Genomic DNA, 215,746 nt, shown 5'->3' on the forward strand with positions numbered 1-215,746 from the left:
TCCGTCGAGCTGGACGACGGCGGCAGCGACGCCTCACCGGCGCGCGTGCAGCAGCACCGGATCTGGTCCGACGGCGGCTTGGTCGACGCGGACGTCTACGACCGGTCGCTCCTCAAGGCGGGCAACGTCGTCACCGGGCCAGCCGTGATCACCGAGATGGACTCCACGACCCTCGTGCTGCGCGACCACGCGGCGACGGTCCATCCGAGCGGCAGCCTCCTCATCCGACCCGTCGACCAGAGCCAGGAGGGCTGAGCCATGGCACGCCTGATCGAGACCAACACCGCCCCGATGCAGCAGGTCGAGGTCGACCTGGTGACCCTCGACCTCGTCGAGAACGCGCTGCGCAACGCCCGCTACGAGATGGACGAGGTGCTGTTCCGCACGGCCCTCTCCCCCGGCATCCGGGAGCAGCACGACGAGTTCCCACTGATCGCCAACCGCGACGGGAAGATGATGGTCGGCCAGTTCGGCCTGTCCATCCCCGACTTCCTCGACAACTTCGACGGCACGATCGAGGAGGGCGACGTCCTGCTGACGTCGGACCCCTACTCGTGCGGCGCCGCGATCAGCCACGCCAACGACTGGCTGGTGGTGATGCCGATCTTCTTCGACGGCCGCCTCGTCGGCTGGTCGTCGATGTTCGGGCACATGTCGGACGTCGGCGGCAAGACGCCCGCGTCGATGCCGACCGACGCGCGCACGATCTTCGAGGAGGGCGTCGTCATCCCGCCCTTCCGGCTCTACAAGAAGGGCGTCCTCGACGACGACGCGCTGCGGATCATCCTCAACCAGGTCCGCAAGCCCGACTGGAACCGCGCCGACCTCAACGGGATCGTGGCCGCCTGCCGGACCGCCGCCCGCCGGGTGCAGGAGCTGTGCGCCCGCTTCGGCGTCGACACCTACAACTCGGCGCTGGAGGCGCTCCTCGACCGCAACTACCGGGCCATGAAGACGCTCCTGGCCATGGTGTTCGAGGAGGGCCGGACGCTGTCCTTCACCGACTACATCTGCGACGACGGCCTCGGCTACGGGCCGTACGAGCTGAAGCTGAGCCTCACCCGCACCGGCGACAAGGTGCTGCTCGACTTCACCGGCAGCAGCCCACAGGCCCAGGGACCGATCAACTACTACATCAACGAGAACCTCGTCCGGATGTTCTTCGGGATCTACATGATCACCGTGGCCGACCCGCAGATCCTCTGGAACGACGGCTTCTACCCCCTCGTCGACGTGGAGATCCCGGACGACTCGTTCTGGAAGCCGCAGTACCCGGCGGCGCTGAACGCGCGCAACCACGGCATCGGTCGCGTGTTCGACCTCTTCGGCGGCCTGCTGGGCCAGACCAACCCGGACCTGCTGAACGCCGCCGGCTTCTCCTCGTCCCCGCACTTCATGTACTCCGGCACCTACTGCGAGGGCGACCGCAAGAACGAGTGGTTCCAGCTCTACTCCATCGGCTTCGGCGGCATCCCCGGCCGCCCGATCGGCGACGGGCCGGACGGCCACTCCCTGTGGCCCTCGTTCGTCAACATCCCGTGCGAGTACCTCGAGTCCTACTACCCACTGCGCATCGAGCGCTGGGAGACCGTGGCCGACACGGGAGGTGCGGGGCTGCACCGCGGCGGCAACGGGGTCGACGTGGCCTACCGCTTCCTCGAGGCCGGCACCATCGCCATCCACGACGACCGGTGGCTCACCTACCCCTGGGGCGTCAACGGCGGCGAGCCCGGCGCGCGCGGCCGCAAGTGGCTCGAGCGTGCCGACGGCACCACGGAGGTCCTGGGCAGCAAGGTCCATGACGTGCCCGTGGAGCGGGGCGACCTGCTGCACTTCGTCACCTGGGGCGGGGGCGGGTGGGGCGACCCGCTCGCACGCGAGCCCGACCTGGTCGGGCTCGAGGTCCGACGCGGCCTGGTGACCGCCGACGGCGCGCGCCGCTACGGCGTGGTGTGCGACGAGTCCGGCGCGGTCGACGTGTCCGCGACGGAGACGCTGCGGAGCACGCTGGACGCCGACCGGCCCCACCCGCTGCCGACCTTCGACATGGGCCCGCCGCTGGAGACGATCCTGGAGCGCGCCCTCGAGGAGACCGGCCTGCCCGCCCCGCGACCCCCGGTCCCCCGGTGACCCGGCGTGGCTGACGAACCCTTCGGTGGCTCGCTGCGACCGGGCCACTCACCCGCGGTCCTGGCCGTCGACATGATGCGGGCCTACTTCGATCCCGCCAGCGCGCTGTGCCTGCCCGCCGACGACTGCCTGCACTCCGCGGCGCGGGTGTTGGCGGCCGCCCGGCAGCACGGCGTGCCCGTGGTGCACAGCCGCGTGCGCTACAGCGCCGGCGGCGCCGACGGCGGGGTGTTCTTCCGCAAGGTCCCGGCACTGCAGGCGCTGGTCGGCGACGGACCCATGGGCGAGCTGATGCCCCCGGTCGCGCCGACGGACGACGAGCTGGTGGTCGTCAAGCAGTACGCCAGCGCCTTCTTCGGCACCTCGCTCGCCTCCACCCTGCACGCGAGCGGCGTCGACACGGTCGTCGTCGTCGGGGTCAGCACCAGCGGGTGCATCCGGGCCACCGCGGTCGACGCGATCCAGCACGGGTTCGTCCCGCTGGTCGTCGCGGACGCGGTCGGTGACCGGGCACCCGAGCCGCACGAGTCCAACCTCCGCGACCTGGGGGCCAAGTACGCCGAGGTGGTGGACGAGGCGACCGCCTTGGCCTACCTCGCCACCGCCTCCCGAGGTGGCGACCGGTGACGCCGAACGACGCGGTGAGCATCGTCGAGATGGCCCCCCGCGACGGGCTGCAGAACGAGAGCGCCCTGCTGTCGACCGCCGACAAGGTCGAGCTCGTGGAGCGTGCGGTGCGGGCCGGCGCCCGGCGCATCGAGGTGACCAGCTTCGTCAACCCCGCCCGCGTGCCACAGATGGCCGACGCCGACGAGGTGATGGCCGCGCTCCCACGGCCCGACGGGGTCAGCTATGCCGGCCTCGTGATGAACGACCGCGGCCTCGACCGCGCCCTGGCGGCCGGGGTGCACGAGGTCGACGTCGTGGTCGTCGCGACCGACACATTCTGCCTGCGCAACCAGGGCGTCACCACCGAGGAGGCCTGCCGGCAGGCGGCCTCGCTCGTCGAGCGGGCCCGCGCGGCCGGCGTGCTCACGACGGTCACCGTCGGCGCGGCGTTCGGCTGCCCGTTCGAGGGCGAGGTCCCCGACGAGCGGCTGCGAGACGTCCTCGGCCGCGTCGCCGACGCCGGACCCGACGAGCTGGCGCTCGCCGACACCATCGGCGTGGCGGTGCCGAGCCAGGTCTCGTCCCGGCTGGCCCTGGCCGCCGAGGTCGCCGGCACCGACGTGCCGCTCCGCCTGCACCTCCACGACACCCGGCACACCGGTGTGGCCAACGCCGTGGCGGCCCACGCCGCTGGCGTCCGCACCCTCGACGCCAGCATCGGCGGCACCGGCGGCTGCCCGTTCGCCCCCAACGCCACCGGCAACGTCGCCACCGAGGACCTCGTCTACCTCTTCGACCGGATGGGCGTCAGCACCGGCCTGGACCTCGCGACCACCACGGCCACGACCGCCTGGCTGGAGGAGCGGCTGGCCAAGCGCCTTCCCGGAGCGCTGCTCCGGGCGGGCGACTTCCCGGCTCCGGCCCGGTAGCACCGGCCCGCCGGCGGCCCTAGGGTGACGGCCATGAGCTGGGACGACCTGGCCGCCGCGTTGCTGGCCCGGCAGTTCCCCGACGACCCGGGCACGGTGGCGGAGCGGGTGCGCGCGATCGGCGACCTGCAGACCCAGACCGCGCGGTCGGCGTTCATCGGTCTGGGTGCACGCTTCCCCGGCGTGACCCACGCCGAGATCACGGCGGCCTACGACGCCGGCGAGATCGTGCGCGGCAGCACGATCCGCGGCACCGTCCACACCGCGACCCCCGAGGCCTACACCGTGCTCGCCGAGGCCACGCGCGTCGGGCAGCACCAGCGGTGGGCCCGGGTGCTGGGCATCAGCGACGCGCAGATCGCCGACCTGTGGGTCTCCATCGAGGCCTACGCCCGCGAGTGGCGCACCCCCGACGAGCTCCGCGCCCACGTCGACGAGTGGCTCGCCCGCCACGCCCCCACCTCCCTCGACGCAGCGGCCGCCGGCCCGGGCCGCTACCTCGGCTTCGCCCACGGCGCCACGGTCCGCCGGCCGGCCTCGGGCGACCGCTGGGAGGGTCAGGGCAAGCCGGTCTACGGGACGTTCGACCGCACCGGACCGGTCACGCTGGCCGACGTCGTACGCCTCCACCTGCGCGCCCACGGGCCCTCGTCGCGGCAGGACGTCGCATGGTGGGCCGGGATCCCGCTCAAGGCCGTCGAGGAGGGGCTGGCGGGCCTGGACGTCGTCGAGCACGACGGACCGGACGGCAGGGCGTACGTCGACCTACCGGACGCCCCGCCCCCGCGGGACCTGCCGGGCGTGCGCCTGCTGCCCGAGTTCGACGCCCTGCTGTGCGGCTACGACTCCAAGGCCCGCGACCGGTTCGCGACGTCCGAGCACCACCGGCGGCTGTGGAACGAGTCCAACGGGATGCTGCTCCCGCCGCTGCTCGTGGACGGGCGGATCACCGGCTTCTGGCGGGCCGCCGGCACCGCGAGGCGACGACCGCTCGAGGTCACGTGGTTCGCGCGGACGAGGCGGCCGCGCAAGGCCGAGCTCGACGAACCCGTCGCCGCCCTCGAGTCCGCGCTCGGCATCACCGTCACCGAGGTGACGCTCAGCCGCGAGGCGACCTGACGGGTCGGTCCCTGGGCTGGTCCTTGAGGTACTCCCCCGGCGTCATCCCGGTGACCGTGCGGAAGTCGTGGGTGAAGTGGGCCTGGTCGGCATAGCCCAGGTCCGCGGCCACCTCGGCGAGGCTGCCGCGGCCGGCCTTCAGCGCCTCGACCGCGTCGTGCAGGCGGCGTCGCTGCAGGAGCCACTTCGGGCTCAGCCCGATGCGCTGCTCCACCAGCCGCTGGAGGCTGCGCTCGGACAGCCCCGCCTCGCGCGCCAGGTCGTCGACCCGGGTGACCTCCGGGTGATCGCCCAGCCACCCGACCAGACGGTTGACGAGGAGCCCGGACTCGTCGACCGGCAGGTGGGTCGCCAGCCACGACTCGACGTGGGCGACCGCCGCGAGGTGGGCGGCGGGGTCGTGCGGGTCGTGCTCCATCGCAGCGCGCACGCCCTCGACGACGGTCGGGTCGGGGACGAGGTCGTCCAGCTCGACCCACGTGTCGGTGACCTCGGCGACCGACCGTCCGAGGACCAGGCGGCCCGCGGCCGGGCTGAGCATCGTGCCGACCGCCCAGCCGTCGCCCTCCAGCGTGACGCTCGAGCGGCCCCGGCTGACGCCGTAGAACCGGGCGTAGGTGTTGCTGACGACCACCAGGCAGACCGGGTGCTGGAGCGTGGACTGGGTCGACGGCTCGGCCAGCGACCACACGGGGATCCAGTAGCGCTCGACCAGGTCGACCAGGTGCTCGCTGGGGCCGTAGCGGTGGATCGGCGGGGAGGGTCGGCTCACGCCCGTCAGGTGGGCCCGGTCGATCGGGTCCACCGGGTGCGGGCCGTCTGCCCCGGTCCGGCTGGTCATGTGTCGGATTATCACAATCGCCTCCGACACCGCAGCGACGAGAGTGGTTGCATGACGCAGACGACGACCCCCGGCACCGACCACCACCTCTCCCTCTTCCAGCAGCGCGCCGACCGCTTCACCCAGGTGGTGGACGCGGTCGACGTCTCGGGCGACGACTGGGACGCACCCTCCCCGTGCGACGGCTGGAGCGCCCGCGACGTCGTCGGCCACGTGCTCCGGACCCAGCGTGACTTCCTCGGCACGCAGGGCCTCGACGTGGGCCCGCAGCCGGACCTCGCCGACCCGGCGGCCGCGTGGCGGGCCCAGCGCGCGCAGGTCACGTCGGTGCTGGAGTCCGACGGCGTGGCCGCGCGGGAGTACGACGGCTACTTCGGCCGTACGACGATCGCCGCGACCGTCGCCGACTTCTACGGCTGGGACCTCGTGGTGCACGGGTCCGACGTCGCCCGGGCCACCGGTCAGGAGTGGTCGGTCAGCGACGCCGAGGCCGCCGACCTGCACGCCACCGCGGACGGCTGGGGCGTGGCCCTGCACTCGGAGGGCGTGTGCGCCGACGCCGTCGAGGTCGGCGACGACGCCTCGGTGACCGACCGGTTGCTCGCCCGGCTCGGGCGCGACCCCGGGTGGCGACCGTCGGTCGGCTGAGGCGCCCGAGCGTCATGACCGCGACGCTGCAGCGACCGGCGTGAGCTGCACCTCGATCGTCGGCACCTCGCCCTCCGTCGGGCGGCACCCGCCCGGGCTGACCCGCGGACGCCCCTGCGCCACGACCCGCACCGAGCTCGCGGCCAGGTCGGTGACACGGAGCTGCCAGGTCCCCCTCGTCCCCGCCAGCGCGCAGGGCAGGCGGCAGGTCAGGCGGCCGCCGACGAGGACGAGACCCTCGGACTCCACCGCTGACACGAGTGCCTTCCGGTCCACGGGTCGGTTGTCGAAGCGGAGGCGGGACAGCTCCACCGAGTCCACCGGCTTCCCGTCGCCTCCGACCGCGGAGCCCAGCACGAGCGACGGCCCCAGCTCCCGCCAGACGTCGGGCCCGTTCTCGCACTCCGAGCCCCCGCCGCAGCCGGTGAGGAGCGATGCCGCGACCAGCACGCCCACAGCCCGCATCCGGGTGACCACCATGCGCGTGGGACGGACCGACCTGGGCGACCGTTCCGCCCGGTGGTCGGGTCAGGAGCGCTCCAGGGTGACCACTGCGACCGTGCAGCGACCCGCGACCTCACCGGGTCCGACCACGAGCGTGCCCGTCGCGAGCCCGTCGCGGCCGCCCGAGACGACGTACGCCGCCTGGTCCGCGGCCACCGGGAGGGTCGAGGACCGCCCCAGCTCCAGGACGGTGACGAAGGGGTGGACGAGGGTCGGGTCGACGACCACGTTGAGCGCCCGCACGGGACCCTCCGGCACCGACCCCACGGCGGCCGCGTCTCCGGAGAAAAGGAACGGGCGCTGCGGCTCGACGACGTGCGCGTCGCCGTCCACCTCCAGGTCGAGCACCGGTCCCTCGACGAGGGTCAGCAGGCGCTGCCGGCCGGGGAACGTCGAGAACGGCCCGTCGCGGTCGATGTCGGCCAGGCTGATCCGCCACGCGCCGTCGTCGGCGACCGCCAGCTCGCGCGTCGTACCACCGCCGTTGGCCCAGGCCTGCGGCGTGACCTCGTCGCTGCGGACGACCCGGCTCACTTCTTGCCGGTCTTCTCCGTGGGCTGCGTGGTGGCGAGCGCGGCGACGAAGGCCTCCGGCGGCACCTCGACGGAGCCGATGTTCTTCATCCGCTTCTTGCCGGCCTTCTGCTTCTCGAGCAGCTTGCGCTTGCGGCTGATGTCGCCGCCGTAGCACTTGGCCAGCACGTCCTTGCGGATGGCGCGGATGGTCTCGCGGGCGATGACGCGCGCGCCGATGGCGGCCTGGATCGGCACCTCGAACTGCTGGCGCGGGATCAGGTCCTTGAGCTTGCCGGCCATCATCACGCCGTAGGAGTAGGCCGCGTCGCGGTGCACGATCGCGCTGAACGCATCGACCGGCTCACCCTGGAGCAGGATGTCGACCTTGACCAGGTCGGCGGCCTGCTCGCCGGAACGCTCGTAGTCGAGCGAGGCGTAGCCCTTGGTGCGCGACTTCAGCTGGTCGAAGAAGTCGAAGACGATCTCGCCCATCGGCAGCGTGTAGCGCATCTCGACGCGGTCCTCCGACAGGTAGTCCATCCCCTGCAGGTTGCCGCGCTTGAGCTGGCACAGCTCCATGATCGTGCCGATGTAGTCGGACGGCGCGAGGATCGTCGCCTTCACGACGGGCTCGCGGACCTCGGACACCTTGCCGTCGGGGTACTCGCTCGGGTTGGTCACCTCGACCTCGGTGCCGTCGTCGAGGAGGACCTCGTAGACCACGTTGGGCGCGGTCGAGATGAGGTCGAGGGTGAACTCGCGCTCGAGCCGGTCGCGGGTGATCTCCATGTGGAGCAGGCCGAGGAAGCCGCAGCGGAAGCCGAAGCCGAGCGCGCCGGAGGTCTCCGGCTCGTAGGTCAGCGCCGCGTCGTTGAGCTGCAGCTTCTCGAGCGCGTCGCGCAGCGTCGGGTAGTCGTCGCCGTCGATCGGGTAGAGCCCGGCGTAGACCATCGGGTTCGGGTGCTTGTAGCCCCCGAGCGACTCCGTGGCGCCGTGGTGCTGCGAGGTGACCGTGTCACCCACGCGCGACTGGCGCACGTCCTTCACGCCGGTGATCAGGTAGCCGACCTCGCCGACGCCGATCTCCCCGGCCTTGACGGGCTCGGGGCTGATCACGCCGACCTCGAGCATCTCGTGCACGGCGTTGGTCGACATCATCTTGATCCGGTCGCGGTGGCTGAGCTTGCCGTCGACCACGCGGACGTAGGTCACCACGCCGCGGTAGGTGTCGTAGACCGAGTCGAAGATCAGCGCGCGGGCCGGGGCGTCCGCGTCGCCCACCGGCGGCGGGGTCTGCTTCACGATCTCGTTGAGGAGCGCCTCGACGCCCACGCCGGTCTTGGCGCTGGTGAGGAGAACCTCCTCCGGCTCGCAGCCGACCAGGCCGGCGAGCTCGGCGGCGTACTTCTCGACGTTGGCGCTCGGGAGGTCGATCTTGTTGAGCACCGGGATGATGTGGAGGTCGGCGCCCATCGCGAGGTAGAGGTTCGCGAGGGTCTGCGCCTCGATGCCCTGGGCAGCGTCGACCAGCAGGACCGCCGCCTCGCACGCCTCGAGCGAGCGGGACACCTCGTAGGTGAAGTCGACGTGGCCGGGGGTGTCGATCATGTTGAGGATGTAGGTGCCGGGCTCCGCGTCCTCGGCGTTGCCGGCCGGGACGGTCCACGGCATCCGCACGGCCTGCGACTTGATCGTGATGCCGCGCTCGCGCTCGATGTCCATCCGGTCGAGGTACTGCGCACGCGACGCCCGCTCGTCGACGACCCCGGTGAGCTGGAGCATCCGGTCGGCGAGCGTCGACTTGCCGTGGTCGATGTGCGCGATGATGCAGAAGTTGCGGATGATAGAGGGGTCGGTCGAGCCTGGCTTCGGTGCGTTGGTGAGGCTCACGGACTGCTTTCAGGAGAACGACGGCGGGGTCGGGTCATTCTTCCACGCGGGACCTGCCGCACCGAACCGGCGCCGACGACCCCGGACGAGCTCCACCACGGCCGCGATCGCGAAGACCGTCCAGAAGCCGACCAGCACCGGTCCGGCGTACACGACGAGCAGCGCGGCGATCTGCAGGTCGGCGCCCTGCCACGCCATCCACTCGATCAGCACGGCACCCACCACGAGCGGCAGGGCGGGCACGGCCATCGCGAGGGCGTGCCAGCCGCGCGGGGTGTCGTCGCGGGCGGCCGTCACGCCGGCCGCCGCCGCCAGCACGACCAGGCCCGGGAGCGAGAGCAGGGTGCCGGGCAGGACGACCCCCATGGCGAGGAGCACCAGGCCGGCCAGCCAGGCACGTCGGAGGGCGCGCGGCACCGACCGCCTGACCGGTTCCGGTGCCTCCATGTCCGGACGCTAGCGTGCAGCGGTGACCTCGCGGAACGGATCGAGCCTCCCGCTCGTGCCGGCAGCGGCGTTCGTGCTGATCTGGTCGTCCGGCTACATCTCCGGCCCGGCGGCGGTCCACGCGGCGGCGCCGTTCACGGTGCTCGGCTGGCGCTTCGTCCTCGCCGCCCTCCTCGCCGCCGGCCTGGCCCTCGCGCTGAGGCGGCCGACCCGGATGGACCGCGGCACGCTGGGCCGGGTCGCGGCCGTCGGCTTCGTGATGAACGCCGTCCAGTTCGGCCTGATGTACGTCGCGTTCGACCTGGGCCTCGGCGCCACCCTGGCCTCGCTCCTCCACGCGCTCAGCCCGGTCCTGACCGCCCTGCTGGCGGCAGTGCTCCTCGGGGAGCGGGTCTCGGCACTCCAGGTCGCGGGTTTCGCCGCCGGGGTCGTGGGGGTGCTGCTCGTCCTCGGCGCCGACCTGGGCCATGCCGGCGGGCCGGTCGCCGTGCTGGTCGGCTGTCTGAGCATGCTCACCCTCAGCCTCGGCACCCTCGGCCAGCGCTGGATCGGGGCGCAGCCCGACCTGCTGTGGTCGGCTGCGGCGCAGTTCGCCGTGTCCGCTCCCCCGCTGCTCGTGCTGGGCTGGACCACCGAGGGCGCCTGGCCGGTGACGGACACCTCGCGGGCCGTCGTGTCCGTGCTGTTCCTGGCGGTCGTCAACTCGATCGTCGGCCTGGTCCTGCTGGCCCTGCTCGTACTGCGCGGCGGTTCGGGCGCGGCGGCCAGCCTGTTCTTCCTCAGCCCCCCGGTCACGGCCGTGCTCGCGTGGCTGGTGCTCGACGAGACGCTGTCGCCCACCCAGCTCGTCGGCCTCGTGGTCGCGGTGGTCGGCGTCGGCGCAGCGACAAGGAGTCGGAGTACGCCGGTGCCCGTCCAGGACCCCGAGCAGGACCCTCAGGACGCGGTCGGCACCCAGTAGCGCCGCTTCACCCCGCGGACGTCCTCCAGGACCCCGCCGGCGGCCTCGATCACGCGGATCGAGCCGACGTTGTCGTCGTCGCAGGTGACCAGGGCAGGGTCGATCCCGAGCCCCAGCGCCCACGCCAGGGCGTGCTGCAGCATCGCGGTCGCGTGGCCCTCGCGCCGCCGGGTCGGGCGCACGTCGTACCCGATGTGCCCGCCCACGTCGAGGAGGAAGTCGTTGAGCTCGTGGCGGATGGCGATGCGGCCGAGGTAGTCCTCGCCCTCGACCCACCACAGCGTCGTGCACGGCACGTGCCACTCCAGCCGCGGCGTCTCGGGGAGCGCGTCCGCCCTGACCGCCTCCACGAAGGCCCTGAAGGCGCCGGGCTCCTTCCACCCGGGCGCGTTGTGGTCGATCCACGCGGCCGTCTGGCTGTGCTCGACGCCCTCGGAGACGAACTCGTCCATCGCCTCCAGGAACGACTCGCGGACGGTGGTGGTCGGCAGGACGAGCTCAGGCATGGCGCCAGTCTCCCGGGTCGGTCGCTCCCGCCTCCACCCGATATCCGGTCGTGACCGCCGGCGGCGTGGTGGAGGATGCGCCCATGGCCCGTTCCACCTCGATCGCCCCCTACCCCGCTCCGCACGACCGCACCGCGCGCCGGCTCGAGTGGGCCTTCCTGCCGCCCCACCTGCGGGCGTGGATCGAGCGCAGGTGCGGCTCCCCCGTCGTCTCGGCGATCTCCCAGACGAGCGGGTTCACCCCCGGCTTCGCCTCCGTGCTGGTCTGCGAGGACGGCTCGCGCCACTTCGTGAAGGCGGCCTCGACCAAGGCCCAGCGGACGTTCGCCGACTCCTACCGCGAGGAGGCGCGCAAGCTCGCCGCGCTGCCGGCGGGCGTGCCGGCCCCGAGGCTGYTGTGGCACCTCGACGACGACTGGGTGGTGCTCGGCATCGAGTACGTCGCCGCCCGCACGCCGCACCGGCCGTGGCGTATCGAGGACCTCGACGCGCTCCTCGACTCCCTCGAGGTCGTGGCCGACGTGGTGACCCCGCCCCCGCCGGGGCTGGACCTCGACACGGCGGCCGACGACTTCGCCCCGCTCCTCGAGGGCTGGCCGGCCCTGCGCGAGCGGCGTACGGACCTCGGCGCGGACCGGCTGGCCGAGGCCGAGGCGCTGGCACGGCGCTACGCCGAGGTGGTGGGTGGCGACACCCTCGTCCACACCGACATCCGCTCCGACAACGCGATCATCGATGCGGACGGTCGTGCGCTGATCTGCGACTGGAACTGGCCGGTGGTCGGTGCCGCGTGGTTCGACTCCTTCGCCGCCCTCATCGGGCCACGCGGCGAGGGCATCGACGTCGACGCCGTCATCGCCGAGCGCCGGCTGCTGCGCGACGTCGACCCGGAGGCGCTCGACATCAACCTCGCCCTCTACGTCGGCTACTTCTTCACCCAGTGCGAGCTGCCCGTGCCGCCGACGTCGCCGCACATCCGCGACCACCAGCGCTGGCAGGGCGAGGTGTGCTGGGACTGGCTGGCGGAGCGGCGGCGCTGGTCATGACCGGCCCGCGCGCGGTCGGCGTACGCCTCACCTACGACGCCGTCCCCGCCGCGGTCCGCTCCTGGGTCGAGGACCGGCTCGGCTCCCCCGTCGTCCGGACGGCCGAGCAGGTCGGCGGGATGTCGCCGGGATGCGCCACGCGCCTGACCTGCGCCGACGGCACCCGCGCCTTCGTCAAGGCCGTGGGGGCCGAGCTGAACCCGGACACCCCCGGACTGTTCCGCCGCGAGATCGCCGTGCTCGACCACCTCGGCCAGCACGAGCTCTGGGCCCGACTGCTGGCGTCGTACGACGACGGGGCATGGGTCGCGCTGCTCATCGAGGACGTCGACGGGCGTCACCCCGACTTCGGCGATGCCGCGGAGGTCGGCGCGGTCCTCCGTGCGGTCGACCGCCTGGGTGTCGTGCTGCAGGAGCGGGACGTCGCGTCGACGGTGGACCTCGTCGACGTCGCCCAGGTCTTCGGGAAGTGGGCCGACAGCCTCGCCACCCTGGCGGATGCCTCCGCCGAGACACCGGTGCCGGAGTGGCTGCGCAGCGATCCGCACGACTGGGCGGCCGTCCTGCGCGAGCACGCCGGCCGACCCGTGTCGCAGGTCGTGCACTGGGACATCCGCGTCGACAACCTGCTGCGCCGCCCGGGGGGTGAGGTGGTGGTCGTCGACTGGGGCGTGGCCGCACGCGGACCGACCTGGGTCGACCCGTTGCTCGCCCGGCTGGAGTGCGTCGAGGACCCGTGGTTCGACACCTCTGTGGCGTCCTCCCCATCGCTCGCCGACGTCGGCGACGACGCGGTCACGGCCTTCCTCGCCGGGTTCGGGGCGCACCTCGCGGTGCGCTCGGTGGTCGCGGTCGACGTCAACCTGCCCACGCTCAACGATTTCCGCGTCCGGGAGTCGAGGAGGATGCTGGAGGCGGTGGCCCGACGCACCGGGCGCTGAGCGCTGGTCGACGTACGTCGGACGGCCCCCCGGCATCGCGGCAGGCGATTTGGGCCCCCGCGACGCGTGGCGGTACTGTTTCTCACTGCATGTCCGGCACCCGACCCTCCCCGTGCTGATCGTGGAGGGATTGCCAGGCAGCCGACAAGCACCAGACTTCCATTCCAGACCAGTTCTAGCTCCGAGGATTCACACGTGGCGAACATCAAGTCCCAGATCAAGCGCAACAAGCAGAACGAGAACGCGCGCCAGCGCAACCAGGCCGTGAAGTCGCGCCTGAAGACCGCTGTGCGCAAGTTCCGCGAGCTGTCCGAGGCCGGCGACAAGGACGCCGCCGTCGCCGCCAGCCGCGACGCGATGCGGGCGCTCGACAAGGCCGCCTCGAAGGGCGTCATCCACGGCAACCAGGCCGCGAACCGCAAGTCCTCGATCGCCAAGAAGGCCGCCTCGCTCTGACGCGAGCCTTCACCTGCGACACCCGCCCTCGTGGCGGGTGTTCTGCATTTCGGGCCCGGCTCAGCGCCCGTCGCGCAGACCGGCGACGGTGAGCACGAGCCGCTCGAGGGTGTAGGACGCGTCGTGCGCCTGGCCCTTGATGTCGGCATCCGCGTGGGCCACCGCCCGGACCGCCGCGGCGATGCCCTCGGAGGTCCACGAGCGTGACTGGTCGCGCACGGTGCGCACCTTCCACGGGGGTACGCCGAGGTCGCGGGCGAGGTCGGCGTCACGGGCGCCCCGCGGGGACCCGAGGTAGCGCGCGAGGCTACGCGCAGACGCGGCCATCGCCGAGGTGACCAGCACCGGCGAGGTCCCGGAGTCGAGCGCCCAGCGCAGCTCCTCGAGGGCCGCGGCGCGACGCCCGGCGAACGCGGCGTCGGCGACGGTGAACGACTTCGCCTCGGCGCGGCCACCGAAATAGCGCTGGACCTTGTCGATCGTGAGCTGCTCGCCGTGGAAGTCGTTGGTCAGCTGGTCGGCCGCCGCGGCGAGTGACCGCAGGTCGGTGCCGACGGCCTGCACGAGGAAGGCGGCGGCGTCGGAGTCGATCCGCGCGCCGTGCGAGGCGACCTCGGAGGTCAGGAAGCCGGTCATCTCGCTCGGCTTGACCTCCTCCGACTTCACCTCGGTCACCGGCGAGAGCTTGCGCAGCTTGGTGAGCACGCCGCTCCCCTTCTGCCCGCCCGAGTGCACCAGCACGAGCGCGACGTCGTCGGCGGGGGCCGCGCAGTAGTCGAGCAGGCCGTCGACGGACTCGTCGGGCAGGTCCTCCAACCCGCGCACGACGACGCACCGGATGGAGGAGAAGAGCGACGGCGCCGACATCTCGCCGAGCGAGGCCAGGGTCAGGTCGGAGGCCGTCGACTCGGCGAGCTCCGCCTCCGCGTCATGGGCCCGGACGGCCTCGCGCACCGACGCAACAGTCCGGGCGGAGAGGTACTCCTCCTTGCCCGTCACGAGGACGACGTGGCCGAGGACCTGTGCGGCGGAGGGGGTGCGAGCCATGGTGCGGCCCACCCTATCCACGAGCGACGACACCGAGCTCGCCGTCCCGGACCACCACGACCACGTCGCCGGAGACGTCGGTGCGCCACACGCTCGCGCCGGCAGCATCGAGGGCGGCCACGAGGTCGGGGGCGGGGTGCCCGTAGTCGTTGTCCTCCCCCACCGACACCAGCGCCAGACGCGCGCCGAGCGAGGTGAGCCAGTCGAGGTCCTGGTGGCGGCTGCCGTGGTGCGGCACCTTGAGCACGTCCACGTGCAGGCCCGCCAGGTCGCGGGCCAGCGTGGCCTGCGCCGACGGCTCGACGTCCCCGGTCAGCAGGACCCGCACCCCGCCCACCTCGGCGACGAGGACGACGCTGGCGTTGTTGGGCGCGCTCTCCGCGGGGTCGCCCGGGCGGGCACCGGGACGGGGCCACACCGTCTGCAGCGTCACCTCGCCGACCCGACGTGTGAGGCCGTACGCCGCCGGGGCCGGGTCGCGGCCTACCGCGCGCGCCGCGGCGCCGGCTCCCTCCGGCGGGTCGAGCAGCGCCGTGCCCTCGACCTCCCCCACCTCGCGACCCTCCAGCACACCCACCACCCCGCCGACGTGGTCGGCGTGGAAGTGCGTGAGCACGAGGAGCGGCACGGCGGTGACCTCGAGGCGGTCGAGGCAGGCGTCGGTCGGTGCGGGCTCGGGTCCGGCGTCGACGACCACCGCCGACCCGGGACCGGCGCGCAGGACGAGTGCGTCGCCCTGGCCGACGTCGCACATCGCCAGCACCCAGCCGCGCGGCGGCCAGCCGGGGGTCGGGGGCCGGACCAGCATCACCACGACGAGGAGGCAGGTGCAGGCCAGCGTCGTGGCCGGACGGCCGAGCAGCCGCGGGGCGAGGGGCACCGCGAGCAGGCACAGTCCCGTGAGCAGCACGAGCGGCACCGGTCCGGTGCCCCAGTCGACCGCTGCCGTCGGGACGTCCGCGCCCCAGCGGGCGACGGCGATGATCCATCCTGCCGACCACGCCGCCGGGGCCGCAACCGCAACTCCGAGCGGGCTCCACAGCAGGCCCAGCAGCCCGCCTGAGAGCCCGAGCACGGTCGCCGGCGCGACGGCCGGTGCGGCGAGCAGGTTGGCACCCACCGCGACGAGGCTGACCTGGCCAGAGATCGCCGCCACCACGGGCGTGCAGGCAACCTGCGCGGCCAGCGGCACCGACACCGCCTCGGCGACCCACCGCGGGGTCCACCTCATCAACGCGTCGCGCCAGACCGGCGCCAGCAGGAGGATCCCGGCGGTCGCGAGCGCGGACAGCGCGAACCCCGCCGTCACGGCGAGCCGCGGCCAGACCAGCAGCAGGCCGAGCACCGCCACCCCCAGGCCCCGGACTCCGCGGGACCGTCCGTTGCGCCCCATCCCGACCAGCGCCACGGCACCCATCGCGGCCGCACGTACGACGCTTGGCTCCGCCCGCGCGGTCAGCACGAAGCCGCAGATGCCGAGCACACCCAGCGCGTAGAGCCAGGGACCGCGCACCCCGGCCCACCGGCCGAGCACGAGCAGGAACCCCACCACCAGCGTCAGGTTGGTCCCGCTCACCGCCAGCAGGTGGGTCAGCCCGGTGGTCCGGAAGTCGTCGGCGAGGTCGGGATCGAGCCCACCGTCGTCCCCGACCACCAGCGCCGGGACCAGCTCACGCGCGTCGGCGTCCCGTCCCGCGACCGCGGCGCGCACGGAGCGTCGTACGCCTGCCGCGGCGTCCCACCACACGTCGGGCTCGGCCACGACGCGCGGCTCGCCGGTCGGGCGCACCAGCGCGGCGGCGTCGCCGTCGCCGGGGACGAGCCGGGCCGCTGTCTCCAGCCGGGTGCCCAACGGCAGCCGCGGCCAGTCGGCACCGGCCATCACCACGACGGGCGCGTCGAGCGTCCACGCACTCCCCCGCCCCTCGAGGCGGGCGACCACGGCCCGGACGACCTGGAGGTCGCCGTACTGCCCCGCCACCACCCGCACGTCCGACGTCAGCTCGAGCTCGACCCGCACGACGGCACCCTCGTCGGCCAGCGCGGCGAGGGGCGACGTCGTCAGCAGGACGTGCTGCAGGCCGGCGACCCCGGCGACCGCCACGAAGGCCGCGAGCGGACCGAGCCACCCGAGGGACCACCACCGGCGCACCACACCGGTCCCGACGACGGCCACCACCAGCGCGACCGCTGCGAGGGCCGGCCACCCCGGCGCGACGAGCACCAGGAGCGCGCCCGCCCACGCGCCCACGCCGAGGGCGACCGCACGCAGGTCGGGCACGGTCGGTCAGAGGGTGACGAGCGGCGCGAGGTCGGCGAGGGTGGCCTCCCCGATGCCGTCGACCTCCAGCAGCTCGTCGACGGACGTGAAGCCGCCGTTGCTGTCGCGCCACGCGAGGATCGCGTCGGCCGTCACCGGCCCGACGCCGGGCAGGGTGTCGAGGGCCGCCTGGTCGGCGGTGTTGAGGTTGACGAGCGCCTCACCGCCGGGGACCGGGGAGTCGAGCGTGCCGGCCACGCCCGCGGCCGGGGCGACGCCCACGAGGATCTGCTCGCCGTCGACGACGGGTCGGGCGAGGTTGAGCGCGGTGAGGTCGACGCCTCGCCGCGCACCTCCCGCCGCCTCCAGGGCGTCCACGACGCGAGCCCCTGCGGGCAGCACTGCGATCCCGGGGCGACGTACCTTGCCCGCGACGTCGACCACCAGCTCCTCGCCCGGGTCGGTGGGGGCGGACGCGCCGCCCGCGCCGTCGGCCGGCACGACCGGCGCGAGCGGCGTCGCCGACCCGGCGGGACCGGACGCAGCCGGTGCGACCGGCACGGCGCGGGCCTGGTCGCGCACCGCCCACCACGCCGCGAGCCCGACGGCGAGCGCCGCGACCACGGCGACGACGGCGAGGTGCACCGGGCCGAGCTGCAGCCCGCCGACCCGCAGCCGGCGCGACGCGTGGCGGCCGGGGACCGACGGCACGACCGGCGCGGGACCAGGTGCCGAGACAGGAGCGGGGAACGGGTCCGGGCGCTCGCGGACGCGCGTGTGCCCGTGGGCCGGGTCGGCCACGTCGTCCGGCTCACCGCGCACCGCGGCGAGCTCCGCGCTCAGCGTCGCCAGCCGCCGCGACACCGCCTCGGCGTGCTCGGAGGACGACTGGGATCGGCGCATGCCGTCCACGCTAGGAACGCGCGAGCCCCCTCGACAGGGGCGATCGGCAATCTGTGGACAGGCGGGTGTCAGGGACGCGGGGACACGCAGACCGCGACCATGCCGGGCCCGACGTGGGCGCCGAGCACGGCCCCGAGCTCGCCGCACATCACCTCGCGCCCGTCCAGCCCGTCGGCGAGCCGCTCGGCCAGCGCGGCGGCGAGCTCCTCGGCGCGACCGGCGTTGGCCAGGTGGGACACGCACACGTCGACCGCCTCGTCCCCGGCCGCCTCGACGGCGAGCTCGGCGAGCCGGGCCAGCGCCCGTGATGCCGTGCGCACGCGCTCGCGCGGCGCGACGCGGCCCTCGGCGATCTCGAGGAGGGGCTTCACCGACAGCGCGCTGCCGAGGATCGCGGCGGCGGCGCCGATGCGCCCGCCGCGGCGGAGGTACTCCAGCGTGTCGACGTAGAACAGCGAGGTGGCCGCCTGGCCCCGGGCGAGCGCCGCCAGCGCCGCCTCCTCCCCCGTCCCGCCGGCGTCCAGCACGTCGGCCGCGGTGAGGGCGGCGTAGCCGGTCGCGATGCCGACCTGCCCCGAGTCCACGACGTGCACCGGCAGCTCGACCTCGAGCGCGGCCATCTGTGCGGACTCGAAGGTGCCGCTCATCTCGCCGGACAGGTGCACCGACACGATCTCCTCGACCCCGTCGGCCTCGAGCGAGCGGTAGAGGTCGGTGAACAGGGCCGGCGCGGGACGCGAGGTGCTGACCGGCACGAAGTCGCGCAGCGCCTCGGCGACCACGTCGGGGGTGGCGCCGTCGGGTCCCTCGTCGAGCACCCGGGCGCCGATCACCACCTGGAGCGGCACGACCCGGATGTCACGTGCCTGCGCCAGCTCGGCGGGCAGGCTTGCGGTCGAGTCGGTGACCACCACCACGCGAGGCATAGCGCGACCCTACTGGTCAGTCGTGTCGGGGCAGGACGTCAGACGACGATGTTGACCAGCTTGGGGGCGCGCACGATCACCTTGCGCACGGTCGCGCCGTCGATCGCCCGCTGCACGCCGTCGTCGGCCATGGCCGCGGCCTCCAGGTCGGCCTCGGAGATGTCCGGGGCCACCTCCAGGCGCGCCTTGACCTTGCCCTTGACCTGCACGACCGCGACGACCGTGTCCTCGACCAGCAGCGCCTCGTCGACGGCCGGCCACCCGGCGTGGACGACCGTGACCGCGTGGTCGGGGTTGTTGCCCATCCGCTCCCACATCTCCTCGGCCGTGTAGGGCGCGACCAGGGACAGCAGGATCGCCACCGCCTCCGTCGCCTCGCGCACCGCGGGGTCGGCGGGGCCGCAGCCGGAGTCGATGGCCTTGCGGGTCGCGTTGACCAGCTCCATCACCCGGGCGACCATCACGTTGAAGCGGTAGCCCTCGACCAGCTCGGCGGCGTCGTGCACCGTCCGCGCCGTCGTACGCCGCAGCGCCAGGTCGCCGCCCGACACGTCCACCCCGGGCTCCGAGGTGACGTCGCCCGACAGCCGCCAGGCCCGCTGCAGGAACCGCAGCGAACCGTCCGGCGACATGTTGGCCCAGTCGATGTCGTCCTCGGGCGGGCCCGCGAAGACCAGCGTCAGGCGCACCGCGTCCACGCCGAAGGCACCGAGCTGGTCCCCCAGGTCGACGCCGTTGCCCAGCGACTTGCTCATCTTCTTGCCCTGGTTGATCACGAAGCCCTGGTTCAGCTGCGCCGACCACGGCTCGCGGAAGTCGACCAGGCCCATGTCGTTCAGGACCTTGGTGAAGAAGCGGCCGTACAGCAGGTGCAGCACCGCGTGCTCGACACCACCGACGTACAGGTTCGCCGGCATCCACGCGTTGACCTTGGCGCTGTCGAACGCCCGGTCGGTCTCGTGGGGCGAGCAGTAGCGGAACATGTACCAGGACGAGTCCACGAAGGTGTCCATGGTGTCGGTGTCCCGCATCGCCGGGCCGCCGCACGTCGGGCAGGCCACGTTGACCCACTCGGTCGCGCCGCCCAGCGGCGAGGTGCCCTTGGGCTTCAGGTCGGCGCCCTTCAGCATCGGCAGGGTCACCGGCAGCTGGTCCTCCGGGACCGGGACCTCGCCGTCCACCGGGCAGTGGATGATCGGGATCGGCGGTCCCCAGTAGCGCTGCCGGCTGATCAGCCAGTCGCGCAGGCGGAAGTTGACCGCCCCGGAGCCGCGCCCGTCGGCCTCCAGCCGCTCGACGATCGTGCGGATGCCGGATGCCTTGTCGCCCAGCCCGTCCAGGTCGCCGGAGTTGACGTACGCCCCGTCGCCGGACGTCGCGACGCCGCTCTCCTCGGGGTTGTCCTCACCGGGCACGTCGATGACGCGGCGCACCGGCAGCCCCATCGCCCGCGCGAAGTCCAGGTCGCGCTGGTCGTGGGCGGGCACGGCCATGATCGCGCCGGTGCCGTAGTCGGCCAGCACGTAGTCGCTCGCCCAGACCGGGATCTCCTCGCCCGAGACCGGGTTGGTGGCCGTGATGCCCAGGTCGACGCCCGTCTTGGGCCGGTCGGTCGCCAGCCGGTCGATGTCGGAGGCCTTGCGGACCTCGACCAGGTAGTCCTCCAGCGCCTGCGCGCGGTCGGGGTGCACGATCTCCGCCGCCAGCGCCGCGTCGGCCGCCACCACCATGAACGTCGCGCCGTACAGCGTGTCGGGACGGGTGGTGTAGACCTCGATGTCGCGCTCACCTGCGGCGGTGTGCAGCGCGAACGTGACGTGCGCGCCCTCCGAGCGGCCGATCCAGTTGCGCTGCGCCGTGACCACGCGGTCGGGCCAGGTGTCCGCCAGCTCGTCCAGGCCGTCCAGCAGCTCCTGGGCGTAGTCGGTGATCTTGAAGTACCACTGGGTCAGGTTCTTCTTGGTCACCTCGGCGCCACAGCGGTCGCAGACGCCGCCGACGACCTGCTCGTTGGCCAGCACGGTCTGGTCGTTGGGGCACCAGTTGACCGGGCTGTTCTTGCGGTAGGCCAGGCCCCGCTTGAACAGCTCCAGGAACAGCCACTGCGTCCAGCGGTAGTACTCCGGGTCGCTGGTGTTGAACGTGCGCGACCAGTCGAAGGACGCGGCGTACCGGCGGCACGACTCGATCGACTTGGCGATGTTGGCCCGGGTGTAGGTGTCCGGGTGCTCGTCGTGGCGGATTGCGGCGTTCTCCGCCGGCAGGCCGAAGGAGTCGAAGCCCATCGGGTTCAGCACCTCGTAGCCGCGCTGCCACCAGTAGCGCGCCACCACGTCGTGCAGCGCGAACACCTCGGCGTGGCCCATGTGCAGGTCACCGCTCGGGTAGGGGAACATCGTCAACGCGTAGCGCTTCTCCCGCGGGCTGTCGTCGTCGGCCCGGAACGGGTCGAGCTCCCCCCAGACACGCTGCCACTTCGTCTCCGTGGCGGCGATGTCGTACGTCGCGCGCTCAGCGTCGTGGGCTGCGGTGTCTGCCGTTTCCGGGCTGCTCATGGCGTGTCCTCTGCAGGTGCGGGTGGTGCTGGGGTCGGGGCATGAAAAAACCCCTCGCATGGAGGGGTGGCCGCGTGGTCGGTCCGGTGGGTGTGGGACGCGATCAGCGCGGCTGTCGAAGGAGGAGCTGCTTCTGCATGGGGACATCATACTCGCTCCCATGGCCGCTGACCTGCGCCACCTGCGCACCGACCTGCCTGCCGGGATGGCGGACCGGGTGGGAGCAGTGCCGCCCGGGCCGGACCTGGCGGTCCGGACCCGGGCAGCGTTCGCGCGGCAGGACGAGGTCCTGCGCGAGCTCAGGTGAGCGTCACCTGACGAACTGAGGCGTCATCGGCGGGTTCCACCACTCGCCGTTGTAGGCCTTCACCGCGCCGATCACGTGCAGGATGCCGGCGACGACCAGCGGCACGAGGAAGACCGGCAGGAAGACGACGAAGCCGATGCCCAGCGTGACGATGCCCAGGACCACGTAGAGGACCGTGGCGACGACGAGCCAGATGAACATCGAGATCTGGACGTTGATCGAGTTCGCGGCGTGCGAGCGGACGAACGGGCCGCGGTCCTTGTGGACGACGTAGACCGCGATGGAGGCCAGGAACCCGAGGAAGCCGGCCGAGCAGATCATTGCGACCACGGCACCGGCGTGGCTGATCGCGCCCCAGGTGCGCTCCTCCTGGGCCGACATGGTGGCGGGCGTGGCGCGGTAGGTGGGCTGCGGCTGATGGCCGTAGCCGCCCTGCTGCTGGCCGCCCGGACCGGACTGGTCGTACGGGCTGGGGTACTGGTCGGACATCTCACTCACTCCTCGGCGGGCCGGGTGCCCGTTCCTTGTCGATGACAAGCCAAGCACGCCGACGGGCCGGAATCATCCCGTTCCGGGGTCGAGTCAGGGTGAGGTCAGGGTCGATCGCGGGTGGTCTCGCGCACCCCACCGTCCAAGAAGTGTTTGACAGTCGTCACCGGCGTCGGGCACGCTACTCCCCAAGAACTCTTGGAGGGTGGCATGGACGAGACGGACCACGACGCGGTGGCGCGGCTGCGGGCGACGGCGCACCCGGTGCGGCTGCGCATCCTGTCGCTGCTGACCGCCGAGGCGATGAGCGCGGCCGAGGTGGCCCGCACCCTGGAGATCACCCACGCCAACGCGTCGTACCACCTGCGCCTGCTCCACGACGCCGGCGAGCTCGTGGTGGAGAGCGAGGAGAAGATCCGCGGCGGTGTGGCCAAGCGCTACCGGTACGACGCCACGCGCGAGGTCGCCGACCGCTCCAGCCCCGTCGGCGACCGGATCGCCTACGCCCGGGCCACCGCGCTCGAGGTGGAGCGACGGCTGCTCGACGCGGGCCCCGGGTCGGGATCGTCGAGCGACCTCGAGGCATGGGTGCCGGTCGAGGTGTGGCGCCGTGCCCTGGACCTGATGCACGAGGCCTCCCACCTCCTCCACGCCGAGGCCCGGCCCGCCGGCACCGCGGAGACCGTGCACGTCAGCGCCACCACCAACGCCTTCACGATGACCGGTGGGCTCGAGGGCGACGCCGCCCGCTGGGTGCCCGCCACCGAGGAGCGCCGATGAGGCGCGAGGGCTCGCTCGCGCCCCTCGGCGAGCGCAACTTCGCGTGGTACTTCTCCTCGCGCCTGGTCAACACCCTCGGCGCGATGATGGCCAACATCGCGCTCACCTTCGCCGTGCTCGACATCGACGGCCGGGCGATCGCCATCGGCATGGTCCTGGCAGCGCACACGATCCCGATGATCGTGCTGCTGCTCTGGGGCGGGGTGCTCTCCGACCGCTTCCCCCGGGCCGTGGTCCTGCAGGTCTCCAACGTCGCGTCCGCGCTCTCCCAGGGCGCGATCGCCTGTCTCGTTCTGACCGGGCGTGCCGAGCTCTGGATGATCATCGCGCTGACCGCCTTGCACGGAGCAGTGTCGGCGATGTCGATGCCCGCGATGGCGGGCATGGTCCCGCAGCTGGTGCCCCGCGAGTCGCTGCAGCAGGCCAACGCGCTTCTGTCCCTGACCCGCAACGGCCTCACGGTGCTGGGCCCGTCGCTCGGCGCGTTCCTCGTCGTCACAGTGGGTCCCGGCTGGGCACTCGCCGTCGACGCCGTCACCTGGGCCCTGGCCGCGCTCCTGCTGATCCCGGTGAAGATCCCCCCGCGCGCACCGCGGGCCGAGGCGACGTCGACGCTGCAGGACCTCCGTGAGGGCTGGACGTTCTTCCGCAGCGTCACCTGGCTGTGGGTCGTCGTCCTGGGGTTCGGAGGCCTCAACATGATCCACAACGGAGCGCTCTTCACCCTCGGGCCGGTCGTCGCTGAGGACACGATCGGGCGCCAGGCCTGGGGCTTCGTGCTCTCGGCCGAGGCCGCCGGGCTCCTCGTCATGGCGTTCGTGCTCCTGCGCTACCGGCTCGAACGACCACTCATGTGGGGCATGCTCGCGATCACCCTCAACGCCGCGCCGATGATCATGCTGGGGGTCGACCCGGTTGTCGTCGCCCTCGTCATCGCCGCGTTCGTCGGCGGCATGGGCATCGAGGTGTTCTCGATGGGCTGGGCGCTCGCCATGCAGGAGAACATCGACGATGACATGCTCAGCCGCGCGTACTCCTACGACATGCTCGGCTCGTTCGTCGCGATGCCGATCGGCCAGCTGGCCTGGGGTCCGCTCGGCGTGGCCTTCGGCAACGAGCGGGTCCTCGTCGCCTCTGGCATCGCGTACGTCGCCATCTGCGGGCTCGTGCTCTGCTCGCGGTCCGTGCGCGACCTGCCGCGCGCACCGGCGGCGACCCCCGTGGCCGAGGTGACGACCGGCACGTCCTAGGGTCAGCGAGCATGAGCGTCATGGATCTCTTCCGCCTCGACGACAAGGTCGTCATCGTCACCGGCGCCTCGAGCGGGCTGGGCGTCGCGTTCGCCCACTGCTTCGCCGAGGCCGGCGCCGACGTGGTGCTGGGTGCGCGTCGCGTGGACAAGCTCGAGCGGGTCGCCGACTCCGTGCGCTCCACCGGCCGCCGCGTCCACACCGTCGCGACCGACGTGGCCGACCCCGAGCAGTGCCAGCAGCTCGTGGACGAGGCGGTCGCCAAGTTCGGCCGCGTCGACGTGCTGGTCAACAACGCCGGCATCGGCACCGCCGTCCCCGCCACGCGCGAGACGCCCGAGCAGTTCCGCTCGGTCATCGACGTCAACCTCAACGGCTGCTACTGGATGGCCCAGGCGTGCGGCCGGGTGATGCAGCCCGGATCGAGCATCATCAACATCTCCTCGATCCTCGGCCTCACCACCGGCGGCCTGCCGCAGGCGGCGTACTCCGCCTCCAAGGCAGGCCTGGGCGGTCTCACCCGAGACCTCGCCCAGCAGTGGATGGGTCGCAAGGGGATCCGCGTGAACGCGCTCGCACCGGGCTTCTTCTCCTCGGAGATGACCGCCACCTACCCCGACGGCTACCTCGACCAGGTGATGACGCGGGTGCCGGCCGGCCGCAAGGGCGACCCCCGCGAGCTGGCGGCGACCGCCGTCTGGCTGGCCTCCGACGCCGCCGGCTACGTCACCGGGCAGATGATCCCGGTCGACGGCGGACTCACCATCGCCTGATGTCCCACGGGGACTACAAGGCGTTCTTCGCCGCGGCCTGCGCGGGGGACGTCGAGCTGGTCCGGCACCACCTCGATGCAGGGGTCGACGTCGACTTCGTGCACCCGGAGCTGCAGTCCACCGCCCTGGTCGCCGCCATCGAGGAGGGTCGTGAGGACGTGGCGCTCCTCCTGCTCGACCGCGGTGCGTCCCCGATGCTCCACTCCCCGCTCGAGGGCGCCACTCCCCTGCAGGCAGCGCGCGCGGCCAGCCTCGACCGGGTCGTCGCCCGGCTCAGCTGAGCCAGGGCTCGCCCGCGACGACCCCCTTCGTACGCCGTCCCGCTGCGGCCTCGTCCAGCCAGCGCTCGGCGTCGGACACGCCGCTGCTCGAGCAGCCGTCGAGCGTCCGCCGCACGACGCGCTCGCCCTCGCGCACGACGTAGACGCCGCCGTCGAGGGCCAGGATGAATGCGCTGTCGACGGTCTCGAGCAGGTCGGCCGATCCGGTGTCGCAGGCGTCGCAGCCGCAGTCGGGCTGGCTCTCCAGCACCTCGGCCGGGTGCCCCACGCCCACCTGGAGGAACGCCTCGTCGGCGCTCTGGGACGGCGCCCAGCCCACGCTGACGGGATGCGTCCCGGCCCGCCCCCGCAGCACGGTCACGCGGTTGAACCGGCCGTGGATGTTCCCCACCCAGTCGACCTCGTCGGGGTCCACCACCTCGGCCGACGCCGTCCCCCGCGTGGTCAGCACCTCGATCCAGGCGTCGGCGCGTGCGCCGAGCAGCCGGTAGCGCTCGGGATCGGTCACGCGGGAGTACTCCTCCGTCGCGGCCGGACGCCCGTCCGGGCGCGGATCCGGCCAGTCGCCGAGGTCGCCGCGCAGCCGCGAGAACGCCGCGTCCACCGCAGGGAGCAGAACCGTCGCGGGGAACCGGCGCCGGTCCGGGCGGGTCGTGACCTCCACCTGGTCGAGGACGAGCATGGCCGACGTGTCGTGGGGCGTCGACAGGACGATCGAGGCCGGTTGCAGCTCGTCATCGGTCTCGAAGAACGTCCACGTCGCCTCGTCGGCGTGCTCGGGCTCCCCAAGCGGCAGCAGCGTGATCGACACCCCGTCACGCTCGCGGAAGGCGCGGCGCGGGAAGTGGCGGTCGCCGGTGAAGCCGAGCGCCAGCAGCAGGGCCGCGACCCGGTCGGGGTCGGGCGGCACGAGCGAGATCCACTCGAGGACCGGGCCGTCAGCGGGGCCGGGCGCCATCGGCGTCGTCCATTCGATCAGGAACGGCAGCGAGCCGTCGTACGGCCCCGGGCCAACGTCGCAGACCCGCCACTCGAGCAGCTCGCCGTCGGGGGTGCGGCGCGACCCGGGCACAGGCGGGTCGGGCTCGAACCCGGCCGCCTCCAACGCGGTACGCGCCTCGTCGAGGTCTTCGACCGCCACGGCCCACGAGATCGGACCGCGCGCCGACCGGATGCGGTCGAGCCACGGGTTGGACTCCTCCGACCCGGCCGCGATCAGCTCGACGTAGGCGGGTGCAGGTCCGCGCACGAGCACGTTCTCGGTGCCGACGGGGTGCGCTCCCCCGCGCTCGGCGGGGATGCCGGCGGCACGCCACCGCGCCGCCGCCTCGTCGAGGTCCTCGACGGCAACGACGAGGTGGTCGAAGCGTGCTCCCATGCCTGACAGGCTAGGAGCCCCGTCCAGCGGGTTTCGCGGCTCAGGCGCCGGTGAGGATCTCCGTCACGGCGGCGACCAGGCCGGCGATGTCCTCGTCGCTGGCAACCAGCGGCGGGGCGAAGCGGACGGTGGAGCCGTGGGTGTCCTTGGCGAGGATGCCGCGCGCCATCAGCGCCTCCGACATCTGACGGCCCGACATGAGGGTCGGGTCGATGTCGATGCCGGCCCACGCGCCGCGGACGCGGACGTCGGAGAGGCCCTTGCCGATGAGCTGGCCGAAGCCGGCCTCGAGCTGGGCGCCGATCTCGGCCGAGCGGGCCTGGAAGGTGCCCTCCTCCAGCATCGTGACGACCTCGGTGCCGATGGCGGCGGCGAGCGGGTTGCCGCCGAAGGTCGAGCCGTGCGAGCCGGGCGTGATGACGTCCATGACCTCGCGGTCGGCCGCGATCGCGGAGACCGGGTAGATGCCGCCGCCGAGCGCCTTGCCCATGATGTAGATGTCGGGGACGACGTCCTCGTGGTCGCAGGCGAACGTCTTGCCGGAGCGGGCGAGCCCGGACTGGATCTCGTCGGCGACCATCAGCACGTTGCGCTCGGTGCAGAGCTCGCGGAGGTCGCGCAGGAAGCCCTCGGGAGGCATGACCACGCCGCCCTCGCCCTGGATCGGCTCGAACAGGACGGCAACAGTGGTCTCGTCGATGGCCGACGCGATCGCCTCGATGTCGCCGTACTTCACGCCGCGGAAGCCGGTGGTGAACGGCGCGTAGCCCGAGGTGGCGACCTCGTCGTCGGAGAAGCTCACGATGGTCGTGGTGCGGCCGTGGAAGTTGCCCTCCATCGTGATGATGGTGGCCTGGCCGGCCGGGACGCCCTTGACCTCGTAGCCCCACTTGCGGCTGACCTTGATGGCGGTCTCGACGGCCTCGGCGCCGGAGTTCATCGGCAGGATCATGTCCTTGCCGGTCAGCCGGCACAGGGCCTCGGCGAAGCCGCTGAGCTTGTCGTTGAAGAACGCGCGGCTGGTCAGCGTCAGCTTGCCCAGCTGCTCGCGCGCGACCGCGACGAGACGCTCGTTGGAGTGACCGAAGTTGAGCGCCGAGTAGCCCGCGAGGCAGTCGAGGTAGCGGTTGCCGTCGACGTCGATGACCCAGGCGCCGTCGCCCTCGGCGAGCACCACGGGCAGCGGGTGGTAGTTGTGTGCGGCGTAGCGCTCGGTGGCCTCGATGTGGGCGGCCGTGGCGGTGCTGGTGGTGAGGTGCGTCGCGGTCATGAGCACATGGTGCCACCGGGTTCGCCCGAACGCCGATTCGCACCGAACCCGCGGATCCGCCGGAACATCCACGTCCACAGCGCCGGAAGGCGGGCGAATCTCCGCCCGCGCGAACGAGAGATCGGCGGACCGGAGCCGATGGGGAACCTCGGCTCGCCCAGGGCAGGGCCACCGCTCCCCGATTCCGGCGGAATGGAAAAGGCCGGACCCTGACGGATCCGGCCTTCTGAGTTGGTGGAGCTGAGGGGACTCGAACCCCTGACCCTCTGCATGCCATGCAGATGCGCTACCAGCTGCGCCACAGCCCCAACATCGTCCTTCCGTGGAGCCGGAAGGACAACGCGGAGAACATTAGCCGACACCCGACCGGCAGGTGAAATCGGGGTCCGGGATCAGGTCAACCATCGCCAGAGGAGCCACATGCCGAGCGCCGCGACGACCAGCCCGGCGAGCACCGGGACGACCATCAGCGCCACCGCGCCGACGACGTACGCCCTGCTCGGCGGCTCGCGGAGAGGCTGGCGCTCGACCTCGCGGAGGAGCAGGCGGAGGTTCTTGCGGTTGGCCCGGTGGGCGACGTCGAGGACGTCGCCGACCCCCGGGACCAGCCCCAGCAGCGCGTCGACGACCAGGTTGAGCCCCATCCACGCCAGCACCGTCATCGGCACCCGCGCCCGGATCGCGTCGCGGACGATGACGCTGGACAGGGCGCTGCCGACCGCGTCGCCGATGCCGGGCACGAGGCCGATCACCGCGTCGAGGCCGAGCCCGATGCGCGTGCCGGGCACGGTGACGGCGTCGTCCATCACCCTCGCGAGCTGGCGGCTGAGCGCCACGTCGACCTCGCGGGCGCGCTCGGTCACACGACGCGGTTCCAGGCCGCGAGCCGCCACCGTTCCACCCCTCCGGTCCACGCGGACGCCGCGTGCTCGAGCACGACCCAGCCGCAGTTGCTCAGCACCCCGAGGGACTCGCTGACCTCTCCCCGCCACTCGAGGAAGGCGGGGACCACCACGCGCAGGGCGGCGCCGTGCGACACGACGACGCCGGTGTCGCCCTCCCCCAGCCCGTCGGCGTACGACGTCAGGGCGGGCAGGAAGCGCGCCACCACGTCGTCGGGTGTCTCGCGCCCCGGGATGGCCGCGACGTCACCGGCCACGAGGGCTGCGTGCTCCCCGGGATGGGCGGCGGCGTACTGCTCGTCGGTGAGCCCCATGCGGTGCGGCCCGATGTCGAACTCGCGCAGGCGTGGGTCGAGGACCGGCTCGAGACCGGTCTCCGCTGCGAGCGCGGCGGCCGTGCCGGCGGCGCGGGCGAGGTCCGAGGACCACACCGCCACCGGTGACAGCGCGGCGAGGACGGGGGCGACCGCCTTGGCCTGCGCCTCACCGGTCTCGTCGAGGGGTACGTCGGCGTGGCCCTGCGCGCGCCCGGTGTCGTTCCACTCCGTGCGGCCGTGCCGGAGCAGGACGAGGCGCCTCACGTGAGGGTCAGCGGGATGAGCGGGCAGTCGCTCCAGAGACGCTCGAGGGCGTAGAAGGACCGCTCCTCCTCGTGCTGCACGTGGATCACGATCTCGCCGTAGTCGAGGAGCACCCAGCGCCCCTCCTTGTGGCCCTCGCGGCGGATCGGCTTGGCGCCCACCTCGCGGAGCTTCTCCTCCACCTCGTCGACGATCGCGCCGACGGCACGCTCGTTGTTGGAGCTGGCCAGCACGAAGGCGTCGGTGATGGCGAGCTGGTCGCTGACGTCGAAGGCCAGCACCTGGTCGGCCTTCTTGTCGTGCGCGGCCTGGGCCGCGACGGCGACGAGCTCGAGGGCGTGGTCGGTGGCAGTCATGCGGAGTCCTTGCTTGTGCTGGAGCTGGTGCGGTGGGTGGTGCTGGTCGGGTGGCCGGCGGTGGCGCCGGCGGCCGTGTAGAGGTCGTGCTTCGCGATGTACTGCACGACACCGTCGGGCACGAGGTACCAGACGGGCTCCCCACGACGCTTGCGCTCGCGACAGTCGGTGGAGGAGATCGCGAGGGCCGGGATCTCGACCATCGTCACGCGGTCGGAGGGGATCTTGGCGAGCGCCGCCGGGTCCATCTCGTAGCCCGGCCGGGTGACGCCGACGAAGTTGGCGAGCTCGAACAGCTCGTCGGCGTCACGCCAGGTGAAGATGTCGGCGAGCGCGTCGGCGCCGGTGATGAAGAACAGCTCGGCGTCGGGCATCTCGGCCTTGAGGTCGCGCAGCGTGTCGATCGTGTAGGTCTTTCCCTCGCGGTCGATGTCGACCCGGGAGACGTTGAAGCGCGGGTTGGCGGCGGTGGCGACCACGGTCATCAGGTAGCGGTGCTCGGCCGTCGTGACGTGGCGGTCGCTCTTCTGCCACGGATCGCCGGTGGGCACGAAGATGACCTCGTCGAGGTCGAACCAGGCCTGCACCTCGGACGCGGCCACGAGGTGGCCGTGGTGGATGGGGTCGAAGGTGCCACCCATCACCCCGACGCGACGCTGCCCCACAGGACCGGTCACCGGATCAGCTGTGCTCGCGCCCGCCACCGAAGGAGACCACGGCCAGCAGGAGGACGAGCAGCAGCCCCAGCGCGATGGCGCCCACGACGTAGGGGTGGACGGCAGGCTCGCTCTCGGCCTCGGCGGCCAGCGTGATGACGGTGCTCAGCATGGCGCTCACCCTACCGGCACCGCTGCACGGTCACCTGACGTGGCCCTCGCCGACGACGACGTACTTGCTCGACGTCATCTCCGGCAGCCCCATCGGGCCGCGCGCGTGGAGCTTCTGGGTGGAGATGCCGATCTCGGCGCCGAAGCCGAACTCGCCGCCGTCGGTGAAGCGGGTCGACGCGTTGACCATCACCGCCGCGGAGTCCACGGCGGCGACGAAGCGCCGGATGGTCGCCTGGTCGCGGGCCAGGATCGCCTCGGTGTGCCCGGACGACCAGCGGCGGATGTGGGCGATCGCGCCCTCGACGTCGGCGACGACGGCGGCGGAGATCTCCAGGCCGAGGAACTCGGCGGCGTGGTCCTCGTCGGTCACGGGCACCACGTCGTCGTACTCAGCGAACGCGCTGTCGCCGTGGATGAGCACCCCGGACGCCTGCAGCGCCTCGACCACGGTGGGGAGGAACTCGTCGGCGACGTCCTCGTGCACGAGGAGCGACTCGGCGGCGTTGCAGACGCTGGTGCGGTGGGTCTTGGAGTTGAGCACGATCGCGAGCGCCTGCTCGAGGTCGGCCGAGGCGTCGACGTAGACGTGGCAGTTGCCGACGCCGGTCTCGATGACCGGCACGGTCGACTCCTCGACCACGCTGCGGATCAGCCCCGCTCCCCCGCGCGGGATGAGCACGTCGACGAGGCCACGGGCCCGCATCAGCGCCTTGACGCTGTCGTGGGTGTCCCCCGGCACGAGCTGTACGACGTCCTCCGGCAGGCCGCTGCGCGCCACCGCCCCGCGCATCGCCTCCACGATCGCGGCGTTGCTCGACCGGGCGCTGGAGGAGCCGCGCAGCAGGACGGCGTTCCCGGACTTCAGGCAGATCCCGGCGGCGTCCGCGGTGACGTTGGGGCGCGCCTCGTAGATCATCCCGACCACGCCGAACGGCACCCGCACCTGCCGCAGCTCGAGCCCGTTGGCCAGCGTGCTGCCGCGCAGCACCTCCCCGACGGGGTCGGGCAGGCCGGCGACGTCGCGCAGGCCCTGCGCCATCGCCTCGAGGCGGGACCCGTCGAGCCGCAGGCGGTCGACGATGTTGGCAGGCGTGCCTGCGGCTTCAGCCCGGGCGACGTCCTCGGCGTTGGCCGCCAGGATCTCCGTCGACGAGGCGACCAGCGCGTCGGCCATGGCCCGCAGCGCGGCGTCCTTGGCCGCCCGCGTGGCCGTGGCCAGCTCGTGGCTGGCCGTCCGGGCGCGACCGGCGACGTCGCGCACTGCCTCCTCGCTGCTCATGCTGTCCAGCGTAGGGCGGGCGAGCCTAGGGTGACGTCATGTCTCGCATCACGGGGGTGATCGTCGCACTGGCGACGACAGCGGCAGTCCTGACCGGCTCGACCTCGGGCGCCGCACCGCCACCGGCGCCGGCGTCCGCGCCGGGCGCACCCGGGGTCGCGGACCTGCCGAGGGCGATCGAGGGCGGCGTGGAGCTCACGCTGGCCGACGGCGACCTCCTGCGCCTGTGGGCGGCGGCGGACTACCGGACGGTGTGGTCCCGGCGTCGCGACGCCACCACCGGCGCCTGGGGTTCCCGCCTGGAGGTGCTGCACCGCAAGAACCTGTTCTGCGGCGACGTGGACGCCCGCACGTCGGGCGGCGCGGTCGCCGCGATGGTGCAGTGCGACTTCTACGGCTACGCCGAGGACCAGGCGCCGGTCGGTTCGCAGGCGCTCTGGTCGCCCGACGCGGTCACCTGGTCGTCGTACGCGCTGGAGGGCGAGGCGTACGACGAGCCCGGCATCTCCCCCAGCGGCGCCAACGCCGTGTGGCTGCAGTCCGGTGGCTACGTCACCCGCACCGCGGCCGGGTTCGCGGCCCACGACCTGGACACGCCCGGCCGGGAGTACACCGCCACCGCCACCATCACCGACGACGCCCAGGTCTCGTACCTCTACGGCGCCACCGTGACCCGCCGGCGGTGTGGGATGGTCGTCCTGACCCGCACGGGTGACGCCGCGCCGACGCGCCAGGACGTCGAGATCGACGACGCCTGCCAGGACCGCAACTTCGCCAACGTCGACGCGAACAACGCCGTCTTCGGGGAGTTCGACTCCCCCGCCTCCGTCGCCGTCATCTCCCGTCCCGACGCCTCGTCCCCGTGGGCCGTCACCCGGGTCGCTCCCTCCTCCGCCCCCGGCCTCGTCGTCCACGAGGGGCGCCTGTACACCCAGTACTTCACGGCCCCCGGCGCCCCGCTCGTCGCCCTCGGCTCCCGCCGGGGCCGGCAGGTGCGCGCCCAGGTGTACGACCCGGTCGCCCAGGTGTGGAGTCCTCCGACCACGGTGCTCACGTCGCGCAGCCGTTGTCGCTGGGGCAGCAACGGGACCGACCAGCCCCTCGCGGTCCTCGTCGCGGTCGTGAGGTGCGGGGGCAGCAACGTCGCGCTCACCACCCGCGACGGTCTCGCCTGGCAGGCGCTGCGGATGGGTCCGCGCGTGCTCGGGCAGTCCCGGGACGGCCGGTACGTCGCCGTGCCGGGCCCCGCCAGCACCCACGTCATCTCTGCCGACCGGGGCGTCGTCACCCTGCCGCATGGCACCACCGGGCGGTGCGACGTCGCCGTGCCGGCCGGCCCGGACGAGGCCGTCCTGCTCGTCGCGGGACAGCACTCACGGAGGTGGCCGGTGCGCTTGAGTCACCTCTCGGCGGACGGGACCGATCGGCTCGCGCGGTCCAGGGCGCCGACCCCCGGCCGGTGCACGTCGGTCGAGCAGTCCTGGGACCGGCCCACCCGCTTCGAGATGGGCAGCACGCGTATGGACCACGGCCAGACCGTCGAGGTGGTGCGTCGCCGCAGCGGGTGGACGGTGCGGCTCCGCCGCTGGTGACCTGACGACGGACGCACGAACGCCCCCGGCCGGTGGGCCGGGGGCGTTCGTCGTACGACGTGCGGGTCAGCCCTTGCGAGCGGTGATCTGCTCGGTGGCGGCGGGGAGCACGGAGTGCAGGTCACCGACCACGCCGAAGTCGACGAGCTCGAAGATCGGGGCCTCGGGGTCCTTGTTGACCGCGACGATCGTCTTCGAGGTCTGCATTCCGGCGCGGTGCTGGATCGCACCGGAGATGCCGTTGGCGACGTAGAGCTGCGGCGAGACCGTCTTGCCGGTCTGGCCGACCTGGAACGCGTGCGGCATCCAGCCCGAGTCGACCGCGGCACGCGAGGCACCCACGGCCGCGCCGAGCGAGTCGGCGAAGCCCTCGACGGGCTCGAAGTTGCCGCCGGTGCCACGACCACCGGAGACCACGATCGCGGCCTCGGTGAGCTCGGGGCGACCGGTCGACTGGCGCGGCTGGGTGGCCACGACCTGCGCGGTCTTCGCGACGTCGGAGATCGTCGCGGCGAACGCCTCCACCGCACCGGCGCCGTCGGCCTCCTCGGGAGCAGCCGAGTTGGGCTTGACCGTGATGATCGGCGTGCCCTGGGTGACCTTCGCCTGGACGGTGTAGTTGCCGGCGAACACGCTCTGCGTGGTCACCGCCGCCCCGCCATCTCCAGCTGAGACGTCGACCGCGTCGGTGATCAGGCCCGAGCCCAGCTTGATCGCCAGGCGACCGGCGACCTCCTTGTTCTCGAACGTCGAGGGCAGCAGGATCGCGGCCAGCCCATCTCCCCCAGAGCTCTTCTCGGCCAGCTGCTGCAGCGCCTCGGCCTTCGGCGCGACGAGGTAGCCCTTGATCTGGGCGTCGTCGACGACGTAGACCTTCGCGGCGCCGTACTTCTTGACCTTCTCGGCCACGGCATCGCCCTGCTCGGGCGAGCCGAAGAACACCGCGGACGGCTCGCCGAGACGGCGGGCGATCGTGAGCAGCTCGTAGGTGGGCTTCTTGACCTCGCCGTCGGCGTGGTCGACTACAACAAGAACCTCAGACATGTCGACAAGCTCCTCAGATGAACTTCTTGGACGCGAGGAACTCGACCAGCGCACCGGCGCCCGAGCCGTCCTCGTCGGTGACGATCTCGCCGGCGGTGCGCGGCGGGCGGGCGGTGGTGTCCTCGACCTGCGAGTAGGCCACCGACAGGCCGACCTGGTCGGCGTCGAGGCCCAGGTCGCTCAGCGACCACGTCTCGAGCGGCTTCTTCTTCGCCGCCATGATGCCCTTGAACGACGGGTAGCGGGCCTCGCCCGACTGGTCGGTCACCGACAGCACGATCGGCAGGGTCGCGCCGATGACCTCGGTCGAGCCCTCGTTGTCACGCTTGATGCGGACCTGGTCGCCCTGCGACTCCACGACCGAAGCCAGCGTCACCTGCGGCATGCCGAGCCGCTCGGCCAGCATCGCCGGCACGACCGAGCCCGACGCGTCGGTGGACGCCATCCCGCAGATCACCAGGTCGGCGCCGGCGTCGGCCTTGATCTTCTCGATCGCCTTGGCGAGCACCAGGGAGGTGCCGAGGTAGTCGGAGCCGGCGATGGCGTCGTCGACGACGTGGACACCGGAGTCGGCACCCATCTGCAGCGACTTGCGCACCGCGTCGACCGCCTTCTCCGGACCCACGGTCAGCGCGGTGACGGTGATCTCCTCACCCTCACGCTTCTCACGGAACTGGAGCGCCTGCTCCACGGCGTACTCATCGAGCTCGGACAGCAGGCCGTCGACGCCAACGCGGTCGACGGTGAAGTCGTCCTCGAACTTGCGGTCGGCCGTCGCGTCCGGCACGTACTTCACACAGACAACAATGTTCATGGTGGTGTGGCCTCGCGGCCCCTCCTGTGCACTCGGATGTGGCTATGAGGTTACTGGTCGGTCAGGGCCGACCGGAATGGCGTCCCGGGTGCGGTCGCTCACAGTGACGCTGTCACGGTCAGCGGGCGCCCGGCCCGGCGTCAGGGCTTGATGACGCGGTAGAGCACGCGACCGACCACCAGCCAGGCGATGGCGGCGAGACCCCAGTTGAAGAGTGCGTTCTTGACCTCGGCGCCCTCGCCGCGGAACTGCTTGATCCCGTCCCGGCGGGAGAACACGTCGAGGTCCGCCCACRAAGCGGCCGTGAGGACCGCGTCGACGAGCTCGTTGGACCTGTTGGCGTCCAGCGCGATCAGCAGCGCCCCCGCTGCGAGCACCAGCGCCGCGAGCGCGCACGCCAGCCACACCAGCTGGGCGAGCGTCGCCCGGATCTTCGTTGCCACGTGGTGGTCTTCCTCTCGGTCCGGGGCCGCTCAGCGGCCCACGAAGGTTGCCTTGCCCGGTCCGTTCTCAACGAACGAGGTGATGCCGCGGGTACGGTCCTCGGTCGCAAAGACTCCGGCGAACTGCTGGCGCTCGATCTCCAGGCCGGTGTCGAGGTCGACCTCGCTGCCCCGGTCGATGCACTCCTTGGCGGCCCGGACGGCCAGCGCGGCGGCGCCGCTGAACTGGGCGGCGTACGCCACCGACTCCTCGAGCACCTTGTCCGCCGGGACCACCCGGTCGACCATCCCGATCCGCAGCGCCTCGTCGGCCTTGACGAAGCGGCCGGTGAAGATGATGTCCTTGGCCCGCGACGTGCCGACCAGCCGGGCCAGGCGCTGCGTGCCGCCGGCCCCGGGGATGATGCCGAGCAGCACCTCGGGCTGGCCGAGGACGGCGTCCTCGGCGGCGAAGCGCAGGTCGGCGGCGAGGGCGAGCTCGCAGCCGCCGCCCAGGGCGTAGCCGTTGACCGCGGCGACGACCGGCTTGGGGATCCGCGCGATCGCGGTCGTGGCCGAGCTCACCGAGGCAGAGACCTTGACCATGTCGGAGTAGCTCAGGTCGGCCATCTCCTTCACGTCGTTGCCTGCGGCGAAGACGCGCTCGCCGCCCCAGATCACCACGGAACGCACGTCGTCGCGGTCGGTCAGCTCGGCGGCGGCCTCCCGCAGGTCGGCCTGGACCTGGACGCTGATCGCGTTCATCTTCGGCCGGTCCAGCCGCAGGACCGCGACCCCGTCGGTCACGTCGATCGAGACGAACTCCATGGTGGCTCCTTGTCGCGGTGGGACGGCGTCGTGGGTGGCGTCGTGGTGGGGCGCGGTGCGAGGCGCATTGTGCCGTGCCGGGACTGTGCCACCACAATGGCTCGCGTGACACCGCCCCCCGAGACGAGCACTGTCTGGAACCACGACGGCGAGACCATGGCGGTCTGGCCGGGTCGCAACCACCCCTTGGGCGCGACGTGGTCCCGGGAGTCGACCAACTTCGCGGTGTACGCCCCCGAGGCACGTGCGATGTGGGTGTGCCTGTTCGACGAGGACGGCGTCGAGACGCGCCACCGGCTGACCGAGCTCTCGCTGGGTGTGTGGCACGGAGCGCTGCCGGGCGTGGCGCGTGGCGCGCGCTACGGCTATCGCGCCGACGGGCCGTGGGACCCCGGGGCCGGACTGCGGTTCAACCCCGCCAAGCTCCTGCTCGACCCCTACGGCCGGGCCGTGTCCGGCGACCTCGTCGTCGACAAGGCCATCTTCGGCTACGTGAAGGACGACCCCAAGACCCGCAGCGACCTCGACTCGGCGCCCTACGTCCCCCGCAGCGTCGTCGTCCACGACGACTTCCAGTGGGGCCCGGACACCTCGCCGCACCGCCGGTGGCGCGACACCGTGATCTACGAGATGCACGTCAAGGGCATGACCGCGCTGCACGACCGGGTGCCCGAGGAGCTCCGGGGGACGTACGCCGGACTGGCAGCGCCGGCCGTGACCGACTACCTCAAGGACCTCGGCGTGACGGCGGTGGAGCTGCTGCCCGTGCACCAGTTCTTCTCCGAGCCTGCCCTGGCCGAGCGGGGCCTGGTCAACTACTGGGGCTACAACTCGCTGTGCTACTTCGCCCCGCACAACGCGTACTCCGCCGCCGGCGACCGCGGCCAGCAGGTCACCGAGTTCAAGCAGATGGTCAAGGACTTCCACCTCGCCGGGCTCGAGGTCATCCTCGACGTGGTCTACAACCACACCGCCGAGTCGGGCCCCCGCGGGCCGACGCTCAGCTTCCGCGGCCTCGACGACCGGGGCTACTACCAGCGCGTGGTGCCGCCGACGGCGAAGCCCGGCCAGGATCCCGAGCCGGTGCGCTACTGGGACGTCACCGGTTGCGGCAACACCGTCGACGCCACCCACACGCAGAGCCTGCGGATGATCCTCGACTCGCTGCGCTACTGGGTCACCGAGATGCACGTCGACGGCTTCCGCTTCGACCTGATGAGCGCGCTGACCCGCACCGAGCAGGTCGTCGACATGGGCTCGCACCTGCTCACCGCGATCGGGCAGGATCCCGTGCTCCGGCACGTGAAGCTGGTCGCCGAGCCGTGGGACGCGTCGATGGACGGCTACCGGGTCGGGGAGTTCCCACCGCCGTGGGTCGAGTGGAACGACCAGTTCCGCGACACGGTCCGCGACTTCTGGCGCGGCCACTCGGGCGGCGTACGGACCGTCGCGACCCGGCTGTCCGGGTCGAGCGACCTCTACGCCGACGACGGCCGCTCGCCCTACGCCTCGATCAACTTCGTCACCGCCCACGACGGCTTCACGCTGCGCGACCTCGTGTCCTACAACGTCAAGCACAACGACGCCAACGGCGAGGACAACCGCGACGGCACCGACAACAACCGGTCGTGGAACTGCGGTATCGAGGGCGAGACCGACGACCCGGAGATCATCGCGCTGCGTCGTCGCCAGGCGGCCAACCTGATGGCGACGCTGTGCTTCTCCAGCGGCGTCCCGATGCTCACGGCGGGCGACGAGCGCGGGCGCACGCAGGGCGGCAACAACAACGCCTACGGCCAGGACAACGAGACCTCGTGGATCGACTGGCGCCCCGACGACGCGTGGCTCGACCTCTACGAGATCACCAAGACCGCGCTGCGGCTGCGTCGCGAGCACCCGGTGCTGCGGCAGCGGCACTGGTTCGCCGGGCGGCCGACGATCAAGGGCGGCATCAAGGACCTCGTCTGGGTGCACCCGGGCGGCCACGAGATGACCGTCGACGACTGGAACGACGACAGCATCCGCACCATCGGGATGTTCCTCAACGGCGCTCCCCTGCGCTCCCCCGGCCCGCACGGCGAGCAGGTGCGCGACCGGTCGTTCATGATCTGGCTCAACTCCGGCGTCGACGACGTCGAGCTGGTGCTGCCGGCCAACCAGTGGGTCCACCACGGCGAGGTCGTCCTGTCGACCAACGCCGACCTCGCCGTCGGCACCCCGGTGGTCGCGGGAGGGACGATGGAGCTGCAGGCGCGCTCGGTGCTGGTGCTGCGTCAGACCTGATCGCGCCCGGGCTCAGGCCGGGGCGCCCACCCACTCCATCGGGTCACCGGCGTCGAGGTCGGTGATGCCGAGGGTCTCGAAGGCACCCAGCACGACGAGGCGTCGTACGGCGGCGAAGGTGAGCACGTGCGCCACCATCCCGCCGTAGGTGAAGACCCGCGGCGACTCGCAGGTGACGTCGACGAAGGTGTCGTCGAGGCGGCCCTCCTCGATCGTCGTACGCACCTGCTCGAGGAAGGCAGGGCCCTCCTCGGCGAGCTCGCGCCGCAGCGTGCTGAGCGACTTGCCGCGCTCCTGGTCCCAGTCGTAGGACCGCTGGTCGACGGCGGCGTTCCACTGGGCCAGCTGCCCGACGAGCCGGCCGAGCACGGAGCGGATGGTCATGTCGTCGTCGATGGTGCCGATCGGCACCTCGATCGGGGCGTCGAGCTGCTCGTCGGTGAGCCGGGTCGCCCGGTCGATCATCTCGCCGGTCAGCCAGACGTGGTGCTCGATCATGCGCGTCATGAGGTCCATCGGGGTCACCTTTCGGGAGGTCGGCAGCCGCAGGCTGCCGGGCGGGTGGAAGTGCACGCCGCTCGGACCCTCGATCTGGGTGCGGGTGGGGTGCTGACGCCAGCGGCTCGGCGCGGTGCCGTACTCCCGCGCGAACGCCCGGGTGAACGCCTCGTGCGAGCCGTAGCCGGCCTCGAACGCGAGGTCGACCACCTGCTCGTCGCACGTCAGCAGGCGGTACGCCGCGCGCTCCAGCAGCAGCCTCCGGCGCATCCGCTCCGGCGGCTCACCGCCCGCCGCCGACACGACGCGGGCGAGGTGGAAGCGGGAGAGGTGGAGCCGACGGGCACGTTCGTCGCCGCCCAGGTCGAGGGTCTCGGCCAGGGTGGCGAGGAACTCGGCGAAGGTGTCGGCCGCTGTCGTCATGGCCACCACCCTCGTCCGCGGCCGGGCCGCGCACTTGATCGCACGTGCGCAGTCTGCACCCGCTCAGGCGGGCCGTGCCTCCGTTCGTGCCTCCGTTCGTGCCTCCGTTCGTGCCTCCGTGGTCGACTCCGTCGCCGCCTTCGCCGCACCGATGACCTCGGTGAGGCGGTCGCGGAGGTCCAGCAGCTCGTCGAGCTCCAGGCCCAGCCGCTGGAGGATCGTGCCGGGCACCTCGAGGGCCTGCGTCCGCAGGTCGCGGCCCCGGTCGGTCAGGGCCACCGCGAGGCTGCGCTCGTCCACGGGGTTGCGGTCCCGCCGCACCAGGCCGGCCGCCTCGAGCCGCCGGAGCAGCCGCGAGAGCGTGGCCGGGTCGAGCTCGAGCCGCCGGCTGAGGTCGGTCACGGACAACGGCTCCCCGCCCCACAGCGCCAGCATCACGAGGTACTGCGGGTGGGTGAGCCCCATCGGCTCGAGCACCGGCCGGTAGACCGAGATGACCGTGCGGGACGCCACCGCGAGGGCGAAGCAGACCTGTCGCTCGAGGGCGAGGGGATCGTCGTGGTCGTCGATTCGGCGGGGCGCGGACATTCCGTTAGCCTAGCAATCGTTGTCACAGCAAACGATTCGTGAGAGAGGCTCGCATGGCCGGCAGCGTTCCCGCTCGACGTACGGAGAAGGGTCGCGGTCACCTGCTCGACCTCGACGCCCCGCGCCGGATCGTCCAGGACCCCGAGAAGGACGCCCGTGACCTCGCCCGCGTGCAGCGATGGGTGATGTCGACCCTGGCCGTCACCACGATCCTGCACCTCGTCGTCGGCCTCGTCGTCGCAGCCGTGATGCTGGACGACTCCCCCACGTCGTCCAAGATCGGCCTCAACGTCATCGCCGGCATCTTCGGTGCCTTCGCCGTCGCCGTCGGCCGCGCGATCCACGGCAAGCGCATCGTCTCCCCCTGGCTGCTGCTCGCCGTCGTCCCGACCGCCGTCGGGCTCTGGCTGACCTTCGGCTGACGTGTCCGATCCGGCGCTAGAGTCGTCGTATGGGAGCACCTGACAGCTCGCGCGACACGCGCTTCACGACCCTCCCCGCCGGCGTACACGCCGAGGACCTGGTCGCCGGGGTCGACACCGGTCACCCGCCCGAGCCGGACGACGTGCGCAACGTCGACCAGCACGCCGCGACGCGCGACGACTGAGCCCCGGCCTGCCGCTCGACGTCCCGACCACGCTCAGCCGCCCTCTTCGTCCTGGTCTCGGTCTGCTTTCTCCGGTCAGAGCCCGAGCACCTGCACGGCCACGAGATACGTCCCGCGCACGCCGTCGGGGTCGTGGAGGGCCGGGTCGTCCTCGGCCACCGCGGCCGCGCGGGCACGCACGGCTGCGCCCGGGTCGACGGCCGTGAGGTCGGCGGCGAGGGCAGCAACGACCTGCGGCAGGTCGTGCTCGTCGAGGTGGTCCAGGGCGAGGCTGTCGTGCAGCATGCCCGCCGCCTCCGCCATCAGCTCGCGGGCGGTCTCCGCGTCCACGTCGGGTCGCGACGAGGCGGCGGCGTCCGCAGCCGCGAGGAAGGGCTCGAGGATGCCGGGCGGAGCGGTCGAGGGCATGGAGCGATCGTCCTCGCGACCGCCGCACCCGGCAACGCCTTTACCGGTGGCCCGCCGCCGACGTACGTAATAACCCGGATGCGAAGTGGGCACGGGGAGGCGCACGCTGGAGGGAGACACGACCCGACCAGCACCGAAAGGAGACTCACCATGTGGGACACCGTCCAGACCAGCAGGACCCACCTCAGCCACGACCTGCCGTGCCCGGGGTGCGGCCACGCCGCGCACACCTACCTGCCGTGCAGCGACTCCTGTCGGTGCCGGCGACCGAACCCGCTCGCGACGAGCTCGGCCGCCTGACGGTCAGGCCGGCTCGGCCACCAGACCGAGCTCGGCGACGGAGGCGAGCGACTCGTTGCGCGGGACGACGCGGACCGTGTAGCCGAACGGGCCGGAGACCGCGAGCGGCACGGCGGCGTCGAAGCGGTGGCGGTTGCCGTCGTAGGACTCCCCCACCAGCATCGGCGTCGCCGAGGTCGCGGTGAGGACGTCGTCGGAGCCGATCCGCCCGTGGACGACCTGCACCTCGACGTCGTCGGCCGACAGCGAGCCGAGCGCCACCCAGGCGCGGACGGCGAGCGTCGCGCCCACGACGGCCTGGTCGCCCACGCCCTCGGAGTCGACGTGCTCGACGCGGACGCCCGGCCACGCGGCGCGGACGTCGTGCTTCCAACCCGACAGGGTGCGGGCGCCGACGTAGTCGGAGTTGAGCGTGCGCGCCGTGTGCGCGGCCGGGGCGTACAGCTCCCGGACGTAGTCGCGGACCTGGCGGGTGGCGAGCACCTTGGGGCCGAGCGACTTCAGCGTGTGGCGGACCATCTCCAGCCAGCGCGGGGGCACGCCCTCGTCGTTGGTCTCGTAGAAGCGCGGCACGACCTCGCCCTCGAGCAGGTCGTAGAGCGCGTTGGCCTCGAGGTCKTCACGCCGGTCGGGGTCGTCGATGCCGTCGGCCGACGGGATGGCCCAGCCGTTGTTGCCGTCGTACCACTCGTCCCACCAGCCGTCGAGGATCGAGAGGTTCAGGCCGCCGTTGAGCGCCGCCTTCATGCCGGAGGTGCCGCACGCCTCGTAGGGGCGCAACGGGTTGTTGAGCCAGACGTCGCAGCCGGGGTAGAGCGGCTGCGCCATCGCGATGTCGTAGTTGGGCAGGAACGCGATGCGGTGCCGGACCTCCGGGTCGTCGGCGAAGCGCACCATCTCCTGGATGAGCCGCTTGCCGGTCTCGTCAGCCGGGTGGGCCTTGCCGGCGATGACCAGCTGGATGGGCCGCTCCGGGTCGAGCAGCAGCTTCTTGAGGCGGGCGGGGTCGCGCAGCATCAGCGTGAGGCGCTTGTACGTCGGCACGCGCCGCGCGAAGCCGATGGTCAGCACGTTGGGGTCGAGCGCGTTGTCGATCCACGTCGTCTCGGCAGCGGCGTAGCCCCGCTTGGTCGCCGAGCGGCGCATCCGGTCGCGCGCGTCGTCGACGAAGCGGGTGCGCAGCGTGCGCTTGAGGTCCCAGATCTCGCGGTCGCTGAACTGGTCGACGAGCGGCCACAGGGCGTCGGTGTCGTCGCCGTCGATGTCGCCGCCGCGGCTCGCGGCGAGCTCGATGACCTCGCGCGCGATCCAGGTCGGGCCGTGGACGCCGTTGGTGATCGACGTGATCGGCACCTCCGCCTCGTCGAACGCCGGCCACAGGCCGTTGAACATGCCGCGCGACACGTGGCCGTGCAGCTCGGAGACGCCGTTGGCGCGCTGGGCGAGGCGGAAGCCCATCACCGCCATGTTGAACACGCCGGCCTCGCCGCCGTCGTAGTCCTCGGCACCGAGCGCGAGGATCCGGTCGACCGGGACGCCCGGCGTCGGCGAGTTGCCGCCGAAGTACTGGGAGACGAGCTCGCGGGGGAACCGGTCGATGCCCGCGGGCACCGGCGTGTGCGTGGTGAACACCGTGCCGGCGCGGGTGACCTCGAGCGCGGTGTCGAAGTCCACGTGCGGCCCGGCCTCGTCGACGGTGAGCTCACGGATGCGCTCGATGCCGAGGAAGCCGGCGTGGCCCTCGTTGGCGTGGAAGACCTCCGGCGCCGGGGCGCCGGTGATGCGCGACCACACCCGCAGGGCACGTACGCCGCCCACGCCGAGGAGCAGCTCCTGGCGCAGCCGGTGCTCGGAGTTGCCGCCGTAGAGCCGRTCGGTCACGTCGCGGTAGTGGGCGCTGTTCTCCTCGACGTCGGTGTCGAGGAGCAGCAGCGGCACCCGACCGACGTGGGCGACGAGGATCCGGGCCACCAGGTCGGGGCCGTCGGGCAGGGCGATGGAGACCGTCGCTCGGCTGCCGTCGGTCTCGCGGAGCACGGTCAGCGGCAGCTCGTCGGGGTCGAGGACGGGGTAGCTCTCCTGCTGCCAGCCGTCCCGGTCGAGCGCCTGCTTGAAGTAGCCGTGGCGGTAGAACAGGCCCACGCCCACCAGCGGGATGCCGAGGTCGGAGGACGCCTTGAGGTGGTCGCCGGCCAGGATGCCGAGGCCGCCGGAGTACTGCGGCAGCACCGAGGTGATGCCGAACTCGGACGAGAAGTACGCGATGGCGCGCGGGGCGTCGTCGCCGGCCTTGCGGGCGTACCACCGGTCCTCGGTGAGGTAGCGCTGCAGGTCGGCGTGCGCGGCGCCGAGGCGCGCGCGGAAGTCGCCGTCCTCGACCAGCTCGTCGAGCCGTTCGCGGCCCACGGCACCGAGGAAGCGCACCGGGTCGCCCTTGACCTGGCGCCAGAGCTCGGCGTCGATCGAGGAGAACACGTCCTGGGTGGGTGGGTGCCAGGACCAGCGCAGGTTGCCGGCCAGGGCAGCCAGCGCCCCCAGGGGCTCGGGGAGGACAGGACGGACGGTGAATCGTCTGAACGCTCGCACGGACCAGCACGCTAGGCCATTTCTTGGAACGATCCAAGAGCGCCCCCCACCCCTGCGCGTCACAGCGGCGCATAACCCGAGGACCCACCACGCCGTTGTTGCGGCATGACCATCCCCCGACCGCGCCTCGGTCGCGCCTCCCTCGCCGTCGCGACGCTGCTCGCGATCTCCACGCTCAGCACCATCCCCCCGGTCGCGTCCTCGGCCACCGCCGGGACCGGGACGAGCACCCCGGGCCCCACTCCGCCGGACGTCCGCACCCTCGGCGACCCCGTCGCCGGCCCCCGGGACGTGGACACCCGCGGCTCGGCCGTCCCGACCCCGCTCCAGCGCCAGGCCGTCGCGGCGCTCGGCGACGTGACCACGCGCTGGGGCTCCCTCGGTACCCCCGCGTCGATCCTCCCGGCGGACGGCAGCCTCGGCGCCGCGGACGGCACGCCCGTGGTGGCCGCGCGCGACTGGCTGCGCGACCACGCGGCCGCGTTCGGCCTGTCGCCCGCCGGCGTCGACGACCTGGCGCTCGTCAGCTCCCAGCAGCTCGCGGGCTCGGCCGCCCGCGCCGTGCTCCTCCGCCAGGACTTCGACGGGACCGCCCCCGCGCTGGGCGGGCTGGTGACGGTCGGTGTGGCGGACGGCCAGGTGGCCTACGTCTCGTCCTCGCTCGCGCGCCCGACGGCCGCGATGCCGGCCGCCGCCCTCACCCCGCTCCAGGGCTGGCTGAGGGCGGCTGAGGACCTGTCTGTCGGCATCCCGGCCGACACGGTCGGCGACGTCGTCCGCTCCGTGAGTGGTGGATGGACCCGGCTCAACGTTCCCGGCTTCGCCCAGGAGCAGCAGGTGCGACTCCGCGCCCTGCCGATGGCCGACGGCACCGTCCGCCCGGTCCTCGAGGCCAACGTCGTGGACGTGGCCGGCGGCTCCACCCTGGCCTTCACCTCACTGGTCGACGGCATCACGGGCAAGGTCCTCGTGCGCCACAACAAGTCCGACAACTTCGCCTACAACGACGTGTTCACGGGCGCCGTCACCCCGACGGCGTGCGGACCCAAGCACCCCTTCGACCTCGAGGACGACCTGACCCGCTCGATCACCGCGGTCGCCACGGGTCTGCCCACCGACGACTTCGTCGTGAAGATCTTCCGCGGTGACGAGGTCCTCGTATCGGGCGACCTGGCGACCAACCCCGAGGTGGCGACGTACTCCGCCGCCGCCATCCCCGCCGGCACCTACGCCGCACAGGTCTGCCCGTTCGACGCCGCGTCCGTGGTCGCCGGCCAGTACGCCCTCGCGGTCAGCGCCAGCGACACCGCCCCGCCCGGCGCCGGCGACCTCGCCGCCAACCCGCGCTGGCGCTGGTTCACCGCCAACCCGACCCTCGACTCCCCCACCGAGACGCCGGACAACTCGATCGTCGGGTGCTGGAACGCCGAGGCCGGCTGCACCGCCCCGCCGACCCCGCTGCGCAACGTCGCCGCCTTCGGGCCGTGGGACACCGTCAGCGCCCTGCCCACCTTCACGACCGTCGGCAACAACGCCAACACCCACGAGGCGTGGGCCAGCCCGCTCACCCCCGGCGGGCTGCTCCAGGCGCCCGTCTCCGCTGATCGCCACTACACCGCGGACTTCGAGGACCGCTGGAACAACAGCCGCTGCGACGTCGGCCAGCTCGTGCCCGGAGACAACGACATCGACGCGTCGGTGGGCAACCTCTTCGCCGCCCACAACCGCATGCACGACTACTCCTACTACCTCGGCTTCACCGAGGAGAACTACAACCTGCAGCTCGACAACGGCAGCCGGGGCGGGGTCGCCGGCGACCAGGAGGTGGGCAACGCCCAGGCCGGCGCCATCACCGGCGGCAGCCCGAGCTTCCTCGGCCGCGACAACGCCAACCAGGTCACGCTGCAGGACGGCACACCGGGCATCACCAACCAGTACCTGTTCGAGCCGATCGCCGGCGCGTTCTACGCACCCTGCACCGACGGTGGCCTCGACATGGGCATCGTCGGCCACGAGTACACCCACGCCATCAGCAACCGCATGGTCGGCGGACCCGACGAGGGCCTGACGTCGGAGCACGGTGGCGCGATGGGCGAGTCGTGGGGCGACCTGGTCGCCGGCGAGTACCAGTTCTCGCACGGCTACAGCAACGGCGGGAACGTGTGGGCCGTCGGCGCCTACGCCACCGGCAACACCGAGACCGCGATCCGCGACTACGCCATCGACCGCAACCCGCTCAACTTCTCCGACTACGGCTTCGACTCCACCGGTCCGGAGGTCCACGCCGACGGCGAGATCTGGAACGGGACCATGTGGGAGGTCCGCCAGGCCCTCGTGGAGAAGTACGACGCCCGGTTCCCGTACGACGACGCGCAGCTGCAGCTCGCGTGCGCGCAGGCGACGCCGACCGCCACGCCGCGCCCCGTCGAGACCTGCCCGGGCAACCGGCGCTGGGTGCAGCTGATGTTCGACGCGTTCCTGCTCCAGCAGGGCGCGACCTCGATGCTGGACGCCCGCGACGCCATGACCGCCGCCGACCAGATGCGGTTCGGCGGCGCGGACACGGACGTCATGTGGGCGGCCTTCGCCCGCCGCGGCATGGGGGCGGGCGCCGCCGTGGCCGACGCCGACGACAGCGAGCCGACGCCGAGCTTCGCGACCCCGACCGGCCCGACCTCGACGGTCACGTTCGCCACCACCGGCAAGGCGAAGATCTACGTCGGTGACTACGAGGCGCGGGTGACCCCGGTCGCCGACACCGACCCCGGGACGGCTCTGGGTGCCAGCGCCGCCTTCACACCCGGCACCTACGACATGGTGGCCGTCTCGCCCGACCGCGGTTTCACGCGCTGGACGATGACGGTCCTGCCTGACGGTGGGCCACGCACCGAGACCGTGGGCGACGTGGTCAACCTCGCCTCCTCGGCCGCGGGCGCCACCGTCATCGGCTCCACCGAGGGCTCGCTCAACCCGGACGCGCTCATCGACGGCACCGAGGCGACCACCTGGGGCGGGGTGACCGAGGCCCAGGTCGACGAGTCGCACCCGTCGGTGTCGGTCGACCTCGCTGGTGAGGTCAGCACGGTGAAGCGGGTGCAGGTGAGCGCCCACCTCACCCCGGCACCGGCCTCGCCGACGGACATCCCGCTGGCGCAGGATGACCCGGACTCCGGCTCGCGCTTCACCGCGCTGCGACAGTTCGCCCTCGAGGCCTGCACCGCGAGCTGTGCCTCGCCCGACGCCACGTGGACGCGGTTCTACACCTCGCCGGCGGACGCCTTCCCGAGCGGCCTGCCCCGGCCGGTCGCACCGACGCTCAACCTTCGTGGGTTCGACGTGCCCGACACCCCAGCTGCCGCCGTACGCCTGGTCACGCTGGAGAACCAGTGCACCGGCCAGGAGGCCTACGCCGGCGACCAGACCGCGGCCTCCGAACAGGCGGTCAACCCGCTGGAGACCGACTGCAAGACGGGCTCGGACCGCGGCACGATCGTGCACGCCTCGGAGCTCCAGGTCTTCGCGGAGGACGCCGGGCTGCCCGAGCAGCCGGCGGGCACGACGACCGGCTCCACGCCCGGCACAACGACCGGCACCACGACGACGACCCCCGACTCCACCGGGACGGGAGCTGGGACGACCGGCGGAGCCGCTGTCGTGACCCGTACCCGGATGGTCGTCAAGCGAGCCTTCCAGACCCGACACAAGCCCGCTCCGGTGCTGTTCCTGACCGTGCGTTCGACCGGCGACCGCGAGGCCGGCCGGTTCGTGGTCCGGCTCGCCGGCCGGACGTGGAAGGTCGTCGCCACCGACGACGGGACCGCGCGTGTGGGGGTGCCGAAGAAGGCACTGCGCCCCGGTCGCACCACCGTGCGGGCGAGGTTCGTGCCGGCAGACGCCACGGCGTTCGCCCCGTCGCGCAGCAGGCTGCGCACCATCAGGGTGGCCATGGTGCGCTGACCGGCCGCGGCCCGCGCGGGTCGACCGCGGTCGGGACGTCCCAAGGGGTGGCCTCGGCCGTGGTCGGCTTGCGTGCGAGGTTCGGGTTCGCAAGTGTGGGGCCATGGTTGGACGGATACCCGTGATGGATGTCTCTCCCGTGGTCGACCTGGGTCGCCAGTCGGCCAAGGCCACCGTCGGGGAGCCGCTGCCCGTACGCGCTTCGGTCTTCCGCGAGGGCCACGACCAGCTCGCCGCGGAGGTGGTCGCCACGGATCCGCAGGGACGTACCCGCGAGCCCGTGCGGATGCGACCCGACGGCGAGGCGCCCAACCGCTACGTCGCCCACGTGACGCCCGACGTCGAGGGCGAGTGGACCTTCGAGATCCACTCGTGGTCCGACCCGGTCGCGACCTGGGAGCACGACGCGGGCATCAAGGTCCCCGCCGGGGTCGACGTGGAGCTCATGTTCACCGAGGCGCGGCTCCTGCTGGAGCGCGTGGCCGCAGGGACGGGCAAGGACGCGCTCGACAAGCCGTCCGCCGCCGTCGTCTCGGGCGCGATCGCGGCAGCGACCGACACCGAGCGTCCCGCCGGCGCGCGCCTCGCCGCCCTCCAGGACCCCGGGCTCGAGGCCGTCCTCCTCGCGCACCCGCTGCGCGAGCTGCTCACCGTCACGGGGCCGTTCCGGTTTCGCGCCGACCGCACCCGCGCGCTCTTCGGCAGCTGGTACGAGTTCTTCCCACGCTCGGAGGGCGCGACGCGCGACGCGAAGACCGGCAAGATCACCAGCGGCAACTTCCGCACGGCGACCAAGCGCCTCGACCGGGTCGCGGAGATGGGCTTCGACGTCCTCTACCTCCCGCCGATCCACCCGATCGGCGAGGTCAACCGCAAGGGCCCCAACAACACCCTGACCCCGGGCCCCGAGGACACCGGATCGCCGTGGGCGATCGGCAGCAAGGACGGCGGCCACGACGCGATCCACCCCGAGCTCGGGACGTTCGAGGACTTCGACGCCTTCGTGGCGCGTGCTCGTGAGCTCGACATCGAGGTGGCCCTCGACCTCGCGCTCCAGGCGGCGCCCGACCACCCGTGGGTGACCACGCACCCGCAGTTCTTCACGACGCGGGCGGACGGGACGATCGCGTACGCCGAGAACCCGCCGAAGAAGTACCAGGACATCTACCCGATGAACTTCGACAACGACCCGGCCGGCATCTGCCGCGAGGTGCTGCGGGTCGTGAAGCTCTGGATGTCTCACGGCGTGCGGATCTTCCGCGTCGACAACCCGCACACCAAGCCGCTGGCCTTCTGGGAGTGGCTGCTGGCGGAGGTACGTCGTACGGACCCCGACGTGCTCTTCCTGTCCGAGGCGTTCACCCGGCCGGCGATGATGCACGGCCTCGGCGCGGTCGGCTACCACCAGAGCTACACCTACTTCACCTGGCGCACCGGCAAGCGCGAGATCGAGGACTACCTCCTCGAGGTCTCGAGCGAGTCCGACCACCTGATGCGACCGAACTTCTTCGTCAACACCCCCGACATCCTCCACGCCTACCTGCAGTACGGCGGACCGGCGGCGTTCAAGGTGCGCGCGACCCTCGCCGCCACCGGGTCGCCCAGCTGGGGCGTCTACGCCGGCTACGAGCTGTTCGAGCACGTCGCGGTCAAGCCCGGGTCGGAGGAGTACCTCGACTCGGAGAAGTTCCAGATCCGCATCCGCGACTGGGAGAAGCGCGACGCCGAGGGCACCACGCTCGCTCCCTACCTGACGCGGCTCAACGAGATCCGTCGCCAGCACCCGGCCCTCCAGCTGCTGCGCAACGTGACGATCCACTCCAGCGACGACGACCACGTGCTGGTCTTCTCGAAGAAGCACGGCGACGACGTGGTCATCAGCGTCATCAACCTCGACCCGCACGGCACGCGCGAGACGATGATCCACCTCGAGATGCCGGCCCTCGGCCTGGAGTGGCACGACTCCTTCGTCGCCCACGACGAGATCACCGGAGAGGACTGGAGCTGGACCGCGCACAACTACGTCCGGCTCGACCCCGGCTACGAACCTGCCCACGTGATCGCCGTCAGGAGGACCCGTTGACCGACCACCCCACCTCGTCCCAGATGCCGACGGACGCGACCCGCGCGACCGCCGTGCTCAACGCGGAGCCCGACTGGTTCCGCACGGCGGTCTTCTACGAGGTGCTGGTGCGGTCGTTCCGCGACTCCAACGGCGACGGCACCGGCGACTTCAAGGGCCTGATCGAGAAGCTCGACTACCTCGAGTGGCTGGGCGTGGACTGCCTGTGGGTCCCGCCGTTCTTCACCTCGCCCCTGCGCGACGGCGGCTACGACGTCGCCGACTACAACAACATCCTCCCCGAGTGCGGCACGGTCGAGGACTTCCACGAGTTCCTCGACGCCTGCCACCAGCGCGGCATCCGCGTGATCATCGACTTCGTCATGAACCACACGAGCGACGCCCACCCGTGGTTCCAGGCCAGCCGCAGCGACCCCGAGGGGCCTTACGGCGACTTCTACGTCTGGTCCGACACCGACGAGCTCTACCAGGACGCCCGCGTCATCTTCGTCGACACCGAGCCGTCCAACTGGACGTGGGACCCGGTGCGGCAGCAGTACTTCTGGCACCGGTTCTTCCACCACCAGCCGGACCTCAACTTCGACAACCCCAAGGTCCACGACGCGATGCTGGAGGCGATGGCCTTCTGGCTCGACATGGGCCTCGACGGGTTCCGGCTCGACGCGGTGCCGTACCTCTACGAGCGCCCCGGCACCAACGGCGAGAACCTCCCCGAGACGCACGACTTCCTGAAGAAGTGCCGTCGCTTCGTCGACGAGAACTACCCCGGGCGCGTGCTGCTCTGCGAGGCCAACCAGTGGCCGGCCGACGTCGTGGAGTACTTCGGTCCCGAGGAGACCGAGGACGGCCGGTGGATCGGCACCGAGTGCCACATGGCCTTCCACTTCCCCGTCATGCCACGCATCTTCATGGCGGTGCGCCGCGAGTCGCGCTTCCCGATCTCGGAGATCCTCGAGCAGACCCCGTCGATCCCCGACGGCTGCCAGTGGGGCATCTTCCTGCGCAACCACGACGAGCTCACCCTCGAGATGGTGACCGACGAGGACCGCGACTACATGTGGTCGGAGTACGCCCACGATCCGCGGATGAAGGCCAACATCGGCATCCGCCGCCGGCTCGCCCCGCTCCTCGACAACGACGTCAACCGGATGGAGCTCTTCACCGCGCTCCTGCTGTCGCTGCCCGGCTCGCCCGTCCTCTACTACGGCGACGAGATCGGGATGGGCGACAACATCTGGCTCGGTGACCGCGACGGCGTGCGTACGCCGATGCAGTGGACGCCCGACCGCAACGCGGGGTTCTCCGCCGCCACGCCCGGCAAGCTCCACCTGCCGGCGATCCAGGACCCGGTCTACGGCTACCAGTCGGTCAACGTCGAGGCGCAGCTGGAGAACACCTCCTCGCTGCTGCACTGGACGCGTCGCCTGGTCCACGCGCGGCGCCGCCACCCGGCCTTCGGGCTCGGCGACTTCGTCGACCTCGGCGGCTCGAACCCGAGCGTCCTGTCCTACATCCGTGAGCACCGCGGGGACGACGACCGCGACGTGATCCTCTGCGTCAACAACCTGTCCCGCTTCCCGCAGCCGGTCGAGCTCGATCTGCGGCAGTGGGAGGGCATGGTCCCCGTCGAGCTGCTGGGCGGCGTGCCGTTCCCGGCCGTCGGCGAGCTGCCCTACCTGCTCACCCTGGGTGGCTACGGCTTCCTCTGGCTGAGGCTGACCGAACCGACGAGCGCGGGGGTGGAGGGATCGTGAACGACGACCTGACCAGCTGGATCAGCGAGGCCCGGTGGTTCGGCGGCAAGGGGCGCGACTGGACGCTGACGGCCGTGCGCCGCGTCGGTGAGCTCCCCGACGCCCCCGAGGGCCTGCGGGTCGCGATCCAGCTAGCCGAGGTGACGTACGACGACGGGTCCACCGACCTCTACCAGCTGCCGCTGGCGTTCTACGCCGAGCCGCAGGAGCGGATCTCGCACGCGCTCATCGGCGAGTGGGACGACGACCAGCTCGGGCGCGCGCACGTCTATGACGCCCTGCACGACCGCCAGGCGATGGCGCTGTGGCTGGCGGCGTTCGCCCGGCACGGCGTCGAGCCGAGGCCGCCGTCAGACGTGCGCGGCGACCTCATGTTCCACCGGCTGCCGGGCCACGACCTCGACATCGAGGCCCACTCGACGCTCTTCTCCGGCGAGCAGTCCAACTCGTCGGTCGCGTTCGGCGAGGACGCGCTGATGAAGGTCTTCCGCAAGGTGACCCCGGGGGTCAACCCCGACATCGCGATCCACCAGGTCCTCACCGAGGCCGGTTCGACGCACGTCGCCGCGCTCTACGGGTGGCTCGACCTCGTCGACGACGACACCAACACGACCATCCAGCTCGCGATGCTCCAGCAGTTCCTCCGCACCGCGAGCGACGGCTGGGACCTGGCGCTGGCCAGCGTGCGCAACCTGTTCGCCGAGGCCGACCTGCACGCCGACGAGGTCGGCGGCGACTTCGCCGGCGAGGCCGCGCGGCTCGGGATCGCGCTGGCCGAGGTGCACGGCGACCTGGCCGAGCACTTCCCGGTCGAGCGGCGCGAGGCCGACGCCCTGGGCGAGCTGGCCGGGGCGATGGAGGGCCGGCTCGTCGCCGCGCTCGACGTCGTACCCGACCTGGCAGCCCACGAGAGCAGGCTGCGCGGGACCTTCGCCCGGTTGCGCGAGCTCGACGCCGTGGAGGTGCAGCAGGTCCACGGCGACCTGCACCTGGGCCAGACCCTGCGCACCGTCAAGGGCTGGAAGATCGTCGACTTCGAGGGTGAGCCGGCCAAGCCGCTCGCCGAGCGGCTCAGGCCCGACTCGGTGTGGCGCGACGTGGCGGGCATGCTCCGCTCCTTCGACTACGCCCCGCGCGTGGTCGCCATGACCGGTGGCGCCGACGCCGGCGGCGAGGCCGAGCAGCGGGACTACCGGGCGTCCGAGTGGGCCGCGCGCAACCGCGCCGCGTTCCTCGCCGCCTACACCGAGAAGCGCGGCGAGGAGATCGACGGCGCAAACGGGGTACTGCTCGATGCCTACCTCGCGGACAAGGTCGTCTACGAGGCGGTCTACGAAGCACGCAACCGTCCGGGATGGCTCGCCATCCCTCTCGCCGCGCTGGAGGAGACATCATGACCGACCCCACGAGCAAGCCCACGACCAAGCCCACGAGCACCCCCGAGGCAACACCCGCGGCGGCGCCGCGGGACACCCACGCTCCTGGCGAGCTCGACCTGCACCTGATCGGGGAGGGCCGGCACGAGGAGCTCTGGCGGGTGCTCGGCGCGCAGGCCGGCGAGGACGGCACGTCGTTCCGCGTCTGGGCCCCGAACGCCATGGAGGTCCAGGTCGCCGGCGAGTGGGCCGGTTGGGACGGCTCGGCGCACCCGATGACGCGCCTCGACGGGTCCGGCGTCTGGCACGTCCACGTCGAGGACGCCGGCGTCGGGTCGCAGTACAAGTTCCGCATCCGCGGCGCCGACGGCCAGTGGGTCGACCGCGCCGACCCCCTGGCCCAGTACGCCGAGAAGCCGCCGAGCTCCGCCTCGAAGGTGTGGCAGTCGCAGCACCAGTGGAACGACGAGGCGTGGCTGGAGAAGCGCCGCACGAGCCAGCCCGTCGACGAGGCGATGTCGACCTACGAGGTGCACCTCGCCTCGTGGCGCAGGCACTACTCGGGCGAGCTCTACTCGTGGGACGAGATCGCCGACGCACTGGTCCCCTACGTCTCCGACCTCGGCTTCACCCACGTCGAGCTCATGCCCGTGATGCAGCACCCGTTCGGCGGCTCGTGGGGCTACCACGTCACCTCCTACTTCGCCCCCGACTCGCGCTTCGGCGACCCCGACGGGCTCAAGCGCCTCATCGACCGGCTCCACCAGGCCGGCGTCGGCGTGATCCTCGACTGGGTCCCCGGGCACTTCGCCACCGACGAGTGGGCCCTGGCCCGCTTCGACGGCACCCCGCTCTACGAGGACCCCAACCCCCAGCGCGGCTGGCACAAGGAGTGGGGCTCCCACATCTTCAACTTCGGCCGCAACGAGGTACGCAACTTCCTCTATGCCAACGCGGTCTACTGGCTCGAGGAGTACCACGCCGACGGCCTGCGCGTGGACGGCGTCGCCTCGATGCTCTACCTCGACTACGCCCGCGAGCACGGCGAGTGGTCGCCCAACAAGGACGGTGGCCGGGAGAACCTCGAGGCGGTGCAGTTCCTCCAGGAGATGAACGCCACCGTCTACAAGCGAGTGCCCGGCATCGTGACGATCGCCGAGGAGTCGACCGCCTGGCCGGGCGTCACCGGGCCCACGAGCGACGGTGGCCTCGGCTTCGGGTTCAAGTGGAACATGGGCTGGATGCACGACTCGCTCAACTACGTCTCCAAGGACCCGCTCTACCGCAGCCACCACCACGGCCAGATGACCTTCTCGCTCGTCTACGCCTTCGCGGAGAACTACGTCCTGCCGATCAGCCACGACGAGGTCGTGCACGGCAAGGGCTCGCTGCTGCGCAAGATGCCCGGTGACCGCTGGCAACAGCTGGCCAACCTGCGCGCCTACCTCGCCTACATGTGGGCCCACCCCGGCAAGCAGCTGCTCTTCATGGGCTGCGAGTTCGGCCAGGAGTCCGAGTGGGCTGAGAGCCGCGAGCTGGACTGGTGGCTCCTCGAGCACCCCGAGCACGCCGGTGTCCACGCGATGGTGCGCGACATGAACCGCGCGTACGCCGAGAGCGGCGCGCTGTGGGGCCGCGACAACGAGCCGTCGGGCTTCCAGTGGGTCGACGCCAACGACGCGGGCGCCAACACGTTCTCGTTCGTACGCCGCTCCCCCGGCGCGGCCGACCTCGTGTGCGTGGCCAACTTCGCGGGCACCCCGCACGAGGGCTACCGCCTCGGCCTGCCGTCGGCGGGACGGTGGACGGAGATCCTCAACACGGACGCGGAGTCCTACCACGGCTCGGGCGTCGGCAACCTCGGCACCATCACCGCCACCGAGGGCGAGCACCACGGCCAGCCTGCGCACGCTGACATCGTGGTGCCGCCCCTGGCGACGGTGTGGTTCCGCAAGGAGGACGGCGCCACCTGATCAGGTCAGGTGGATCATCCTCAGCATCCCCATCAGGGCGTGCGGCATGCCGCCCATCTTGGGGTCGGGGAAGAAGCACATGACGACGTACTGGCCTGCGGGCAGGTCGTAGTCCACCGTCATGCTGCGGCCGGGGCTCAGCGTCCCGGTCTCCATGCCGGCCGGCAGGATCCACGAGGGCTCGGGCCCCTCCTCGTTCTGCAGGGCCTCCAGCACCTGGTCGGTCGTGGTGCCCTCGGCGACCTGCTGCAGCGCCACGAAGTGCGGCTGGTCCGCCTTGTTCTTGAACTGGAACCGACCCTTCATGGGCAGCTGGGAAGCCCCTCCCCACGACGGCCCGTTCTTCGCGATGATGGAGCCGTCGGTGCTCGGCGTCTTGGAGGAGCGCTTGGGGCCGTGGACGACGAGCGTCTTGCCGGTCACCACGCCGCGCTCACCGAGCGAGAACGGCGTGTAGGCCGCCGGCTTGGGGAACACGATGGTGCCGGTGCCGCCGCCGGACAGGCCACCGACGATGGTGGAGTTCTTGAGCGCACGCTTGAGCGCCTTGATGTCGTTCTTGGCGCCGAACTTGTTGACGTCCGCGGTGAAGTCGGCGATGTCGTAGCCCTTCTTGAAGGTCACGAACTCGACGATCCCGCGGCCACGGACCTCGAGGTGCGCACGTCCGGCCCTCAGGTCGTCGGCCCCTCTCACGATGATCGTCTTCTTGGTCAGCAGCGCGGTGAGGTGCGGCGTGGCCGCTCGCGCGCTGGTGGTGGCAGCGCCGGAGGCACCGGCGGTCGTGGGTGCAAGGAGGACGGGCGAGCTCGCGAGCGCTGTGGCGCACACGACGGCTACCACCCTCCGCAGTCCGGTGGGCACGTGCATGGTGGTCCTACCCTTCTGGAAAGTGTGAGCGGTGCCGTCGGCACCACCTTCCAGTAGTGGCACGGACCAGCGGGCCCGTCATCCCCGATTTTCGGGACTTCCGGGCGAGGTCCAGACCACCGCGGACGAGGGGTGCCGACCCTCCGTCGCTCCTGCACACTCGGGACGATGACGGGGATCCTGCGTCGCAGGCAGACGGCCTGGCTGGTCGTCGCCGTGGCGTGCGCCCTCGCTCTCGTGGCCATCGACGCCGGGCCGGGGCCGGATGGGCGCAGGGCCTCGGCCGAGCCGGTGCGCAACGCCACGATCGTCATCGAGGAGGGCGGCGCCCGGACCGGCTTCGCCACGCCCGACGTGATCGTCGGTGGCGGCGGCACCGTCACCGTGGTCAACCTCGACTCCATGGACCACACCGTCACGTCGGTTGCCCGCGCCGCCGACGGGACGCCCCTGTTCGACGTACGCGTCCCCGCGGGCACGTCCGCGACCGTCCCCGGGGTCGAGTCGCTGTCGGCCGGCGCGTGGGCCTTCTACTGCAAGTTCCACCCCAACATGCGCGGCGTCATCAACGTCGAGGGGGTCGCCGGCGGTGTCGAGCCCGTCGACACGCGTTTCGAGCAGCCGCTCGTGGTCCCCCGCACCCGCCATGGCGCCCACATCAGGCTGGTCATGCGCCGCGCGGAGGTGCGGACCCTCCCCCACGGGCCGCGCACGTCGATGTGGACCTACGACGGCAGCTATCCCGGGCCCACCATCAGGCGGAGGGGCGGGCGCGGCACCGAGGTGACCGTCGTCAACCAGCTCCCCCGCGGCGCCGGGTCCATGTCGACGCACCTGCACGGCGACCACCACGCCTCGGCGGACGACGGCCAGCCGACGACGAACCTGATCGCGCGCGGCAGCGAGCGGACCTACGACTACCCGCTGGTGGTCGACGGCCGTCCCGAGCCCGGCTCGTTCTTCTGGTACCACGACCACCGGATGGACCGCACCGCCCGCAACAACTGGCGCGGCCTGCAGGGCATGTTCATCGTCACCGACCCGCCCCGGCGCGGCCTGAGCCTGCCGACGGGCAACCGCGACGTGCCGCTGATGGTCTCGGAGCGCTCGTTCACCAGCGGCAACCAGCTGACCGACCCGTTCGCCGACGGCCCGAAGATGGTGGGCCACCACGGCGACATGTCGTGGACGGGTGCCAACGCGCCGCCGGACGACGCGACGATCGGCGACAAGGTCCTGGTCAACGGCCGCTACGCGCCGTACCTCGACGTGTCGGCGACCCGCTACCGCCTGCGGCTGCTGAACTCCTCGCCCTTCTCGAGCTACAACTTCACGCTGTCCGACGGCCGGCCGTTCCTGCAGATCGGAACCGGCAGCGGCCTGCTCCCCAAGGCCGTCGTCCGGTCCGGCGTGCTGCTGGGGCCGGCGCAGCGCGCGGACGTCATCGTCGACTTCAGCGGCGCCACGGGCCAGCGCCTCGTGCTGGCGTCGGTGCCGGCCGCGAGCGGGACCTCAGGGGACGACGCGCGCGAGACCGCCGTCATGGAGTTCCGGGTGGGCGCGCCGGCCCGGGACGCCTCGCGGCTGCCGTCACGCCTGCCGTCGCCGAAGCTGGTCTCGCCCGTCCCGGCGAAGGTGTCGCAGACGTGGACGTTCGGGCTCGAGGAGTCCTCGCACCACGGCAGCGCCTGGACGATCAACGGCCGCGCGTTCGACCCGCGCCGGGTCGACCACCGCGCCCGCCTCGACACCGTCGAGCGGTGGCGCTTCCGCAACACCAGCGACGTCACGCACTACGTCCACATCCACGCCGAGCAGTGGCGCACCCTGCGTCGCGACGGCAAGCGCCCGCCCCCGTGGGAGCGGGGCCTGGAGGACACCTGGCGGCTCGAGCCCGGCGAGGAGGTCGAGGTCGCTGCCCGCTTCTCCGACTACACCGGCCCCTTCATGATCCACTGCCACATGCTCGACCACGAGGACCACGGGATGATGGCCCGCTTCGACGTCGTCCGTTGATGTGACACAGCGCCAGCCAGCTCTCGTCACGGATCTGTCCCGGTTGTGACACACGGCGTGCGCCTCGCCATCGCGGCGCCCACGACGGCGTCCCTGCCTTCCCACGTCGCGGCCGACCTCGACGACGAGGACAGCGGTCCGCTGCACCACCGGTTCGCGATCGCCAACTATGGCTACGTGCCCCCGGACGTAGGTGCTCCACGCGCTCGTGGACGGACTCGGCGTGGCGGTGAGCCTGGGGCGCCTGCGCCCGGACGAGGCGGGGGCCCTGGCGCGGGCCCACGTCGCGACGTTGGGCTGGCTGCCCCTCGCTAGGGTGAGCGGGTGTCCTCCTCCATCCGCGTGATCACGGTGACCGACGGCGTGGCGAGGATCGACTGGGACGATCGAGCGACCACCGATGACTTGAGGCGCGAGGTGGCGTCCGCGCTCGTCGAGCACGTGCGCGTGGAGGCATTGGTCGGGCTCGAGGACCGCGAAGCGCAACGCTCAGCCACGTGGGCCGGCCTCCTCAAGGAAGGTGTCAGCCGCGGGCTGACCCTCGACGGCGAGGTGACCGACCGGGTCGTGTACGCCCGGGTGCGCGACGACCGGCCGGTCGACCACCCCGAGGGCTTCCGGTCCCTCCTCAACTCCTTCCTCCCCCGCAAGCGGGCGATCTCGCAGATGCTCGTGCGCGACCCCGAGGGACGCGTGTTGCTGTGCCAGCTGACCTACAAGCGCGACTGGGACCTCCCCGGCGGCGTGGTCGAGGTCGGCGAGTCGCCGCGGCTGGCGGTGCGGCGCGAGGTCGAGGAGGAGCTCGGCCTCGACATCGAGCCAGGCGACCTGGTGCTCACCGACTGGCTGCCCGCGTGGGGTGGCTGGGACGACGCGGTGTGCCTGGTCTTCGACGGGGGCACCCACGACCCCGAGGTGCTCGCGCGCGTGGTCATGCAGGAGCGCGAGATCCGCGACGTGCGCTTCTGCACGCTGGAGGAGGTCGACGAGCTGGCCGCCGACTTCACCTCCCGGAGGGTGCGGGCCGCGGTCGCGGGCGACCAGCCGTATACGGAGTCCGGTCGCTGAGGCAGGATGCCTTCATGACCTGGGTGTACGACTTCGCAGAGGGAAGCAAGGACAAGAAGGACCTCCTGGGCGGCAAGGGCGCCAACCTGGCCGAGATGACCAACCTCGGCCTGCCGGTCCCACCTGGCTTCACGATCTCCACCGAGACCTGCCGCGCCTACCTCGCCGAGGGAGGCGAGCCCGAGGGGCTGGCCGAGGAGGTCACCGAGCACCTCGCGGCGCTCGAGGAGGCGATGGGCAAGAAGCTCGGCGACGCCGACGACCCGCTCCTGGTGTCGGTGCGCTCGGGTGCGAAGTTCTCCATGCCGGGGATGATGGAGACGGTCCTCAACGTCGGGCTGAACGACACCTCGGTCGGCGGCCTGGCGGCCCGCAGCGAGTCCGAGCGCTTCGCGCAGGACTCCTACCGCCGGCTGCTCCAGATGTTCGGCGGCACGGTGCTGCACGTCGACTCCGAGCTCTTCTCCGAGGCGCTCGACGAGGTGAAGAAGGCGAAGGGCACGGAGAACGACCTCGACCTCGACGCCGACGACCTGCGCGGGGTCGTGGAGACCTTCAAGGACATCATCAAGGCCGAGACCGGCCACGACTTCCCGCAGGACCCGCGCGAGCAGATGGACCTCGCGATCCGCGCCGTCTTCGACTCGTGGAACACCGACCGCGCGCGGCTCTACCGCCGCCAGGAGCGGATCCCCGAGGACCTCGGCACCGCGGTCAACGTGCAGGCCATGGTCTTCGGCAACTTCGGCATGGACTCAGGCTCCGGCGTCGCCTTCACCCGTGACCCCGCCAGCGGCGCGCAGGGCGAGTACGGCGACTACCTCCAGAACGCCCAGGGCGAGGACGTCGTCGCCGGCATCCGCAACACCGTGTCCCTGGCCGACATGGCCGAGATCGACCGAGCGTCCCACGACGACCTGATGCAGATCATGACGCGGCTCGAGCGCCACTACCGCGACATGTGCGACATCGAGTTCACCGTCGAGCGCGGCAAGCTGTGGATGCTGCAGACGCGCGTCGGCAAGCGGACCCCCGAGGCGGCGTTCCGCATCGCGGTCCACATGGTCGACGAGGGCATGATCCAGATGGACGAGGCCGTGCTCCGCGTGACCGGCGACCAGCTGGCCCAGCTGATGTTCCCGCGCTTCGACGAGTCCGCTGACCGCACGCTCCTCGCGAAGGGCATGAACGCCTCCCCCGGCGCCGCCGTCGGCAAGGCCGTCTTCGACTCCGACACCGCCGTGGAGTGGGCCGATYGCGGCGAGGACGTCATCCTCGTCCGCAAGGAGACCAACCCCGACGACCTGCGCGGCATGGTGGCCGCCCGAGGCATCCTCACCAGCCGCGGCGGCAAGACCTCGCACGCAGCGGTCGTGGCGCGCGGCATGGGTCGTACGTGCGTGTGCGGCGCCGAGTCGCTCGACGTCGACACCAAGGCCGGCGAGTTCCGCGTCCGCGACGGCGAGACGATCCGCGAGGGCGACGTCATCTCCATCGACGGCACGACCGGCGAGGTGTTCGCCGGCGCCGTGCCGGTCGCCGACTCGGTGGTCGTGCGCCACTTCGAGGGCGAGAAGCTGGACGACGACCTCGCCCAGGCGGTCGCCCGGATCATGGCCCACGCCGACGGCGCCCGCCGGCTGCGGGTCCGCAGCAACGCCGACACCCCGGACGACGCCGCCCGGGCCCGCCGCTTCGGCGCCCAGGGCATCGGGCTGTGCCGCACCGAGCACATGTTCCTCGGGGAGCGTCGCGAGCTGGTGGAGAAGCTCATCGTCGCCGAGGACGAGTCAGGCGTGGAGGCCGCGCTCGACGAGCTCCTCCCGCTGCAGCGGCAGGACTTCACCGAGATCCTCGAGGCCATGGACGGCCTGCCCGTGACGATCCGGCTGCTCGACCCACCGCTGCACGAGTTCCTGCCCGACCTCACCGAGCTCAGCGTCGAGGTCGCCCTCGCCGAGGAGCGCGGAGAGGTCGACGAACGCGCGAAGCAGCTGCTCACGCACGTCCGCCGGCTCCACGAGCAGAACCCGATGCTGGGGCTCCGCGGCGTGCGCCTGGGCATCCAGATCCCCGGCCTGTTCCGCATGCAGGCTCGCTCGATCGCCGAGGCGGCCGCGGACCGGATGGCCGCCCACGGCACGCCGCGGCCGGAGATCATGGTGCCGCTGGTGGCGAGCGTGCGCGAGCTCGAGATCGTCCGGGCCGAGATCGACCAGCAGATCGCCGAGGTCGAGGAGGAGCGCGGGGTCAAGCTCGACATCGCCATCGGCACGATGATCGAGCTGCCGCGCGCTGCCTTCCTGGCCAACCGCATCGCCAAGTCCGCCGACTTCTTCTCCTTCGGCACCAACGACCTGACCCAGATGGCGTGGGGCTTCTCCCGCGACGACGTCGAGGCGTCGTTCTTCTCGCGCTACTTCGAGCACGGGATCTTCGACGTCTCGCCGTTCGAGTCGCTCGACCAGCTCGGCGTCGGCGGCATGGTCGAGATGGGGACGAAGAAGGGTCGCAAGACCAAGCCCGACCTCAAGGTCGGCGTGTGCGGCGAGCACGGCGGCGACCCGCTGTCGGTCCACTTCTTCGACCAGGTGGGCCTCAACTACGTCTCGTGCTCGCCCTTCCGCGTGCCGGTCGCCCGGCTCGAGGCCGGGCGCTCGGTCCTCGGGAAGCGGGACTCAGAAGAGCGCTGAGGCCAGGTTGCGACGGCCCGCCAGCACGCGCGGGTCGTCGTTGCCGACTGCCGCGAAGAGGCCGAGGAGGTGGTCGCGCGCCTTCTCCCGGTCCTTGTCGGAGGTGCGGGCGACCAGGTTGACCAGTCGGGTGAAGGCGTCCTCGACGTGCCCGCCGAGCATGTCGAGGTCGGCGACCAGGGTCTGCGCGTCGACGTCGTCGGGGCTGTCAGCCGCCGCGGCCCGGGCGGCGTTGAGGTCGACCCCCTGGGTGCGCTGCATGACCTTCGCGATCGCGAGACCGCCGGCGGCCTCCACGTCGGCCGGGTTGGCGTCCAGCAGCTTCTGGTACTCCGCGACCGCGGCGTCGATGTCGCCGGCGGCGAGCGCGTCCTCGGCCGGCGCGTAGCGCGGGTCGACGACCTCCTCCTCACCCTCGGTCGCGGGTGCGCCACCGGATCGGGGCTGGTGCCGGCCGGTGATGCCCTGGGCGGTGAGCTGCTGCCCGAGCTGGCTGAACAGCGTGGAGATCTCCTCGGGCGACAGCGCCCCGGGGATCGGCTGGCTGACCGGGCGGCCGTCGAGGACCACCATCGTCAGCGGCACCTGAGGGATCTGCATGGCCTGGGCGATCTCGGGGTGGGCGTCGACGTCCACCAGCGCGGCCAGCAGGCGGCCCTCCAGCCGCTCGGCCTCGGCGGCCACGTCGGCGGCGTACTGCTCGCTGCCCGGCGCCTGGGCCGCGGAGTGGAAGACGATGACGACGGGCGCCGTCGTCGACTCCTGCAGCACCTGCTGGAAGTTCTCCTGCGTGATCGCGACGGAGTACGCCCCTCCGGCGGACCCGGCCCCGGACCCGGCGCCGGCGGTCGGGGCCGCCTGCTGCGGCGCCGGCGGCTGGCCGAGCCCGGAGAGGTCGATGGCACCTGGGCGGCTGAAGGGCTGCTGCGTCATGGGCCAATCCTAGGGAGGTGGGCCTCGAACGGGCGCGGGGGTCGGTAGCCTCGGCGTATGGGATCCCGGGGAGCCGCGCTGATGACGCGGCACCGGCGCAACGTCGGCCTCCTCGTCCGGTTCGGCGTCGTGGGCGCCTCGGGCGTGCTGGTCAACCTGCTGACCCTGGTGGTGCTGCGCCGCTACGGCCCGCACTTCGACGACGCGGTCCTCGCCCTCGGCTCGTCCGGGTTCAACCTGCGCTGGTACCACGTCTACTCGACGATCGCCTTCCTGGTCGCCAACCTCACGAACTTCCAGCTCAACCGCACGTGGACGTTCAAGAGCAACCTCGCCGCACCCTGGTGGCGCGAGTACTGGCCCTTCCTCGCGGTGGGCCTGGTGGGTCAGGTCATCGGACTGGCCCTGCTCACGCTGCTCATGCACCCCGACTCCGTCATCAGCCTGCCGCGCGACGTCTTCGACGACTCCTCCGGGCTCCGCAACCGGCTCTACTGGTCGCAGCTCATCGTGATCACGGTGGTGACCCCCTTGTCGTTCGTGCTCAACAAGCTGTGGACGTTCGCCGCCGTCCGCACCGCGCGGCTGGACCTGCTCGAGGAGCACCGGGACGACGACGTACGCGTCGAGTGAGCCCCGTCCAGCCCTGTCGCCCGACAGCTACTGCGTGGTAGAACATGCCGGGGTCTCTAGGGGAGGGCACGTCTCGATGACGACAGCGGGGTCGTACGACTTCAACGGCTACCAGGTGCTGGTGGTCGGCGGCACACGCGGCGAAGGACACCGCATCGCCTCGGCCTTCTCGGCCTCCGGCGCGTCGGTGACGGTCACGGGCACGATGATGCTGCGCTCGCTCTACGACAACGACCTCTCGGCCTTCGACTACGAGTCGGTCAACCTCGCGCGGCAGGACTCGATCGACCACCTCGCCGGCACGATCGGCCACATCGACGTGCTGGTGCTGGCGGCGTCCTGCAACCTGCCCTACGGCCTGCCGCCCGACGAGCAGGCCTTCATCACCGAGGCCGCTCGCTCCGGGCTGCTCGGTCCCACGTTCCTGACGACCCGGCTCCGGCTCAAGCTCAGCCAGAGCCCCGCCCTCGGCGGCGGCTGCGTCGTCAACACCGGCGCCGTGACCAGCTGGCTGCAGCTGGCCAGCACCCCCGAGGCGGCCCAGCGCGAGCTGGCCGAGTCGACCGCGCGCGCCGGCCGCAACTGGGCCGGTCTGGGCGTGCGGGTGAACTCCGTGCTCCAGGAGGGACGCACCGTGCTCCCCCGCCAGTACGCGCCCAGCGTCGCGCCGGTGGGCGGCAGCCGGGTCGCCGGCGGCACCATGGTCCGCAGCCAGCCCCGGGTCGGCGACGCCGTCACCGACGCCGCACTGTTCCTCGCGAGCAGCGCCGCCGCCCGCATCACCGGGCAGACCCTCCGCATCAGCTGACGGCGGACCGCTCGGGCACCCGCGCTCGGGGCAACATCTCCGAATCGCCTCGCGGAGCCGTGCGCCGCGGTTACATTTCACCCACACGGAAGCCACACGGGACCAACAGGACCCGTCGCCGTCTCGGGTCGGCCGCTCCCCCGTTCCCTCGGAAGGACGTCCCTTGACCGCAGAACTGGTCACCCCGCACCCGCTCGCGCGGGCCGGCTCCTGGACCGGACGTGCCTCCCGGCGGGGCCATGAGCCGCTCCTCGAGCAGTCGCCGGGGCCGGACACCCCCGTCGGAGCCCTGTGGGCCTCCCTCGTCGAGGTGCTGGGGGCCATCGACGGTCCGTCGTCCGCGCTGCTCGCGACGGCGAACGGCGACACCGTGGCGGTCCACGGCCTGGCGCAGACGGACGTCGCCCGCGTGGCGCGTCAGAGCAGGGCGGCCTTCGCGGCCCGCCCCCCGGGCGGTCCGGACCCGGACCGGGCCGTCGACACGGCGGAGCTCACGCTCGGACTGCGCCACACGGTGATCGCGTCGGTGCCCTCGCCCGCGAGCGAGCGCCACCTCCTCACCGTGACTGCCCAGGGCGTCAGCGTGCAGGTGCTGGAGGCATGGACCCGCCAGCTCGCCGACGACATCCACCAGGCGTTGTCGACGACGGCCTAGCCGGACGTCCGTCCGTCGGCCAGGAGCTCGTCGGCCGCGGCGTAGGGGTCCACCGCGCCCGCCACCACGCGCTGGGCGAGCGCGTCGAGGTCGGCGCCCGCGTCGGCACGCCCCCACCGCTCGCGCAGCGCCGCGAGGGCGATCGCCTCCACCTCGCGACGCGCCCGGACCGTACGACGCCGGGCGAGCTCGCCCGACTCCCGCAGCCACGCCGCGTGCCGGTCGACCTCGGCGAGCAGCTCGTCGATGCCCTGTCCCGTGCTGGCGACCGTCTGGAGCACCGGCGGACGCCAGGCTCCGTCGCGGCGCTCGGCCATCGTGAGCATGGTGCGGAGCTCGCGCCGCGTGCGGTCGGCGCCCTCCCGGTCGGCCTTGTTGACGGCATACACGTCGCCGATCTCCAGGATCCCCGCCTTCGCGGCCTGGATGCCGTCCCCCATGCCGGGTGCGAGCAGCACGAGGGTGGTGTCGGCGAGGCCCGCCACCTCGACCTCGCTCTGACCGACTCCGACGGTCTCCACGACCACCACGTCGCAGCCGGCGGCGTCGAGGACACGGACCGCCTGCGGCGTCGACCACGCCAGGCCGCCGAGGTGGCCGCGAGCACCCATCGAGCGGATGTAGACGTCGCGGTCGAGCGCATGGTCGCCCATCCGCACCCGGTCACCCAGGAGCGCACCGCCCGAGAAGGGCGAGGAGGGGTCGATGGCCAGCACGCCGACCCGCTTGCCGGCGCGCCGCATCCCGGCGACGAGGGCGTTGGTGGAGGTGGACTTGCCGACGCCCGGGGCGCCGGTGATGCCCAGGACGTGTGCCCGACCGGCATCGGGACCGAGGGCGGACATCACCTCGCGCAGGAGCGGCGAGGCGTCCTCCACCAGCGTGATGAGCCGCGCGACCGCGGCCGGGTCACCCTCGCGGGCACGCGCGACGAGGTCGGGGACCGCGAGGGCGCCCCGGCGGGTCACGCCTGCGGGACCCGGATGATCAGCGCGTCGCCCTGGCCACCGCCACCGCACAGGGCGGCGGCACCGACGCCGCCACCGCGGCGCTGGAGCTCGAGGGCGAGGTGCAGGACGATGCGGGCACCGGACATGCCGACCGGGTGCCCGAGCGCGATCGCGCCGCCGTTGACGTTGACCCGGTCCTGGTCGGCGCCGAGCTGGCGGGCCGACTCGATGCCGACCGCGGCGAAGGCCTCGTTGAGCTCGAAGAGGTCGATGTCGGAGATCGCGATGCCCTCCTTCTCCGCCGCCTTGGTGATCGCGTTGGCGGGCTGGAGCTGGAGCGAGGAGTCGGGGCCGGCGACCTGGCCGGAGGCGCCGATCTCGGCGAGCCAGGTCAGGCCGAGCTCCTCGGCCTTGGCCTTGCTCATCACGACCACGGCGCAGGCGCCGTCGGAGATCTGCGAGGCGGAGCCGGCGGTGATGCTGCCGTCCTTGGCCACCGGGCGCAGGCCGGAGAGGGAGTCGACCGTGGTGTCGCCGCGGATGCCCTCGTCCTCGGCCACGGTGATGTCGCCCTTGCGGGAGGGGATCGTCACCGGGACGACCTCGTCGTCGAAGACGCCGTTCTTCCAGGCCAAGGCCGCACGCTGGTGGGACTGGGCAGCGAAGGCGTCCTGCTCCTCACGGGTGAGGTTGGCGCCGGCGGCGTTGCAGCCGTCGGTCAGGTTGATCATTGCCTGGTGGGTGAACTGGTCGTAGAGGGCGTCGTAGGCCATCGAGTCGACGAGCGCGGTGTCGCCGTACTTGAAGCCCTCGCGGCTCTTGGGCAGCAGGTGCGGGGCCTGGGTCATCGACTCCATGCCGCCGGCGACGACGATCTCGTGCTCGCCGGCGCGGATCAGCTGGTCGGCCATCGCGATCGCGTTGATGCCCGAGAGGCACACCTTGTTGATGGTGATCGAGGGGACGTTCATCGGGATGCCGCCCTTGACCGCTGCTTGTCGGGCGGTGATCTGGCCGGTGCCGGCCTGGATGACCTGGCCCATGATCACGTAGTCGACCTGGTCGCCGCTGACGCCGGCCTTCTCCAGGGCGCCCTTGATCGCGACGCCGCCGAGGTCGGCAGCCGACTGGTCCTTGAGCCCGCCGAGCAGGCGGCCGATCGGGGTGCGAGCCCCGGCAACGATGACGGATCCAGACATGACGGGTGCCTCCAGCGATCGGGTCGAGGTTCGGGGGTCGTTCTCCTTCGGACACTACCCACCGCGGCACGCCCGCCGGGAGGGTGTCCCCGCCGCCCGGAGTGAGGCGCTCGTCACAGCACGCACCGGGCCCGACGCCCCGTCACCAATTTGTGGGAGGCCGTAGGTTCCCTCACCCCTGGGGGTGTGCGGACGTGTTGGGCTTGCTCCGCCAGCGGTACTCGGGACTCGCACCCACCCCATCACGAGGAGTGCCCGATGAACCGGTTCCACCGAAGCCTCACCTCCGTCGTCGCCCTGGCCACGACCGCCACCATCGCCGTGGCGCTCGCCGCCCCGCCGGCGAGCGCCCGGACCGGAGGCGTCGGGGGGCTCTGGCTCCTCGATGAGGGGTCCGGCCAGGTCGCCAACGACCTCTCCTTCAACGGCAACCGCGGCATGCTGGGGACGACCGCGGGCGTCGATGCCAACGACCCCACGTGGGTCTCCCTGCCGAAGCTGCTCCTCCTCAAGCGCGCCGCCCTGCGGTTCTCGGGCGCGCAGAGCGTGCGAATGCCGGACGCCCCGTCGCTGGAGCCGGACGGCGTGACCGTCCTGGCTCGCGTGCGCAGCACCGGCGCCGGCGCCTTCCGCTACGTGATGTCCAAGGGTGCCTTCCAGTGCGAGAACGCGTCGTACGGCCTCTTCACCGACGCCGACGGCGGTCTGGTGTTCTACGTCTCCGACGGCACGGACGTCTACCGCTCCGCCGATGCAGGTGCCGGCTTGTGGGACGGCGAGTGGCACACGGTGATGGGTGCCTTCGACGGCACGACGATCCGCCTCTACGTCGACGGCCGCCAGATCGGCACTCCCGTCCCCGCGGCGGTGAGCGTCTACTACGGGATGCCGACCGGCGACGACTTCTACGTCGGCGACTACGGCGGCCCGTGCGCCAGCCCGCTCGGCTTCGTCGGGGACATCGACGCGGCGGCCGTGCTCGGCCGCTACGACAGGACCGCCACGCTCGGATAGGCCATGGAGTGCTGCTCGGCCCCGGGAGTGGCGACGGTCACACCCCCTCGCCCCCGGGCCCGGCGTCGTACAGCATGACCCCATGACCCCCGAGCTGAGCGACGTCCGGCACCTCTTCACCGCCATCGACCACGTCGGCATCGCCGTGCCCGACCTCGACGAGGCCATGGCCTTCTACCGGGAGGCCTACGGCATGGAGGTCCTCCACGAGGAGGTCAACGAGGAGCAGGGCGTCCGCGAGGCGATGGTGGGGGTGGGCGACTCCGGCTCGTGCATCCAGCTGCTGGCGCCGCTCTCCCCCGATTCGACGATCGCCAAGTTCCTCGAGCGCAACGGCCAGGGGATCCAGCAGCTCGCCTTCCGGGTCGATGACGTGGAGCACGTGGCCGACGTGCTGCGCGGACGCGGCCTGCGCCTGCTGTACGACGCCCCCCGGCGCGGCACCTCCGACAGCCGCGTCAACTTCATCCACCCCAAGGACGCCGGCGGCGTGCTGGTCGAGCTCGTCGAGCCCGCCGCCCGCCCGCACTGACGCCTGCGCCCGAGCGACGTACGTCACACCTCCGACCGCTCGAGGTTACTCGCCGGTATCTTGACCGCCATTCGTGCCCCCCGATGCCTCACCCGATGCCTCACCAGGAGACACCCGTGCAGAACATCCTCGACGCCATCCAGTCCGGCAACGCCACAGCGGAGGACTTCGCGAGCCTCGAGCTCCCGGAGTCCTACCGCGCCGCCTTCGTCAAGAAGGAGGAGGTGGACATGTTCGAGGGCCTCACCGCCAAGGAGAAGGACCCCCGCAAGTCCCTCCACGTCGAGGACGTGCCGCTGCCCGAGCTCGGGCCCGGTGAGGCGTTCGTGGCGGTGATGGCGAGCGCCATCAACTACAACACCGTGTGGACCTCGATCTTCGAGCCGGTCTCGACCTTCGGCTTCCTCGAGCGCTACGGCCGCAACAGCGAGCTGACCAAGCGCCACGACCTGCCGTACCACGTGGTCGGATCCGACCTGGCCGGCGTCGTGCTCAAGACCGGGCCGGGCGTCACGAAGTGGAAGCCCGGCGACCGCGTCGTGGCGCACTGCCTGTCCGTCGAGCTCGAGGGCCCTGACGGCCACAACGACACGATGCTCGACACCGAGCAGCGGATCTGGGGCTTCGAGACCAACTTCGGCGGCCTCGCGGACGTGGCGATGGTCAAGGCCAACCAGCTCATGCCCAAGCCCGAGCACCTGACCTGGGAGGAGGCCGCCTCCCCCGGCCTCGTCAACTGCACGGCCTACCGCCAGCTCGTGAGCAAGAACGGCGGCGACATGAAGCAGGGCGACAACGTCCTCGTCTGGGGCGCCTCCGGCGGCCTCGGCGGCTTCGCCACGCAGTACGCCCTCAACGGCGGCGCGACGCCCGTGTGCGTGGTCTCCAACGAGGAGAAGGCGAAGATCGCCCGCAGCATGGGAGCGGAGCTGATCATCAACCGCTCCGAGGAGGGCTACAAGTTCTGGAACGACGAGGGCACCCAGCAGGACCCGCGGGAGTGGAAGCGCTTCGGTGCCCGGATCCGCGAGCTCACCGGCGGCGAGGACATCGACATCGTCTTCGAGCACCCCGGCCGCGAGACCTTCGGCGCCTCCGTCTTCGTCACCCGCAAGGGCGGCACCATCACGACGTGCGCCTCGACGTCGGGCTACATGCACGAGTACGACAACCGCTACCTGTGGATGAACCTCAAGCGCATCATCTCCAGCCACTTCGCGAACTACCGCGAGTCGTGGGAGGCCAACCGCCTCATCGCCAAGGGCAAGATCCACCCGACCCTCTCGAGGACCTACACCCTCGACGAGGTCGGCCAGGCCTCTCTCGACGTCCACCAGAACGCCCACCAGGGCAAGGTCGGCGTCCTCTGCCTCGCCCCTGAGGAGGGGCTGGGCGTGCTCGACCAGGAGATGCGGGCCGAGCACGAGACCGCGATCAACAGGTTCCGCGGCGTCTGATCCCCGCCTGAGGTCTCGGAACTGAGATCGGGCCTGAGACCTTTCACACCCCGGTTCGCGCGACTCGCACGAAGTCGCCCGCGAGCCGGGGTGTGTCTTTTGGAGGGCATCGGAGAGACTGGCTCCGACGCAGTCCGTACGACGTGAGAGAGGGTGCCTCACCATGGCTTCCGACCAGGGCCTGTCCATCTTCGACGAGCCGGAGTCCGCCGACGACAAGGCCGCTCCGGGCGGCTCGACCGCGCGTGAGACCGCCGGCGAGGAGACCCAGGTGCTGCCGGTCACCCCGAAGGACGAACCGCCGGCAGCGGCCAAGAACTCTGCCGCGAAGAAGGCTTCCGAGCCGAGCGCGGCGGCCGAGCCGACCCCTCCGCCGACTCCTCAGCCGGCTGCCCAGCCGTCTGCCCGGACGACGCCCCCGCCCGCCGCTTCAGCGGCCGAGGCGACCCGGCGCTCACCGGTGGTCCCCCCGGCCGCACCGCGCCCCGCGGTGCCCGCCCAGGCGAGCACTCCCCTCCCCGTGGTGCGCCGCGGCGGCTACGACAAGGCAGCGGTCGACCAGCGCGTCCACCAGCTCCACAGCGAGAAGTCCGGGCTGGCGACCAGCCTCGCCAGCAGCGAGGAACGAGTCATCGAGCTCGAGTCCGAGCTCGAGCGGCTGCGCCAGGAGGTCTCTGAGAACACCAACCCGACCTACGCCGGCCTCGGCGGTCGCGCCACCTCCATGCTCAAGATGGCCGAGGACGAGGCGGCCGACGTGCGCACCGCCGCCCGCCGCGAGGCCGACGAGATCCGCACCCTGGCCGAGCGCGACGCCCACAGCATCCGTGCCGACGCCGCTCGCGAGGCCGACGACATGCGCATGGTCCAGCTCAAGGAGCTCGACGAGATGCGCTCGCGGCTGACCGCCGACGCCGAGACCGAGCGCAGCCTCGCCAAGGCCGAGGCCGAGGACCTGCTCGCCTCCGCGCGCCGCGAGTCCGACCAGGTCCGGCTCGCCGCGCAGCAGGAGACCAACGAGATGCGTGTGACCGCCACCCGTGAGGCGGAGCAGGCGCGCGCCGCAGCGGACCGCGAGGTCCAGGAGGCCCGCCGCACGCTGGCCGTCGAGAAGGAGCGGCTCGCCCGCGAGGCGACCGAGCACCACAGCAACGCCACCTCCGAGACCCAGCGGCTGGTGGCCGAGGCCGAGGCACGGGCCAACGCTGCCGAGCAGCGCGCGCGTGAGGCCACGTCCCAGGCCAACACCCACCGCCAGCAGGCCCAGTCCGAGTCCGAGGGTCTGCTCACGCGGGCCCGGCGCGAGGCCGAGCAGATCGTCGCCTCGGCCCGCACGCAGGCCGACTCGATCGGGGCGACCCGGGTCGCCGAGGCGGAGCGCGAGCTGGCCAACATCCAGGCCGAGGTCGACCGCGCCGCGAAGCGCCGTGACGCCATCACCGCCCAGCTGGGTGCCCTGCGCGACGTCGTCGCGGGCTTCGGCGAGGACGAGTCCTGAGCTGGCGCGTCCGGCTCCGGGAGCTCGTCACCTCCGGCCCCGGCAGCACCGAGGAGCGACCCTCCGAGTCGAGCGCCGCCGTCGCGCTGCGCGACGCCGCTGGCGACCCGGCCGAGCTCCCCGAAGTGCTCGGGGAGGTCGCCGACCAGGTGTCCGACGACGCCGACCGGGCCGAGGCCGCCGCCGAGTCGGCCCAGGAGTCGGCCCAGGCGTCGGCCCTCGGGGCCGCCGCCATCGCCGAGCACATCGACGACGCGACCGACCTCGTGGTCGACGAGGACGCCCCGGCTCCCTACGTCCCGGCCGAGCCCTCACCCACGCCGCTGCTGCTGCGCCACTCCCCGTTCAAGATCGGCTTCTTCGGCGCGCTCGGGGCCGTGGCCGCGATCTTCCTGACCGAGCAGCTGCTCAGCATCTCCTCGGTGCTGATCCTGCTCGTCATGTCGATGTTCCTCGCGATCGGGCTCAACCCGGTCGTGGAGTTCTTCATGCGCCGCGGGATCCGGCGCGGCCTGTCGGTGCTGCTCGTGCTCGTCGCGGTCATCGCCGTGCTGGCGCTGTTCGTCGTCGCCGTGGCCCCCGTGATCAGCGACCAGATCGCACTGATCACCCGCAACGCCCCTGACTGGCTCGACGAGCTGCAGGCCAACCGCCAGGTGCAGAAGCTCGACGACCAGTTCGACGTCATCGCCAAGGCCCAGGAGTACATCCAGAACGGTGACTTCGGGCAGAAGGTCTTCGGCGGAGCACTGGGCGTCGGCCTGCGGGTGCTCTCCGCGGTGACCAACAGCCTCATCGTCATCGTGCTGATGATCTACTTCCTCGCCTCGCTGCCGAGCATCAAGCACGCCGCCTACTCGCTGGCCCCCGCCTCGCGCCGTCCCCGTGTCAGCGAGCTCGGCGACCGGATCATCCGGTCGACGGGCGCCTACGTCGCCGGCGCGTTCGTCGTCGCCATCTGCGCCGGCATCAGCACGCTGATCTTCTCGTTCGTCGTCGGCCTCAGCGAGTACGCCTTCGCGCTGGCGTTCGTCGTCGGGCTCTTCTCGCTGATCCCGGTCGTCGGCGCCTTCGTGTCAGGGGCGCTCATGACGCTCCTCGCGCTGACCCTCTCCCCGACCGYCGCGCTGGTGACGCTCATCTACTACATCGCCTACCAGCAGTTCGAGTCCTACGTGATCTACYCGCGCATCATGAGGAAGTCGGTCGACCTGCCGGGCTCCGTGACGGTCGTCGCCGCCCTCGTCGGCGGCTCGCTCATGGGCATCATCGGGGCCCTGCTCGCGGTCCCGGTCGCCGCGGCACTGCTCCTGCTGCACCGCGAGGTGTTCCTCAGGCGGCAGGACGCCCACTGAGGTCGGGCTCCGGGTCGCGCTCGGGGTCGTGCCCCGACTCCGGCAGGGGCTCGACCAGGAGCGGGGCCCGTGACTCGCCCAGCTTGACCACGACGACACCGGCCAGCACCAGCAGGCCGCCGGCCAGCTGGACGGGGCGGGGCAGCTCGCCGAGCAGCAGCCACGCCCAGATGACGGCGGCGAGGACCTCGCCGAGAGCCACGAAGGACGCCAACCGGCTGCCGAGCCGACGTCCGGCCGCGATCCCGGTCACGTAGGAGAAGGCCGCGGTCACCAGACCGAGCGCGACCACCGGGATCCACCACGCGACGGCCCGCCCGTCGTAGACCGCGTCGGCGGTCGAGGCGTGGAACGGCAGCACGCCGCTGAGGCCCGCGACGAGCAGCACGGCACCGCCGACCACGAGGCCGCCGGCCGCGAGCGTGATGCCCGGGAGCCCGTTGTCCTCGTCGGCGGAGATGATGAAGTAGGTCGCGGCACCCACCATGGCGCCGAGGGCCCACAGCACGCCGACGACGCTGAGCTCCGCGCCCGAGACGACGTCGAGCACGAGCACCAGACCGCCTGCGGCGATGGCGGCGCCCAGCAGCGTGGTGCCCGAGGGACGGTGCCCGTGGCGGAGCCACAGCCACACGACGACGGCGACCGGGGCGGTGTACTCCAGCAGCAGCGCGACGCTGACCTGCATGTAGGTGACGGCGTAGAAGTAGCAGAGCTGGGCGCCGGCGACGGCTGCGATGCCGTAGACCGTGATCAGCCCGGCATTGGTGCGCAGCAGGTGCCAGCGCCCGCGCACCGCGAGGATCCCCGGGACGACCAGCACGGCGGCCGCGATCGCGATGCGCAGCGCCACCGTCGCCCCGGCGCTCCAGCCGGTGTCGAGCAGGCCGCGGGCCAGCACGCCGGACAGCCCGAAGGACGCGGCCGACGCGACCGCCAGGGCCAGGCCGGTCGTGGTCCGCGACCGGGTGGTGTCATGAGTCAAAGCCGTCACGGTCATGACGTTAGGCGCGCCTCCTGTAATGTGTCAACATGCTTTTCACGGATGACACGGACGCGTCGCTGCAGGCAGCCGTCGCGCTGGTCAACTCCACCGACGAGCCGGGGGCGCCCCTCGGATCGGTCGACGACCTCTCGGCGTTCCTCGCCTCGTGGCCCTACACGGGTCGGCACGACGCGACCGCCGGCGAGCTGGAGTCCGTACGCCGGTTGCGTCCCGCCCTGAGGTCCCTGCTGCTGGCCGATCGCGACGAGGCAGCGGGCATCGTCAACGACATGCTCGCGCGCGCCAAGGCACTCCCCCAGCTCCAGCGCCACGACCACTGGGACTGGCACCTCCACGCCGTCGATCCCGACCGGCCGCTCGACGAGCGGGTCGTGGTGGAGACGGCGATGGCGATGGTCGACGTCATCCGCGCCGACGAGATGTCGCGCCTCGACACGTGCGCGGCCGACGACTGCGACGACGTCGTGCTCGACCTGTCGCGCAACCGCTCCCGGCGCTACTGCTCCACCACGTGCGGCAACCGGGAGGCCGTTGCGGCCTACCGGGCACGCCAGCGGACCTGAGGACCCGCCCTCAGGGCAGGAAGCGCCTGAGCACCTCGAGGAACACGTCCGGCTGCTCGGAGTGGACCCAGTGGCCCGCCTCTTTTACGAGCACTCGGCGGTTGCGCGGGAACCGGCGGTCCATCTCACCGGCGTGGTCGTCGGAGATGTAGTCGGAGCGGGCGCCTCCGACCCACAGCACCGGGCCGTCGTACGAGGCGTCACCGAGCCGCTCGCCGGGCCAGCCGACCAGCTCAGCCATGTGCTCGCCGAGCAGGTCGAGGTTCATCTGCCAGTGCCAGCCGTCGTCGGTGCGCCTGAGGTTCTGCAGCAGGAAGCTGCGCACCACGCGGTTGGGCACCGCGTCCTCCAGGGCCGCCTCCGCCTGGCCGCGGCTCTCCAGGGCCTCGAGGTCCAGGGCCCGCATCGTCTCGATGTAGCCGACGAACTCCCGCCCGCTGTCGTACGCCACGGGGGCGATGTCGACCACGGCCAGCCGCTCGACCAGCTCCGGGTGCCGCAGGGCGAGGCACATCGCGATCTTGCCGCCCATGGAGTGCCCGACGAGGGCGACCGGCTCGTCGCCGATCTCGGCGGCGACCAGGTCGGCCAGCTCGAGGAAGTCGAAGGTCTCGGTCCAGGGCGAGCGGCCGTGGTTGGGCATGTCGAGCAGCAGCACCCGGTGGTCGGTGCTGAGGGCCTTGGCGGCCTGCGTCCAGTTCTTGCCCTGGCCGAAGAGTCCGTGGCAGAAGACGACGCGGGGACCGGAGTCGCCGAGCTCGGTGCGGTGCAGGCTCACCCGGCCATCCTCCCGCAGCCGGGTCAGGTGGCGGCCACCGACCCGGTCAGAAGTCGAAGCCGTCGAACCCGTCGAACATGCCGCCGATGCCGTCGCCGATGCCGCCGAACATGTCGCCGATGCCCTCGCCGATCGCACCGATGCCCTCACCGAGACCGTCGAAGCCGCCACCGAAGAGCATGCCCATGAACATCCAGTCCATCGGCGAGAAGGCACCGAAGTAGCCCTGCGCGTAGGGCTGGTAGGCCCGGCCGCCCTGCCAGTAGGGCACGCGGCGCGAGCCGACCATGACCTTGCGGATGTCGGGCTCGGCGCCGGCACGCACGCGCTCGACGTCGAGCGCGCACGCCGGGACCTCGCGTTGCGCGCCGCCCGGCGGGGTCCACGGGACGTCGGCGACGGACATGCCGTGGCGCGGGTCGAAGAAGCACGGGGGGCGGCGCTGCGGCAGCGGCTCCCCCGCCACCCGGGCGCGCACGCACGCCATCGCGTAGCGGCCGTCCTCGAGGATCTCGGTGACGTGCTTGACCTCCGCGGGCTTGGTGAGCGCCGCAGCGGCCACCTTGGCCGACTCGTAGGAGTCGAGGGCGCGCTGGTAGTCGGCGTTCGCGCCTGCGTCGAGCGGGTGGCCGGCCAGCTCGATGTCGAGGTCCTGCAGCTCCACACCGAGGGCGGTCACGTCCTCCTCGGCGAGCTTCTTCACCGGGGCGACCTCGGACTCGGCGCGCACCAGCTCACGCCTCTTGCCCGTCTTGCCGGCCGTGACGGCGACCGCCACGAGCCCGCCGATGACGACCAGCAGGAGCACGAGTTCCATGGGCCCAGAGTACGCATCGGCGGAAAGGTCCGGCCGGCTCGGGACCTGCAAGAGCAGGCCGCCCATCGACCCCCGACGATGTGCGACCTGCTCCGACAAGCGGCCGGTGGGCAGCGGGGCCATCCCCTCGCGCGGCCTCGATGCCYTCGGCGTACGAGAAGACTCCCGCGAACCCTCCTGTCCCGGCATCCGTAGTCCTACGTAACTCAGGTGCGTAGGAGCGATAGGTTCGTGTCGTGCTGTCCCCCTGTCTCGGTCGTGAGGACGTGCAGCGAGCGCTGCACGAGGCGCTGGAGGAGTCGAGGTGGGTCACCGTCGTGGGCCCGCCCGGCAGCGGCAAGACGCTGCTCGTGCGCCACGTCGCCGCAGCCGCCACCACGGCCGCCTCGTGGGTCGACGCCCGCAGCCTGCGCACGATCGACGACGTGCTCGTCGCGGCCCTGGAGAGCCTCGAGTCGGAGACGGCGCCGGGCGACTCGCTGACGGGTGCCCTCGGCCGCGCGGTCGACGGGCGTGAGTGCCTGCTCGTCCTCGACGGCCTCGACCTCGACACGACGGAGGCCGGTCCGGTCCTCCAGTCGGTGCTCGAGGCGACCACCGACGCCCGCGTGGTGGTGACGGCGCTGACGACCGCCGGCCAGCCGGCCGAGTCCGTCGTCCGCGTCGGACCGCTGCCGGTGCCGGCCCAGCGCGCCCCTCTGGAGGGTCCCGCCGTCGAGCTGTTCCTCCGCCGCATCCGCGCGGCCGGTGGACAGCAGGTCGACCTGGCCGAGCAGGCGCACGAGGTACGCCGCCTGCTGCGCGCCACCGGTGGACTGCCGCTGCTGATCGAGCAGGTCGCCGTGCAGTCGGCGCTCGTCGGGCTCAGCAACGCGATGTCCGCGGTGAGCCTCGACCAGGCGGTGGACTCGGCCCACGACCTCCTCGACGAGGCCAGCGCCGCTGCCCTGCGCCGCATCGGGCTGCTCGACTTCCACGTCGGCCTCGGGGTGCTGGCGCACGTGCTGGACGCGTCCGTCCCGGAGACCGCCGAGCTCGCCGGCAACCTGGTGCGCCGCAGCCTGCTCGAGGTCGACGCCCAGGGCCACTTCGACATGTTGTCGCCGATCCGCGGCCGGGCGCGCGCCCTGGCCCGCCCCGACGACGTGGCCGCGGTCCGTGCCGGGCTGCTCGCCTGGGCCGAGACGCACGCGCCGGCCCACGACAACTACGGCGCGGCCGACGCCGAGTGGCTCGGCGACCTGCCCGCCATGCGCCACGCGGTCCTGACGGCCTGCGCGGAGCCGGAGACGCGCGCGGACGGCTACTCGGTGGCCAACCGCATCTTCTCCTCCCTCTACACCTCCATGCGCGCGAGAGAGGCTGTCGAGATCCTCGAGGGCGCCCTCGCCAGTGGGGACGGACCGCCCGCCATGGGCGCCCAGATCGCCCGACGGGCCGGCATCGCCGCCTCCGAGATGCGCGGGACCTACGAGGGGCTCTGGCTCCTCGCGCGCTCCGACGAGCACGCATCCTCCGCGCCCATCCCCGAGGAGCAGCTCTCCAAGACCGCGTCCATCCGGGCCGAGATGCACCTCGACGCCGGCGACCTGGCCAGCGCCGAGTCGGAGGCCCGGCGTGCGATCGAGCTCGACCCGGACGGCTCGATCACCCGCCAGGCCACCCGCACGCTGGCCGACCTCTACGCCTCGCAGGGTCGTTTCGCCGAGGCCACGGAGGCCGCCGTCGCCGCGATGCCCGCCCGCATCACCGGGGACGAGCGCTGGATCGACCTGTCGCTGCGCACCGTGCTGGCCCGGATCGCCCTCGAGCAGGGCCGCATCGCCGAGGCCGTCGCCGGTACCCGGGCCGTCGTCGTCGAGGCCCGTGAGCTCGCGGAGGACCGGGTCGGGCTGCTCGCCGAGACGCTCCTGCGCAACCTCGACCCGACCTGGGTGCCCACCGACGTCGTACGGGAGACGCTGCCGTGGGCCGTCCGCCTCCCCGTGCTCGCGCAGGACGGGCGCGACCTGCTGGCCAGGGGCGACGCGAAGCGCGCAGCAGGACTGGCCGCCGACGTGGTGGCCCTGGCTGACTCCGCGCGCCTGGGCCGCGACGGGGTCGATGCGCGCCTGCTCCTCGGCCGCGCGCTGGTGGACCTCGGCGACCTCGACCAGGCCACGACGACCTACCTCACCGCACTCGACCACTGCCGCACCATGCGCCTGCCGCTGCGCGCCGCCGACGTGCTCGACGGGCTCGCCGGGGTCGCGCGGGTCCGCGACCTCTCCGAGGCGCGGTCGCTGGCCGCGGCTGCCTTCGCGCTCCGCACGCCGCGCAAGGCGGCGCGCTGGGGCTACTCGGCCGACTACGACGTGGTGCCGGCCGCGCGGGCACCCGAGGAGTGGCTCGACGGTGACGACCTGTCCGCCGAGTCGGTCGCGCTCGTCACGGCCATCTTCAACCGGACCGCATCCGCACGACCGTCGGTGCTCGACGCGCTCACGGCCGCCGAGCGCCAGGTCGCCGAGCGGGTGGCGCACGGGCTGACCAGCCGCCAGATCGCCGAGGAGCTCTACGTCTCCCCGCGCACCGTCGACGCGCACCTCACCCACATCTACCGCAAGCTCGACATCAACACGCGCGCCCGCCTCGCGGCGCTCGTCGTCGACAACCGCTGACCGCTCACCGTCCGGAGGCGCTGCCGGACGGGGCGTGTCCGGCTCGCAGCGATGGCCGATGTCGGTGGCGCGCGGCAGGATGACCGGCATGAGCCGGACCATCCAGGTGACCTTCGACGCCCACGACCCCGAGTCACTCTCCCGCTTCTGGGCCGACGCGATGGGCTACGTCAACCCACCGCCACCGGGGCGAGAGCTCGCGCCGGGCCAGGACCCCTTCGACGCGTGGCACGACTTCCTCCGCGAGGTCGGCGTGCCGGAGTCGCAGTGGAACTCTGCGTCCGCGGCTCAGGACCCCGACGGCGACGGGCCCCGGCTGTTCTTCCAGCAGGTGCCCGAGGGCAAGACGGCGAAGAACCGCGTCCACCTCGACCTCAGGGCGGCGCCCGGGCTCGACGGTGACGAGCGGATGGCGGCGCTGGAGGCCGAGAGCGACCGCCTCGTCGCCCTCGGAGCGACCCGGGTCGAGCGGCACGAGCCCGCCCCGCCGATGACCGCGGGCCACATCGTCATGACCGACCCGGAGGGCAACGAGTTCTGCTTGGACTAGCGCGCGCTGTAGTCGCGGAAGCCGCGACCGGTCTTGCGGCCGAGATAGCCGGCCGTGACGAGGTGCTCGAGCAGCGGGGCGGGCGCGAAGCCCGGCTCGCGGAACTCGAGGTAGAGCTCGCGCTGGATCGCCAGCGAGACGTCGTTGCCCACCACGTCGAGCAGCTCGAAGGGCCCCATCGGGAGCGCACAACCCTGCTTCATGGCCGTGTCGATGTCGTCGGCGGTCGCGTAGTGCGCCTCGAGCATCCTCACCGCGTCGTTGAGGTAGGGGAAGAGCAGCGCGTTGACGATGAAGCCCGAACGGTCGCCGCACCGCACCGCCACCTTGCCGACCTCCTCGCACAGCGCGAGGACGGTCTCGGTGACCGCCTCGTCGGTGGCGACGGTGGACACGACCTCGACGAGCTTCATGACCGCGGCGGGGTTGAAGAAGTGCATGCCGATGACGTCCTGCGGACGCTTGGTCACCCTCGCCATCGAGATGATCGGCAGCGAGGACGTGGTCGTCGCCAGGATGGCGCCGGGCTTGCAGATCTCGTCGAGGTTCTCGAAGAGCGTCGTCTTGACGGCGAGGTCCTCGGCGATCGCCTCGACGACGAGGTCGACGTCCTTGAGGTCGTCGAGCGACGTGGTGCCGCGCACCCGGCCGAGCACCTCGGTCTTCTGCTCCTCGGTGGCGCGGCCGCGCTGGATCTGCTTGTCGAAGTTCTTCGTGATGGCGGCGACGACGCCGGCGACCTTGTCCTGGCCGCGACCGGTGAAGAGCACGTCGTAACCGGCCTTGGCGAAGACCTCGACGATGCCGCAGGCCATCGTGCCGGTGCCGACGACACCGACGAGCCGGACGTCGTGGCGCAGCTGCGGCTTGTCGTCGGCGCTGGGGGTGTGCGCGTCGTCGACCACCACCGGGCTGTCCGGCGCCTCGTAGGTGTAGAAGCCGCGTCCCGACTTGCGGCCGAGCAGGCCCGCGGTGACGTACTGCTTGAGGATCGGCGCCGGCGCGTGCAGCCGGTCGCGGCCCTGCTTGTACATCGTGTCGAGGATCTCGTAGGCCGTGTCGAGGCCGATCAGGTCGAGCAGCGCCAGCGGTCCCATCGGGTAGCCGCAGCCGAAGCGCATGGCGGCGTCGATGTCCTCGCGCGAGGCGTACTTGCCCTCGTACATCGCGACGGCGTGGTTGAGGTAGCCGAAGAGGAGCGTGTTGGCGATGAAGCCGGCCTTGTCGCCGCAGACGACCGGGTTCTTGCCCAGGTCGCGCAGCAGCGTCACCACGTCGGCGAGGACGTCGGGCTCGGTCACGACCGTGCGGATGACCTCGACGAGGTTCTGCACGGGCGCCGGGTTGAAGAAGTGGACGCCCACCACCCGGCCGGGGCTCGAGTTGGCGGTGGAGATCTCGGTGACGCTGAGCGAGGACGTGTTGGTCGCCAGGACGGCGTCCGGGCGGACGATGCCGTCCAGCATCCGGAAGATCGACTTCTTGACCTCGAGCGACTCGACGACGGCCTCGACCACGAGGTCGGCGTCGGCGAGGTCCTGCATCTCGGTCGTCAGCGTGATGCGGCCGAGCAGCTCGTCGGCCGCCTCCTGCGTCATCTTCTCGCGCTTGACCGCCCGTCCCGTGGAGTGCTCGAGGTGCTCGCGCCCGCGCTGGACGGCCGCGTCGCTGACCTCGACCCCGATGACCGAGTAGCCGTTGCGCGCGAACACCTCGGCGATGCCGGCGCCCATGGTGCCGAGGCCGATGACGCCGACGGAGGTGAACGTAGCGGTAGCCGTGTCAGTCATGGACGCATGCTCCCACGCCGTTCAGCCGAGCCGAGTGTGGCAACCGTCACTCCCCCGGTCGGTCCAKACGTACGACGCGCACCTCGTCGCCCGGTCGGACCGGGCCCGGGCGCACCACCTTGGCGCACAGCCCGCGCAGCCGGCGCGGCTTGCCCTCGGGCCCGTTGACGAAGGCCAGCGCGTCCTTGCCGAAGCGGGCGATGAACTTGCCGCACCCGGTGTGCGGCTGGTCGGTGACGACGATGACCGCGCCGTCGGGCCCGCCGATGTGGAGCTCGCTCCAGGCGGGGAGGTTGTCGTGGGACAGGTCGAGGTCGACGAACATCTGGTCGCCGGCGAGCTGCTCGCGCTCGGGGTCCTGGGCGAGGAGCTCGACGAGGCGGTGGTTCATCAGGTTGAGCTGCATGTCGGGGTGGGGCGAGCCGTCCGGCATGCGACGACTCCCCCGCTCGATCCACGTGTCGCCGACGAGGCCCTCGGTGACGTCGAGGTGGCCGACGTCCAGCACCTCGCGCTGCCCGGGACCCGGCCGGCGTACGACGGAGCGGAGCGTCCCGACGTCGCGCGGGCTCGCGTCGATCATCGGCAGGAAGTCGGCGATCTCCTCGGTGGTCCGGTGGGCACGGAGGACCCGCCGCATCCAGATCCTCCGGCCATGGCGCTCCAGCCCGAGCCGCTCCTCGTTGCTCGAGATCGCGAGCTGGGTCGCCGTCCGCGGCTCGTCGTCGCCGACCTCGACGAAGCCGTGACGGGCGTAGAACGGTGCGTTCCACGCGATGTCGGCGTACGTCGTCAACGTCAGCGACCCGTGCCCCTTGACCGTCGCGCGCTCTGCCGCCGCCTCCAGCAGCGCGGCGCCCACCCCGCGGCGGGCGTGCTCGGGGTGCACCGAGATCTGGTCGAGGTGCGCGTGCGACTCCAGGTCGCGCACGTGGGCGAACCCGATGGCCGGGTCCCCCGCCACCAGGATGAAGCCCGGCTCGGCCGCCCGGTCGTGCCCGCTGACGGCCGGAGAGGCCAGCGCGTCGCCGGCGAGGTCCCCGAGCACCTCCTCGAACATCGCGAGCCCGGAGTCCTCCAGAGCCGCGAGCTGCGCGAGGTCGCGTTGCCGCGCGGGGCGCACTGCGTGGTCGGTCACGGGGTCACTGTAGATTCGCCCGTCGTGAGGATCGTCGTCGCACGCTGCCAGGTGGACTACGCCGGACGTCTCTCGGCCCACCTCCCGCTCGCCACCCGCGTCCTGATGCTCAAGTCGGACGGGTCGGTGCTGATCCACTCCGACGGCGGCTCCTACAAGCCGCTCAACTGGATGTCGCCCCCGTGCACCGTCCGCGAGGGCGTCTCCGAGGACGGCCAGGCCGAGTGGCTGGTGACCGCGACCAAGTCCGACGACACCCTGCGGATCCTGATCGACGAGGTGCTGCACGACTCCTCGCACGACCTCGGCGTCGACCCGGGCCTGCAGAAGGACGGCGTCGAGAAGCACCTCCAGGAGCTGCTCGCCGAGCACCCCGCCACCCTCGCCGACGGCCTCACCCTGGTCCGCCGCGAGTTCATGACGGCCATCGGCCCGGTCGACCTCATGTGCCGCGACGCCGACGGCCTGTCCGTCGCGGTCGAGATCAAGCGGCGTGGCGAGATCGACGGCGTCGAGCAGCTCACCCGCTACCTCGAGCTCCTCAACCGCGACCCGATGCTCACCAGCAAGGGACCCGTGCGCGGCATCTACGCCGCCCAGGAGATCAAGCCCCAGGCCCGCGTGCTCGCCACCGACCGCGGCATCGCCTGCGCCCTCGTCGACTACGACGCGCTCCGCGGCATGGACGACGCCGAGCACCGGCTGTTCTAGCCCGCGCGCCGGGCCGGTCACGTCGCTACCCTCGCACGGTGACACCGAGTCCGCCTGAGCGCATCTTCCACATCGCCACCGCCGCGGACTGGCGGCGGACGCTGGAGAGCGGGACCTACACCACCTCGACCATCGGGCGCAGCCTCGAGGAGGAGGGGTTCATCCACGCCAGTCGGCGTGACCAGGTGCAGGGCGTGTTCGACCGCTACTACCGCGGCGCCGGCGAGCACCTCGTGCTGCTCACCATCGACCCGTCGCGGCTGACGGACGCGGAGGTGCGGGTCGAGCCGGTCGGCGACGACACCTATCCCCACGTGTACGGGCCGATCGACCGCGGAGCGGTCGTCGAGGTGACGCCGCTCGACCGTCGTGGCCGCAGCGAGACGCTCATGTCGCTGTGGACGAAGGGGATGGCCGTACGCATGGGGCTGGCGCTGGTCGCGATGATCGCCCTGGCCGTCCTGCTGTGGGCCGTCGGCGTGACGCGCTGAGCGCCACCACGGCCTTCGGTCAGGTGAGCGGCCGGCCAGCCCAGGAGCGGGCCACCCAGCCGTCGGCGTCGGCCTCGAGCGCAACCACGCCGCAGTTGGGCAGCGGGATGTCGCGCGTGTGGTCGGGCGCAAGGTTGTCGGCCAGCAGCGGAAGCACCATGGACATCACGCCGCCGTGGCTGACCACCAGCACCGACTCGCCCCGGTGCGCGTCGGCGACCTCCTCGAGGACGGCCTCGTAGCGGGCCACCACCTCGAGCCCGCTCTCGCCCCCCGGGATCCGGGCGGACAGGTCGCCGCCGAGCCAGGCGGCGAACGTCGCTGCGAAGGGGTCGGGATCACCCGTCGTCCCGGCGGCGTCGCCGACGCCGAACTCGCGCAGGCCGGTGCGGACGGTGACGTCGACGCCGGTCCTGGCGGCGACGATCTCCCCGGTCTGCACGGCACGCGAGAGGTCGCTGGTCCACACCCGCGAGATCCGCTCACCCTCGACCTGGCTGGCCAGCTCGCGCGACTGCTGACGGCCGAGCGGGCTCAACCAGCCGCCCGCGTCGCTGAGGAGCTCGCTCTCGTAGTCGGCCGCACCGTGACGCGCGACGAAGATCCGCGCGGCGCACTGGAGGTCACCCATCGATCAGGCCCACCACGTCGTCGGCACAGCCCCAGCTCACGGTCACACCGCAGCCGCCGTGGCCGTAGCAGTGGACGACGTCGCCGACCCGCTCGAGGCGCACCGAGGGACGGCTGGGCCGCAGCCCGACCTTGTGACGCAGCACGCGGGCGCCGGCCAGGCGCGGCTCGATCCGCGCTGCCCGCTCGAGGATCGAGGCGGCCACCGCCGGCTCCGGGGTCCGACTCCACTCCCCCTCGATCGCCGTCCCGCCGAGCACGACGTCGTGGGCACGTGGCACCACGTACGACGGAGTCTCGGCGTCGATCCACCAGTGGTCGATCCCCACCTGCTCCACGAGCACGACCTGGCCACGCACGGGCGACACCGTGCGATCGCCGCCCAGCAGGCGCGCTCCGATGCCGCTGGCGTTGACGACCAGGGCGTCGCCGGTGGGCAGCGCGGACAGGTTCATCCGGGTGACGGTGCCGCCGAGCTCATCGACCCGGGCCGCGAGCCAGCGGAGGTAGACCGGCATCTCGACCACCGGTGTACGCATCGTCAGGCCGGACGCATACCCCGCGGGCAGGCTGGTCTCGCGGTCGGGCCCGGCGCCGGGCGGCAGGGCGTCGCGCCACCACACGTCGCCGGACGGCTCGCGGAAGAGCTCGGTGCCGGTGCGCATGACCACGCCGGCCGACTCGTCGTCGCACAGCTCCGCAAAGGCGTCGTACGCCGCCCGCGCCCACCTGACGACGTGCTCCTGCGGTCTGGAGTAGGGCGACCAGACAGCCGCCGCGACCGACGACGTCGTCTCCAACGGCAGGTCGCGCCCGACCACGTCGACGCGGTGTCCCGCCTCGAGCAGCCGCACCGCGCAGGACAGGCCGATCACGCCGGCCCCCACCACGATCACGCGTCGCATGGCGGCAGTCTGTCAGCCTCCGGCGCCGGCCTGGCGCGGCGCGGTCGGGTCCTCGCCCTCGCCGCCGTGCTCACGGGCGACGTACTCCTCGATGTCCTCGATGTCGTCGCGGTTGCGGGTCGCGACCGCCAGCAGGTCGCTCATGGTCGCGACCTCCTCGACCTGCTCCTTGATGAACCACTGCATGAACTGCTCGGAGGCGAAGTCACTCTCCTCGCGCGCGATGCGCAGCAGGCCGTTGACCTGGTCGGTGACCGTGCGCTCCTGGGCGAGGGCCAGCTCGACCGGGGCGACGAGGTCGGCGAAGGTCGAGGTCGGCGCGTCGACGGCCGGGATGACGACCTCGGAGTCGGTGTCGACGAGGTACTGGACCATCATCATGGCGTGCCCGCGCTCCTCGAGCGCCTGCTCGTAGAAGAACGCCGCCATGCGGGGCATGGTCAGCGCGTCGTAGTAGATGGCGCAGGCGAGGTACTGGTTGTGGGCGGCGAGCTCGTTGCCGATCTGGGCGTTGAGCTGCGCGACGAAGCGGGTGGCGGGCACGGGGGCTCCTCTGTCGGGGGGACGGGTCAGGCTCGGGTCAGGCTGCCTTGGCAAGCTTCTTCTTGGTGACCTTCTTGCCGTCGAGCCGCACCAGCTTGCGCTTGTGGACGGTGTAGCCGACGGGCAGGGTGCCCTCCTTGAGCATGCGCAGGGGGCACCGCTGGCAGCGCTTCTTCGACACGCAGCACTCGGTCTTGGGGAGCTTGCGCATCGTCAGCTGGACCGAGGTGTCGACCTTGGCCCGTGCCTTCTTGTCCTTCTTGTCCTGCTTGCCCACGCGGGGAGGGTAGCAGAGGGTAAGGGCAGCCTTACCTATCGTCGTCCAACCCGTGGGCCGCGCGGATCACGTCCACGAAGCCACCCATGATCCCGGTCAACCCGAAGTCCTTGGGGGTGTAGACCGCGGCCACCCCGCGCTCGATCAGTGCCCGGGCGTCGGAGGCCGGGATGATGCCGCCCACGATCACCGGGAGGTCGCCGAGCCCCGCGGCCGCGAGCCCGTCGAGCACGTCGGGCACCAGCTCCATGTGCGAGCCGGAGAGGATCGAGAGCCCGACGAGGTGCACGTCCTCGGCCACGGCCGCCGCGACGATCTGGTCGGGCGTGAGCCGGATGCCCTGGTAGATCACCTCGAAGCCCGCGTCGCGCGCACGTACGGCGACCTGCTCGGCGCCGTTGGAGTGACCGTCGAGCCCCGGCTTGCCGACCAGCACCCGCAGCCGGCCGCCCAGCTCCTCGGCGGTCGCCCGCACCCGGTCACGTACGGCGGTGAGGTCGGCCCCGGCCTCTGCGACACCCACGGCACCGCTGACGCCGGTGGGAGCCCGGAACTCGCCGAACACCTCGCGCAGCGTGCCGGCCCACTCCCCCGTCGTCGCGCCCGCCCGGGCCGCGACGAGGGTCGGCTTCATCAGGTTGGCGTCGGTCTTGGCGGCCTCGGCCAGCGCCGACAGCGCCGCGGCGACCTCGGCCTCGTCGCGCTGTGCCTTCCAGGCCGCGACGGAGTCGAGGGCTGCCTGCTCGGCAGCGGGATCGGCGGCCATGATGGCGCCGTCGAGGTCGGCGGTCAGAGGCGAGGGCTCGGTGGTCTCGAACCTGTTGACGCCGACGATGACCTCGTCGCCGGACTCGATGCGGGCCCGGCGGGCGGCGTGCGCGGACACGAGGTTCTGCTTCATGTAGCCCGACTCCACCGCAGCGATCGCCCCGCCCATCGCCTGCACGCGGTCGATCTCGGCCTTGGCGCCCTTGACCAGCTCGGCGACCTTGGCCTCGATCACGTGGCTGCCGGCGAAGATGTCGTCGTACTCGAGCAGGTCGGACTCGAAGGCGAGCACCTGCTGGAAGCGCAGCGACCACTGCTGGTCCCACGGCCTCGGCAGGCCGAGCGCCTCGTTCCAGGCGGGCAGCTGAACGGCCCGGGCGCGGGCGTCCTTGGACAGCGTCACGCCGAGCATCTCCAGCACGATCCGCTGGACGTTGTTCTCCGGCTGGGCCTCGGTGAGGCCGAGCGAGTTGACCTGCACTCCGTAGCGGAAGCGGCGCATCTTGGGGTCGGTCACGCCGTAGCGCTCCCGGGTGATCTCGTCCCACAGCTGCACGAAGGCCCGCATCTTGCAGGTCTCCTCGACGAACCGGACGCCGGCGTTGACGAAGAACGAGATCCGGCCGACGACCTTCTCGAAGTCGTCGTCGGAGACCTGGCCGGCCCCCTTCACCTGGTCGAGCACCGCGATCGCGGTGCACATGGCGTACGCGAGCTCCTGCACGGGCGTCGCGCCGGCCTCCTGCAGGTGGTAGCTGCAGATGTTGATGGGGTTCCACGTCGGGATCTCGTGGACCGTGTAGGCGATCATGTCGCCGATCAGGCGCAGGGAGGCTTCGGGCCCGAAGACGTACGTCCCCCGGGAGAGGTACTCCTTGATGATGTCGTTCTGGGTCGTGCCGGCGAGCTGGTGGGCCACCTCGTCGGGCGAGAGGTCGGGGTTCTGCTCCTCCGCCACGACCTGGTACATCGCGAGCAGCCACATGGCCGTCGCGTTGATGGTCATCGAGGTGTTCATCCCGGTCAGCGGGATGTCGTGGAAGAGCTTGCGCATCTCGCCCAGGTGCGGGACCGGTACGCCGACCTTGCCGACCTCGCCGCGGCTCAGCGGGCTGTCCGGGTCGTAGCCGGTCTGCGTCGGCAGGTCGAAGGCGACGCTGAGACCGGTCTGGCCCTTGGCGAGGTTGGTGCGGTAGAGCGCGTTGGACGCCTCGGCCGTGGAGTGGCCGGCGTAGGTGCGCATCACCCAGGGCCGGTCCTTGACGGGGCGGTCCGGCTCACCAGTCTCGGTCATGCTCGACAGGGTAGGACGACGGTTACCCGCCAGTCACCGGGTCGGACGTGTGACGGATGCCTCAGCCCGTGGTGCCCTGCAGCGACGCTCAGGCGGTCGCGGCGACCCGCTCGACCTCGATGGCGTGGGCGAGCCTGGTCAGGTGCGCCATCCGGCGCACAGCCGGGCCGGGGTTGCGGACGGTCAGGTGGTGGCCGGCGAGCCAGGCGTGGCGGGTGGCGACCGCGAGCAGGCGCAGGGCGGTCGCGTCGATCGCGGAGACGTCGGTCATGTCGATGACGACGTCGTCGTCGTGGACGTCGATGCACTCGTAGATGGCGTTGCGGACCTCCCACGTGCTGCGCACGTCGAAGTCCCCGTGCAGCGCGATCACGTGCCCGTTCGCGACGATGTCCGAGACGATGTCCATCCGGTGTGCTCCTCACCGGCGTCCCCCGACGCCCGACTGTGACTGCTGTCACTGTTCCTGACGCAGTTGTACCCCGTTCGGTTGCTTCGATGCCTCACCTTTTCGGCGAGTCCACGCGACTAGGCTCGCTGCATGGTCAACCTGACGCGTATCTACACCCGCACCGGCGACGCCGGCCGCACCCGGCTCGGCGACATGAGCGAGACCACGAAGACCGACCTGCGCCTCGAGGCCTACGCCTGCGTCGACGAGGGCAACGCCCACATCGGTGTCGCCCTCGCCCAGGGCGGTCTCGAGGACGACGTCGTCGCGGTGCTCACCCGCGTGCAGAACGACCTCTTCGACGTCGGCGCCGACTTCTGCACCCCGGTCGTCGCGGACCCGGAGTACCCGCCGCTGCGGATCGAGCAGGACTACGTCGACCGGCTCGAGGCCTGGTGCGACCACTACAACGAGGCCCTGCCGGCCCTGCGGTCGTTCATCCTCAACGGCGGGACGACCGCGGCCGCCCACCTCCACGTCGCGCGCACCGTCGTACGCCGTGCCGAGCGGGCCGGGTGGGCTGCGTGGGCCGAGCACGAGGACACCATGAACGTCCTCGCGATCACCTACCTCAACCGCCTCTCGGACCTGCTCTTCATCCTCGCCCGCCACGCCAACCGCGAGAACGGCGACGTCCTGTGGGTGCCCGGCGGCGAACGCTGACGTTTCCGTCGCATCGCCTGCGCGGTCGGCCCGTTGCGGTGACAATGACTCCGGACCTTCCGCCGACACGTTCGAGGAGACGCGTGCCCACGCAGAGCCCTGTCCTTGCGCCACCGCCGGCGCTCGCCACGATGACCAGCTTCGAGGACGCCTCTCGGCTGGTCCTCGACTACCTGCAGGCCCAGGTGCCGATGGAGTTCTGGACCGTGTCGCGCGTGATCGACGGCCGGCAGGTCTACCTCGAGGTCACGCCCGACAACGACTTCGGGCTGGGCGTCGGTGACGGCCCCGCCTGGGAGGACTCCCTCTGCCACGAGATGTGGGTCAACGGGGCTCCGGGCGTCGCCCCGGACATCTCCCGGGTCCCGGCCTACGCCTCCAACCGCGCGGCGCGTGCCCTGGCGGTCACCAGCTACGTCGGCATCCCGGTCTACAACCAGGACGAGACGCTCTTCGGCACCATCTGCGGCATCGACCCCGAGGCCCGCCCCGACTCCTTCACCGAGCTCGGCCCGCAGCTGCAGCTGCTCGGCCACCTGCTCAGCGTGGTCCGCAACCTCGACGGCCGCGCCGTGTCCCTGGCCCGTCGCCTCGAGCTGACCCTCCTGGAGTCGGAGACCGACGCGCTCACCGGGCTGCGCAACCGGCGTTCGTGGCAGCGTGCCTGCGAGACCGAGCAGACGCGCCACCACCGCCTGGGCGACCACGCGAGCATCGTGATGATCGACCTCGACGGCCTCAAGCAGGTCAACGACCGGGACGGTCACGCCGCCGGTGACGCCATGCTCCGCCGGGCCGCCGGGATCGTGCGCGGGTCGTCCCGGCAGACCGACGTGGTGGCGAGGCTCGGCGGGGACGAGTTCGGGATCCTGTGTCCCCAGACCACGGCGTCGCAGGTCGCCGTCTACGCCGACCGGATCCGCACCGAGCTGGCCGGGGCCGGGCTGTCTGCCGGCATCGGCGCTGCCACGCTGGAGCGCGTGGGGACCATCGTCGAGACCGAGGCCGCCGCAGACGCCGCGATGTACGTCGACAAGCGTCGGCGACAGGCCGGTCGGGCCTAGCCGACCGGCTGGCCGGACCGGACGCCGCGCTGCTCGCGGGCCGCCGGCACGACCAGCGCCGCGGGCATCAGGAGCACGGCGACGACCAGCAGCGCCTTCAGCGTCCCGACCTCGTCGCCGACGAAGCCGAGAAGTGGCGGGCCGGCGAGGAACGCCGCGTAGCCGATGGTCGACACCACGCTGACCCTCGACGCGGCCCGGACCGGGTCGTCGGCGGCGGCGCTCATGCCGACCGGGAAGCCGAGCGAGGCGCCCACTCCCCACAGCACGATGCCGACCACGACGAGAGCCGGCTGCTCGGTGAGCACGATCAGCAGGACGCCGGCGCCGGCGAGCGCCATCGTGCCCCACAGCACCGCCACGCGGCCGAACCGGTCGATGAGGCCGGTCCCGGCGAAGCGGCCCGCAGTCATCGCCAGCACGAAGACGGCGAACCCGGCCACGCCCACGGCGTGGGAGACGTCGTGACCGTCGACCAGCGCGACGGCCAGCCAGTCGTTGGCCGTGCCCTCGGTCATCGCCAGGGCCAGCACCATGACGCCGATCAGGAGCGTCCGCGGCTCGAGCCAGGCGCGCGCCGCCGAGGGGGCGCTCTCCTCGTGGCGCTCCACCACGGGCAGGAACGACGGGGACGTGCGCCACACCAGCACGATGGCCAGCAGGACGATCCCCACGAGGTGCACCAGGGCCGGCACCCCGAGCTCGATCAGCAGCACCCCGAGCAGGGCGCCGACCACCGTGCCCCCGCTGAAGCCGGCGTGGAAGCGCGGCATGATCGTGCGCTGCAGGCCGCGCTCGACCTCGGCACCCTCGACGTTCATCGCCACGTCCCAGACGCCGATGCCGAGCCCGTAGACGAAGAGCCCGGCAACCGTCAGCGGCAGCAGGTCGCCCAGGCCGATCGCGGCAGCCACCATCCCGAGGGTCGCTGCACCTGCACCGATGCGGACGATGCGCACCGTGCCCATGGCGTTGATGGCGGCGCCGGTCGTCGGCAGCGCCAGCACCGAGCCCAGCGCGATCGCGAGCAGCACGAGGCCGAGCTGCCCGTTGGTGAGGTCGAAGCTCGAGCGCACCTCGGGGATGCGGGAGACCCAGCTGGCGAAGACCAGCCCGTTGAGGAAGAACGTCAGCCCCACGGCATTGCGGGCGGCGGTCAAAGTGGGCACGGCGCTGCTCCTCGGGTACATGGGCGAAACGTTTCGATCGAATCGTTTCGATGCTATCGTCCGGAACGTGTCCGGTCCAACCCGAACCCCCACCATGGTCGACGTCGCGGCTGCCGCGGGCGTGTCGCTCTCCACCGCCTCCCTGGCCTTCTCCGGCAACAAGCCGGTCTCCGCGGAGACGCGCGACCGGGTGCTGGCCGCTGCCGGAGCGCTGGGCTACGCCGGTCCCAATCCCCTGGCCCGCAACCTGCGCCGCGGTCGCAGCGGCGTCGTGGGCGTCGCCGTGGGTCGGCTCAGCACCGCCTTCCGCGACCCGGCCGCGCTGCCGATGCTCGACGCCGTCTCCGAGGTCCTCGACGCCGCGGGGCTCGGCCTGCTCCTCATGCCGGACGGCGACGAGCACGCCGGACTCCCCCTCGACGCCGTCATCTACGACATCTGCGGGTGCGAGACCTGGGGCCCGTACGACGACCTGGTGGCCCGCGGCGTGCCCCTGGTCGTCGTCGAGGGCCCGGCCTGGCCCGGAGCGACGTACGTCGACGTGGAGCACCGTCGCGGCGCCGCGGACGTCGCCCGGCACCTGCACGACCTGGGGCACCGCCGGGTCGCGACGCTCACCCTCGACCCGTCGCACCCCCAGCGCGAGCGCGAGGCCGGGCTGCGGGACGTCTACCCGGACGCGGAGGTGATCGGCCCGTGCGCCAGCGACCTCGATGCGGCGCAGCGCGCCGTCGGCGCGTGGTGGGACGGCGGCGGCGAGGCGACGGCCGTGGTCTGCCAGAGCGACGTCCAGGCCGCGGGGGTGGTGCTCGAGGCGCGACGACGCGGGATGGCGGTCCCCCGCGACGTCAGCGTCGCCGGCTTCGACGGGGTCGCGACGCCGTGGCTCGACCTCGAGCTGACGACCGTCGTGCAGCCGCTGGCCGAGAAGGGACGGGCGACCGCGCGCGCCGTGCTGTCGCGCATCGCCGGCGAGGTCGTCGACGACGTGCTGCTGCCGGTCCGGATGCGGGTGGGCGGCTCGACGGGGCCGGTGCCGCCGCCGGTGTGACTAGCGGCGGTTCCAGTCGGTGCCGGGCGGGCCGGCTTCGAGCCAGGACTGGAAGCCGGTGAGCGAGGCCTCGCTCATCGCGATCTCCAGGGGATCGTCGTCGTAGCGGCAGGCCGCCACGACGTGGCCGTCGTAGAGCGACATCTCCTCCGCGCCCGCCGGCGAGCGGCGATTGACGTACTCCAGCAGGTCGCGGGCCCACACCCGCTTGGGACGCGGTGACAGCGAGAAGATCCGGAACCACTCCAGCGACTGGCCGGAGTAACGGCCGATGCCCAGCAGCCAGCCGCGGCCCGGGTGCTCGGATCGTGCGCGGTAGCTCAGCTCGAAGGTGCCGCCGTGCCGCGCCAGGAGACGGCGCCGGACGATGAGGGCGATGCCGTAGAGCAGGGCGAGGAGAAGGCACAGCCCGACGATGTCGAGCGCCCATTCCCAGACCGGCATCCACACCCTCCGAACGCAGTGAGCGCACGAACCCAGCGGTTCGTGCGCTCACCCTAGCGGTCGAGTTTCGGGCCTCGTCAGGAGGCCCGCTCCACGGCGCGGATGCGTGCTTCGGCGCGACGCAGCTTCTCCTGCGCCTCGTCGTCGTTCTCACCGGCCGCCTTGCAGCGCTCGAGCTCCTCGCGCGCCTTCTCCAGGTCGATCTCGTGCGACATCTCGGCCCGCTCGGCCAGGATCGAGACGCGGTTGTCGGCCACCGACAGGAAGCCGGCGTCGACGGCCGCGATCCAGGTCTCGCCCTCGGCGGTCTGCACGTCCACGACGCCCTCGATGATCGACGACAGCAGCGGAGCGTGGTTGGGCAGGATGCCGACGTCGCCCTCGGTCGTGCGGGCGATGACCATGGTGGCCTGGCCCGACCAGACGAGCCGGTCGGCAGCGACCAGCTCGACCTGGAGGACCTTGTCGGACGACCCGGCCATCAGAGGCTCTTCTGGATCTCGGCCCACTTCTGCTCGACGTCGTCCAGACCGCCGCACATGAAGAAGGCCTGCTCGGCCACGTGGTCGTACTCGCCGTCAGCGATCTTGTTGAACGCCTCGATGGTGTCGGCCACCGGGACGGTCGAACCCTCGATGCCGGTGAACTGCTTGGCGACATAGGTGTTCTGCGACAGGAAGCGCTGGATGCGACGGGCGCGGGACACGATGATCTTGTCCTCCTCGGAGAGCTCGTCGACACCGAGGATCGCGATGATGTCCTGGAGCTCCTTGTTGCGCTGCAGGATCTGCTTGACCCGCACCGCGCAGCGGTAGTGGTCGTCGCCGATGTACTGCGGGTCGAGGATGCGCGACGTCGACGTCAGCGGGTCCACGGCCGGGTAGATGCCGAGCGAGGCGATCTCGCGTGACAGCTCGGTCGTGGCGTCCAGGTGGGCGAACGTCGTGGCAGGGGCCGGGTCGGTGTAGTCGTCGGCGGGGACGTAGATCGCCTGGAGCGACGTGATCGAGTGACCACGCGTCGAGGTGATGCGCTCCTGCAGCTGACCCATCTCGTCGGCCAGGTTGGGCTGGTAGCCCACGGCGGACGGCATGCGGCCGAGCAGCGTGGAGACCTCGGAACCGGCCTGCGTGAAGCGGAAGATGTTGTCGATGAAGAGCAGCACGTCCTGCTTCTGCACGTCGCGGAAGTACTCCGCCATCGTCAGGGCGGACAGGGCGACCCGCAGGCGCGTGCCCGGCGGCTCGTCCATCTGGCCGAAGACGAGGGCGGTCTGGCCGAGGACGCCGGCCTCCTCCATCTCGACGATGAGGTCGTTGCCCTCACGGGTGCGCTCGCCGACACCGGCGAACACCGACACACCACCGTGGTCCTTCGCGACGCGGGCGATCATCTCCTGGATGAGCACGGTCTTGCCGACACCGGCACCACCGAACAGGCCGATCTTGCCGCCCTGGACGTAGGGGGTGAGCAGGTCGATGACCTTGATGCCGGTCTCGAACATCTGGGTCTTCGACTCCAGCTGGTCGAACGCCGGCGCCTTGCGGTGGATGCCCCAGCGCTCGGCGGGCTCGAAGGTCTCGCCCTCCTCGAGGTTGAGCACGTCACCGGTGGTGTTGAACACCTTGCCGAGCGTCGCGTCGCCGACGGGGACCGTGATCGGGCCGCCCGTGTCGGTGATCTGGCCGCCGCGGACCAGGCCGTCGGTCGGCTTCATCGAGATGGCGCGGACCATGCCGTCACCGATGTGCTGGGCGACCTCGAGGATGATCGACTTGGTCTCGCCGCTCAGCTCGAACTCGCAGGTCAGGGCGTTGTAGATGGCGGGCATCGAGTCGGTCGGGAACTCGATGTCCACGACGGGGCCGATGACCCGGGCGATGCGGCCGACGGCGCCGCCCTTGCTCTCGGTGGTCGTCTCTTCAACAGTGGCAGTCATGTTCACTCACTCCCGGCTTGTGCGTCGGCAAGGGCGTTGACGCCACCGACGATCTCGCTGATCTCTTGGGTAATGCCAGCCTGGCGGGCCTGGTTGGCGATGCGCTTGTACTTCTTGATGAGCTCGTCGGCGTTGTCCGTGGCGGACTTCATCGCCTTCTGGCGAGCGGCCAGCTCGGACGCGGCCGCCTGCAGCAGGGCGAAGAAGATCCGGCTCTGGACGTAGCGCGGCAGCAGTGAGTCGAGCACCTCCGAGGGAGACGGCTCGAACTCGTAGAGCGGCAGCAGGTCGGCCTTGTCGGGGGCCTCGGTGCCCTCGACGACCTCCAGCGGCAGCAGGCGTACGGCGGTCGGCTCCTGGCTGAGCATCGAGCGGAACCGCGTGTAGACCACGTGGACCTCGTCGACGGCCTCGACGTCGGACTCGCTGTCCTCCGCGTCGGCGAGGAAGGCCGCGATCAGCGCGGCGCCGATCTCGGCCGCGACGTCGTAGGTCGGCTGGTCGGAGAAGCCGGTCCATGCCTGCATGATCGAGCGCTGGCGGAACTTGAAGTAGGCCTCGCCCTTGCGTCCGGAGACGTAGAGGTCGACCTCCTTGCCCTCGCCCTTGAGCTTCTCGATGAGCCGCTCGGCCTCCTTGAGCACGCTCGAGGAGTAGGCACCGGCGAGACCACGGTCGGAGGTGACGATGAGGATCGCCGCCTTCTTCGGGTCCTCCGGCTCGAGGGTGAGGGCGTGGTCGACGTTGGAGTACGTCGCCACGGCCGACACCGCTCGGGTCAGCTCACGGGCGTAGGGAGCCGCGGCCTGGGCCCGCTGCTGCGCCTTGATGATCCGGGACGCGGCGATGAGCTCCATGGCACGCGTGATCTTCTTCATCGACTCCGTCGACTTGATCCGCGCGCGGTACTCGCGTACCGAGAGAGCCATTGCGTCAGCCCCGCTTCTGCTTGACGATCTGCTCCTGCTCGACGTCCTCGTCCTCGAGAGCGACGTGCTCTTCCTTGCCGGCCTTGATGTTCTGACCGTCGGAAGTCTCGAACTGGTCGAGGAAGGAGTCGTAGGCCGAAGCGAGCTGGTCCTCGGTCGAGTCCTCGAACTTCAGGCTCTCGCGGATGCCGGCGAGGATGCCCTCGTGGCTGCGACGCAGGTAGTCGAGGAACTCGTTCTCGAAGCGCAGCACGTCGTCGGTCGGCACGTTGTCGAGCCGACCCGAGGTGCCCGTCCACAGCGAGACCGTCATCTCCTCGACCGGGTACGGCGAGTACTGCGGCTGCTTGAGCAGCGCCATCAGGCGCTGGCCGCGGTCCAGCTGCTGGCGCGAGGCGGCGTCGAGGTCGGAGGCGAACATCGCGAAGGCCTCCATGGCGCGGAACTGCGCCAGGTCGACCTTGAGCGAGCCGGTGACGGACTTCATCGCCTTCGTCATCGCCGAGCCACCCACTCGCGAGACCGAGACACCCACGTCGATGGCGGGGCGCTGGTTGGCCGCGAACAGGTCGGACTGCAGGAAGATCTGGCCGTCGGTGATCGAGATGACGTTGGTCGGGATGAACGCCGAGACGTCGTTGGCCTTGGTCTCGATGATCGGCAGACCCGTCATCGAGCCCTTGCCCATGTCGTCGGAGAGCTTCGCGCAGCGCTCGAGGAGCCGGCTGTGCAGGTAGAACACGTCGCCGGGGTAGGCCTCACGGCCCGGCGGACGACGCAGCAGCAGCGACACGGCGCGGTAGGCCTCGGCCTGCTTGGTCAGGTCGTCGAACACGATGAGGACGTGCTTGCCCTCGTACATCCAGTGCTGGCCGATGGCCGAGCCGGTGTAGGGGGCGAGGTACTTGAACCCGGCGGAGTCGGACGCGGGCGAGGCCACGATGGTGGTGTACTCGAGCGCGCCGGCCTCCTCGAGGGCGCCACGCACGGCGGCGATGGTCGAGCCCTTCTGACCGATCGCGACGTAGATGCAGCGCACCTGCTTGTCCGGGTCGCCGGACTCCCAGTTCTGCTTCTGGTTGATGATCGTGTCGATGGCGATCGTGGTCTTGCCGGTCGAGCGGTCACCGATGATCAGCTGGCGCTGGCCGCGGCCGATGGGCGTCAGGGCGTCGATCGCCTTGATGCCGGTGGCGAGGGGCTCGTGCACCGACTTGCGCACCATGACGCCGGGAGCCTGGAGCTCCAGCGCGCGGCGGCCCTCGAGCGGGGTGATCTCGCCCAGACCGTCGATCGCGGTGCCGAGCGGGTCGACCACGCGGCCGAGGTAGCCGTCACCGACGGGGACCGAGAGGATCTCGCCCGTGCGACGCACGACCTGGCCCTCCTCGATCTTGTCGAAGTCGCCCAGGACCACGACGCCGACCTCGCGGGTGTCGAGGTTCAGTGCGAGGCCGAGCGTGCCGTCCTCGAACTCGAGCAGCTCGTTGGCCATCACCGAGGGAAGGCCGCTGACACGGGCGATGCCGTCCGCGGCCTCGGCCACGGTCCCGACCTCTTCCTTGCTGGCCGACTCGGGCTTGTAGTCCGACACGAAGCGCTGAAGAGCGTCGCGGATCTCGTCCGGACGGATGGACAGCTCCGTCATTTCATCTCACCTGTTCTCTGGGTCTGCTCGAAAAGTTCTTGGATGTCGGTCACGGTCAGCCGGCGAGCTTGCGCCCGGCCTCGTCGAGGCGGGTGGAGACGGTGCCGTCGATGGCGTCGTCGCCGATCTCGACACGGATGCCGCCGATGACGTCGGGGTCCACGATGACGTTGAGGTGCACCTCGCGACCATAGGTGCGTGCGAGGGCCGCGGCCAGCCGGTCGCGCTCGTCCTGGGCGAGCGGCTGCGCGACGCGCACCGTCGCCACGCCCTGCCCACGGACCTCGGCGGCCACCTTCTGGTAGCTGGCGAGGGCCACGGTGACCGTGCGGTGGCTGCCCGAGAGCGACTGCTGCACGAGGGCGATGGTCGCGGGAAGGACCTTGTCGCCCAGCAGGCCGCTGATGAGGGCCGACTTGTCGTCGCGGCTGCGAGCAGGGTCGGCGAGCGCGTCGCGCAGCTCCGGGTTGGCCTGCACGAGCCGTCCCACCGCGAAGATCTCGTCCTCGAGGCGGGTGACGTCGCTGCCGGTCGAGCGGACCGCTGCCACGACGCCCAGCTCCTCCAGGGCGTCGGGCAGGTCGCGCCCGGCGCTCCAGCGCTGCGAGACCGCCGCGCTCACCACGTCGAGGGCCTCGGTCGAGACCTTCCCCGTGAGCACGCCGCGGAGCAGCTCCGCCTTGGCCTCACCGGGCACCGACGCGTCCGTGGCGACGCGCCGCAGGCCCGGCTCGGAACGGACCAGGTCCGCGACTCCGAACAGGTCCTGAGCCACCTTGCCGAGGTCGCCGGAGCCCGGAAGGGCCTCGGCGGCTGCGGCGTAGGCGTCGGCAGACGCTCCTCGCATCATCAGTTGACACTCCCCGAGGTGGTGCCGTTCTGTGCCTCGAGCTCGGAGAGGAACCGGTCGACGACACGGCTCTGGCGAGCCTCGTCGTCGAGGCTCTCGCCCACGATGCGACCGGCCAGGCCGGTCGCGAGGGCGCCGACCTCGGCACGCAACGAGGTGACCGCCTGCTGGCGCTCGGCCTCGATCTGGGTCTTGCCGTGCTCGACGATGCGGGTGGACTCGGCCTGGGCCTGCTCCCGCATCTCGGCGATGATCGCGGCACCCTGCTCACGCGCTTCCTCACGGATGCGCGCGGCCTCGTGCCGGGCGTCGGCGAGCTGCTTCTCGAGCTCGGCGAGCTTGGCGTCGGCCTCGGCCTGCTTGGTCTCGGCCGCGCTGAGCCCACCCTCGATGGCCGCCGTGCGCTCGGCGAACGTCTTCTCGAACATCGGGACGACGAACTTCGTGACGAGCACATAGAGGATCGCGAAGACGATGAAGGCGAGGATGACCTCTGACCAGACCGGCATTACCGGGCTGTGGGTCTCTCCCTCCGCCGCCGCCAGGACGATGTGGTCCATGAGTCGAACTCCTACGGTCTAGAGCTGGGTGCGGCGGTCGTCAGAGAGGCAGGACGAACGCGAGCGCGACGGTGATGATGAAGAGCGCCTCGGCAAGAACGAAGCCAAGGATGGCGATCGACTGCAGACGGCTCTGGGCCTCGGGCTGGCGGGCGACACCGGAGATGAACGCGGCGAAGATCAGGCCGATGCCTACGCCGGGACCGATGGCGGACAGGCCGAGACCGACCAGGTTGATGGAGCCTTCCACGGCTTTTCCTTTCGTCGGCGACGCGTCTCTCGCGCCGCTGTTTGGCGAAACTTGTGGGGTGGTGCGGATCAGTGCTCGTCGGCGAGCGCTTCACCGATGTACATGGAGGTCAGGAGGGTGAAGACGTAGGCCTGCAGGAACATGACCAGCATCTCGAGGAAGCTGACGCCGATGCCGAGGCCGAAGGAGAGGATGCCGACCGCGCCGTAGAGGAGGTTGCCGCTGGACAGCAGCGCCCATCCACCCGTGGCGAACAGGATCAGCAGCAGGTGGCCGGCGAACATGTTGCCGAAGAGTCGCAGCGTCAGCGTGACGGGTCGGATGATGATGTTGGAGAAGAACTCCAGCGGCACCAGCAGCAGCAGGATCGGGCCCTTGACGCCGGACGGCATCGTGGCGTGCTTGAGGTAGCCGAGCGGGCCGTGCTTCCAGACCCCGGCGCCGACGTAGACCAGCCACGTGAGCAGGGCCATCGGGACGATGAAGCCGATGCGCGAGAAGCTCGGGAACTGCAGGAACGGGACCAGGCCGTAGTAGTTGTTCACCAGGATGAAGGAGAACAACGTGAAGAGGTAGGGCACGAACTTCATGTAGTGCTCGGACCCGATGTTGTCGCGGGCCACGTTGTTGCGCACGAAGCCGTAGACCATCTCGCCTGCGAACTGGAGCCGACCCGGCACCAGCGAGGCGTTGCGCGCGGCGAGGTAGAAGAAGCCGAAGATCAGCACGGCCGACAGGGTGAGCAGCACCATCGGCTTGGTGACGTCACCGAAGATCGGAGGCAGCTCGAAGCTCCCGGGGCCCGGGGGGTGGAAGCCCGAACCGCCCTCTGCCGCCACAGGCTGGGTGATGCTCACTCCGACTCCTCGCTGCTCGTCTTGTCGCTCGTCGTGGTGCTGGCGTGCGTCTCCTGCGCGGCGGTCTGCCGCTTGAGCTGCACGATCATCATGTACGTGCCAAGTGCTCCGCCGAGCAGGACCCCCGCCGCCACCAGGAAGCGGGTGCCCAGCCACTGGTCCAGGAGCCAACCGACCGCTCCGTAGAACAGCACCCCGGCCACCAGGTAGCTGGGAGCACTGCTGCGTGACGGTTGGGAGGAAGTGGCACCGGACTCGGCCATTGCGCTGCGGACATTATCAGTCGCGGTGCTCATGACTCACCCCCGGGCGGGAGGTCGAAGTAGGGCGCTCGCTCGCGTGCGGTGAGCACGAGGTGCGCAGCCGTCCACACGAGCGTGGCGAGCACCATCGCTGCGGCCAGCCAGCCGCGCGCCTGGTCGCTCGAGAACGCGTCGCCACGGGTGATGGCGAGGAAGACCAGCAGCACGATCGCCAGCTGGGTCACGTAGGTGACCAGCGCGACGAGGAGGGACGCCGTGGGCATCGCGCTCGCGACGACGTGCAGCGACAGCGTTCCGAAGGACACCACGAGGATCACCAGGCCGGCGCCGACGGCGGCGGCAGCGGCCGCCTCTCCCCCGTGCACCACGGCGGCGACGACCACCAGGACGACCCCCGTGAGCGCGGTCAGGGCGGCTGCTCGAGCGACGACCCGGACGCCCGGAACGAGGCTGCTGCGGCGGGTGCTCGCGCTGCTCTCGGTCGTCATGTCGGCGGCCTGTCTGGTCTCTACGGTCGGTGCGTCCCTGCTCGTGAAAACTATCACAAAGTCCTCGGCGCGCTGAAATCAGGGGCCGGGGACGGGCTCGTCCGCGTGCCCCTCGACCCGTCCTTCCACCGAGGCGTTCTCGGGCAGCCCGGTGTCACCGAGGCCGGTCTTGCGGGGGCGGTGCAGCTTCGGCAGCACGAAGGTGAGGGCCACTGTCAGGACGATCATCGTGCCGAGGCTCCACCAGACCAACGGGTCGTCGAACAGGCTCACCAGCACCGCGCCGGTGGCGATCGTGAAGGCCCACATCCACATGATCAGCACCGCGCGCCGCTGCGAGTGGCCGATCTCCAGGAGGCGGTGGTGCAGGTGCTGCTTGTCGGCACTCATCGGCGAGCGACCCGCACGCGTGCGTCGTACGACGGCCAGGACCAGGTCGACGATCGGCACCATCAGCAGCGAGATCGGCAGCAGCACCGGCAGCACGGTCACGAACAGGCTGTTGCCGGTCGTCTCCGGCATGCCGACGAACTGCCCGGTCAGGGTCAGCGCGCTCGCCGACAGCACGAGCCCGATCAGCATCGAGCCCGAGTCGCCCATGAAGAGTCGGGCCGGATGGAAGTTGTGGGGCAGGAAGCCCGCGCACGCCCCCGCGAGGGCGGCGCTCAGCAGGGCGCCGGTCGTGGCCAGGGTGAGGTTGGCCTGCGCGGAGGCGAAGTAGCAGTAGAGGAAGAACGCCGCAGCGCCGATGCCCACCACGCCCGCCGCCAGCCCGTCGAGGCCGTCGACGAAGTTGACCGCGTTCATCGTGCCGATGACCACGAGGAGGGTGAGCACGGCGCCCTGCACGTCGTCGAGGGAGAACTGCGTGCCGTCGGCGCCCGGGAAGTAGTAGAACCGCACGCCCTGCGTGACCAGCAGGCCGGCGGCGAGCACCTGCCCGCCGAGCTTGGTGAGCGCGTCGAGCTCGAAGATGTCGTCGATCACCCCGACAGCGCAGACGAGCGCACCTGCGAGGAGCACCGCCCCTGCGTCGGGGAAGACGAACTCCTCGCTGGTGGACAGGAACGGCAGGTGTCGGGCGACGAGGTAGGCCGCGTAGAGCCCCCCGAGCATGGCCAGCCCGCCCAGGTAGGGGATCGGCTCGGCGTGGACGTCGCGGTCACGGACCGCCGCGACGGCTCCCGTGCGCAGCGCGATCTCCCGCGCGACGACCGTGAGCAGGTAGGTCACCGACAGGGCGACCAGGAAGACGAGGAGGTACTCCCGCATCCGGCCTAGCCCTGGTCTTCGAGCACGACCCCGTGCTCCTCGATCGCCGCGTTGAGCTGCTCCAGCGACAGCGCGCCGAGACGCAGCACCCGGCCCTCGGGCACGGTGACGTCGATGATCGTGGAGGCCTCGCCGCCCGGGGACGCGCCGGCGTCGACGATCACCGACACGACGTCGCCGAGCATCTCCTCGGCCTGGTCGGCGTCGGTGGCGGCGGGGCGGCCGGTGAGGTTGGCCGAGCTGACCGCCAGCGGACCGGTGCGCTCGAGGACGGCAAGGGCCACCTCGTCGTCGGGCATCCGCACCGCGACCGTGCCGCGGGTCTCCCCGAGGTCCCACATGAGCGAGCCCTGCTGGCGGCAGACGAGGGTGAGCGGGCCCGGCCAGAACTCCTCGACCAGCGTGCGCGCCCACGGCGGCACGGTCTCGGCGAGCGCGTCGAGGGTGGTCGCGGCGGACACCAGCACCGGCGGCGGCATCTCGCGGCCGCGGCCCTTGGCCTGCAGGAGGCGTCGTACGGCCTCGTGGGAGAACGCGTCGGCGGCGATGCCGTAGACGGTGTCGGTGGGGATGACCACGAGGTCTCCACGTCGTACGGCGCCGGCGGCGGCGGTCACTGCCGCCTCCCGCTCCTCCTCGGTCGAGGTCGCAAGCCTGTCCACGCCGCTCATCGTGCCAGTCGCGCGGTCGTGTAGCGCGGTCGACCCGCGAGGTCGAGGTGGTCGCGCACGTCGAGCCACCGCCCGGTCGCGGTGAAGACGGCCGGCGCCGAGGCGCCCTGGACGTCGGCGTGCTCGGCCCCCACCACTCCCCCTGGGCGGAGGAGGGCGGCCGCCCGGCGCTCGAGGAGCCGCATGGCGTCGAGCCCGTCCTGCCCCGAGAAGAGCGCGAGGTGGGGGTCGTGGTCGCGTGCCTCGACGGCGACGGACTCCCAGGCCTCCAGCGGGATGTAGGGCGGGTTGCACACGACGACGTCGACGGTGCCGGCGAGGTCGTCGAAGGCCTCGAAGGCGTCGCCGAGCCGGAGGTCGACCCCGGAGAAGGGGGCGAGGTTGGTCTCCGCGTAGCGGAACGCGTCGGGGCTCATCTCGACCGCGTGCACGTCGGCGTGCGGCACCTCGTCCTTGACGGCCGCGGCGATCGCGCCCGACCCGGTGCACAGGTCGACCACCACCGGCGCCCCGGTGAGGGACTGCGCCTGCTCGATCGCCCACCCGGCGAGCAGCTCGGTCTCGGGGCGCGGCACGAACACCCCGGGCCCCACGGCCAGCTCGACGTGGCGGAACGCCGCGGTGCCGGTGAGGTGCTGCAGCGGCTCGCGGGCCGCGCGGCGCTGCAGCAGGGCGTCGTACTGCTCCTGCTCCCCCACCCCGAGGTCGTCGAGCAACGGCAACCGGCCGAGCGGCACGTCGAGCACGTGGGCGAGGAGGAGGTCGGCGTCACGCTCGGGCGAGGCGACGCCGGCGTCCCGGAGCCGGGCGGCCGCCTCGCGACGCGCCTGGCTGGGCCGCACCTCAGCTCTCCAGCGCCGCGAGACGCGCAGCCATGTCGGTCTCCACGCAGGAGTCGAGGACCGGCTGGAGGTCGCCGTCGAGCACATGGTCGAGGTTGTAGGACTTGTAGCCGGTGCGGTGGTCGGAGATCCGGTTCTCCGGGTAGTTGTAGGTGCGGATCCGCTCGGAGCGGTCGACCGTGCGCACCTGCGAGCGGCGTGCGTCGCTGGCCTCGGCGTCGGCGGCGTCCTGGGCGGCCTGCAGCAGGCGACCCCGGAGGATGCGCATGGCCGACTCCTTGTTCTGGAGCTGGCTCTTCTCGTTCTGGCAGCTCGCCACGATGCCGGTGGGCAGGTGGGTGATGCGGACGGCGGAGTCGGTGGTGTTCACGCTCTGCCCACCGGGGCCGCTGGAGCGGTAGACGTCGATGCGCAGGTCGTTGTCGTTGATCTCGACGTCGACCTGCTCGGCCTCGGGCATCACCAGCACGCCCGCGGCGGAGGTGTGCACCCGACCCTGCGACTCCGTGACCGGCACGCGCTGGACGCGGTGCACGCCGCCCTCGAACTTCAGCAGGGCGTACGGCGCCTGGCCGGGCTCGACGGTGCCCCGGGCCTTGACTGCCGCGGTGACGGACTTGTAGCCGCCCAGGTCGGACTCGGTGGCGTCGAGCACCTCGACGCTCCAGCCGCGGGTCTCGGCGTAGCGGGAGTACATCCGCAGGAGGTCGCCGGCGAAGAGCGCGGACTCCTCACCGCCCTCCCCCGACTTGATCTCCAGCAGCGCGTCCTTGCCGTCGGTCGGGTCGCGGGGCACCAGCAGCCGGCGCAACCGCTCACCCGCGGCGTCGCGCCGCTTGGTGAGGTCGTCGGCCTCCTGGGCGAAGGCGGGGTCGTCGGAGGCCAGCTCGCGGGCCGCCTCGATGTCGTCGCCGAGGCGGAGCCACTCCTGCCAGGTCGTCACGACGGCCGTCAGCTCGGCGTAGCGCTGGTTGAGCTGCTTGGCGAGGCGCTGGTCGGCGTGGGTCTCGGGGAGCGAGAGGCGTCGCTCGAGGTCGGCGTGCTCCTCGCGCATGCCCTCGACGGCTTCGAACAACGCTGCTCCTCGAGTCGATGGGGAGATGGGGGGTACGTGCAGACGACCTGCAGACGGCCTGCAGACGACAAGGCGCCGGCCACCCGCGGTGAGCGGGAGACCGGCGCCTGACGTGGCCTACTTGGTCTCGGCCGGAGCCTTCTTGGCGTAGCGGGCCTCGAAGCGGGCGACGCGGCCGCCGGTGTCGAGGATCTTCTGCTTGCCGGTGTAGAACGGGTGGCACTGCGAGCAGACGTCGGCGTGGATCGAGCCGGAGGTCGCGGTGCTGCGGGTCGTGAACGACGCGCCGCAGGTGCAGGTCACCTGGGTCTCGACGTACTCGGGGTGGGTGTCCTTCTTCATGGTGTTCCTCTCGAATTGCTCCGGGTCGCCCGCGTGGATGCGTAGTGACGTGAACCGGAGCCGGCGCACAAGTGTGCCACCGGTATGAACAACGGCGCCAATCCGGGGATTCCCGCTCGGGAACCCGCGGTTCAGCGGGCGCCGACGACCTTGGTGACGGCCTGCGGGGAGTCGGCGGCGGCGAGCTGCTTGCGCAGGTCGCCGACGACGGCACCCTCGGCCGGGGCGAGCAGCTTCTCCTCGTGCCGGGTGCCCGACGCCGCGACGTCGACCGCGGGGACGATGCCCTTCGCGGCGCGCTCGGCGCTGAGCACCAGCTCGAGGTTGGCGGCGCCTGCGAGCTCCTCCAGGAAGAACTCGTCGGTGGCCGAGCCGGTGCCGACGGCCACGGTCGCCAGGATGGTCAGCGAGCCGCCGTCCTCGACCGCGCGGGCGGCGCCGAAGAACTCCTTCGTCGGGTGGACGGCGGAGGCGTCGACGAGGCCGGCCAGGACGCGGCCGTTGGCCGGTGCGGCGAGGTTGTAGGCCCGCCCGAGGCGCGTGAGCGAGTCCAGCAGGACGACGACGTCGTGGCCGAGCTCGACGAGGCGCTTGGCGCGCTCGATGGCCAGCTCGGCGACCAGGGTGTGGTCGGCCGGCTGCCGGTCGAAGGTCGAGGCGACGACCTCGCCCTTGACGGCGCGCTGGTAGTCGGTGACCTCCTCCGGGCGGGTGTCGACCAGCACCACCATCACGTGGCACTCGGGGTTGTTGGCCGTCACCGACTGGGCGATCGACTGGAAGAGCGTGGTGGCGCCGGTGCGCGGCGGGGCGAGGACCAGTCCCCGCTGGCCCTTGCCGACCGGGGCGGCGACGTCGACGACGCGACCGATCAGGTCGGCGTCCGAGGCCAGGCGCAACCGCTGGTGCGGGTGGACCGGGACCGCGTCGGCGAACTCCGGGCGCTCCTTGGCGCCCTCGGCCTCGGTGCCGTTGACGCTGTCGATGCGGACCATCGGGTTGAACTTCTCCCGACGCTCACCCTCGCGCGGCTGGCGCACCTGACCGACCACGGCGTCACCGCGGCGGAGGTGGTACTTGCGGACCATCGACAGCGACAGGTAGACGTCCTCCGGGCCGGGCAGGTAGCCCGAGGTGCGCACGAACGCGCAGTTGTCGAGCACGTCGAGGATGCCGGCAGCCGGCACCAGGACGTCGTCCTCGAGGATCGTGGTGTCGGGCTCGTTGCGGCTGCCGCCCTGGCGGGGCAGCGTCCGGTCGCGTCCGCGGCGGCGGCGGTTGCGACGGCTGCCGCCCTCGCCGTCCTCGTCGTCGTCGGACTGGTGCTGGGCCTGCTGGTCCTGCCGGTTCTGGTCCTGGCGGGCCTGCTGGTCCTGCCGGTTCTGGTCCTGGCGGGCCTGCTGGTCCTGGCGGCTCTGCTCCTGGCGGTTCTGGTCGCGGTCCTGCTTGTTCTGCTGGTCCTGCTTGTTCTGCTGGTTCTGCTGGTTCTGCTTGCCCTGCTTCTGGCCCTGGTCCTGCTTCTGGCCCTGCTGCCGGTCCGACTTCTTCTGGTCCAGCTTGTCGGACCGGTCGGGCTTCTGCTCGGAGCGCTGCTCGGAGCCCTGGTCGGCGCGCTGCTCGGACGTCTGCTCGGACTTCTGCTCGGACCGGTCCTCGGGCTGCTGCTCCGACCGCTCGGCCTGCTGCTCGGCCTGGCGCTGCTTGCGGGTGCGGGTGCGCACCGTCGTCTGCGGCGCCGGCTCGGCGGCCGCGGCGGGCTCCGCGGACTTCTGCTGCGGCTGCTCCTGCTGCTGGACCGGCTGCTCGGGCTGGGTCTGCTTCGCCGGCTGGGCGGGGGCGCCACCGGACTGGTTCGCCCGGATGGCGTCGACGAGCTGCGCCTTCTTCATCGAGCCCGCTCCGGCGATGCCGAGGCCCGCGGCCATCGACTTCAGGTCGGCCAGGAGCATGGAGCTGAGCCCGCCCGACTTCTTGGCGGGCTTGGTGGCGGCGTTCTCCGCAGGAGCAGAGGGGGTCTCGGTCACGTGGATCCTTCGCACGTTGCGTCGCCTCCCGGACCGGTCGAACGGCCGGCGAGGCGGATGGTGGGTCCCGTCCACGCGGACCTCGAGACATCGCGAGGACGGGGACGGGGAGGTACGCCGATCGGCGCGCGGTCAGGTTAGCAGGCGCCCCGCGTGCCGGGAGCCGGTCGGTGCGGAAGAGCGGCACCAGCCGCTCCACGGCGCACGAGCGGTCAGGTGAGGCGCGCGCCGTCGACGTCGATCGAGAGCTGGTGCGGGGTCCACCCGCTCGGGCACCGCGACAGCAGGTCGGAGATGTCGGAGGAGCCGAAGGCCAGCACCGTCGGGCCGGCTCCGGAGACGACGGCGGGCACGCCCTCGGCGCGCAGGCGTCGTACGAGCGCCAGCGTCTCGGGCATCGCGGGCTCGCGCTGGTCCTGGTGGAGCCAGTCGCGGGTCGCGGCGAGCAGGTGCTCGGGCTGCCCGTTGAGCGCGGCGACCAGCAGGGCGGCGCGACCGGAGTTGGCGGCGGCGTCGGCGTGGGGCACGACGTCGGGCAGCAGCCCGCGCGCGACCTTCGTCTCGACCCCCGTGGGCGGGACGAACACCACGGCGGTGACCCGGGGGTCGACCCCGGCGCGGACGGCGTACCAGTGCCCGTCCTCGCGGCCGGAGATCACGAACCCGCCGTAGAACGCCGGGGCGACGTTGTCGGGATGGCCCTCGAGGTCGGCGGCGAGGTCGAAGAGCGCCTCGTCGGAGGCGAGCAGCTGGCCGCCCGCGACGAGCGCCCGCGCCAGGACGACGCCCGCGACGATCGCGGCGGACGACGACCCGAGGCCGCGGGCGTGCGGGACGACGTTGCGGCACGTCAGGCGCAGGCCGGGCGGCTGCTCCCCCATCAGCTCGAAGGCCGCGCGCATGGAGCGGACCACCAGGTGCGACTCGTCGCGCGGCACGCCATCGGCACCCGCACCCTCGACCTCGACCAGCAGGCCCTCGGTCAGCACCTCCGCCTCGAGCTCGTCGCGCAGCGACAGCGCGAGGCCGAGGCTGTCGAAGCCCGGGCCGAGGTTGGCCGAGGTCGCCGGGACGGAGACCCGCACGGGCCCGTCGACGAACTGGGTCATCAGGAGAGGCCGGCTGCGGCGGCCGCCGCGTCCACGTCGGCGTCGACGACCGTGTCGACCAGGTCGCCGCACGACTCCAGCGCGGTGGCGGTGTCCTTGAGGCCGTGGCCGGTGACGGTGATCGCCACCGTCGCGCCGGTGAACACCTGGCCGGACTCCAGCGCGACGAGCAGACCGGCGACGCCCGCGGCCGAGGCCGGCTCGACGAAGACGCCGTCGTTGCGGGCGAGCTCGATCTGCGCAGCGAGGATCTGTGCGTCGGAGAGGGCCGCGAAGCCGCCCTCGGACTCCTTGGCCGCCTGCTCGGCGAGGTGCCACGACGCCGGGTTGCCCACCCGGATCGCGGTCGCCTTGGTCTCCGGGTCGGGGAACGGCTCACCGGTCACGAGCGGTGCCGCACCCTCGGCCTGGAAGCCGAGCATCCTCGGGCGCTTGGTGGCCCGGCCGAGGTCGGCGTACTGCTGGTAGCCGAGCCAGTAGGCGGAGATGTTGCCCGCGTTGCCGACCGGCAGCAGGTGGACGTCGGGGGCGTCGCCGAGGAAGTCGACGATCTCGAACGACGCGGTCTTCTGCCCCTGCAGGCGGACCGGGTTGACCGAGTTGACGAGCTCGACCGAGTAGCTCTTCGAGAGGCCGATGGCCATCGACAGGCAGTCGTCGAAGTTGCCCCGGACCATGATCACCTGGGCGCCGTGCACGACCGCCTGGGCGAGCTTGCCCGCAGCGATCTTGCCCTCGGGGATGAGCACCAGCGGCTTGAGACGTGCCTTCGCGGCGTACGCCGCCATGGACGCCGACGTGTTGCCCGTCGAGGCGCACACGACCGCCTCGGCGCCGAGGTGCCGGGCGTGGGAGATCGCGGCCGTCATGCCGCGGTCCTTGAACGAGCCGGTCGGGTTGTCGCCCTCGACCTTGAGCCACACCTCTCCCCCGGTGAGCCCGGAGAGCCACTCGGAGTGGACGAGGGGCGTCCCGCCCTCGCGGAGCGTCACGGCGGGCATCCCCTCGGGGAGGTCGAGGAGGTCGCGGTACTCCTCGATCACGCCGCGCCACTGGTGGGTGCCGGTGGCGCTGGCCATGCCGCCGCCGTTCACTCCTCGCCTCCCTCGACGCGCATCACCGAGGTGACCTCGCGGACGATGTCCATGCTGCGGAGCTGGTCGACCGTCGCGCTGAGCGCCGCGTCAGGGGCGGCGTGCGAGACGACCACGAGCTGGGCGTCGGCGCCGCGACCCTCCTGGCGCACGGTCTGGATCGACACGTCGTGGTCGGCGAAGGCGTTGGCCACCGCCGCGAGCACGCCGGCGCGGTCGTCGACGTCGATCGCCACGTGGTAGCGGGTCCGGGTCTCCCCCATCGGCAGGACCGCGCGGTCGGCGTAGGCCGACTCACCGGCACCCCGCGTCTCGGCGAGGCGGTTGCGGGCGACCGTGACGAGGTCGCCCAGCACGGCGCTCGCCGTGGGCGCGCCGCCGGCACCGGGTCCGTAGAACATGAGCTGCCCGGCGGCCTCCGACTCGACGAAGACCGCGTTGTAGGCCTCGCGGACGCTCGCCAGCGGGTGCGAGCGCGGGATCATCGCCGGGTGGACCCGCGCCGCGACCTGCTCCTGGCCGTCGGGGCCGGGGCGGAGCTCGCAGATGGCGAGCAGCTTGACGACCGAGTCCATGTCGCGGGCGCTGGCGACGTCGGCGGCGGTGACCTCGGAGATCCCCTCGCGGTAGACGTCGGCGGCGGTCACGCGGGAGTGGAAGGCGAGGCTGGCGAGGATCGCCGCCTTGGCCGCGGCGTCGAAGCCCTCGACGTCGGCCGTCGGGTCGGCCTCGGCGTAGCCGAGCTCCTGGGCCTCCTCGAGCGCCTCGGAGAAGCCGGCGCCGGAGGTGTCCATCTTGTCGAGGATGAAGTTGGTGGTGCCGTTGACGATGCCGAGCACCCGGGTGACGCGGTCGCCGGCGAGCGACTCCCGCAGCGGCCGCAGGATCGGGATCGCACCGGCGACGGCCGCCTCGTAGTAGAGGTCGCGCTCGGCCTTGGCGGCCGCCTCGAAGAGGGTCGGGCCGTCCTCGGCGAGCAGCGCCTTGTTGGCCGTGACCACGCTCGCGCCGTTGTCGAGCGCGGAGAGGATGAGCGACCGCGCGGGCTCGATGCCGCCGATCACCTCGACGACGAGGTCGACGTCGTCGCGGGCGACCAGGCCCTGGGCGTCGGTCGTCAGCAGGCCGTCGGGCACCTCGACGTCGCGAGCGGCGTCGAGGCGTCGTACGGCGACTCCCACCAGCTCGACGGGCGCGCCGACCCGCGCGGCCAGGTCGTCGTGCTGCTCGCTGAGCAGCCGCACCACCTGCGACCCGACCGCTCCGCAGCCGAGCACCGCCACCTTCAAGGTGCGCTTGTCACCGATACTCATGCACGTACTCGCTTCGCTCACTCATGAGAGAACACCCACATCGGTCGCCAACAGGTCCGCCACAGTCTCTCGTCGCAGCACGGTGAAAGTCTTCCCGTCCCGAACTCCGATCACCGGAGGACGCAGCGCGTGGTTGTAGTTGGACGCCATGGATCTGCAGTAGGCGCCCGTCCCGGGAACGGCGACGAGGTCGCCGGGGCGCACGTCGGCGGGCAGGAACTCGTCCTTGACCACGATGTCGCCGGCCTCGCAGTGCTTGCCCACGACGCGCGACAGCGTGGGCGGGCCGCCGGAGGGGCGGGAGGCGATCGTGGCGGAGTAGTCGGCGTCGTAGAGGGCGGTGCGGATGTTGTCGCTCATCCCGCCGTCGACGGAGACGTAGGTGCGCACAAGCCCGCCGTCGAGGGCGACCATTTTGACCGTGCCGACCTCGTAGACCGTGCACATCGACGGGCCGACGATCGCGCGCCCGGGCTCGATCGACAGGCGCGGGAGCGCGATGTCGAGGGCACGGCACTCGTGCTCGACGATCTTCGCGATCTCGGTGGCCAGCTGCGCGGGGTCGGCCGGGTCGTCCTGGGTCGTGTAGGCGATGCCGAAGCCGCCACCGAGGTCCATCTCGGGCATCTCGACGCCCACCTCCTCGATCACCCGGGCGTGCAGCGCGAGCACGCGACGGGCGGCCACCTCGAAGCCCGAGGTGTCGAAGATCTGGCTGCCGATGTGGGAGTGGAGGCCGAGGAGCCGCAGGCTCGGGGCGTCGTGCACGCGTCGTACGGCCTCGAGCGCGTCGCCGCTGGCGATCGAGAAGCCGAACTTCTGGTCCTCGTGGGCGGTCGCGATGTACTCGTGCGTGTGGGCCTCGACGCCGGCGGTGACCCGCACCATCACGCCCACCGTCCGGCCGAGCTCGGTCGCGACGTCGGCGAGCCGCCCGATCTCGTGGAAGGAGTCCACGATGACCCGACCCACGCCGAGCTCGACGGCGCGCTCGAGCTCGCCGAGGGTCTTGTTGTTGCCGTGGAAGCCCACGCGCGCCATCGGGAACCCGGCCCGCTCCGCGACGGCCAGCTCGCCGCCCGAGCAGACGTCGAGCGACAGCCCCTCCTCCGCGAGCCACCGGGCGACGGTGGTGCAGAGGAACGCCTTTCCCGCGTAGTAGACGTCGAACTGCACCGATCCCTGGCGAGCGAAGGCGTCACGGAAGGCACCGGCGCGGCTGCGGAAGTCGGCCTCGTCGAGGACGTACGCCGGTGAGCCGTGCTCGCGCACCAGCTCGGGCAGCGGCACGCCGCCGACGCTCAGGACGCCGTCGGACTTCGTCGCCGTCCGCGACCAGAGGAGCGGGACGAGCGCGTCGGGGTCGCTCGGCTCACGCAGCCAGTGCGGGCCGCGCAGCGCGCCGTCCGCGTGGGCCCAACCGGACGGGTGTGCGGTGGGCACGCCCGATCACATCCTCTCGGGGGCCGAGACGCCGAGCAGGTCGAGGCCGTTGGCGAGCACGGTGCGGACGGACTGCACGAGCACGAGGCGCGCCTCGTTGGTCGGCGTGACGGGCTCGTCGCCCATCGGCAGCATCCGGCACTCCTTGGTGTCGTACCACCGGTTGAACACCGCAGCGGTGTCCTCGAGGTAGCGAGCGACACGGTGCGGCTCGCGGAGCTCGGCAGCGCTGGCGACGACCCGAGGGAACTCGGCCAACGCGCGCAGCAGGCGGCCGTCGAGCTCGTGGGTGAGGAGCGAGGGGTCGAAGTCCGCGCCCGGCGACACCATGCCGATGGCGGCGGCGTTCTCCATCATCCGGCAGGAGCGCGCGTGCGCGTACTGGACGTAGTAGACGGGGTTCTCGCTCGAGGCCTTGGTGATCTCGGCGACGTCCAGCGTCAGCGGGCTGTCGGCGGGATAGCGGGCCAGGGAGTAGCGCAGCGCGTCGACGCCGATCTCGTCCACCAGCTCGTTGAGCGTCACGATCGTCCCCGCGCGCTTCGACAGGCGCATCTCCTGGCCGTCGCGCATGATCTTGACCATCTGGCCGATCAGCACGTCCAGCGTCTGCGCCGGGTCGTCACCGACGCACGCGGCCATCGCCCGGAGCCGGCCGACGTAGCCGTGGTGGTCGGCGCCGAGCAGGTAGATGCAGTGGTCGAAGCCGCGAGCGCGCTTGTTGAGGTAGTAGGCGGTGTCCGAGGCGAAGTACGTGAGCTCGCCGTTGGTCCGGATGAGCACCCGGTCCTTGTCGTCGCCGAAGTCCGTGGTGCGCATCCACAGGGCGCCGTCGGCCTCGAAGAGGTGACCGTTGTCCTTGAGGCTGCGCAGGGTGTCGGCCACCGATCCGTGCGACTCGTCGGCGTGGAGGTCGCGCTCGGAGAACCACACGTCGAAGTGGGTGTTGAAGCCGTCCAGCTGGTCCTGCTGCTCCTGCAGCTGCAACGCGTAGCCCGCCTCGCGGAAGGCGGCGAGCCGCTCGCCCTCGGGCAGGTGGACGATGTCCGGCTGCCGGCGGACGATCTGCGCCGCCAGGTCGGCGATGTAGGCCCCCTGGTAGCCGTCCTCCGGGATCGGGTTGCCGAGCGCGGAGGCCTCGAGGGAGGCGCCGAAGAGGTTCATCTGGTTGCCGCGGTCGTTGATGTAGAACTCGCGCGCCACCGACGCGCCCGCCGCCTCGAGCACGCGACCGATGGCGTCGCCGAGCACGGCCCACCGGGTGTGACCGAGGTGCAGCGGGCCGGTCGGGTTGGCCGAGATGAACTCGATGTTGATCGACTGGCCGGCCAGGGTCTCCGAGCGGCCGTAGGCCGAGCCTGCCGCGACGATGTCGGCGGCGACCTGGCCCTGCGCCCCGGCCTCGACCGTCACGTTGAGGAAGCCCGGGCCCGCGACCTCGACCTCCGCGACACCGTCGGCTGCGCGCAGCCGCTCGGCGACCAGGTCGGCGAAGGCGCGGGGGTTGGTCCCGGCCTTCTTGGCGAGCTGGAGCGCCACGTTGGTGGCGTAGTCGCCGTGCCCCTGCTGCCGGGGTCGCTCCACCGTGACCTGGGTCGGTACGCCGTCGGGCAGCGTGATCGCGCCGTCGGCCACGAGGGCCTCCAGCGCGTCGACGATGGTCTCGGAGAGCTGATCGGGATTCACCGGGCAAGCCTATCGGCGGGTCCCGCTGCGGGCCGAACCGGTTTCACGCCGTGGCCCAACGACACCTCGAGGGTCCTGCCCTAGGGTTCGGGGCGTGACGACCCACCCCACCTACGACCAGCTGATCGACCTCCCGGCCTACGTCGAGCAACCCGTGCCGATGCCGTTCGAGGACATCAACGGCCACCTCAACGTCCGCCACTACATCGGCATCGCCAGCGAGGGGCTCGACGAGTCGCTCGTCGAGGTGGGCATCCCGCAGATGTGGCCACTCAGCCACGGACACGCGTGCTTCACCGCCGAGCACCACGTCACCTACCTCAACGAGCTGCGCACCGGCGACACGATGTCGGCGCGGGTGCGCCTGCTCGGGCGGTCCGAGCGGGCCGCCCACGTGCTCGTCTACGTGCTCGACGAGACGCACCAGCAGGTGGCGTGCGTGGTCGAGGAGATCTTCCTGCACATCGACCTCGAGACCCGCCGCACCGCGCCCTGGCCCGACGACGTCGCCGCCAAGCTGGACGCCCGCGTCGCCGAGCACGACAGCCTGCCCTTCCCGGCCGACACGTCCGGGTCGCTCGCCCTGCGCTGAGGCGGTTTCACCACGACGCCGGGCGACCGGTAGTCTTCAGCGCGCACCAGCCCCGGAGCGATCCGGGCGGTGCGGGCCTCCGTAGCTCAGGGGATAGAGCACTGGTTTCCGGTACCAGGTGCCGCAGGTTCGAATCCTGCCGGAGGCGCCCACTGCAAGGCCCGGACCCTCGAGGGTCCGGGCCTTCGTCGTCCCCCACCCGGGCACACCGTCCCCCCGCTCCTGGTGACAGGCGTCACCAATCGGGCTCCGCGTCGTTGAGCGGACGAGGGAGCTACTGGCCGGTCACAAGGGACGTGCCACGTGTCGCTCCCGCGGACCCTGGGAGGGGACATGAAGACAACCCAGCGACGGCTCGCGGCCGCCGTCAGCCTCGGCCTGAGCGCGGCGCTCGCGCTGTCGACCGCTGCCGCGCCGGCGCAGGCCGGCGGCTCGGCCGACGCCCGTGCCGCGGCGTCAGACCAGCTCACCGCCTTCGGCTACCGCGGCGACGTGTACGGCGTGAAGCTGGTGACCGACAGCGTCGAGGCGCTCAACCTCAAGGACGCCCACGCGCAGCAGCTGTGCACCCGCTCGGCCGGCAAGGTCGTCCAGCAGCAGAGCGTCGTGTCGGTCCCGGACAACCCGCTCATCCGTGTCTCGGCCAGCACGAGCCGCACCGAGACGTACGCCGACGGCGAGACGCACGGCGTCCGCGGCACCAACACCATCGGCGACATCAGCGTCGGCGGCACGGTCGGTCCGCTGACCACGCCCCGCCTGGTCATCAAGGGCCTGCAGACGACCGCGCACGCCTTCCACACCCCGCGTGGCTACGGCCACGACGAGGGCTTCACGTTCGCCAGCATCACGCTCGACCTGCTCGACGACACCGTGGTGCAGCAGCTGCCGCCGGAGCTCCAGCAGCTGCTCGACCCGCTCGACCAGGTCAGCGACACCGTCTTCACCGGGACCCAGCAGGTCGCCCAGCAGGTCTTCCAGGTGCTGAGCGACGTCACCAAGCCGATCGTCATCCCCGGTCTCGGCACGATCGCGCTCGGCTACGAGAACGGCCGCGCCAACAGCCACAACGCCCAGTCGCAGGCCTCCGCCCTGCGGATCGAGGTCACCGCCGGCGACCGCCGCCAGCTCGTCGAGCTCGGCACCGCCCGCGTCCGGATGGGCGGCCCGGCGCCCGTCGGCGTCTTCCGCTCCGGCGGCACGGCGATGGACTACCAGGCGCTCCAGGGTGCGCTGAAGTTCGGCAACGTCGAGCACAAGGCGCTCCCCTGCCAGGGCACCCGCGGCCGGACGCAGACCTACCAGGTCCCCCACGCCACCCAGCTCGTTCCGGTGCCGGTGCTGCTCGAGGGCGTCACCTACCAGGTCAACGGCGACCAGTTCCGCGCCAAGGCCGGCACGAAGCGGGGCAAGGTCGCCAAGGGCTGGTCGCGCACCGCGATCGGGTCGGTCTCCATCCCCACCGCCCAGCTCGTCATCACCGACGTCAGCTCGCGCGCGGCGATGCGTCAGAAGGCCGGCAAGCGGGTGGGGTCGAAGGTCTCGACCGGCGTCGGGTCCATCACCGTCGCCGGGCAGCAGGTGCCGGTCCCCGCGCCCGGCGAGGTCGTCGAGCTGCCGGGCGGCGCCGGTGAGATCCAGCGCCAGCTCGTCGACACCGGCTACCGCGGGTCGCAGGTGATCGGCCTGCGGATCAAGCTCTACTCCGAGGCCGTCGTCATCGACCTCGCCCGCACCGCGGGACGGATCTACGGCTCCTGACCCTCAGCAGCCGCGCAGGGCGGCGTCCTGCCGGGCCTCGCGCCCCAGGCGCCGCGCCTGCGCGACGTCGGGGAAGACCACGCTGGCGGCACCGACGAAGCCGACCCGGCCACGGACCACGCACGTGGAGATCCTGCGCGGGTCCACCTGGGCGACGGCCTGGGCGATCTCGAAGAGCTCCGCGGGCGAGGCGTTGGTGTCGGTGTGGGCCATCACCGTCATCACGCCGCGCTCGATGAAACCGGGCCGGGCGGCCTGCGAGCGGATCCGGGCGTGGATGCCGCGCAGCGTGCGCTGCTGGTTGGCCGAGCGGTCGAAGTCCCCTCCGACCAGGCCCTTGCGGATCCGGGAGAAGGCCATCGCGTTGTAGCCGTCGAGGTGGATGCGGCCCTGCTTGAACCCCTCCTTCTTCAGGTAGGGGTCCTGGAAGCGGCGTGGGTTGGTGACGGTGATGCCGCCGATGTCGTCGACCATGTCCTCGAAGAACGGGAACCGGGTGACCATGACGTAGTCGGGCTCGATCCCGATCAGGTTGCGCATCGCGCCGGCCATCCCCCGCGGGCCGGCGAAGTAGAGCGCGGAGTTGATCTTCTCCCGGCCGTGACCGGGGATCGCGACCCACGAGTCGCGCGGAACGCCGATGGCGGTGGCCGACCCCGTGCGGGTGTTGATGCCGACCATCTGAAGGGCGTCGCCCCGAGACCGCGTCATCGCCTCACCCGGCCTGGCGTCCGAGCCGACCGCCAGGATCCAGATGACGTCCTGGCCGCCCACGGCGACGCCCTCGGCGTGGCGGATCTTCACCAGGCTGACGTCGGTCGGCTGCACCCCCGACGTGGGTACGACGAACGCGGTGACGGCCAGCACCGCCACGAGGGCGACCGTGCGCACGAGCTTCATGGTCCGCCCCATCACCGGGCTCCCTTCGCGACGTCGTACCCGAAGACGCGCCAGGCGCCCCGCTTGCGGGTGAGGAAGAGCCGCCCCCGCACGGTGGTGGTGCCGGTCTTCTGACCGGTGGTGTCGAACTTCAGGACGAACTGCGCGGTCACGGCCCTCGCCTGCCGGTCGGTGGCGAGGATGTCGAGGGTGACCTTGCGCTGCCGCGCGGTCACCGAGTCGATGCGCGGGCCGGCGGTCTGGTTGGTCAGCAGGGCCTTGTCGGCCCGGGCGCGCTGCTCGGCGGCCGCGGTGAAGCCGGGGAACGCCGCGGGGAAGCTGCTGCGGGGGTAGGTGCCGCCCAGGTAGGCCGCCTCCCACCACCGGTCGACGACGTCGCCGACCTGCCGGCGCACGACCTTGCGCCGGGCGACCGGGAGCCGGCCGTGGACCCGGTGGATCCCGACCTTCGTGGGCGCCGGGTTCGAGGCCAGTGTCGCCTGCGCGTCGGACCGGCTGAGCCGCTCCGGAGCGGCAGACGGCTCGGCGGACGACTGGCAGGCGGAGGTGAGCGGGACGAGCAGCACGAGCGCGAGTCCCACGAGGCGGCGGGCCCGGTGGGCGTGGCCTGGTGAGGGGCGGGGCATGGGAGCTCCAGGCAGGTTTCGAGCGGACGACGGGGGTGAAACCCGAGAATGGCTACTGGGTGACTACGGGTGTGGTCGACACCATGCCTCACCAGGCGAACCCGGCCCTGCATTTGCGTGCGTGTGCGACTAGCCTTGTCGACGACTTGGTCCATACCTCGCGCGATCACATCTGGAAGAGGCGAAACAAGCGTGGCGCAGTCCCCGAACGGGCAGTCCGGCAACCAGTCCTCGGTTGCACCGTCATCTGACCTGGGAGCCAACGAGTGGCTCGTCGAGGAGATGAAGGAGCAGTACGACAAGGATCCCGGGAGCGTGGGTCCGGAGTGGGCGTCCTACTTCGGCAACGGCAGCGCCGCCCCGGTCCAGGCGGCCCCGTCCGCCCCCTCCACGCCCTCCGCGCAGAGCAGCCAGACGCAGACCCGGACCACCACCCAGGCCAGCACCCAGGCGAAGGCGCCGGCGACGTCCCAGGCACCTGCCAAGGCACCCGCGAAGGCCCCCGCCCAGGCCCAGAAGGCTCCTGAGAAGGCTCCTGAGAAGGCCTCTGACAAGGCCCCGGCCAAGCCCGCCACGTCGACGCCGCGCCCGAAGGCCGCGGCCGACGAGCCGGCGAAGGGCTCCAGCACCCCGGTCGCCAAGGACCCCAAGCCCGCCGCGCCCTCCCCCGCCGACGACGAGCCGACCTACACCGTGCTCCGTGGCGCCCCGGCCCGCACCGCCGCCAACATGGACGCGTCGCTGTCGGTCCCGACCGCCACCTCTGTGCGCTCGGTCCCAGTGAAGCTCCTGTGGGACAACCGCACGGTCATCAACAATCACCTCGCCCGCGCTCGCGGCGGCAAGGTGTCGTTCACCCACATCATCGGCTACGCCCTCGTGAAGGCGCTGCGCTCGATGCCGGAGATGAACGTCGGCTTCGAGGTCCGTGACGGCAAGCCCAACCTGATCACGCCGGCCCACATCAACCTCGGCCTCGCGATCGACATGCAGAAGCCCGACGGCACCCGCCAGCTGCTCGTGCCCAACATCAAGGGCGCCGAGGCGATGGACTTCGCGGCCTTCTGGACGGCCTACGAGGAGATGGTGCGCAAGGCCCGCGACGGCAAGCTGACCGTCGCCGACTTCCAGGGCACCACGATGTCCCTGACCAACCCCGGCGGCATCGGCACCGTCCACTCGGTGCCGCGGCTGATGGCCGGTCAGGGCGCGATCATCGGCGTCGGCGCGATGGAGTACCCGCCGGAGTGGCAGGGCGCCTCCGAGGAGGCGATCAACCGCAACGCCATCAGCAAGGCGATGACGCTGACCTCGACCTACGACCACCGCGTCATCCAGGGCGCGCAGTCGGGTGAGTTCCTCAAGCGCGTGCACGGCCTGCTGCTCGGCGAGAACGACTTCTTCGACGAGATCTTCCGCTCGCTGCGGATCCCCTACGAGCCGATCCGCTGGGCCCGCGACGTGGTCGCCAGCCACGACGACGACATCGTCAAGCAGGCGCGGATCCTCGAGCTGATCCACGCCTACCGGGTCCGCGGCCACCTCATGGCCGACACCGACCCGCTGGAGTACCGCCAGCGCAGCCACCCCGACCTCGAGGTGGAGTCGCACGGCCTCACCCTGTGGGACCTCGACCGCGAGTTCGCGACCGGGTCCTTCGGCGGCGAGGGCCGGCGGTTCATGAAGCTGCGCAACATCCTCGGGATCCTGCGCGACTCCTACTGCCGCACCACCGGCATCGAGTACATGCACATCATGGATCCCGACCAGCGCAAGTGGATCCAGGAGCGCGTCGAGCAGCCGCACGTGAAGCCGCCCCGCGAGGAGCAGCTGCGCATCCTGCTCAAGCTCAACCAGGCCGAGGCGTTCGAGACCTTCCTGCAGACCAAGTTCGTCGGGCAGAAGCGCTTCAGCCTCGAGGGCGGCGAGACCACCATCCCGCTGGTCGACGAGATCTGCGAGGCGGCCGCCGAGACCGGGCTCGACGAGGTCTGCATCGGCATGGCCCACCGCGGCCGGCTCAACATGCTCGCCAACATCGTGGGCAAGAAGTACAGCCAGATCTTCCGCGAGTTCGAGGGCAACATCGACCCGCGCACGGTCCAGGGCTCCGGTGACGTGAAATACCACCTCGGCGCCGAGGGCGAGTTCGTCGCCGGCTCCGGCGACAAGATCAAGGTGTCCGTCGCGGCGAACCCCTCGCACCTCGAGGCGGTCAACCCGGTCCTGGAGGGCATCGCCCGCGCCAAGCAGGACCTCCTCGACCAGGGCGAGAAGTTCCCGGTCCTCCCCCTGCTGGTCCACGGCGACGCCGCGTTCGCCGGCCAGGGCGTCGTGGCCGAGACGCTCAACCTGTCGCAGCTGCGCGGCTACCGCACCGGCGGCACCGTCCACGTGGTGATCAACAACCAGGTCGGGTTCACCACCGCGCCCGGCTCCTCGCGCTCCTCGCTCTACGCCACCGACGTGGCGCGGATGGTGCAGGCGCCGATCTTCCACGTCAACGGCGACGACCCGGAGGCGTGCATCCGCGTCGCCCGGCTCGCCTTCGACTACCGCCAGGCGTTCAACAAGGACGTCGTCATCGACCTCGTCTGCTACCGCCGTCGCGGCCACAACGAGGGCGACGACCCGTCCTACACGCAGCCGCTGATGTACGACCTCATCGAGCAGAAGCGGTCGGTGCGCAAGCTCTACACCGAGTCGCTCATCGGTCGTGGCGACATCACGATCGAGGAGGCCGAGCAGGTCCTCAAGGACTACCAGCAGCAGCTGGAGCGGGTCTTCACCGAGGTGCGCGAGGCGAGCTCCGAGGCGCCCACCGAGTGGACGACCGTCCCGGACTACCCGGACAAGCCGGCCGGCGACTTCTCCACGGCCGTCACGCCCGAGGTGCTCAAGCGGATCGCCGACAGCTACGTCACCCCGCCGGAGAACTTCACCGTGCACCCCAAGGTGATGCCGCAGCTGCAGCGCCGCTCGGCAGCGATCACCGACGGACCGATCGACTGGGGCACCGGCGAGATCCTCGCCTTCGGCTCCCTGCTGATGGACGGTCGCCCGGTGCGGCTTGCCGGCCAGGACTCGCGCCGCGGCACGTTCGTCTCGCGGTTCGCCACGATCATCGACCGGGTCAACGCCGACGAGTGGACGCCGCTGACCAACCTCACCGAGGACCAGGCGAAGTTCCACGTCTACGACTCGCTGCTGTCGGAGTACGCCGCCCTCGGCTTCGAGTACGGCTACTCCGTGGCGCGGCCCGAGGCGCTGGTCCTGTGGGAGGCGCAGTTCGGCGACTTCGTCAACGGCGCGCAGACCGTCATCGACGAGTTCATCTCCGCCGGTGAGACCAAGTGGCGCCAGCAGTCGGGCGTGGTCCTGCTGCTCCCCCACGGCTACGAGGGACAGGGTCCCGACCACTCGTCGGCGCGCATCGAGCGCTTCCTGACGATGTCGGCCGAGGACGCGATGGTCGTCGCCCAGCCCTCGACGCCCGCGTCGTACTTCCACCTCCTCCGCCGGCACTCGCTCGGAGAGGAGCACCGCCCCCTGATCGTCTTCACCCCGAAGTCGATGCTCAAGCGCAAGGAGGCGGCGTCGCAGCCCGCCGACTTCACCGGGGACACCACCTTCCGCGCGTTCATCGGCGACGACAACGCTGACCGCGACAAGGTCGAGACGCTCATCCTGTGCTCGGGCCGGGTGACGTGGGACCTCATGGTCGACCGCGGCAAGCGCGACAACGGCGACGCGTTCGCCATCGCTCGCTTGGAGCGGCTCTACCCGAACCCCGTCGAGGAGATCAAGGCCGAGGTGGCGAAGTACCCCAACCTCAAGGCGATCCGGTGGGTGCAGGACGAGCCGCGCAACATGGGCCCGTGGCCGCACTACCAGCTCAACGTGTGGCCCCAGCTCGACATGACCGTCGAGCCCGTCACCCGCCCGTCGTCCGCGTCGCCGTCCGTCGGCACGGTCAAGCGCCACGTCGAGGAGCAGAAGACGCTGCTCGACGCGGCCTTCGAGTCGCCGCGCGCGGCCGGCCACGACTACTGAGCCGGAGCCTGGGGAACAGCGGTGTACTTCACCGATCGCGGGATCGAGGAGCTCGAGAGGCGCCGGGGTGATGAAGAGGTCACCCTGGCGTGGCTCGCCGAGCAGCTGCAGGCGTTCGTCGACGCGCACCCCGACTTCGAGGTGCCGATCGAGCGGCTGGCCACCTGGCTGGCCCGGCTCGACGACCCCGAGGACTAGGCCCCGCGTGTCCTAGGCTCGCGTCATGACGTCCGAGCCCGAGCTCCTGTCCGGCGAGCAGCCGTCCAGGGGCGCGGGAGAGACCCGGGCCGAGCGCAAGGAACGCACCCGGCGGGCCATCCTCGACGCGGGACTCACCCTCTCGGCCGACTCCAACCTGTCGGCCATCTCGCTCCGGCAGGTGGCCAAGCAGGTCGGGGTGGTCCCCACGGCGTTCTACCGTCACTTCGACTCGCTGGAGCTGCTCGGGCTCGCGCTGGTCGACGAGAGCTTCCGCTCCCTCCGGTCGATGCTGACGGACGTGTGGCGCCACGCCCCGGAGTTCCGCGACTTCATCGACGGGTCACTGCCGATCGTCGCCGAGCACGTCCGGGAGAACCGGGCGCACTACGCCTTCATCGCCCGGGAGCGGGTCGCCGGTCCGCCGCGGGTGCGGGAGGCGATCGGCCGCGAGATCGAGCTGATCACCCGCGAGCTCGCCTCCGACATCGCCCGCAGCGGCGCCGCCGAGCACTACTCCAGCGCCGACATCGGGCTGCTGGCCGACCTGATCGTGTCCTTCGTGGTCACGATGGCCGAGCGGCTGGTCGACGACCCCGACTCCGAGGAACGCACCCTCGCCCAGGCCCGCACCCAGCTGCGGATGCTGCTCGTGGGCGCGCTCGGCTGGCGCTCGCGAGAGGGCACCTGAGGTGGGCCGCGACCTGGCCGCCGACCTCGGCTACTCGCACGCCACGGGCAACCCGCTGCACCGGGCGGTGCGCTGGGGCGCCGGCACCCGTGCCGGCGGCTGGGTGTTCTCCCACGTCCTGCGCCACCTCGACGATGCCGTCGGTCGGCTCACCAGGGGACGACGCAGCGCACCGGGCCTGCTGGCCGGCCTGGAGGTCCTCGACGTGACGACGACCGGGCGCAGGTCGGGACAGCGCCGCACCAGCCACCTCATCGCGGCGCCGTACGACGGCACGCTCGCGCTCCTCGGCACCAACTTCGGCCAGGCCGCGACGCCTGCGTGGGCGCTCAACCTCGAGGCCGAGCCGCGAGCGACGCTCACCTACCGCGGCGTCACGCGCGAGGTGGTCGCCCGGGCCGCGACGCCCGCCGAGGCCGAGGAGGTCTACGCGCTGGCGGCACGCTTCTACCCGGGCTACGCCCGTTATCGACAGCGCGTCGGTGAGCGCCGGCGGATCCGGGTCTTCGTCCTGCAGCCGGCCTGACCCCGATCGGATCAGGCACGCGGCACGACCGGGCGGACCGTCACGTCGGGGATCGTGGCGTCGGCCGGCAGGTCGACGACGTGGAGGATCGTGTCGACGACCGTCTCGGGGCTGATCCAGCGCGAGGCGTCGTAGGTGCGCCCCTCCTGCTCGTGGACCTTCTCCTGCATCGGCGTGGCGGTGCGGCTCGGGTAGACGGTGCTGACGCGCACCCCGTTCTCGACCTCCTCGGCCCGCAGCGCGTCGGCGAACGCGCGCAGGCCGAACTTCGAGGCGGCGTACGCCGACCACTCGGGGCCGGCCGCCAGCCCTGCGGAGGAGTTGACGAAGACGAACGTGCCGCGGGCGGCGCGCACGTGCGGCAGCAGCTCACGGGTCAGGACCGCCGGCGCCGTGAGGTTCACCGTCACCTGCTCCTCCCACTCGGCGAGCCGCAGCCGCTCCACCGGCGCCAGGTCGACCACGCCGGCGACGTGCAGGACGGAGTCGACGGGCCCGTCGACCTGCCGCCCCACGCCGTTGAGGGTGCCCGGGTCGGCCAGGTCGGCGACCAGGAGCTGGGCGTGCGGGAACGTCCGGGCGAGCTCCGCCGCGCGGGCGTCGCTGCGGGCGAGCAGGACGAGGCGGTCACCCCGCTCGGCCAGGCGGCGGGCCAGCGCGAGCCCGATGCCCGACCCGGCCCCGGTGAGGACGTGCGTGCGGGTCATCGGGTGAAGACGACCTTGCCGAAGACGTCGCCCTCCGCCATCGCGGCGAAGCCGTCACGGGCCTCCTCCATCGGGATGGCCCGGTCGACGAGCGGCCGGGCGCCGGTGGCGTCGAGGAACTTCACCAGCAGGTCGAGCTCGCCGCGGGTGCCCATGGTGGAGCCGATGATCGAGAGCTGCTTGAAGAACACGTGCGTCAGGCCGGGGTCGCCGACGTCGGGGCCAGAGGTGGTGCCGCTGATGACGATCCGGCCGCCCGGGCGCAGCGAGCGGATGGAGTGGATCCAGGTGGCCTTGCCGACCGTCTCCATGACCGCGTCGACCTTCACGGGGAGCCGCTCGCCGGACTCGAACACCTCGTGGGCGCCGAGCTCACGGGCCCTCGCACGCTTGGCCTCGTCGCGGCTGGTGGCGAGGATCGTCAGGCCCGCCGCGCGCCCCAGGGTGATGAGCGCGGTGGCGACGCCACCGCCGGCGCCCTGGACGAGCACCGTCTCGCCGGGCTTGCAGCCGCCCTGCACGAAGAGCATCCGGTAGGCCGTCAGCCACGCGGTGGGCAGGCAGGCCGCCTCCTCGAAGGAGAGCGAGCCGGGCTTGGGGACGAGGTTGCGCCGCGGCACGACGACCTGGTCGGCGAAGGTGCCCTGGTGGCGCTCGGAGAGCAGCGACCGGCCCGGGTCGTCGGCTTCGTCACCCGTCCACCGGGGGTCACCGATGACGCCGTGGACGACGACCTCGTTGCCGTCCTCGTCGACGCCCGCGGCGTCGCAGCCGAGGATCATCGGCAGCGACTCCTCGCGCAGGCCCACCCCGCGCAGCGACCACAGGTCGTGGTGGTTGAGGCTGGCGGCCTTCACCGTCACCGTCGCCCACCCGTCGGGGGCCTCGGGAACCGGTCGCTCCCCCACCACCAGGCCGCTCAGCGGGTCGTCGGGAGAGAAGGACTCGGCGTAGACGGCGAACATTCCTCGACCCTAGCGAGTGGCTCGCCTTATCCGGTTGCGGGTCCTCGCGCCGACAGGTTGGGTTGAGACGGTGAGCATCGACGTACGTCCCTCGGAGGACCCCGCGAAGTACCTGGCCACCGACCAGCTCGTCTGGTTCGGCGAGGTCACCGACGACGACGCCGACCACCTGCGGCTCGGACTCCCGGATGACCAGCGGTTCGTCGTCGACCTGCCCGACGGTCCCGGCGACCTGCACAGCGGCATCTACGGCGTGCGCCCGATGGAGATGTCGTTGCCCGGCGGCGACGTCGTACCGATCGCGGGCCTGACCTGGGTCGGCGTCCACCCCGACGCCCGCCGCCGTGGCGTGCTGGCAGCGATGATGACCGACCACCTCGCTCGCACCCGCGACGCCGGCACCGCCGTCTCGGCGCTCCATGCGAGCGAGGCCGCGATCTACGGCCGCTTCGGCTACGGCAACGCGGTGATCACGCACCAGGTCTCGCTGGGACGCGGGACGACGTTCACCGCCCCGCACCTCGAGGACGAGGTCGCCGGGATCACCACCCACCTCCTCGACATGGCGGCACCGGGCGTGACCGAGCGGATGCGCGCCTGCCAGCTCGACGCAGCGCCCGACTTCCCCGGCACGATCATCGGCCTGCCCGACTTCTTCAGGCTCATGGCCCACGAGACGCCCGACCAGCTGCGCGACAAGGAGCGCCGCCGCATCATCTTCGCCCGTCGCGACGGCCAGGACATCGGCTTCACCGGCCTGCGGCGCGAGCACAAGTGGAACGACGCCCGCCCGTCCGGCACCGTCGTGGTCGGCACGTTCTGCGGTGGCCCCGCCGCCCGGCTCGCGCTCGCGCGCCGCGTCGTGGACCTCGACCTGATGGGCACGACCAAGCTGGAGAACGTCGGCGTTGACGACCCGGTCCTCGGCTGGGTCGGCGGACCCCGCGGCACCGGCGACCTCAAGACCTGGGACAGCACCTGGGTCCGCCTCGTCGACGTCGAGGCGGCCTGGCCGCTGCGGTCCTACGAGTCCGACTGCGACGTGGTCGTCGAGGTGCAGGACCGCCACGCACCCTGGAACGCCGGGCGCTGGCGCCTCACCGCCTCCTCGGGCTCGGGTGCGGCCTCGCGCACCGACTCCCCCGCCGACGTCACCCTCGACGTGGCCGCCCTCGGTGCCGGCTTCCTCGGCCACGGCATCGGCGGGCTGCTCCGTGCGGGTCTCGTGCAGGAGCACCGCCTCGACGCGTACGCCGAGCTGGCGCGCGCGATGCGCACTGCCGTCGCGCCGGAGCCGTCGATCGGTTTCTGACCTCCGCCGGTCCAGCACTGGCGGCCAGGGGTCCACCGTTGACGGCAGGTCCGCCGCTGGTCAGGCTGACCCGCATGACCTGGACCAACTGGGTGGGCAACCAGTCCTTCGCACCCGCGGCGACCGCCGCTCCGCGCGACGAGGACGAGGTCGCCGCCCTCGTGCGGCAGGCCGCCGAGCGCGGCCAGCGTGTCCGCGTCTCGGGCGCCGGGCACTCCTTCACGCCGGTGGTCCGGACCGACGGCCTGCTGCTCGACCTCTCGGCACTGCGCGGCGTCGTCGGCACCGACGTAGCGGCGAAGCGCGCGACAGCGCTCCCCGGCACGTTGATCCGCGACTTCTACGAACCGCTGTGGGACGTCGGGCTGGCGCTGCGCAACCAGGGCGACATCGACACCCAGCAGATCGCCGGTGCGGTGGCGACCGGGACGCACGGCTCCGGCACGCGCTACACCAGCCTGTCCGGCGTCGTGCGCGGCGTACGCCTCGTGACGGCGACCGGTGACGTGCGCGAGATCGGCGAGGCGGACCTCGACCTGCTGCACGCGGCCCAGGTCTCCGTCGGCATGCTCGGGGTCGTGACCCAGCTCGAGCTCGAGGTCACCGACGCCTACCGGTTGCGTGAGCACGTCAGCCTCCGGACCTGGGACGACGTGATGGAGCACTGGGACCAGCTGGTCGACGAGCACCGCCACTTCGGGATGTTCTGGCTGCCGACCGAGGAGTCGGGCGCGCTCTACAACCTCGACGGCCACGGCGAGCCCCTGGCCGACCAGTGCTACGTCAAGGTCTACGACGAGGTCGGCCCCGACGTGCCGGACGACGACACCGTGGGCCGCCGCGTCGACCGGTGCTACCGGATCTTCCCGATGGTCTACGACCCCAACTTCCACGAGCTGGAGTACTTCGTCGCCCTCGACCGCGCTCCCGAGGCGCTCCACGCGATGCGCGAGCTGATGCAGCGCAGCCTCCCCGACTCCGTCTACCCGCTCGAGGTGCGCACGGTCGGGGCGGACGAGGCCTTCCTGTCCCCGCAGTTCCGGACGCCCACGGTCGTCATCTCCGTCTCCGGCACGCCGGGCACCGACTACTGGGCCTACCTGCGCTCGGTCGACGCCCTCCTCGCCGGGTTCGGCGCCCGCGTCCACTGGGGCAAGCTGCACTTCATGACGCCCGAGCGGCTCCGCGAGCTCTACCCGCGGGCCGACGACTTCGTCGCGCTCCGCCGCGAGCTCGACCCGCAGGGCATGTTCCTCAACGACCACCTGCGGCCGTTGTTCGAGTAGGCCGCAGCCGTCAGAGTCGTACGTGGAGGGTGGCCGCCCAGGACGCCGCGTCGGGGTCGTCGACGTCGGTGACGGCGTACAACGTCGCCGCTGTCTCGTCGGCGTCCAGCACCATGAGCCCCTCGACCTTGAGCACCCGGCCCGCGTGGTCAGGCAGGGGCACGACCTCGACGACTTCGTTGCCGCGGATGCGCGCGAGAGCCGTCGCCGTCACCGTCCCGTCGTCGCGCGGGTTGGGGCTGTCCTCCGCCGCGGCGCACGCGAGGAGGTCGCCGCCCGGGAGCGCGACGACGTCGGTGATCGCCAGACCGACGCCGTCCGCGGACCCGAGGTCATAGGTCGTCGGCGCGTCGACCTGCAACGTCGATGCCTGACGGCCTGCGGCGGCCGCCACAGCTGCGTCGAGGTCGAGGTCGACGCTCCCGCTCGGCAGGCCGGACGAGGGCAGGCCACGGTGGAACCACCGCAGGCTGCGGCCGACGACGCAGGCGCCCTCCAGGTTGAGGTCGTCCGGGTCGAGGTCGAGCGCCCTGGCGACGTCGGCGTACAGCTCAGGCATGCCGGTGTGCGTGACGTCAGGCACGCCGTCCACCACACGAAGCAGGCACCACGTCATCCGCCTCGGCGACGAGCCCGAGCCCATCAGCAGCACGGCCTCCTCGCCGTCGACCTCGACGCGGCAGGCCGTCTCGAGGTCGGGCTTGAGGACCTTGGTGCCCGACTCCTCGTCGAACACCTCGTGCCCCTCGACGGGCGGGAGGAGTCGCATGCGGGTGGGCTCCGCGTCCGGGCGGAACCACGCCGCGTGCGTCGCGTCGTCCGACACCACGAGGCGTCCGTCGCCGAAGCGGACGACCGCGGACGCTGCCCGCACGGGACTCCCGTCACCGAACCGGAGCAGCTCCGCCCCGGACACCTCGACGTGCATGACGCGATGCTGCCAGACCCGGCGCGCCGTTGGCGATCAGCGGCGGGCGACCCCGTCGCGCCGGGCAGCGTCGGCGACGGCCTCCCGCACCGCGCCCGGGACCCGAGGGTCGAAGGGCGACGGGATGACCAGGTCCTCGCGCAGGTCGTCACCGACGAGCTCGGCGAGGGCGGTGGCCGCAGCGACCTTCATCCCCTCCGTGATCGCGGTGGCGTGCACGTCGAAGGCCCCGCGGAAGATGCCGGGGAAGGCGAGGACGTTGTTGATCTGGTTGGGGAAGTCCGAGCGGCCGGTGGCGACGACCCGGGCGTACTTGTGCGCCAGGTCCGGGTGCACCTCGGGCGTCGGGTTGGCCAGGCCGAAGATGATCGCGTCGTCGGCCATCGAGGCCACGATCTCCTCGGGCACCTGGCCGCCGGAGACGCCGATGTAGACATCGGCGCCGGCCATCACGTCGGCCAGCGTGCCGCGGCGGCCGAAGTGGTCGGCGGTGTCACGGGCCAGCGCGGCCTTGACCTCGGTCAGGTCCGACCGCGACGAGCTGAGCACGCCCTGCCGGTCGAGGACCGCGATGTCCTTGACGCCCGCCTCGAGCAGGATGCGCGCCACGGCGACGCCGGCAGCACCGGCGCCCTGCACCACCACACGGACCGTCGCGGCGTCACGGCCGGTGAGCCGGAGCGCGTTGGTCAGGGCGGCGAGGGCGACGACGGCGGTGCCGTGCTGGTCGTCGTGGAAGACCGGGATGTCGAGCCGCTCCTTGAGCCGCGCCTCGATCTCGAAGCAGCGCGGCGCGGAGATGTCCTCGAGGTTGATCCCGCCGAAGCTCGGCGCCAGCCGGACGACGGTCTCGATGATCTCCTCGACGTCGGTGGTGTCGAGGCAGATCGGCACGGCGTCGACGCCACCGAACTGCTTGAACAGCACCGCCTTGCCCTCCATCACCGGCATCGCGGCCGCCGGGCCGATGTCACCGAGGCCCAGGACCGCTGTGCCGTCGGTGACGACGGCGACCGTGTTGGGCACCCACGTGTAGTGCTGGGTCAGCGACGGGTCGGCGGCGATGGCCTCGCACACCCGCGCCACACCGGGGGTGTAGGCGAGGGACAGCTCGTCGGGGCCGGTCAGGGCGACCGTCGAGTGGATCTCCATCTTGCCGCCGACGTGCAGGTCGAACACCGGGTCGCCGGCGTGCGGGTGCGAAACCATGCCGGCGATACTCGCACAGCTCAGCGGCCCCGGAGCCTGCGTCCCACACGTGGGGAAGGCCACACCCGCAGGCGGACGACGGCCAGCACGTCGGCCTCTGGGACGGGTCCGCGGTGACGCGAGTCGACCCCCTCGTCGGGGTTGTCGCTCAGCAACCACCAGCCGGCTGCGCCGGAGCGCGTACGACGTTCCTCGACCGCGCGCTTGACGGCCACCGTGCCGTCGGCGAAGCGGGCGACGACGAGGTCACCCGGCCGGGGCGGGGCGCCGTAGCGGACGAGCAGCAGGTCGCCCTCTCGCAGCGTCGGGAGCATCGACCGGCCCCGGACCAGGGCCGTCCCGAACGGCGGCCCGGAGCGCCCACCCCGGGGGGCGGGACCCCGCTGCCGACGCCGCTTCACGCGGAGTAGTGTCGCAGCAGATGCACATCTTCCCGATCGAGAGGAACCCGATGCTCCGCCAGCTGCTCGCCCCCACCGTCGAGGTCTCCGCCCACTGCGACCTGCCGTGTGGCGTCTACGACCCCGCCCAGGCCCGCATCGAGGCCGAGTCGATCAAGGCGATCATCGCCAAGGTCGCGGACAACGACGACCCCGACTTCCGCACGCGCGCCATCCTGATCAAGGAGCAGCGCTCGGAGCTCGTCAAGCACCACCTGTGGGTGCTGTGGACCGACTACTTCAAGCCCCCGCACTTCGAGAAGTACCCGCAGCTGCACACCCTGGTCAACGAGGCCACCAAGCTGGCCGGCGCCTCCGGCACCAAGGGTGAGCTCGACGCCGGCAAGGCCGACGAGCTGCTCGCCAAGATCGACGAGATCGCGGAGATCTTCTGGGAGACGAAGAAGGCCTGAGCGAAGCGAAGGCCTTCGAGTCATGAAGCGCGACCGAGCCTGCGAGGTCGCGACCGCTAAGAAGGCCTGACACTCCCGGACGCCGCACCGACCCTCCGGGTCGGTGCGGCGTTCGTGCGTCCCGCTCCCCCGCGCTGGCTAGGCTCCGGGCCAGCGGACGGGAGGGCCGATGATCGAGCAGGTCACGCTGCGTGACGGCACGGACGCCTTCGTCGTGCCCCTGGAGCGCACCGACCGGGCAGCGCTCGTGGCGGAGTTCGAGACCCTCTCCCCCGAGTCCCAGCGCCGACGCTTCCTCGCGCCGGTCAGGCACCTCAGCGACGCGATGCTGGACCACCTCGTCGACGACGTCGACGGCGTCGACCACATCGCCCTCGTGCTGTGCGCCGAGACGAGCGCCGACGTCTACGACCCCGTCGCCCTGGCCCGGATGGTGCGCTACGCAGATGTCACCGATGCCGCCGACCTCGCCGTCACCGTCAAGGACGAGTGGCAGGGCCGCGGGGTGGCCACCGTCCTGCTCGAGGTGCTGATGCGCCGGCGACCTGCGGGCGTGGACCGCATCGTCACCGAGGTGCTGCAGGACAACCCCGCGTCCCTGGGGATGCTCCGCCGCCTGGGCGCGGTGTCCCTCGAGGACGAGGGCAACGGGGTGTACGGCGTCGTGGTCGAGCTCGAGCACCTCGTCCCGGCCGCGACGCCGGACGTGACGCGGGCCGCCGCCCCGTCGCCGGTGCCCGCGGGACGGGGCGACAGCAGGCCGAGGCCGCTGCTGCACGACCCGCGCCACCGCCACGACCTGCACACACGCGACCAGCTGTGTCCGTGGTTCAGCTGATCGAGACCGTTAGTGTGTGCGGAGCATCGGCCTCGAGGACGGGACATTGACCCAGATGGCAGACAACACGGGGGCATCTCGCGCCGACGTCGAGCTCCGGCTCCCAGCCGAGGGGGCCTACGCGACGATCGTCCGCACCACGGCCGCCGGGCTCGCGGCCCGGCTCGACTTCACGATCGACGACATCGAGGACCTCCGCATCGCCATCGGCGAGGCGAGCGCGCTCGTGATCCCCGAGGCCGACCCGGGCGTCGACCTCGTGGCGAGCTTCTGGTTCGGCCGCGGCTCGATGACCGTCGAGCTGCAGGCCGAGGCGATCGACGACCCCCCGCTCGACACCGAGAGCTTCGCCTGGCAGGTGCTCGACACGATGGCGCAGGACGCGTCGGCAGGATCCGATGACGGGCGCTTCCACGTCCGCTTCACGGTGACGTCGGCGGTCGCTGCGGGAATGACAGGTGCCGAGCTCTGACATGAGCGCAGTCACGGGGGACACGGGGGACGACACGGCAGCCGACGCTGCCCTCGACCGTGGGATCGACGACGACGTCGTGCCCAGCGGTCTCGAGCACGTCCGCGCGCGCAGCGCAGAGCTGTTCAGCGTGCTGCGCGACGACGAGGCGAGCAGCGCCGTGCGCTCGGTGGCGCGCGACGACCTGGTGCACCTCCACCTGTCGCTGGTGGAGCACTGCGCCCGACGCTTCCGCAACCGCGGGGAGCCGTTCGAGGACCTCGTGCAGGTCGGCACGATCGGCCTGATCAAGGCGGTCGACCGGTTCGAGACCGATCGCGGCGTGGAGTTCTCCACCTATGCAACGCCGACGGTGATCGGCGAGATCAAGCGTCACTTCCGCGACAAGGGCTGGGCGATCCGGGTGCCGCGCCGCCTCCAGGAGCTGCGGATGCAGATCGGGAGCGCCACCGGCGAGCTCACCCAGAAGCTCGGCCGCTCCCCCACGCCGCGCGAGCTGGCCGAGGTCATCGGCTGCACCGTGGAGGAGATCGTGGAGGGCATCGAGTCCTCCCACGCCTACGCGACGCTCTCCCTCGACGCCACCGACGACAACGACGACGGCCCGCCTGCCATGCTCGCCACGCTCGGCGTCGAGGACGCCAACATCGAGCACGTCGAGGTCCGCGAGTCGATCAAGCCGCTGCTCGAGGGGCTCGGTGAGCGCGAGAAGCGGATCCTGCTGCTGCGCTTCTTCAAGAACATGACGCAGTCGCAGATCGCCGAGGAGATCGGCGTCTCGCAGATGCACGTCTCGCGCCTCCTGACGCGCACCCTCGCCCAGCTGCGTACGTCGCTCGAGGCCGACTAGCCGCACCTAGGCCGCGTCCTCCTCCAGCACCTGGGTGGTCGCCGGGTGCAGCAGCCCGGCGATCACCACCACGCCCGCCACCGCCAGCCCGATCGCCAGCAGCGTGGTCGGGGCGTCGCGGAAGTTCCACGCCAGTCCCAGCTGGATCAGCTGGGCCATCACGACCGGCCCGCGGGCCCATCGACGGGTCTTCCACAGCGACCAGGCGCACCACGCCAGCCCGGCCGCGGCGGCGAGGAAGAACACCGTCGTCGTGACGCCCATGGTGAGCCGGACCGAGCGGAGGTTCGCCAGCTCGAGGACGGCGAGCACGACGAGCACCAACGCCTCGAGGGCCACGAGAGCGGCGGCCACCTGGAGCGGGGGTGGGGCGACAGGGTCGGGACCAGGGGTATCAGCCTTCGGCGTAACGGGCACTGCACAACAGTAGTTGTGACGGACACGACCAGCGTTGGGGGTTGTGTGAACGTTCAAAGATTGCAAGTCTGGTCGCTGCGCTTTCTGGCGCCCGGGCCCAGCTGAACGTCCGTAAACAGCAACCCGACGTGATGTGAAAGAGGGAATCCCCCACCCATGGATTGGCGCAGCCGCTCCGCATGCCTCGACGAGGACCCTGAGCTGTTCTTCCCGATCGGCAACACCGGTCCCGCGATCCTCCAGATCGAGGAGGCCAAGCAGGTCTGCCGTCGCTGTGAGGTACGTGAGCAGTGTCTTGCCTGGGCCCTTGAGGCCGGCCAGGACCACGGAGTGTGGGGCGGCCTCAGCGAGGACGAGCGCCGCGCGCTCAAGCGCCGCAACGCCCGCGCGCGCATCCGCACCGCCTGACCTCAGTCGGCCGGCAGGTCCGCCTGCACCCGCGTGCCACGGCTCCCGGGGCCGATCTCCAGCACGCCGCCCAGCTCGGACTCCACCAGCGTGCGCACGATCGACAGCCCCAGCTGGGTCGACGAGTCGAGGTCGAAGTCGTCGGGCAGGCCTCGACCGTCGTCCTCCACCACGACGTGCAGCCGACCCACGATGCGGCGAGCGGTGATCACCACGCGGCCCGAGCGCTCCATCGTCGCGACCTCCTGGTCGGAGTAGCCGTGCTCGACGGCGTTCTGCAGCAGCTCGGTCAGCACCATCGCGAGCGGCGTGGCCGCCTCCGAGGGCAGCTTGCCGAAGGAGCCCTCCCGCACGACGCGCACCGGCACCTCCACCCCGCTGACGTCCACGACCATGGAGCCGAGCCGGTCGGCGATCTCGTCGAAGTCGACGGTCTCCTCCACCGCGTGGCTCAGCGTCTCGTGCACGATCGCGATCGAGCCCACCCGGCGCACGGCCTCCTCGAGGGCCGCCTTGGCGTCCTCGGCGTCCGTACGACGCGCCTGCAGGCGCAGCAGCGCCGCGACGGTCTGCAGGTTGTTCTTCACCCGGTGGTGGATCTCGCGGATGGTCACGTCCTTGGTGACCAGCTCGCGGTCACGGCTGCGCAGCTCGGTGACGTCACGCACGAGCAGCAACGCCCCGCTGCGCTCCCCCTGCGGACGCAGCGGGATGCTGCGCACGATGAGGGTGACCTCGTCGGTGCCGACCTCGGTCGCGCGCCCGTCGCGGCCGCCCAGCACGGCGCTCAGCGTCTCCTCGTCGGGTCGCCTGCGAGCCGGCACCAGCTCACGCGTCAGGTCGGTGAGGACCAGGCCGGCGAGGTCCCCCTGCAGCCCGAGCCGGCGGTAGGCCGACAGGCCGTTGGGACTGGCGTAGACGACCCGGCCGGCGGGGTCGAGACGGACGAACCCGTCCCCCACCCGTGGTGAGTCGGCGTGGTCGCTGCGCTGGTCGCTGAGCGGGAAGTGCCCCGCGGCGATCATCTGCGTCAGGTCGGCGGCCGTCTGGAGGTAGCTGAGCTCGAGCCGGCTGGGCGTGCGTACGCCGAGCAGGTTGGTGTTGCGACCGATCGTGGCGATCACCCGGCCGGCCCGGCGCACGGGGATGACCTCCACCCGCACCGGCACGTCGTCCCGCCACTCCGGGTCGCCCTCGCGGACCAGGCGCCCCGTCGTGAAGGCCTCGTCGAGCATCCGGCGGCGACCGGTCGGGATGAAGGTCCCCAGGACGTCGTCCACCAGCGCCGTCGGGCCGGTCGTGGGGCGCATCTGGCCGCCCGCCCAGTAGCCCCTGCCCTCCCGGTCCGGGAGCCACAGCACGAGGTCGGCGAAGGACAGGTCGGCGAGGATCTGCCAGTCCGCCATGAGCAGCTGGAGCCAGGCGACGTCGTCCTCGACGAGGTCGGTGTGGGCTCGCACGAGCTCGTGGAGTGAGGGCACCCGGCCAGCCTAGGGCCACCCCGAGGCCGGACTGGGACGACGTCCGAGGGGGCTGGCAGGATGGGGCGCATGTCGATCGGCTACTGGGAACGGGTGCAGAAGGCCGGGTTCGAGGTCCCCTCGGACCGCCCTCTCGACGAGCTGACGGCCGAGCTCACCGCGATGCTCGGATCCACCCGGCCAGAGGTCCGCGACGGCACCGCCTTCCCCGCCCTCGCCACCTGGATCGCCAACGGCGTCTACGACGACCTGCTCGCCGGGCTCGGTGACGGCATGGTCGCCGGGCTCTCGGTCGGAGTCGGCGAGGACGGGACCGACAGCGTCTTCCGGCGCAGCTTCAGCGCCCTGATCCTGGGCGCGTGCATCGAGCGTGACAACCAGCGACACCTGCTGCCGGGCGCGAAGATCCTCGAGTGGGGCGACCGGGCGATGACCTGGTTCCTCACCGAGCGCGACACCCGCGGCTACGTCCCGGAGAAGGGGTGGGCGCACACGGTCGCCCACGGCGCCGACACCCTGGGCGCGCTCGCGGAGTCGCCCCACCTCGCGGGGCCGGAGCACACGGTGCTCCTCGACATCGTGGCCGAGCGCCTCCTCGACCAGCCTGCCGACGCTCCCCTGGCCTCCGGGGAGCCGGACCGCCTCGCCGCTGCGGTGATGCAGGTCCTGCGGCGCAACACGCTCGGCGTCGACGCCCTCGAGCCGTGGGTGCACCGCATCGGGGCCGCGGCCAACCCCTACCGCGGGCCGGTCGACCACGACCCCTACGCCCTGACCGCGGCGCCGCAGGCGTTCCTCCGCGCGCTCTTCCTGCACCTCTCGCTGGGTCACCAGCCGCCCGCCGTGCGGCCCGACCTGCTCCTCGTCGTGATCGAGGCGCTGCGGATGACCAACGCCCCCTACCTGCGAGTAGACACCCGCTAACCTGCGGGACATGAGCGAGATCACAGGACACAGCGGCGAGCTGGCCGTGCACGTCGCCCGCGCCCACGGCGTGGACACGATGTTCACCCTCTCCGGAGCCCACGTCTTCCCGATGTACGACGGCGCCGTACGGATCAACGGGGATGGCAACGACCCGCAGATGCGGCTGCTCGACGTGCGCCACGAGCAGACCGCCGCCTTCGCCGCCGAGGCGACCGGCAAGCTCACCCGCGTCCCCGGCCTCGCCGTCCTCACCGCCGGTCCCGGCGTCACCAACGGCATCAGCGCGATCGCGCAGGCCCAGTTCGCCGGCTCCCCGATGGTCGTGGTCGGCGGCCGCGCCCCGCAGAACCGCTGGGGCACCGGCTCGCTGCAGGAGCTCGACCAGCCGCCGATCATCGCTCCGGTCGCGAAGGCGGCGCGGACCATCATGACCGCGGGCGACGTCGCGGCCGGCGTCGACGAGGCCTTCACCCTGGCCCGCTCGAGCCACCGCGGTCCGGTCTTCGTCGACGTGCCGATGGATGAGTTCTTCAACTCCGCGTCCGGCACGGTCGGTTCGGGCGAGGGCACGCGCATCGAGCCCGACGGCGATGCCATCGCCACCATCGCCGGCCTGCTCGCGCGGGCGCAGCGTCCCGTCCTGATCCTCGGCACCGACGTGTGGGCCGACCACGCGGAGGCGGCCGCGCTGCGCTTCGTCGAGGACCTCGGCATCCCGACACTCACCAACGGCATGGGCCGCGGCGTCATCCCCGGCGGGCACCGCTCGCTGGTCACCAAGGCCCGCGGTGCGGCCCTGTCCGGGGCGGACCTGGTGGTCGTCGTCGGCACCCCCCTCGACTTCCGCCTCGGCTACGGCGCCTTCGGCGGCCCGGACAAGAATCCGACGGGCGAGTTCGCCCGGGTCGTCCACATCGCCGACTCCCCCGGCCAGGTCTCCGGCCACGCCGAGCTCGCCGCGTCCGTCGCGGGCGACCTCACCACGGTCCTCGACGGCCTGCAGAAGGCGATCGAGGGCGGCGACAAGCCCGACTGGCAGGCGTGGGCCGACCAGCTGCGCGACCAGGTGAGGGCCGCCGCGGAGCGGGATGCGCAGCTCCTCACCGCCGAGGCCGACCCGATCCACCCCGCCCGCATCTACGGCGAGCTGGTCCCCCGCCTCGAGGACGACTCGGTCGTGATCGGCGACGGCGGCGACTTCGTCTCGTTCGCCGGCAAGTACGTCGAGCCGAAGCGGCCCGGCGGCTGGCTCGACCCCGGCCCCTACGGCTGCCTCGGCGCCGGCCTCGGCGCGGCGATCGCGGCCCGCATCGCGCGGCCGAGCGCCCAGGTCACGCTCCTCCTCGGCGACGGCGCCGCCGGCTTCTCGCTGATGGACGTCGACACGCTGGTGCGCCACGACCTGCCGGTGGTCATGGTGATGGGCAACAACTCCGCCTGGGGCCTGGAGAAGGGCCCGATGCAGATGCTCTACGGCTACGACGTCGTCGCCGACCTCGCCCAGCGCACGCCGTACGACGACGTGGTCAAGGCGCTCGGCGGCGCGGGCGAGACCGTGACCGACCCGAAGCAGATCGGGCCCGCCCTCGACCGGGCCTACGCCTCCGGCGTGCCCTACCTCGTCAACGTGATCACCGACGTCGAGGCGGCCTACCCGCGCACCACCTTCGGCATCTGAGGTCCTCGGTCGTGGAGATCCGTCGGATCCGGCCCGGGGAGCACGACGCCGCCGGCGACGTGTGCGTGGCGGCGTACGACCCGCTCCTGACCGGCGCGGAGGACGACTACCGCGAGCGGCTGCACGACGTCGCGACCCGTGACGCGCAGGCCGAGGTGTGGGTGGCCGTGGTCGACGACCGGGTCGTCGGCGTCGTCACCTACTGCCCGCCCGGCTCACCGTGGCGCGAGATCGGACGGGACGACGAGGGCGAGTTCCGGATGCTCGCGGTCGACCCGGCGGCCCAGGGCTCGGGTGCGGGCACCGCCCTCGCCCGGCTGTGCGAGGAGCGGGCCCGGGAGCACGGGGCCACCGGGATGGCGCTGTCGTCGCTCGCCACGATGGCCGCCGCGCACATGGTCTACGGACGCCTCGGCTACACCCGTGACCCCGGCCGCGACTGGTCGCCGGTGCCCGGGGTCGACCTGCTCGCCTTCGCCAAGTCCTTCAGCAGCGCCTGAGGCTCGCGGGGTCGGTGACGTCGTCGAAGCAGACGGTGCCCGTCGGCAGCGCGGCGATGTCGGTCTGCCTGTCGCGCACCCACTGCCACGACTCCCAGGAGCCGTCGCCGCCCGCCACCATCGTCACGACGGACCCGTTCTCGGTGAGCCACGTGCGGTAGTCGCGACCGTCGGCGTCGGTGCCGGTGCCGAGAGGGACCTCGCCCACTGCCCGCAGGCCGACCAGACCCGCCTGGTCGGCGGTCTGGGCGACGATCTCGACCACACCGGGATCCGTCGCCGAGGTGACGTACGCCGACGCAGCATCGAAGCCGACCAGGGAGGCCGGGCTCACCACGTGCACCCGGGGCTCGGGCGCGTTGAGCGCGTAGCTCGAGCCGTCGGCCCCCGGACCGTCGATCACCAGGTTCGGACCGCCGTCGTCCTCGACCCGCGCGCGGTAGCCGAGCCCGCCGTCCTCGAGCGCGACCTGCTCCCCGACGCCGATGGTGTCCGTGGACTCGGTCGCCACGTACGGCAGGTCGTCGGCGCTGTCGGCGTCGCATGGCCTGGTGCCCTCCGGCACCTGCACGAGGCAGCCCTGCTCCCCCGCCCGCAGGACACCCTGGTCGTCGAGCGTCCACTCGTAGGTGTCCATCACGTAGGTCTCGGGCACGAGCATGGTCATGCTGCCGGCGGAACGGGCGAACGCGTTCACCGACCGGGTCGACACGAGCGTCGCGCCCTCGACCCGGAACGTCTGGACGTGCACCCGGTCGTAATGCTGCGTCTCGGATCCGGGGACCACGACGTCGCCGCTCGCGAGCAGCTCCGGGTCCTCGGGCACGGCCCGGACCAGCAGCCCGTCGCGCAGGTCGAGGACGACCGGCTCGAAGGGTGCGCCCGGCCCGCCGTCGACATCGGTGGTGTAGAGCACCAGCTCCTGGTCGCCGTCGCTGTCCGCGTCGATCGGGTCGAGCGCACCCACGCCGATGGTCGTGCCGAGCTCGACCAGGCCGAAAGCCTCCTCCCCCGTGCTGCTGAGCGTCGTCTGCACGCGGGTGCGGCCGTCGTGCTCCTCGGCCGGCTCGGCGAGGAACTCGACCCTCTCCTTCGTGCCGTCGCCGTCGAGGTCGAGACGAGCGGGCTTCGAGAGGTCGTCGGGGTCCCAGTCGCGGCCGATGTCGGCCGGCAGGTCGATCGTCGGGGCGTCGGGCTGGGGAGCGATCCGGTCGGACCTCGGGTTGCCACCCATGCCCTGGAAGACCACGCCGATCACCAGCAGCACCGCGGCCGCCGTCGCGAGCAGCACCCAGGGCGACTGCCAGCGCGGTCGCAGGGGCACGACGGTCGCGAGCTGCGCCAGGTCCTCGGGCTGCACCTGCTCGGCGCGAGCGGTGAGCGCGGTGCGGAGCCGCGCCTCGATGTCCGCCAGCTCGGGCGGCATGTCCGTGGTGCTCATCGCTCCTCCTTCCCCGAGCTCGTCTGCGGGTTCTTCGCCATTGCCTTCTCGAGAGCGACCAGCCCACGGCTGGCCGTCGACTTCACGGTCCCCTGGCTGATGTCCAGCGTCCGGGCGATCTCGGCCTCGCTCAGGTTCGACCAGTAGCGGAGCACCAGTACCTCGCGCTGCCTCGGCGCGAGCTGGTGCAGCGCCTCGATGACCTCCCGGTGCTCCTCCGCCAGCACCGCGGTGTCCTCGGGCGAGGGTGGCGACAGGTCGTGGGGTGGCGAGTACGCCCGGGCTGTACGCCGCCGGCGCAGGGCCGAGCGGGCGGTGTTGACGACCGAGACGCGCAGGTAGGCCAGGGCCTTGGTGGGATCCTTGACCGCGTCAGGTCGGCGGGCGAGAGCCGCGAACGCGTCCTGCACCACGTCCTCGGCGGATGCGAAGTCGTCCACGAGGAGGATCGCCAGCCGGACGAGCGACAGGCGGTGGGCGGCGTACAGCTCAGTGATGTCCACCACCGGCTCTGTGCCAGCCATCCCGATCGACCTCGTGCTCATGTCTGGTAGACGTGTCCTCGACCCTCAGGTTGCCCCATCGACGCAGGAAAACTCCGGAAGGCCCACCCATGCCGCAGCTCGAGCCCGCCACGCTGGCCTACACCGTCACCGACGACGACACCGCCGCGGCCGTGGGCAGCGGCTCCCTACCGGTGCTCGGCACGCCCCGCCTCCTCGCCTGGCTCGAGGCCGCCACCTGCGCCAGCCTCGAACCGACACTGCCCGAGGGCTCGACCAGCGTTGGTACCCGGGTGCAGGTCGAACACCTCGCCGCCAGCCCGGTGGGCGCCGAAGTCGAGGTCAGCGCGTCCAGCGCCTACGAGGACGGCCGCCTCCACCGGTTCACCGTCAGCGCCCGTGACACCACCAGCGGCAAGGTCCTCGCCGCCGGCGAGATCACGCGGGTCGTCGTCGATGCCGAGCGGTTCATGTCGCGGCTCTGACCGCCCGCACCCATTGGGCGTGTCCCACCTCGCCGCTATCGTGCGCCGGCGCCCCGGTCACTATTCCGCGTACCGTCCCGGTCTACGCAGGGCGTGCCGTTTGCGGTGCGTAGCCTTCATCACCAGGTAATGGGCTATCGCGCCAGCCGGGGTACGCAGCCGATGAGCCTGCTCAAATCGAGGCGGTGCGACAGCGGTGGATGCTTACTCAGGGGGCTCCGACCACCGCTTGGCAGGTCGACGCCTGACCGTCCGGGCTCGCCCCGGTCATCGCCCTGTTCTCCCGTCGTGCGTGGCGAGTGCCTTTCGCTCCTCCCGCCGCTGTCGTGATTCAGCCTGAATCACCCACCGGGATCCGACTGCGATGGGTTGTGAGGTGGCTGCGGTCGGTACTTCTCTGGCGGGAGCGCCAAAGAGGTGGCCGTTGATCGTCGCTGTGATGCGCCTCATGGGACTGCTGACGGACGCTCGGAACTTCTCCACGCGAAACAGCGGCTGCAGCGCAGGTGAGACCTCGTGAAGGCTGGTCCCTTCCTGGATCTTCCAGCCGTGCTCCTCCCAAAGCCCGACGAGACGATTGAGGTAGTGCTCGATCGAAGCCAGCCCGTCGGCGACCGCGGCACGGTCCTCACCCAGGAGGTCGGCCTGCCTGAACTGCCGCTTCTTCGCCTCATAGCCGAGTTGGAGCTCGTTCAACTTACGCATCTGTTCCCGGAAGCCGTCGGCCTGCTCCCGAGTGAGCTCAATGGCCATGCCCACTGCCTTTAGCTCCTCAGCGCCATCGTCGGCGGAGAAGTAGTTGTTGGCCTTGTCCTTGTAGGTATCCCTGTCGATATGGAGCTTCGCATCGAGACCCAGGCTGCGCAGCGCGCGACGTACCGACTTGACGCCGTTATAGAGATCGATGAGCTCCGCGAACTCGGTACGAATCTTGTCCTTCTTGGCCGCTTCGGTTTCGCGAACCTTCTCCAGGACGGCAGCTTCGGCCTCCTGACGCTTTTCCGCCTGTTCCGCTTCGGCCTCGCGGCGCGCTTTGATGGCGTCCCAAACGGCGGTGAGAGCACCTACAGCTACGCCGACTAACGCGATCTGGACGCCAGCCTTGGCCACCTCCGACCACATGCCTGCCCAAGCGGTCGAGGTGTGCGAGGCCGCAACCGTGCCTCCGACGGCGACGATGGCGCCGAGGAGGGCGATGATGACGACCCACGACCACAAAGGCACACGCGTAAGCCTGTCCTGCGGAGCCGCGCGAGTGCCCATTTGACGACCGTACTGCTCAGCCATCGGGCACGACCACCCCTAGGCGAGCCACGCGGTAGAGGCCAAAAGGATCGTCACTCCGCCGCGTGGGCACCACGGCGGGCCTCGTGATGTTCCTAGGTCGGCCCTCGGACGCCGACGCCTCGAGACAAAGTGACCCGAGGAAATGACCCCGGGAACAACCGCAGTTGACAGGCCCGCGCCCACTCGGGTCGCACCTGGTCTTGACGTTGAAACTCAGGAGGGTTGTAGTGGGCATCCGGAGCGGAATCGAGCGAGTCGAGATCGGTGCCGCAGACGTTCCGCAGGAGTTGCAGTATGAAGACAAAGAGTCTCGCGTTTGTGGCGGCTTTGCTGATGGCTGCTGGACTCGGGTCGCCTCCGGCCTACGCAGGTGTGACGGGCTCGTTCACCGCGACTACTGAAGGTGTGCTCTACAACGACTGCCGCGACGTCGCGGTCGGCACCTACGCCGTCGCGGTCACGCCGGACGTAGACCATTGGAGACTGTCGGTCGACATAACGGCGCCGGACGGGACAATCGAAGGAGGCGCCTTCTTCGCTTCGAGCTTTGACCCAACGTCGGGCACCATCGCGTCCTTCTTCTGCGGCTCGGAGATGCCGGGCACGTACACGATCACCGGGTCAGGAGAGTGGTCCGATTACGAGACCAACCAAACCGACGTGCCATTCACCCTTCCTCGGGTCACCTTCGAGATGCGTCAGGCTAAGTCCAAGACCACGGCGACCGGCAAGCGAGGGACAAGTAGCTACACAGTCAAGGTCACGGTGAAAGACGAGCGTCCGAACGGCTACTACCCAACTGAGTTCACCACCGTCAGGCTCCAGAAACGTGTGCGGGGAAGCTGGGCGAACCTCACCGGGGCCAAGAACCTCACGGACCGACAGGGACGGGCGTCGTTCAAGGTCAGCACGTCGGGACCTTCGTACAAGGTGCGTGCGGTCAAGCCGAAGTCAGACAGCCTCGCGAAGTCCGTCTCGAAGCCCTTGGTTGTACCCTGACACGTAGTGATCCCCGCTCCTGTGTCCCAGAGTCTCGTGCCTCGACCCAATTGCAGTGAGATGACGGAAGGTGCTCAGGCCGACCACCGTTGTGCTTGATACTCAAGCACGTATGTCATGGCGCCGCGTTGCCCGTCGCCCACGGGTCGATGACTGCTGCTGCGGACGTCGATCCGGCTTTGAGCGGCGCGCACAGCCTCAGTCGGAGCGGGCGACACGTCGAATTCCGTCGGATAACGCGAGGACGCCATCGCGCAACCGCGTGTCCTCAATACTCAGGCCTGCCAGGATCTCGTCTAGCCCGACACCGGTCTGGACGAGCCGGTCGATGCCGTCGCTACCGGCTGACTGGTGAGTCAGAAAGACCTTGGCGTAGTCGGGGGCAGGCAGCGGGTCGGGCGCGCGTTGGTTCTCCACGACCGCCGTCGGACCGAACTCGAGGAAAATTGTGCGCTGCGAGTCCGTCCGCTGGAACTCCACGCACCACTCCCATTGCCCGACGAACCGCGTCCGCGCCGAAGCGATGTGCCCGTTCTGGAGGGCGCCATTGACCTGGCCGATCAGCACGTGGTCTGCGTACCGCCTAAGCGTCCTCTTGACCTCGGCAAGCGTCTCACGGCCCTCTTCGAACTGACGCCTGGCATGCTGCGCCATCAGGTCTGCGAACTCCTGCGCCGACACCGCCTGCGGCCGGTGCCCATAGCGCGCCGATTCTCCGGTCTCGCACATGGTCTTGATGAACTCCAGTCGATCCGCAGTGCTCATGGCCGGAGGACCCTCCAAGAAGTGGTGGAACAGTTCGTTGACGAAGTAGTTCTGCTGCGGGTGCGCCCGCCGCCAAGCCGCGTCGCCATCGACGTGCGCCTTGAGGCGCCTCAGCAACTCGGGGTAAGTCACAACGACGGCCGCCTCCCATCCCTTGGTCTGGCGGTGGCTCTCACGCCTCGCACAGAGCAGCACGACCACGCTCTGCTTGCCGCCCGTGGCGCCGTAGGCGAGGTAGCCGTTGTAGTCGTGGCCATGACCGTCTGACGACTCGAAGTTCTCCACTACGACACTCGCTCCAGGGCTGGTGAGCACGATGTCGGCGATGTCTCTGCCGAGCGCTTCGTGTCCCGAGGTATCGACCTCTTGGACGACCCCGTACCCGGATGTCGGAAGCTGCGACTCGGCAGATAGACCCAAGTTCACTTGGGCGACGAACAGCCGCTGGAACGCTTCGCCCAGCTCGTGGGTGGCATCCGCCCGCAGGAGCCAGGCGAAAACGTTAGACAGCTGCTTCTCGTGCGTGCCGTGGTGCATTACCCGGAACACGTTGAACTGGCCGGACAAGCTCCTCGAGAGCGAAGGCACCAACTCCGACACCATCTGGTTGTGCGCGCTTGAAGCCAACGGCATGCACCGAGCGTACGTACTCGCTGCCTGAGTCTGCGGCACGAATCGATGACCGTTGGCCTTAGCCAATACCGCCGCGTTCGGTTCAAGGTGGGGTCGACAGCGCCGATGCGGGCGCAATTAGTGGACGCGGGCGCACGGGCAAGGGTGGCAACGCGCTAGTCAGCGGTCCGAGCGAGGGCGGCAAGCTCTGTGGCGTCGATGCGTTGGGCCAAGCTCGCGCGACCCCCAGTCATTTCTACGCCCTCGTCAATCAGCGTCTGGGCTGGGTCACGGGGATCAGCCGGATCGGACCACGTGAATCCGGCTGAAACGACACCCTTTTCGGACAGCACACGATGAGCGTGTCGGCACTCCAAGCATCTCGTGATGTGTTGGCCGAGGGGCTGCGCCGCGGTGCCAACGAGTTGGGCCAGGACGCCGTACGTTGTCCAGCGGCCTTCGGGTATCGATGCCATGTAAGCGTGAAGCCGGGACCAGTCGAATGCTGCCGCCGAACTCGGCGGTGCTGCATCAGCCGTGACGCCGATCTCTTCAAACACGCGGGCCATGGCTGCGGATATCCGATCCACTGCATCGGGGTGGGAGAACAGAGGCTCGGCAGCGACGGACGGCCGCTTCCTCCACTGGACCTCTCGCCCGGCGGCAAAGGCTTCTGCGAGACCAGGGAGGTCGCCAAGCTCGGAAGCAAGCGATTCCATGAAGTCCGCTGAGAGCACACGTCCTTGCTTGTGGATCCAGTCAAGGTTGAGGGTCCACACCACGCCAAGGTGCGTGAACACGCTCCAAGGCTGGGCCCGAACGGGACCGGTAGCCATGGTGGCTGTGACCGACGGAGAACGGGCAGTGCCGTAGTAGAACCCCGCGCCCGGCCCCAGGGCCTCGTGCGCAGTTAGCAACGCGGCGATCGCGTCGGCAACCTGAGGCGTCGTCTCCGCCCGAACCGCCGGCATGAGGTCGGACGACGACCACGTGGCGCCAGACTGCTGGACTGCCTTCGTGCGGACTTGCTTGCCCCAATCGTTGGGCTGCACGGCAAGGGAGAGCAGTGGCGCGTAGGGGGAGTCCCCGATGCGCACAGCCTTCACCTCGACAGCGAAGAAGCGAGTTGTTGCGTCGGTCCGCTCGTTGAGCCACTCCAAAGCACGACGGTGCTCTGGCCGGAAGGACGGTGCGACCCAGACGATATGAGCCGCGTCTGTGCCACCGGCGTAGGTCATGATCTGGCCAAGATGGGTGTGATCGCTTTGCTCAAGTTGGTTCTCAACGATCACGAGGTCGCCAGAGATGCGGTCGCGCCCGATGAGGTCGAGACTGAAATCGCCCACCGCGTGCTCGGCGGTGTCGAGTTCCAGGTCGAGTCCGATCACCTCTGACAGGACATCGGCGTTGTCCAGCAGCCACGGAGTGAAGTCGAGGGCCTCGTGACGCCACACTTCCCGAGCTGGCACGGACCTGAGGCGCCCGATGACAATCTCCTCGTCCATGCACCGAGGGTAGTTGGCAGTGTGCTCGAGCGTGTGCGTTCGGGCAGGACTCTCTGGGGCGCGAGACGTGTCCACTACTCATCCCGCCGCGAAGACGACTGAGGCCGTGGGTCCTAACGCTTGAGATCGACGACCAGGGGAGCGTGATCGCTCAAACCCTGGCGCCAGTCCCAAACTTTCGGGACCGATGCTGTCGAGACCAGCCCGGGCGTCGCGAAGACGTAGTCATCTTGATACGCGACCTCGCGATCATCCTTGCGATAGGTCCATGTGTGTCGACATCGGTCACCGTACTCGCACGGGCAGCCATCAAGGCGGCCCCTGGCCAGATCAAGACCCCCGGCAAGTACGTCCTCAAGTCCGTACGCCGTCAGCAACGCCAGAACGGCTTCCTCGCGCTGCGCGTACTTCCGGTCGGGGCCGGACCACCAGGTTCCGATGTTCCAGTCGCCGGCCAGGATCACAGATGACCCGAGCAAGGGATCGTCCAAGAGAGGTTCTAAGTCGGCCAGCACACGCAGGATCGTGCCTGACGCGTACCCGAACTCCATGAGTCCATAGGCACTGATCGCGGTGAAGCTCTGCTCCGCCGTTTCCACAAGGCCGATGGCGACGTGTCCGCGTGAGACCGAGTCGATCGGGGCCAAGCCGAGGCGCCGTCCACGCCAATGTCCTTCCGCGAGGCCCACGGGTGTCACACGAACATTCTCCGACAGTGCTACGACGGCCGATCCCCAGGGACGTTCTTTCCCGTCTCGGCCTGCAATGCCGCTGGCACGCCAACTGCCCGACACTGCGGACGGCACAACCGCCTCTTGGACGAGCGCCACGTCGGCTTCAAGAGTGGCTCGCAGGAACTCCCACTTCGTAGATGTGCCGGGTGGGCGGTCGCACATATTCCAGCTGACCAGTCGGACCACTGCAGCATCGTCGCACGCGTCTATGCCCGCTCCGCTGACGAACACCGGAGCTAAGCACGACGGACTCCGCCCAGGCGCACCTGTCGACGTGCGGCATTTCGCCGCGAATCCGCCATGCGGCGTGTGCGCGTAACTCGCACGTAGACGAGCAGCGCTACCTCCAGCCTCTGCGGCTTGCTGGGAAGCTCGCGCGGATGTGCAAGCTAGTCGCGCCAGAACGCTGTGACTGACCGCCAAGGTCAAAGCCGACCTTTTTCAGCTCAACTCCAAGATCGCCATCGATAGCGTGGGTGCGATTGCTTCGAATGTTGATGACCACTTCAGTAGCACCGTTTTCCAGAACACTGCTCACTGCGGCGGCGAATCCGGGCTCGTCCGGCCAGCGTAAGGGCCGTGGATCACGCGGCGCGCTGCCTGCGCCACTGTGCCGGAAGTCGAACCCGCTGTTCTCGATGCGCTGCTGCGTCAGTTCGCCGCCACGACCCATTACTCTCGCGCGGGCTGAGCGCCGAACGGTGACCTCGCCATATGTCTCACAAGTGATCTCGGAGGCGCCGAGGGTGTTCATGATCCGAATGGCCTCGTTGTATCGGTCACGGAGAGACCATTCGTCGTACTCTCCAAAGGGAACGAGGAACGGACCAGCCTCGCTCGCAACCTCGACGTAAACGAGCGATGTTCGGATCGCACCTTCGACGGAACGCGAGCCCGCAGCCGCCGCCACGGGCGACTGCAGCATCTCAACTTGTCCCTTGAGCAGAACAGGACTCTCGTCGTAGTACGCGACAAGCTGACTCAACCTCGACCCCCTAGGTCCACATGTCCGCCCGAGATTACGGGCTCAAGCAGTGCCCGACAGCCAAAGGCCAAAGACAACCGCATCACTCCGCCGCGATACCCCTTAGACCAAGCTCGTCAGCGCCGAGCACGCTCATGGCCACGAAGCCGAGGACCCGCAGCTCACGAGACCTCAGCAGCGGCGCAGCGGATCGGCGTACCGAGAACCGGCCCACACACCGACCAAGCGTCAGCCGACGGTCTTCTCGAGCTTCGTGATTGCCTGCTTCGCGAGCTTCTCAAGCTGGGCACCGTCGGCACCAGCGAGTCCGCCGTTGACCATTGACACGACGTTGTGGCCGACGACCACGTAGGCCACGTTCACCGAGACCGTGAACATCGAGGATTCGAGGGTCATTGCGAAGGCGAGCGTCTGGTCACCGAGGTTGCCGAAGGACATTGGGGAGACCGTCACCTTGCTGACCTCTCCGTCCGAGTCTGTGCTGCTGAAATTCGGGCAGTCGGAGAACGCGTCCGCGATCTCCTGGACCCTGCTGGAGTCAACGGTTTCGTCGTAGCTGGAGATGGTCTGGGACAAGATCGTGCCGAAGGGGCCACCCTTGTTGAAGTTCGCCTCGCCCTCGGCGGCGGCGTCCGTCGACGTGTCGTCGAGCGCATCGAGCACGTCCTTGCACTTGGGCGGGGACACCGTGTCCTCGGTCTCCTCGTCGTCCTCCCCGGGGGTGGCGGTCCAGCCTGCGGGAAGGTCCGACACGCTCAAGAGGGCTTTCCCGATCTGGGCCTTGCTCAACTGGTCGCCCGCAGAGTCCTCGGGGGCTTCAGGGCTCTCGGCCTCCTGGGTGAGGTCAGCGGTGCTGCTCTTCTGGGGGTCGACCGTGATGGCTCTCTCCTGACGATCACCGCCACACCCGGCGACCGCTATGGAGAGGACGGCCATCGTCACGGCAACGCCAGTGAGTCGTTGGATCGAACGGGACACGGAGGCTCCTTGCAGCTGTGACAGGTCGGCGGTCACCGTATGACGCCACACTTGGTGTTGTACGGCGATCGACGGTTTGGCTCAAGTTGCCTTATAGCTCGACCACGTTCTTCCACCGCTACCGGTCGCAGGTCGGAGCGTCCAGCCGAGATCCCCTACGCATTCCGACAAAGCACCGCGGGCAGGAGTAGGTACGCCTACGGTCAATGCATGAACTTTTCGCGTCTGTCGACCCCTCAGCGCATCTCGACAGTCTCCATCCTCGTCGTAGCGTTAGCAGCCTTCCTGCCTTGGGTGTCCATCTTTGGAATGGGTGTGAGCGGGATCGAGGGTGACGGAGTCATCACGCTTGTTCTCGCGATCGCTGGGGGCGTCGTGCTTGCGTTGACGACGGGCTTTATCGGGGAGCAGAAAGTTGCAGGGAAGAAGTCTCAAATCGCACTTCTTGTCCTCGCCGCGGTGGTTGCATTGATCGGCCTGATGGATATGAACGGTGCAGCAGCCATCGGCCTCTACCTCACCCTGTTCGGCGGAGTGGCGTGGGTCGTGGGCGCTGCCTGGCAGCTCAGCGCGACCAAGAACGATGCGACAAAGGCCGAGGAGTCGTCCGCGCCGCGCTGACGATTTGGTCCTGCGCGTCGCGTCTTCTCGGGTGCCTCGGACGCGTCAAACCGCCGCGTTCACCCTTTCGCATGGTGCCGGTTCTCAGGGTTGAGTGACTGCCGGGAGCTCCTGAACGCCAGGGGTGGCGGCGTCCTCAGCGGGGACCCGCTCGAACTCCTTCTTGGCTGTGCTGCGTCGGTTCTCGGCGAGATACAACTTAACCCGTCCCATCAGGGTGAGTGGCGGATGCTGTGTCGCGGGAATCGGACCTGAGTACCTCTTCGAACGCCCGATGCGACGCGGTGAGGTAACCGAGCTCTCGCAGAGCCACACCGCGGGAGGCCAAGAGCAGAGCCGTTAGGTCGTCCTTGTTCCGCGGGCCGTTCGTGAGGTCCACTACCGCGTCATGCCGACCCTGAGCTCAGTACCCTCACACAACGACACGGCCGCGATCGTGGAATTGTCGAGCTGTTCCACCAAAGCCACCGCAGCCTCCAGGTAGGACACTGAGCAACGCCATCAAGTCGTTTCGTGGGTGAGGGTCGTCGGGGGAGCATCGACTGCCGGGGTCACAGCCGACTGGACAGCGAGCGGACGCGCTGGCCCAACGCACCCATAACCTCTGGAAGGAATTGCCGTTCTCCGCACTACCGTCGCCATCGTGTGTTGATGTATGCGCGTGACTACGCCTCCGCAGCCTCCGCAGCCTCCGCCGGTCAGTCCGGACGGGCAGTTCTGGTGGGACGGGCAGCAATGGGTTCCATTCCAGCAACCCAAGCCTCCGCCGGCAGCGCCAGGCCATGTGGACTCACCGGCCGTTAGCGCACCCGGTTCCACGCACCCACTTCAAGACGTGCCGACCTACGTGCAGCCGACGGAGCCCAAGCAGGGCAGCAAGCTCTGGGGGTGGATCGCCGGTGGTGCCGCGGTTCTGGGCGTGCTCGTCCTAGGGGCGTTCGAGCCAGATCCTGCGGACTCGTTCCCCGACGACCAGGCGAAGTTCGTCGAGGCGGTGCAGGTAGCCAAGGATGGCGCCGAAGGCGCCAACGAGATGCGCGTCGTGGAGCTACGCGAAACCCGCAACAACGCCATCTGCAGCATGTTGCCTAAAGGCCTGAACGTGCGGGGGTGGTACGGCACCGTCAGCGATGTCGACACCACCTTGGGCGGAGACTCCGGCACCCTCGAGGTAGAACTCGACGACCGCATCGCAGTCGGGACATGGAACAACGGGTTCTCCGACGCCCTGGACGGCGCGTCGTCCCTCATCACCCGCGACTCACCGATCTACAACCAGGTCGCATCGCTGGAGAACGGCGACCTCGTCAAGTTCAGCGGCACGTTCGTTCCGGACGACCAGGACTGCGTCGGAGAGATGTCACTCACCGACGTCGGTGGCGTCGAGTCGCCCACGTTCGTGTTCGCGTTCTCCGATGTCACCAAGCCCGAGTAGCCCTCGGGAGTTGGTCACGGCCTCAAGGTGTGACTCGAACCGGAGCGCTGACGTCCAATTTCTCGGCTAGCACCCGCGTCTGCTGCACGCATGGATGTCAGCCCGACATAGCCCATTGCGCCGCTCATGCAGGAAGTGACCAAATCAGGCGAGGTTGCGCAATTCGAGGACGGGCACCGATTGTCAATGTGATCCTGACAGCCTCAGCGTGCGGGTGGGTCCGCACCTCCAAGTCAGCATCCCGGGGGACGTCACCATGTCTACGAACACACCTGCACCTGGATGGTTCCAGGACCAGACGAACAACGCACAGCTGCGGTGGTGGGACGGCCAGAGCTGGACCGACCAAACCATGCCGATGCCGTTCGCCGGGTCCGCCTCCGGTCCATCCGCGGCGCAGTTCGGTGCCCCAAACGGTGGAGACGCAGGGAAGACGAAGAAGCCTTGGTACTTCCGTTGGTGGGCAATCGCCGCCGCCGTGGTGGTCGCCCTCGCGGTCCTCGGAAGCTTCGCCCCGGACGAGGAGCCGGCGGATGCCGCCAAGAAGCCCGCGGCAGCTGCCTCGTCCTCACCCACGACGTCGGCCGACACCGAGTCCGAGGTCGAGCCCGCGACCGAGACCGAGCCGGTGGACACCGACGGCGACGGCGTGACGGACGACGAGGACTTCGCGCCGGCGGACAAGAAGGTCCAGACCGAGGACGACGTCGACACCGACAAGGACGGCGTCCCCGACTACAAGGACGCCTTCCCGAAGAACGCTGAGTACAGCAAGGATGCCGACCGCGACGGCGTCGCCGACGCCATCGATGACTTCCCGAGCGACGAGCGCTACAGCAAGGACTCCGACGGTGACAAGGTCGCCAATTCCGAGGACGTTTTCCCTGCCGACCCGACCCGCTCGAAGATCACCCCCGCCATGTCCAACGCCCTCGACACCGCAGCGGATTACCTCGACTACACCGCGTTCTCGCGCACCGGCCTGATCGACCAGCTGGAGTTCGAGGGGTACGCCACCGCCGACGCGACGTTTGCCGTCGATTACCTGAAGGTCAACTGGAACGAGCAGGCAGCGGCGTCCGCGAAGGACTACCTCGACTACTCGAGCTTCTCACTGTCAGGTCTGATCGATCAGCTGGTGTTTGAGGGGTTCACGTACGAGCAGGCCTCCTACGGCGCGAACAAGGCGTACTGACGTCTCGACTGATGAAGCGTCTGAAGAGAACGTTCGCCGGGTTAGTGTTCTGCACCCGTGTCGTCAGCTCCTACATCGCGTGGTCGGGCTTCACCGGCCGCGAGCCGGTACCCATCCCGCGAGTGCTTAGCGGTGGACCGAGCAGCGTCACGGGGACGGACTCCGGCTTCGACGACCTGGAGGTGTCCACGACGGACGACGGGCGGTTCGACGAGACCATCAGCGTGGAGAACCCGACGGACGCGTTTCAGGACGTGATGGTGACGGTCGACCTGTTCGACGGTGATCAGAACGTCGGGGAGCTCGTCGGCTCGGTGACGATCAAGCCGGGTACGGCGTCATCGATGAAGCTGATCTCGCCTACGCCGTACGTCGAGTGGAGCGACGCCCACGTCGACCTGCTGCGCTTGCCTTAAGGGCATGGAGGTCGGATTGGGCATCGATTGGAGGTCGGCTTTTGTGGCCTGGTCGCACCTCACGTGGCGACAACGGTGGGCCTGCATGTAGCAGCATTCTGCCGCTCATGCCTCACCGTCAGGAAGTCTCTCCAAACGGTTGCCGCAACTCATTGTCGATCGAATACGTGTTCGATAGAATGAGCCATGCCCAACTCCCTCCTCCCCCACCAGCCGCCACAGGCGGCCGATGAGGCATCGGCGAGGGAGCTGCTGGAGCTGGCTGCCGGGGCGCTCCGGTCTCGCCGCCTGGCGGAGGTGGAGGAGATCCGGCTCGCGATCCAGTGGGCCGTCGTCAGCGGTCACCCGCGCGATGTCCGCGATCCCATGGTGACGCCCGGCGGTGACGGCACTCCCCCGGTCCGCGAGCACGCCATCCCTGAGCTGGCCATGTCGCGCGAGACCCACCCCGCCACGGCCCGCGCCCTCATCGCCGACGGGCTCGACCTGGCCCACCGCCTGCCGCTCACCTGGGCGATCGTCGAGGCTGGCGACTGCGAGCCGTGGGTGGCGCGCAAGGTGGCCGTCATCTCCCGTGCGCTGCTGTCCGAGCATGTCGACCGCGTGGACCGCGCCGTGGCGAAGGCGATCGGCGGCCACGCCCCGTCGACGGTCCTCGAGATCGCTCGGTCCAAGGTCATCGAGGCCGATCCCGAGACCCACCGCGCCGAGCGCGAGCGGTCCCGCCACGAGCGCTACGTCCGCCTCTCCCGCACCGACGAGTTCGGCTACCGCCACATCATCGCCCGCGTCACCGCCGGCGACGCCGCCTGGATCGACGCCATGGTCGAGCGCGTGGCCGAGATCCTCGCCGAGACGATGGGTCACGACCACAACCACGACGAGCTCCGCTCCCTCGCGATGGGCTGGCTCGCCCGGCCGGTCGACCTCCTCAAGCTGCTCCTCGAGCACACCAACGATGGTGCAGGCACGGACTCCGGTGAGCCTGAGCAGCCCGCGTGGGCACCCGACCACCTGGCCGACACCGTGGACCGGCTCTGTTCACTCCCCGCCCGCAAGCTGGCGAGGCTCCGCGGCCGCGGACGACTCTTCGTCCACCTCACCGACGACGCCCTCCACACCGGGCAGGGGGTCGCCCGGGTCGAAGGTGTCGGCCCCATCGACGTACGACAGCTCCACGAGGTCCTCGGCAATGCCGACGTCACCCTCACCCCGGTCCTCGACCTGCGGATGCGTCGTCGCGTCGACGCCTACAAGCACCCCGAGGTGGTCAAGGACCACGCCTGGGTGCAGACAGGCGGCGACTGCTTCCCCTACACCCCACGCTCGGCCACCCGCGACGGCGTCGACTACGACCACGCCATCCCCTACGACGACACCGGCCCACCCGGCCAGACCGGCCCCCACAACTCCGGCCCCCTACGCCGGCGCCACCACCGCACCAAGACCCACGGCGGGTTCACCACCCGCGTCGTCGGGCCCGGGCGGCACCTCTGGCGCACACCCCACGGCCAGGCGTTCCTCGTCGACCACACCGGCACGACCAGGCTGACCGAGCAACAGGGCACAGCGATGGCCGAGGCGATCGAGGACGGCGTCGAGCTCTACTTCGCCTAGGTCGACCCCGGACATGCAAAAGTCCCCGCCGTGGCGGGGACGGCCCAGGCTCGGGTGAGCCGGACGCCGGACCGGGGTCAGGGTCAGAGCTCGCGGAGCACCCGGGCCGGGGACCCGACGGCGACGACCCCGGCCGGCAGGTCACGGGTGACGACCGACCCCGCACCCACGACGGTGTCGGCACCGATGGTGACGCCGGGGCAGACGATGACACCGCCACCGAGCCACACGTTGTCGCCGATCGTGATGGGCTCGGCGGCCTCCCACTTGTCGCGCCTCGGCTGGGGCTCGAGCGGGTGGGTCGCCGTGAGCAGCTGCACGTTCGGGCCGATCTGGACGTCGTCACCGATCGTGATCGCGGCGACGTCGAGGAAGGTCACGCCCCAGTTGACGAAGGTGCGGGCGCCGATCGTCGTCTGGTAGCCGTAGTCGCACTGGAGGGGCGGCCGGACCTCGCTGTGCTCGCCGAAGCCGCCCAGCAGCTCCTCGAGCAGCGCGCGCCGACCGCTCGCGTCGTTGGGGTCCATGGTGTTGATCCGGTGAGCGAGCCCCTGGGCGCGCTGCGACTCCTGGGCCAGGACCGGGTCGTCCGAGATGTAGGGCTCCCCCGCCAGCATCCGCTCCCGCATGCTCTTCTCGCTCATCGGGTCAACGTACAAGGCGGCAGGTGGGGGGCCCGGACATGCAAAAGTCCCCGCCGTGGCGGGGACTTCTACGAGATGACGGCGCGGGTGCGCGTCAGGCGTTGGGGCGCTTGCCGTGGTTCGCGCCCTTCTTCTTGCGAGCGCGGCGCTTGCGTCCGGTCTTGCCCATGGTGGTCCTCCTGGAGTCGGTGCTCGGAGCAGTGTCTCAAATCCGCCCGGAGGCGGCCAATCGGGTCGAGCCGAGGCTCAGGCGTTGCCCTCGGTGATCTGCACCCGCACCTCGCGGAGCTGCAGGCGTACGCGGTCGCGCAGGGACTCCGGCGCCGACTCGGAGCAGGAGCGGGCGACGAGCTGCTTGACGGCCTTCTGGAGGTCGTGGCGCTCGAGGCACGGACCGCACTCGCGCAGGTGCATCTCGACGACGGCGCAGTCGGCCTGGTCGAGCTCGTTGTCGATGAAGTAGACGATGCGCTCGATGTAGTCGACGCAGTCTTCCTTGCCGTCCTCCATGCCGTGCTCGTGGCTGCTCACGACTCGTTCCCCTCTCCCTGGCCGGGCACGGTGGACGCCGGCAGCAGGTCGTTGGCCCGCACGTAGTCGGCGAGCATGTCGCGAAGCTGGCGGCGGCCGCGGTGCAGGCGCGACATCACGGTGCCGATCGGGGTGTCCATGATCTCGGCGATCTCCTTGTAGGGGAACCCCTCGACGTCGGCGAGGTAGACCGCGAGGCGGAACTCCTCGGGCAGGCGCTGCAGCGCGTCCTTCACCTCGGAGTCGGGCAGGTGCTCGAGCGCCTCCATCTCCGCGGACCGGAGACCGGTCGAGGAATGCGACTCCGCGCGGGCGAGCTGCCAGTCCTCGACGTCCTCGGACATCGACTGCTGCGGCTGGCGCTGCTTCTTGCGGTAGGAGTTGATGTAGGTGTTCGTCAGGATCCGGTAGAGCCAGGCCTTGAGGTTGGTGCCGGGCTTGAACTGGTGGAAGGCGCTGTAGGCCTTCGCGAACGTCTCCTGCACGAGGTCCTCGGCGTCGGCGGGGTTGCGGGTCATCCGCATCGCCGCGCCGTAGAGCTGGTCGAGGAAGGGAAGCGCGTCACGCTCGAAGCGCGCGGAGCGCTGGTCGGAGGTCTCGTCCTCGACGGCGAGCTCTGCAGGTGGGGACATCTCGTCCCGGAGCGATTCAGTCATCGCCTCCCACAGTACCGCCGTGGGTCGATCGAGGGTCAGTGCAGTCACACTGGCCTCAACACCTCACCCCCGCCGGGGATTCCCGACGACCTCGCGGACCAGCCATTCCAGCGTCGACTCGACGACGATCCCCATCGCCTCGTCCTGGCTCACCTCGCCCCGCGCGGGCACCTTGAGGCCGTGGTCGCCGCCCGGGATCACCACCACGTCGAGCCCGTCGAGGTCGCCGGGGAACTCCTCGGGGCGCCCCATCGGGTCGCGCTCCCCCTGCACCACGAGCGTCGGCAGACCGACGCCCTGCAGCTCCGGCATCCTGGTCGGCTCGGTCTTGCCCGGCGCGTGCAGCGGGAAGGACAGGGCCAGGCATCCCGAGGCGCCCAGCGTGCGCGCCGTACGAGCCGCGGAGCGGGCGCCCGCGGACCGGCCGCCCACGACGAGGGGCGTACGCACGCGCATCACGTCGGCCGCGCACCGGAGGGCGGCGTCGAGGGTCGGCGGGGCGGTCGCGATCTTGCGGCCCGCGACCCGCCACGGCTGCTCGAAGAGGACGACCGAGACGCCCTGGGCGGGCAGGGCGTCGGCCAGTGCCCACAGGTCCCGGGCGTCCACGCCCCCGCCGGCGCCGTGGCTCAGCAGCATCGTCGCCATCGGGCTCGTGGCACGACGCGTGTGCAGCCGGCCCTCACCGTGGGGCGTGGCGACCGTACGGACAGAAGCCTTCTTCACTCGACGTCCTCCAGGGGCAGCGGCTCGACCAGCTCGGGTCCGTTGTTGCGCACGTTGCTGACCAGCGTGGGCACGGCGTAGGCCTCGAGGCGACCCGGGGCCGCGGGCACGAGGAGCGAGGTGTCACCGGGCGTGGTCGGGTCGAGCCACTCGTGCCAGCGCTCGCGCTCGACCATCAGCGGCATCCGGTCGTGGATGTGGCCGAGCGAGTCCTCGGCCTGCGTCGTGAGCACCGTGCAGGTCCAGCGGAACCGGGCGGGGTCGTCCTCGGCTCTCGTCGGGTCGCGCCAGATCTCGTAGAGCCCGGCCATCGCGAGCACGCCGCCGTCCTTGGGGCGGATGAAGAACGGCTGCTTGACCGGCTTTCCCTTGGCGTTGGTGCGCGACGTCGGGTACCACTCGAAGTAGCCGTCGGCCGGCAGCAGCGCCCGCCGCGTGGCGAAGGCCTTGCGGTAGGCGGGCTTCTCCGCGACGGTCTCCATCCGGGCGTTGATCATCCGGTTGCCGATCGAGGGATCCTTGGCCCACGACGGCACGAGCCCCCAGGTCAGGACGCGGAGCTGGCGCTGCGGGGGCTCGGTCGCGTCCCGCCCCGACTCCCGCGACGGCGGGCGCTCGACGACGGCGTAGACCTCCTTGGTCGGCGCGACGTTGTAGTCGGCCGCCAGTGGCCCAGCGATCCGGGTGTCGACGACCTCGAACTCCTCGACGAGGTCGTCCGCGTTCCGGGACGAGGCATAGCGACCGCACACAGGACCCACCCTAGGGGAGCCCGGCGCCGGGGTCGGCTCAGCCGCGGGCCAGCTCGTCGAGCAGCATGCCGGCCACCGCGTCCGTGGACGGGAGCCCCTCGATCCACACCCGCACCAGGCCGTGCGGCTCGGTGCCGTCGAGCAGGGTGCGCAGCACCCGGACCCGCCGTCCGAGGTGGTCGTCGCGCCGGGTCAGGATCCCCACCCGGTGCATGCCGAGGCGCGCGACCGTCTCGTCGCGGGCGAACGCCGTGCGCGCCAGCTCGCCGGACCGCGCGACGCGCATCGCGCGGGTGAAGTGGTCGCCGGGCTCGTCGGACGGGTCGCCCGACGGCATCTCGAAGACCACGAGCGCGTAGCCGCCGATGCCGCTGTCCGTCCCGGCACCCCCGAGGCGGTAGAGCTCGGAGAGCCGGCTGCGCAGGTGGGCCTGGCTGGACAGCCCGGTGAGCGGGTCCTCGCAGGAGAGCTGGTTGAGGTAGCCCAGCGTGGTCTCGCTCCACGCCGTGAGCAGCGCCGTGACGACGTCGTACGACGGATCGCCGCCGGTCACCCCCCGCCACGTGGCACGCAGCCCGGCGAGCGTCTCCTCGACGGACGCCCCGTCGCGTGCCAGCTCCTGGCCCGCGACGGAACAGACGTCGATGACGTCCGATCCTGAGGTGAGCGCTTCTCCGACAGCCTCGAACCGGTGCGGCAACCCCGACCGCTCGACGGTGGGCTCCGGCTCGCTCACCCCAGGATCGGCAGCCGCGAGTCGACGCCCCAGCGTGGCGAAGATCTTCACGGCATACCCCCTCCCGGGTCCCCCAGGTCATGCTCTGGCCAAGTTCCAGCCATGCTCTATGGATGTGACGGGGCTCATGACGACCCATGACGCGGACCTGACCGACGTTTCCGTTTCTTCACTTTCCGGGGCCGTCGACGCCCCGGCGGGGATACAGTCGGATGGACCGACGACCGTCGGGTGGGGTTCCCGGAAGCGTCCAACATGAGCGTCCAACCATGAGCGTGACCACCAGCGTCGAGGCGCCCAGCGACGCCGAGCTGATCTCGGCGGTGCGCGGCGGGGACCTCGATGCCTACGGCACGCTCTTCGAGCGCCACGTCGACGCGGCCCGTCGCCTCGCGCGCCAGCTCGTCCCCGGGGGGGACGCCGAGGACCTCGTGTCCGAGGCGTTCGTCAAGGTGCTGGGGGTGCTCCAGCGCGGCGGCGGCCCCGACCTCGCCTTCCGCGCCTACCTGCTGACCGCGGTGCGGCGGCTCCAGGTCGACCGCTTCCGGGCCGGGTCCCGGCTGCACACGACCGACGACATGGAGGCCTTCGACCCGGGCGTGCCGTTCCGCGACACGGCCGTCGAGGGCTTCGAGAGCGCCGCAGCCGCAGCTGCGTTCGCGAGCCTCCCCGAGCGCTGGCAGCTCGTGCTGTGGCACACCGAGGTGGAGGGGGACAAGCCCGCGGACATCGCGCCGATGCTCGGGATGAGCGCCAACTCGGTCTCCGCGCTCGCCTACCGCGCCCGCGAGGGACTCCGCCAGGCCTTCCTGACCCAGCACGCCGCGGAGCTCGACGAGGACTCCTGCCGGTGGACCCACGGCCAGCTCGGGGCCTACGTCCGTGGTGCGTCGTCACGTCGCGACGCGACGAAGGTCGAGCACCACCTCGAGGAGTGTCGCTCGTGCATGGCGATCTACCTCGAGCTCACCGAGGTCAACTCCAACCTCGGCGCCCTTCTCGCCCCGCTGCTCCTCGGTGGCGTCGCGACCGCCTACCTCGGCGCCACCGCCGTGACCGCCGCTGCGCCGGTCGGCATCGGAGTGGTGCTGGGCCGCGTCCGCGACCTCCTGACCGGCAACGCCGGTGTCGCCGCGGTCGCGGGGGTGGCGGTGAGCACCGTCGTCGTCGCCGGCGGGATCGCCCTCGGGCTGCGAGGCCCCACCACCCCCACCGCCGCACCGACACGTGCTGCGACCTCGGACAGCTCCACGACGAGCGCCGGCGGAGACGCCTCCTCGACCAACGGCGACCGGTCGCCGAGGAGCCTGCGGCTCCGAAACGGCCCGCCGGCGCGCGTCCTCCCGCCGGGTGACGTCGACGTCACCCCSGGCTCCGACCCCGCCACCCACAACCCCACGTCCAACCCGACCTCCAACCCGACCTCGCACCCGACGTCCAACCCGACCTCCAACCCGACCTCGCACCCGACGTCCAACCCGACGTCGAACCCGACGTCGAACCCGACCTCGAACCCGACCTCGAACCCGACCTCGAACCCGACGTCCAACCCGACGTCCAACCCGACGACCAACCCCACCCAGGACCCGAGCCCGACGCCTCCGCCCGCCGACGCGTCGGTGTCCGGGACGGTCGGCGGGGCACGTCCGACGTACGTCGTCGTGGTGCGGGTGGCGGGCCTCGGCGGGACGACCGCCCAGCTGCGGATCGAGGGCATCGACGCCCAGGTCGTCCGCACCGCCGACGGTCGGTGCACCGCCGTCAGGACGGTCGCCACCTGCCAGGTCTCCGGCGACGCGTCCGTCACCGTCGAGGTGGTCGTCCCCCAGGGCGGCGCCGTGGTGGCGACGCTGTCCCCGCCCGGGAGCGACGCCGACAGCGGCAACAACACCTGGCGCGCGGCCCTCGGCTGACCGCCCGGCGGTCCCGACCCGGGGCAGCACCCCTGTGGACGGAGCGCCCTCCCCGCACATCGTGTAGACAAGGACGCATGACGATCACCCGGTTGCTCGCACGTCCCATGCTGGCCACGATCTTCGTCGCGGGCGGCATCAACGCCCTCCGCAACACGGAGGGTCACGCGGCGAAGGCGAAGAAGCTGACCGACAAGGTCGTGCCGGTCGCCCAGCAGGCCGTGCCCAGGGCCCCGATCCCCACCGATCCGGCCACGCTGGTCCGGATCAACGCCGGCGCCCAGATCCTGGCCGCCGCCGCGCTGGCCACGGGCCGCGCTCCGCGTCTCAGCGCGACCGTGCTGGCGGCCTCCCTCGTGCCGACGACCCTCGCCGGACACGCCTTCTGGAACGAGACCGACCCCCAGGCCAAGAACGCCCAGCGCCTGCAGTTCTACAAGAACACCTCCGTCCTCGGCGGCCTGCTCCTCGCCGCGGTCGACACCGAGGGCAAGCCCGGCCTGGCGTGGCGGGCCCGCCGCGCCGCCACCGACGTGCGCCGCGAGGCCAAGCAGGTCGCCAAGACCGCCCGCCGCGAGGCCAAGCTCGCCAAGGCCCAGCTGACCTGACCTCGATAGGGTGCGCGGGTGAGTGACCTCTGGCCGGCCCCGCGCCCCACCGACGCCGTCGACCGGGTCGTCTCGCTGCCCGGCAGCAAGTCCCTGACCAACCGCGCCCTCGTGCTGGCCGCGATCTCCGACGGCCCGAGCGTCCTACGACGTCCCCTGCGCTCGCGCGACACGCTGCTCATGGCCGCCGCCCTCACCTCGCTCGGCACGGGCATCGACGACACCGGCTCCGGGGACTGGGCGGTCACGCCCGCCGCCTGGGACCGCGACGCCGACGTCGACTGCGGACTCGCCGGCACAGTGATGCGCTTCGTCCCGCCGGTCGTCGGGCTGGCGGACGGCACGGTCCGCTTCGACGGCGACCCCCACATGCGGCTGCGCCCGGTCGGCCAGATGCTGACCGCTCTGGGCGCGCTCGGCGTCCGGGTCGACGACGGCGGCCGGGGCGCGCTCCCCTTCGCCGTGCACGGCACGGGCTCCGTGCCCGGAGGCACTGTCACCATCGACGCCAGCGCCTCATCGCAGTTCGTCTCGGCGCTGCTGCTCGCGGGCGCCCGCTACGACCACGGCGTCGACGTGCGCCACGTCGGCAAGCCGGTGCCGTCGCTCCCCCACATCGAGATGACGGTGCAGATGCTCCGCCAGCACGGGGTCGATGTCGACGACAGCGACGCCAACCGCTGGTCGGTCGCGCCCGGCCCGGTGCGGGCCGTCGACCACGACATCGAGCCCGACCTGTCCAACGCGGCCCCGTTCCTCGCACTAGCGGCCGCCACCGGCGGTCGGGTCACCGTCACCGACTGGCCCGCCGCCACCACGCAGCCCGGCGACGAGCTGCGCGAGATCCTCACCCTCATGGGCTGCGAGGTGAGCCTGGCCGACGGGAGCCTCACCGTGGTGGGACCGCCGCGGCTGTCCGGGATCGACCTCGACCTGCACGACGTGGGCGAGCTGACCCCGGGGGTCGCCGCACTCTGCGCCCTGGCCGACTCCCCCTCCCACCTCCGGGGGGTCGCGCACATCCGCGGCCACGAGACCGACCGCATCACCGCGCTGGCCACCGAGCTCGGCCGGCTGGGGGCCGACGTCATCGAGCGCGAGGACGGGCTCACGATCCGGCCGGCGACCCTGCACGGCGGCTCGTTCCGCACCTACGCCGACCACCGCATGGCCCACGCTGGCGTCATCCTCGGGCTCGCCGTCGACGACGTGCTCGTCGAGGACATCGGCACCACGGCCAAGACCTTCCCCGACTTCGCGAGCGCGTGGAGCCGGGCCGTGCACGGGACACCGAGCGGTGTCGGGGCGTCGACGGGGACGACCCCGTGACGACCGGGCGCTACTCGGACCACGACCACGAGCACTACGAGCGCCCACGCCGCCGCACCCGCCCCCGCACCAAGGACCGCCCGACCTACGACGACGCCGTCGCGGGTCGCGTCGTCACCGTCGACCGCGGCCGCTTCACCCTGCTCGTCGACGGCCACCGGGTGATGGCGATGAAGTCGCGTCCCCTGGGCCGCAAGGGAGTCGTGGTCGGCGACCACGTCCGCGTGGTCGGTGACACCAGCGGCGACGACGGGTCGCTCGCCCGGATCGTCGAGGTGGTCCCCCGCACCACCACGCTGCGCCGCACGGCCGACGACGACGACCCGGTCGAGCGGGTGATCGTCTCCAACGCCGACCAGCTGGTCGTGGTGACCGCGCTGGCCGATCCCGAGCCGCGCCCGCGCCTGATCGACCGCGCGCTCGTGGCGGCGTACGACGCCGGGATGGCGCCGCTGCTGTGCCTCACCAAGGCCGACCTCGCCGACCCCGAGACATTGCTGTCGACCTACCGCTCGCTGGGGGTGCCCTGGGTCGTCACCCAGCTCAAGGGCGAGGGCGCCGGCGACCTGGCCGAGCTGCGCGAGCGGCTGCACGGGCGCACCAGCGTCCTCGTCGGCCACAGCGGCGTCGGGAAGTCCACCCTCGTCAACGCGCTCGTGCCCGACGCCCACCGCGAGGTCGGGATCGTCAACGCCGTCACCGGACGCGGTCGCCACACTTCGACGAGCGCCTACCTCCTCGAGCTGCCCGAGGCAGCCGGCTGGATCATCGACACTCCGGGCATCAGGTCGTTCGGGCTCGCCCACGTGCGGCCGGAGAACCTCATCGAGGCGTTCCCCGACCTCGACGAGATGACCGAGACGTGCCCCCGCGGCTGCACCCACGGCAGCGACGAGCCGGAGTGCGGGCTCGACGAGGCGATCGAGGCAGGCGAGGCCGACCCCGACCGGGTCGAGTCGTTCCGCCGCCTGCTCGCCGCCCGCTCGGCCACCGACTGGTGACCGGGCCGGCCGGGGTCAGCCCCAGACGGCCCTCGCGCCGGAGTCGCCGGCGAGGTAGGCGGTGACGAGGAGCGCGACCGCGCCGACCGCCAGCAGCACGGCGACCGGGATGCCGAAGCGCGTCTCGCGAGCACCCTTCCCGGACGCCAGCGCGGAGACGCCGCCCAGCGCCCAGGCCGCGAGCGCGGACACCACCGCGAAGCCGAGCGCCGCGTTGCGCATCAGCTCACCCGACTCCTCGTGCTCCTCCACGATCGGGGCAAGCTCGGGCCGCGACTCGAGCAGCGCCTCCCCGGACTGGGTGGCCAGCACGGACGCGCCTGCAGCCACGACGGCGAGCACGACCAGCGGCCACCGCAGCAGCCAGCGCCACTTCGGCACCGCCGCGTAGACCAGGCCGGTCAGGGCTGCCAACGGCCCGAGGACGACGACCGCGTGCACGACGAGGGGGTGAAGCGGCACACCGTTGAGCTCCATGCGTGCAGGTTAGGGGCCGATGCTGGGAATAGCCTGTGGACATGCCCATCACCGGCTCCACCGACTACACCGACGACCTGCGGCTGGCCCACGTCCTGGCCGACGACGCGGACTCGCTGACCCAGGCCCGCTTCAAGGCGCTCGACCTGCACGTCATGAGCAAGCCCGACCTGACGCCGGTCACCGACGCCGACAAGGCCGTCGAGGAGGGCATCCGCCGCACGCTGTCGCGCGTCCGGTCCCGCGACGCGGTCATCGGCGAGGAGCAGGGCACGACCGGGCACAGCCAGCGCAGGTGGATCGTCGACCCGATCGACGGCACCAAGAACTACGTGCGCGGGGTGCCGGTCTGGGCGACCCTCATCGCGCTCGCCGTCGACGACGAGGTCGTGCTGGGCGTGGTCTCCGCACCGCAGCTGCAGCGCCGGTGGTGGGCCTCGGTGGGCAACGGCGCCTGGACGGGCCGCTCGCTGCTCAAGGCCACCAAGTGCGAGGTGAGCGACGTACGCCGTCTCGAGGACGCGTCGCTGAGCTACTCGTCCCTGTCCGGGTGGGACGAGCGCGACCGGCTCGACGACTTCGTCTCGCTGTCGCGCCGGTGCTGGCGCACCCGCGCCTACGGGGACTTCTGGTCCTACATGCTGCTCGCCGAGGGCGCCGTCGACATCGCCGCCGAGCCAGAGCTCCAGGTCTACGACATGGCCGCCCTCGACGTCATCGTGCGCGAGGCCGGAGGGCGGTTCACCTCCCTCGACGGCACCGACGGTCCGTGGGGCGGCAACGCGCTCGCCTCCAACGGACACCTGCACGACGCCGCACTGTCCTTCCTCGGCGCGATGGACGACGACGGCACCGATCCCGACGTGCCGCGCCGCGGGCCGGGCTCGGTCAGCAGCCTGCGGGCCCGGCAGGCCCCGCCGGTGCTCGACTGAGGCGGGTCGTTCGCCCCTGTCCCTCACAGTCCGGCTTGGCTACGGTGACTTCTCACCAGTTCTGCGGGACGAGAGGCGGCACCATGAAGATCAAGGACGTCATCCACCACAAGGGCAACCAGACGGTCGTGACCATCGGTCCGGAGGCCACCGTGCGCGAGCTGGTCGCACTGCTCGCCGAGCACAACGTCGGCGCCCTGGTGGTGAGCGAGGACGGCGAGCGGGTCGCCGGGATCGTGAGCGAGCGCGACGTCGTACGCCGCCTGCACCAGGACGCCACGGTGCTCGACCACGCCGTCAGCTCCATCATGACCGCCGAGGTGCGGACCTGCGCGGGCGACGACGGCCTCACCGAGCTGATGCAGACCATGACCGAGCACCGCATCAGGCACGTCCCGGTGGTGGCCGACGGACGGCTGACCGGCATCATCAGCATCGGTGACGTGGTCAAGAGCCGGATCGGCGAGCTCGAGTTCGAGCGCGACCAGCTCGACCACTACGTGCACCAGACCTGACACACCAACGAATTGGAGACACTTGTGAGCGAGAAGCCCGACGTCGACCCGCACATGGGCGACGTGCCCGCCGACCTCGAGGTCACCGACCTCGTCGAGGGAGACGGTGTCGAGGCCACGTCCGGCTCCACCGTCTCGGTCCACTACGTCGGCGTCGCCCACTCCTCGGGCGAAGAGTTCGACGCGTCCTACAACCGCGGCACGCCGCTGCAGTTCCGCCTCGGCATCGGCCAGGTCATCTCCGGCTGGGACACCGGCGTGCAGGGCATGAAGGTCGGCGGCCGCCGGCGGCTGGTCATCCCGCCGCACCTCGGCTACGGCGACCGCGGCGCCGGCGGCGTCATCAAGCCGGGCGAGACGCTGATCTTCGTGGTCGACCTGCTCGAGGTCCGCTGAGGCGCCTGCTGAAGGATCACTACGCCTGGGCGTCGTGGACCAGGATCGCGACCTGCACCCGGTTCTCGACGCCCAGCTTGGTGAACAGCCGCCCCACGTGGGTCTTCACGGTCGGCACGCCCATGTAGAGCTCGGCCGCGATGTCGGCGTTGCTCAGGCCGCGCGCGACCGCGTCGGCCACGTCGCGCTCACGTTCGGTGAGGTTGTCGAGGGCGTCGCGCGCCGACCGCGTCCGGTCCTGCTCCTCGGCCGCCCGGTCGGTGCGGTTGACGGCGGCGATCAGCTGGGCCGTGACGCTGGGCGACAGCATCGGCTGGCCCGACGCCACCGTGCGGATCGCCTCGACGAGCCGGGCCGGTGGGGTGTCCTTCAGCAGGAAGCCCGCCGCACCGATCCGCAGGGCGCGCAGCACCATGTCGTCGGTGTCGAAGGTCGTCAGCACGATCACCTTGAGCCCCGGGTCGGCCGCCAGCAGCTCCTCCGTGGCGCTGAGCCCGTCGCGCACCGGCATCCGGATGTCCATCAGCACCACGTCGGCGGCCGAGGCCGGCACGACGCGCAGGGCCTCCTCGCCGTCACCCGCCTCCGCCACGACGTCCAGGCCCGAGTCGCCGCCGAGCATCATGCGCAGGGCCGCCCGCACCATGGGGTCGTCGTCGACGACGGCGAGCCGCACCACTGCCATGCTGCTCGCCCCCATCACGTGTCCCACGGTATCCACGCCCGCACCGCGTAGCCGCCGCCCGGGTCGGTGCCGTGGCTGATCCGGCCGCCCGCCAGGGCAGCCCGCTCGGCCAGGCCCAGCAGGCCGAGGCCGGACGCGGGGAGCGCCGGGACCGCGGCCCGACCGACCGGCGCCGCGTTGCGCACGCCGATGACGAGGCCGTCGGCGGTCGACCCGGCCACGTCCACCGTGACGGCGGTGCCCGGTGCGTGCTTGCGCACGTTGGTCAGCGCCTCCTGCACGATCCGGTACGCCGTCCGGCCAGTGGCGGCGGGCACGTCGTCCTCGACCCGGTCGGACAGGCGTACGCGCATCCCGCCTGCCTGCTCCTCCGCCACCAGCGCCGCGATGTCGTCGAGCCCGGGCTGGGGTCGCTCGGGAGCGAGGTCGGCGGGCTGCGTCGGGTCGCGGAGCACACCGAGCACGGCCCGGAGGTCCGAGAGGGCACGGTGCGCGTTGTCCTCGATCGACTTCGCGGCGCTCCCCCGCTCCTCCTCGCTCAGGTCGGAGCGGTAGCCGAGGGCACCGGCGTGCATCGCCACCAGGGAGATGCGGTGGGCGAGCACGTCGTGCATCTCGCGCGCGATGCGGGTGCGCTCGGCGGCCCGGGCCTGCGCCACGCGCGCCTGCTGCTCACGCTCGGCGGTCAGCGCACGCTCCCGGTAGGAGTCGACGAGCTGGCGCTGGGCACCCATCGCGTAGCCGGTGGCCGTCAGGATGCCCACGACGAGGCAGCCGAAGGCGGTGGAGACCCACAGGGGCAGGGCGTCCTCGGTGACTCCCACCCGCTCCTGCACGATCCCGGCGAGCACGTTGAAGGGCGCGACGACCGCCAGCAGCCGCCAGCGGCGGTGGGAGGCGAGGGAGCCGATGATCCACGACGCCGGCCCGGCGCTGGACGCGGAGACGAAGGAGAAGGCCATCAGCAGGCCGGCGACGAGCGCCGGCCGGCGGTGCCGCCAACGGATGAGCACGAACGACAGCAGCCCGAGGAGCGGGTCGCCGATCAGCCACCACAGGACGATGGGCTCGGCCGTGCGGTCCGCGGCACTGACCAGCGGGACGCCCCACGTGACCAGGCTGATGAAGGCCGCGAGTGCGTAGCGCCAGGTCGCTGCGAGCCGACCCGTCCTCACCATGGCACCGACCCTAGGCGCACGGCCGGCACGCCCGCGTCAGACCCAGGTGTCGTCCCCGGGGTGCAGGCCGATACCGAGGTCGGACCCTGGCGAGCCCTGCGCCCGATGCCCCGGCACCCCGGCGGGACGAGGCTGGACCCATGATCACAGTCGAGAACCTCACCAAGCGCTACGGCGGGTTCACCGCCGTCGACGACATCTCCTTCGAGGTCCGCCCGGGGAGCGTCGTCGGCTTCCTCGGACCCAACGGTGCCGGCAAGTCGACCGCCATGCGGATGATGACCGGGCTGACGCCACCCACCTCGGGCCGTGCGACCCTCCTGGGCCAGCCCTACCGCGACCTGCACAACCCCGGCCGCCAGGTCGGCGTCATGCTCGACGCGTCCGCCCAGCACCCCGGCCGCACCGGCCGTGAGGTGCTCCGGGTCGCCGCCATCTCGATCGGGGTCTCCAAGACCCGCGTCGAGGAGGCGCTCGCGCTCGTCGGCCTCAACGACGAGGAGGCCGGGCGCCGCGTCCGCAACTACTCCCTCGGGATGCGCCAGCGTCTCGGCATCGCCGCGGCGCTCCTCGGCGAGCCGCAGGTCCTCGTCCTCGACGAGCCCGCCAACGGCCTCGACCCGCAGGGCATCCACTGGATGCGCGGCCTGTTGCGACGCTTCGCCGACGGCGGCGGGACCGTGCTCCTGTCGAGCCACCTGCTGCACGAGGTGCAGATCGTCGCCGACGACCTGGTCATGATCGGCCGGGGGAAGATCGTCGCGATGGGCTCCAAGGAGGAGCTGCTCAGCCGCGGCGGCACCTCGGTGTCCTCCACGGACGACGCGCGGCTCGCCCAGCTGCTCCAGGCCGCCGACGTGTCCGTCACCCGCACCGGTTCGGGCCTCGTCGTCGAGGCCGAGCCCCGCGTGGTCGGCGAGATCGCCGCCCGCGAGTCCCTCGTCCTGCTCGAGCTGCGCTCCGGCGGCTCGGAGGGCCTGGAGGAGATGTTCCTCGGCCTCACGGCCGCCACTTCCCGTGAAGGAGACGCRGCATGAGCACCGAGACGAGCACCGAGACCGAGACCGGCACCGCACCCGTCGTCGGCGGCGGCACGGCCGGCACCGCCTCCGCGCTGGAGGGGCGCCCGGGAGTTCCGTTCGGGCGCACCCTGCAGGCCGAGGTGCGCAAGATGGTCGACACCCGCGCGGGCCGCTGGATGGTCATCGTCATGGCCGCCCTGGTCGTCTTCATCCTGGCCGCGTTCGTCCTCTGGGGCCCCGCCGAGGACGCGACCTTCGACAACCTGCTGCAGATCGCCACGCTGCCGCTCGCGATGCTGCTGCCGGTCATCGGCATCATGGCGGCGACCGCGGAGTGGACCCAGCGCACCGGGCTGGTCACCTTCACCCTCGAGCCGCGGCGCGGCCGCGTCGTGCTCGCCAAGGCGCTGGGCGCCCTCGCACTGGGCCTGGTCGTCACGGCGGTCGCCTTCGCGGCCGCAGCCCTCGCCAACCTGGCCGGCACCGGGACGTGGGACCTCGACGCCGCGGCCGGTGCCGGTCTGGTGCTGGCGCTGCTCATCTACGTCCTGCAGGGCGTCGCGTTCGGGCTGCTGTTCCTCAACACCCCGGTCGCCATCGTCACGGTCCTGGTCCTGCCCACGGCCTGGACCATCGCCACGCAGGTCTTCAGCTCGCTCGCCGACGTCGGCCGCTGGATCGACCTGGACTCGGTCACCCGTCCGCTGTTCGCCGGGGAGATGGCGGGCCAGGACTGGGCCCAGCTCGGCACCGGCGTCGGCGTGTGGGTGCTGCTGCCCCTGGCGGTCGGCACCTGGCGGGTCCTCACACGTGAGGTGAAGTAGCCGGGGGGCCTTCACCTCACCCCCGTCGCCACCCTCACCACGGGACGTCGATCTCGATCTCCCCGGTGGCGACACGGGCCGCCAGCCCGCCCAGCGTGACCACGTCACCGGGGACGAGCTGGCGGCCCCGTCGCGTCTCGACCTCGTCGTTGACCTGCACCGCGCCGTCCGCGATCACCGGCTTGGCCTCGGCGCCGCTCTCGACGAGGTTGGCGAGCTTGAGGAACTGGCCCAGCCGGATCGACTCGTCGCGGATCGGGACGTCGACGGGCTCGCTGGTCGGTGACATGTCTCTAGGGTAGGTGTCCGTGCGCATCCGAAGCCTCCTCCTCGCCGCGGCGTCGCTCTGCCTCGCGACGCCCCTGCTGGCCGTCACCACCCCCGGCGCCCCGGCCAGCGCACGTCCCGCCGAGACGGCGGGCAAGGTGGCGGGCAAGAGCGGGTGCCAGGGGCAGGCCGGGGTCGAGGTGTGCTTCACCTCCCCGCCCACGGTCACGTCCGACCCGACCGTGCTCGACCGCCCGAGCCGGCTCTTCGACACGGCCGGTCCCGGCGACACGATCCGGATCGCGATGTTCCGCTGGGACATCCAGCCGCCCACCGACGCGATCCTCGCTGCCCAGCGCCGCGGCGCCACGGTGCTCCTGGTCGGCGACGACGACCTCCGTCTCAACAAGCAGGGACGCCGGCTGATCACCACGCTGGAGGAGCAGGACCCGGCGCGACGCAACGTCACCATCTGCGACGGCGCCTGCCTGCCGTGGCGCGCACCCGGCCCCTACCCCGACAGCCAGGACGTGCAGCACCTGAAGTTCTACGTCACCGACATCGGCGGCGTGAAGTCGTTCATGACCTCGTCGGCCAACCTCGAGGACCGGCAGTACCGCCAGTACAACTCGTTCATCAAGATCGACGACCCGGCCCTCCACGACTTCGGGGTGGAGTACTTCTCCCGGATGGAGGCACAGAGCCTGACGGTCGGCGGCGAGCGGTGGGACGATCGCCGCAAGGTGTGGACGAGCGGGTCGGTCACGGCGGCCGTCTACCCCAACCGCAACGACCTGCTGCTCTCGACGCTGAAGGACATCACCTGCACGCGCGGTGCCCGGGACGTCTCGGCGATGTTCGCGGTGATCCAGCGCGCCGACGTGCGCGCCCAGCTGGCGCGGCTCTCCGACCGGGGGTGCCGGGTGCGGATCGTCACCTCACGCGACACGGTGGAGAACTGGGTGCAGCGCGAGCTGCCCAGCGGCGACATCCCGGACCGGCAGGTCCGCACCGTGCTGACCCACGACAAGATGCTGGTGGCCCACGCCAGGTTCCGCGGCAAGGCGACGCACGTCGTGGTCACCGGCACCTCCAACACCACGTGCGGCGGCCTGCTCTACAACGACGAGGTGATGCTCCGCGTGGTGGACAACCCCTGGCTGCACGACCAGTACCTCGCGCACTTCGACGACGCGTACTCCCGCGCGCACCAGAGCCGGTCGCGGGTCATGCCCGTGATGAAGCCCTGTCGCCGCTGACTCGACGCGTGCGCGTCAGCCCACCAGGACGCTGACCGCGTGGATCAGCACGCCGACCAGGCCGCCGACGATCGTGCCGTTGATCCGGATGAACTGCAGGTCGCGACCGACGTGCAGCTCGATGCGACGTGCCGCCTCCTTGCCGTCCCAGCGCTCGATCGTCGAGGTGATGACCGTGGTCACCTCGGCGCCGTAGCGCTCGACCGCGAAGACGGTGAGGTCGGCGGCCATCCGGTCGAGGCGCTCGCGCAGCGCGGCGTCGTCGCGCAGCTGCTCCGCGAACGCGCTCAGCTCGGACAGGAGCCGCTGGCGCACGGCCCCCTCGGGGTCGCGGATCGAGCCGAGGAGCGCCGAGCGCATCGCCTTCCACAGCGAGATCGCGGTGGTCACGACCTGGGGGTGCTCCAGCAGGCGCTCCTTGAGCGCCTCGGTGCGGCGGACCGTCTCCTCGTCGTTGAGCAGGTCGTGGGCCAGTTGCCCCAGCATCGAGTCCAACGCCTCGCGGGCGCGGTGGTGCGGGTCGTCGCGGATGTCCTCGAGCCACGCGAGGGCCTGCACGTGCAGCCGTGAGGTGACGGCGTCGTTGAGCTTGGGCGGCGCCCACCACGGCGCCCGCTCCTCCAGCACCCGGGTGAACGTCTCGGGGTTGTCGACCAGCCAGCTGTGCAGCTCGTCGACCGCGAGGTCGACCAGGCCGTGGTGGAGGTCGTCGCGCAGCACTTCCATCAGCGTCGTCCCCAGAAGCGGCGAGATCGGCTCCTCGCGGAACCGCGGCACGAGGGCGTGCGTGACGAGGTCGGCGACGTGGTCGTCGCGGACCTTGCCGAGCGCGATCACAGCCACCTCGGCCACCTCGTCGACCACGCGCCGGGCGTGGGCCGGCTCGGCCAGCCAGGTTCCGACCCTGGCGGAGATCGTCGCGGCGGCCACCCGCTCGCGGATGATGTCCTCCTGGAGGAAGTTCTCGCCCACGAACTCCTCGAGCCCCTTGCCCAGCTCGTCCTTGCGCTTGGGCACGAGCGCGGTGTGCGGGATCGGCAGGCCGAGCGGGTGCTTGAACAGCGCCGTCACCGCGAACCAGTCGGCGATCGCACCGACCATCGACGCCTCGGCGCCCGCGTTGACGAACCCCCAGAACCCGTCGCGGCCCAGCGTGGCGGCGTACACGCAGGCAGCGAGGAGCAGCAGGCCCACGGCCACCGTCCGCATCTGACGCAGCCCGCGGCGACGGGCCTCGTCCATCTCGGGATCGGGCGTGATCAGGGAGATCGGAGGCGGGCTCGACGGGGAGCCCGACGACGAGCGAGCGGAGGAGGTGGCGGAGGTGGCGGCCATGCCAGCCATCCTCCCCGACCGTGCCAGAATGCCGCGCATGCCTCGCACCGTGATCACCTTCGGCACGTTCGACGTCTTCCACGTCGGGCACCTGCGCGTCCTCGAGCGCGCCGCCGCACTGGGCGACCGGCTGGTCGTGGGTGTGTCCGCGGACGCCCTCAACGAGCGCAAGAAGGGCCGCGCGCCCATCTTCAGCGAGCGCGAGCGTCTGGCGATCGTCGGCGCGCTCAAGGTCGTCGACGCCGTCTTCGTCGAGGAGAGCCTGGAGCAGAAGCGCGACTACGTCGTCGAGCACGGCGCGGACGTCCTCGTGATGGGTGACGACTGGGCCGGCAAGTTCGACGAGCTCGGGGACGTCTGCGAGGTCGTCTACCTCGCCCGCACCCCGGCGATCTCCACCACCGCGATCATCGAGCACATCGCGGATCTGTGACCCGCCCCCGGCAGGGTCGCCGGGTTAGGGTCGTCCCGGACATGACCGACACGAGGGGAACCATGCGCAGAATCGTCACCACCGCTGTGGCCATCGCACTGGTGGGTGGGGCGCTCGGCGCCCCGGCCGTCGCTGCCGACGCCGACCGCCCGGGCACGCCCGGGTCCTTCCCTGGATCGGCCGGGGTCCTCGACCCCTCCGACCTGCTCGAGCTCACGCCCGAGCCGGCCCTGCCGGTCCTCGAGTCGCAGATCGAGCCGACGGCCTCCGAGACCCTCGCGACCGCGCGCCGTGTCCTCGCGGGCGACGCCCGCCCGAGCGACCCGTCCGCGACGCTCGTGCTGCGGGACCTCTGGATGAAGCGGTCCAGGCTGACCGGGGCGGAGCGCCGCACGGCGGACGCCATGCTGGCCCGCCCGACCGACGGCGTGACCGACCCGCAGGGCTTCGGCTACACCACCGCCGAGGCTCCGCCGCTGTGCAACACCCGCCTGTGCGTCCACTACGTGCCGACCGGGGCCGACGCCCCGCCGTCGCCCGACTGGCCCGCCCAGAACCTCGCGGTGATGGACTCCGTGTGGACCACCATCGTCGACCAGATGGGCTACCGCGCGCCGGTGCGCGACGGGGCGCAGGGCGGCAGCCCGGTCTTCGACGTCTACCTCAAGGACCTCGGCGGCGACCTCTACGGCTTCTGCGCCGGTGAGGACAAGGCCAAGAAGCGCACCGCGTCGGGCTACTGCGTGCTCGACAACGACTTCGCCGCCGCCCAGTTCCCCAACGGCACGCCCCTCGACAACCTGGTCGTGACCGCTGGACACGAGTTCTTCCACGCCGTCCAGTACGCCTACGACTACGCCGAGGACCCGTGGATGATGGAGTCCACGGCGACCTGGATGGAGGAGCGGATCGCGACCGCGGTCAACGACAACCGCCAGTACCTCCCCGTCAGCCAGATCTACGCGCCCAACATCCCGCTCGACGCCTTCAGCCGCACCAACGGCTTCCAGTACGGCAACTGGGTGTTCTGGGAGTACCTCACCGCGCGCTACGGCAACGGGCTGGTGCTCAAGACCTGGAAGCAGGCCGGCAGCCTCAAGAAGGACGGCGGCAAGAACAGCCTCCCGGCGCTGCAGAAGGTGCTCAAGCGCAAGGGCGGCTTCACCAAGAACTACGCCCAGTTCGCCGCCGGCAACCTGACCCCGGCCGCCAACTTCCCCGAGGGCGCCGAGTACCCCGGCCCCAAGGTCCGCGGCGCCAAGCTGCTGAGCAAGCGCAAGCGCGCCAAGCGCTTCGGCACCAAGGTCAACCACCTGGCCTCCGCGTCCTACGTCTACGGCCCCGGCAAGGGCCTGGACGGCAAGAAGTGGAAGCTGAGCCTGCGGATCTCCGGTCCCGCCAAGCGCACCTCGCCGGCCGCGGTGGTGGTCGTCCACCAGCTCGACGGCAAGCGCAAGGTCAAGAGGGTCAAGCTCAACGGTGGTGGCGACGGGCGCATCAAGGTGCCCTTCGACAACCGCAAGGTCGGCGCCGTCACGGTGACGCTGGTCAACGCCTCGACCCGCTACCAGTGCGGCCGCGGCACCCTGCTGGCCTGCAAGGGCAAGCCTCTCGACGACAAGCTGCGGTTCGCCGTCAAGGGGCGCGTCACCAAGTGACGAGCCACCTGATCACGAGCTGATCCGCAGCAGGGCGTGGAGCGCGGCGACGCACTCCTCGACCAGCTGCGACAACGGGACCGGGCGTTCGCCGGTCGGCACTGCCGACCAGGTGAGCGCCCGGTCCTCTGTGTAGGCCCACCACGCGCGTACGACGTCGCGGCGGGCCTCCGGCACGTCGAGCGCGGTCATGACGCGCTCGGTGCTGCCGTCGCGGACCGAGTCCATGACCTCGCTGACGCGCGGGTCGGCGACGCCGTGGCCGTGGACGAGCGCGAGGTAGAACCCGCGCCGCCGCTCGATCTGCTCGATCATCAGCCGGGTCACGGTCTCCACCTGCTCCTCCCCCGTCGCGCCCTCGTCGGGTGCGGTGGTGCGCAGCATCCGGCGACCGGCGGCCGCGATGCAGGCCAGGTAGAAGTCGGTCTTCGTGGGGAAGTAGTGGAACAGCAGGCCGCGCGAGATGCCCGCCTCAGTGGCGATGTCGTCCATCGACAGGTCCTGGATCGGCGTCTCGACGATCTTGGCGAGCCCGATGGCGACGAGCTGGCGCCGTCGCTCGTCCGCGCTCAGCCGGCGGCGTACGACCGGGGCTCCTGCGGACACGGTCTGCTCGGCGTCGGACATGCTGTTGAGCATTGCTCAACAGTGTGCGAAGGTCAACGACATGGACTTCTCCCTCTCCCCGCGCGCCGCCGACCTCCGCGACCGCGTGCGTGCGTTCGTCGCCGACGAGATCGAGCCGCTCGAGGCCGAGGCGCACCGGCGCATCACCCGGCTGCGGGAGTCGGGCCGCGACAGCTGGACCCCCGACCCGGTCATCGGCGAGCTGCAGGCCAAGGCGCGCGCCCAGGGCCTGTGGAACCTCTTCCTCCCGGCCGTCCACGCCGGCCGCTACGCCTCCGACTTCGGCACCGACGGCGGCGAGGGCCTCACCAACGTCGACTACGCACCGGTCGCCGAGGCGATGGGACGCTCGTTCCTCGCTCCCCTCGTCTTCAACTCCAACGCGCCCGACACGGGCAACATGGAGGTGCTGCTCAAGTACGGCACCGACGAGCAGCGCGAGCAGTGGCTCGAGCCCCTGCTGCGCGGGGAGATCCGCAGCGCCTTCTGCATGACCGAGCCCGCGGTCGCCTCCTCCGACGCGACCAACATGGCCGCCACCGCGGAGGTCGACGGCGACGAGATCGTCATCAACGGCCGCAAGTGGTGGTCCACCGGCGTCGGCAACCCCGACTGCAAGGTGCTCGTCTTCATGGGTCTCTCCGACCCCGAGGCCGACCGGCACTCGCGCCACACGATGGTCCTGGTGCCGCGCGACGCGACGGGCGTGAAGGTCGAGCGGATGCTCACCACGATGGGCTACTACGACGAGCCGCTGGGCCACGGCGAGGTCTCCTTCGACAACGTGCGCGTGCCCGCGTCCAACGTCCTGCTCGGCCCGGGTCGCGCCTTCGAGATCGCCCAGGGGCGGCTCGGCCCCGGTCGGGTCCACCACTGCATGCGCGCCATCGGCCTCGCCGAGCGCGCGCTCGAGCTGGGGTGTGCGCGCGCGGTGTCGCGCACCGCGTTCGGCAAGCCGATCGCCAACCTCGGCGGCAACCGCGAGCGGATCGCCGACGCCCGCATCGCGATCAACCGCTCGCGCCTGCTGGTCATGCACGCCGCCTGGCTCCTCGACCAGGGGATGAGCCGCGAGGCCTACTCAGCGGTCAGCGAGATCAAGGTGGAGGTGCCCAACATGGCCCTCGACGTCATCGACATGGCCATCCAGCTGCACGGCGGTGGCGGCCTGTCGGACGACTTCCCGCTCGCCAACGCGTGGGTGGGCGCCCGGTCGCTGCGGCTCGCCGACGGACCCGACGAGGTGCACCGCAACGTGATCGCGAAGATCGAGCTCGGGAAGTACACCGCATGAGCAGAGTGCTGGTCACGGGTGCCGCCTCCGGGCTGGGCGCCGCCCTCGTCTCCGCCTTCCGCGCCCGGGGTGACGAGGTGCTCGCCACGGACCGTGTCGGCGCTGACGGCATCGACCTGGTCCTCGACATCACCTCCGACGACGACTGGGCCGCGGCCCTCGAGGCCGTGCGCCAGCGCTGGGGCGGGCTCGACGTCCTGGTCAACAACGCCGGGGTCGCCGGTGGCGGCCGGGTCGACCGCTGCACGCTCGAGGAGTGGCAGTGGATCACCGACATCAACCTCTTCGGGCTGGTGCGCGGCACGCGGACCTTCGTGCCGATGCTCAAGGAGCAGGGCTCCGGCCACCTGGTCAACGTCGCCTCGCTCGCCGGCCTCGTGCACCCGGGCGGGATGGGCTCCTACAACGCGGTGAAGGCCGCGGTCGTGGCGTTCACCGAGACCTGCGGCCACGAGCTGGCGTCGTACGGCATCCGGGCGAGCGTGGTGTGCCCGTCCTACTTCCGCACCAACCTGATGGACTCGATGCAGGGCAGCGACGAGCTCGTCGGCCAGGTGATCGGCGGGCTGGTCGAGCGCTCCCGGATCACCGCCGACGACATCGCCGCCGCCGTGCTGGCCGGGATCGACGCCGGTGACGACGTGATCGTGCCCGACGAGGCGGCGCGACAGGCCTACTTCCTCAAGTGGGCCGACCGACCCGCGTACGACGCCGTGATGCGCGACCAGGCGGCCAAGCTCCAGGCGGCCGGCTCGTGACCGCTGTCCCCGGCGCGCGGGAGGTGCGCGAGGAGGACGCGTTCGACGTGGCGCGGGTCGCGGCGTGGCTCCGCGCCCGTGCCGCTACCCCCGACGGGCTCGACGGCGAGCCGGAGGTCCGGCAGTTCACCGGCGGCGCCTCGAACCTCACCTACCTGCTGCGCTACCCCTCCGGCCGCGACCTCATCGTGCGGCGGGCGCCGGCCGGCACGAAGGCGCGGGGTGCGCACGACATGCACCGGGAGTACGTCATCCAGTCGGCGCTCGCGCCGGTCTTCGACCACGTCGCGTCGATGGTCGCCTTCTGCGACGACGCCGACGTCATCGGCGGCGACTTCTACGCCATGGACCGCATCCCCGGCGTGATCCCCCGCAGCGAGTGGCCCGCCGACGTGCCGCTGTCCGCCGAGCAGGCGCGCGAGCTGTGCCTGCACGCGGTCGACGTGCTGGCCGAGCTGCACGGCATCGACCCGGCGGCCGCCGGGCTCGCCGACCTCGGCAAGGGGCACGGCTACGTCCGGCGCCAGGTCGACGGGTGGTCGACCCGCTACCGCAACGCCCGCACCGACGACGTGCCCGACCTCGAGTCGGTGATGGCGTGGCTCGACGCGCACCAGCCCGACGACGTGGCCACCTGCGTGATCCACAACGACTTCAAGCTCGACAACCTCGTCGTCGCCGAGGACGACGTGACCCGGGTCGTCGGGGTGCTCGACTGGGAGATGGCCACTCTCGGCGACCCGCTGATGGACCTCGCCGGCTCGATGGCCTACTGGGTGCAGGCCGACGACACCGAGGAGTTCCAGATGATGCGGCGGGTGCCGACGCACCTGCCAGGCATGCTGACCCGCGACGAGTTCGTGGCGGCGTACGCCGAGCGCACCGGTCGGTCGGTCACGCCCCAGCAATGGCGGTTCTACGAGGTCTTCGGGCTGTTCCGGATGGCCGTCATCGCCCAGCAGATCTACTACCGGTACTTCCACGGGCAGACGACCAACGAGATGTACGCCCTCTTCGGCCCGGCCGTGCAGATCATCGGCCGCCGCATCGACGGGCTCATCGAAGCGCCCGGGGCGCCGTGAGCCGCATCCTCCTGGTGCGGCACGGACAGGCCTCGTTCGGCGCCGCCGACTACGACGACCTCTCCCCCACCGGCCACGAGCAGTCGCGGGTGCTCGGCGCCGCGCTCGCTGCCCGCGGGGTCGTGCCCGACCTGCTGGTCGCCGGCGAGATGCGACGGCACGGCCAGACGGCGGCCGGGGTCCTCGACGGTGCCGGTTGGACGGCGGACGTCGAGGTCGACGCCGGCTGGAACGAGTTCGACCACCTGCAGGTGCTCGCCGTCCACGACCAGCCCACGACCGCGGAGGGCGAGTCGGAGAAGGCCGCCTTCCAGCGGTGGTTCGAGGAGGCGACGCAGCGCTGGACGGCGGGCGAGCACGACGAGTCGTACGACGAGTCCTTCTCCGCCTTCACGACACGCGTCGGCGCCGCGCTCGCGCGGTTCGCGGACGCGCTTCCCCGCAGCGGCACGGCGGTGGTGCTCACCAGCGGTGGGCCCGTGGCCTGGGCCGCCGCATCGCTGCTCGCCGACACCGACCGTGCCCGCACCGACCTGTGGCTCCGGCTCAACCCGGTGTCGATCAACACGGGCACCTCGACGATCGTGCGCGGTTCCCGCGGCACCACCCTCGTCACCTTCAACGCGGCCGACCACCTCTCCCCCGACCTGATCACCTACCGCTAGGACTCCCATGTCGACGACCCTCATCACCGGTGCCAGCAGCGGGCTCGGGGCCGAGATGGCCCGCCAGTTCGCCGCGCGGGGCCACGACCTCGCCCTCTGCGCGCGTCGTACGGACCGCCTCGCCGAGCTCGCCACCGAGATCACCACCGCCCACCCCGACCGCCGCGTCGTCGTCAAGGCGCTCGACGTCACCGACCACGACGCCGTCTTCCGGGTGTTCGACGAGTTCCGTGACGAGCTCGGCGGCCTCGACCGCGTCGTCGTCAACGCCGGCCTCGGCAAGGGCCAGCCGCTCGGCACGGGGCGCTTCGACGCCAACAGGCAGACGGCCGAGACCAACTTCATCGGCGCGCTCGCCCAGACCGAGGCGGCCACCGCGATCTTCCGCGCCCAGGGCTCGGGGCACCTCGTGATGGTGTCGTCGTTCTCGGCGCTCCGCGGGATGCCGGGGAACATCACGACGTACGCCGCGACCAAGGCCGCGGTGGCCCACCTCGCCGAGGGGTTCCGCGCCGACGTGCACGGCACGCCGATCAAGGTGACCGTGCTCTACCCCGGCTACATCGTCTCGGAGATGTCCGGGACGTCGGCGAGGACGCCCCTCATGACGTCGACCGAGAAGGGCGTGCGCGCCATGGTCGAGGCCATCGAGAAGGGGAAGAAGTCGGCCGTCGTCCCCGCCTGGCCCTGGGTGCCCCTCGGGTTCGTGGTCAAGCGGGTGCCGGTCGGGCTGCTGCGCCGGATGGCATAGCCGCCGCACGTCGCGGCGCAGCCCGGTCACCGGCCGTGCGTAGGGTGCAGAGCATGGCCGACAACGTGTTGTGGATCATCACGGACGACCAGATGCGCTCGACGCTGAGGTCGATGGACCGGACGTGGCGCCGGCTCGTCCGCAAGGGCGTGCACTTCCCTCGGGGCTACAGCGCGATGCCGCTGTGCGGCCCGGCGCGCGCCTCGATCCTCACCAGTCGTTACCCCCACAACCACGGGTGCAGCAGCAACATGACCCACCCGCCGTTCGTGGCCCAGGGGCACGACCGGGACACCGTGGCGACACGGCTCCACGCGGCCGGCTACGACACCGGCTACTTCGGCAAGTACATGAACGGGCTCGCCCAGCAGCCGTCGTACGTCGCCCCGGGCTGGGACCGCTGGGTCGCGCTGCTCGACGGCATGATCGACGACCCGCGGGTCAACGTCGACGGAGCCATCCGGCAGGTCCCCTCGCAGCGCGCGTTCGACCGTTTCGCAGCGTCGCGGCTGCGCCGCTTCATCCGCCGCCACCAGGACTCCGGGCCGTGGTTCGCGGTGTTTGCGCCGACAGCACCGCACGGCCCCTACACGCCGAGCCCGGAGCACGCCGACGACTTCGACGGGGTGGCCTGGAACCCACCGGCGTCCAACGAGTCCGACATGAGCGACAAGCCGACGTGGTTGCAGGACCTTCCCCCGCAGGACCGTGAACGGATGCGGAAGATCTACGAGGGAAAGCTCGAGGAGCTGCAGGACGTCGACGACCAGATCGCGAGCGTGCTGGACGTCCTGAAGCGCAGCGGCCAGCTCAGGCGGACCTGGATCTTCTTCGTCTCCGACAACGGCTACCTGCTCGGCGAGCACCGGCTGCTCCACAAGTCGCAGCCCTACGAGGAGGCGGCGGGCATCCCGTTCGCCGCCCGCGGCCCCGGCGCGGAGCCGAGCACCGTGGACGCGCTGGTCTCACAGGTCGACCTGATGCCCACCGCCCTCGACGTGGCCGGCCTCGACCCCGACGCCGGACGCGACCTCGACGGCCGCTCGATGCTCGGGCCGCTCAGGTCCGGCGACTGGTCCGGCTGGCGACGACGGCTGCTGGTCGAGAACACGAACCTGGACTGGTCGATGCTCCGGGAGGGCTCGACCGCCTACATCGAGCACCACGACTCGGCGGAGTGGGAGCTCTACGACCTCGATCGCGACCCCCACCAGCTCACCAGCCTGCGTGACGCCGACGTCGCCGAGCTGGCGCGGACGACGGGGCAGCTCTTCGGCTCGCAGGGCCGAGCCCTGAGGGTGCTCGAGCAGTAGTCGGCTGCAGGGGCGGCAGATCGGCCAGGGTCTGGAGCAGGGGCCGTCCCGTGCGGCATGATCGACCTGTGGTCGTACTGGTACCGCGACAGCTCCGGATGACCGGGATGACCGGCAGCGTGCCCTACTACGGGGGCCGCCTCACCCCGGCGCAGGCGTATGCCGCGGCGCACCCGCCACGTCAGCAGGCCACGCCTCCAGCCGTGCAGCCGCCGGCCCGGGCCTCCCGGGCCTCCCGGGCCTCCCGGGCCTCCCGGGCCTCCCAGCCCTCCCAGGACCCGGTCGAGGCCCTGCAGCACCTGCTCGACACCGGCGTCCTGACGCAGGAGGAGTTCGACGAGCTGCGGGAGCGGGTCGAGCGGTGACCGGGCCGGTCCAGGTCCTGGTGATCGGGTTCGAGGCGCCGTCGTTCTCGGGTGAGGTGCTGGCCGAGCTCGCCGGGCTCCGCGAGCGCGGCGTCGTGCGGCTCGTCGACGTCCTGCTGGTCGAGCGTGGCGACGACGGGACCTTCGAGGTCCTGGACCCGCCCCCCGGCAGCGATCCGGACCTGGGGCGGATCGCAGCAGAGGTCCTCGGCGGAGGTGGGGAGTCCGACGGCGACGTCTCGCTCGACGAGACCTGGTCGCTGGCAGACGCGGTCCCACCGGGCGGTGTCGCCGCCGTCGCGCTCCTCGAGCACCTGTGGGCCGAGCCTCTGGTCGCGGCGATCGGGCGAGCCGGCGGCCGTCCGCTCGGTGAGCTGTGGCTCCCGGCAGGTGAGGTGCCCGACTCGACGGTCGGCTGACAGGATGCCCGGATGCGCGCCATGGTCATCCACGAGGTCCGGGGCCGACCCGAGGTCCACGAGGTCGCCGATCCGGCGTGCCCGGTCGGCGGTGTGGTGGTCCGCGTGCTGGCCACCGGGTTGTGCCGGAGCGACTGGCACGCGTGGGCGGGCCACGACGACATCGCGTTCCCGCACGTGCCGGGTCACGAGCTGGCCGGCGTGGTCGTGGAGGTCGGTGCGGGTGTCGACCGGTGGGCGGTCGGCGACCGCGTGACCGTCCCGTTCGTCTGCGGGTGCGGTCGCTGCGAGTGGTGCCTGTCCGGGAACGCGCAGGTGTGCCCCGACCAGCAACAGCCGGGCTTCACCCACTGGGGATCCTTCGCCGAGCTCGTCGCCCTGCACGCCGCCGACACCAACCTGATCGGCCTTCCCGAGTCGATCGACTTCGCCACCGCAGCCGGCCTCGGCTGCCGGTTCGCCACGGCGTACCGCGCCCTCGTCGGACGCGCACGCGTCAGCGAAGGCGAGTGGGTGACCGTCGTCGGCGCCGGCGGCGTGGGACTCAGCACGGTGATGATCGCGCGCGCCCTGGGAAGTCGGGTGGTCGCGGTGGACCGCAACCCCGAGGCGCTCGCCCTGGCCGCCGACCTCGGCGCGGACCACGTGCTGCTCGCCGACGGCTCGGACGTCCCGGCCGCCGTCGCCGACCTCACGGGAGGCGGCAGCCACGTCGCGGTGGACGCCGTGGGCAGCGAGCAGACCTGCGCCGACGCGATCCTCAGCCTCCGCCGCCGCGGTCGCCACGTGCAGGTGGGACTGCTCCCGCCGGTCGATGGTCACCCGCGCGTGCCGATGGATCGGGTGATCGGCTGGGAGCTCGACCTGCTGGGCAGCCACGGGATGGCCGCGGTGGACTACCCGGACATGCTCGCCCTGGTCGAGCAAGGCCTGCTCCGGCCCGACCAGCTGGTCCAGCGCACCATCGGGCTCGAGGAGGCCGCCACGCTCCTGCCCTCCTTCGACAGGTCGACCGCGGCCGGCATCACGCTCATCGACCCCGCTCGCTGAGCAGCAGGTCGACCTGATGCCGGGAGACGCGACTCACCGGTCTGGCTCCTAGCGAACCTCGCAGTCGACGCCACCCGCGCAGTCGCGCAGGGAGTGGTCATCGACCACTGAGCCGCGGGAGTCGTAGGTGACCACGCGGGCCAGGGCCCCGGGCACGCTCGCCCACAGGATGCTCGACCCCGGTGCCATCGTGTGGTCGACCGTCCCCTCGACGATCGTGCCGGCCGTGTTGACGAACTCGACCCGGGTGACCGAGTCGTCGGGTAGACCGGCCACGGCCAGGGACGGCGCGTCCTCGGACCCGGCGTCGCCGGCGAAGACCTCCAGACCCGTGCCCGGATCGAGGAAGTCGTCGGTGCCGAACCCCCACTCGTAGTGCCGCCGGCCGTCCTCGTTGCGGATCACCGCCGGCACGCAAGCTGCGCCCTGGAAGGACACGCAGGCGAGCTCGAGCGTGCCGTTGACGACTGCGATCCCCATGTCCGTGGAGCCGACCGGTTGTCCGTCCTCGTCACCGGCGGCCGTCTCGATCGCGAGGACTCCGTCGTACAGCCAGCCGGGGAAGGCCGCGCGGTCGTACATCGTCACCCCGGTGTAGCTGGGGACACCGGTGGGGAACGCGTCGCCCTGCACCTCGAACTCATCGCCCGGGATCTCCATCCCGTCGACGGCTCCGAGCGGTTCGGGGACGGCGACCTGCCAGGGCGAGATCCGCTCCGCCCCCGGCACGTCGCGGAGCACCCGCTCCTGCAGCTTGCTGAGGCCGGTGGGACGAGTGGCGACGTCGCGCGCCACAGTGTCGCGTCCACTGCCGCGGCCATCGAGTCCTGGCACGAGCAAGGTTGCGGCCCCGCCCACCGCGATCGTCGCCGCCACCACGACGAGCGCCGCGCGCGTGCGCCGGCGTCGGGCTCCGCGACTCTTCGCCTCAGCCAGACGCCGAGGATCCAGGCGCTCCGCAGCATCGCCCTTCAGGTCTTCGGCGAAGCGCTCCAGCGTGGTCTGCTTCATCGGTACATCTCCTCTTCGACGGGCGCATCCCCGAGGACGCGCAGCTTGGCGAGGGCGCGCGCCAGGGTGCTCTTCACAGTGCCGGGAGCGATGCCGAGCTCGCGCGCGACGTTCGCCTCCGAAAGGTCGTAGTAGTGGCGAAGCACGACCACGCGGCGTTCCCGCTCCGTCAGCTGCGCCAGCAGCCGGACGATCTGGTCACGGTCGTCAGGCCCGGGGTCGGCCGCTCCGGGGTCGGCATGGGCCAGGGCCCCGCCCCCGACCTCGAAGAACCGGCGGCGTCGGATGCGATCCACGTTGAGGTTGACCAGGACCCGTCGGCAGTACGCCAGGGCATCGCCGCTCCGGACCGTGCGCCACTTGGCGTACGTGCGCTCCAGCGCCGTCTGGGCGAGGTCCTCGGCGAGGTGGTGGTCGCCGGTGAGCAGGTACGCCGAACGGTGGAGCTTCGGCCAGGCTGCGTGCGCGAAGTCATCGAACTCCCGGTCTCGCCCGGCCATCAGCGCCCCCTTCCGTACCTGTGATCAGTCTTGCCCGTACATACGCACCCTGGACCGGATCGGTTCTGCCGCGGACGAACAGCATCCCCGGAAGGTGACATGGTGAGGGCTCGACGGGCCCGGGACGAGGGAGACGAGATGGGCTTCCTGATCACACAAGCGTGGGGACTGGACCAGGTTCGGCCGACCGCTGCGGAGGTCGACTCACCGATGCCCGGGGACGTGCTGATCCCGCGTCCCGACGCAGTCATGGACCGAGCGTTCACTCTCCGCGCGCCGCCGGAGGACGTGTGGCCGTGGTTGGTGCAGCTCGGCAAAGGTCGGGCCGGCTGGTACATGACGCACCGCGTCGAGCGACTCGTGCCCCGAGCACGGCGCGCGTCGCGGCACGTCGATCAGCGCTGGCAGCACCTCGTCGTGGGGTCGGTGATCCCCGACTACGGCGGCCGGGACGAGACCTTCACCGTGGCTGAGATCGACCCGCCACACGCGCTCGTCCACACCTCCCGTCGGGGCCGGATGGAGGTCACGTGGGCGATCGCGGTCGCGCCCCTGGACCCACGGTCGTCGCGGGTCCGCCTGCGACTACGGATGGGACCCGTCCGGAGGAAGTGGCTGGTCGCCGTCGCTGGCGAGGCGATCGATCTCGTCACGATCTCGTGGCTGGCCGGAGGCCTCCGCGAGCGGGTGGAACCTGGGTGATCCCGGCGCCAGCCGGGACCGGCGCACCTCGGCGTACCGGCCGAAAGACCGAGAGAGCGCGCCGATCGGCTGGGCGAGCTCCGGCCTCCGAGCCGAGGCGCCCGCCGCCGGGCACCGCGATCGTGGACCTACCGATCCTCACCACAACGACGGAGCCCACGATGACAACACGTCCACCCACCACCACCGCCACACTGGACGACCAGCCGATCCCGGTGCGGGCCAAGCTCGCCGCAGCGTGGACGAGCTTCATGTTCCTGTACGCCTACGTGGACATCCTCGGCTTCTACACGCCCGGCGTCGTCGACGACATCCTCGACGGCAAGGTCTACGAGTTCGACCTCTCCCAGACCTTCTCGGCCACGGTCCTGACCGTCCTGGCCATCCCGATGTTCATGATCGTGCTGTCGACCACGCTGCCGGCCAGGGCGAACCGCATCACGAACCTCGTCGCCGCCGCGCTCTTCGTCCCCTTCACGGTCTTCAACGTGGCAGGCGGGTTCTACCTGTACTTCTACGGACTCGGGGTCGCACTCGAGCTGGTCGTCCTCGCGCTCATCGTGCGGTTCGCCTGGACCTGGCCCCGCACCGCACCGTCGGCGACCGTCGCGAGCATGGCGACCAGCCCGGACCGCGAACCCCTTCGCGCGCACCAGCGATAGGAGCGCGAGGGGGAACGAGGTGATCCACGGGCGCTCGCGTCGCAGCAGGTCGCTCCTTGTCACGCCGGGACAGTCCGCGRCACAGACCGTGAGTGTCCGGCACGGTGTTGCTCCGTTCTGCTCCGGCGCCCGGATCCGTGCTTCTAGGGTGGCCCGATGCAACGGGGGTCCACTTGTCCGAGCCCGCACGACGCGCGAGTGCGCGCGCCGGACACCTTGGCTCAAGAGCCTCGGGACTGCGTGTGAAGGTGTTCGGGGGCGGTGGTGACACGTCCGTCCTCGACTGGACCCAGCCGGTGCTTCCGCCGCTGCCCGATGGAGAGGTCCAACAAATCCAGGGTTGGGAGGTCTACGGGGCGAAGGCCAAGCACCGACCCCAGACGGCGCCCGGCTACCTGGCCGCGCAGCGGCTCGGCCTGCTGCCAACCCCTGCACCCGCGAGCCCGCCACAGCGGTTGCCCGGACTGTCCGCGCAGGCGATGCTGCTCACCGGCATCGGCATGTTCTTCGGCACCATCCTGTTGGTGATAGTGCTCCCGGACACCACGCCGGGACCTTTGTACGCGGCCACGGTGGCGGTCGGTGGCGGTGGCGCGTTCTGGATGATGGGGCGCTTGGGGGCCCGCGAGCGTGAGGAGTTCGTGGCCGGGTACACCTCACGTTCCGCGTTCCCGGGTCTGTGGCGGCTGGGGCGTGGCGGCGCCGTGCTGCGCGAGCCCGACCGAGACGTCCCACCGCCCGGGTTCTACCCCTCGCCGTACAAACCCGGGTTGCTCCAGCATTGGGACGGCCCCGGCTGGCACCCGTTCACGCAGAAGTGGCGACGCAAGCCGGACGACTACTTCCGCTGGCCCGAGCGCCCCTACCTCGACGGCGTGCCGAACCATCCGGTTGGCGGCAAGGCTTAGGCAACGTCATGGTGTGCGGCTGTTGAGACGACCAGAGCCCATGACGTTCCGGCCCGACGTCATGGGGCCGGTCGCGGCCGTTGTCGCCCAGCTCTGAGCTGTTGCTGAGCTCGGACCCGACCCGTCGAGAGGGTCAGGACGTCGCCTACTGACGCGACAGCGCCACGCGCAGGCGTTCCGAGGGATCGATGAAGTGGTCGTGGTCGTCGTCGCCGAGGTCGATCTGGACCCAGCTGATCCGACCCGTGAAGCGACTGGTGGCCGGCGTGTAGTCAGGTGTGACGCAGGTGCCGGTCTCGTGGCCGATGTCGGTGGTCTCGTCGGCGGAGAAGATGATCGCCTGGGTGGCCTCGACCCGGCCGGTGCCGACGGCAGTGCCGTCGCAGTAGAGCGTGACGTCGCCGCCCTTGGCGAGTCCTCCCCCGTCGTACGCGAACTCCACGCGCAGCTGGTGCCTGCCCGCCGGGACCGGGGAGTCCGCCGTGGTCGCGAACTCGTGGATCCCGAGGACGTTGTAGACGAACTTCAACCGGCCGTCCTTGACGTAGAACGCCCAGCCGCCGAAGCGTCCCCCCTGAGCGATCAGCACGCCCTCGGCGCCGCGGTCGCCGACCTCGACGTCCGCGGTGACCGAGAACGACTTGTTCTTGATGCTGACGACGCTGTTCTCCGACAGCCGGCCCATCCCGGGGAAGAACAGCTGCGAGCTGCCCCGGATCAGGGTCGGGCGCCCCGCCGTCTCGGAGTCGAGGCGTTCGGCACCGCGGTCGTCGAGAGGCAGTACGTCGTACTTCGCGGCCTCGATCAGCCACAGCCGCTGGAGCTTCGCCAGCATCTCGGGGTCGTCCGCAGCGAGGTCACGGGCCTGGCTGAAGTCGTGGTTGCCGTCGTAGAGCTCCCAGACGTCGTCGTCGAAGGCCGGCATTTCGCCACCGACCATGATCCACGGGGTCTTGTGCTTCGTGACCGCGCTCCAGCCCCGGTGGTAGATGCCACGGTTGCCGAACATCTCGAAGTACTGCAGGTCGTGACGCTCCGGGGTCTCGGGCTCGTTGAAGCTGTAGAGCATGCTGGTGCCCTCGATCGGCGCCTGCAGCACACCGTTGACCATGGTCGGCTCGGGCAGCCCGGCCGCCTCCAGGATGGTGGGGGCGACGTCGATGACGTGGGCGAACTGCGAGCGCAGACCACCTCGCTCCTCGATGCCGCGGGGCCAGTGCACGATGGTCCCGTTGCGGGTGCCACCCCAGTGCGACGCGACCTGCTTGGTCCACTGGAGGGGCGTGTTCATCGCCCACGCCCACCCGACCGAGTAGTGGTTGTAGGACTCCGGCAGGCCGAGCGCGTCGATCTTCGAGAGCAGGAACTCCGGCGTCTCGAGCGCGGCCATCCCGTTGAAGTTGGCCATCTCGTTGAAGGCACCGTTCATCGTTCCTTCGGCAGAAGCACCGTTGTCGCCGATGATGTAGTAGACGATCGTTTCGTCGAGGACCTCGAGKTCTTCCAGGGCGTCGATCAACCGTCCGACCTGGTCGTCGGTGTGCTCGAGGAACCCGGCGTACACCTCCATCTGCCGAGCCAGCACCGGCTTGAGCTCGTCGGGCATGTCGTCCCACGCCGTGATCTCGTCGTGGCGGGCGGTGAGCTCGGTGTCAGCCGGGACCACGCCGAGCTCCTGCTGCCGCGCGAAGGTGCGCTCACGTTGGACGTCCCACCCGTCGTCGAACTGCCCGGCGTACCTGTCCGCCCACTCCTTCGGCACGTGGTGCGGCGCGTGGGTGGCACCGGGCGCGTAGTAGACGAAGAACGGCTTGTCGGGCATCAGCGCCTTCTGCTGCCGCATCCAGCTCACGGCATGGTCGGTGAGGTCCTCGGTGAGGTGGTAGCCCTCCTCGGCGGTCGCCGGCGGCTCGACGGGAGTCGTCCCGTCGTACAGAGCCGGGTCGTACTGGTTGTTCTCGCCACCGATGAAGCCGTAGAAGGTCTCGAAGCCACCACCGCCCGACGGCCAGGCGTCGAACGGTCCCATCGGCGAGGTCTGCCAGACCGGCACCTCGTGGCACTTGCCGAACTGGGCGGTGGAGTAGCCGTTGAGCTTCAGCGTCAGTGCCAGGGGCGCCTTGGTGTTCGGGCGCAACGAGCTCTGGCCGGGTGCCGACGTCGCCGTCTCGGTGATGCTCCCCATACCGACCGAGTGGTGGTTGCGCCCGGTCAGCAGGGCCTGCCGCGTCGGCGCGCACAGGGCGGTCGTGTGGAACCGGTTGTAGGTCAGCCCGCCCGAGGCCAGGCGCTCAGCCGTCGGCGTCCGGCACGGCCCACCGAACGCGCTCGAAGCACCGAAGCCGACGTCGTCGAGCAGGATGACCAGCACGTTCGGAGCCCCGGCCGGCGGGTGCAGCGGCTCGATCGGCGGGTACGACGTGTCCGGGTCCTTGGCGTCGTACGTCGTCAGGCCGGGGGCGGGACGGTCCGGGATCGGAAGCATCGTGCGCGCGTGGCTGTCCGGGGTCATGGCTTCCTTCCACAGGGCGCGCCCAGTCCGACGCCCTCGGAACCTAGGTCGGTGCGCCGTGGTGCGGCCTCCCCCGGCACGGGTGAGCAGGTGACGCAGCGGGTCGTCGAGGATCGCGACGTGACTGCGATCCACGTGAACGTCGACAACTTCGCCCGGGCCGAGACGCACCGCATGATGGCCGACCTCCAGCGTGACGCGGGCGGCATCAACCGGTTCGCGCACAACCGCGCACCCGCGTCGGTCGACAAGCAGACCGTCATCCGGATGAACCGCGACACGCTCTACAGCTTCGCGGTGGTCGACGTCGCCGCTGGAGCGACGCTCACGGTCCCGGACGCCGGGGCTCGGTACCTGTCGGTGATGGCGGTCAACGAGGACCACCACATCAACCAGGTCCTCCACGACGCCGGCACCTACGAGCTCACGGCCGAGGACCTCGGCAGCGCCCACGTGGTGCTCGCCGCCCGCACGTTGGTCGACCCGCAGGACCCGGACGACCTGGCAGCGGTGGCCTCCCTGCAGGACCAGCTCCTCCTCGACGTCGCAGCCGGCCGGACCTTCGTTCCGCCGGACTACGACACCGCGAGCCTGGACCGCACCCGCCGGGCCCTCCTGGCCCTGGCCGCCGACATGACGAGCTTCGAGTCGAGCTTCGGGAGGCGACCGGACGTCGACCCGGTGCACCACCTGATCGGGTCTGCCGCCGGCTGGGGTGGACTCCCCGACGCGGAGGCCACCTACGTCGGGGTCTCGCCCGGCCTGCCTGTCGACGAGTACGAGCTCACCGTCGGTGCCGACGTGCCGGTCGACGGGTTCTGGTCGATCTCGGTCTACAACGCCGAGGGCTACTTCGAGCCCAACGAGCGCGACGCGTACAGCATCAACAGCATCACCGCCGCTCGCAACGACGACGGCAGCGTCACGGTCCGCTTCGGGGGCGACGGCGACCCCGCACGCAACTCGCTGCCGATCACCGACGGCTGGAACTACCTGGTCCGCCTGTACCGCCCGCGACCGGAGATCCTCACCGGAGCGTGGAGCTTCCCCGCACTCGCCACGTGACGACGAGGTGCCGCGGCACAGCACGGGCCCGATTCACAGCCAGCGGCGCACCCGGCGGGCGTAGGCGTCGTACTCCTCGCCGAAGCGCTCGCGGAGGAACCGCTCCTCCGGGCAGCAGCCCCGTCTCGTGGCGGGCGAAGAGCCACAGCGACCAGCCGTTCCAGACGGCGAAGGCCGCCAGCAGCGCCCAGCCCAGCGGCACCCGCCAGCTGCCGAGCCCGACCGGGTCACCCCACCTCGCCGTGGCGAGGAGCCCGACGAGGAGGGGTACGCCGATCGCGACCGGCGGCCAGAGCCGGAAGGAGACGGTGTCGCCGCTCAGAAGTCGTCGTCCTCCGGCGGCTCCGGCTCGCGGGTGATGTGCATGGCCGCCTCCTCGGCGGAGGCGCCGGCACCGTCGATGCCCACGTCGTGGGCGAGCTCCTGCTTGTCGACGTCCTCCCCCAGCCCGGAGTCGGGCGCGACCAGGCGGCCGGTGCGCTCGTCGGCCTCGTCGAGGCCGAGCTGCTCGTCGAGGGCGTTCTCGTCCTCGCGGTCGTCGTCCCGGTCGTCCTCCGCATAGGGATCGACGTCGGGCTCCTCCTCGGCCAGCCGCTCGTCGAGCGACTCGCCCTGGCGCGTCTCCGCCTCGGTCGGGTAGTCCTCGTAGCCCTTCGGGGGGCGGTCGGGCGGCGAGTAGCCCCGGTCGAGAACGTCTTCCAGGTCGCCGTCGTCCAGCGTGTCACTGGGCTGGAGCTGGTCCTCGTCGTCGATGGACATGTCGAGATACGTCTCGCGGTCCTCACTCATGACTCAAGACCTACCGGAGCCGACCCGCTCGGACAAGGGCCGTTGTCCCTGATCAGCCGAGCTCGCGCTCCAGCGCGTCGGTGAGCAGGGCGACCAGGGCCTCGATCTGGATGTTGGCCGAGGACCCGACCTCCTCGTCCGAGCCGTCGAGCGCGCGGGCGGCGAGGCCGGCCTTGGAGTCGATCAGCTCGGCGATGCGGGTGTCGATGGTCTGCGCGGCGATGATGCGCCACGCGGTCACCGGGTCACTCTGGCCGATGCGGTGCACGCGGTCGATCGCCTGGGTCTGCTCGGCGTCGGTCCACGACAGCTCCGAGAGCACGACGTTGGACGCCACCTGCAGGTTGACGCCGACGCCGGCGGCGGCCAGCGAGCAGACGATGACCTGGACGTCGGGGTCGTTGACGAACGACTCGATCGCGCGCTCGCGGGCGCGCGGGGTCTGGTCGCCGCGGATCGAGGTGTGCTTGAGGCCGCGGCGGGTGAAGGTGTCCTCGGCGATGTCCATGACGTCGACGTGGCGGGCGAAGAAGACCACCTTGCCGACGTTGCGCGCGAGCTGGGCGGCGTAGTCGGCGGAGAGACCGGCCTTGGCCCGGCCGATGCGGCGGAACATGGAGAAGACGTTCTCGCCGCCCGTGCCCTGGTCCATCTCCTCGCGCTCCCACGTCGCGACGCGGCGCACGAGCTCGTGGTCGACGCCGTCGACGACGGAGCCCGTACGACGGGTTTCCAGCGCGGCCTTGTAGCGCTGGACCAGGCGCCGGGCGAGGTCCTCCTCGGCCGCCCGGATCGAGCGGGTGTCCTCGTCGTCGAGCTCGACCGGGATGTCGGCGATGCGGCGGGCCGGGATGTCCTCGGCGACGTCGACCTTGCGACGCCGCACGATGCCCATGTCGATGACCGCCTTGCGCGCCGCGGGGTAGAACGCGTGGTCCGCGGGGGTCAGGTCGGTCTCCTCCAGCGACTCCATCAGCCGCGCGAGCGGCTTGTTGTCGTCGACCCAGCCGAGGAACTGCCAGATCGCGCGGAAGTCCTCGATGTCGTTGATCAGCGGGGTTCCGGTCAGCGCCATCAGCAGCGGGCGGGCGGTCCGGGCGCGGAGCTGCTCGGAGAGCTCGAGCACGTGGCGCGAGCGCTGCGACGTCTTGTTCTTGATGAAGTGGGCCTCGTCGACCACCATGCTGCGGAAGCCGAACGAGCCGAGCCAGCCGGCGTGCCGGTCGAGGATCTCGTAGTTGACGATGATGACGTCGGCGAAGGCGTCGACCTGGCCGCCGTCACCGTGGATCACGGTGGCGCGGCGGCGGGGCGTCCAGCGCTCGGTCTCGCGGGCCCAGTTGGTCTTGACGACGTTGGGGCACACGACGAGCAGCGGGTAGGCGTCGGCGGCCTGCGCGGCGAGCAGCGCCTGTGCGGTCTTGCCGAGGCCGGGCTCGTCGGCCAGGAGGAAGGTGCGGTGCCCCTCGGCCGCGGCGGCGATCATGCGCGCCTGGTGCGGCATCAGCTCGAGCTTGCCGGGGGCGTTGAGCGAGGTGGCCTCCGGCAGGTCCATGCACGAGGAGGAGCCGCCGAGCTCGAAGGAGCGGAACAGGGGGCCGAGCAGCTCCCACGACGACAGCCGTCCGTGGACGCTGCGGCGCTCGCGGCCGATGCCGAAGTCGGGGACGAGGAAGGGGTTGGCCAGCTGGTGCTGGAGGACGGACTGCGGCACGACGCGGCGCTCGCCGAGCCCCGGGCCGGCCTCGTCGTCGGGCTTCGGCTCGTCGGGGGCGACCTCGACGCCCGCCTTGCGCAGCATCTCCAGGCGCAGGTCGCGGGCGGAGTCGGTGACGACGGACTCCTCGGAGAGCAGGCCGAAGAGGGAGGGGTCGCGGGTCGCGGTCTTGGCGAGGATCGTCGCGATGCCGTCGAGGCGCTTGAGCTCGTCGGCCTTCTGGGCGTCGGTCAGCTCGGTCGAGGCGCGGACGTCGGTGCGGTGCTCGCGCACCAGCAGCGCGACCACCTGGAAGCGCACCCGCTGCCCGGGGGCGAGCGGGCCACGCTGGACGGCCGACTCGAGCTCACGCACGGCGCGGGCCAGGACGGGGACGATGCCCTCGTTGTCCTTGTGACGGGCGTGCGCAGGGGTGCGGCGACTGCCGCGTTGACGCTGGCGCTGGGCCAAGGTGGTCCTCCCGGACTGGGGTACGCGTCGTGGAGCAGGCGAGCCCGTGCGGCTCTGCCTGCACGCCACGGCGTGGAGGTGTGGAGCGGGCGCCAGGTGCGCGGTGTCCGGCGGATCGGGGGTGATCACAGCGGCACGGCGTCTGAAACGCTGCGACCACTGTAGCCCCCGCCGGCCCGTTGCCGGTAAATATCCCCGGTCAGCGCGCCGCGCGGTGGTCGACGATCCGCCGCATCTTGCCGACCGAGCGCTCGATCGAGGCCACGTCGACGACGTCGACCCCGACGCTGACTCCGATGGACGCCTTGATCCGCTGCGCCAGCTCGGTCTGCGCGGCGGCTGCCTCCGCGTCGGTCGTGGCGTCGCGTCGCTCGACGCGGACCGTCAGCGTGTCGAGGTTGCCGCTGCGGTCGAGGTGGCACTGGAAGTGCGGGGACAGGGTCGGGATCCCGAGCACGATCTCCTCGATCTGCGTCGGGAAGAGGTTGACCCCGCGCAGGATGATCACGTCGTCGGTGCGACCGGTGATCTTCTCCATCCGGCGCATGCTGCGCGCGGTGCCGGGCAACAGCCGGGTCAGGTCGCGGGTGCGGTAGCGGATCACCGGCATCGCCTGCTTGGTGAGGGTGGTGAAGACCAGCTCGCCCTCCTCGCCGTCGGGCAGCACCTCGCCGGTCACGGGGTCGATGACCTCGGGGTAGAAGTGGTCCTCCCACACGTGCAGGCCGTCCTTGGTCTCGACGCACTCGCTCGCCACGCCGGGGCCGATCACCTCGGACAGGCCGTAGATGTCGACCGCATGCATGTCGGTGCGCTGCTCCATCTCGCGGCGCATGTCGTTGGTCCACGGCTCGGCGCCGAAGATGCCGACCTTGAGCGAGGTCGAGCGCGGGTCGACGCCCTGCGCCTCGAGCTCGTCGAGGATCGAGAGCATGTAGGACGGCGTCACCATGATGATGTCGGGCTCGAAGTCCCGGATCAGCTGCACCTGGCGCTGCGTCATGCCGCCGGAGACCGGCACGACCGTGCACCCGAGCCGCTCGGCCCCCGCGTGCGCGCCCAGCCCGCCGGTGAAGAGCCCGTAGCCGTAGGCGTTGTGCAGCACCATCCCGCGCCGCCCGCCCGCCGCCCGGATCGACCTCGCCACCACGTCGGCCCACATCGCGAGGTCGTCGCGCGTGTAGCCGACGACGGTCGGCTTGCCGGTCGTCCCGCTGGAGGCGTGCAGGCGTACGACGTCCTCGCGCGGGACCGCGAACATGCCGAAGGGGTAGTTGTCGCGCAGCGTGGCCTTGGTGGTGAACGGCAGCCTCGCCAGGTCCTCCAGCGACCGCACGTCGTCGGGTGAGACGCCGGCCTCGTCGAAGGCGCGGCGGTAGTGCGTGACGTGGTCGTAGGCGTGCCGCACCGACCACTGGAGCCGCTCGAGCTGCAGCGCGCGCAGCTCCTCGACCGGGGCGGTCTCGATCGGGTCCAGGTCGCCGGGCTGGGGAGTCAGGTCGATCACGGTGTGGTCCTCCGGTCGCGCGTGGTGGGTCGTGAGAACGTTCATCCATGTCAGAGCCCGTACGACGGGGCCGGCCCGGCCACGACCAGCAGACGGTGCTGCGCGTCGCGATCGAGCTCTTCAACCGGCAAGGCTACGACGCCGCGAGCATGGGCGACCTGGCTCGCGAGCTCGGGCTGACGAAGTCGGCGATCTACCACCACGTGCCGAGCAAGGAGCACCTGCTCGAGCGGGCGCTGGACGAGGCGCTCGACGAGCTGACGACCGCGCTCGACACCGTGCACGCCGACACGTCCCACACGCCCGAGGAGCGGCTGCGCGCCGCCGTGCGCAGCAGCGTCGTCGTGCTGGCGGAGCACCTGCCCGCCGTCACCCTGCTGCTGCGCGTCCGCGGCAACACCCCCGCGGAGCAGAACGCCCTCGCCCGCCGCCGCGACATCGACCACCGGCTCGCCGAGATGGTGCGCGAGGCCGCCGACACCGGCGCCATCCGCGCCGACATCGACCCGCTGCTCGCCAGCCGGCTGCTGTTCGGGATGGTCAACTCGATGACGGAGTGGCTCCGCGACGGCAGCGACGTCGACGCGCTCGCCGACACCATCACCACGCTCGCCTTCGACGGCCTGGTCCGACACCGCGCCTGACGGCCCTGTCGACTCAGGGCTCGAGGCAGGCGGGGGTCGAGTCGCCCGGCCCGTCGGGGTCGAGCGTGCTCCCGGCCGCGTCGCGCAGCACGACGCGGTCGACGGTCGGCAGCTGCTCGAGGGTCGGCAGCACCTCGCCGGCGATGCTCACCGTGGCGCCGCCGCTGCGGCAGCGGCCCGTGAGCCGCAGGTCGGCCGTGCCGCCGGCGACCGTGAGGTCGTCGTACCCGGTGGCGCCGGAGCGCAGCAGCCGCAGGCCGCGCGACCGCTCCCCCGCCAGCGGGCCGGCGAAGAGGCGGTCCATCAGCCCCGTGGCGGGTGCGCCGGGGACCACCGGGCGACGGACGGCGACGAAGAACGGCTCCTGGTCCTCGACGAACCGGTCCCGGTCGAGGAACCACACCTTGCGCTGCACGGTGGCGAACCCGGCGCCCACCTCGACGACCACTCGCGGAGGCGCCGGCAACGTCGTGACGCGGACGGGCGTGCGCCTCGCCAGCCCGAGGCCGTACGTCGTGACCGCCTCGAAGTCGCCCGCCCGGACGGCGGTCATCACGTTGGGCAGGGCGTACGCGACGCGGCGGGGCGCCGCGGTCGGCGAGCCGTCGTCGGTGTGCGCCTGGGCGCGCTCGAAGCGCACCCGGAGCAGCGCCTGGCCGGCGACGCGGACGCGGCGGCCGGAGCCGTCGGCGAACAGCCGGTCGACGTAGTCGACCTCACGCTTCGCGGGCAGGCCGCCCCTGAACTCGAAGACGACCCGGTCGACGCCGTCGCGATGGGCCGCCCGCACGGCGACGAGCACCGGTGTCGTGGGTGCGGACGACGCTCGCTCGGCGCCGGAGGACGCAGGACCCAGCGCCAGGACGAGCGGCACGGCGAGCACGAGTGCCACCAGCGACGACAGCAACCACCGGACCTTCATGACCGACCTCCCGGCACGCACGGACCCGTCCCACGGTAGAGCTGAACGACGAGCGCGGGAAGTGCCCCGCGGCGCGGTCCGGTCAGGTGCGGGGAGCCAACGAGCGGCTGCGGCCGCGGAACTCGGCCACGACCGTGTCCTCGACCCGCACGGTGACGTCGTACAGGCCGCTGCGGCCGCGCAGCGCCACCTCGCGCGCGTGGGCGTCGAGCACCTGGCCCAGGCGGGCGGGCTCGAGGAAGTCGACCTCGAAGCCGGCGGCAACGGTCACGGGTCCGCGGGAGTTGCAGGCCAGCGCGAACGCCGAGTCGGCGAGGCTCGCGATGAGGCCGCCGTGGCACAGGTCGTGGCCGTTGACCATGTCGGCCCGCACGACCATCGACACCCGCGCCTCCCCCGGGCCGAGCTCGACGAGCCGCATCCCGAGCGCGGCGCTGGCGGCATCGGCGGCCCACATCGCGCGGGCCTGCTCCGACGTCGCGTCGGGCGGTGCGGCGTCAGGCATCGAAGTCGACGGTGACGGCGTCGCTGACCGGGAAGGTCTGGCAGGTCAGCACGAACTGCTGCTCGACCTCCTCGGGCTCGAGGGCGTAGTTGCGCACCATCTCGACCTCGCCGTCGACGACCTTCGCCCGGCAGGTGCCGCAGACGCCGCCCTTGCAGGCGAACGGCAGGTCGCTGCGCACGGCCTGGGCCGAGTCGAGCACGGTCGCGTCGCGCGGCATCGACGTGGTCGTCGTACGTCCGTCGAGCACGACCGTCACGTCGCTGGTCACGCCCTCGACCACCCGGTCGGCGTGACGCAGCTCCGGCGGCGGCTCGTCGACGTAGAACAGCTCGAAGTGCACCTTCTCCTTCGGCACGCCGAGCTCGGCGAGGACGGTGCGTGCGTCCTCGATGAGGCCGTGCGGCCCGCACAGCCAGACGTGGTCCACAGAGGCGAGGTGCACCTTCAGCGGCAGCAGCCGCCGGAGCCGGTCGGCGTCGAGGCGGCCGGAGAACAGCTCGACGTCGCGGGGCTCGCGGGACAGCACGTGGACGAGGTCGAAGCGCGGCCCGTGGAGGTTCTTCAGGTCGCTGAGCTCCTCGGCGAACATCACCGAGGTCGTCTCGCGGTTGCCGTAGAGCAGCGTGACGGTGCTGGCCGGGTTGGCGAGGACGGAGGCCGCGATCGAGACCATCGGCGTGATGCCGGAGCCGGCGGCGATGCACAGGTGGCGGCCCGGGCTCGCCGGGTCGGCGCGGAAGCTGCCGGTGGGCGGGGCCACCTCGACGGGCTCGCCCGGGCCGACCTCGCGGATGAGCCACGACGAGAACATCCCGCCGGGGATCTCGCGGACACCGATGCGCGGCGCACCGCCGGCGGGCGCGCAGATGGAGTAGGAGCGGCGGTGCTCGACGCCGTCGACGATGCGACGCAGCGTCAGCGACTCCCCCGGCTCGAAGGCGAACAGCTCGCGCAGGTCGTCGGGCACGTCGAAGGTGACGGCGGCGGAGTCGTCGGTCAGGGGCTCGACGTCGCGCACCGTCAGGTGGTGGAAGGTCTGGCTGGGACTGGGCGCCACGGCTCAGATCTCCTTCACGTGGTCAAAGGGCTCGAGGCAGGAGGTGCAGCGGTACTGCGCCTTGCAGGCCGTCGAGCCGAACTCCGAGACCAGCTCGGTTGCGGGCGAGTCGCACTGCGGGCAGCGGACCTGGCGCGCGGTCGGCTGGAGCGTCAACGGGATCGGGCCGGACGTCGAGGGCGCCGGGCCGGGAGGGGAGATGCCGGCTGCCGCGAGCGCGGCGCGACCCTGCGGGGTGATCCAGTCGGTCGTCCAGGCCGGGTCGAGGCTCACGCGCACCTCGACGCGGTCGAAGCCGGCCCCCTGCAGCTCGCGCACCAGGTCGTCGCGCATCGTCGCCATCGCCGGGCAGCCCGAGTAGGTCGGCGTGATGTCGACGACCACGTGGGAGTCGCCGACCACGTCGACGTCGCGAAGCACGCCGAGGTCGACCAGGGTGAGCATGGGCAGCTCGGGGTCGGTGACCCGCTCAGCGACGCGACGAGCGCGCTCCGTCGTACGACTCATCAGCCTCACTCCACTCACCACTGACCCATCGGGTGGGCACGGGCCACGGACTGCATCTCGGCGAGCATCCGCCCGAGCGCCTCGCCGTGCATCCCGTCGCGGCCGGTGCGGCCCAGCACCCCGGCACGTCGGGGCGCCTCGGGGCGGGGCACGCCTGCTGCTCCGAGCACCTGGTCGAGCACGTCCTCGGCGGCCTCGCGGACCGCGGCGGGGTCGACGCCGACGCCGGACCTCGCAGCGGCCGACTCGACCGGGTGGGTGTCGAACAGCTCGGGCCACAGCGGCCAGAGTGCGTCGAGCGCGACCAGCAGCCGGCGGCGGGACTCGTCGGTGCCCTGGGCGAGGGTGACGAACCACCGCGCCGAGTAGTCGCGGTGGTAGGCCAGCTCCTTGACGCCCTTGGTGGCGACCGCAGCCAGCACGTGGTCGCGGCTGGCGCGGAGGCGCTCGAAGGTCGCGAGCCGCCAGACCGAGAACAGCAGCACCCGCACGACCGCGTCGGCGAAGTCGCCGTTGACGAGCTCGGCGAGCCGGACGTTGCGGAACTGGTGGGCCTCACGGAAGTACGCGATCGCGTCCTCCGGCGGCGCCGGGGAGCCCTCGGGCAGCACCGGCACGACCGACTCGTCCGCCTTCGCGGCACGGGCGAGCAGCAGCCGCGCCTGGCCGAGCAGGTCGAGCGCGATGTTGGACAGCGCGATGTCGTCCTCGAGGTCGGGCGCGTTGCTCGTCCACTCCGAGATCCGGTGCGACATCACGAGCGCGTCGTCGCCCAGCATCAGGGCGTACGCCGCCAGGGTCGGCGCGTCGACGCCGTCGGGGGTCGTCGTGTCGACGCCGGCGAGCGGGTCCTCGAAGTCGGTGCCGAAGGCCCAGTGGGCGTCGTTGACGAGCAGGCCGGCGTAGGCGTTGTCGTGCTCGTCCTCTGCTGGTGTCGCGATGTGGGAGTCCATCAGTTCCTCGTGGGGTGATCTACATGTGAGGGACGTTGTCGGGGATGTCGTAGAAGGTCGGGTGGCGGTAGACCTTGTCGCCGCTCGGGGCGAACATCGGGTCCTTCTCGTCCGGGCTCGAGGCGGTGATCGCGTCGGCGCGCACCACCCAGATGCTCACGCCCTCGTTGCGACGGGTGTAGACGTCGCGTGCGTGGAGCAGGGCCATCCGGTCGTCGGCGGCGTGGAGCGACCCGACATGGACGTGGTTGAGCCCGCGCTTGCCACGGACGAAGACCTCGTAGAGCGGCCACTCGGGCTCGGGCGGCGTGACGCCCTCCCCCGTCGGCACGTCCTTCAGGGGTACGGCGCCGTGGCCGCCCTCGGCGCTGAGCTCGCTCATGCCGACACCTGCTTGGCGGCGTAGGCCGTCGCGGCCGCGCGCACCCAGGCGCCGTCCTCGTGGGCGCGGCGGCGGTGGGTCATCCGCTGGGCGTTGCAGGGACCGTTGCCCTTCACGCCCTCCATGAACTCGTCCCAGTCGGGCTGGCCGAAGTCGTGGTGGCCACGCTCCTCGTTCCAGCGCAGCTCCGGGTCGGGGAGGGTGACGCCGAGGGCCTCGGCCTGCGGCACGGACATGTCGACGAACTTCTGCCGCAGCTCGTCGTTGGTGTGGCGCTTGATGCCCCACGCCATCGACTGGGCGGTGTTGGGCGACGCGTCGTCCGGCGGGCCGAACATCATCAGCGCCGGCCACCAGAACCGGTCGACCGACTCCTGCACCATCGCGCGCTGCTCCTCGGTGCCGCGCATCATCGTGGCGAGCAGCTCGTAGCCCTGGCGCTGGTGGAAGGACTCCTCCTTGCAGACGCGGATCATCGCGCGGCCGTAGGGCCCGTAGGAGGTGCGGCACAGCGGCACCTGGTTGCAGATGGCGGCGCCGTCGACGAGCCAGCCGATCGTGCCGACGTCGGCGTAGGACAGCGTCGGGTAGTTGAAGATCGAGGAGTACTTCTGCCTGCCCGCGATCAGCAGCTCGGTGAGCTCGAGGCGGGAGACGCCGAGGGTCTCGGCGGCCGAGTAGAGGTAGAGCCCGTGGCCGGCCTCGTCCTGCACCTTGGCCAGCAGGATGGCCTTGCGCCGCAGGCTCGGCGCGCGGCCGATCCAGTTGCCCTCGGGCTGCATGCCGATGATCTCGCTGTGGGCGTGCTGGGCGATCTGGCGCACGAGGGTCTTGCGATAGCCCTCCGGCATCCAGTCGCGCGGCTCGATCCGCTCGTTGCGCGCGACCGTGGCCTCGAACCCGGCCTCGAGGTCACGCTCGGTGGGCGTCTCGGTGAGTGTCATCCGTCCTCCGGCACAGGGGCGACGTGGGGGCTCCGACCGCATTTACTGACCGATCGGTCTGCTATTAGTGTGTCACCAGTCACTCCGGCGCGCAAACACCGGCTGCTCTGACGAACCGCACCCGATCCGAGGGAGACCCCCGTGACCCGACTGCTCGAGAGCTACGCCGCCGGACGGTGGTACGCCGCCTCCACCGAGGGCCACCCGCTCCTGGACGCGGCCACCGGCGAGGAGGTCGCGCGGATCTCCAGCGCCGGCCTCGACCTCGGCGCGATGGCGCACCACGCGCGCACGGTCGGCGGACCGGCGATCCGCGAGCTGACGTTCCACGAGCGCGCGCTGCTCCTCAAGGAGCTGGCCACGCACCTGACCGGGCTCAAGGACGAGTTCTACGAGCTGTCGCTGGCCACCGGCGCGACCCGACGCGACTCGATGATCGACATCGACGGCGGCTTCGGCACGGTGTTCAGCTATTCCTCCAAGGGCCGCCGCGAGCTGCCCAACGCCCACGTGGCGTGCGACGGCGACCTCGAGCAGCTCGGCCGCACCGGCGTCTTCCTCGGCCAGCACGTCTACACCTCGCGACCCGGCGTCGCCGTGCAGATCAACGCCTTCAACTTCCCCGTCTGGGGCATGCTCGAGAAGCTCGCGCCGGCCTTCATCGCCGGCCTCCCGACGATCGTGAAGCCCGCCAGCCAGACGGCCTACCTCACCGAGCTCGTCGTGCGCCGCATCGTCGAGTCGGGAATCCTGCCGGAGGGCTCGCTCCAGCTGCTCGCCGGATCGGCGGGCGACCTGCTCGACCACCTCGGCGTCCAGGACTCGGTGGCCTTCACCGGCTCCGCGCACACCGCGGGGATCCTGCGCCAGCACCCGTCGGTGCTCCACGGCGGCGTCCAGCTCCAGGTCGAGGCCGACTCGCTCAACTGCTCGGTGCTCGGGCCCGACGTCACGTCGAGCGACCCGGAGTGGGACCTGTTCGTCAAGGGCGTCGTCACCGAGATGACCGCCAAGGCGGGACAGAAGTGCACGGCCATCCGTCGCGTCATCGTGCCGTCGGCGGTGGCCGACGAGATGACCGACGCGATCGGAGCGAAGCTCGCGACGATCACGGTCGGCAACCCAGGCGACGAGTCCGTGCGGATGGGCCCGCTCGCCTCGCTCGGGCAGCGCGAGGAGGTCCGCAAGGCCGTCGAGGCCCTGCGCTCCTCGGCCGAGGTCGTCCTCGGCGACCCGGCCGCGACCACGGGGTTCGCCGGTGACGGCGAGCGCGGCGCGTTCATGTCGCCCGTCCTGCTCAAGGCCCGCGCCGGTGCTGTCGAGCCCCACGACGTGGAGCCCTTCGGACCGGTGTCGACCGTGATGTCGTACGACAGCCTCGACGAGGCGGTCACGCTCGCCGCGCGCGGCAAGGGCTCACTGGTCGGCTCGGTCGTCACCCACGACCCGGACGTCGCCCGCACCCTGGTGCTCGGCCTCGCGCCGTGGCACGGCCGGATCCTCGTGCTCGACCGCGACGACGCCCCCGAGTCGACGGGCCACGGCTCTCCCCTGCCGATGCTGGTCCACGGCGGCCCCGGTCGCGCCGGCGGCGGAGAGGAGCTCGGCGGCGTGCGCGGCGTGCTCCACCACATGCAGCGCTCCGCCATCCAGGCCTCCCCCGACATGCTCACCGCGATCACCGGCCGCTGGACGCGCGGCTCGCACCGCAACGAGACGCCCGAGCACCCCTTCCGCCACTCGCTCGCGACGCTGGAGGTCGGCGACACGATCGCCTCGGAGTCGCGGGTGATCTCGCGAGCGGACATCGACCACTTCTCCGACTTCACCGGCGACACCTTCTATGCCCACACCGACCCCGAGGCGGCCGCACAGAACCCGCTCTTCGGCGGGATCGTCGCCCACGGCTACCTCATCGTGTCGATGGCGGCCGGGCTGTTCGTCGACCCCGCTCCTGGCCCGGTGCTCGCCAACTTCGGCGTCGACCACCTCCGCTTCCTGACCCCGGTCAAGGCCGGTGACTCGATCCGCGTGACGCTGACGGTCAAGCAGATCACCCCGCGCTCCTCGGCCGACTACGGCGAGGTCCGCTGGGACGCGCTGGTGACCAACCAGGACGACGAGCCGGTCGCGACGTACGACGTGCTGACGCTGGTCGCCAAGGAGGCCTGAGCACGCCGTGACCAGAGCCGCCCAGCGCGTCGTCGGGATCGTCGTCCTGCTCGTCCTCGGCATCCTCAGCCTGCCGGCGGCGGCGTCCGTCCTCGACGGCCAGGGCACGGAGAACTGGATCGTCCCCGTGCAGCTCGTGGCAATGGCGGCGATCGGCGCCGCGGTGACGATCGCGCTTCCAGGGCTGGCCCGCGAGGACGCGACCACCGGGCGCCGGGCGATGACCGGTGCGTGGTGGGGGCTGCTGGCCGCGGCCGTGGGGGTGGTCGTCTTCTGGCTGCTGCTCAGCGGCTTCGGTGGTGCGTGAGGGGTCCGGTGCCCTCCCGGTAGGTTGCGGTCATGGCACAGAAGAAGTCCTGGGGCGACATGACGCCCACGCAGAAGAAGATCGTCGCCGTGGCCGGGATCGTCGAGGTCGCCGTCACGGCCTGGTGCGCCAAGGACCTCAAGCAGCGCCCCGCCGAGCTCGTGCGCGGACCCAAGCTGCTGTGGGCGCCGGCGCTGTCGGTGCAGCCGGTCGGCCCGCTCGCCTACCTGCTGGTGGGCCGCAAGCGCTGACGCACCCGTGACCCTCGGCCCCCACCTCCGGGACCTCGTGCCCTGACGTACGCCGGTCGCGCGGGCGCACGCTGGTGTCGAGGAGGCGAGCGACATGAGGCGCACGATCGTCGCGGCCGTGGTCGCGGCCGCTCTGGTGGGCGCAGGGGCGAGCGCCGCGGTCACGGCGCACGACGACGACGGCTGGTCGCACCCGATGATGTCCGACGGCCAGCTCGCCGGACACCTGGGCGGCCAGCGAGGCGGGCCCAGCCACATGACCGGCTTCGCGGCCGGGCACCACGTCGCCGCTGCGAGCGAGCAGGAGTACCTCGCCGAGATGGTGGCCCACCACCACGAGGCGATCGTCGCGGCGCGCGAGCTGCGACGGTCGGACTGCGCAGTCATGCGCCGCTTCGGCGAGAGGATCGTCGCGGCGCAGTCGGTCCAGGTCGCGCAGATGGAGTCCTGGCTGGCGCAGTGGTACCCCGACGACTCGACGGACGTGGACTACGAGCCGATGATGCGCGACCTGACCGGCCTCTCCGGGGATCGCCTCGACCGGACGTTCCTGGAGGACATGGTCGGTCACCACATGGCGGCGGTGATGATGTCGCAGCGCGGGCTGGCGTCGCGGCTGTTCGACCACGACGAGGTCGCCGCCCTGGCCGCGGACATCCGCGACGCCCAGCACGCCGAGATCCTCCGGATGCGCGCCTGGTTGCGCGCCTGGTTCGGCGTCCGCTGGATGCACTGACCGGCACTGGTCTGGATCACGGGGCAGGAGGACCGTCGCCAGCCCTACGCTGATCCATGGACCGACCCCGCCTCAGGTTCTGGCTGACGCTGGGACTCGGTCTGCTGTACGTCGCTGCGGGCATCGCGGAGTCCGTCCGCGCCGTGACGTCCGGTGACGGAGGGCTGTGGTTCTGGTTGGGCTCGCTGGTCGCCGGCGGCGCGCTGGTGCTCTCGGGCATGGCCGTCTCCTCCCGTCACCCCAACGTCGGGCGCACCCTCATCTGCGTGGGCAGCATGATGGGGGTCCTGGCGACGGGGTGGACCCTGGTGGTGCCGCTGATCGCGGTCGCCGTCGTCGTGCTCAACCTCCAGAAGCCGATGTCGGACTGAGCCGGTCAGCCGCTGTAGGGCACCTCGCTGCGCCAGTCGGCGTCGTCGGTCGCGACCGCGTCCCAGATCGCGTCGGCGACCCGGTCGGGGGTGAACGCACCCTCGCGCGCCAGCGCCCCGCGCACGGTGACGGAGACGGCCCGGATCCCCTCGCCGGCCAGCGTCTGGTCGATGCTGTGGACGAGGTTGCGCACGCCCGCCTTCTGCACCCCCAGCGACGCGGCGCGTTCCGACGGCTCGTCGGCCGCCATGCTGCCGGTGACGCTGATCCGCCCGCCGGCGGACATGAAGGGCCGCGCTGCCTGCACGGCGGTCAGCAGGGCGCCCACCCCGAGCGCGACGTCCTCGACCAGCTCGGCGACCGTGAGGGTCAGCGGGTCCTTCTCGCGGTAGGCGCTCGGGTTGAAGTGCAGGACGTCGATGCGCCCGGTGTGCTCACCGAAGCGGCGTACGGCGTCGCGCGCCGCCTGCTCGTCGGTGACGTCGACGCACGCGTGGCCGACGGTCGCACCGCGGGCGCCGAGATCGGTCACCAGCTGGTCGAGCACCTGCTGGTCCTGGCCGAGGAGCCCCACGTCGTAGCCCTCGTCGGCGAAGCGGCGCGCGACCGACCCGCTCACGCCCGGCCCGGCACCCACGACGACAATCACTGGTCTCATGTCGTCGTTTCTACCGGAGCCGGGCGAATGCGGTCAGGTGGAGCGCGGCAGGACGGTCAGCACCCGCTCGGTGTGGGTGCGGAACTCCTGCATGAACTCGGTGAGGACCTGGCGCAGCGACTCGTCGTTGACCGTGCCGTCGTCGGAGATCGTGCCCTCCTCGAGCCGGATGTAGGCCTCCGGCGCGGTCATCTGGCGTGCGTTGCAGAAGCTGAGCACGGCCCGGAGGCTCTGCTGTGCGACCGCGGTGCCGATCGAGCCGATGGACGCGCCGATCACCGCCGCCGGCATGTGGTCGAAGGAGTTCTGGCCCCACGGCCGCGACGCCCAGTCGATCGCGTTCTTCAGGGCACCCGGGATCGAGCGGTTGTACTCCGGCGTCACGAACAGCACCGCCTGCGAGGCGCCGATGGCGTCCTTGAGTGCTCGCGCTTCCGGCGGGTAGTCGGCATCGAAGTCCGGGCTGTAGAGCGGGAGGTCGCCGATCGGGATCTCGGTGAACTCCATGTCGTCGGGGGCCAGCGCGATGAGGGCCTGGCTCAGCCGACGATTGATCGAGGTCGACGAGAGGCTGCCGACGAAGTATCCGACCTGGTAGGTCATCGTGGTCCTCCTCGCGCCTCAGGGCTTGTGGGGGTGCTCGCCGGTGGGGTCGTCCGGGACTGCATTGGGGCCTTGGGCCCCCTCGTCGACCTCGCCGGGATGCGGGTCCGGCTGGCCGGCGACCGAGTCGCCCGAGCTGATCGGCTCGGGGGCGTCCGGCACCATCTCCGAGACCTGCCCGTCCTGCTGGTCCTTGCTCTTCTCGTCCGTGCCGTCCGTGCCGCTCATGAGCAACCTCCTGCGTCGTCGGGGACCTTCCACACAAGCAGTGCACCCCAAGGGCCACCTCACCTCGCCGGGTGGTGGGCGCGCCCATCCGGCTGGCTACGGTCGAGTGATGACGCGCTTCGGATACACCCTGATGACCGAGCAGAGCGGCCCGCGGGAGCTGGTGTCGTACGCCGTCGCCGCCGAGCGGGCCGGCTTCGACTTCGAGGTGATGAGCGACCACTTCTCGCCGTGGCTCACCGAGCAGGGGCACGCGCCGTACGCCTGGACGACGCTGGGTGCCGTGGCGCAGGCGACCGAGCGCGTGGGCCTGATGACCTACGTGACGTGCCCGACGCTGCGCTACCACCCGGCCGTGGTCGCGCAGAAGGCCGCGACGCTGCAGATCCTCGCCGAGGGTCGGTTCACCCTCGGCCTCGGCAGCGGCGAGAACCTCAACGAGCACGTCGTGGGCGAGGGTTGGCCCGCGATCGCCGAGCGGCAGGACATGCTCGCCGAGGCGATCGAGGTCATCCGGGCGCTGCACACCGGTGAGCTCGTCGACCATCGCGGCGACTTCTTCCAGGTCGACTCCGCCCGCATCTGGGACCTGCCCGAGGAGGGCGTCGACATCGGGGTCGCCGTCGGCGGCAAGCGCGCGATCGAGCGGTTCGCCCCACTGGCCGACCACCTCGTGGCCACCGAGCCCGAGGCCGACATCATCGAGACCTGGAACGGCGTCGACGGCGCCCCGCGCATCGGCCGGGACGCGCGCGCAGTCGGCCAGATCCCGATCTGCTGGGACCCCGACGAGGACGTCGCGGTCGCGCGGGCGCACGAGCAGTTCCGCTGGTTCGGTGGCGGCTGGTCGGTCAACGCCGACCTGCCCACCCCCGCCGGCTTCTCCGGCGCGACGACGTACGTCCGGCCCGAGGACGTCGCCGAGTCGATCCCGTGCGGACCCGACCTCGACAAGGTCGTCGAGGCGGTCTCGGCCTACTGGGAGGTCGGGTTCACCGACGTCGCCCTCGTGCAGGTCGGCGACGAGGGCCAGGACCGGTTCATCAGCGAGGCGGCCGGCCCGCTGCTCGAGAAGCTGCGGGCGGCCGCCCCCTGAGTCCTGCCTGGCTCTGCGTCAGCTGATCGCGGTGAACCGGCTCCGGTGATGCGTCGGCGTCTCGATCTCGTCGAGGATCGCCAGCGCGAGGTCGTCGGCCGAGATCGTCGACGCACCATCGGCGTCGCGCAGCAGCACGTCGCCGCCGAGGACGTAGGCACCCTTCGACTCCGTGCCGAGCCACGACCCGAAGTCCGCAGGCGGGCTGACGTAGAACCAGTCGAGCGACTCAGGGCTCTCCTGGCACAACGCGAACGTGTCGAGACCGGTCTGCACCTCGGGCTTCACGTCGTCGGGGACGTGGTCCTTGGTGACGTCCCACAGGCGCGGTCCGCCCTCCTCGGCGAGCAGCGACGACGCGCCGCCGACGTAGCCGAAGCGCGTCGACGTGCCGGCCAGGCGTGCGATGAGCTGCTCGACGACGCCCTCGACCTTGCCGGCCATGTCGCCGCGCGGTGACAGCGCGACGAGGACGACGTCACGGCCGGCGGTGGTGCGCTCGAGGACGTCGGCGTCGAGCACCGAGCCCTCGACGTAGTCGGCGCCGGCGACCGGCGAGGACGGTGCCGTACGGCTCACTGCCGTCACGTCGTGCCCGCGCTTGCGCGCCTCCGCGACGACCGCCGCGCCTACGTATCCGTTGCCGCCGAGGACGGTGATGCGTGCCATGGGCTCAGTTCCTTCGTGTGAGGGGGGTGGGGGGTCAGCGCCAGCCGAGGGCGGGCGCCACGTCGGTGAGCACGGTCTCGAGGATGTGGGCGTTGTAGTCCACGCCGAGCTGGTTGGGCACGGTGAGGAGCAGGGTGTCGGCCGTGGCGACGGCCTCGTCCTCCGCGAGCTCCTTGACCAGCACGTCGGGCTCGGCGGCGTACGTCTTGCCGAAGACCGCGCGCAGGTTGGCCTCGATCTGGCCGAACTGGTCGGAGCTGGTGCCCTCGTGCCCGAAGTACATCCGGTCGAGGTCGGTGGTGATCGGCATGATCGAGCGGCTCACCGACACGCGGGGCTCGGCCTCGTGCCCGGCCTCGCGCCACGCCTCGCGGAAGACCTCGATCTGCTTGCGCTGCTGGACGTGGAACGGCTCGCCCGTCTCGTCGGCCTTGAGCGTCGAGCTCATCAGGTGCATGCCCTTCTCGGCGGCCCAGCGGGCAGTGGCGTCGGAGGCGGCACCCCACCAGATCCGGTCGCGCAGGCCCTCGGAGTGCGGCTCGATGCGCAGCAGGCCCGGCGGGTTGGGGAACATCGGGCGCGGGTTGGGCTGGGCGAACCCCTCCCCCTCCAGCACCTGCAGCAGCACCTCGGTGTGGCGTCGGGCCATGTCGGCCTGGTCCTCACCCTCGGCGGGGGCGTAGCCGAAGTAGCGCCAGCCCTCGATCACCTGCTCCGGTGATCCCCGGCTGATGCCGAGCTGCAGCCGGCCGCCGGCGATGAGGTCGGCCGACCCGGCGTCCTCGGCCATGTAGAGCGGGTTCTCGTAGCGCATGTCGATCACGCCGGTGCCGATCTCGATCCGGCTGGTGCGCGCGCCGACGGCGGCGAGCAGCGGGAACGGCGAGGCGAGCTGCCGGGCGAAGTGGTGCACCCGGAAGTACGCGCCGTCGGCACCGAGCTCCTCGGCGGCGACGGCGAGGTCGATGGACTGCAGGAGCGTGTCGGACGCCGTCCGCACCGCGGACTGCGGCGAGTCGGTCCAGTGGCCGAAGTTCAGGAACCCGATCTTCTTCATGACTGGTTCAACGCTCAACCATCGGCGTTGTTCCCGTAGACGTGGCCGACGCTCGGCGGGCGCCCCGGCGCGGCCAGCGAGAGGACGGCCCGCGCGATCTCGGGCCGCTCCTCGAGGTGGTCCTCGAGGCGTTGCAGCTCCTCGGCGGCCGCGCTCTCCACGTCGTCGCCGACGAGGTCGACCGACCCGACGAGGAAGAGCCGCTCCGGGCCGACGTACTCGAGGTGCAGCGTGTTGACCGTCTGCACCTCGGGCCGCTCGCGCAGCCAGCCGAGCACCGTGTCGTAGATGCGCGGGTCGGCGACCTGGCCGACGAGGAAGGCCATGTTGCGGCGCAGGAGGTAGATCGCCACCCAGCCGAGCAGCAGGCCGACGAGGATCGACCCGATGGCGTCCCAGACCGGCTGGTGGGTGGCCTGGTGCAGGGCGAGGCCGGTGACCGCGATCGCGATGCCGACCAGGGCCGCCGCGTCCTCGAAGTAGACCGCACGCAGCGTGGGGTTGGACGTCTTGTCGAGGAACGTCACTCGGCTCACGTCGGCCTTGCGCGCGCCCCGTCGTACCTCCCGTCGGGCCTGGAAGAACGAGATGCTCTCCAGGACGAAGGCCGCGCCGAGGACGAGGTAGGCCCACAGGTAGTCGGCTTCCGCCTCCTCCGCCGTCAGCGACTGGATGCCGTGCCACACCGACACCGCGGCGCCCACACCGAAGAGACCGAAGGCCGCGATCATGGACCAGACGTACGCCTCCCGGCCGTAGCCCAGCGGGTGTCCGTCGTCGGCCGGCTTCTCGGACCGTCGCTCCGCCACCACGAGGAAGACCTCGTTGCCGGCGTCGGCCCAGGAGTGGGCCGCCTCGGCCACCATCGACGCCGAGCCGGTGGCGACGGCGACGATGCTCTTGAGGATCGCCAGGATCGTGTTGGCGGTCAGCGCGACGATGACAGTGAGCACCCGCCCACCCTGCCCGACCCGGGTGGGCCCAACCAGCCCCGGCCGGGTAGTCCAGTCGCAGACGGCTGTCCGAGCGCGTTACCGACGGCCACCTGCCACTGGACTACCACTTGACGTGACGACTGCCGCGATGTGCAATATATTGCATGCCGGTCCCCGACTCCCCCGCCCCGCTCCGCACGGCGCTGCTGCGCGACTCGGTGCACGACCGGCTGCGCGACGCGATCGTCGACGGCACCCTCGCGCCGGGCGAGGTGGTGCGCGACACCGAGCTCGCCACCTTGCTCGGCGTGAGCCGTACGCCGGTGCGGGAGGCGCTGCTGCGGCTCGGCGAGACCGGGCTCGTGCGGTCGGCGCCCGGCCGCTCGACCGTGGTCGCGGAGATCGACCTGGCCGAGGTGCGCGAGGCCCATGCCGTCGTCGTCGCCATGCACCGCCTCGCGGTCGCGGAGGCGGTCGCGCGGCTCACCGACGACGACGTCGAGCGGATGCGGGCCGCCAACCGCCGCTTCGCCTCCGCGATCGAGGCCCACGACACCGACGCGGCGCTGACCGCCGACGACGACTTCCACCGGGTCGCGGTCGAGGTCTCGGGCAACCGGGCCCTCGCCACCGTCCTCGACCAGCTCGGCCCCGTCGTACGCCGTCTCGAGCGCCGCCGCTTCGCCTCCCACGCCGGGGAGCAGTCGGTGGCGCTGCACGAGCGCCTCGTCGAGGCGTGCGCCGGCCGCGACGCTCAGGCCGCCGCCGACGTCGCCTTCCGCACCTGGCAGAACCTCGCCGACCTCATCCCCGACCCCGACCGACCGGCCCAGACCGACCAGCAGGAGATCTCATGAACCTCGAGCAGTTCGAGCGCCACCCGCTCACCTTCGGCCCCTCGCCCGTCCACCACCTGAAGCGGCTCTCCGACCACCTCGCGGCAAAGGGCGGCGGCGCCCAGGTGTGGGCCAAGCGCGAGGACGTCAACAGCGGTCTCGCCTTCGGTGGCAACAAGGTCCGCAAGCTCGAGTACATCGTCCCCGACGTGCTGGCCAGCGGCGCCGACACCCTCGTCTCCATCGGCGGGTTCCAGTCCAACCACACCCGCCAGGTCGCCGCGGTGGCCGCCCACCTCGGCCTGAAGTGCCGGCTCGTGCAGGAGAAGTGGGTGCCGTGGGACGACCCGACCAACACCCAGGTGGGCAACATCCTGCTCAGCCGGATGATGGGCGCCGACTCCCGCCTCGACCCGCACGGCTTCGACATCGGCATCCGCGACTCGTGGAAGGACGCGATCCGCGAGGTCGAGGAGGCCGGCGGCACGCCGTACGCCATCCCGGCGGGCGCCAGCGAGCACCGGCTCGGCGGCCTCGGCTTCGCCAACTGGGCCTTCGAGGTGGCCGAGCAGGAGAAGGCGCTCGGCATCACCTTCGACACGATCGTGGTCTGCACGGTCACCGGCTCGACCCACGCGGGGATGATCGCCGGCTTCGCGGCGCTCGAGGACCTCACCGGCGTACGCCGCCGCGTGCTCGGCATCGACGCCAGCGCGACGCTCGAGAAGACCCGCGACCAGGTGGCACGCATCGCCCGGCACACCGCGGACCTGATCGTGCTGGGCCGCGACCTGCGCGACGACGAGATCACCGTGCTCGACGGCTGGGCCGGCGAGCTCTACGGCCTGCCGGTCGACTCGACCATGGAGGCGATGGCGCTCGGCGCGCAGCTCGAGGCGATGATCACCGACCCGGTCTACGAGGGGAAGTCGCTCGCCGGCCTCATCGACCTCGTCACCGAGCGCGACATCCCCCGCGACTCGCACGTGCTCTACGCCCACCTCGGCGGGCAGCCGGCGATCAACGCCTACCACTCGCTCTGGCCCGCGCTGGGCTGACGACACCCGGACACGTGCGGCGGACGTGGCACTCTGCGGCCGCTGACCCGCTACCGTCGCCGCGTGCCGGATCCAGACGTCGACATCGCCGCCGCCCTCGCCTGGGCGGGCTCCGCCCTCGGGTCGCCGGTCACGTCGTACGACGCCCTCGACGGCGGCCTGACGTCGACGATGCTCGTCCTCCGGCACGACGGCGGCGCCGAGTCCGTGCTGCGGCTGATGACGGTCGAGCCGTGGCGCACGCACGGCGCCGAGCTGACGACCCGCGAGCGGGAGGCGCAGCTGGCGATGGCGGGGACGCCCGTCCCGGCCCCGACCAGCGTTGCGCTCGACGCCGAGGGGGCGGCCACGGGTGCCGCGGCGCACCTGATGTCCCGGCTCCCCGGTGCACCGCTCGAGGAGGACGAGGCGCTCGGCGAGCACCGGCTGCAGGCGATGGCCGACCTGCTGGTGACGATCCACGCGCAGCGTCCAGCCGAGCCGTTCCGCACCTTCCAGTCCTGGGCGTGGGAGGAGAAGTGGGTGGTGCCGCCGTGGTCCCGCCACCCGGACTCGTGGCGGCGTGCCTTCGAGGTGCTGGGCGGCCCCGCACCGGCGTACGAGCCGACGTTCCTGCACCGCGACTTCGGCCACCGCAACCTGCTGTGGTCGGGCGACGCGGTCACCGGGGTGGTCGACTGGGTGGAGACCTCGACCGGACCGGCGTGGCTCGACGCGGCCCACGCGGCGTCCAACCTCGCGCTGGCACACGGCACCGGCCCGGCGCAGGACTTCCTGCGCCGCTACGCCGCAGCCAGCAGCACCGACGCCGATGCCCACTGGCTCGTCATGGATGCCGTGGGCTACCTGCCGCCGCCCGGGAAGCGGCCGCTGTTCGGCCGCACCGACCAGCTCGGCCGGCTCGACGACTGGCTCGACCTGGTCGTGCGCGAGACGCTCCTCAGCTGAGGGCGAAGTCCACCGCCGCCAGCGCGTGCAGGCGGGTGGTGGCGAAGACGGGCACCTCGACGTCGTCGGGGCCGAGCAGCAGCTCGATCTCGGTGCACCCGAGGACGACCCCCTCGGCGCCGTCGGCGACCAGCCTCTCCACCACGTCGACGTAGGCCGCCCGCGACTCGTCGCGCACGACGCCGCGGACGAGCTCGCCGTAGATCACCTCGTGCACGAGCTCGCGGTCCTCGCCGGGCGGGACGAGCACCTCGACGCCGTGAGTGGCGAGCCGGTCGCGCAGGAAGGCCTGCTCCATGGTGAACCTCGTGCCGAGCAGCGCGACCCGCGAGAGCCCAGCGCCGCGGACGGCCGCAGCTGTCACGTCGGCGATGTGGATCAGCGGCACACCCGTCGCGGCCTCGATCACGTCGGCGACCTTGTGCATCGTGTTGGTGCAGAGCACCACGCACTCCGCGCCGGCCGCCTCGAGCGCAGCGGCCTCGGCGGCGAGCAGCCGGCCGGCGGCCTCCCACTCGCCCGCCGCCTGCATGGCCTCGACCTCGGCGAAGTCGACGGAGGACATCAGCACCCGCGCCGAGTGGTAGCCGCCGAGACGCTCGCGCACCGCCTCGTTGAGGATCTCGTAGTAGAGCGCGGAGCTCTCCCAGCTCATCCCGCCGAGCAGGCCGATCTTGCGCATCGTCGGTGCAGCAGCGTCCATGCCCCCATTCAACCCGCTGGGTCTACCGTGACGGCATGGCCAGCACGCCCCTGGTGAGCTCCGGCGGGTTCGTCGTCCACCCGGCGACGCACGCGCGGTTCGACGACGTGCGCACGATGGTCGGCCCGAAGAACCCGACGTCCAACGTGTGCTGGTGCCTGAGCCACCGCATCCCGGCGAAGGACAACCGCGAGCTGGCCGGGCCAGACCGCGGGGCCCACGTCGAGGCCTTGACGCGCAAGCGCACCAAGCCGGGCGTGCTCGCCTACGACGGCACCGAGGTCGTCGGGTGGGCGGCCGTCGCGCCGCGCGCGGACCTGCCCTTCGCCCGGTCCACGAAGATCCCACACGTCGACGACCAGCCCGCGTGGTCGGTGTGGTGCATCCGGGTCCGCCCCGGGCACCGGGGCCGCGGCATCTCCCACGTGCTCCTCGACGGCGCGGTGGCCTACGCCGCGCAGCGCGGCGCACCGGTCGTCGAGGGCTACCCGGTGCACAACGAGGGCCGGAAGGTCGACCTGACGATGGCCTACGTCGGCACCCGCAAGCTGTTCGAGGACGCCGGCTTCGAGATGGCCGCGACCACCGAGGCCACCTCGGCGGGGTTCCCGCGCGTCGTCATGCGTCGGGAGGTGTGACCGCCGTCGCCGCGACTCGCCCGCCGCTCCCCCGACTCGGTCCGGGAGCGCTTCGCTGATACCGTTTGTGCAGTAACTCAGTGGACTAAAGGAGAGCTGGCGTGGAGACGAACGAGGGTGACTGTCGGGTCGTCGTGGTGGGAGCCGGTGCCGGCGGCACCCTGGTGGCCACCCACCTGGTGACGGCGCTCTCCTCGCGCTTCCGCGTCGAGCTGGTCGACCCGGCGCCGAGCACCGGCCGCGGCCAGGCCTACTCCACGACGGACGAGCGCCACCTCCTCAACGTCCCGGCCTCGGGCATGAGCGCGTTCCCGCGCGACCCCGAGCACTTCCTCCGCTGGCTGCGCAACCACCACGACCCGAAGTTCCAGCCGCATGACTTCGCGCCGCGCGCGGCGTTCGGCCGCTACATCGAGGGCCTGCTGACCACCGCGACCGAGTTCCCCGGCAACGCCCGGCTCGTACGCCGCCACGCGGAGGTGGTCGACGTCAGCCGGGCCGGCGACGGGTTCGTCGTCGAGCTCTCCGACGGCGAGCAGCTCGAGGCGCGGGCGGTCGTGCTGGCCACCAGCAGCCGCCCGGGCACCGGGTGGGCACCGCCCGAGCTCGCGGCCGACGCCCGCCTGGTCGCCGACCCGTGGACGCAGTCGATCCCCGAGGTCGGCGACGTGCTGATGCTGGGCTCGGGCCTGACCATGGTCGACCTCGCGATCAGCGCCGACCGGCCCGACCGCACCATCCACGTGGTCTCGCGCACCGACGCGATGCCGCAGCCCCACGTGCTGCCCACGACTCCGCCGGTGCCACCGCCGCCCGGCATCACCCGGACCCAGGACCTCGACACGCTCCGGTCCACCCTCACCGCACACGTGGAGGAGACCGTCGCGAGCACCGGCGACTGGCGGGCCGCGATCGACGGGCTGCGTCCCGTCACCTCCCAGCTGTGGCGGGGGCTGTCGGAGGCCGACAAGCGACGCTTCATCGCCGAGGACGCCCGCTCGTGGGACGTGCACCGGCACCGGATGGCGCCGGCCACCTCGCGACGCCTCGACGCGGTCGCGGCGGAGGGCAGGCTCGTGCGCCACCGCGGCACCCTCGCCGCCGTGCGCGCCGACCGGTCGGTCCTCCACGTCACCCTCGACGACGGGACGACCCTGCGCGTCGCGGCGGTGGTCAACTGCACCGGTCCGGTCGGCTCCATCGCCGCCGACCCGCTGCTCACCCGCCTGGCCCAGTCGGGCCTGGTCCGACCCGGCCCGGCCGGCCTGGGCATCGACACCGCCGACGACGGTCGCATCCTCGGCACCCTGCCCGACACACTCCCCTTCCTCGCCGTCGGCTCGCTGCGCCGCGGCAACCTGTGGGAGTCGACGGCGATGCCGGAGATCCGCGAGCAGGCCTACGACGTGGCGCGCATCGTGAGCCGGTCGCTGCACGGCGAGGCCCGCCGCCGCCCGGTCGACCCCTACGGCCTCACGCTCTCCACCGGCCAGGACGCCGCCGAGCGCTACAACGCAGCGCTCGGCCGGCTGCTGCGCCTCCAGGACGGCGTCGAGGAGGGTCTCGCCGACGCGGTCGCCGCCGACGAGGGCTTCGTGCAGGCCCACGCCGCCCTCGCGCTGCTCGGGCACGAGTGGGGAGCCAACACCCACTGGCGCGCCTCGCTGCGCGCCGCCCACCGCGCCGCGTCCGACCGCCACCTCGACGACCGCGAGTCCTCCTTCCTCGACGCCGTCACCACCCGGCTGCGCACCGACGAGGCCACGGGCGCCGCGGCCCTGCTCCGGCACGTACGCCTCTTCCCGCGCGACGCCCTCGCCGTCAGCGTCGCGGTGCCGACCGTCGCCTTCGGCGGCCTCACCAGCGGCTCCCAGACCGCCGAGCTCGTCGAGTCGCTGGGCCGCTCCTACGGCGACGACTGGTGGTACGCCGGCCAGCTGGCGTTCGTCCGCCAGGACCAGGAGCGCTGGGCCGAGGCCGAGGACCTCTCCTCCTACGCCCTCTCGGTCGAGCCCGCCTCGGGCCACGCCGTCCACGCGCGGGCCCACGTCTACTACGAGACCGGCGACCACACGACCGGGCTGGCGTGGCTCGACGAGTGGATCCGCTCCCGCGGGCCCGAGGCCAACCACCGCTCCCACTTCTCCTGGCACGCCGCTCTCCACGAGCTGATGCAGGACGACGTCGAGGCCGTACGCCGCCGCTTCGCCCGCGAGCTCGAACCGTCGATCGTCAGCGGCAGCAGGGTCGTGGTCGACAGCGGGTCGCTGCTCTGGCGCGGCCGGGTGACCGGCGCGTGGACGGATGACCTGCCGGTCGCCGAGGTGCGGGCGCAGGCGCCGGCCGAGTGGCTGACCGCACCCCCGACGCCGTTCGCGGCGATGCACAGCGCCGTCCTGCTCGCCGCCGACGGCGACGCCGCCGCGCTGACCGAGCTGACGGCCCACGCAGAGCGGAGCGACGACCGCGTCTTCCGCGACGTCGTGGCCCCCCTGTGCACCGGCCTCGTCCAGGTCGTCGAGGAGCGCTGGAACGCCGCCGCAGCGACGTTGACAGCCGTCGTCGGCACGATGGCGCCCCTGGGCGGGAGCCGGGCGCAGCGCGAGGTCGTCGAGGACACCCTCGTGCACGCCCTGGCGATGGCCGGGCGCACCACCGAGGCCGCCCACCTGCTCGACCAGCGCCTCTCCCGTCGCTCCTCCGCGCTCGACGCACGGCGTCGCGCCGCGGTGTCCACGTCGAGCGAGTCGGTCAACAGCTGATGGCGCTCGACGGGTTCAGCTCGGTCGCGGTGACCACGATGATCACCCTGGCGATCGTCGACCTCCACGTGGAGCTCGTCGCCGGGGCCGCCGCGTGGACCGCCGGCTGGTGGCTGCTGCGCGAGCCGGGCCCGCGATGCGGGGACGCTCCGCGACACCGCTGACGTCGCCGGCATCGCGCTCACGATGCTGCCTCACTCGAGGGGCAGGACCGGGAGCACCATCCGGAAGTGCGCTCCCTCCGAGCCCTCGACGAGGTCGAGCCGCCCGCCGGCACGCTCGGCCGCGGTCCGGGCGATGGACAGGCCCAGGCCGCTGCCGGACACCCCGGCGCTCCGTGACCTGTCTCCTCGGTGGAACCGGTCGAAGATGCGCTCGCGCTCGCCGGCGGGGATGCCGGGGCCGTCGTCGAGCACGTCGAGCACGACCTCGTGCCCGGTGGTCACCACGGCCAGCTCGACGCCGGACGACGCATAGGCGACGGCGTTGTCGATGAGGTTGCGGACCGCGCGCCTGATCTCCGAGGGGTTGGCGCGGATCGGGCCCGCCGAGACGCGCGCGGTGTCGATGCTCACGCGGCTGTGGCCGCGGGCACGCTCCGCCTCCTCGAGCACGAGGCTGTCGAGGTCCACGCTGCTCATGGCCGCAGGTGCGTGCTCGTCGGCCGCCGCGAGGA

221 protein-coding genes, 2 tRNA genes and 1 pseudogene (1 of these 224 only partly in view) are annotated in these 215,746 nt (G+C 71.5%); 106 read left to right on the top strand and 118 right to left on the bottom strand.

Features of this window, described 5'->3' with window-relative positions:
• The 5 genes in view from AC1DP1_RS06020 to AC1DP1_RS06040 are tightly spaced (at most 33 nt apart) and all read left to right on the top strand, a layout consistent with a single transcriptional unit that may run on beyond the window.
• Nucleotides 1–255, top strand: the end of a protein-coding gene (locus AC1DP1_RS06020) for a hydantoinase/oxoprolinase family protein (RefSeq protein ID WP_477506092.1). Its footprint begins 1,821 nt before the window's first position; the window shows 255 of its 2,076 coding nt (coding positions 1,822–2,076); its start codon lies off the left edge, out of view; its stop codon occupies nucleotides 253–255.
• Nucleotides 256–258: 3 nt separating this feature from the next.
• On the top strand, nucleotides 259–2,130 hold the full coding sequence (locus tag AC1DP1_RS06025; protein ID WP_477506093.1) for a hydantoinase B/oxoprolinase family protein: 1,872 nt from the start codon (nucleotides 259–261) through the stop codon (nucleotides 2,128–2,130).
• A 6-nt stretch (nucleotides 2,131–2,136) separates the two neighbouring features.
• On the top strand, nucleotides 2,137–2,757 hold the full coding sequence (locus tag AC1DP1_RS06030) for an isochorismatase family protein (RefSeq protein WP_477506094.1): 621 nt from the start codon (nucleotides 2,137–2,139) through the stop codon (nucleotides 2,755–2,757).
• On the top strand, nucleotides 2,754–3,668 hold the full coding sequence (locus AC1DP1_RS06035) for a hydroxymethylglutaryl-CoA lyase (protein WP_477506095.1): 915 nt from the start codon (nucleotides 2,754–2,756) through the stop codon (nucleotides 3,666–3,668). Before AC1DP1_RS06030 ends, AC1DP1_RS06035 begins: the two co-directional genes overlap by 4 nt.
• 33 nt (nucleotides 3,669–3,701) lie before the next feature.
• Nucleotides 3,702–4,787 carry a winged helix DNA-binding domain-containing protein gene (locus AC1DP1_RS06040; RefSeq protein ID WP_477506096.1) on the top strand — a complete coding sequence of 362 codons (1,086 nt, stop codon included), beginning with the start codon at nucleotides 3,702–3,704 and terminating at the stop codon, nucleotides 4,785–4,787.
• Here AC1DP1_RS06040 and AC1DP1_RS06045 read toward each other — a convergent pair.
• A complete protein-coding gene (locus AC1DP1_RS06045; protein ID WP_477506097.1) occupies nucleotides 4,768–5,628 on the bottom strand; it encodes a helix-turn-helix domain-containing protein in 861 nt (286 codons plus the stop codon). The two genes, AC1DP1_RS06040 and AC1DP1_RS06045, sit on opposite strands and share 20 nt — an antisense overlap.
• A 51-nt stretch (nucleotides 5,629–5,679) precedes the next feature.
• Between AC1DP1_RS06045 and AC1DP1_RS06050 the strand changes: the two genes are divergently transcribed.
• Entirely contained in the window at nucleotides 5,680–6,276 is a 597-nt protein-coding gene (locus AC1DP1_RS06050; RefSeq protein ID WP_477506098.1) for a TIGR03086 family metal-binding protein, read from the top strand.
• Between the two features lie 12 nt (nucleotides 6,277–6,288).
• Here the strand turns inward: AC1DP1_RS06050 and AC1DP1_RS06055 are convergent, their stop codons facing one another.
• The 4 genes from AC1DP1_RS06055 to AC1DP1_RS06070 form a co-directional block, all read right to left on the bottom strand.
• A complete protein-coding gene (locus AC1DP1_RS06055; protein WP_477506099.1) occupies nucleotides 6,289–6,741 on the bottom strand; it encodes a hypothetical protein in 453 nt (150 codons plus the stop codon).
• Nucleotides 6,742–6,804: 63 nt separating this feature from the next.
• Complete coding sequence (locus AC1DP1_RS06060) at nucleotides 6,805–7,314, bottom strand: HutD/Ves family protein (RefSeq protein ID WP_477506100.1); 510 nt, start codon at nucleotides 7,312–7,314, stop codon at nucleotides 6,805–6,807.
• Nucleotides 7,311–9,185 carry a translation elongation factor 4 gene (lepA, locus tag AC1DP1_RS06065; protein ID WP_477506101.1) on the bottom strand — a complete coding sequence of 625 codons (1,875 nt, stop codon included), beginning with the start codon at nucleotides 9,183–9,185 and terminating at the stop codon, nucleotides 7,311–7,313. The genes AC1DP1_RS06060 and lepA overlap by 4 nt, the downstream gene beginning before the upstream one ends.
• A gap of 9 nt (nucleotides 9,186–9,194) precedes the next feature.
• Nucleotides 9,195–9,632, bottom strand: a complete 438-nt coding sequence (locus AC1DP1_RS06070; RefSeq protein ID WP_477506102.1) for a hypothetical protein — start codon at nucleotides 9,630–9,632, stop codon at nucleotides 9,195–9,197.
• A gap of 22 nt (nucleotides 9,633–9,654) precedes the next feature.
• Between AC1DP1_RS06070 and AC1DP1_RS06075 the strand changes: the two genes are divergently transcribed.
• Nucleotides 9,655–10,593 carry a DMT family transporter gene (locus tag AC1DP1_RS06075; RefSeq protein ID WP_477506103.1) on the top strand — a complete coding sequence of 313 codons (939 nt, stop codon included), beginning with the start codon at nucleotides 9,655–9,657 and terminating at the stop codon, nucleotides 10,591–10,593.
• On the opposite strand, the gene AC1DP1_RS06080 is transcribed toward AC1DP1_RS06075, so the two are convergent.
• On the bottom strand, nucleotides 10,569–11,099 hold the full coding sequence (locus tag AC1DP1_RS06080; RefSeq protein ID WP_477506104.1) for a GNAT family N-acetyltransferase: 531 nt from the start codon (nucleotides 11,097–11,099) through the stop codon (nucleotides 10,569–10,571). The two genes, AC1DP1_RS06075 and AC1DP1_RS06080, sit on opposite strands and share 25 nt — an antisense overlap.
• Nucleotides 11,100–11,182: 83 nt before the next feature.
• Between AC1DP1_RS06080 and AC1DP1_RS06085 the strand changes: the two genes are divergently transcribed.
• The 3 genes from AC1DP1_RS06085 to rpsT all read left to right on the top strand — a co-directional run bounded on the left by AC1DP1_RS06085 (nucleotide 11,183) and on the right by rpsT (nucleotide 13,542).
• Nucleotides 11,183–12,145 (top strand): phosphotransferase family protein, encoded by a 963-nt coding sequence (locus tag AC1DP1_RS06085; RefSeq protein WP_477506105.1) that lies wholly within the window; start codon nucleotides 11,183–11,185, stop codon nucleotides 12,143–12,145.
• On the top strand, nucleotides 12,142–13,086 hold the full coding sequence (locus tag AC1DP1_RS06090; protein ID WP_477506106.1) for an aminoglycoside phosphotransferase family protein: 945 nt from the start codon (nucleotides 12,142–12,144) through the stop codon (nucleotides 13,084–13,086). The genes AC1DP1_RS06085 and AC1DP1_RS06090 overlap by 4 nt, the downstream gene beginning before the upstream one ends.
• 195 nt (nucleotides 13,087–13,281) lie before the next feature.
• Nucleotides 13,282–13,542 (top strand): 30S ribosomal protein S20, encoded by a 261-nt coding sequence (gene rpsT / locus AC1DP1_RS06095; RefSeq protein ID WP_477506107.1) that lies wholly within the window; start codon nucleotides 13,282–13,284, stop codon nucleotides 13,540–13,542.
• Between the two features lie 60 nt (nucleotides 13,543–13,602).
• Here the strand turns inward: rpsT and holA are convergent, their stop codons facing one another.
• From holA to leuS, 5 genes are all read right to left on the bottom strand, one after another.
• A complete protein-coding gene (gene holA / locus AC1DP1_RS06100; RefSeq protein WP_477506108.1) occupies nucleotides 13,603–14,589 on the bottom strand; it encodes a DNA polymerase III subunit delta in 987 nt (328 codons plus the stop codon).
• A 13-nt stretch (nucleotides 14,590–14,602) separates the two neighbouring features.
• Nucleotides 14,603–16,870, bottom strand: a complete 2,268-nt coding sequence (locus tag AC1DP1_RS06105; protein ID WP_477506109.1) for a ComEC/Rec2 family competence protein — start codon at nucleotides 16,868–16,870, stop codon at nucleotides 14,603–14,605.
• Nucleotides 16,871–16,876: 6 nt separating this feature from the next.
• On the bottom strand, nucleotides 16,877–17,752 hold the full coding sequence (locus AC1DP1_RS06110) for a ComEA family DNA-binding protein (protein ID WP_477506110.1): 876 nt from the start codon (nucleotides 17,750–17,752) through the stop codon (nucleotides 16,877–16,879).
• Nucleotides 17,753–17,820: 68 nt separating this feature from the next.
• The gene (locus AC1DP1_RS06115) at nucleotides 17,821–18,678 is read right to left on the bottom strand and encodes a DegV family protein (protein ID WP_477506111.1); all 858 of its coding nucleotides are present in this window, start codon (nucleotides 18,676–18,678) and stop codon (nucleotides 17,821–17,823) included.
• A gap of 38 nt (nucleotides 18,679–18,716) precedes the next feature.
• Nucleotides 18,717–21,233, bottom strand: coding sequence for a leucine--tRNA ligase (gene leuS, locus AC1DP1_RS06120; protein ID WP_477506112.1), 2,517 nt, complete (start codon nucleotides 21,231–21,233; stop codon nucleotides 18,717–18,719).
• Between the two features lie 160 nt (nucleotides 21,234–21,393).
• Between leuS and AC1DP1_RS06125 the strand changes: the two genes are divergently transcribed.
• Nucleotides 21,394–21,540 carry a hypothetical protein gene (locus tag AC1DP1_RS06125; protein ID WP_477506113.1) on the top strand — a complete coding sequence of 49 codons (147 nt, stop codon included), beginning with the start codon at nucleotides 21,394–21,396 and terminating at the stop codon, nucleotides 21,538–21,540.
• A gap of 3 nt (nucleotides 21,541–21,543) precedes the next feature.
• On the opposite strand, the gene AC1DP1_RS06130 is transcribed toward AC1DP1_RS06125, so the two are convergent.
• The gene (locus AC1DP1_RS06130; protein ID WP_477506114.1) at nucleotides 21,544–22,029 is read right to left on the bottom strand and encodes a DUF4870 domain-containing protein; all 486 of its coding nucleotides are present in this window, start codon (nucleotides 22,027–22,029) and stop codon (nucleotides 21,544–21,546) included.
• 210 nt (nucleotides 22,030–22,239) lie between these two features.
• Between AC1DP1_RS06130 and AC1DP1_RS06135 the strand changes: the two genes are divergently transcribed.
• Genes AC1DP1_RS06135 through AC1DP1_RS06150 form a run of 4 tightly spaced genes read left to right on the top strand, consistent with a single transcriptional unit; the run spans nucleotide 22,240 to nucleotide 25,113 of the window.
• Nucleotides 22,240–22,809: an ArsR/SmtB family transcription factor gene (locus tag AC1DP1_RS06135; RefSeq protein WP_477506115.1), complete on the top strand. Its 570-nt coding sequence runs from the start codon at nucleotides 22,240–22,242 to the stop codon at nucleotides 22,807–22,809.
• Complete coding sequence (locus AC1DP1_RS06140; RefSeq protein WP_477506116.1) at nucleotides 22,806–24,059, top strand: MFS transporter; 1,254 nt, start codon at nucleotides 22,806–22,808, stop codon at nucleotides 24,057–24,059. Before AC1DP1_RS06135 ends, AC1DP1_RS06140 begins: the two co-directional genes overlap by 4 nt.
• An 11-nt stretch (nucleotides 24,060–24,070) precedes the next feature.
• Nucleotides 24,071–24,832: an SDR family NAD(P)-dependent oxidoreductase gene (locus AC1DP1_RS06145; protein WP_477506117.1), complete on the top strand. Its 762-nt coding sequence runs from the start codon at nucleotides 24,071–24,073 to the stop codon at nucleotides 24,830–24,832.
• Nucleotides 24,832–25,113: an ankyrin repeat domain-containing protein gene (locus AC1DP1_RS06150; protein WP_477506118.1), complete on the top strand. Its 282-nt coding sequence runs from the start codon at nucleotides 24,832–24,834 to the stop codon at nucleotides 25,111–25,113. Before AC1DP1_RS06145 ends, AC1DP1_RS06150 begins: the two co-directional genes overlap by 1 nt.
• On the opposite strand, the gene AC1DP1_RS06155 is transcribed toward AC1DP1_RS06150, so the two are convergent.
• The 9 genes from AC1DP1_RS06155 to AC1DP1_RS06195 form a co-directional block, all read right to left on the bottom strand.
• Nucleotides 25,106–26,491 (bottom strand): DUF6226 family protein, encoded by a 1,386-nt coding sequence (locus tag AC1DP1_RS06155; protein ID WP_477506119.1) that lies wholly within the window; start codon nucleotides 26,489–26,491, stop codon nucleotides 25,106–25,108. The two genes, AC1DP1_RS06150 and AC1DP1_RS06155, sit on opposite strands and share 8 nt — an antisense overlap.
• Before the next feature lie 40 nt (nucleotides 26,492–26,531).
• On the bottom strand, nucleotides 26,532–27,761 hold the full coding sequence (gene rocD / locus AC1DP1_RS06160) for an ornithine--oxo-acid transaminase (RefSeq protein WP_477506120.1): 1,230 nt from the start codon (nucleotides 27,759–27,761) through the stop codon (nucleotides 26,532–26,534).
• Nucleotides 27,762–27,993: 232 nt separating this feature from the next.
• Nucleotides 27,994–28,069, bottom strand: a tRNA-Ala gene (locus AC1DP1_RS06165).
• Between the two features lie 84 nt (nucleotides 28,070–28,153).
• Nucleotides 28,154–28,624, bottom strand: coding sequence for a DUF4112 domain-containing protein (locus AC1DP1_RS06170; RefSeq protein WP_477506121.1), 471 nt, complete (start codon nucleotides 28,622–28,624; stop codon nucleotides 28,154–28,156).
• Complete coding sequence (locus AC1DP1_RS06175; RefSeq protein ID WP_477506122.1) at nucleotides 28,621–29,244, bottom strand: histidine phosphatase family protein; 624 nt, start codon at nucleotides 29,242–29,244, stop codon at nucleotides 28,621–28,623. Before AC1DP1_RS06175 ends, AC1DP1_RS06170 begins: the two co-directional genes overlap by 4 nt.
• Nucleotides 29,241–29,600: a ribosome silencing factor gene (gene rsfS, locus AC1DP1_RS06180; RefSeq protein ID WP_457186867.1), complete on the bottom strand. Its 360-nt coding sequence runs from the start codon at nucleotides 29,598–29,600 to the stop codon at nucleotides 29,241–29,243. The genes AC1DP1_RS06175 and rsfS overlap by 4 nt, the downstream gene beginning before the upstream one ends.
• Entirely contained in the window at nucleotides 29,597–30,277 is a 681-nt protein-coding gene (gene nadD / locus AC1DP1_RS06185; protein WP_477506123.1) for a nicotinate-nucleotide adenylyltransferase, read from the bottom strand. Before nadD ends, rsfS begins: the two co-directional genes overlap by 4 nt.
• 4 nt (nucleotides 30,278–30,281) lie before the next feature.
• On the bottom strand, nucleotides 30,282–30,428 hold the full coding sequence (locus AC1DP1_RS06190; RefSeq protein WP_268110570.1) for a hypothetical protein: 147 nt from the start codon (nucleotides 30,426–30,428) through the stop codon (nucleotides 30,282–30,284).
• Between the two features lie 30 nt (nucleotides 30,429–30,458).
• Nucleotides 30,459–31,709 carry a glutamate-5-semialdehyde dehydrogenase gene (locus AC1DP1_RS06195; protein WP_477506124.1) on the bottom strand — a complete coding sequence of 417 codons (1,251 nt, stop codon included), beginning with the start codon at nucleotides 31,707–31,709 and terminating at the stop codon, nucleotides 30,459–30,461.
• A gap of 38 nt (nucleotides 31,710–31,747) precedes the next feature.
• Between AC1DP1_RS06195 and AC1DP1_RS06200 the strand changes: the two genes are divergently transcribed.
• On the top strand, nucleotides 31,748–33,301 hold the full coding sequence (locus AC1DP1_RS06200; RefSeq protein ID WP_477506125.1) for a hypothetical protein: 1,554 nt from the start codon (nucleotides 31,748–31,750) through the stop codon (nucleotides 33,299–33,301).
• A 66-nt stretch (nucleotides 33,302–33,367) separates the two neighbouring features.
• Here the strand turns inward: AC1DP1_RS06200 and AC1DP1_RS06205 are convergent, their stop codons facing one another.
• The 4 genes from AC1DP1_RS06205 to AC1DP1_RS06220 all read right to left on the bottom strand — a co-directional run bounded on the left by AC1DP1_RS06205 (nucleotide 33,368) and on the right by AC1DP1_RS06220 (nucleotide 36,409).
• Nucleotides 33,368–34,345 carry an electron transfer flavoprotein subunit alpha/FixB family protein gene (locus AC1DP1_RS06205; protein ID WP_477506126.1) on the bottom strand — a complete coding sequence of 326 codons (978 nt, stop codon included), beginning with the start codon at nucleotides 34,343–34,345 and terminating at the stop codon, nucleotides 33,368–33,370.
• 13 nt (nucleotides 34,346–34,358) lie between these two features.
• Nucleotides 34,359–35,141 carry an electron transfer flavoprotein subunit beta/FixA family protein gene (locus AC1DP1_RS06210; RefSeq protein WP_477506127.1) on the bottom strand — a complete coding sequence of 261 codons (783 nt, stop codon included), beginning with the start codon at nucleotides 35,139–35,141 and terminating at the stop codon, nucleotides 34,359–34,361.
• A gap of 158 nt (nucleotides 35,142–35,299) precedes the next feature.
• The gene (locus tag AC1DP1_RS06215) at nucleotides 35,300–35,602 is read right to left on the bottom strand and encodes a hypothetical protein (RefSeq protein WP_477506128.1); all 303 of its coding nucleotides are present in this window, start codon (nucleotides 35,600–35,602) and stop codon (nucleotides 35,300–35,302) included.
• A 30-nt stretch (nucleotides 35,603–35,632) separates the two neighbouring features.
• On the bottom strand, nucleotides 35,633–36,409 hold the full coding sequence (locus AC1DP1_RS06220) for an enoyl-CoA hydratase/isomerase family protein (protein WP_477506129.1): 777 nt from the start codon (nucleotides 36,407–36,409) through the stop codon (nucleotides 35,633–35,635).
• A 105-nt stretch (nucleotides 36,410–36,514) separates the two neighbouring features.
• On the opposite strand from AC1DP1_RS06220, the gene glgX reads away from it, so the two are divergent.
• Nucleotides 36,515–38,692: a glycogen debranching protein GlgX gene (glgX, locus tag AC1DP1_RS06225; RefSeq protein ID WP_477506130.1), complete on the top strand. Its 2,178-nt coding sequence runs from the start codon at nucleotides 36,515–36,517 to the stop codon at nucleotides 38,690–38,692.
• A gap of 12 nt (nucleotides 38,693–38,704) precedes the next feature.
• Here glgX and AC1DP1_RS06230 read toward each other — a convergent pair whose 3' ends face one another.
• Both AC1DP1_RS06230 and AC1DP1_RS06235 read right to left on the bottom strand, forming a co-directional pair.
• Nucleotides 38,705–39,613, bottom strand: a complete 909-nt coding sequence (locus tag AC1DP1_RS06230; RefSeq protein WP_477506131.1) for a helix-turn-helix domain-containing protein — start codon at nucleotides 39,611–39,613, stop codon at nucleotides 38,705–38,707.
• A 63-nt stretch (nucleotides 39,614–39,676) separates the two neighbouring features.
• Nucleotides 39,677–40,201, bottom strand: a complete 525-nt coding sequence (locus AC1DP1_RS06235; protein WP_477506132.1) for a MarR family winged helix-turn-helix transcriptional regulator — start codon at nucleotides 40,199–40,201, stop codon at nucleotides 39,677–39,679.
• A gap of 53 nt (nucleotides 40,202–40,254) precedes the next feature.
• Between AC1DP1_RS06235 and AC1DP1_RS06240 the strand changes: the two genes are divergently transcribed.
• Together AC1DP1_RS06240 and AC1DP1_RS06245 are read left to right on the top strand one after the other, a co-directional pair.
• The gene (locus AC1DP1_RS06240) at nucleotides 40,255–40,623 is read left to right on the top strand and encodes a hypothetical protein (protein ID WP_268110560.1); all 369 of its coding nucleotides are present in this window, start codon (nucleotides 40,255–40,257) and stop codon (nucleotides 40,621–40,623) included.
• 29 nt (nucleotides 40,624–40,652) lie between these two features.
• Nucleotides 40,653–40,808, top strand: coding sequence for a hypothetical protein (locus tag AC1DP1_RS06245; RefSeq protein ID WP_477506133.1), 156 nt, complete (start codon nucleotides 40,653–40,655; stop codon nucleotides 40,806–40,808).
• 75 nt (nucleotides 40,809–40,883) lie between these two features.
• On the opposite strand, the gene AC1DP1_RS06250 is transcribed toward AC1DP1_RS06245, so the two are convergent.
• Both AC1DP1_RS06250 and glgP read right to left on the bottom strand, forming a co-directional pair.
• Nucleotides 40,884–41,216: a hypothetical protein gene (locus AC1DP1_RS06250; protein WP_477506134.1), complete on the bottom strand. Its 333-nt coding sequence runs from the start codon at nucleotides 41,214–41,216 to the stop codon at nucleotides 40,884–40,886.
• Between the two features lie 303 nt (nucleotides 41,217–41,519).
• Complete coding sequence (glgP, locus tag AC1DP1_RS06255) at nucleotides 41,520–44,102, bottom strand: alpha-glucan family phosphorylase (RefSeq protein ID WP_477506135.1); 2,583 nt, start codon at nucleotides 44,100–44,102, stop codon at nucleotides 41,520–41,522.
• Nucleotides 44,103–44,207: 105 nt separating this feature from the next.
• On the opposite strand from glgP, the gene AC1DP1_RS06260 reads away from it, so the two are divergent.
• From AC1DP1_RS06260 to glgB, 5 genes are all read left to right on the top strand, one after another.
• A complete protein-coding gene (locus AC1DP1_RS06260; protein WP_477506136.1) occupies nucleotides 44,208–48,059 on the top strand; it encodes a M36 family metallopeptidase in 3,852 nt (1,283 codons plus the stop codon).
• Between the two features lie 103 nt (nucleotides 48,060–48,162).
• A complete protein-coding gene (locus AC1DP1_RS06265; RefSeq protein ID WP_477506137.1) occupies nucleotides 48,163–50,142 on the top strand; it encodes an alpha-1,4-glucan--maltose-1-phosphate maltosyltransferase in 1,980 nt (659 codons plus the stop codon).
• Nucleotides 50,143–50,165: 23 nt separating this feature from the next.
• Nucleotides 50,166–51,896, top strand: coding sequence for a maltose alpha-D-glucosyltransferase (gene treS / locus AC1DP1_RS06270; protein ID WP_477506268.1), 1,731 nt, complete (start codon nucleotides 50,166–50,168; stop codon nucleotides 51,894–51,896).
• The gene (locus AC1DP1_RS06275) at nucleotides 51,893–53,293 is read left to right on the top strand and encodes a maltokinase N-terminal cap-like domain-containing protein (protein ID WP_477506138.1); all 1,401 of its coding nucleotides are present in this window, start codon (nucleotides 51,893–51,895) and stop codon (nucleotides 53,291–53,293) included. The genes treS and AC1DP1_RS06275 overlap by 4 nt, the downstream gene beginning before the upstream one ends.
• Nucleotides 53,290–55,245 (top strand): 1,4-alpha-glucan branching protein GlgB, encoded by a 1,956-nt coding sequence (gene glgB, locus AC1DP1_RS06280; RefSeq protein WP_477506139.1) that lies wholly within the window; start codon nucleotides 53,290–53,292, stop codon nucleotides 55,243–55,245. Before AC1DP1_RS06275 ends, glgB begins: the two co-directional genes overlap by 4 nt.
• Here the strand turns inward: glgB and AC1DP1_RS06285 are convergent, their stop codons facing one another.
• The gene (locus AC1DP1_RS06285) at nucleotides 55,246–56,076 is read right to left on the bottom strand and encodes a hypothetical protein (RefSeq protein ID WP_477506140.1); all 831 of its coding nucleotides are present in this window, start codon (nucleotides 56,074–56,076) and stop codon (nucleotides 55,246–55,248) included.
• A gap of 207 nt (nucleotides 56,077–56,283) precedes the next feature.
• On the opposite strand from AC1DP1_RS06285, the gene AC1DP1_RS06290 reads away from it, so the two are divergent.
• The 3 genes from AC1DP1_RS06290 to ppdK all read left to right on the top strand — a co-directional run bounded on the left by AC1DP1_RS06290 (nucleotide 56,284) and on the right by ppdK (nucleotide 61,892).
• On the top strand, nucleotides 56,284–58,131 hold the full coding sequence (locus AC1DP1_RS06290) for a multicopper oxidase domain-containing protein (protein WP_477506141.1): 1,848 nt from the start codon (nucleotides 56,284–56,286) through the stop codon (nucleotides 58,129–58,131).
• Between the two features lie 324 nt (nucleotides 58,132–58,455).
• Nucleotides 58,456–59,199, top strand: coding sequence for an NUDIX domain-containing protein (locus AC1DP1_RS06295; RefSeq protein WP_477506142.1), 744 nt, complete (start codon nucleotides 58,456–58,458; stop codon nucleotides 59,197–59,199).
• A gap of 14 nt (nucleotides 59,200–59,213) precedes the next feature.
• Nucleotides 59,214–61,892: a pyruvate, phosphate dikinase gene (ppdK, locus tag AC1DP1_RS06300; RefSeq protein ID WP_477506143.1), complete on the top strand. Its 2,679-nt coding sequence runs from the start codon at nucleotides 59,214–59,216 to the stop codon at nucleotides 61,890–61,892.
• Here ppdK and AC1DP1_RS06305 read toward each other — a convergent pair.
• On the bottom strand, nucleotides 61,878–62,825 hold the full coding sequence (locus AC1DP1_RS06305; RefSeq protein ID WP_477506144.1) for a tetratricopeptide repeat protein: 948 nt from the start codon (nucleotides 62,823–62,825) through the stop codon (nucleotides 61,878–61,880). The genes ppdK and AC1DP1_RS06305 overlap by 15 nt on opposite strands.
• 57 nt (nucleotides 62,826–62,882) lie before the next feature.
• Between AC1DP1_RS06305 and AC1DP1_RS06310 the strand changes: the two genes are divergently transcribed.
• The 3 genes from AC1DP1_RS06310 (at nucleotide 62,883) to AC1DP1_RS06320 (ending at nucleotide 64,921) form a co-directional block, all read left to right on the top strand.
• Nucleotides 62,883–63,458 (top strand): GtrA family protein, encoded by a 576-nt coding sequence (locus AC1DP1_RS06310; protein ID WP_477506145.1) that lies wholly within the window; start codon nucleotides 62,883–62,885, stop codon nucleotides 63,456–63,458.
• 76 nt (nucleotides 63,459–63,534) lie between these two features.
• Complete coding sequence (locus AC1DP1_RS06315) at nucleotides 63,535–64,266, top strand: Rossmann-fold NAD(P)-binding domain-containing protein (RefSeq protein WP_477506146.1); 732 nt, start codon at nucleotides 63,535–63,537, stop codon at nucleotides 64,264–64,266.
• A 163-nt stretch (nucleotides 64,267–64,429) separates the two neighbouring features.
• On the top strand, nucleotides 64,430–64,921 hold the full coding sequence (locus AC1DP1_RS06320; RefSeq protein WP_477506147.1) for a hypothetical protein: 492 nt from the start codon (nucleotides 64,430–64,432) through the stop codon (nucleotides 64,919–64,921).
• On the opposite strand, the gene meaB is transcribed toward AC1DP1_RS06320, so the two are convergent.
• Nucleotides 64,918–65,889 carry a methylmalonyl Co-A mutase-associated GTPase MeaB gene (gene meaB, locus AC1DP1_RS06325; RefSeq protein WP_477506148.1) on the bottom strand — a complete coding sequence of 324 codons (972 nt, stop codon included), beginning with the start codon at nucleotides 65,887–65,889 and terminating at the stop codon, nucleotides 64,918–64,920. The genes AC1DP1_RS06320 and meaB overlap by 4 nt on opposite strands.
• Complete coding sequence (locus AC1DP1_RS06330; RefSeq protein ID WP_477506149.1) at nucleotides 65,886–67,070, bottom strand: acetyl-CoA C-acetyltransferase; 1,185 nt, start codon at nucleotides 67,068–67,070, stop codon at nucleotides 65,886–65,888. Before AC1DP1_RS06330 ends, meaB begins: the two co-directional genes overlap by 4 nt.
• A gap of 258 nt (nucleotides 67,071–67,328) precedes the next feature.
• On the opposite strand from AC1DP1_RS06330, the gene AC1DP1_RS06335 reads away from it, so the two are divergent.
• The 5 genes from AC1DP1_RS06335 to AC1DP1_RS06355 all read left to right on the top strand — a co-directional run bounded on the left by AC1DP1_RS06335 (nucleotide 67,329) and on the right by AC1DP1_RS06355 (nucleotide 72,926).
• Complete coding sequence (locus AC1DP1_RS06335) at nucleotides 67,329–68,084, top strand: LamG-like jellyroll fold domain-containing protein (protein ID WP_477506150.1); 756 nt, start codon at nucleotides 67,329–67,331, stop codon at nucleotides 68,082–68,084.
• Between the two features lie 82 nt (nucleotides 68,085–68,166).
• Nucleotides 68,167–68,616, top strand: a complete 450-nt coding sequence (gene mce / locus AC1DP1_RS06340) for a methylmalonyl-CoA epimerase (protein ID WP_477506151.1) — start codon at nucleotides 68,167–68,169, stop codon at nucleotides 68,614–68,616.
• Nucleotides 68,617–68,732: 116 nt separating this feature from the next.
• Nucleotides 68,733–70,073: a crotonyl-CoA carboxylase/reductase gene (ccrA, locus tag AC1DP1_RS06345; protein ID WP_477506152.1), complete on the top strand. Its 1,341-nt coding sequence runs from the start codon at nucleotides 68,733–68,735 to the stop codon at nucleotides 70,071–70,073.
• A gap of 163 nt (nucleotides 70,074–70,236) precedes the next feature.
• Entirely contained in the window at nucleotides 70,237–71,571 is a 1,335-nt protein-coding gene (locus AC1DP1_RS06350; protein ID WP_477506153.1) for a hypothetical protein, read from the top strand.
• A gap of 125 nt (nucleotides 71,572–71,696) precedes the next feature.
• Nucleotides 71,697–72,926 carry an AI-2E family transporter gene (locus AC1DP1_RS06355; RefSeq protein WP_477506154.1) on the top strand — a complete coding sequence of 410 codons (1,230 nt, stop codon included), beginning with the start codon at nucleotides 71,697–71,699 and terminating at the stop codon, nucleotides 72,924–72,926.
• Here the strand turns inward: AC1DP1_RS06355 and AC1DP1_RS06360 are convergent.
• On the bottom strand, nucleotides 72,904–73,920 hold the full coding sequence (locus AC1DP1_RS06360; protein ID WP_477506155.1) for an EamA family transporter: 1,017 nt from the start codon (nucleotides 73,918–73,920) through the stop codon (nucleotides 72,904–72,906). The genes AC1DP1_RS06355 and AC1DP1_RS06360 overlap by 23 nt on opposite strands.
• 38 nt (nucleotides 73,921–73,958) lie before the next feature.
• Between AC1DP1_RS06360 and AC1DP1_RS06365 the strand changes: the two genes are divergently transcribed.
• Entirely contained in the window at nucleotides 73,959–74,495 is a 537-nt protein-coding gene (locus tag AC1DP1_RS06365; RefSeq protein WP_300051464.1) for a CGNR zinc finger domain-containing protein, read from the top strand.
• Between the two features lie 10 nt (nucleotides 74,496–74,505).
• Here the strand turns inward: AC1DP1_RS06365 and AC1DP1_RS06370 are convergent, their stop codons facing one another.
• Both AC1DP1_RS06370 and AC1DP1_RS06375 read right to left on the bottom strand, forming a co-directional pair.
• Nucleotides 74,506–75,273, bottom strand: a complete 768-nt coding sequence (locus AC1DP1_RS06370; RefSeq protein WP_477506156.1) for an alpha/beta fold hydrolase — start codon at nucleotides 75,271–75,273, stop codon at nucleotides 74,506–74,508.
• A gap of 46 nt (nucleotides 75,274–75,319) precedes the next feature.
• Nucleotides 75,320–76,090, bottom strand: coding sequence for a hypothetical protein (locus AC1DP1_RS06375; RefSeq protein ID WP_477506157.1), 771 nt, complete (start codon nucleotides 76,088–76,090; stop codon nucleotides 75,320–75,322).
• 236 nt (nucleotides 76,091–76,326) lie between these two features.
• Here AC1DP1_RS06375 and AC1DP1_RS06380 point away from each other — a divergent pair, with 236 nt between their 5' ends.
• Both AC1DP1_RS06380 and AC1DP1_RS06385 read left to right on the top strand, forming a co-directional pair.
• Nucleotides 76,327–78,750: a LuxR C-terminal-related transcriptional regulator gene (locus tag AC1DP1_RS06380; RefSeq protein WP_477506158.1), complete on the top strand. Its 2,424-nt coding sequence runs from the start codon at nucleotides 76,327–76,329 to the stop codon at nucleotides 78,748–78,750.
• An 88-nt stretch (nucleotides 78,751–78,838) separates the two neighbouring features.
• Entirely contained in the window at nucleotides 78,839–79,300 is a 462-nt protein-coding gene (locus AC1DP1_RS06385; RefSeq protein ID WP_457186943.1) for a VOC family protein, read from the top strand.
• On the opposite strand, the gene AC1DP1_RS06390 is transcribed toward AC1DP1_RS06385, so the two are convergent.
• Together AC1DP1_RS06390 and AC1DP1_RS06395 are read right to left on the bottom strand one after the other, a co-directional pair.
• The gene (locus AC1DP1_RS06390) at nucleotides 79,297–81,090 is read right to left on the bottom strand and encodes a 3-hydroxyacyl-CoA dehydrogenase family protein (RefSeq protein ID WP_477506159.1); all 1,794 of its coding nucleotides are present in this window, start codon (nucleotides 81,088–81,090) and stop codon (nucleotides 79,297–79,299) included. The two genes, AC1DP1_RS06385 and AC1DP1_RS06390, sit on opposite strands and share 4 nt — an antisense overlap.
• A 46-nt stretch (nucleotides 81,091–81,136) precedes the next feature.
• Nucleotides 81,137–82,228, bottom strand: coding sequence for a GNAT family N-acetyltransferase (locus AC1DP1_RS06395; protein ID WP_477506160.1), 1,092 nt, complete (start codon nucleotides 82,226–82,228; stop codon nucleotides 81,137–81,139).
• Here AC1DP1_RS06395 and nucS point away from each other — a divergent pair.
• Nucleotides 82,217–82,939: an endonuclease NucS gene (nucS, locus tag AC1DP1_RS06400; protein WP_477506161.1), complete on the top strand. Its 723-nt coding sequence runs from the start codon at nucleotides 82,217–82,219 to the stop codon at nucleotides 82,937–82,939. The genes AC1DP1_RS06395 and nucS overlap by 12 nt on opposite strands.
• Nucleotides 82,940–82,977: 38 nt before the next feature.
• Nucleotides 82,978–83,430 (top strand): DUF952 domain-containing protein, encoded by a 453-nt coding sequence (locus AC1DP1_RS06405; RefSeq protein WP_477506162.1) that lies wholly within the window; start codon nucleotides 82,978–82,980, stop codon nucleotides 83,428–83,430.
• Nucleotides 83,431–83,449: 19 nt separating this feature from the next.
• Here the strand turns inward: AC1DP1_RS06405 and AC1DP1_RS06410 are convergent, their stop codons facing one another.
• The 6 genes from AC1DP1_RS06410 to AC1DP1_RS06435 form a co-directional block, all read right to left on the bottom strand.
• Entirely contained in the window at nucleotides 83,450–84,061 is a 612-nt protein-coding gene (locus AC1DP1_RS06410) for a histidine phosphatase family protein (protein ID WP_477506163.1), read from the bottom strand.
• Nucleotides 84,054–84,965 (bottom strand): FAD-dependent oxidoreductase, encoded by a 912-nt coding sequence (locus AC1DP1_RS06415; protein WP_477506164.1) that lies wholly within the window; start codon nucleotides 84,963–84,965, stop codon nucleotides 84,054–84,056. Before AC1DP1_RS06415 ends, AC1DP1_RS06410 begins: the two co-directional genes overlap by 8 nt.
• Before the next feature lie 12 nt (nucleotides 84,966–84,977).
• Nucleotides 84,978–85,508 (bottom strand): ferritin, encoded by a 531-nt coding sequence (locus AC1DP1_RS06420; protein WP_477506165.1) that lies wholly within the window; start codon nucleotides 85,506–85,508, stop codon nucleotides 84,978–84,980.
• Between the two features lie 37 nt (nucleotides 85,509–85,545).
• Nucleotides 85,546–85,785, bottom strand: coding sequence for a hypothetical protein (locus AC1DP1_RS06425; protein ID WP_300051436.1), 240 nt, complete (start codon nucleotides 85,783–85,785; stop codon nucleotides 85,546–85,548).
• Between the two features lie 31 nt (nucleotides 85,786–85,816).
• Nucleotides 85,817–87,847 (bottom strand): protein meaA, encoded by a 2,031-nt coding sequence (locus AC1DP1_RS06430; protein ID WP_477506166.1) that lies wholly within the window; start codon nucleotides 87,845–87,847, stop codon nucleotides 85,817–85,819.
• An 88-nt stretch (nucleotides 87,848–87,935) separates the two neighbouring features.
• On the bottom strand, nucleotides 87,936–88,256 hold the full coding sequence (locus tag AC1DP1_RS06435) for an STAS domain-containing protein (RefSeq protein ID WP_477506167.1): 321 nt from the start codon (nucleotides 88,254–88,256) through the stop codon (nucleotides 87,936–87,938).
• A gap of 132 nt (nucleotides 88,257–88,388) precedes the next feature.
• Here AC1DP1_RS06435 and AC1DP1_RS06440 point away from each other — a divergent pair, with 132 nt between their 5' ends.
• Entirely contained in the window at nucleotides 88,389–88,961 is a 573-nt protein-coding gene (locus AC1DP1_RS06440) for a cob(I)yrinic acid a,c-diamide adenosyltransferase (protein WP_457186962.1), read from the top strand.
• 83 nt (nucleotides 88,962–89,044) lie between these two features.
• Nucleotides 89,045–90,025: a sensor domain-containing diguanylate cyclase gene (locus AC1DP1_RS06445; RefSeq protein ID WP_477506168.1), complete on the top strand. Its 981-nt coding sequence runs from the start codon at nucleotides 89,045–89,047 to the stop codon at nucleotides 90,023–90,025.
• Here the strand turns inward: AC1DP1_RS06445 and AC1DP1_RS06450 are convergent.
• Nucleotides 90,022–91,194 carry an MFS transporter gene (locus AC1DP1_RS06450; protein WP_457186966.1) on the bottom strand — a complete coding sequence of 391 codons (1,173 nt, stop codon included), beginning with the start codon at nucleotides 91,192–91,194 and terminating at the stop codon, nucleotides 90,022–90,024. The two genes, AC1DP1_RS06445 and AC1DP1_RS06450, sit on opposite strands and share 4 nt — an antisense overlap.
• A 67-nt stretch (nucleotides 91,195–91,261) precedes the next feature.
• Here AC1DP1_RS06450 and AC1DP1_RS06455 point away from each other — a divergent pair, with 67 nt between their 5' ends.
• Entirely contained in the window at nucleotides 91,262–92,245 is a 984-nt protein-coding gene (locus AC1DP1_RS06455) for a LacI family DNA-binding transcriptional regulator (protein WP_457186968.1), read from the top strand.
• Here AC1DP1_RS06455 and AC1DP1_RS06460 read toward each other — a convergent pair whose 3' ends face one another.
• The 22 genes from AC1DP1_RS06460 to argS all read right to left on the bottom strand — a co-directional run bounded on the left by AC1DP1_RS06460 (nucleotide 92,246) and on the right by argS (nucleotide 113,344).
• Complete coding sequence (locus AC1DP1_RS06460; RefSeq protein WP_457186970.1) at nucleotides 92,246–92,689, bottom strand: DUF2550 domain-containing protein; 444 nt, start codon at nucleotides 92,687–92,689, stop codon at nucleotides 92,246–92,248.
• A 77-nt stretch (nucleotides 92,690–92,766) separates the two neighbouring features.
• Entirely contained in the window at nucleotides 92,767–93,171 is a 405-nt protein-coding gene (locus AC1DP1_RS06465; protein ID WP_300051412.1) for a F0F1 ATP synthase subunit epsilon, read from the bottom strand.
• Nucleotides 93,171–94,628: a F0F1 ATP synthase subunit beta gene (atpD, locus tag AC1DP1_RS06470; protein ID WP_457186973.1), complete on the bottom strand. Its 1,458-nt coding sequence runs from the start codon at nucleotides 94,626–94,628 to the stop codon at nucleotides 93,171–93,173. The genes AC1DP1_RS06465 and atpD overlap by 1 nt, the downstream gene beginning before the upstream one ends.
• A gap of 2 nt (nucleotides 94,629–94,630) precedes the next feature.
• Nucleotides 94,631–95,557 (bottom strand): F0F1 ATP synthase subunit gamma, encoded by a 927-nt coding sequence (locus tag AC1DP1_RS06475; RefSeq protein ID WP_477506169.1) that lies wholly within the window; start codon nucleotides 95,555–95,557, stop codon nucleotides 94,631–94,633.
• Between the two features lie 4 nt (nucleotides 95,558–95,561).
• Nucleotides 95,562–97,205, bottom strand: a complete 1,644-nt coding sequence (gene atpA / locus AC1DP1_RS06480) for a F0F1 ATP synthase subunit alpha (protein ID WP_477506170.1) — start codon at nucleotides 97,203–97,205, stop codon at nucleotides 95,562–95,564.
• Nucleotides 97,206–97,260: 55 nt separating this feature from the next.
• Nucleotides 97,261–98,055 carry a F0F1 ATP synthase subunit delta gene (locus AC1DP1_RS06485; RefSeq protein ID WP_477506171.1) on the bottom strand — a complete coding sequence of 265 codons (795 nt, stop codon included), beginning with the start codon at nucleotides 98,053–98,055 and terminating at the stop codon, nucleotides 97,261–97,263.
• On the bottom strand, nucleotides 98,055–98,615 hold the full coding sequence (locus AC1DP1_RS06490) for a F0F1 ATP synthase subunit B (RefSeq protein WP_457186981.1): 561 nt from the start codon (nucleotides 98,613–98,615) through the stop codon (nucleotides 98,055–98,057). Before AC1DP1_RS06490 ends, AC1DP1_RS06485 begins: the two co-directional genes overlap by 1 nt.
• A gap of 40 nt (nucleotides 98,616–98,655) precedes the next feature.
• Entirely contained in the window at nucleotides 98,656–98,865 is a 210-nt protein-coding gene (gene atpE / locus AC1DP1_RS06495; RefSeq protein WP_030482691.1) for an ATP synthase F0 subunit C, read from the bottom strand.
• A gap of 68 nt (nucleotides 98,866–98,933) precedes the next feature.
• A complete protein-coding gene (gene atpB, locus AC1DP1_RS06500; protein ID WP_457186983.1) occupies nucleotides 98,934–99,722 on the bottom strand; it encodes a F0F1 ATP synthase subunit A in 789 nt (262 codons plus the stop codon).
• Nucleotides 99,719–100,018, bottom strand: a complete 300-nt coding sequence (locus AC1DP1_RS06505; protein WP_457186985.1) for an AtpZ/AtpI family protein — start codon at nucleotides 100,016–100,018, stop codon at nucleotides 99,719–99,721. Before AC1DP1_RS06505 ends, atpB begins: the two co-directional genes overlap by 4 nt.
• Nucleotides 100,015–100,473, bottom strand: a complete 459-nt coding sequence (locus AC1DP1_RS06510; RefSeq protein ID WP_477506172.1) for a hypothetical protein — start codon at nucleotides 100,471–100,473, stop codon at nucleotides 100,015–100,017. The genes AC1DP1_RS06505 and AC1DP1_RS06510 overlap by 4 nt, the downstream gene beginning before the upstream one ends.
• A 78-nt stretch (nucleotides 100,474–100,551) precedes the next feature.
• The gene (locus AC1DP1_RS06515; RefSeq protein ID WP_300051392.1) at nucleotides 100,552–101,745 is read right to left on the bottom strand and encodes an MraY family glycosyltransferase; all 1,194 of its coding nucleotides are present in this window, start codon (nucleotides 101,743–101,745) and stop codon (nucleotides 100,552–100,554) included.
• 5 nt (nucleotides 101,746–101,750) lie between these two features.
• Nucleotides 101,751–102,407: an L-threonylcarbamoyladenylate synthase gene (locus AC1DP1_RS06520; RefSeq protein WP_457186989.1), complete on the bottom strand. Its 657-nt coding sequence runs from the start codon at nucleotides 102,405–102,407 to the stop codon at nucleotides 101,751–101,753.
• Between the two features lie 5 nt (nucleotides 102,408–102,412).
• Nucleotides 102,413–103,258 carry a peptide chain release factor N(5)-glutamine methyltransferase gene (prmC, locus tag AC1DP1_RS06525; protein ID WP_477506173.1) on the bottom strand — a complete coding sequence of 282 codons (846 nt, stop codon included), beginning with the start codon at nucleotides 103,256–103,258 and terminating at the stop codon, nucleotides 102,413–102,415.
• Nucleotide 103,259: 1 nt separating this feature from the next.
• Entirely contained in the window at nucleotides 103,260–104,333 is a 1,074-nt protein-coding gene (gene prfA, locus AC1DP1_RS06530) for a peptide chain release factor 1 (protein WP_477506174.1), read from the bottom strand.
• 117 nt (nucleotides 104,334–104,450) lie between these two features.
• Nucleotides 104,451–104,675 (bottom strand): 50S ribosomal protein L31, encoded by a 225-nt coding sequence (rpmE, locus tag AC1DP1_RS06535; RefSeq protein ID WP_191195131.1) that lies wholly within the window; start codon nucleotides 104,673–104,675, stop codon nucleotides 104,451–104,453.
• Nucleotides 104,676–104,806: 131 nt separating this feature from the next.
• A complete protein-coding gene (gene rho / locus AC1DP1_RS06540; RefSeq protein WP_477506175.1) occupies nucleotides 104,807–106,699 on the bottom strand; it encodes a transcription termination factor Rho in 1,893 nt (630 codons plus the stop codon).
• Between the two features lie 212 nt (nucleotides 106,700–106,911).
• On the bottom strand, nucleotides 106,912–107,808 hold the full coding sequence (gene thrB, locus AC1DP1_RS06545) for a homoserine kinase (RefSeq protein ID WP_477506176.1): 897 nt from the start codon (nucleotides 107,806–107,808) through the stop codon (nucleotides 106,912–106,914).
• A complete protein-coding gene (gene thrC / locus AC1DP1_RS06550; RefSeq protein ID WP_477506177.1) occupies nucleotides 107,808–108,887 on the bottom strand; it encodes a threonine synthase in 1,080 nt (359 codons plus the stop codon). Before thrC ends, thrB begins: the two co-directional genes overlap by 1 nt.
• An 11-nt stretch (nucleotides 108,888–108,898) precedes the next feature.
• Entirely contained in the window at nucleotides 108,899–110,215 is a 1,317-nt protein-coding gene (locus AC1DP1_RS06555) for a homoserine dehydrogenase (RefSeq protein ID WP_457187002.1), read from the bottom strand.
• Between the two features lie 21 nt (nucleotides 110,216–110,236).
• Nucleotides 110,237–111,658 (bottom strand): diaminopimelate decarboxylase, encoded by a 1,422-nt coding sequence (lysA, locus tag AC1DP1_RS06560; protein WP_457187004.1) that lies wholly within the window; start codon nucleotides 111,656–111,658, stop codon nucleotides 110,237–110,239.
• A 6-nt stretch (nucleotides 111,659–111,664) separates the two neighbouring features.
• The gene (gene argS, locus AC1DP1_RS06565; RefSeq protein ID WP_477506178.1) at nucleotides 111,665–113,344 is read right to left on the bottom strand and encodes an arginine--tRNA ligase; all 1,680 of its coding nucleotides are present in this window, start codon (nucleotides 113,342–113,344) and stop codon (nucleotides 111,665–111,667) included.
• Nucleotides 113,345–113,438: 94 nt separating this feature from the next.
• On the opposite strand from argS, the gene AC1DP1_RS06570 reads away from it, so the two are divergent.
• The 3 genes from AC1DP1_RS06570 (at nucleotide 113,439) to AC1DP1_RS06580 (ending at nucleotide 115,697) form a co-directional block, all read left to right on the top strand.
• A complete protein-coding gene (locus AC1DP1_RS06570; RefSeq protein ID WP_457187009.1) occupies nucleotides 113,439–113,936 on the top strand; it encodes a thioesterase family protein in 498 nt (165 codons plus the stop codon).
• A 75-nt stretch (nucleotides 113,937–114,011) separates the two neighbouring features.
• A tRNA-Arg gene (locus AC1DP1_RS06575) sits at nucleotides 114,012–114,084 on the top strand.
• 185 nt (nucleotides 114,085–114,269) lie between these two features.
• The gene (locus AC1DP1_RS06580) at nucleotides 114,270–115,697 is read left to right on the top strand and encodes a choice-of-anchor P family protein (RefSeq protein WP_477506179.1); all 1,428 of its coding nucleotides are present in this window, start codon (nucleotides 114,270–114,272) and stop codon (nucleotides 115,695–115,697) included.
• Between the two features lie 3 nt (nucleotides 115,698–115,700).
• Here AC1DP1_RS06580 and AC1DP1_RS06585 read toward each other — a convergent pair whose 3' ends face one another.
• Complete coding sequence (locus AC1DP1_RS06585; protein ID WP_477506180.1) at nucleotides 115,701–116,597, bottom strand: LCP family protein; 897 nt, start codon at nucleotides 116,595–116,597, stop codon at nucleotides 115,701–115,703.
• Nucleotides 116,598–116,608: 11 nt separating this feature from the next.
• Nucleotides 116,609–117,223, bottom strand: a complete 615-nt coding sequence (locus AC1DP1_RS06590; protein ID WP_457187015.1) for a hypothetical protein — start codon at nucleotides 117,221–117,223, stop codon at nucleotides 116,609–116,611.
• Between the two features lie 192 nt (nucleotides 117,224–117,415).
• On the opposite strand from AC1DP1_RS06590, the gene AC1DP1_RS06595 reads away from it, so the two are divergent.
• The 4 genes from AC1DP1_RS06595 to AC1DP1_RS06610 are packed head-to-tail and all read left to right on the top strand — an operon-like array spanning nucleotide 117,416 to nucleotide 122,691.
• Nucleotides 117,416–121,276, top strand: a complete 3,861-nt coding sequence (locus AC1DP1_RS06595; RefSeq protein ID WP_477506181.1) for a multifunctional oxoglutarate decarboxylase/oxoglutarate dehydrogenase thiamine pyrophosphate-binding subunit/dihydrolipoyllysine-residue succinyltransferase subunit — start codon at nucleotides 117,416–117,418, stop codon at nucleotides 121,274–121,276.
• A 21-nt stretch (nucleotides 121,277–121,297) separates the two neighbouring features.
• The gene (locus AC1DP1_RS06600) at nucleotides 121,298–121,474 is read left to right on the top strand and encodes a DUF6104 family protein (RefSeq protein ID WP_168218509.1); all 177 of its coding nucleotides are present in this window, start codon (nucleotides 121,298–121,300) and stop codon (nucleotides 121,472–121,474) included.
• 25 nt (nucleotides 121,475–121,499) lie between these two features.
• Nucleotides 121,500–122,165 (top strand): TetR family transcriptional regulator, encoded by a 666-nt coding sequence (locus tag AC1DP1_RS06605; protein WP_477506182.1) that lies wholly within the window; start codon nucleotides 121,500–121,502, stop codon nucleotides 122,163–122,165.
• A 1-nt stretch (nucleotide 122,166) separates the two neighbouring features.
• The gene (locus AC1DP1_RS06610) at nucleotides 122,167–122,691 is read left to right on the top strand and encodes a nitroreductase family deazaflavin-dependent oxidoreductase (protein ID WP_477506183.1); all 525 of its coding nucleotides are present in this window, start codon (nucleotides 122,167–122,169) and stop codon (nucleotides 122,689–122,691) included.
• Nucleotides 122,692–122,702: 11 nt separating this feature from the next.
• Here the strand turns inward: AC1DP1_RS06610 and AC1DP1_RS06615 are convergent, their stop codons facing one another.
• On the bottom strand, nucleotides 122,703–123,398 hold the full coding sequence (locus AC1DP1_RS06615) for an SDR family oxidoreductase (RefSeq protein WP_477506184.1): 696 nt from the start codon (nucleotides 123,396–123,398) through the stop codon (nucleotides 122,703–122,705).
• Entirely contained in the window at nucleotides 123,395–124,363 is a 969-nt protein-coding gene (locus tag AC1DP1_RS06620; RefSeq protein WP_477506185.1) for a zinc-binding dehydrogenase, read from the bottom strand. Before AC1DP1_RS06620 ends, AC1DP1_RS06615 begins: the two co-directional genes overlap by 4 nt.
• A 70-nt stretch (nucleotides 124,364–124,433) precedes the next feature.
• Here AC1DP1_RS06620 and AC1DP1_RS06625 point away from each other — a divergent pair, with 70 nt between their 5' ends.
• Both AC1DP1_RS06625 and AC1DP1_RS06630 read left to right on the top strand, forming a co-directional pair.
• Complete coding sequence (locus AC1DP1_RS06625; protein ID WP_477506186.1) at nucleotides 124,434–125,675, top strand: GNAT family N-acetyltransferase; 1,242 nt, start codon at nucleotides 124,434–124,436, stop codon at nucleotides 125,673–125,675.
• 74 nt (nucleotides 125,676–125,749) lie between these two features.
• Nucleotides 125,750–126,961 carry a D-arabinono-1,4-lactone oxidase gene (locus AC1DP1_RS06630; protein WP_477506187.1) on the top strand — a complete coding sequence of 404 codons (1,212 nt, stop codon included), beginning with the start codon at nucleotides 125,750–125,752 and terminating at the stop codon, nucleotides 126,959–126,961.
• Nucleotides 126,962–126,971: 10 nt separating this feature from the next.
• Here AC1DP1_RS06630 and AC1DP1_RS06635 read toward each other — a convergent pair whose 3' ends face one another.
• The 3 genes from AC1DP1_RS06635 to AC1DP1_RS06645 are packed head-to-tail and all read right to left on the bottom strand — an operon-like array spanning nucleotide 126,972 to nucleotide 129,499.
• Nucleotides 126,972–127,889, bottom strand: coding sequence for a DUF6910 family protein (locus tag AC1DP1_RS06635; RefSeq protein WP_477506188.1), 918 nt, complete (start codon nucleotides 127,887–127,889; stop codon nucleotides 126,972–126,974).
• Nucleotides 127,890–127,925: 36 nt separating this feature from the next.
• Nucleotides 127,926–129,098: an NAD(P)-dependent malic enzyme gene (locus tag AC1DP1_RS06640; RefSeq protein ID WP_477506189.1), complete on the bottom strand. Its 1,173-nt coding sequence runs from the start codon at nucleotides 129,096–129,098 to the stop codon at nucleotides 127,926–127,928.
• A 20-nt stretch (nucleotides 129,099–129,118) separates the two neighbouring features.
• Nucleotides 129,119–129,499: a S24/S26 family peptidase gene (locus tag AC1DP1_RS06645; protein ID WP_477506190.1), complete on the bottom strand. Its 381-nt coding sequence runs from the start codon at nucleotides 129,497–129,499 to the stop codon at nucleotides 129,119–129,121.
• Nucleotides 129,500–129,519: 20 nt separating this feature from the next.
• Between AC1DP1_RS06645 and sodN the strand changes: the two genes are divergently transcribed.
• The 4 genes from sodN (at nucleotide 129,520) to AC1DP1_RS06665 (ending at nucleotide 132,111) form a co-directional block, all read left to right on the top strand.
• Entirely contained in the window at nucleotides 129,520–129,951 is a 432-nt protein-coding gene (gene sodN, locus AC1DP1_RS06650; RefSeq protein WP_457187037.1) for a superoxide dismutase, Ni, read from the top strand.
• Between the two features lie 169 nt (nucleotides 129,952–130,120).
• On the top strand, nucleotides 130,121–130,789 hold the full coding sequence (locus tag AC1DP1_RS06655) for a GNAT family N-acetyltransferase (protein ID WP_477506191.1): 669 nt from the start codon (nucleotides 130,121–130,123) through the stop codon (nucleotides 130,787–130,789).
• 55 nt (nucleotides 130,790–130,844) lie between these two features.
• Entirely contained in the window at nucleotides 130,845–131,261 is a 417-nt protein-coding gene (locus AC1DP1_RS06660; protein ID WP_457187041.1) for an ATP-binding protein, read from the top strand.
• Between the two features lies 1 nt (nucleotide 131,262).
• Nucleotides 131,263–132,111, top strand: coding sequence for an RNA polymerase sigma factor SigF (locus AC1DP1_RS06665; RefSeq protein ID WP_477506192.1), 849 nt, complete (start codon nucleotides 131,263–131,265; stop codon nucleotides 132,109–132,111).
• A 6-nt stretch (nucleotides 132,112–132,117) separates the two neighbouring features.
• Here AC1DP1_RS06665 and AC1DP1_RS06670 read toward each other — a convergent pair whose 3' ends face one another.
• On the bottom strand, nucleotides 132,118–132,528 hold the full coding sequence (locus tag AC1DP1_RS06670) for a hypothetical protein (protein ID WP_477506193.1): 411 nt from the start codon (nucleotides 132,526–132,528) through the stop codon (nucleotides 132,118–132,120).
• Nucleotides 132,529–132,684: 156 nt separating this feature from the next.
• Here AC1DP1_RS06670 and AC1DP1_RS06675 point away from each other — a divergent pair, with 156 nt between their 5' ends.
• Nucleotides 132,685–132,936 carry a WhiB family transcriptional regulator gene (locus tag AC1DP1_RS06675; RefSeq protein WP_056601527.1) on the top strand — a complete coding sequence of 84 codons (252 nt, stop codon included), beginning with the start codon at nucleotides 132,685–132,687 and terminating at the stop codon, nucleotides 132,934–132,936.
• Nucleotides 132,937–132,938: 2 nt separating this feature from the next.
• Here AC1DP1_RS06675 and AC1DP1_RS06680 read toward each other — a convergent pair whose 3' ends face one another.
• Complete coding sequence (locus AC1DP1_RS06680) at nucleotides 132,939–134,417, bottom strand: sensor histidine kinase (RefSeq protein WP_477506194.1); 1,479 nt, start codon at nucleotides 134,415–134,417, stop codon at nucleotides 132,939–132,941.
• Between the two features lie 69 nt (nucleotides 134,418–134,486).
• Between AC1DP1_RS06680 and AC1DP1_RS06685 the strand changes: the two genes are divergently transcribed.
• The 3 genes from AC1DP1_RS06685 to AC1DP1_RS06695 are packed head-to-tail and all read left to right on the top strand — an operon-like array spanning nucleotide 134,487 to nucleotide 137,522.
• Complete coding sequence (locus AC1DP1_RS06685) at nucleotides 134,487–135,341, top strand: DUF2785 domain-containing protein (RefSeq protein WP_477506195.1); 855 nt, start codon at nucleotides 134,487–134,489, stop codon at nucleotides 135,339–135,341.
• A gap of 10 nt (nucleotides 135,342–135,351) precedes the next feature.
• Nucleotides 135,352–137,022, top strand: a complete 1,671-nt coding sequence (locus AC1DP1_RS06690) for an acetolactate synthase (protein WP_477506196.1) — start codon at nucleotides 135,352–135,354, stop codon at nucleotides 137,020–137,022.
• 11 nt (nucleotides 137,023–137,033) lie between these two features.
• Nucleotides 137,034–137,522 carry a GNAT family N-acetyltransferase gene (locus AC1DP1_RS06695; protein WP_477506197.1) on the top strand — a complete coding sequence of 163 codons (489 nt, stop codon included), beginning with the start codon at nucleotides 137,034–137,036 and terminating at the stop codon, nucleotides 137,520–137,522.
• Here the strand turns inward: AC1DP1_RS06695 and AC1DP1_RS06700 are convergent.
• Entirely contained in the window at nucleotides 137,509–138,963 is a 1,455-nt protein-coding gene (locus AC1DP1_RS06700; RefSeq protein ID WP_477506198.1) for a hypothetical protein, read from the bottom strand. The genes AC1DP1_RS06695 and AC1DP1_RS06700 overlap by 14 nt on opposite strands.
• Entirely contained in the window at nucleotides 138,960–139,466 is a 507-nt protein-coding gene (locus AC1DP1_RS06705; protein WP_477506199.1) for a SigE family RNA polymerase sigma factor, read from the bottom strand. Before AC1DP1_RS06705 ends, AC1DP1_RS06700 begins: the two co-directional genes overlap by 4 nt.
• A 110-nt stretch (nucleotides 139,467–139,576) precedes the next feature.
• On the opposite strand from AC1DP1_RS06705, the gene AC1DP1_RS06710 reads away from it, so the two are divergent.
• The gene (locus AC1DP1_RS06710) at nucleotides 139,577–139,951 is read left to right on the top strand and encodes a thioesterase family protein (protein ID WP_477506200.1); all 375 of its coding nucleotides are present in this window, start codon (nucleotides 139,577–139,579) and stop codon (nucleotides 139,949–139,951) included.
• Between the two features lie 267 nt (nucleotides 139,952–140,218).
• Here the strand turns inward: AC1DP1_RS06710 and AC1DP1_RS06715 are convergent, their stop codons facing one another.
• Nucleotides 140,219–141,214: a hypothetical protein gene (locus AC1DP1_RS06715; protein ID WP_477506201.1), complete on the bottom strand. Its 996-nt coding sequence runs from the start codon at nucleotides 141,212–141,214 to the stop codon at nucleotides 140,219–140,221.
• Between the two features lie 318 nt (nucleotides 141,215–141,532).
• Between AC1DP1_RS06715 and AC1DP1_RS06720 the strand changes: the two genes are divergently transcribed.
• The gene (locus AC1DP1_RS06720; RefSeq protein WP_477506202.1) at nucleotides 141,533–142,237 is read left to right on the top strand and encodes a hypothetical protein; all 705 of its coding nucleotides are present in this window, start codon (nucleotides 141,533–141,535) and stop codon (nucleotides 142,235–142,237) included.
• Nucleotides 142,238–142,435: 198 nt separating this feature from the next.
• Here AC1DP1_RS06720 and AC1DP1_RS06725 read toward each other — a convergent pair whose 3' ends face one another.
• The 5 genes from AC1DP1_RS06725 to AC1DP1_RS06745 form a co-directional block, all read right to left on the bottom strand.
• On the bottom strand, nucleotides 142,436–143,635 hold the full coding sequence (locus tag AC1DP1_RS06725) for a PDDEXK-like family protein (protein ID WP_477506203.1): 1,200 nt from the start codon (nucleotides 143,633–143,635) through the stop codon (nucleotides 142,436–142,438).
• Nucleotides 143,636–143,790: 155 nt separating this feature from the next.
• Nucleotides 143,791–145,119 carry an MGMT family protein gene (locus AC1DP1_RS06730; RefSeq protein ID WP_477506204.1) on the bottom strand — a complete coding sequence of 443 codons (1,329 nt, stop codon included), beginning with the start codon at nucleotides 145,117–145,119 and terminating at the stop codon, nucleotides 143,791–143,793.
• A 113-nt stretch (nucleotides 145,120–145,232) separates the two neighbouring features.
• Nucleotides 145,233–145,817, bottom strand: coding sequence for an endonuclease/exonuclease/phosphatase family protein (locus AC1DP1_RS06735; protein ID WP_477506205.1), 585 nt, complete (start codon nucleotides 145,815–145,817; stop codon nucleotides 145,233–145,235).
• Nucleotides 145,818–146,193: 376 nt separating this feature from the next.
• Nucleotides 146,194–146,838 carry a hypothetical protein gene (locus tag AC1DP1_RS06740; protein WP_477506206.1) on the bottom strand — a complete coding sequence of 215 codons (645 nt, stop codon included), beginning with the start codon at nucleotides 146,836–146,838 and terminating at the stop codon, nucleotides 146,194–146,196.
• 228 nt (nucleotides 146,839–147,066) lie between these two features.
• A complete protein-coding gene (locus tag AC1DP1_RS06745) occupies nucleotides 147,067–147,816 on the bottom strand; it encodes a hypothetical protein (protein WP_477506207.1) in 750 nt (249 codons plus the stop codon).
• Between the two features lie 210 nt (nucleotides 147,817–148,026).
• On the opposite strand from AC1DP1_RS06745, the gene AC1DP1_RS06750 reads away from it, so the two are divergent.
• From AC1DP1_RS06750 to AC1DP1_RS06775, 6 genes and pseudogenes are all read left to right on the top strand, one after another.
• Entirely contained in the window at nucleotides 148,027–148,437 is a 411-nt protein-coding gene (locus AC1DP1_RS06750; RefSeq protein ID WP_477506208.1) for a hypothetical protein, read from the top strand.
• An 835-nt stretch (nucleotides 148,438–149,272) separates the two neighbouring features.
• The gene (locus tag AC1DP1_RS06755) at nucleotides 149,273–149,872 is read left to right on the top strand and encodes a hypothetical protein (protein WP_477506209.1); all 600 of its coding nucleotides are present in this window, start codon (nucleotides 149,273–149,275) and stop codon (nucleotides 149,870–149,872) included.
• Nucleotides 149,873–150,128: 256 nt separating this feature from the next.
• A pseudogene (locus tag AC1DP1_RS06760) lies at nucleotides 150,129–150,224 on the top strand (DUF2510 domain-containing protein); the annotation flags it as partial.
• Nucleotides 150,225–151,067 (top strand): Ltp family lipoprotein, encoded by an 843-nt coding sequence (locus AC1DP1_RS06765; protein WP_477506269.1) that lies wholly within the window; start codon nucleotides 150,225–150,227, stop codon nucleotides 151,065–151,067.
• Between the two features lie 11 nt (nucleotides 151,068–151,078).
• Nucleotides 151,079–151,483 carry a hypothetical protein gene (locus AC1DP1_RS06770; RefSeq protein ID WP_477506210.1) on the top strand — a complete coding sequence of 135 codons (405 nt, stop codon included), beginning with the start codon at nucleotides 151,079–151,081 and terminating at the stop codon, nucleotides 151,481–151,483.
• Nucleotides 151,484–151,669: 186 nt separating this feature from the next.
• Nucleotides 151,670–153,100 (top strand): hypothetical protein, encoded by a 1,431-nt coding sequence (locus AC1DP1_RS06775; RefSeq protein ID WP_477506211.1) that lies wholly within the window; start codon nucleotides 151,670–151,672, stop codon nucleotides 153,098–153,100.
• Nucleotides 153,101–153,183: 83 nt separating this feature from the next.
• Here the strand turns inward: AC1DP1_RS06775 and AC1DP1_RS06780 are convergent, their stop codons facing one another.
• The 7 genes from AC1DP1_RS06780 to AC1DP1_RS06810 form a co-directional block, all read right to left on the bottom strand.
• Complete coding sequence (locus AC1DP1_RS06780) at nucleotides 153,184–153,744, bottom strand: sugar O-acetyltransferase (protein ID WP_457187665.1); 561 nt, start codon at nucleotides 153,742–153,744, stop codon at nucleotides 153,184–153,186.
• A 94-nt stretch (nucleotides 153,745–153,838) separates the two neighbouring features.
• Complete coding sequence (locus AC1DP1_RS06785; protein ID WP_369759046.1) at nucleotides 153,839–153,913, bottom strand: 50S ribosomal protein bL37; 75 nt, start codon at nucleotides 153,911–153,913, stop codon at nucleotides 153,839–153,841.
• A 77-nt stretch (nucleotides 153,914–153,990) separates the two neighbouring features.
• Complete coding sequence (rsrA, locus tag AC1DP1_RS06790) at nucleotides 153,991–154,275, bottom strand: mycothiol system anti-sigma-R factor (RefSeq protein ID WP_457187667.1); 285 nt, start codon at nucleotides 154,273–154,275, stop codon at nucleotides 153,991–153,993.
• Nucleotides 154,272–154,931, bottom strand: a complete 660-nt coding sequence (locus tag AC1DP1_RS06795; RefSeq protein ID WP_477506212.1) for a sigma-70 family RNA polymerase sigma factor — start codon at nucleotides 154,929–154,931, stop codon at nucleotides 154,272–154,274. The genes rsrA and AC1DP1_RS06795 overlap by 4 nt, the downstream gene beginning before the upstream one ends.
• 63 nt (nucleotides 154,932–154,994) lie before the next feature.
• Nucleotides 154,995–155,657, bottom strand: coding sequence for an alpha/beta hydrolase family protein (locus AC1DP1_RS06800; RefSeq protein WP_457187669.1), 663 nt, complete (start codon nucleotides 155,655–155,657; stop codon nucleotides 154,995–154,997).
• Nucleotides 155,654–156,409 carry an SOS response-associated peptidase gene (locus tag AC1DP1_RS06805; protein ID WP_477506213.1) on the bottom strand — a complete coding sequence of 252 codons (756 nt, stop codon included), beginning with the start codon at nucleotides 156,407–156,409 and terminating at the stop codon, nucleotides 155,654–155,656. Before AC1DP1_RS06805 ends, AC1DP1_RS06800 begins: the two co-directional genes overlap by 4 nt.
• A 37-nt stretch (nucleotides 156,410–156,446) precedes the next feature.
• Nucleotides 156,447–157,196 carry a hypothetical protein gene (locus AC1DP1_RS06810; protein ID WP_477506214.1) on the bottom strand — a complete coding sequence of 250 codons (750 nt, stop codon included), beginning with the start codon at nucleotides 157,194–157,196 and terminating at the stop codon, nucleotides 156,447–156,449.
• A gap of 218 nt (nucleotides 157,197–157,414) precedes the next feature.
• Between AC1DP1_RS06810 and AC1DP1_RS06815 the strand changes: the two genes are divergently transcribed.
• From AC1DP1_RS06815 to rsgA, 4 genes are all read left to right on the top strand, one after another.
• Complete coding sequence (locus AC1DP1_RS06815; RefSeq protein WP_477506215.1) at nucleotides 157,415–159,058, top strand: sigma-70 family RNA polymerase sigma factor; 1,644 nt, start codon at nucleotides 157,415–157,417, stop codon at nucleotides 159,056–159,058.
• 77 nt (nucleotides 159,059–159,135) lie between these two features.
• A complete protein-coding gene (locus AC1DP1_RS06820) occupies nucleotides 159,136–159,666 on the top strand; it encodes a DoxX family membrane protein (protein ID WP_477506216.1) in 531 nt (176 codons plus the stop codon).
• A gap of 18 nt (nucleotides 159,667–159,684) precedes the next feature.
• Entirely contained in the window at nucleotides 159,685–160,995 is a 1,311-nt protein-coding gene (aroA, locus tag AC1DP1_RS06825; RefSeq protein WP_477506217.1) for a 3-phosphoshikimate 1-carboxyvinyltransferase, read from the top strand.
• Entirely contained in the window at nucleotides 160,992–161,996 is a 1,005-nt protein-coding gene (rsgA, locus tag AC1DP1_RS06830; protein ID WP_477506218.1) for a ribosome small subunit-dependent GTPase A, read from the top strand. Before aroA ends, rsgA begins: the two co-directional genes overlap by 4 nt.
• A 15-nt stretch (nucleotides 161,997–162,011) precedes the next feature.
• On the opposite strand, the gene AC1DP1_RS06835 is transcribed toward rsgA, so the two are convergent.
• On the bottom strand, nucleotides 162,012–162,473 hold the full coding sequence (locus AC1DP1_RS06835; RefSeq protein ID WP_300051252.1) for a DUF2231 domain-containing protein: 462 nt from the start codon (nucleotides 162,471–162,473) through the stop codon (nucleotides 162,012–162,014).
• A gap of 41 nt (nucleotides 162,474–162,514) precedes the next feature.
• Here AC1DP1_RS06835 and AC1DP1_RS06840 point away from each other — a divergent pair, with 41 nt between their 5' ends.
• The 3 genes from AC1DP1_RS06840 (at nucleotide 162,515) to AC1DP1_RS06850 (ending at nucleotide 164,316) form a co-directional block, all read left to right on the top strand.
• Entirely contained in the window at nucleotides 162,515–163,405 is an 891-nt protein-coding gene (locus AC1DP1_RS06840) for an inositol monophosphatase family protein (protein ID WP_300051250.1), read from the top strand.
• Nucleotides 163,406–163,488: 83 nt separating this feature from the next.
• A complete protein-coding gene (locus AC1DP1_RS06845; protein WP_477506219.1) occupies nucleotides 163,489–163,920 on the top strand; it encodes a CBS domain-containing protein in 432 nt (143 codons plus the stop codon).
• Nucleotides 163,921–163,974: 54 nt separating this feature from the next.
• A complete protein-coding gene (locus AC1DP1_RS06850; RefSeq protein WP_300051952.1) occupies nucleotides 163,975–164,316 on the top strand; it encodes an FKBP-type peptidyl-prolyl cis-trans isomerase in 342 nt (113 codons plus the stop codon).
• Nucleotides 164,317–164,335: 19 nt separating this feature from the next.
• On the opposite strand, the gene AC1DP1_RS06855 is transcribed toward AC1DP1_RS06850, so the two are convergent.
• Both AC1DP1_RS06855 and AC1DP1_RS06860 read right to left on the bottom strand, forming a co-directional pair.
• On the bottom strand, nucleotides 164,336–165,016 hold the full coding sequence (locus AC1DP1_RS06855; protein ID WP_477506270.1) for a response regulator transcription factor: 681 nt from the start codon (nucleotides 165,014–165,016) through the stop codon (nucleotides 164,336–164,338).
• Nucleotides 165,016–166,179: a sensor histidine kinase gene (locus tag AC1DP1_RS06860; RefSeq protein ID WP_477506220.1), complete on the bottom strand. Its 1,164-nt coding sequence runs from the start codon at nucleotides 166,177–166,179 to the stop codon at nucleotides 165,016–165,018. Before AC1DP1_RS06860 ends, AC1DP1_RS06855 begins: the two co-directional genes overlap by 1 nt.
• Nucleotides 166,180–166,319: 140 nt before the next feature.
• Here AC1DP1_RS06860 and AC1DP1_RS06865 point away from each other — a divergent pair, with 140 nt between their 5' ends.
• Nucleotides 166,320–167,216 carry an ABC transporter ATP-binding protein gene (locus tag AC1DP1_RS06865; RefSeq protein ID WP_477506221.1) on the top strand — a complete coding sequence of 299 codons (897 nt, stop codon included), beginning with the start codon at nucleotides 166,320–166,322 and terminating at the stop codon, nucleotides 167,214–167,216.
• A complete protein-coding gene (locus AC1DP1_RS06870) occupies nucleotides 167,213–168,025 on the top strand; it encodes a hypothetical protein (protein ID WP_477506222.1) in 813 nt (270 codons plus the stop codon). The genes AC1DP1_RS06865 and AC1DP1_RS06870 overlap by 4 nt, the downstream gene beginning before the upstream one ends.
• A gap of 34 nt (nucleotides 168,026–168,059) precedes the next feature.
• Here AC1DP1_RS06870 and AC1DP1_RS06875 read toward each other — a convergent pair whose 3' ends face one another.
• Nucleotides 168,060–168,314, bottom strand: a complete 255-nt coding sequence (locus tag AC1DP1_RS06875) for an RNA-binding S4 domain-containing protein (RefSeq protein ID WP_300051237.1) — start codon at nucleotides 168,312–168,314, stop codon at nucleotides 168,060–168,062.
• 19 nt (nucleotides 168,315–168,333) lie between these two features.
• On the opposite strand from AC1DP1_RS06875, the gene AC1DP1_RS06880 reads away from it, so the two are divergent.
• Entirely contained in the window at nucleotides 168,334–169,551 is a 1,218-nt protein-coding gene (locus AC1DP1_RS06880) for a phospholipase D-like domain-containing protein (protein ID WP_477506223.1), read from the top strand.
• Nucleotides 169,552–169,566: 15 nt separating this feature from the next.
• Here the strand turns inward: AC1DP1_RS06880 and AC1DP1_RS06885 are convergent, their stop codons facing one another.
• Nucleotides 169,567–170,886 (bottom strand): DUF445 domain-containing protein, encoded by a 1,320-nt coding sequence (locus tag AC1DP1_RS06885; RefSeq protein ID WP_477506224.1) that lies wholly within the window; start codon nucleotides 170,884–170,886, stop codon nucleotides 169,567–169,569.
• A gap of 37 nt (nucleotides 170,887–170,923) precedes the next feature.
• Between AC1DP1_RS06885 and AC1DP1_RS06890 the strand changes: the two genes are divergently transcribed.
• Nucleotides 170,924–171,319 (top strand): FAD synthase family protein, encoded by a 396-nt coding sequence (locus AC1DP1_RS06890; RefSeq protein ID WP_191195075.1) that lies wholly within the window; start codon nucleotides 170,924–170,926, stop codon nucleotides 171,317–171,319.
• Nucleotides 171,320–171,381: 62 nt separating this feature from the next.
• Nucleotides 171,382–172,977: an MXAN_6640 family putative metalloprotease gene (locus AC1DP1_RS06895; protein WP_477506225.1), complete on the top strand. Its 1,596-nt coding sequence runs from the start codon at nucleotides 171,382–171,384 to the stop codon at nucleotides 172,975–172,977.
• Nucleotides 172,978–172,989: 12 nt separating this feature from the next.
• On the opposite strand, the gene AC1DP1_RS06900 is transcribed toward AC1DP1_RS06895, so the two are convergent.
• On the bottom strand, nucleotides 172,990–173,616 hold the full coding sequence (locus AC1DP1_RS06900) for a TetR/AcrR family transcriptional regulator (RefSeq protein WP_457187701.1): 627 nt from the start codon (nucleotides 173,614–173,616) through the stop codon (nucleotides 172,990–172,992).
• Nucleotides 173,617–173,644: 28 nt separating this feature from the next.
• Between AC1DP1_RS06900 and AC1DP1_RS06905 the strand changes: the two genes are divergently transcribed.
• From AC1DP1_RS06905 to AC1DP1_RS06945, 9 genes are all read left to right on the top strand, one after another.
• Nucleotides 173,645–174,898, top strand: coding sequence for an acyl-CoA dehydrogenase family protein (locus AC1DP1_RS06905; protein WP_477506226.1), 1,254 nt, complete (start codon nucleotides 173,645–173,647; stop codon nucleotides 174,896–174,898).
• Nucleotides 174,895–175,656, top strand: coding sequence for an SDR family NAD(P)-dependent oxidoreductase (locus tag AC1DP1_RS06910; RefSeq protein ID WP_477506227.1), 762 nt, complete (start codon nucleotides 174,895–174,897; stop codon nucleotides 175,654–175,656). Before AC1DP1_RS06905 ends, AC1DP1_RS06910 begins: the two co-directional genes overlap by 4 nt.
• Entirely contained in the window at nucleotides 175,653–176,738 is a 1,086-nt protein-coding gene (locus AC1DP1_RS06915) for a phosphotransferase family protein (RefSeq protein WP_477506228.1), read from the top strand. Before AC1DP1_RS06910 ends, AC1DP1_RS06915 begins: the two co-directional genes overlap by 4 nt.
• Nucleotides 176,735–177,403 carry a histidine phosphatase family protein gene (locus AC1DP1_RS06920; RefSeq protein ID WP_477506229.1) on the top strand — a complete coding sequence of 223 codons (669 nt, stop codon included), beginning with the start codon at nucleotides 176,735–176,737 and terminating at the stop codon, nucleotides 177,401–177,403. Before AC1DP1_RS06915 ends, AC1DP1_RS06920 begins: the two co-directional genes overlap by 4 nt.
• Before the next feature lie 7 nt (nucleotides 177,404–177,410).
• On the top strand, nucleotides 177,411–178,154 hold the full coding sequence (locus tag AC1DP1_RS06925; RefSeq protein WP_477506230.1) for an SDR family oxidoreductase: 744 nt from the start codon (nucleotides 177,411–177,413) through the stop codon (nucleotides 178,152–178,154).
• A gap of 53 nt (nucleotides 178,155–178,207) precedes the next feature.
• Nucleotides 178,208–179,467, top strand: coding sequence for a sulfatase family protein (locus AC1DP1_RS06930; protein WP_477506231.1), 1,260 nt, complete (start codon nucleotides 178,208–178,210; stop codon nucleotides 179,465–179,467).
• Nucleotides 179,468–179,535: 68 nt separating this feature from the next.
• Entirely contained in the window at nucleotides 179,536–179,832 is a 297-nt protein-coding gene (locus tag AC1DP1_RS06935) for an SHOCT domain-containing protein (RefSeq protein WP_477506232.1), read from the top strand.
• On the top strand, nucleotides 179,829–180,251 hold the full coding sequence (locus AC1DP1_RS06940; protein ID WP_457187717.1) for a hypothetical protein: 423 nt from the start codon (nucleotides 179,829–179,831) through the stop codon (nucleotides 180,249–180,251). Before AC1DP1_RS06935 ends, AC1DP1_RS06940 begins: the two co-directional genes overlap by 4 nt.
• A 12-nt stretch (nucleotides 180,252–180,263) precedes the next feature.
• On the top strand, nucleotides 180,264–181,301 hold the full coding sequence (locus AC1DP1_RS06945) for a zinc-binding dehydrogenase (RefSeq protein WP_477506233.1): 1,038 nt from the start codon (nucleotides 180,264–180,266) through the stop codon (nucleotides 181,299–181,301).
• 48 nt (nucleotides 181,302–181,349) lie between these two features.
• Here AC1DP1_RS06945 and AC1DP1_RS06950 read toward each other — a convergent pair whose 3' ends face one another.
• Both AC1DP1_RS06950 and AC1DP1_RS06955 read right to left on the bottom strand, forming a co-directional pair.
• Nucleotides 181,350–182,312 carry a hypothetical protein gene (locus AC1DP1_RS06950; protein WP_477506234.1) on the bottom strand — a complete coding sequence of 321 codons (963 nt, stop codon included), beginning with the start codon at nucleotides 182,310–182,312 and terminating at the stop codon, nucleotides 181,350–181,352.
• The gene (locus tag AC1DP1_RS06955) at nucleotides 182,309–182,812 is read right to left on the bottom strand and encodes a SigE family RNA polymerase sigma factor (RefSeq protein WP_477506235.1); all 504 of its coding nucleotides are present in this window, start codon (nucleotides 182,810–182,812) and stop codon (nucleotides 182,309–182,311) included. Before AC1DP1_RS06955 ends, AC1DP1_RS06950 begins: the two co-directional genes overlap by 4 nt.
• A gap of 249 nt (nucleotides 182,813–183,061) precedes the next feature.
• Between AC1DP1_RS06955 and AC1DP1_RS06960 the strand changes: the two genes are divergently transcribed.
• From AC1DP1_RS06960 to AC1DP1_RS06970, 3 genes are all read left to right on the top strand, one after another.
• A complete protein-coding gene (locus AC1DP1_RS06960) occupies nucleotides 183,062–183,514 on the top strand; it encodes a hypothetical protein (protein WP_477506236.1) in 453 nt (150 codons plus the stop codon).
• Nucleotides 183,515–183,675: 161 nt separating this feature from the next.
• The gene (locus tag AC1DP1_RS06965; RefSeq protein ID WP_477506237.1) at nucleotides 183,676–184,176 is read left to right on the top strand and encodes a DUF6326 family protein; all 501 of its coding nucleotides are present in this window, start codon (nucleotides 183,676–183,678) and stop codon (nucleotides 184,174–184,176) included.
• 242 nt (nucleotides 184,177–184,418) lie between these two features.
• Nucleotides 184,419–185,084 (top strand): hypothetical protein, encoded by a 666-nt coding sequence (locus AC1DP1_RS06970; protein WP_477506238.1) that lies wholly within the window; start codon nucleotides 184,419–184,421, stop codon nucleotides 185,082–185,084.
• Between the two features lie 145 nt (nucleotides 185,085–185,229).
• Here the strand turns inward: AC1DP1_RS06970 and AC1DP1_RS06975 are convergent, their stop codons facing one another.
• A complete protein-coding gene (locus AC1DP1_RS06975; RefSeq protein ID WP_477506239.1) occupies nucleotides 185,230–187,596 on the bottom strand; it encodes a sulfatase-like hydrolase/transferase in 2,367 nt (788 codons plus the stop codon).
• A gap of 120 nt (nucleotides 187,597–187,716) precedes the next feature.
• On the opposite strand from AC1DP1_RS06975, the gene AC1DP1_RS06980 reads away from it, so the two are divergent.
• Nucleotides 187,717–188,661: a DUF1214 domain-containing protein gene (locus tag AC1DP1_RS06980; protein ID WP_477506240.1), complete on the top strand. Its 945-nt coding sequence runs from the start codon at nucleotides 187,717–187,719 to the stop codon at nucleotides 188,659–188,661.
• Between the two features lie 318 nt (nucleotides 188,662–188,979).
• Here the strand turns inward: AC1DP1_RS06980 and AC1DP1_RS06985 are convergent, their stop codons facing one another.
• The 3 genes from AC1DP1_RS06985 to paaK all read right to left on the bottom strand — a co-directional run bounded on the left by AC1DP1_RS06985 (nucleotide 188,980) and on the right by paaK (nucleotide 193,124).
• The gene (locus tag AC1DP1_RS06985) at nucleotides 188,980–189,450 is read right to left on the bottom strand and encodes a DUF5709 domain-containing protein (protein WP_477506241.1); all 471 of its coding nucleotides are present in this window, start codon (nucleotides 189,448–189,450) and stop codon (nucleotides 188,980–188,982) included.
• Between the two features lie 52 nt (nucleotides 189,451–189,502).
• Entirely contained in the window at nucleotides 189,503–191,617 is a 2,115-nt protein-coding gene (locus AC1DP1_RS06990; RefSeq protein ID WP_477506242.1) for a DEAD/DEAH box helicase, read from the bottom strand.
• 199 nt (nucleotides 191,618–191,816) lie between these two features.
• Nucleotides 191,817–193,124: a phenylacetate--CoA ligase PaaK gene (gene paaK / locus AC1DP1_RS06995; protein WP_477506243.1), complete on the bottom strand. Its 1,308-nt coding sequence runs from the start codon at nucleotides 193,122–193,124 to the stop codon at nucleotides 191,817–191,819.
• 47 nt (nucleotides 193,125–193,171) lie between these two features.
• Between paaK and AC1DP1_RS07000 the strand changes: the two genes are divergently transcribed.
• Nucleotides 193,172–193,768 (top strand): TetR/AcrR family transcriptional regulator, encoded by a 597-nt coding sequence (locus tag AC1DP1_RS07000; protein WP_457187740.1) that lies wholly within the window; start codon nucleotides 193,172–193,174, stop codon nucleotides 193,766–193,768.
• Between the two features lie 13 nt (nucleotides 193,769–193,781).
• On the opposite strand, the gene AC1DP1_RS07005 is transcribed toward AC1DP1_RS07000, so the two are convergent.
• The 7 genes from AC1DP1_RS07005 to paaA all read right to left on the bottom strand — a co-directional run bounded on the left by AC1DP1_RS07005 (nucleotide 193,782) and on the right by paaA (nucleotide 199,041).
• A complete protein-coding gene (locus AC1DP1_RS07005) occupies nucleotides 193,782–194,690 on the bottom strand; it encodes an AMIN-like domain-containing (lipo)protein (protein ID WP_477506244.1) in 909 nt (302 codons plus the stop codon).
• Nucleotides 194,691–194,772: 82 nt separating this feature from the next.
• On the bottom strand, nucleotides 194,773–195,195 hold the full coding sequence (gene paaI / locus AC1DP1_RS07010) for a hydroxyphenylacetyl-CoA thioesterase PaaI (RefSeq protein WP_477506245.1): 423 nt from the start codon (nucleotides 195,193–195,195) through the stop codon (nucleotides 194,773–194,775).
• A complete protein-coding gene (gene paaE / locus AC1DP1_RS07015) occupies nucleotides 195,188–196,255 on the bottom strand; it encodes a 1,2-phenylacetyl-CoA epoxidase subunit PaaE (protein ID WP_477506246.1) in 1,068 nt (355 codons plus the stop codon). Before paaE ends, paaI begins: the two co-directional genes overlap by 8 nt.
• A 3-nt stretch (nucleotides 196,256–196,258) precedes the next feature.
• Nucleotides 196,259–196,762 carry a 1,2-phenylacetyl-CoA epoxidase subunit PaaD gene (paaD, locus tag AC1DP1_RS07020; protein ID WP_477506247.1) on the bottom strand — a complete coding sequence of 168 codons (504 nt, stop codon included), beginning with the start codon at nucleotides 196,760–196,762 and terminating at the stop codon, nucleotides 196,259–196,261.
• Nucleotides 196,763–196,776: 14 nt separating this feature from the next.
• The gene (gene paaC, locus AC1DP1_RS07025; protein ID WP_477506248.1) at nucleotides 196,777–197,715 is read right to left on the bottom strand and encodes a 1,2-phenylacetyl-CoA epoxidase subunit PaaC; all 939 of its coding nucleotides are present in this window, start codon (nucleotides 197,713–197,715) and stop codon (nucleotides 196,777–196,779) included.
• Nucleotides 197,716–197,734: 19 nt separating this feature from the next.
• The gene (gene paaB / locus AC1DP1_RS07030; protein ID WP_477506249.1) at nucleotides 197,735–198,097 is read right to left on the bottom strand and encodes a 1,2-phenylacetyl-CoA epoxidase subunit PaaB; all 363 of its coding nucleotides are present in this window, start codon (nucleotides 198,095–198,097) and stop codon (nucleotides 197,735–197,737) included.
• Nucleotides 198,094–199,041, bottom strand: a complete 948-nt coding sequence (gene paaA, locus AC1DP1_RS07035) for a 1,2-phenylacetyl-CoA epoxidase subunit PaaA (protein WP_477506250.1) — start codon at nucleotides 199,039–199,041, stop codon at nucleotides 198,094–198,096. The genes paaB and paaA overlap by 4 nt, the downstream gene beginning before the upstream one ends.
• Nucleotides 199,042–199,182: 141 nt before the next feature.
• On the opposite strand from paaA, the gene paaZ reads away from it, so the two are divergent.
• From paaZ to AC1DP1_RS07060, 5 genes are all read left to right on the top strand, one after another.
• On the top strand, nucleotides 199,183–201,213 hold the full coding sequence (gene paaZ, locus AC1DP1_RS07040; protein WP_477506251.1) for a phenylacetic acid degradation bifunctional protein PaaZ: 2,031 nt from the start codon (nucleotides 199,183–199,185) through the stop codon (nucleotides 201,211–201,213).
• A gap of 7 nt (nucleotides 201,214–201,220) precedes the next feature.
• Nucleotides 201,221–201,520: a hypothetical protein gene (locus tag AC1DP1_RS07045; RefSeq protein ID WP_477506252.1), complete on the top strand. Its 300-nt coding sequence runs from the start codon at nucleotides 201,221–201,223 to the stop codon at nucleotides 201,518–201,520.
• Between the two features lie 32 nt (nucleotides 201,521–201,552).
• Nucleotides 201,553–201,771: a hypothetical protein gene (locus AC1DP1_RS07050; protein WP_457187759.1), complete on the top strand. Its 219-nt coding sequence runs from the start codon at nucleotides 201,553–201,555 to the stop codon at nucleotides 201,769–201,771.
• Between the two features lie 94 nt (nucleotides 201,772–201,865).
• Nucleotides 201,866–202,507, top strand: coding sequence for a DUF305 domain-containing protein (locus tag AC1DP1_RS07055; protein WP_477506253.1), 642 nt, complete (start codon nucleotides 201,866–201,868; stop codon nucleotides 202,505–202,507).
• 56 nt (nucleotides 202,508–202,563) lie between these two features.
• Nucleotides 202,564–202,878: a hypothetical protein gene (locus AC1DP1_RS07060; protein ID WP_457187760.1), complete on the top strand. Its 315-nt coding sequence runs from the start codon at nucleotides 202,564–202,566 to the stop codon at nucleotides 202,876–202,878.
• Nucleotides 202,879–202,883: 5 nt separating this feature from the next.
• Here AC1DP1_RS07060 and AC1DP1_RS07065 read toward each other — a convergent pair whose 3' ends face one another.
• From AC1DP1_RS07065 to AC1DP1_RS07075, 3 genes are read right to left on the bottom strand one after another with little or no spacing between them, the layout of a single operon-like run.
• Entirely contained in the window at nucleotides 202,884–203,537 is a 654-nt protein-coding gene (locus tag AC1DP1_RS07065; RefSeq protein ID WP_457187762.1) for an SDR family oxidoreductase, read from the bottom strand.
• Between the two features lie 33 nt (nucleotides 203,538–203,570).
• A complete protein-coding gene (locus AC1DP1_RS07070; RefSeq protein WP_477506254.1) occupies nucleotides 203,571–204,140 on the bottom strand; it encodes an NADPH-dependent FMN reductase in 570 nt (189 codons plus the stop codon).
• 18 nt (nucleotides 204,141–204,158) lie between these two features.
• Nucleotides 204,159–204,368: a hypothetical protein gene (locus AC1DP1_RS07075; protein WP_477506255.1), complete on the bottom strand. Its 210-nt coding sequence runs from the start codon at nucleotides 204,366–204,368 to the stop codon at nucleotides 204,159–204,161.
• Between the two features lie 109 nt (nucleotides 204,369–204,477).
• Here AC1DP1_RS07075 and AC1DP1_RS07080 point away from each other — a divergent pair, with 109 nt between their 5' ends.
• Nucleotides 204,478–205,464: an LLM class F420-dependent oxidoreductase gene (locus tag AC1DP1_RS07080; RefSeq protein WP_477506256.1), complete on the top strand. Its 987-nt coding sequence runs from the start codon at nucleotides 204,478–204,480 to the stop codon at nucleotides 205,462–205,464.
• Between the two features lie 18 nt (nucleotides 205,465–205,482).
• On the opposite strand, the gene AC1DP1_RS07085 is transcribed toward AC1DP1_RS07080, so the two are convergent.
• The 3 genes from AC1DP1_RS07085 to AC1DP1_RS07095 are packed head-to-tail and all read right to left on the bottom strand — an operon-like array spanning nucleotide 205,483 to nucleotide 208,143.
• The gene (locus tag AC1DP1_RS07085; protein ID WP_477506257.1) at nucleotides 205,483–206,133 is read right to left on the bottom strand and encodes an NAD(P)-dependent oxidoreductase; all 651 of its coding nucleotides are present in this window, start codon (nucleotides 206,131–206,133) and stop codon (nucleotides 205,483–205,485) included.
• A gap of 34 nt (nucleotides 206,134–206,167) precedes the next feature.
• Nucleotides 206,168–207,190: an LLM class flavin-dependent oxidoreductase gene (locus AC1DP1_RS07090; protein ID WP_191195037.1), complete on the bottom strand. Its 1,023-nt coding sequence runs from the start codon at nucleotides 207,188–207,190 to the stop codon at nucleotides 206,168–206,170.
• Nucleotides 207,191–207,204: 14 nt separating this feature from the next.
• Nucleotides 207,205–208,143: a cation diffusion facilitator family transporter gene (locus tag AC1DP1_RS07095; protein WP_477506258.1), complete on the bottom strand. Its 939-nt coding sequence runs from the start codon at nucleotides 208,141–208,143 to the stop codon at nucleotides 207,205–207,207.
• A gap of 146 nt (nucleotides 208,144–208,289) precedes the next feature.
• Here AC1DP1_RS07095 and AC1DP1_RS07100 point away from each other — a divergent pair, with 146 nt between their 5' ends.
• The 3 genes from AC1DP1_RS07100 to AC1DP1_RS07110 all read left to right on the top strand — a co-directional run bounded on the left by AC1DP1_RS07100 (nucleotide 208,290) and on the right by AC1DP1_RS07110 (nucleotide 210,967).
• On the top strand, nucleotides 208,290–208,982 hold the full coding sequence (locus tag AC1DP1_RS07100; protein WP_477506259.1) for a GntR family transcriptional regulator: 693 nt from the start codon (nucleotides 208,290–208,292) through the stop codon (nucleotides 208,980–208,982).
• Entirely contained in the window at nucleotides 208,979–210,019 is a 1,041-nt protein-coding gene (locus tag AC1DP1_RS07105; RefSeq protein WP_477506260.1) for a 1-aminocyclopropane-1-carboxylate deaminase, read from the top strand. Before AC1DP1_RS07100 ends, AC1DP1_RS07105 begins: the two co-directional genes overlap by 4 nt.
• Nucleotides 210,020–210,082: 63 nt before the next feature.
• Nucleotides 210,083–210,967: a phosphotransferase family protein gene (locus tag AC1DP1_RS07110; RefSeq protein ID WP_477506261.1), complete on the top strand. Its 885-nt coding sequence runs from the start codon at nucleotides 210,083–210,085 to the stop codon at nucleotides 210,965–210,967.
• Here AC1DP1_RS07110 and AC1DP1_RS07115 read toward each other — a convergent pair.
• Nucleotides 210,960–211,670 (bottom strand): aspartate/glutamate racemase family protein, encoded by a 711-nt coding sequence (locus AC1DP1_RS07115; protein ID WP_477506262.1) that lies wholly within the window; start codon nucleotides 211,668–211,670, stop codon nucleotides 210,960–210,962. The genes AC1DP1_RS07110 and AC1DP1_RS07115 overlap by 8 nt on opposite strands.
• Before the next feature lie 35 nt (nucleotides 211,671–211,705).
• On the opposite strand from AC1DP1_RS07115, the gene AC1DP1_RS07120 reads away from it, so the two are divergent.
• The 3 genes from AC1DP1_RS07120 to AC1DP1_RS07130 all read left to right on the top strand — a co-directional run bounded on the left by AC1DP1_RS07120 (nucleotide 211,706) and on the right by AC1DP1_RS07130 (nucleotide 215,234).
• Nucleotides 211,706–212,308 carry an N-acetyltransferase family protein gene (locus tag AC1DP1_RS07120; RefSeq protein ID WP_477506263.1) on the top strand — a complete coding sequence of 201 codons (603 nt, stop codon included), beginning with the start codon at nucleotides 211,706–211,708 and terminating at the stop codon, nucleotides 212,306–212,308.
• A 101-nt stretch (nucleotides 212,309–212,409) separates the two neighbouring features.
• Nucleotides 212,410–215,070 (top strand): FAD/NAD(P)-binding protein, encoded by a 2,661-nt coding sequence (locus tag AC1DP1_RS07125; RefSeq protein ID WP_477506264.1) that lies wholly within the window; start codon nucleotides 212,410–212,412, stop codon nucleotides 215,068–215,070.
• Nucleotides 215,070–215,234: a hypothetical protein gene (locus AC1DP1_RS07130; RefSeq protein WP_477506265.1), complete on the top strand. Its 165-nt coding sequence runs from the start codon at nucleotides 215,070–215,072 to the stop codon at nucleotides 215,232–215,234. The genes AC1DP1_RS07125 and AC1DP1_RS07130 overlap by 1 nt, the downstream gene beginning before the upstream one ends.
• Nucleotides 215,235–215,264: 30 nt before the next feature.
• Here AC1DP1_RS07130 and AC1DP1_RS07135 read toward each other — a convergent pair.
• Nucleotides 215,265–215,746: sensor histidine kinase (locus AC1DP1_RS07135; protein ID WP_477506266.1), on the bottom strand; the 482-nt coding region annotated here is incomplete at its 5' end.

This window comes from Nocardioides sp. P4_G10 (assembly GCF_056401175.1).

Bases quoted from the DNA above. Each gene is read 5' to 3' on its own strand.
- AC1DP1_RS06025 (WP_477506093.1), top strand. From the start codon at position 259: ATGGCACGCCTGATCGAGACCAACACCGCCCCGATGCAGCAGGTCGAG.
- AC1DP1_RS06040 (WP_477506096.1), top strand. From the start codon at position 3,702: ATGAGCTGGGACGACCTGGCCGCCGCGTTGCTGGCCCGGCAGTTCCCC.
- AC1DP1_RS06045 (WP_477506097.1), bottom strand. From the start codon at position 5,628: ATGACCAGCCGGACCGGGGCAGACGGCCCGCACCCGGTGGACCCGATC.
- AC1DP1_RS06050 (WP_477506098.1), top strand. From the start codon at position 5,680: ATGACGCAGACGACGACCCCCGGCACCGACCACCACCTCTCCCTCTTC.
- AC1DP1_RS06055 (WP_477506099.1), bottom strand. From the start codon at position 6,741: ATGCGGGCTGTGGGCGTGCTGGTCGCGGCATCGCTCCTCACCGGCTGC.
- AC1DP1_RS06070 (WP_477506102.1), bottom strand. From the start codon at position 9,632: ATGGAGGCACCGGAACCGGTCAGGCGGTCGGTGCCGCGCGCCCTCCGA.
- AC1DP1_RS06080 (WP_477506104.1), bottom strand. From the start codon at position 11,099: ATGCCTGAGCTCGTCCTGCCGACCACCACCGTCCGCGAGTCGTTCCTG.
- AC1DP1_RS06090 (WP_477506106.1), top strand. From the start codon at position 12,142: ATGACCGGCCCGCGCGCGGTCGGCGTACGCCTCACCTACGACGCCGTC.
- holA (WP_477506108.1), bottom strand. From the start codon at position 14,589: ATGGCTCGCACCCCCTCCGCCGCACAGGTCCTCGGCCACGTCGTCCTC.
- AC1DP1_RS06110 (WP_477506110.1), bottom strand. From the start codon at position 17,752: ATGCGCCGATCCCAGTCGTCCTCCGAGCACGCCGAGGCGGTGTCGCGG.
- AC1DP1_RS06115 (WP_477506111.1), bottom strand. From the start codon at position 18,678: ATGCCTCGCGTGGTGGTGGTCACCGACTCGACCGCAAGCCTGCCCGCC.
- leuS (WP_477506112.1), bottom strand. From the start codon at position 21,233: ATGAGCAGCCCGGAAACGGCAGACACCGCAGCCCACGACGCTGAGCGC.
- AC1DP1_RS06125 (WP_477506113.1), top strand. From the start codon at position 21,394: ATGGCCGCTGACCTGCGCCACCTGCGCACCGACCTGCCTGCCGGGATG.
- AC1DP1_RS06130 (WP_477506114.1), bottom strand. From the start codon at position 22,029: ATGTCCGACCAGTACCCCAGCCCGTACGACCAGTCCGGTCCGGGCGGC.
- AC1DP1_RS06135 (WP_477506115.1), top strand. From the start codon at position 22,240: ATGGACGAGACGGACCACGACGCGGTGGCGCGGCTGCGGGCGACGGCG.
- AC1DP1_RS06140 (WP_477506116.1), top strand. From the start codon at position 22,806: ATGAGGCGCGAGGGCTCGCTCGCGCCCCTCGGCGAGCGCAACTTCGCG.
- AC1DP1_RS06145 (WP_477506117.1), top strand. From the start codon at position 24,071: ATGAGCGTCATGGATCTCTTCCGCCTCGACGACAAGGTCGTCATCGTC.
- AC1DP1_RS06150 (WP_477506118.1), top strand. From the start codon at position 24,832: ATGTCCCACGGGGACTACAAGGCGTTCTTCGCCGCGGCCTGCGCGGGG.
- AC1DP1_RS06155 (WP_477506119.1), bottom strand. From the start codon at position 26,491: ATGGGAGCACGCTTCGACCACCTCGTCGTTGCCGTCGAGGACCTCGAC.
- rocD (WP_477506120.1), bottom strand. From the start codon at position 27,761: ATGACCGCGACGCACCTCACCACCAGCACCGCCACGGCCGCCCACATC.
- rsfS (WP_457186867.1), bottom strand. From the start codon at position 29,600: ATGACTGCCACCGACCACGCCCTCGAGCTCGTCGCCGTCGCGGCCCAG.
- AC1DP1_RS06190 (WP_268110570.1), bottom strand. From the start codon at position 30,428: ATGCTGAGCACCGTCATCACGCTGGCCGCCGAGGCCGAGAGCGAGCCT.
- AC1DP1_RS06195 (WP_477506124.1), bottom strand. From the start codon at position 31,709: ATGAGCAGCGAGGAGGCAGTGCGCGACGTCGCCGGTCGCGCCCGGACG.
- AC1DP1_RS06200 (WP_477506125.1), top strand. From the start codon at position 31,748: ATGTCTCGCATCACGGGGGTGATCGTCGCACTGGCGACGACAGCGGCA.
- AC1DP1_RS06205 (WP_477506126.1), bottom strand. From the start codon at position 34,345: ATGTCTGAGGTTCTTGTTGTAGTCGACCACGCCGACGGCGAGGTCAAG.
- AC1DP1_RS06220 (WP_477506129.1), bottom strand. From the start codon at position 36,409: ATGGAGTTCGTCTCGATCGACGTGACCGACGGGGTCGCGGTCCTGCGG.
- AC1DP1_RS06230 (WP_477506131.1), bottom strand. From the start codon at position 39,613: ATGACGACAGCGGCCGACACCTTCGCCGAGTTCCTCGCCACCCTGGCC.
- AC1DP1_RS06235 (WP_477506132.1), bottom strand. From the start codon at position 40,201: ATGTCCGCGCCCCGCCGAATCGACGACCACGACGATCCCCTCGCCCTC.
- AC1DP1_RS06240 (WP_268110560.1), top strand. From the start codon at position 40,255: ATGGCCGGCAGCGTTCCCGCTCGACGTACGGAGAAGGGTCGCGGTCAC.
- AC1DP1_RS06245 (WP_477506133.1), top strand. From the start codon at position 40,653: ATGGGAGCACCTGACAGCTCGCGCGACACGCGCTTCACGACCCTCCCC.
- AC1DP1_RS06250 (WP_477506134.1), bottom strand. From the start codon at position 41,216: ATGCCCTCGACCGCTCCGCCCGGCATCCTCGAGCCCTTCCTCGCGGCT.
- AC1DP1_RS06260 (WP_477506136.1), top strand. From the start codon at position 44,208: ATGACCATCCCCCGACCGCGCCTCGGTCGCGCCTCCCTCGCCGTCGCG.
- AC1DP1_RS06265 (WP_477506137.1), top strand. From the start codon at position 48,163: ATGGTTGGACGGATACCCGTGATGGATGTCTCTCCCGTGGTCGACCTG.
- treS (WP_477506268.1), top strand. From the start codon at position 50,166: ATGCCGACGGACGCGACCCGCGCGACCGCCGTGCTCAACGCGGAGCCC.
- glgB (WP_477506139.1), top strand. From the start codon at position 53,290: ATGACCGACCCCACGAGCAAGCCCACGACCAAGCCCACGAGCACCCCC.
- AC1DP1_RS06290 (WP_477506141.1), top strand. From the start codon at position 56,284: ATGACGGGGATCCTGCGTCGCAGGCAGACGGCCTGGCTGGTCGTCGCC.
- AC1DP1_RS06305 (WP_477506144.1), bottom strand. From the start codon at position 62,825: ATGACGCAGCAGCCCTTCAGCCGCCCAGGTGCCATCGACCTCTCCGGG.
- AC1DP1_RS06310 (WP_477506145.1), top strand. From the start codon at position 62,883: ATGGGATCCCGGGGAGCCGCGCTGATGACGCGGCACCGGCGCAACGTC.
- AC1DP1_RS06315 (WP_477506146.1), top strand. From the start codon at position 63,535: ATGACGACAGCGGGGTCGTACGACTTCAACGGCTACCAGGTGCTGGTG.
- AC1DP1_RS06330 (WP_477506149.1), bottom strand. From the start codon at position 67,070: ATGTCTGGATCCGTCATCGTTGCCGGGGCTCGCACCCCGATCGGCCGC.
- AC1DP1_RS06335 (WP_477506150.1), top strand. From the start codon at position 67,329: ATGAACCGGTTCCACCGAAGCCTCACCTCCGTCGTCGCCCTGGCCACG.
- mce (WP_477506151.1), top strand. From the start codon at position 68,167: ATGACCCCCGAGCTGAGCGACGTCCGGCACCTCTTCACCGCCATCGAC.
- AC1DP1_RS06350 (WP_477506153.1), top strand. From the start codon at position 70,237: ATGGCTTCCGACCAGGGCCTGTCCATCTTCGACGAGCCGGAGTCCGCC.
- AC1DP1_RS06365 (WP_300051464.1), top strand. From the start codon at position 73,959: ATGCTTTTCACGGATGACACGGACGCGTCGCTGCAGGCAGCCGTCGCG.
- AC1DP1_RS06375 (WP_477506157.1), bottom strand. From the start codon at position 76,090: ATGGAACTCGTGCTCCTGCTGGTCGTCATCGGCGGGCTCGTGGCGGTC.
- AC1DP1_RS06385 (WP_457186943.1), top strand. From the start codon at position 78,839: ATGAGCCGGACCATCCAGGTGACCTTCGACGCCCACGACCCCGAGTCA.
- AC1DP1_RS06390 (WP_477506159.1), bottom strand. From the start codon at position 81,090: ATGACTGACACGGCTACCGCTACGTTCACCTCCGTCGGCGTCATCGGC.
- AC1DP1_RS06410 (WP_477506163.1), bottom strand. From the start codon at position 84,061: ATGGGTGACCTCCAGTGCGCCGCGCGGATCTTCGTCGCGCGTCACGGT.
- AC1DP1_RS06415 (WP_477506164.1), bottom strand. From the start codon at position 84,965: ATGCGACGCGTGATCGTGGTGGGGGCCGGCGTGATCGGCCTGTCCTGC.
- AC1DP1_RS06430 (WP_477506166.1), bottom strand. From the start codon at position 87,847: ATGACCGAGACTGGTGAGCCGGACCGCCCCGTCAAGGACCGGCCCTGG.
- AC1DP1_RS06435 (WP_477506167.1), bottom strand. From the start codon at position 88,256: ATGGACATCGTCTCGGACATCGTCGCGAACGGGCACGTGATCGCGCTG.
- AC1DP1_RS06440 (WP_457186962.1), top strand. From the start codon at position 88,389: ATGGTCAACCTGACGCGTATCTACACCCGCACCGGCGACGCCGGCCGC.
- AC1DP1_RS06460 (WP_457186970.1), bottom strand. From the start codon at position 92,689: ATGCCGGTCTGGGAATGGGCGCTCGACATCGTCGGGCTGTGCCTTCTC.
- AC1DP1_RS06465 (WP_300051412.1), bottom strand. From the start codon at position 93,171: ATGGCCGGGTCGTCCGACAAGGTCCTCCAGGTCGAGCTGGTCGCTGCC.
- atpD (WP_457186973.1), bottom strand. From the start codon at position 94,628: ATGACTGCCACTGTTGAAGAGACGACCACCGAGAGCAAGGGCGGCGCC.
- AC1DP1_RS06475 (WP_477506169.1), bottom strand. From the start codon at position 95,557: ATGGCTCTCTCGGTACGCGAGTACCGCGCGCGGATCAAGTCGACGGAG.
- atpA (WP_477506170.1), bottom strand. From the start codon at position 97,205: ATGACGGAGCTGTCCATCCGTCCGGACGAGATCCGCGACGCTCTTCAG.
- AC1DP1_RS06485 (WP_477506171.1), bottom strand. From the start codon at position 98,055: ATGATGCGAGGAGCGTCTGCCGACGCCTACGCCGCAGCCGCCGAGGCC.
- AC1DP1_RS06490 (WP_457186981.1), bottom strand. From the start codon at position 98,615: ATGGACCACATCGTCCTGGCGGCGGCGGAGGGAGAGACCCACAGCCCG.
- AC1DP1_RS06505 (WP_457186985.1), bottom strand. From the start codon at position 100,018: ATGAGCACCGCGACTGATAATGTCCGCAGCGCAATGGCCGAGTCCGGT.
- AC1DP1_RS06510 (WP_477506172.1), bottom strand. From the start codon at position 100,473: ATGACGACCGAGAGCAGCGCGAGCACCCGCCGCAGCAGCCTCGTTCCG.
- AC1DP1_RS06515 (WP_300051392.1), bottom strand. From the start codon at position 101,745: ATGCGGGAGTACCTCCTCGTCTTCCTGGTCGCCCTGTCGGTGACCTAC.
- rpmE (WP_191195131.1), bottom strand. From the start codon at position 104,675: ATGAAGAAGGACACCCACCCCGAGTACGTCGAGACCCAGGTGACCTGC.
- thrB (WP_477506176.1), bottom strand. From the start codon at position 107,808: ATGACCCAGTTCGTCGACGGGCCCGTGCGGGTCTCCGTCCCGGCGACC.
- thrC (WP_477506177.1), bottom strand. From the start codon at position 108,887: ATGGCCAGCGCCACCGGCACCCACCAGTGGCGCGGCGTGATCGAGGAG.
- AC1DP1_RS06555 (WP_457187002.1), bottom strand. From the start codon at position 110,215: ATGAGTATCGGTGACAAGCGCACCTTGAAGGTGGCGGTGCTCGGCTGC.
- AC1DP1_RS06580 (WP_477506179.1), top strand. From the start codon at position 114,270: ATGAAGACAACCCAGCGACGGCTCGCGGCCGCCGTCAGCCTCGGCCTG.
- AC1DP1_RS06585 (WP_477506180.1), bottom strand. From the start codon at position 116,597: ATGAAGCTCGTGCGCACGGTCGCCCTCGTGGCGGTGCTGGCCGTCACC.
- AC1DP1_RS06590 (WP_457187015.1), bottom strand. From the start codon at position 117,223: ATGCCCCGCCCCTCACCAGGCCACGCCCACCGGGCCCGCCGCCTCGTG.
- AC1DP1_RS06605 (WP_477506182.1), top strand. From the start codon at position 121,500: ATGACGTCCGAGCCCGAGCTCCTGTCCGGCGAGCAGCCGTCCAGGGGC.
- AC1DP1_RS06615 (WP_477506184.1), bottom strand. From the start codon at position 123,398: ATGACCCGCACGCACGTCCTCACCGGGGCCGGGTCGGGCATCGGGCTC.
- AC1DP1_RS06620 (WP_477506185.1), bottom strand. From the start codon at position 124,363: ATGTTCGCCGTCTACGCCGAGTCCTTCTCTCCCGACGACCCGCTGAGC.
- AC1DP1_RS06630 (WP_477506187.1), top strand. From the start codon at position 125,750: ATGACCTGGACCAACTGGGTGGGCAACCAGTCCTTCGCACCCGCGGCG.
- AC1DP1_RS06635 (WP_477506188.1), bottom strand. From the start codon at position 127,889: ATGCACGTCGAGGTGTCCGGGGCGGAGCTGCTCCGGTTCGGTGACGGG.
- AC1DP1_RS06640 (WP_477506189.1), bottom strand. From the start codon at position 129,098: ATGGTTTCGCACCCGCACGCCGGCGACCCGGTGTTCGACCTGCACGTC.
- sodN (WP_457187037.1), top strand. From the start codon at position 129,520: ATGCACATCTTCCCGATCGAGAGGAACCCGATGCTCCGCCAGCTGCTC.
- AC1DP1_RS06655 (WP_477506191.1), top strand. From the start codon at position 130,121: ATGATCGAGCAGGTCACGCTGCGTGACGGCACGGACGCCTTCGTCGTG.
- AC1DP1_RS06660 (WP_457187041.1), top strand. From the start codon at position 130,845: ATGGCAGACAACACGGGGGCATCTCGCGCCGACGTCGAGCTCCGGCTC.
- AC1DP1_RS06665 (WP_477506192.1), top strand. From the start codon at position 131,263: ATGAGCGCAGTCACGGGGGACACGGGGGACGACACGGCAGCCGACGCT.
- AC1DP1_RS06675 (WP_056601527.1), top strand. From the start codon at position 132,685: ATGGATTGGCGCAGCCGCTCCGCATGCCTCGACGAGGACCCTGAGCTG.
- AC1DP1_RS06685 (WP_477506195.1), top strand. From the start codon at position 134,487: ATGTCGATCGGCTACTGGGAACGGGTGCAGAAGGCCGGGTTCGAGGTC.
- AC1DP1_RS06690 (WP_477506196.1), top strand. From the start codon at position 135,352: ATGAGCGAGATCACAGGACACAGCGGCGAGCTGGCCGTGCACGTCGCC.
- AC1DP1_RS06700 (WP_477506198.1), bottom strand. From the start codon at position 138,963: ATGAGCACCACGGACATGCCGCCCGAGCTGGCGGACATCGAGGCGCGG.
- AC1DP1_RS06710 (WP_477506200.1), top strand. From the start codon at position 139,577: ATGCCGCAGCTCGAGCCCGCCACGCTGGCCTACACCGTCACCGACGAC.
- AC1DP1_RS06715 (WP_477506201.1), bottom strand. From the start codon at position 141,214: ATGGGCACTCGCGCGGCTCCGCAGGACAGGCTTACGCGTGTGCCTTTG.
- AC1DP1_RS06720 (WP_477506202.1), top strand. From the start codon at position 141,533: ATGAAGACAAAGAGTCTCGCGTTTGTGGCGGCTTTGCTGATGGCTGCT.
- AC1DP1_RS06725 (WP_477506203.1), bottom strand. From the start codon at position 143,635: ATGCCGTTGGCTTCAAGCGCGCACAACCAGATGGTGTCGGAGTTGGTG.
- AC1DP1_RS06730 (WP_477506204.1), bottom strand. From the start codon at position 145,119: ATGGACGAGGAGATTGTCATCGGGCGCCTCAGGTCCGTGCCAGCTCGG.
- AC1DP1_RS06750 (WP_477506208.1), top strand. From the start codon at position 148,027: ATGAACTTTTCGCGTCTGTCGACCCCTCAGCGCATCTCGACAGTCTCC.
- AC1DP1_RS06765 (WP_477506269.1), top strand. From the start codon at position 150,225: ATGCCGATGCCGTTCGCCGGGTCCGCCTCCGGTCCATCCGCGGCGCAG.
- AC1DP1_RS06770 (WP_477506210.1), top strand. From the start codon at position 151,079: ATGAAGCGTCTGAAGAGAACGTTCGCCGGGTTAGTGTTCTGCACCCGT.
- AC1DP1_RS06775 (WP_477506211.1), top strand. From the start codon at position 151,670: ATGCCCAACTCCCTCCTCCCCCACCAGCCGCCACAGGCGGCCGATGAG.
- AC1DP1_RS06780 (WP_457187665.1), bottom strand. From the start codon at position 153,744: ATGAGCGAGAAGAGCATGCGGGAGCGGATGCTGGCGGGGGAGCCCTAC.
- AC1DP1_RS06795 (WP_477506212.1), bottom strand. From the start codon at position 154,931: ATGACTGAATCGCTCCGGGACGAGATGTCCCCACCTGCAGAGCTCGCC.
- AC1DP1_RS06820 (WP_477506216.1), top strand. From the start codon at position 159,136: ATGACGATCACCCGGTTGCTCGCACGTCCCATGCTGGCCACGATCTTC.
- AC1DP1_RS06835 (WP_300051252.1), bottom strand. From the start codon at position 162,473: ATGGAGCTCAACGGTGTGCCGCTTCACCCCCTCGTCGTGCACGCGGTC.
- AC1DP1_RS06840 (WP_300051250.1), top strand. From the start codon at position 162,515: ATGCCCATCACCGGCTCCACCGACTACACCGACGACCTGCGGCTGGCC.
- AC1DP1_RS06845 (WP_477506219.1), top strand. From the start codon at position 163,489: ATGAAGATCAAGGACGTCATCCACCACAAGGGCAACCAGACGGTCGTG.
- AC1DP1_RS06850 (WP_300051952.1), top strand. From the start codon at position 163,975: ATGGGCGACGTGCCCGCCGACCTCGAGGTCACCGACCTCGTCGAGGGA.
- AC1DP1_RS06855 (WP_477506270.1), bottom strand. From the start codon at position 165,016: ATGGGGGCGAGCAGCATGGCAGTGGTGCGGCTCGCCGTCGTCGACGAC.
- AC1DP1_RS06860 (WP_477506220.1), bottom strand. From the start codon at position 166,179: ATGGTGAGGACGGGTCGGCTCGCAGCGACCTGGCGCTACGCACTCGCG.
- AC1DP1_RS06870 (WP_477506222.1), top strand. From the start codon at position 167,213: ATGAGCACCGAGACGAGCACCGAGACCGAGACCGGCACCGCACCCGTC.
- AC1DP1_RS06875 (WP_300051237.1), bottom strand. From the start codon at position 168,314: ATGTCACCGACCAGCGAGCCCGTCGACGTCCCGATCCGCGACGAGTCG.
- AC1DP1_RS06885 (WP_477506224.1), bottom strand. From the start codon at position 170,886: ATGGCCGCCACCTCCGCCACCTCCTCCGCTCGCTCGTCGTCGGGCTCC.
- AC1DP1_RS06890 (WP_191195075.1), top strand. From the start codon at position 170,924: ATGCCTCGCACCGTGATCACCTTCGGCACGTTCGACGTCTTCCACGTC.
- AC1DP1_RS06895 (WP_477506225.1), top strand. From the start codon at position 171,382: ATGCGCAGAATCGTCACCACCGCTGTGGCCATCGCACTGGTGGGTGGG.
- AC1DP1_RS06900 (WP_457187701.1), bottom strand. From the start codon at position 173,616: ATGCTCAACAGCATGTCCGACGCCGAGCAGACCGTGTCCGCAGGAGCC.
- AC1DP1_RS06905 (WP_477506226.1), top strand. From the start codon at position 173,645: ATGGACTTCTCCCTCTCCCCGCGCGCCGCCGACCTCCGCGACCGCGTG.
- AC1DP1_RS06910 (WP_477506227.1), top strand. From the start codon at position 174,895: ATGAGCAGAGTGCTGGTCACGGGTGCCGCCTCCGGGCTGGGCGCCGCC.
- AC1DP1_RS06925 (WP_477506230.1), top strand. From the start codon at position 177,411: ATGTCGACGACCCTCATCACCGGTGCCAGCAGCGGGCTCGGGGCCGAG.
- AC1DP1_RS06930 (WP_477506231.1), top strand. From the start codon at position 178,208: ATGGCCGACAACGTGTTGTGGATCATCACGGACGACCAGATGCGCTCG.
- AC1DP1_RS06945 (WP_477506233.1), top strand. From the start codon at position 180,264: ATGCGCGCCATGGTCATCCACGAGGTCCGGGGCCGACCCGAGGTCCAC.
- AC1DP1_RS06950 (WP_477506234.1), bottom strand. From the start codon at position 182,312: ATGAAGCAGACCACGCTGGAGCGCTTCGCCGAAGACCTGAAGGGCGAT.
- AC1DP1_RS06955 (WP_477506235.1), bottom strand. From the start codon at position 182,812: ATGGCCGGGCGAGACCGGGAGTTCGATGACTTCGCGCACGCAGCCTGG.
- AC1DP1_RS06960 (WP_477506236.1), top strand. From the start codon at position 183,062: ATGGACCGAGCGTTCACTCTCCGCGCGCCGCCGGAGGACGTGTGGCCG.
- AC1DP1_RS06965 (WP_477506237.1), top strand. From the start codon at position 183,676: ATGACAACACGTCCACCCACCACCACCGCCACACTGGACGACCAGCCG.
- AC1DP1_RS06985 (WP_477506241.1), bottom strand. From the start codon at position 189,450: ATGAGTGAGGACCGCGAGACGTATCTCGACATGTCCATCGACGACGAG.
- AC1DP1_RS07000 (WP_457187740.1), top strand. From the start codon at position 193,172: ATGTCAGAGCCCGTACGACGGGGCCGGCCCGGCCACGACCAGCAGACG.
- AC1DP1_RS07005 (WP_477506244.1), bottom strand. From the start codon at position 194,690: ATGAAGGTCCGGTGGTTGCTGTCGTCGCTGGTGGCACTCGTGCTCGCC.
- paaI (WP_477506245.1), bottom strand. From the start codon at position 195,195: ATGCCTGACGCCGCACCGCCCGACGCGACGTCGGAGCAGGCCCGCGCG.
- paaD (WP_477506247.1), bottom strand. From the start codon at position 196,762: ATGAGTCGTACGACGGAGCGCGCTCGTCGCGTCGCTGAGCGGGTCACC.
- paaC (WP_477506248.1), bottom strand. From the start codon at position 197,715: ATGGACTCCCACATCGCGACACCAGCAGAGGACGAGCACGACAACGCC.
- paaB (WP_477506249.1), bottom strand. From the start codon at position 198,097: ATGAGCGAGCTCAGCGCCGAGGGCGGCCACGGCGCCGTACCCCTGAAG.
- paaA (WP_477506250.1), bottom strand. From the start codon at position 199,041: ATGACACTCACCGAGACGCCCACCGAGCGTGACCTCGAGGCCGGGTTC.
- AC1DP1_RS07050 (WP_457187759.1), top strand. From the start codon at position 201,553: ATGGCACAGAAGAAGTCCTGGGGCGACATGACGCCCACGCAGAAGAAG.
- AC1DP1_RS07055 (WP_477506253.1), top strand. From the start codon at position 201,866: ATGAGGCGCACGATCGTCGCGGCCGTGGTCGCGGCCGCTCTGGTGGGC.
- AC1DP1_RS07060 (WP_457187760.1), top strand. From the start codon at position 202,564: ATGGACCGACCCCGCCTCAGGTTCTGGCTGACGCTGGGACTCGGTCTG.
- AC1DP1_RS07065 (WP_457187762.1), bottom strand. From the start codon at position 203,537: ATGAGACCAGTGATTGTCGTCGTGGGTGCCGGGCCGGGCGTGAGCGGG.
- AC1DP1_RS07070 (WP_477506254.1), bottom strand. From the start codon at position 204,140: ATGACCTACCAGGTCGGATACTTCGTCGGCAGCCTCTCGTCGACCTCG.
- AC1DP1_RS07075 (WP_477506255.1), bottom strand. From the start codon at position 204,368: ATGAGCGGCACGGACGGCACGGACGAGAAGAGCAAGGACCAGCAGGAC.
- AC1DP1_RS07080 (WP_477506256.1), top strand. From the start codon at position 204,478: ATGACGCGCTTCGGATACACCCTGATGACCGAGCAGAGCGGCCCGCGG.
- AC1DP1_RS07085 (WP_477506257.1), bottom strand. From the start codon at position 206,133: ATGGCACGCATCACCGTCCTCGGCGGCAACGGATACGTAGGCGCGGCG.
- AC1DP1_RS07090 (WP_191195037.1), bottom strand. From the start codon at position 207,190: ATGAAGAAGATCGGGTTCCTGAACTTCGGCCACTGGACCGACTCGCCG.
- AC1DP1_RS07100 (WP_477506259.1), top strand. From the start codon at position 208,290: ATGCCGGTCCCCGACTCCCCCGCCCCGCTCCGCACGGCGCTGCTGCGC.
- AC1DP1_RS07105 (WP_477506260.1), top strand. From the start codon at position 208,979: ATGAACCTCGAGCAGTTCGAGCGCCACCCGCTCACCTTCGGCCCCTCG.
- AC1DP1_RS07115 (WP_477506262.1), bottom strand. From the start codon at position 211,670: ATGGACGCTGCTGCACCGACGATGCGCAAGATCGGCCTGCTCGGCGGG.
- AC1DP1_RS07120 (WP_477506263.1), top strand. From the start codon at position 211,706: ATGGCCAGCACGCCCCTGGTGAGCTCCGGCGGGTTCGTCGTCCACCCG.
- AC1DP1_RS07130 (WP_477506265.1), top strand. From the start codon at position 215,070: ATGGCGCTCGACGGGTTCAGCTCGGTCGCGGTGACCACGATGATCACC.